Raw genomic sequence first — 230686 nt, 5'->3', positions numbered from 1 at the left:
TGGTGTCGGCCGAGGTGGCCGCCGTATGCGCCTTCAAGGCGCGCTGGAGCCGCTCGATGGTGGGACGGTAGCGCTTCTTGGCCTCGGGATTGAGGGTGACCAGGGAGAACCCGCTGCTGGCGTGCGGCTCCTCGGAATGGTCGAGCCCCATCTCCTCGGCGATCGCGAGGAATCTGCGGTTGTGGTAGCGGCCGGCGCGCGAGGTGTCGCGCACTCCGCGGGCGGCCGCGATGCCGTGGACTGCCTCGTGCAGCAGTCGCTCGAAGGAGAGCTCGGCGCCGCAGGCGGACGAGGACTCTCCGATCAGGGACTCGGGCGCGGCAAGGTCAGGCAGCTCGGGGTGGTACCGCTGAATGTCGGCCCACGCCTGCGCCAGCTCTGCGGCGAGAACAGGTGGTGTCGTGCTCACGTCGTGACAACGAGCCGGGGTGCCCCGGTGTTCCGATTCCGGGCCATTCCAAATTTTTTGCACGTACCAGTCAGTTCAGTCTGATGCGTCCTAGCGAGGACGGGTGCGCATATCCCCGGAGGAGTCGGTACGTAACGAGGACTATCGACGCCGACGCCCCCGGAACGCGGCCGCTGCCGCGCGCCAGGGGCGTCGGTGGAGATCAGTAGGAGCGCGCGACGATGGCGAGCGTACCGGGGGCGTCGTCGGCCACCGGAACCGACCCGTCCTCGGCGATCAGGCAGCGGACCGAGACGGCCTGCTCGCCCAGCTTGGCCTCGCCCTCCGGGCCGAGGTCGGCCCACGGGATGCGCGCCCAGCCGCCCGCGATCGCGGCCTCGGCCGCCTCCTCGATCGTGGCGACGTCGCTCGTACGGGACTCCCGGCGCTCGCGGGACTCGCGCAGCAGCTGCGCCTGGTCCTCGTCGAGCACCTTGGGCAGCAGGTCGGCGAGGGCGTCGATCTGCACCGGGGTCTTCCCGCCCGGGATCCGGCGGGCCAGCATCGCGGTGCCGGCCTCCAGGTCGCGGGGGCCGATCTCGACGCGTACCGGTACGCCCTTGAGCTCCCAGTCCACCGCGCGGCGGCCGAAGGGGGTGTCGACGCGGTCGTCGACCTGGACGCGGATGCCCGCGGCCTTGAGCCGGGCACCCAGCTCGCGGACCTTCGCCACGGCCTCGTCGCCCTTGATCGCCATGACGACGACCTGGACGTGCGCCAGGCGCGGCGGCACCCGCAGGCCGCTGTCGTCGCCGTGGGACATGATCAGACCGCCGACCATGCGGGTCGAGACGCCCCACGAGGTCTGCCAGACCAGCTCCTGCCGGCCCTCCTTCGAGAGGTACTGGGTGTTGAAGGCCTTGGCGAAGTTGGTGCCGAGCTCGTGGCTCGTACCCATCTGGAGGGCCTTGCCGTCACCCATCATGCCCTCGAGGGTGAGGGTGTTGATGGCGCCGGCGAAGCGCTCCTTGGCGGTCTTGCGGCCGAGCACGACGTCGATGCCGAGCACGTTCGTCATGAAGTCGCCGTAGACGTCGCGGTGGATGCGGGCGGCGTAGTCGCGGGCGTCCTCGTACGTGGCGTGGGCGGTGTGGCCCTCCTGCCAGAGGAACTCGCTCGTACGGAGGAACACGCGCGGACGCATCTCCCAGCGCACCACGTTGGCCCACTGGTTGATCAGCAGGGGCAGGTCCCGGTAGCTCTGGACCCACTTGGAGAAGTAGTCGTTGATGATCGTCTCGGAGGTGGGCCGGACGACGACCGGCTCTTCCAGCTCCTTGCCGCCACCGTGGGTGACGACCGCGAGCTCGGGGGCGAAGCCCTCGACGTGCTCGGCCTCCCGCGTCAGGTACGACTGCGGGATGAACAGCGGGAAGTACGCGTTCTGGGCGCCGGCGTCCTTGATGCGGGCGTCCATCTCCTGCTGCATCCGCTCCCACAGGCCGTAGCCGTACGGACGGATGACCATGGTGCCGCGGACCGGACCGTTGTCGGCCAGCTCGGCCTTGTTGATCAGATCCTGGTACCAGCGGGGGAAATCCTCCGCCTGCGGGGTGAGAACGGGTGCCTTTGCCATGGCGCGAATGGTACGGCGCCGGGCGGGCCGAGCGTGAATCGGGTGGCGCGCTCCTCTGGACGCGGGGGCGAATGGGGAGTTCCCTGGCAACGGGGGCATGGGGGCGACACGGAATCAGGAGCGCTCTTTCGATGACACCGACGCCGACGGCGACGCTCGCCGCCCGGGACTGGGCGGAGATCCAGGAACGGATGCTGGTACCGCTGTACGAGGCGGTCTACGACCGGCTGGAGATCGGGCCGGGTGACCGGCTGCTGGGCCTCGACTGCGGGGCCGGGCTGGCCCTGCTGCTGGCCGGGGGGCGGGGTGCCGCCGCCACCGGCGTGGAGGCGGATCCGGCCCGCCGGGCACTGGCCCGCGAGCGGCTGCTGGAGGTGGTGCCGGTTCCCCCGGTGCCCCCCGCGCGGCCCTACGACGTCCTGCTGGCCTTCGCGCCCTCCCCGGGCGTCCTGGCCGCGGCCCTGCCGGCGGTCCGCCGCGGCGGCGCGGTGGTGCTGGCCGGCTGGGGCCCGCCGGAGCGGTGCACGGTGCCGGCGGTGCTGGGCGGCGGCCCGGCGGTCCTGGACCTGGACGCGCTGGCGGCGCGGGCGGGGCTGGTCCCCGACGGGTCGGGGCGGGTGTTCTGCCCGTTCGGGTACGCGGACGTGGACAGCGCGGTACGGGGTCTGCTGTCGACCGGGCTGTACGGCGCGGCGGATCCCGGCCAGGCGGAGAAGGAGCTGTCGGAGGCCCTTCACCCGTACGAGCGGGCCGACGGCGCCGTCTGGCTGCCGAACATCTTCCGCTACGTCGTCGCCCGCGTGGCCTGACCGGTGGGCGCCGCCCGCCCGGCCGGGGCGGGGGGCGCCGCCTACTTCGCGAGGCGGGGGATGCCGGCCGCCGCGTACGCCGCCTGCTCGTCCAGGGTTTCGGCCGCGAGCAGGGCCTCCGCCAGGGCGTCGAGCTTCGGCCGGTGCTCGCGCAGCAGGCGGCAGGCCTCCGCGTAACACTCGTCGACGATCCGCCGCATCTCGTGGTCCACGGTGTCGAGGGTGGTGGGGGCGGCGGACAGGCCGTACGGGCCCTGTCCGTCGGACGGGATGGCGGTCAGCTTGCCGACGCGCTCGCTCATGCCCCAGCGGCCGACCATCCCCCGGACGATGTGGGTGACCTGCTCCAGGTCGTTCTCGGCGCCGGTGGTGACCACGTGGTAGACGGTCTCCTCGGCCGCCATGCCGCCGAGCGCGCCGATGACGCGGCCCCGGAGGTACTGCTCCGTGTACGCGTACCGGTCCGCGTCCGGGGTGGAGAGGGTGACGCCGAGGGCCCGGCCCCGGGGCACGATGGTGATCTTGCGGACGGGGTCGGCGCCCGGCTGGAGCATGCCCAGCAGGGCGTGGCCGCTCTCGTGGTAGGCGGTGCGGCGCCGCTCCTCCAGCGGCATCACCAGGGGCCGTTCCGCGCCGAGCTGGACCTTCTCCAGCGCGTCGGAGAGGTCCGCCTGGGTGACCTCCCGCTGCTCGCGCTTGACGGCCAGCAGCGCGGCCTCGTTGGCCAGGTTGGCGAGTTCGGCCCCGGTCATCCCGGGGGTGGTCCGGGCCACCTGGGCGAGGTCGACCCCGGGGGCGAGCGGGATGTCGCGGGTGTGGATCCGCAGGATCGCCTCGCGGCCGTCGCGGTCGGGTGGGGAGACCACGACCGTGCGGTCGAAGCGGCCGGGCCGGGTCAGGGCCGGGTCGAGGACGTCCGCCCGGTTGGTGGCGGCGAGGACGACGACGCCCTCCGAGCCGGAGAAGCCGTCCATCTCGGTGAGGATCTGGTTGAGGGTCTGCTCGCGCTCGTCGTGGCCGCCCATGCCCGCGCCGCCGCCGCGCACCCGGCCGATGGTGTCGATCTCGTCGATGAAGACGATGGCGGGGGCCACCTTGCGCGCCTCGGCGAAGAGCTCCCTGACCCTGGAGGCACCGACCCCGACGATCATCTCGATGAACTCGGACGCGGACGCGGAGAAGAACGGCACCCCGGCCTCGCCCGCGACCGCCCGCGCGAGCAGGGTCTTGCCGGTGCCGGGCGCGCCGGCGAGGAGGACGCCGCCGGGCATCCGGGCACCCATGTCGCGGTAGCGCTGCGGGTTCCTGAGGAAGTCGACGACGTCGTTGAGCTCGCCCTCCACCTCGTCGATGCCGGCGACGTCCTCGAAGGTGGTGCGCGGGGCGCCGGCCTGCAGTTCCACGGGTTTGGGCGGACCCTTGCGGCCCAGCCCGCCCATGCCGCCCATCGCCGAGCCCATCCGGCGGGCGATGAGGAGCCACAGGCCGACCAGGATCAGCATCGGGGCGAGGGAGATGAGCAGGTTGGCCAGGAAGCTGCGCTGGACGACCACCGGGGAGGCGGTGACCGTGACGCCCTTGGCCGTGAGGCTGGACCACAGCTGGTCGTCGGCGAAGGCGGGGCGCTGGGTGACGAACTTGGTGTAGTCGCCCTTGCCGCCGGGGACGGGCCGCTCGCTCTTGAGCTGTCCCTGGATGGCGTCGCCCTTGGAGTAGATCTTCGAGACGTTGCCGTCGCCGACCTGCTTGCTGAACTCCGTGTACGAGATCGTCGGCTCGTCGCCCTCGTTGTAGAAGGACAGCACGAGGTTGGTCAGCAGGAAGACGATCAGGGCGGCGAGCACCAGTCCGCGCCAGCCGCCGCCGGGCATCTTCCGCTTGGCGGGCGGGGCGGGCGGGGCGCCCTCCGAGCGCCAGGGGGTGTCGGCCCGGTCGCGTGGCGGTACGGGGGTGGGGCTGGGCACGTGGGCCTCCTTATGCCGTCCTCCCGGCCGACCATAAGCGACAAATCGCCCCCCTGCCCGCGCAGACGGGGAAGGGCCCCGGTCGCCTGACGCGCCCGGGGCCCTTCGGTGTCCGCTTGCGCGTCCCTTACTTCATGAACTTCTTGAACTCGTCCGGCAGGTCGAAGTCCTGACCCGGCACGCCGCCGCCGGCGGGGAGTCCGAACGGGCTGCCGCCCGCGGCCGGGGCGCCGGGCTGCGGGCCCTGTTCGCGGCGGGCCGCGGCGGCGGCCTCCTCTTCCTTGCGCTTCATCGGGTTGCCGCTCTTGCGCTTGCCCTTGGCCTGCTTGACCTGCTTCTTCTGCCGGCCGGGACCGCCGCCCATGCCCGGGATACCGGGCATGCCGGGCATGCCGCCGCCCTGGGCCATGCGGGACATCATCTTGCGGGCCTCGAAGAAGCGCTCCACGAGCGACTTCACGGCGCTGACCTCGACACCGGAGCCCTTGGCGATACGGGCGCGGCGCGAGCCGTTGATGATGTGCGGGTCCTGGCGCTCGGCCGGGGTCATCGACTTGATGATCGCGGCGGTGCGGTCGACGTCCCGCTCGTCGATGTTGTTGATCTGGTCCTTGATCTGGCCCATGCCCGGCAGCATGCCGAGGAGCTTGGAGATGGAGCCCATCTTGCGGACCTGCTCCATCTGGGCCAGGAAGTCGTCGAGCGTGAACTCCTTCGGCCCCTTCGCCAGCTTGGCCGCCATCTTCTCGGCCTCGGCCTGGCTGAAGGTCTTCTCGGCCTGCTCGATGAGGGTGAGCATGTCACCCATGTCGAGGATCCGGCCCGCCATGCGGTCCGGGTGGAAGGCGTCGAAGTCGTCGAGCTTCTCGCCGTTCGAGGCGAACATGATCTGCTTGCCGGTGACGTGCGCGATGGAGAGCGCCGCACCGCCGCGGGCGTCGCCGTCGAGCTTGGACAGCACCACGCCGTCGAAGCCGACGCCGTCGCGGAAGGCCTCGGCGGTGTTGACCGCGTCCTGGCCGATCATGGCGTCGACGACGAAGAGGATCTCGTCGGGGCTGACGGCGTCGCGGATGTCCGCGGCCTGCCGCATCAGCTCCTGATCGATGCCGAGGCGGCCGGCGGTGTCGACGATGACGATGTCGTGCTGCTTGGCACGGGCGTACTCGACGGAGTCCTTGGCCACCTGGACCGGGTCGCCGACGCCGTTGCCGGGCTGCGGCGCGTAGACCGCGACGCCGGCGCGTTCGGCGACGACGCTGAGCTGGTTGACGGCGTTGGGACGCTGGAGGTCACAGGCGACGAGGAGCGGGGCGTGGCCCTGCCCCTTCAGCCAGAAGCCGAGCTTTCCGGCGAGGGTGGTCTTGCCCGCACCCTGGAGACCGGCCAGCATGATCACGGTGGGTGCGGTCTTGGCGAAGCGCAGCCGGCGGGTCTCGCCGCCGAGGATCGTGACGAGTTCGTCGTTCACGATCTTGAGGACCTGCTGGCCGGGGTTGAGCGCCTTGCTGACCTCCTCGCCGCGTGCCCGCTCCTTGACGTTCGCGATGAACGAGCGGACGACGGGGAGGGCGACGTCGGCCTCAAGGAGAGCGATACGGATTTCCCGCGCCGCCGCGTCGATGTCCTGCTCGCTGAGGCGCCCCTTGCCACGGAGGCCCTTGAAAGTATTCGCCAGGCGGTCGGAGAGAGTATCGAACACGGCGCTCGTTGGTCCTTGGGGGTCGGGGGCGGTGGATCGCCCTCCAGGGTATCCGGCCCCGCAAACGAATCGACCTCGCCCGCCGGATTCGGCGGGCGAGGTCATGGCCCCGGAGGCCGGGGAGCGCTCCCGGCCCCTCCCCACCCCGTACCGCAGGGGCGATCACCCCCGCCGGGCGCGGCGGTCACGGGCGTCACGCCAGGGCGGTCTCCACCCGTCCGGCCAGGGCGGCGGCCTCGGGCGGGAGGAGGGGTTTGCCGTCGGCGTCGACGACGTACACCGTGTCCACCGCGTTCGCGCCCAGCGTCGAGACGTGCGCGCTGCGCACCCGCACCCCCGCCGACTCCAGGGCCCGGCCGATCCGGTGCAGCAGGCCCAGCGCGTCGGGCGCCCTCACCTCCAGGACGGTGGCCAGGGAGGAGACCTCCGGCACCACCGTGACCCGGGGCGGCGGCGGGACCACGCCCCGCCGCCGGGGGTACGCCGCCTCGCGGGCGGCCAGCTTCGCCGGGACGTCCAGCGTGCCGTCCAGCGCCCGGACCAGGTCGGTCCGCAGCTGGGCGGCCTGGGGCAGCGCCCCGTACTCGGCGGCCACCCGCCAGCGCAGCACGAGCACCTCGCCCGTCAGCCCGGCCGGCTCCAGGAAGCGCAGGTCGGCGGCCCGCACGGTCAGCCGGTGCAGCGCCAGCACCCCGGACACGGCCGGCAGCACCCCGGGCTGGTCCGGGACGGCGACGACCAGCTCGACCCCGACCGCGTCGTCCTCCTCCTGGCGGGCGTGCAGCGCGAGCACCGGCTCGCCCGTGCGCAGCGCCTCGACCGCCAGGCGTTCCTGTTCGATGGTCGGGATGTCCGGCTCGGTGCCGGCGGGCGGGGAGCCGCGCAGCACGGCGGCGGCCCGCGCCACGAGGTCGGCGACCAGCGAGCCGCGCCAGGTGCTCCAGGCGGCCGGGCCCGTGGCCAGGGCGTCGGCCTCCGTCAGGGCGTGCAGGACCTCCAGGGTGGAGAGGGAGCCGACGGCGTCCGCGACGGCCCGTACGGTCGCCGGGTCGTCCAGGTCGCGCCGGGTCGCGGTGTCCACGAGCAGCAGGTGGTGGCGTACGAGCGTGCCCAGCACGGCGGCGTCCTCCGCGTCGAAGCCGACCCGCCCGGCCATGTCGCGGGCGATGGTCTCGCCCACCAGGGAGTGGTCGCCGGGCCAGCCCTTGCCGATGTCGTGCAGCAGGGCCGCCATGAGCAGCAGGTCGGGGCGGCCCACGCGGCGGGCCAGCGCGGAGGCCCGTACCGCCGTCTCGATCAGGTGCCGGTCCACCGTCCAGGTGTGCACGGGGTTGTGCTGGGGGCGGCAGCGCACCCGCTCCCAGTCGGGGAGCAGCCGGCTGATCAGCCCCTCGGCCTCCAGCGCCTCCCACACCCCCACCATCGGCTCGCCCGCCCCCAGCAGGGTCAGCAGCTGCTCCCGGGCCTCCGCCGGCCAGGGCACGGGCAGTGGCCTGGCCTGCGCCGCGAGCCGCCGTACGGCGTGCAGCGAGACGGGCAGGCCCGCCTGCGCGGCGGCCGCCCCGAACCGCAGCGGCAGGACGGGGTCCCGTTCGGGCCGCGCGGCCAGCGCCAGTACGGCCTCGCCGTCGGACTCCACCACCCCGTCGGCCAGCGGTGCCCGCTCGGGTGCCGCCGTGCCCCGGTTCCCGAGCAGCCCGCGCAGCCTCGGCCGGGCGGAGCGGGCGCGCAGCACCCGCCCGACCTCCCGCCAGGTGACGTCTCCGGCGTACGCGATCACCCGCGCGGCCTCGTACACCTCGCGCAGCAGCGCGTCGGCGTCGAGCAGTCCCAGCCGGGCGGCGACCTGGGGCTGTTCCTGGAGGGCGAGCCGGTCCGTGGCCCGGCCCGTCACCAGGTGCAGCGCGTCGCGCGCGTCCAGCAGCCGCCGCCGGGCCTCGGCCAGTCCCTCGCGCGGGGCGTCGGCCAGCCAGGACGCGGCGACGGCCCGCAGGACGGTGGCGTCGCGGAGGCCGCCGCGGGCCTCCTTGAGGTCGGGTTCCAGCAGGAAGCGCAGCTCCCCGGCCCGCTCGGCCCGCTCCCGGCACAGGGCGTGCAGCTGCGGGAGCCGCTTGGCGGCCTGGTTGCGCCAGTCGGCGAGGACCGAGGTGCGCAGCCCGGCCAGGAGTCCGGCGTCGCCGGAGACGAGCCGCGCGTCGAGGAGTCCGAGGTGGGCCTTGAGGTCCTCGGCGGCGGTCTTGCGGGCCTCGCCGGGGGTGCGTACGGAGTGGTCGAGGGCCAGGCCGAGGTCCCACACGGGGTACCAGAGCCGGTCGGCGAGCGCGCTCAGTTCGGCGGGCCGCGCCTTGCCGTCGTGGAGGAGCAGCAGGTCGAGGTCGCTGCGCGGGGAGAGGTCGGCGCGTCCGTAGCCGCCGACGGCGACGAGGGCGGCGCCCCGTACGCCGGTCTCCCGTGCGGCCCGCGCGAACTGTGCGTTCAGCCATTGGTCGGTCAGCCCGGAGAGGGCGGAACGCCGGGAAGGCCCGGACCGCGACTCCTCCTGGAGGAGTCGCAGCCGGGCCTCGGCGTAGCCGCCGGGACCGGAGCCGGCCGGGTCGTCCTGCGTGGTCTCTTCGACGCTCGTCACCCGGGGCTCCCGTCGTCTAGAGCGCGTCGGCGCCGCGCTCGCCGGTGCGGACCCGGACGACCGAGTCCACGGGGACGCTCCACACCTTGCCGTCGCCGATCTTCTCGGTCCGGGCGGCGCTGACGATGACGGAGATGAGCTCTTCGGCCTCCTCGTCCTCGACGAGCACCTCGATGCGGATCTTCGGTACGAGGTCCACGGTGTACTCGGCGCCGCGGTAGACCTCGGTGTGGCCGCGCTGGCGTCCGTAGCCGCTGGCCTCGGAGACGGTGAGGCCCTGGACCCCGAAGGCGTGGAGGGCTTCCTTGATCTCGTCCAGCTTGTAGGGCTTGACGATGGCGGTGATCAGCTTCATGCGTCGACCTTCTTGTGCGCGGCGGCTGCGGGGGCGGGTGCGGCGGTGTTCCGTGCGGAGATCCCGCCGCCGGCGCCGCTGAAGTCGTAGGCGGTCTCGGCGTGCTCGACCTGGTCGATGCCGGAGACCTCGACGTCCTCCGCGACCCGCATGCCCATGGTCCTGTCGAGGAGGAAGGCCAGGATCGCGGATGCGACGAGGGAGTAGGCGAGGACGGCGAAGACCCCGATGGCCTGCTTGCCGAGCTGCTCCAGGCCGCCGCCGTAGAAGAGGCCCTTGGCGTCGGACTGGACGCCGCCGGTGGCGAAGAGGCCGACGAGGAGGGAGCCGGCGATGCCGCCGACCAGGTGGACGCCGATGACGTCGAGGGAGTCGTCGTAGCCGAACTTGTACTTCAGGCCGACGGCCATGGCGCACAGCACACCGGCGATGGCGCCGACGGCGATCGCGCCGAGCGGGCTGACGGAGCCGCCGGCCGGGGTGATGGCGACGAGGCCGGCGACGGCGCCGGAGGCGGCGCCGAGGGTGGTGAAGGAGCCGTGGCGCAGCTTCTCGTAGGCGAGCCAGGCGAGCATGGCGGCGGCGGTCGCGACCTGGGTGTTGACGAACATGACGGCGCCGACGCCGTCGTCGTTGCCGAGCCAGGATCCGGCGTTGAAGCCGAACCAGCCGAACCACAGCAGGCCGGCGCCGAGCATGACGAGGGGCAGGCTGTGCGGGCGCATCGGGTCCTTCTTGAAGCCGACGCGCTTGCCGATGACCAGGATGACGCCGAGGGCGGCGGCGCCGGCGTTGATGTGGACGGCGGTGCCGCCCGCGAAGTCGATGACGCCGAGCTCGAAGAGCCAGCCGCCGGAGCCCCACACCCAGTGGGCGACGGGGAAGTAGACGACGGTGACCCACAGGGCGGTGAAGAGCACCCAGGCGCTGAACTTGACGCGGTCGGCGAGGGCGCCGCTGATCAGGGCGGGGGTGATGACGGCGAACATCAGCTGGAAGACGGCGAAGACGTAGACCGGGATGGTGTAGCCGTCCCACAGCTCGGTGAGGCCGATGCCGCTGAGGCCGACGTAGTCGGAGTTCCAGCCGATCAGCGAGCCCGTGTCGGTGCCGAAGGCGAGGCTGAAGCCGTAGAGGACCCAGAGGATCGTGACGATCCCCAGGCTGATGAAGCTCATCATCAGCATGTTGAGGCTGCTCTTGACGCGGACCATGCCTCCGTAGAAGAAGGCGAGTCCCGGGGTCATCAGCATGACCAGGGCGGAGCAGATGAGCATGAACCCGGTGTTCGCGGCAGACAGGGAGGGGGCGTCTGCTGCGAGGGTCGTGATGGCTGATGCCATCGGCGTCTCCTCGTCGTCGGTACGTTCGCGTGCGGGCGATCGTGGGAAACCTGAGCGGCGGCGTAAGGTCTGGCCGGTTATTGGCCCTGAGATTCGCGCAGGAGGGTTTCCGGCGGCGCCGCTGGGTGTTTCGCGCCGATGACGAAGAGGTCTGGCGTGTTACGCCTCCATGAACCGGTGAAGTGCGGGTCCGGTCGGCGTCATGTACGGGTCAGGGGCGGGTCGGGCCCGGGTCAGGGGCCCGCCCGCGCCGGGAGCGGGCTCAGACGGCCTCTGCGGCCTCGGGCAGGCGGGAGGCGAGGAGGTCGGTCAGCCGGACCACCTCGGCCACGTCCCCGTATTCACGGGCGGCGGTGTCGACGGTCTTGCGGAGCCGGGTGTTCACCCGTTCGGACCGTACTTTTCTCGCCACGTCGAGGGCCTGGTCCACGAGGACGGTGGCCCGTTCCGGCTCGCGCTGGAGCAGGTGGACGGTGGCCATGCCGATGAGGTTCAGGGCGTACGAGCGCTGGTGCTCCTCGTCCTTGGCGAAGAGCTCCACGGCCCGTTCCATCACCGGCTCGGCGAGGGAGGCGTAGGTGGGACTGCGTCCGGCGACGTAGGCCAGGTCCCGGTAGGAGTGGGAGTTCTCGCCGTTGAGTTCCGCCTCGGAGAAGAAGCGGATCCAGTCCGGTTCGGGCTCGCCGTCGAAGCCGACGTCGGAGAAGGTGTCCTCGGCCATGCGCACGGCCCGCTTGCACCGGCTGGGCTGGCCCATGTTGGCGTAGGCCCGGGCCTCCATCGCGTACAGCATGGCCTGGGTGCGCGGCCCGGCGCAGTCGCGGCTGCCGTACTGCGCGAGGTGGATGAGCTCCAGCGCGTCCTCGGGGCGGCCCAGGTGGATCATCTGCCGGCTCATGCCGGACAGGATGTACGAGCCCAGGGGCTTGTCGCCCGCTTCCTTCGCGGCGTGCAGGGCGAGGACGAAGTACTTCTGCGCGGTGGGGTGCAGGCCGATGTCGTAGCTCATCCAGCCGGCGAGTTCGGCCAGTTCCGCGGCGACCTTGAAGAGCCGCTTGGCGACCGGGGCCGGGTGGCTCTCCTGGAGCAGGTCGGTGACCTCGTGGAGCTGGCCGACGACGGCCTTGCGGCGCAGTCCGCCGCCGCACTGGGCGTCCCACTGGCGGAACATCACCGTGGTCGCCTCGAGGAGGTCGAGTTCCGGCTCGGACAGCCGGGGCGGCCGGTGTCCGCCGAGCGCGCCCGACGGCCCGTTCTCGGCGCGCGGTCCGAGGTCGGCGGCCGGGGCCGGGACGAGCCAGCGCTGCATGGGCTCGATGAGGGCGGGGCCGGCGGAGAGGGCGAGCGAGGTCCCGAGGAAGCCCCGGCGGGCGAGCATCAGGTCGCTGCGGGAGAACTCGCTGAGCAGCTCCACGGTCTGCGGCCCCGCCCAGGGCAGGTCGACGCCGGACACGGAGGGGGTCTGGTGGGCGGTGCGCAGGCCGAGCTGTTCGATGGCGACGACCGAGCCGAAGCGCTCGGAGAAGAGCTCCGAGAGGATCCGCGGCACGGGCTCGCGGGGCTGTTCACCGTCGAGCCAGCGGCGTACGCGGGAGGTGTCGGTGCTGATGTGGTGGGCGCCCATCTGCCGGGCGCGGCGGTTGACCTGGCGGGCGAGTTCGCCCTTGGACCAGCCGCTGCGGACGAACCACGAGGTCAGCTGTTCGTTCCGCACAGCGGATTCGCCGCTCGCTCCGCTTGCGCCGTTGCCGCTCACTGGAACGCCCCCATCCGCATCGCCTCTTCACACGAAACCCTGACCGGTGCGGCCGGCGTGACCAGGGACCTTCACAGGTCCTCCACCGATTGCCTCCGGCATACCCACGGACGGGTCCGCCGAACGGTTTCGTGCACCGAAAGTAATCCTACGATCACCCCGTCAGCGCGCTCGATTGCGGAAACGCCACCATTCGCCACCCCTTTGAATGAACTCGTCGGCGGCCGGGCGCGATTCACTTGACACCAAGGCGGAACGGCAGGGGTTGGACAGGAGTGCGCTCAGGGCGCGCGCGGCGAGGAGTGCGCCGGGCGTTCCCCGGTGGAGGACGCGCGCCCCCCGGCCTCCGACAGGTCTCGCCGACGTCGTAACCACCGGCGCGTCCGACCCGTTGGAGGGGGCATGGGCATGGGCTTCACGATCGGCGGCAGCCGCAGCACCAAGGAGTTCCGTTCCGGCGTCCGGCGCCGCGGGCGGACCGCGGAGTGCACGACGGTGGCGGAGTACACCGGGCTCTGGGGCTGGGACGCGGTCCCCGGGGCCCGTGCCGCGGGCCCGGGCCGCGACTGCTCCTGCGGTCATACGAACTGCGGCGCGCCGGGGGCGCACCCGCTGGACTTCGCTCCGACGGTCCCGGCAGGCGCCACCCTGGACGAGGTCTCCGCGATCTGGGGCGAGTATCCGGGCGCGGCGATCATGCTCCCGGTCGGCCGCGCCTTCGACGTCATCGAGGTCTCCGCCGAGGCCGGACGGCGCGCCCTGGTCCGGCTGGAACGGATGGGCCTGCCCCTCGGTCCCGTGACGGCGACGCCGGACGGCCGCGCCCAGTTCTTCGTCGCCCCGGGCGCCGCCGCCGAGCTGCCGGAGCTGCTGTACCGCATGGGCTGGGACGACGCCGATCTGGACCTGCGCGCCCTGGGCCACGGCGCCTTCCTGACCGCCCCGCCCTCCGACCGCGCGGGCCTGGGCCCGGCGGCCTGGCTGCGCGGGCCCGCGCTGGACAGCGCGGGCGGCCCCCCGCAGGCCCGGCTGCTGCTCGGCACCCTCGCCTACACCTGCCACCGCTTCCGTCGCTGACGGCCCCCGCCGACGGCAGTGCCCCCGGGTCCTGGGCGGACGCGGGGGCACTGGTCTGCGTAGGTCCTCGGGAGGGGTCCTGCGGCGGCGGGGGCCGCCTCAGTCGCCGATGAGGGCGTCCACGAACGCCTCCGGCTCGAAGGGGGCGAGGTCGTCGGGGCCCTCGCCGAGGCCGACGAGCTTGACCGGGACGCCCAGCTCGCGCTGGACGGCGATGACGATGCCGCCCTTGGCCGTGCCGTCGAGCTTGGTCAGCACGATGCCGGTGATGTCCACGACCTCGGCGAAGACGCGCGCCTGGGTCAGGCCGTTCTGGCCGGTGGTGGCGTCGAGGACGAGCAGGACCTCGTCCAGCGGGCCGTGCTTCTCCACGACGCGCTTGACCTTGCCCAGCTCGTCCATCAGGCCGGTCTTGGTGTGCAGCCGGCCGGCGGTGTCGATGAGCACCACGTCGGCGCCCTCGGCGATGCCCTCCTTGACCGCGTCGTAGGCGATGGAGGCGGGGTCGCCGCCCTCGGGGCCGCGGACGGTACGGGCGCCCACGCGCTCGCCCCAGGTCTGGAGCTGGTCGGCGGCGGCGGCGCGGAAGGTGTCGGCGGCGCCGAGGACCACGCTGCGGCCGTCGGCGACGAGCACCCGGGCGAGCTTGCCGGTGGTGGTGGTCTTGCCGGTGCCGTTGACGCCGACGACCATGACGACGCCCGGGGTGTCGGTGCCGCTCTCGGTCTTCACGGCGCGGTCGAAGCCGGTGCCGACCAGGGTCAGCAGCTCCTCCTTCAGCAGGGTGCGCAGCTCGGCGGGGGTGCGGGTGCCGAGCACCTTGACCCGTTCGCGGAGCCGGTCGACCAGCTCCTGCGTCGGGGCGACACCGACGTCGGCGATCAGGAGGGTCTCCTCGATCTCCTCCCAGGTGTCCTCGTCGAGGTGCTCGCGCGACAGGAGCGTGAGGAGCCCCTTGCCGAGCGAGTTCTGCGAACGGGCGAGCCGCGCGCGCAGCCGGACCAGGCGGCCGGCGGTGGGCTCGGGCACCTCGATCTCGGGCGCGGCCGGGGCGGCCTCCGCGACGGGGGCTTCCGCGACGGGGCTCTCGGGGGCCGCGGTCCCCGCCTCGGGGAGCACGACCTCCTCGATGGTCCGGCGCGGCTCTTCGACCGTCGGTGCGGAGTCCTCCCCCACCTGCGGTTCGGCGGGCGGGGCAGTGATGGTCGGCGTGGCCGGCGGCGCCGTGGGGGGCAGCTGCTTCTTCTTGCGGCTGCTGACCACGAGGCCGCTGATCGCGCCGACCGCGACCAGGGCGATGACTACGGCAAGGATGAGGATTTCCATAACGCTCCCAGTATCGGCCACGGCGGCTCCGGAGCCCGGACCTCGGCGGCCGTACCGGGTCCTAAGGCCCTATTTATGGTTTTCGGCGCAAATCTACGATGATGGGCGCCACTCCCCCGTCCCCGCACGCCCCACGGAGCAACCGCATGCCCGCCGAGCCCGCAGCCGGCGCGATACCGGCCCCCGCCGAGACCGCAGCCCAGGCCACCGGCAAGACCGCAGCAGAGACCCGCGGGCTGGAGCCCGTGCCCGACGCCGAGCGCACCGGGCGCGTACGCGAGCTGGTCCCCACCTGGGTCGCCGCGAACATCAGCGTGCTGCTGCTCACCATGGGCGCCGGGCTGGTGATCTTCAACCGGCTCAACATCTGGCAGGTGCTCGTCGTCGCGCTCGCCGCGCCCGTGGTCTCGTACGGGATCGTCGGCCTGATCTCCATCGCCGGAAAGCGCGGCGGCGCGCCGGGCATGGCGCTCTCGCGCGCCGTCTTCGGCCAGCGCGGCAACCTCTTCCCGGGCTCCCTGATCTGGGTGGCGCGCTGGGGCTGGGAGACCATCAACGCGGTCAGCGGCGCCTACGCCGTACTGACGGTCCTGGACCTGCTGTTCGGCGTGAGGAGCAACACCGCGCTCATCGTCGTGACCCTGCTCTTCTTCGTGGGCTGCACCTTCGTGGTCTCGGGGCTCGGCATCAACGCGCTGCGCGTCTGCTCGACGTGGTCGACGTACCTCTTCGGCGGCTTCAGCGTGCTCGTCCTCGGCTACCTGATCTTCACCACCGACTGGTCCGCCGTCTTCGGCAAGCCCGCGGGCTCCACGGCGATGATGGTCGCGGGCATCGGCACCATCGCGGCGGGCGGCATCAGCTGGGTGCCGTCCGGCCCCGACTTCACCCGCTACCTGCCCCGCACCGCCTCCGCCCGGGGCATGGTCGGCGCGACGATCGGCGGCGCGGGCGTGGTGGTCCTGCCGATGGTGCTGATGGGCGCGGTGATGGCCGTCGGCACGCCGGACCTGGCGAGCGCGCAGGACCCGGTCTCCTTCATCGGCGAGCTGCTGCCGACCTGGATCGCCGTGCCCTACCTGCTGATCGCCCTGATCGGGATGCTGCTGATCAACTCGATGTCGATGTACTCGGCCGGCTTCACCGCGCAGACCCTGGGCATCAAGGTGCCGCGCGCCTGGGCGGTCAGCGTCAACGCCGCCATCAGCCTGGTCTTCGGCTTCCTGCTGATGGTGGTGGCGACCAGCTTCTTCGGTTCGTTCATCTCCTTCCTGACCCTGCTGGCCGTGGCCTTCTCCGCCTGGATCGGCGTCTTCGGCGTGGACATGCTGCGCCGCACCTCCTACGACGGCGCCGCGCTGCTGGACACCACGCCGGGCAGCGCCTACTGGTACCGGGGCGGTTTCGCCTGGCAGGCGATGACGGCCTGGGGCGCGGCCCTGGTGGCGGGGCTGCTCTTCACCAAGGTGGACTGGTTCGGCGGGCCGCTGGCCTCGACCTGGATCGGACGGAACGGCCTCGGCTGGGTGACCGGCATCCTCGTCTCCGCCGCCCTGTACGCCGTACTGCCGCGCACCCCGGCCCCGGCGGCGCCGGTGCCCGGCGGGGAGCCCGAGCCCGCCGGAGCCCTGTCCAACTGACGCCACGTCAGCTAAGGTCCCCCCTCGCCCGCTCCGCCGCATCCGCGCGGGGGCGCATCCGGCGAAGGGGGACCCTTCCATGCCCGTCACCGTGGTCCGGTTCAACCTCGTCGACCCGGACGGCACGCCCGAGAGCCTCGGCGCCCGCTACGGGGCGGCGCTGGAGATGGCGAAGTACGCCGACGACCACGGGATCGACACGGTCCAGACGGAGGAGCACCACGGCGTCCCCGACAACTGGCTGCCCTCCCCCTTCGCGTTCGCCGGCGCCGTGTTCGGGGCCACCCGCCGGATCGCGGTGACCGTCTCGGCGATCATCGGGCCGCTCTACGACCCGCTGCGGGCCGCCGAGGACATCGCGGTGCTCGACCTGCTGAGCGGGGGACGGCTGGTCACCGTGGCGGGGATCGGCTACCGGCCGGAGGAGTACGCGCGACAGGGGGTGGAGTGGGGCCGGCGCGGCCGGCTGCAGGACGAGCTGCTGGAGACCCTGCTGAAGGCGTGGACCGGCGAGCCGTTCGCCTTCCGCGGCCGGACGGTACGGGTCACCCCGCGCCCCTTCACCCGGCCGCACCCGCTGCTGCTGGTCGGCGGCAGCTCCCGGGCGGCGGCCCGCCGTGCGGCCCGGCTGGGCCTGCCCTTCTTCCCCAGCGCGCACCTGCCGGAGCTGGAGGCGTACTACCGGGAGCAGCTCGCGGAGCACGGCACGGAGGGCTTCTGCATGATGCCCGCCGCCGAGACCCCGCTGCTGCACGTGGCGGAGGACCCCGACCGGGTGTGGGCGGAGCACGGGGAGCGTTTCCTGCACGAGGCGGCCACCTACGCCTCGTGGCAGTCCGAGGGGATCCGCAGCGCCGTACGGTCGGCCGCGCGCTCGGTGGAGGCGCTGCGCGCGGAGGGCGTCTACCGGGTCCTGACCCCGGAGCAGGCGGTGGCGCACGCCCGCGCCGCGGGCGGGGCGGGGAACATGGTGCTGCACCCGCTGTGCGGGGGCATGCCGGTGGACGAAGGCGGGCGCAGTCTCCAGCTGCTGTGCGAGAAGGTGCTGCCCCGGCTCAAGGACTGAGCCGGGGCAGCACCGCGGAGGGAGGGGTGGTGGCGGGGAGTTGTTACCCCATCTCCTCCAACGCCTTGCCCTTGGTCTCCGGCACCCACTTGAGGATGAACGGGATCGAGAGCGCGGCGAAGACCGTGTAGATGACGTACGCGCCGGACAGGTTCCAGTCCGACAGGTTCGGGAAAGTGACGGTGATGACCCAGTTGGCGACCCACTGGGCCGCGGCGGCGACGCCGAGGGCGGCGGCCCGGATCCGGTTCGGGAACATCTCGCCGAGCAGCACCCAGACCACCACGCCCCAGGACAGGGCGAAGAAGAGCACGAAGGCGTGCGCGGCGATCAGGGCGACCGTGCCCTGCGTGTCCGGCATGGAGATGTTGTCACCGGTGCCGGTCTTGTACGAGAAGGCCCAGGCGCAGAGGCCGAGGGAGACGGCCATGCCCGCCGAGCCGATGAGCGCGAGCGGCTTGCGGCCGATCCGGTCGACGAAGATCATCGCGATCACCGTGCCGATGATGTTGATGATCGACGTGGTGAAGGAGTAGAGGAACGAGCTGGTCGGGTCGATGCCGACGGACTGCCACAGCGAGGAGCTGTAGTAGAAGATCACGTTGATGCCGACGAGCTGCTGGAAGACCGAGAGGCCGATGCCGATCCAGACGATGGGCAGCAGGCCGAAGCGGCCGCCGAGCAGGTCCTTGAAGGTGGACTTGTGCTCGGAGCGCATAGCCGCCTCGATCTCGGCGACGCGCCCGTCCAGGTCGACGTGCGAGCCCTCGACCTCGGCCAGCACCTTCCGGGCCTCGGCGGTGCGGCCCACGGAGATCAGGAAGCGGGGGGACTCGGGGATGACGAAGGACATCAGCCCGTAGAGCACGGCCGGGACCACCATCACGCCGAGCATCCACTGCCAGGCTTCGAGTCCGCCGACCTTCCCGCGCTGGTCGCCGTCGGCGAGGTTGAGGATGCCCCAGTTGACCAGCTGCGAGATGGCGATGCCGATGACGATGGCGGCCTGCTGGAAGGAGGCCAGCCGGCCCCGGTAGGCGGGCGGGGACACCTCGGCGATGTAGGCGGGGCCGATGACGGACGCCATGCCGATCCCGAAGCCGCCGATGACGCGCCACATGGCGAGGTCCCAGAGCGCGAACGGGAGGGCCGAGCCGATGGCGCTCGCCGTGAAGAGGACGGCGGCGATCTGCATGCACCGGATGCGGCCGATCCGGTCGGCGATGCGGCCCGCGGTGGCGGCGCCGAGCGCGCAGCCGATCAGCGCGGCGGCGATCACCTGGGCCAGCGCGGCCGACCCGATGTCGAAGCGGTCGCGGATGGCGACGACGGCTCCGTTGATGACGGAGCTGTCGTATCCGAAGAGGAAACCGCCCATCGCGGCGGCCGCGGTGATGAAGATGACGTGCCCGAGGTGGTCGGGCTGGGACGCGCGTCCGCCGCCGGGTGCCGGTGCCTGCGCTGTGCTGCTGCTCAAGGTGTGCTCCGTGGGGGGTTTGTGTCCGTTCTCCTCAGTGGCGCACAGGTCAAGATCGGGCACCACCGGAAGGCGGGAGGCAGCACAGAGCCTATGTGTTCATTTCCTGAAGTCAATAGGTGAGGTGAAGTCCTCGTTAAGCTTCACCAGGGGATCTTGATTTCATTTATTGAAGAAGGGAGCGCGTCAACGGAGCCGCTGGCTGATCACCTTCGAGACTCCGTCGCCCTGCATCGAGACGCCGTAGAGCGCGTCGGCCACCTCCATCGTCCGCTTCTGGTGCGTGATGACGATCAGCTGCGAACTCTCCTGGAGCTCCTCCATGATGCGGATCAGCCGCTGGAGGTTGGTGTCGTCCAGGGCCGCCTCGACCTCGTCCATCACGTAGAACGGGCTGGGCCGCGCCTTGAAGATCGAGACCAGCAGCGCCACGGCCGTCAGCGACCGCTCCCCGCCGGACAGCAGCGACAGCCGCTTGACCTTCTTGCCGGGCGGCCGGGCCTCGACGTCCACGCCGGTGGTCAGCATGTCGTCCGGGTCGGTCAGCACCAGACGCCCCTCGCCGCCGGGGAACAGCCGCGAGAAGACCCCCTCGAACTCCCGGGCGGTATCGCGGTACGCCTCGGTGAAGACCTGCTCGACCCGCTGGTCGACCTCCTTCACCACTTGAAGGAGGTCGGTCCGGGTCTTCCTCAGGTCCGCCAGCTGCTCGCTCAGGAACTGGTGGCGCTCCTCCAGCGCCGCGAACTCCTCCAGCGCCAACGGGTTCACCTTGCCCAGCTGCTGGTAGGCCCGTTCGGCCGCCCTGAGCCGCTTCTCCTGCCGGGCGCGGTCGAAGGGGCCGGGCCGGTTGCGGGGGTGCTCCGGGTCCTCCGGCAGCACCTCCCCCTCGGCGGCCGGGGACGGCGGAACCGGCTGGTCGGGCCCGTACTCCGCCACCAGAGCGGCCGGGTCCACCCCCAGCTCCTCCAGCGCCCGCGCCTCCAGCTGCTCGATCCGCAGCCGCTTCTCCGCGCCGAGCACCTCGCCCCGGTGCACGGAGTCCGTGAGCTTGTCGAGTTCTCCCTTGAGGTCCCGGCCCCGGCCGCGGGCCTCGCCGAGTTCCCGCTCGCGCAGCCCCTTGGCCTGCTCGGCGGCCGTCCGCTCCAGCTCCGCCCGGCCGATGGACACCTCCAGGTGCGCCAGCAGCTGCCGCGCCCCCTCGGCGACGGCCCGGCCCACCTCGGCCTCGTACCGCCGCCGCTCCCGGCGCCGCTCCGCGCGCGCCCGGGCCTCCCGTTCGGCGCGGGCTGCCCGGTCCAGCGCGTCCGCCCGGCCGGCCAGGCCCTTCACCCGCTCCTCGTGGGTGCGCAGCTGGAGGCGGGCCTCCATCTCGGTCTGCCGCGCGTTCGCCCCGTCGGCGGAGAGCCGGTCCCGGACCGAGGTGTCGGGCTCCTCCGCGAGCGGCAGCTCCTGCGCCACCGCGAGCCGCTCCGCGCACTCCTCCACGTCGGCCCGCGCCCGCTCCAGCGCCTCCTCGGCGGTGGCCGCCGCCCGGGCGCTGCGCTCGGCCTCGCCCAGGGCGCCCTTCGCCTGCCCGGCGAGCCGGCCGAGCTGCTGGGCGACCCCGGCCCGGGCCCGCTCCCCCGCCCGGCGCCGCTCCGCCAGCTCCTCGGCGAGGGCCGCCGCCCCGGCGCGCCGCCGCCGGGCGTCCTCCTCGGCCGCGGCCAGCTCCCGGCACTCGCCGTCCAGCCGCTCCAGTTCCGCCGCCGCCTCGTCGACGGCGGCCCGCACCTCGATCAGGCTGGGCGCGCCCGCCGAGCCGCCGTGCGCGAGGTGGGCGCCGAGCACGTCCCCCTCGGCGGTCACCGCGACCAGGTCCGGCCGCGCGGCGACGACGGCCTCGGCCTCCTCCAGGCTGCCGACCACGACGTGCTCCCGCAGCACCCACGCCACGGCCCGCCGCGCCTCCTCGTCGCCGTCGACCAGCGAAGCGGCCTCCAGGTACGCGGGCGTCCCCGCCTCCACCGCCGACGCCGTACGGGGCTCGGGGCCCGGCCCGCCCGGGAGCGGCCGGCCCGCACGGGGAGCAGGGGCGGACCCGGGGCCGGCCTGCGGACCCGCTTCGGCGCCGCGGGCCTGCCCCGGCAGGCCGGCACCGCCCGCACCGCCCGCACCGCCCGGGGCCGCGGGGGCCTGTCCCGGGATCACGGCGGACGGCGGGGCGATCAGGAACACCGCGCGCCCCGCGTCGGCCTCCCTCAGGTACCGGATCGCACCGGCCGCCGCCCCCGCCGAGGCCACGGCCACCGCGTCGGCGGCGGAGCCGAGCGCGGCGGCCACCGCGGCCTCGTACCCCGGTGCCACCGTCACCCGCTCCGCCGCCGGCCCCAGCAGCCCCGCCAGCCGCTCGCGCGCGGCGAGCAGCGCTCCCGTCCCGTCCTTGCGCCGCAGCCCCAGCGCGAGCGCGTCCCGCCGCGCCGACACGGCCGCGCGGGACCGTTCCGCCGAGGCCAGCGCCCGCCCGGCCGCCGCGAGCCCGGCCTCCGTCCCGGTCAGCCCGGCCTTCGCCGCCTCGTACTCCTCCTCCGCCGAAGGGTCCTCGAGCCCGCCGACCTCGGCGGCCAGTGCCTCGTACTCCTCCCGCGCGGCCACCGCCCGGGCCCGCGCCTCGTCCCGGGCCGCCACGAGCCGCTCGATCTCCGCCTGCGCGGCGCCGGCCCGCGACCGGGCCGCCCCCAGGCGCCCGGTGAGCCGGGCCAGTTCCTCACGCCGGTCGGCGATGGCCCGTGCGGCGTCCCGCAGTCGCCGCTCCTCCTCCGCGAGGGCCCGCTCCAGCCCGGCCCGGTGCGCGGCGGTGTCCTCCAGCGCCCGTTCGGCCGCCTCCAGCGCGGCGGTCAGCTCCGCCTCCTGCTCCCGGATCCGCGCGGCCTCCCGCTCCATCTCCTCGGGGTCCCGGCCCCGGCGCTCCTCCTCCACGGGCGCCGAGGCGCTCCTGACCCGGGCCTCGGCCAGGGAGGCCGTCCCGCGCACCCGCTCGGCCAGCTGCGACAGCGCGTACCAGGTCTGCTGGGCCCGCTGGAGCCGGGGCGCGAGGCGGCGTACCGATTCCTCCAGCTCGGCCTCCCGGCGCAGCGCGTCCGCGAGGTCCCGCTCGGCGGACTCCTTGCGCTCCTTGAGGGCGGCCTCGTCGGCGATCTCCGCGTCCAGCGCGCTCCGCAGCGCCACCAGGTCGTCGGCGAGCAGCCGCAGCTTCGCGTCGCGCAGGTCGGCCTGGATCACGGCGGCCCGGCGGGCCACCGCCGCCTGCCGGCCCAGCGGCTTGAGCTGACGGCGCAGTTCGTCGCTCAGGTCCTGCACCCGCGCGAGGTTGGCCCGCATCGCGTCGAGCTTCCGCAGCGCCTTCTCCTTGCGCTTGCGGTGCTTCAGTACGCCCGCGGCCTCCTCGATGAAGGCGCGCCGGCCCATCGGGTCGGCGTGCAGGACGGAGTCCAGCTGCCCCTGTCCGACGATCACGTGCATCTCGCGGCCGATGCCGGAGTCGGAGAGCAGTTCCTGGATGTCGAGGAGCCGGCAGGTGTCCCCGTTGATCTGGTACTCACTGCTCCCGCCGCGGAACATGATCCGCGTGAGGGTGACCTCGGCGTAGTCGATGGGGAGCGCGCCGTCGGAGTTGTCGATGGTGAGGGAGACCTCGGCCCGTCCGAGCGGCGGGCGTCCCGTGGTGCCCGCGAAGATGACGTCTTCCATCTTTCCGCCGCGCAGGGACTTGGCTCCCTGTTCCCCCATGACCCAGGACAGCGCGTCCACCACGTTGGACTTGCCGGATCCGTTGGGGCCGACGACGCAGGTGATCCCGGGTTCGAAGCGCAGGGTGGTGGCGGATGCGAAGGACTTGAAGCCACGCAGGGTCAGGGACTTGAGGTGCACGCCGCCGGACTCTACCTTTCCCGTCCGGTTTCACCCATGAAGGTGCAGGGCACATCAGACGGTGGGGGGATCACTCCCCCACCTGGCCCCACACCAGCCCCGCAGGACGCGGCGCGGCGGCCCCGGCGGACAGCCGGTGGAAAGAAAGAAGGGACGCCGAGGCGTCCCTTGCAGATCATTTCGGGGGCTGGAATCGAGTTGACGAGTGAGCGCGGATCAGGTGAGCGCAGGCTCCGCCTTGGGTACGTCCATCTCGATGCTGTCGAGCAGCGAGTCTCCGTGCTGTGCGGCGGCCGCCGTCAGAGCGTCGTTCTCGGACTGGATCCGTCCGAGCTCGGACTCGAGGTCCTGGACGCGCTGCTGGAGCCGTCGCATCTCGGCGAGGAGTCGCGGGTCGGAACCGCCGACGTAACCGAGAAGCGCCTTTGCCATGATGGATGGTCCTCCACACTGAGTGACCGACCGAAGCGGTGTGGGTCGTGAGGGAATCGCACCCGCGGATGTCCGGCAGCGACGGTCAGTCACTGCACTAGCCAGTGCCACCACTGCCAAACAGCTCAGGTGCGCGGGGCTTCCAGCGTCTCACCAAAAAGTTTGACGGTCAACACGATCACGCCCCGTATCGGCGGGCGGCCCGGCCCGCGCGAGGGGTGCAGAGATCAACCTCGTGTCCGAGCCTTCCACGGATGGCCCGCCGCGGCAACGCGTCGGCGGCGAATGCGCAGATCCGGCCGGGTGCCGGCGTTCCGGACCTCCGGCCGGTCGCCGGCCCGCCGCACCGTCACCGGATCTCGAAGCCGTCGTAGCCCCCGCGCGGTGTGCCCCAGATCTCCGTCACCCCGTCCACCCGCCCGGGCGTGTCGCCGGTGCGGAGCCACTCCAGGAGCCGGTGGCAATTCTCACGTTGACCTTCCGCCACGACCTGCACCCGGCCGTCGTCGAGGTTCAGGGCGAAGCCGGTCATTCCGCCGATCTCCAGGGCATTGGCCCTGGTGAACCAACGGAAGCCCACTCCCTGTACACGGCCGCGCACCCAGGCGGTCATACGGACGTCTGCGTTCATGCATGAACGCTAACCGGGCAGGGCGTTTGGAGGCTCGCCGCCCCCCGTGGCCCATGGGCTACAGTCCCCCACCAATGAGTCACTCGTTCGGGTGAGCAAAGTTTGATCTTGCAAAGGGAAGGCACGGCACCCATGGGACGCCACCGACTCCACGCCGCACCTCGCCGCGGCGCCAAGCGCACCGCCGTGCGCACCGGGCTGCTCGGCGCGTCCGTGGCGGTGGCCCTCGGTACGGCGGCCGTGACGACCGGGTTCGTTCCGGTGGGCGGCTCCTTCCCGTACGTCGGCACCGGCGCCGGGGAGAAGACGCAGGCCCGCTCCGAGCCGTCGCCCGCCGCCTCCGGCAAGCGGGCGGAGCAGCCGAACGGCCTGGCGAACCTCTCGGGGCGGGCCTCCTCGGCCCCGGCGGGCGCGACCCCGGGCACCCCCTCGGCCTCCCCCAGCCCCTCGGCCTCCCCCTCCCCGTCCGCGTCGCCCACGGCCTCCGCGTCGCCTTCGCCTTCGGCCTCCGCGAAGGCTCCGGAGAAGAGCACCCCGAAGCCGGCGGCCCCGAAGCCCGTCGCCCCTGCGGCCCCCAAGCCCGCCGCCCCCGAGCCCCCCGCGGCGCCCCGGCCGGTGGCACCGACGGCCGCCGACGGGCACTCCGCCGAGGAGGCCGAGGTGCTCGCCCTGGTGAACCAGGAGCGCGCCCGCGCCGGGTGCGTACCGGTCCGGGCGAACCCGCCGCTGGCGGCGCTGGCCGGCGCCTTCAGCAAGGACATGGCCGTACGGGGCTTCTTCGACCACACCGACCCGGACGGGAACTCCCCCTGGCAGCGGGCCCAGAAGGCGGGGATCTCCGGCATGGGCGGCGAGAACATCGCGCGCGGCCAGGGGGACGCGAGGTCCGTGATGCAGGCCTGGATGAACAGCCCGGGCCACAGGGCGAACATCCTCAACTGCGAATTCCGCACCCTGGGGGTCGGTGCCCACTTCGCCTCCGGCGGCCCTTGGTGGACCCAGGACTTCGGCTTCTGACCGGCCCCCGGGGGTGATGCCGCGGTCCGGCCGCCCCGCCCGCCGCGGTCAGCCGCCGGGCGGCCGTCAGACCGCGGCCGCCGCCAGGGCCGCCCGGCCCGCCAGGACGACGCGGGTGTGCTCGGCGACGCGCCGGCCGAGGTGCTCGGCGGTGGCGAGGTCGGCCTTGTGGACGCCCTCGGGGCCCTCGTCCGCGTTGGTCTGGGCCGCCGCGCCGGAGGAGAAGCCGAGGCGGTTGAGGTCGTACTCGCTGCCGGCGGTGGAGTTCCAGCCCGGCTTCAGGCCCAGGCTGACCCAGCTCATGCCGTGCTGGGAGGCCAGCATCTGGAAGAACTGCAGCGTGTTCAGCTTGTCTCCGGCCTTGGAGGCGGAGTTCGTGAAGCCCGCGGCGACCTTGTCCTGCCACACGTCACCGAACCAGCGCTTCGAGGTGGCCTCGGCGAAGACGTGGAAGGCGCCGGAGGCGGTGCCCATGTAGGTGGGCGAGCCGAAGACGATCGCGTCCGAGCCGTCCAGCAGCGCCCACTCGGCCTCGCTGATCTCGTCGACCTTGATCAGGTGGACCGTGGCGCCGGTGGCGGCGGCTCCCGCGCGGACGGCTTCGGCGACGACCGCCGTGTGCCCGTAGCCGGAGTGGTAGGCGATGGAGACGACGGGGGCGGGGGCAGGGGCGGCGACGTTCGCGGACATGACTGTTCTCCTCGGGAGCGGGGGGCGGGCGCCGTACTGCGGCCGGCGCGTGGCGCATGGCTGCGCTGAAGAAAGGTAAGCACTAACTTTTTGAAAGCGCAAGCAGACAGTTAGCGCCACCCGGGGGTACGCTTGCGGTATGGAGAACCCAGCCTGTACCGAAGCCGGCCCGGCCGACCTGCCGTTCGACGTCTTCGCGCGCGCCTGTCCGTCGCGGGAGACCCTGGAGCACGTCACCGGGCGCTGGGGCAGCCTCACGGTGGGGGCGCTGCGCGAGGGCCCCTGCCGCTTCAACGAGCTGCGCCGCCGTGTCGACGGCGTGAGCGAGAAGATGCTCTCCCAGACCCTGCACGCCCTGGAGCGCGACGGCATCGTCCTGCGCGAGGCGCAGCCGACCAACCCGCCGCGCGTCGACTACGAGCTGACCCCCCTGGGCCGCGAGGTCGCCGACCGCCTCCTCGCCCTGATCCACTTCCTGGAGGGCAGCATGGACGAGGTGCTCGTCTCGCGGGACGCCTACGACGCGGCGCGCGGCGGCCGCTGACAGCGCGGGCAGAAGTAGCTGGACCGGTTCATCCACGCCCTCCGCCGCATCGGCGTACCGCAGCGGCGGCAGGGCTCGCCCTCGCGCCCGTACGCGTCGAGGGAGCGGTCGAAGTAGCCGGACTCGCCGTTCACGTTGACGTACAGGCTGTCGAAGCTGGTCCCGCCGACGGCGAGCGCGGCGTTCATGACCTCCCGCACGTGGCCGAGGAGTTCCGCGCTCCGGAGCCGGGTGAGGGTGGCGGTGGGGCGCTCGTAGTGCAGCCTCGCCCGCCACAGGGCCTCGTCGGCGTAGATGTTGCCGACCCCGCTGATCAGCGACTGGTCCAGCAGCGCCCGTTTGACGGTGGTGCGCTTCGCGCGCAGCGCCAGGTGGTAGGCCCCCTCGTCGAAGAGCGGGTCCAGCGGGTCGCGGGCGATGTGGGCGATCACGTCCGGCAGGCCCTCGTCGCTGCCGGGGACGGTCTCGTGCAGCGAGAGCCCGCCGAAGGTCCGCTGGTCGACGAAGCGCAGCTCGGTGCCGGCGTCGTCGGCGAAGCGCAGCCGGACGCGCAGGTGCTTCTCGTCGGGAGCGCCGGACGGCTGCACCAGCAGCTGCCCGCTCATCCCGAGGTGGCCGAGGACGGACGGCCCGCCCCCCTCGAGGGGCAGCCACAGGTACTTGCCCCGGCGCCGCGGCGTCCCGATGGTCCGGCCGGCCAGGCGCGCCGCGAAGTCGGGGCCGCCCGCGAGGTGCCTGCGGACGGCCCGGGGGTGGAGCACCTCCACCGCCTCGACGGTCCGCCCGGCCACCCAGCGCTCCAGGCCGCGCCGCACCACTTCGACTTCGGGGAGCTCGGGCATGGTGTTCCTCCTGGAAGGGCGTCGAACAGGAAACCCCGCCGCACCGGGGTGCGACGGGGTCACTGCGGAAGGGGAGCGGTCAGGCGTCCGGCACCGGGTCGGCGGGCGTCGGCGCCCCGTCGTCCAGTGCCGGCGCGGCGGCGGCCGCGGCTTCCGCCGCCTTCCGTTCGTCCGCGGCGGTGCGGATGCCGCGCCAGGCGGACTCCGCGGCCTGCTGCTCCGCTTCCTTCTTGCTGCGGCCGGTACCGGTGCCGTACGAGACACCACCGACGCGGGCGGCAGCTGTGAAGGTCTTCTCGTGGTCCGGTCCCGTCTCGGTGACCAGGTATTCCGGTACGCCGAGACCCTCGGCCGCCGTGAGCTCCTGGAGACTGGTCTTCCAGTCCAGGCCGGCACCGAGGTTGGAGGACTTCTCGATGAGCGGGTCGAAGAGCCGGTGAACCAGCTCGGAGGCCGCGTCGAGGCCCTTGTCGAGGTAGACCGCGCCGATCACCGCTTCAAGGGTGTCGGCGAGGATGGAAGCCTTGTCCCGGCCACCCGTGCCCTCTTCGCCCCGGCCGAGCCGGATGAAGGAGCCGAGTTCGAGGCCGCGCCCGACCTCCGCCAGCGCACGAGAATTGACCACCGCGGCCCGCAGTTTGGCCAGCTGGCCTTCCGGCAGATCGGGGTGGGTGGTGTACAGCGTGTCCGTGACCACCAGGCCGAGCACGGAGTCCCCGAGGAACTCCAGCCGCTCGTTGGTGGGCAGACCGCCGTTCTCGTACGCGTACGAACGGTGGGTCAGCGCACGCACCAGAAGGGCGGACTCGAGTTGGTACCCGAGCCGCCCTTCCAGAAGCGTGTGGGACGAGGCCGCGTTGTTACTGTCTGCCTGCTTCTCAGCGTTGGACAGCTCAGACATTGCGCCTCTCACCAGCCGCTCAGACCTCGAGGACCTGGCGCTTGTTGTAGGTGCCGCAGCTCGGGCACGCGATGTGCTGGAGCTTCGGCTCCTGGCAACGCTCACACGAAACCAGGGTGGGGACCGCAGCCTTCCACTGCGACCGGCGGTGGCGCGTGTTGCTGCGCGACATCTTCCGCTTCGGAACAGCCACGGCTACTTCTCCTGCTTCTCGGCGGCGCTCTGAACGTCGTCAGATGCAGTGCCGCTCATGTTGTCCTTCTCGTCGTCCTGATCGGTCACGACGAGTTCCTGCAAAGCCGCCCAACGGATGTCGACGGCGTCGTGGTGGTGCTCCGGGTCGTCGTTCAGGCTGAGCCCGCAATCGGGGCACAGTCCGAGACAGTCCTCCCGGCACACCGGCTGCATCGGCAGTGCGAGCACCACCGCGTCACGCAGCACGGGTTCGAGGTCGAACAAGCCGTCCTCGAGGAAGAGCATGTCCTCGTCGTCCTCGGCGTCGTCGGCCGGCTCCGCCTTGGTGCGGCCCCGGTCGTCGGCGTCAGGGTACGAGAACATCTCCTGGAAGTCCGCCTTGAGCTCGCGCTCGACGGTCTCCAGACACCTTACGCACTCCCCCACCGCCGATGCACGGACGGTGCCTGTGACAAGCACCCCTTCCATGACCGACTCGAGGCGGAGGTTGAGCTTCATCGGGGCGCCTTCCGGCACTCCGATGACGTCGACGAGACCGAAGTCCGCCGGCGCCGCGATCTCGCGGGACAGCCGCTGCATGGCGCCAGGACGCCGCCCCAGCTCGTGCGTGTCGAACACGAGGGGGTTGCGGTGGTCGAGGCGGGTGTTCAGGGCCGTTCCTGCTTTCACAGATCGCTGAAGATCAAAGATTCCGCCGCTCACGGGCAGCATGGATCGCGACGCATAGGCGCGACCGAACAGCCAGGATACCCGGCCCTTCGCCCTGAGCCCAATCCGGCCCTAACGCCCCTGCTCGTACTGGCGGAGCTGCTCCAGGTTGATCATGCTCGTGTCGAAGAGGCTGGTCTCGTCGAGGGCGGGACGAGGGGGATGCTGCGGCTGCTGGTACGCCGCGTACGGGTCGGGCTGCTGCTGGTAGCCGCCGCCGTACGGGTCCGGCTGCTGCTGGTAGCCGGCGTACGGGTCCTGGTAGGCGTAGCCGTCCTGCTGGGGGTGGACCGGCTGGCCGGGGTACGGGGCCGCGTAGGCCGCGGCGTACGTGTCGTACGCGGGCTCCGGCCGGTCCGGGAGCGGCAGCGGTCCGGGGCCCGGCTCCGCGAGACCGGCCAGGAACTCCGCGTCGCTGGACGGGCGGGCGCCCTGGGGCCCGGCGGCGTCCTGGGCGGCCATGTGCGCGCCCAGGTCGTCGGCGGGGGCCCGGCCCAGGAGCTTCTGGCGGCCGCGTCCGACGGCCTCCAGGGTCTTGGCGAGCACCGCCTCGAAGGTGGCCAGCTTGCGGTCCACGTACGCGTCCGCCTGCTCGCACCGGATCCGCGGGTCCGGGCTGGGCTCGGGGGCGTCCGTGTCGTCGGAGCCGGCCGGGTCCTGTCCGTCGGCTCCCGGGCCGCGGCCCAGGAGCTTCTCGCGGCCGCGGTCGACGGAGGCGATGGTCTTGCCGAGCACGACCTCGAAGTTGGCGAGCTTGCTGTCGACGTACTCGTCGGCCTCGGCCCGGATCTCGGCGGCCTCCCGGCGGGCCTCCGCCAGGATCCGGTCGGCCTCGCCCCGCGAGCGGCGGGCGATCTCGGTGTCGGAGATCAGGGAGCCGCGCTGCGCGTGCGCGGACTCGATGATGCGCTCCGCCTCCCGGCGGGCCTCCTCGACCATCTGCTCGCGCCCGCCGATGAGCTCCCGGGCCTGGGCGAGCGAGCCCGGCAGGGCCTGGCGTACCTCTTCGAGCCGCGCGAGGAGTTCCGCGCGGTTGATCACGCAGGAGGCCGACATCGGCATGGAGCGGGCGCCGTCCACGGCCGCGACGATCTCGTCCAGCTTCTTCTGTACGTCCATGGGGGGCTCGCGCTCTCTCTGCCTCGGACTGACGAGACGACTGTAGGGCCGGCGGACGCACGGGCGGGACGAGCCGGTGAAAACCGGTCCGTCCCGCCCGGGTCACTTCGCGCGCAGCCGTTCGACCAGGGCCGCGTGGACGTGCGCGGGCAGCAGGTGGGCGACGTCGCCGCCCCAGGCGGCGACCTCCTTGACCAGGGAGGACGACAGGAAGCTGTAGGTGGGGTTGGTCGGCACGAACAGGGTCTCGACTCCGGAGAGGCCCATGTTCATCTGGGCCATCTGGAGTTCGTAGTCGAAGTCGCTGACGGCGCGCAGGCCCTTGACGATGGCGGGGATGTCCCGCTGCTTGCAGAAGTCGACGAGCAGTCCGTGGAAGGACTCGACCTCGACGTTGCCGTAGTCGGCGGTCGCCTCACGGATCATGTCGATCCGCTCCTCGACGGTGAACAGCCCCTTCTTGGACTGGTTGATCATCACGGCGACGTGCACGACGTCGTAGAGCCTGGAGGCCCGGCCGATGATGTCGAGGTGCCCGTTGGTGATGGGGTCGAACGACCCCGGACAGACGGCGCGGCGCAACTGAACTCCCTCGGTCTCCCGTGCGGGCATCATGAGTCTTCGCTGGTGAAGGCGGCGCGACCGTACCAAAGGGTGCCTTCGCCGTACTTGCGCGAACGCAGCGGCTCGAACCCCTCCGGCCACGGGAACGGACCGCTCCTGGTGCTGCGCTCCACGGTGACGAGCGCATCGCCGGTGAGCCAGCCATTGGCCCGGAGTGTGAGCAGGATCTCGCCAAGATCGCCGTGCTCGACGGCGTACGGCGGGTCCAGGAAGACGATGTCGTACGGGTCCCCGGGCGCGGCGGCCGCCACGACCTGCTCGGCCTTGCCCGCCCGGAACTCGGCGCCGGGCAGGCCCAGGGTCTTGATGTTGTCCCGGATGGCCTTGGAGGCCTTGGCGTCGGCCTCGACCAGCAGGGCGTGGGCGGCGCCCCGGGAGAGGGCCTCCAGGCCGACGGCACCGGAGCCGCCGTACAGGTCGAGCACCCGGGAGCCTTCGACTCCGTGCAGGGACTCCCAGGTGGAGAAGAGCCCTTCGCGCATCCGGTCGGAGGTCGGGCGGGTGCCGGTGCCGGGCGGCACGGCCAGCCGCCGGCCGCCGGCGGTGCCGGCGATCACGCGGGTCATCTGGGGTCCTTCGCTGGGCGGTCGGGGGAGGTGCTGGGACCTCCGTCTGGCCTCCAACGATAGGTCGTGCGCCTCAGCCCTTCTCCAGGTACTGCTCGCGTTCGGTGTCCAGCAGGGCGTCGAGGGCGGTGCGCAGCCCCGGCAGGTGCTCCAGCCCCGGGTCGGCGGCGACCACGCGGGTGGCCTCCTCCCGGGCCTGGGCGATGACTTCCTCGTCCTCGATGACGGCGAGCATGCGCAGCGAGGAGCGGACGCCGGACTGGGCCTGCCCGAGGACGTCGCCCTCGCGGCGCTGTTCCAGGTCGATCCGGGAGAGCTCGAAGCCGTCGAGGGTGGCGGCGACGGCGGCGAGCCGGGCGCGGGCGGGGCTGGCCTCGTGCATCTCGCTGACCAGCAGGCACAGGCCCGGGGCGGATCCCCGGCCGACGCGGCCGCGCAGCTGGTGCAGCTGGGAGACGCCGAAGCGGTCCGCGTCCATGATCACCATGACGGTGGAGTTGGGGACGTTCACCCCGACCTCGATGACGGTCGTCGCGACCAGCACCTTGACCTCGCCGGCGGCGAAGCGCCGCATGACGTCGTCCTTGTCCGCGGGGTCCATGCGCCCGTGCAGGACCTCGACGGACAGTCCGGCCAGGGGGCCGCGCGTGAGCTGTTCGGCGATCTCCAGCACGGCCAGCGGCGGGCGCTTCTCGGCCTCGTCCTCGGCGGAGGCCTTCTTCTTGCCCTTGGGGTCGTCCTCGCCGTCGCCGATGCGCGGGCAGACCACGTAGGCCTGGTGGCCGTTCTCCACTTCCTCGCGGACCCGTTCCCAGGTGCGGGCGAGGAAGTGGGGCTTGTCCTTGGCGGGCACCACGTGGGTGGCGATCGGGGAGCGGCCGGCGGGCAGCTGGTCGAGGACGGAGGTCTCCAGGTCGCCGAAGACGGTCATCGCGACGGTGCGCGGGATCGGGGTGGCGGTCATGACCAGCAGGTGCGGGGGCTGCTTCCCCTTGGAGCGGAGCGCGTCGCGCTGTTCGACGCCGAAGCGGTGCTGCTCGTCCACGACGACCAGGCCGAGGTCGTGGAACCGCACCTTGTCCTCGATGAGGGCGTGCGTGCCGATGACGATGCCCGCCTCGCCGGTGACCAGGTCGAGCAGGGCCTGGCGGCGGGCGGCCGTGCCCATGGAGCCGGTGAGCAGCACCACCTTGGTGCCCCGGTCGGAGCCGCCCAGCATGCCGCCCTCGGCGAGTTCGCCCATCATCTCGGTGATCGAGCGGTGGTGCTGCTGGGCGAGCACCTCGGTGGGCGCGAGCATCGCGGCCTGTCCGCCGGAGTCGACGACGGCGAGCATGGCCCGCAGGGCCACCATCGTCTTCCCGGAGCCCACTTCGCCCTGGAGGAGGCGGTGCATGGGGTGGCTGGTGGCGAGGTCGTCGAAGATCTCCTTGGAGACGGTCTGCTGGCCTTCGGTGAGGGTGAAGGGCAGTGTGGCGTCGAAGGAGTCGAGGAGGCCGCCGGGGGCGGCGCGGCGGGCGACCGCGGGGAGCTGGGAGTCGGCGTGCCGGCGGCGGGCCAGCGCGACCTGGAGGACGAAGGCCTCGTCCCACTTCAGGCGCTGGCGGGCGTCCTCGATGTCGGCCTTGGTGGCGGGCCGGTGGATCTTGAGGAGGGCCTCGGTGAGCGGGACCAGTCCGCGGCCCTCCCGCAGCGCCGGCGGCAGCGGGTCGACGGCCTCCTGGGCGCGGGGCAGTACGGCGTCCACGCATTTGGCGATCTTCCAGGACTCCAGCTTGGCGCAGGCCGGGTAGATCGGGATCAGCTGGGAGGCGAAGGCGGTGGCCGCGTCCCGGTCGGAGGCGTCGGCGCCGAGGGGCTCGTACGCCGGGTGCGCGAGCTGGAGCTTGTGGTTGAAGCGGGAGACCTTGCCGGCGAACATGGCGCGGCTGCCGGGCAGCAGTTCCTTGTGCGGCTTGTGGACGCCCGCGCCGAAGAAGACCAGCTGGAGGCGGCCGCTGCCGTCGGTGATGGTGACTTCGAGGCGCTTGCCCCCGCCGCGGCTGCCCTGGTACGTCAGCAGGCGGGCGTCGGCGACCTGGGCGACGACGGTGACGTGCTCGTCGAGCTGGTCGGCGAGGTCCGCCAGCGAGGTCAGCTCGCCGCGCTCGGCGTACCGCCGGGGGTAGTGGTGGAGCAGGTCCAGGGCCGTGTGCAGGCCGAGCTGCTCGGCCAGCACCTTGGCGGTGGCGGGGCCGAGGGTCTTCTTGAGGTCTTCGTCGAGCGCGGGCACGTGTTCCATTGCACACCATCGCGCTGACAAGCCGGCTATTCGACTCCGATGAGCAGGGGCGCCGACCAGCGCCCGCCTCGGTAGGTGACGGTGTCGACCGCCAGGTGCCCGTGCTGGACGTACGCCTCCAGGCGCGCGGCGAGGGTGTCCGGCACCTCGGGTCCCAGGACGAGGGTGACCAGTTCGCCGCCGGAGCCGAGCATCCGCTCCAGGACGGCCTCGGCGGTCTCGGGCAGGCCGGCGCCGATGACGGCGACGTCGCCGTCGATGAGCCCGAGGACGTCCCCGGCCTGGCAGATGCCGGCGGAGGTGAAGGACTGCCGTTCGGCGACGGCGAGTTCCCCGTAGCGGGTGGCGCCGGCGGCCGCGGTCATGGCGACGACGTCCTCGTCGAAGCTGGCGTCCGGGTCGTGCACGGCGAGGGCGGCCAGGCCCTGGACCGCCGAGCGGGTGGGGATGACGGCCACCCGTACCCCCTCGGCGCGGGCCCGCTCGGCGGCGGCGGCCGCGGCGGCGCGCGGCTCGGGGCCTCCGGGCAGCAGGACCACCTCGCGGGCGTGGGCCCGGCGGACGGCGTCGAGCAGTTCGGAGACGGCGGGCGGTTCCCCGGGGCGGGCCGGCACGGCGGTCGCGCCGGCCTCGCCGCACAGGGCGGCCAGGCCCTCGCCCTGGACGACGGCGACCACGGCCCGCTGGGCGCGGGGGGCACTGGCGCGGCGGCGCTGGTCGCCGAAGTGGGTGATGCGGATCCGGTACGGCCGGCCGGCTTCCACCCCGGCCTCGACGGCCGCGCCGGGGTCGTCGACGTGCACGTGGACGTTCCACAGCCCGTCGCCGCCGACCACCACGAGGGAGTCGCCGAGCCGGTCGAGGCCGGCGCGGAGTGCGGCGACGGCCTCGTCGGAGGCCTCGAGCAGGTAGACCACCTCGTACGCGGGACCGCCCTGGTCCAGGTCGCAGGGCTCCGGGTCCAGCGGTACGGGCGCGGGTACGGCGGGGCCGCGCACCGGCTCGGGGTCGGGTTCCCGGCCGGACAGCGCCTGCCACAGGGCCCCGAGTACGGCGACCAGTCCGCAGCCCCCGGCGTCGACCACTCCGGCCTTCCGCAGCGCGGGCAGCTGCCCGGGCGTCTCGGCGAGGGCGGCCCGGGCGCCTTCGTAGGCGGCCCGGGCCACCTCGGCGGCGGGGGCGTCCCCGGTACCGGCGGCGGCCGCGGCCCGCGCGGCGGCGCCGGCGACGGTGAGCATGGTGCCCTCGACCGGGTGCGCGACGGCGCGGTAGGCCTCCTCGGCGGCCCGGCCGAGGGCCCGGGCGAGCAGGGGACCCGGGGCGAGGCCGCCGGGGTCGGCGCCGAGCACGTCGGCGACTCCGCGCAGCAGCTGGGCGAGGATGGTCCCGGAGTTGCCCCGGGCGCCTATGAGGGCGCCGTGCGCGTAGGCCCGTACGGCCTCGGCCAGGGAGGCGGGGCCGGCTGTGCGGTCCGTCACTCCGGCGAGGGACTCGTCCAGGGCGCGGTCGGCGGCCTCGGCGGTGAGGTGGAGGTTGGTTCCGGTGTCGGCGTCGGCGACGGGGTAGACGTTGATCGCGTCAATGTCCTCGCGGGCCCTGCCCAGCGCGGCCAGGGCCAGTGAGCTCCAGGTGCGCACCGCTTCGGCGTCGAGGGTGTGCGGGCCAGGCTCGTGCGCCACCGGGCGTTCCTCCTTGTGCGGGCCAGGGTTCACCGCAGGGTAACGAAGGGAGCCCTCCGCCCGGGGGGCCCGGGCGGAGCCGGGCCCCGTCGTGGTAGTTTTCTCGGACCCAAGCAGTCGTTGTATGCTGCTCAGGTTGCCCGTCGAGAGTCGGGTCATTCGTCCGGCAAGCCACTTCAGATCTCTGATTACGGTGTGCCGGATTCCACCGTAATTGCATCTGAAGTCTTGGAGTGACCTGTGGCTGCCAACTGCGACGTTTGCGCCAAGGGGCCGAGCTTCGGCAACAACATCTCCCACTCGCACCGCCGCACCTCGCGTCGCTGGAACCCGAACATCCAGCGCGTCCGTGCCGTGGTCAATGGGACGCCGAAGCGCCTCAACGCCTGCACCTCGTGCATCAAGGCCGGCAAGGTCTCGCGCTGACGCCTCCCGTCGTCGTAGCGCAGCCCTTTCCGGTTGCCAAGAAGGCCGGTCCACCTCTGGTGGACCGGCCTTTTGCCTTGTCCGGGCCCCTCCGGGCCGCCTCCTGACTCCTGGAGGCGGCCCGGGGGTTCAGCGCCGGCGCCAGGCGTGGTCCACCGGTCCGATGCCGGCGCCCAGCGCGAAGCCGGCGGCGATGGCGCCGGTGACGTACTCCTTGGCGGCCGTGACGGCCTCCGGGACGGTCCGGCCCCTGGCCAGGCCCGCCGCGATCGCGCTGGCGAGCGTGCAGCCGGTGCCGTGGGTGTGCCGGTTGTCGTACCGGGGCCCGCGCAGCCACAGCTCCCGGGAGCCGTCGCTCAGCAGGTCCACGGCCTCGTCGCCGTGCGCCGCGAGGTGGCCGCCCTTGATCAGCGCCCAGCGGGGGCCGTAGCCGAGGATCGCGTCGGCGGCCCGCCGCATGTCGTCCTCGCTCTCCACGGCCAGCCCGGTGAGCTGGGCGACCTCGTCCAGGTTGGGCGTCGCCACCGTGGCCCGGGGCAGCAGTTCCCGGCGTACGGCGTCCAGCGCCGAGGCGGCGAGCAGCGCGTCGCCGTGCTTGGAGACCCCGACGGGGTCCACCACGGCCGGCGCCGGGGTGTCCGCCAGCAACCGCGCCACCGTCTCCACCAGTACGGCGGAGGACAGCATCCCGGTCTTGACGGCCCGCACCCCGATGTCGTCCACCACGGCCCGGTACTGGGCCGTGACGGCCTCGGCGGGCAGCTCCCAGACCCCCTTCACGCCGAGCGAGTCCTGGGCCGTCACGGCGGTGATCACGCTCATGCCGTGCACGCCGAGCGCCAGCATGGTCTTGAGGTCGGCCTGGATGCCCGCGCCGCCGCCGGAATCGGACCCGGCGACGGTCAGGCAGGGCGGCGGGGCGGCACCGGGGGCGCTCACGGGGTTTCCCCTTCGGCCGGGTCGGCGCCGAAGTGGTCCCAGCCGCCGGTGCTGGTCCAGGGGGCGCCGTCCACGGTCACCTGGGGCAGCGCGGAGCGGTGCTGGACCGACCCGATGACCTTCCAGCGGGCCGGGAGCTTCACGTCCGGCGGGAAGGTGGCCACGATGGCGTGGTCCTCTCCCCCGGTGAGCACCCACTGGAGCGGGTCCACGCCGACGGCCTGGCCGATGTCGTGCATCTGGGTCGGGATGTCCACGGCCCCCGAGCGCACGTCGATGCGCACCTTGCTGGCCTCGGCGATGTGCCCCAGGTCGGCGATCAGGCCGTCGCTGACGTCGGTCATGGCGGTGGCGCCGAGCCCGGCGGCCGCGGGGCCGGCGTGGTAGGGCGGCTCGGGGCGCCGGTGCGCCTCGACGAAGGCCCGGGGGGAGCGGAAGCCGCGCGAGAGCACCGCGAAGCCGGCCGCGGACCAGCCGAGCCAGCCGGTGACGGCCACGACGTCCCCGGGCTGGGCGCCGGAACGCAGGACGGGCTCGTGGTTGCGCAGGTCCCCGAGGGCGGTGATGGAGACGGTGATGGTGTCGCCCCGTACGACGTCGCCGCCGACCACGGCGGCGCCCGCGACCTGGCACTCGTCGCGGATGCCGTCCATCAGCTCGGTGGGCCAGGTGACCGGCAGTTCGGCCGGGACGACGAGGCCGAGCAGCAGCGCGGTGGGCACGGCGCCCATGGCGGCGATGTCGGCCAGGTTCTGGGCGGCGGCCTTGCGGCCGACGTCGTACGCGGTGGACCAGTCGCGGCGGAAGTGCCTGCCCTCGAGCAGGATGTCCGTGCTGGCCACGACCCGCCGGTCGGGGGCCGACACCACCGCGGCGTCGTCGCCGGGTCCGAGCCGGACCGCCGGGGTGGTGGTGAGCCGTGAGGTGAGCTCCCGAATGAGCCCGAACTCCCCCAGCTCGCCCACAGTGCCCTTCATCGCTGTGCCCCTTCTTGGCAAGTCCGCTTGCGGTCGCGAGCCGTCACAGCTCTGGGTACCGTCAACAGATAGGTCAACTTCTGCTCTGCGCACGCCCCGCTGTGCGTGGCGCCGGGCCCCCGGGTCTCCCCGTGGCACGCGGCGACGCGGTACCGTGGCGTCCCTTCTTCCCCGGGCCCGCCCGATGTCCCCGGGCCCATCCGAAGGTTAGGGGAAATGATCCTCGTGGCCGCCCTGGAGGTTCCGTGGTACAGGCGTACATCCTCATCCAGACCGAGGTGGGCAAGGCGTCGGTCGTCGCCGAGTCCATCTCCAAGATCGCGGGGGTGATCCAGGCCGAGGACGTGACGGGGCCGTACGACGTGATCGTGCGCGCCCAGGCCGACACCGTCGACGATCTCGGCCGCATGGTGGTCGCCAAGGTCCAGCAGGTGGAGGGGATCACCCGCACCCTGACCTGCCCGGTGGTCCATCTGTAGCCCCCGTCTAGTCTTGGCCGGTGATGTCATTGACGCACCGCCGGCCCCTCCGTGTACTGGCCCTGCCCGCCGTGCCGGTCCTCCTGGCCCTCGCGGGCTGTGCCCCGGCGGGTTCCGGGGGCCGGGTGGACCCGCCGCCCGCTCCGCCCGCCGCGGTCGCGAAGCTCTGTGCCGCTCTGCACGAGGAGCTCCCGGAAACGGTGGACGGACTGGCGAGGACCCCCACCTCACCGGAGTCGGATCTGACCGCCGCGTGGGGCGGCTCGGCGATCGTACTGCGGTGCGGTATCCCCAAACCCCCCAAGATGGCGGATCCCCAGCAGGACGGCGTCGAGGTCAACGGCGTCGCCTGGCTGGTGGAGAAGCCCGAGGAGGGCGGTCTGCGGTTCACCACCGGGGCGAGGCTGGCGTACACGGAGATCCGGGTCGCCAAGGAGCATGCCACGGATGCGAGCATGCTGGTCGGTCTGTCCGGCGCCGTGGCCAGGACCGTCCCCGTGGGGATCTCCTCGTACTGACCGGGGCCGTCCGGCCCCCCGCCGCGCGCACACCGCCGCCCGCTGGGTTCCTCCCAGCGGGCGGTCGGCTGTACGGGGCGGGACGCGCGGCTAGCGCAGTCCGGTGGAGCGGCGCAGGGCCGCCTGGATCAGGAGGTCCACCAGCTCCTGGTACTCGATGCCGGACTCCTGCCACATCCGCGGGTACATCGAGATCGGGGTGAAGCCGGGCATGGTGTTGATCTCGTTGATGACGAACTCGCCGTCCTCGGTGAGGAAGAAGTCGGCGCGCACCAGGCCCTCGCAGGACGCGGCCTCGAAGGCCTCGATCGCGAGCCGCTGCACCTCGGCGGTCTGCTCCGGGGTCAGCGGGGCGGGCACGATCCCCGACGCGGAGTCGATGTACTTCGCCTCGAAGTCGTAGAAGTCGTGGCTGGAGACCGGGGGGATCTCGGCGGGGGCGCTGGCGCGCGGCCCGTCCTCGAACTCCAGGACGCCGCACTCGATCTCGCGGCCGCGCAGCAGCGCCTCCACGATGATCTTCGGGTCGTGGCGGCGCGCCTCCTGGACCGCCGCGTCGAGCCCGGAGGGGTCGTCGACCTTGGTGATGCCGATGGAGGAGCCGGCCCGGGCGGGCTTGACGAACAGCGGCCAGCCGTGCTCGCCGGCGAAGTCCAGGATCTTCGCCTTGGCGGCGGCCCGGTCGGCCTCCCACTCGCGGGGGCGGATGGTCACGTACGGGCCGACGCGCAGCCCGAAGGAGGTGAACACCCGCTTCATGTAGTCCTTGTCCTGGCCGACGGCCGAGGCGAGGACGCCGGATCCGACGTAGGGGATCCCGGAGAGCTCCAGGAGGCCCTGGAGGGTGCCGTCCTCGCCGTAGGGGCCGTGCAGGACGGGGAAGACCACGTCGACCTCGCCCAGCGCCTTGGGGACGCTGCCCGGCTCGGTGTAGACGACCTCGCGGCTGGCGGGGTCCACGGGGAGCACGACGGTGCCCTCCGGGGTCTCCCGCAGCGTGTCGACGCTCGGGAGCCGCCGGTCCGCGATGGCCATGCGCTCGGGCTCGTCGGCGGTCAGGGCCCACCGGCCGTCCGTGGTGATGCCGATGGGCAGCACCTCGTACTTGGCGCGGTCGATGGAGCGCAGCACCGCGCCCGCCGTGACGACCGAAATGGCGTGTTCCGAGCTGCGGCCGCCGAACACGACGGCCACGCGGGGCTTGCGGCCCTGCTGCTCAGGGGTCTGGGGGAGGTTCTCGCTGCTCATATCGCCACGAGGGTACCCGCTCACACGTCCGGAACGGAGTCAGCGGCGTTCCGGTTTGGCGCTGCGCCCCATCAGTTCCTTCAGTGCGACCAGCGGGGGCTTGCCGTGGTGCACGATCTCGACGACCGTGTCGGTGATCGGCATGTCCACTCCGTACCGCCGTGCCAGATCTGCCACGGACTGGCAGGACTTGACCCCTTCCGCGGTCTGGCTGGTGACCGCGATGGTCTCGGCCAGGGTCATTCCGCGGCCCAGGTTGGTGCCGAAGGTGTGGTTCCGGGAGAGCGGCGAGGAGCAGGTGGCGACGAGGTCGCCGAGCCCGGCGAGCCCGGAGAAGGTGAGCGGGTCGGCACCCATCGCCAGGCCCAGACGGGTCGCTTCGGCGAGGCCCCGGGTGATGAGGGAGCCCTTGGTGTTGTCGCCCAGGCCCATGCCGTCCGCGATGCCGACGGCCAGGCCGATGACGTTCTTGACGGCGCCGCCCAGCTCGCAGCCGATGACGTCGGTGCTGGTGTACGGACGGAAGTACGGGGTGTGGCAGGCGGCCTGGAGGCGCCGGGCCACGGCCTCGTCCACGCAGGCGACGACGGAGGCGGCGGGCTGCCGGGCGACGATCTCGCGGGCCAGGTTGGGGCCGGTGACGACGGCGACCCGCTCGGCGGGGACCTTGGCCACCTCCTCGATGACCTCGCTCATCCGCTTGGCGGTGCCGAGTTCGATGCCCTTCATCAGGGAGACGAGGACGGTGTCGGGCTCCAGCAGCGGGGCCCATTCGGCGAGGTTGCCGCGCAGGGTCTGGGAGGGGACGGACAGCACGGTGAAGTCCGCGCCGCGGGCGGCCTCGGCGGGGTCCGTGGTCGCGCGGAGGTTCTCGGGGAGCTCCACGCCGGGGAAGTAGTCCGGGTTGGTGCGTCCGGTGTTGATGGCGTCGGCCACCTCCCGGCGGCGGGCCCACAGGGTCACTTCGCAGCCGGCGTCGGCGAGCACCATGCCGAAGGCGGTGCCCCAGGAACCCGCCGAGAACACGGCGGCCTTGACGGGACGTGTCACTTCTTGCCCTCCCCCGCGGCGTCGCGCCGCTGTTGCGCCCTGGCCTTGCGGTGGTCGTAGGGCTGCGCGGGCGCGCTCTGGCCCCGCAGCTCCTCCAGGAGCTTGGTGATGTCGGCCATGATGGCCTCGGTGGCGCCCTTGAGGACCTCGGGCGTGGGCTCGCGGTCGTAGTAGGCCGAGAGGTCCACGGGCGGTCCGGCGAGCACCTGGAGGGTCTTGCGGGGGAACAGCCGGACCTTCTTCTCCTTGGCGTAGGGCGGCATCGCGAGATTCGCGCCCCATTGGGCCACGGGAATGACGGGGGCCCTGGTGATCAGCGCCACGCGGGCGACGCCGGTCTTGCCGGCCATCGGCCACATCTCCGGGTCGCGGGTGAGGGTGCCTTCCGGGTAAAAGGCCACGCATTCACCGCGCTCGACGGCGTCCACGGCGGCCCGGAATGCGTCCAGGGCGTTGGTGGTCTCGCGGTAGACCGGGATCTGCCCGGATCCGCGCAGGATCATGCCGACGAAAGGCACCTTGAAGAGCCCCGCCTTGGCGAGCAGACGCGGCACCCGGCCGGTGTTGTACTGGAAGTGCGCGTAGGAGAGCGGGTCCAGATACGAGTTGTGATTGACGGCGGTGATGAATCCGCCCTCGGCCGGAATGTGGTCCATTCCCCGCCAGTCCCGCTTGAAGAGCACTACCAGCGGCGGTTTTGCGATGACCGCCGCCAGGCGGTACCAGAAGCCGATTCTGCGGCGGGACACTCGGACACCTTCCTCTAGGACCGGTGCGTGGCTTGGGCACCTCGGGGCCGGACAAGTGTCGCGCCGGGTCCGGTCTCTGTCGAGGACACCGTACGCCCCGCTCGCACCACGAGGCCCCCCTGCGCCCGCTCGGGGGCGACAATGGGCCGAGTGATGACCGGGTCATGACCTGCCGATGGGTCGGGCGGGTGCCGCAGCGCACCGGAGGGAAGGGGTCCGCCACGAACGCCGGATGGAGCCTGGTGGTTCCCCTGAAGCCCCTGGCGCTGGCCAAGAGCCGTCTCGCGGCGGCCGTGGGCGCCTCCCGGCCGGGGCTGGCGCTGGCCTTCGCGCAGGACACCGTGGCGGGGGCGCTGGCCTGCGCGTCGGTCGCGGATGTGGTGGTCGTCACGGACGACGCCGTGGCGGGGGCGGAGCTGGCGCGGCTGGGGGCGCGGATCCTGCCGGACGCCCCCGGCGCCGGGCTCAACGCGGCGCTGGACCACGGGGCGCGGGCGGTGCGGGCGCGGCGGCCGGGGGCGGCGGTGGCCGCGATGAACGCCGACCTGCCGGCGCTGCGGCCACCGGAATTGCTACGTGTGCTCGATATCGCGGAGCATTTTCCCCGGGCATTTCTGGCGGATGCGGCCGGAATCGGCACCACCCTGCTTTCCGCGGGACCGGACGTGGAATTGGCACCTTCCTTCGGCGGCCCCTCCCGGGCCCGGCATTCGGCCTCGGGCGCGGTGGAAATAGCCCTCGCGGGCGTGGAGAGCGTACGCCGGGACGTGGACACGGGGGCGGACCTGCGGACGGCCCTGGCCCTCGGGGTGGGGCGGCACACGGCCCGATACAGTTCCCGTATGCAGGCGACCGCGTACACGTACGACTCCCAGACCCGCAGCGGCAGTGTGCTGCTGGACGACGGCACCCCGGTGCCCTTCGAGGCCGCCGCCTTCGACGCGGGGGGCCTGCGGCTGCTGCGGCCCGGGCAGCGGGTGCGCATCGAGACGGACGGCGAGGGCCCGTCGCTGCGGATCACGCTGGTGACCCTGCAGACCTTCTGAGCCGCGTACCGGATCCGCCGCCGGGCTCCGGCCGCGCCGGGCAGCACCGCGGGCCGGCCTCCCCTGGCGGGGAAGCCGGCCCGGCGTGTGTAACCCGTGCCCCTACTTCTTGCGGGCGGTGGTCTTCTTCGCGGTGGCCTTGCGCGTCGCCGTCTTCTTGGCGGGCGCCTTCGTCGCGGTGGCCTTCTTGGCCGCCGGGGCGGTCTTCTTGGCGGTGGCGGTGGTCTTCTTGGCCGCCGTCGCGGTCTTCTTGGCCGGGGTGGCCTTCTTGGCCGTCGCCGTGCCGGTGGCCGTGGCCTTCTTCGCGGCCGTGGTCTTCGCGGCGGTCTTCTTGACGGTCGGCGCGGCCTTCTTCCCGACGGCCTTCTTCGCCACGGTCTTCTTGGCGGCCGTGGTCTTCGCGGCGGTCTTCTTCGCCGTGGTGGCCTTCTTCGCGGCGGCCTTCTTGACCGTCGCGGAGGCACCGCCGGTCAGGCTGCCCTTCGGGGCCTTCTTCACGGCGACCTCGTCGCCCTTGGGGAGCTTCTTGGTGCCGCTGACCAGGTCCTTGAAGCCCTGACCCGCACGGAAACGGGGGACGGAGGTCTTCTTGACCCGGACGCGCTCACCCGTCTGCGGGTTGCGGGCGTAGCGGGCCGGGCGGTCGACCTTCTCGAACGAGCCGAAGCCCGTGACCGAGACCCGGTCGCCCGCGACGACCGCGCGGACCATGGCGTCCAGTACCGCGTCGACGGCGTCCGCGGCCTGCTGGCGGCCGCCCAGCTTGTCGGCAATCGCTTCTACGAGCTGCGCCTTGTTCACGTCTTCCCCTTCGGAGACATCGCCAGAACGAATGTGTTCAAGCTTATTTCGCACGTTAGGCGGATATATACCGCAAATCAAACACGAAACGGGCTAATCACCCTAGTGCCGCAACGGGGTAGGTCGTTGCGGAGTTCCTTCGCATCAGTCGCCTTCAGGGAATCGACCCTCGTCGAGGTCCTTCATCAACCTGTCCAGGCGCCTTGCCGCATCGGCCAGATCATGCTTCGCCGCGGCAGTGACGACCAACAGCTTCCGGGACAGCGTCATCCTTACGCCCTCCGGGACTTGCAGTGCGCGCACCCTTGCGTGTGCTTCTTTCAACCGGTCCGCGACGAGTTCGTAGAGCTCGAGTTGACTGTCGCGTTCCATGCACAGATTGTGCCATCTGGGGCGAGTTGTCGCCTCACGGGGCCTCAACATACGGCTGTGCCCCCCGCCGGAAGGCGGGGGGCACAGTGTTGCCGATGTGATCACCCAAAGGTGAATAAGCGCTGATCAGGCTGGAATCAGTGCTGAATCGTGCGGGGCTTGAAGGACGGGCGGCCGCTTTCGTACGCGTCGATGTCGGCTTCGTTCTGAAGGGTGAGCGAGATGTCGTCCAGACCCTCCAGCAGACGCCAGCGGGCGTTGTCGTCGAGTTCGAACTCCGCCTCGACGCCTTCGGCTCGGACCTGGCGGTCGACCAGGTCGACGGTGATCTCGGCGGTGGGGTCGGCCTCGGTCAGCTCCCACAGCCGGTCGACGGTCTCCTGCGGCAGGACGACGGTCAGCAGACCGTTCTTCAGCGAGTTGCCGCGGAAGATGTCCGCGAAGCGGGAGGAGATGACGGTCTTGAAGCCGAAGTTCTGCAGGGCCCAGACGGCGTGCTCGCGCGAGGATCCGGTGCCGAAGTCGGGACCGGCGACCAGGACCGTCGCACCCGCCCGCTCGGGACGGTTGGTGACGAAGTCCGGGTCCTTGCGCCAGGCCTCGAACAGCCCGTCCTCGAACCCGTCACGGGTGATCTTCTTCAGCCAGTGGGCGGGGATGATCTGGTCGGTGTCGACATTGCTGCGGCGCAGCGGAACGGCCCGGCCGGTGTGAGTGGTGAAGGCTTCCATGGTTCAGACTCCGGCGGTGACGGGGGCGTCGGACAGGTCGGCGGGGGAGGCCAGATGGCCCAGTACCGCGGTGGCGGCGGCCACCTGGGGGGAGACCAGGTGGGTGCGTCCGCCCTTGCCCTGCCGGCCCTCGAAGTTGCGGTTGGAGGTGGACGCGGAACGCTCGCCGGGGGCCAGTTGGTCGGGGTTCATGCCCAGGCACATCGAACAGCCCGCGTGCCGCCATTCGGCGCCGGCCTCCTTGAAGACCTTGTCCAGGCCCTCCTCCACGGCCTGCAGGGCGACCCTGACCGAGCCGGGGACGACCAGCATCCGTACGCCGTCGGCGACTTTGCGGCCCTCGATGATCCCGGCGACGGCGCGCAGGTCCTCGATGCGGCCGTTGGTGCAGGAACCTACGAAGACGGTGTCGACCTTGATCTCGCGCAGCGGCTGCCCGGCCGTCAACCCCATGTACTCCAGGGCCTTTTCGGCGGCGAGGCGCTCCGAAGCGTCCTCGTACGAAGCCGGGTCGGGGACGTTGGCCGACAGCGGCGCGCCCTGACCCGGGTTGGTGCCCCAGGTGACGAACGGCGACAGGGAGGCCCCGTCGATGACGACCTCGGCGTCGAACACCGCGTCCTCGTCGGTGCGCAGCGTCTTCCAGTAGGCGACCGCCGCGTCCCAGTCCTCGCCCGTCGGGGCGTGGTCGCGGCCCTCCAGGTAGTCGAAGGTGGTCTGGTCGGGGGCGATCATGCCCGCGCGGGCGCCGGCCTCGATCGACATGTTGCAGATGGTCATGCGGGCTTCCATCGAGAGCTTCTCGATGGCCTCGCCGCGGTACTCCAGGATGTAGCCCTGGCCGCCGCCGGTGCCGATCTTGGCGATGATCGCCAGGATCAGGTCCTTGGCGGTGACGCCCTCGGCCAGCTCCCCGGTGACGGTGATCGCCATCGTCTTGGGGCGGGCCAGCGGCAGGGTCTGGGTGGCCAGCACGTGCTCGACCTGGCTGGTGCCGATGCCGAAGGCCAGCGCGCCGAACGCGCCGTGCGTGGAGGTGTGCGAGTCACCGCAGACCACGGTCGTGCCCGGCTGGGTCAGGCCCAGCTGGGGGCCCACGACGTGGACGACACCCTGCTCGACGTCACCCAGGGAGTGGAGGCGTACGCCGAACTCGGCGCAGTTCTTGCGCAGCGTCTCCAGCTGGGCCCGGGAGACCGGGTCCGCGATCGGCTTGTCGATGTCGATGGTGGGGGTGTTGTGGTCCTCGGTGGCGATGGTGAGGTCCAGACGGCGGACCTTGCGGCCGGCCTGGCGCAGACCGTCGAAAGCCTGCGGGCTGGTCACCTCGTGCAGCAGGTGGAGATCAATGAAGAGGAGATCGGGCTCGCCCTCGGCGCGCCGGACGACGTGGTCGTCCCAGACCTTCTCCGCGAGTGTCCTACCCATCGCTTTCCCTCCGGCCGGCCGGTTGTGCCGGCGCTTCTTTAGAGATCTGGTGCGCCTGATCGCCCCGCTACCCCACCCGCGGAACGACGGCTCGGACCCAGTGGTTCGTGGACCCGCACATACAGACTCGCTCGTTCTTGGAAAATTTGAACTTGCGTTTCACAGTGTGAGACGTGAATATCGTTTCATGGACAACTCTAGCGGCGTCGGCGTTCTCGACAAGGCAGCTCTGGTACTGAGCGCACTGGAGTCCGGTCCGGCCACCCTCGCCGGGCTGGTCGCGGCGACAGGGCTCGCACGACCCACGGCACATCGCCTGGCCGTGGCACTGGAACACCACCGGATGGTGGCGAGGGACATGCAGGGCCGGTTCATCCTCGGTCCGCGGCTGGCAGAGCTTGCCGCCGCGGCCGGCGAGGACCGCCTGCTGGCGACGGCCGGACCGGTGCTCACGCACCTCCGTGACGTGACGGGCGAGAGCGCGCAGCTCTACCGCCGTCAGGGCGACATGCGCATCTGCGTGGCGGCCGCCGAGCGGCTGTCGGGCCTGCGGGACACCGTCCCGGTGGGCTCCACCCTCCCGATGAAGGCGGGGTCGGCCGCGCAGATCCTGATGGCCTGGGAGGAGCCCGAGCGGCTCCACCGGGGCCTGCAGGGCGCGCGCTTCACGGCCACGGCCCTGTCCGGCGTACGGCGCCGCGGCTGGGCGCAGTCGATCGGCGAGCGGGAGCCCGGCGTGGCGTCCGTCTCGGCGCCCGTACGCGGCCCCTCGAACCGGGTGGTGGCCTCCGTGTCGGTCTCCGGGCCGATCGAGCGCCTGACCCGCCACCCGGGGCGCATGCACGCCCAGGCCGTCATAGACGCGGCCGCCCGTCTCACGGAGGCCCTGCGCCGCTCCGGCTGAGCCGTCCGCGGCCGTAGACCTCCACCACTCCCACCCCCGGGCCCGGGGGCGCGTACGACGCCGCACACGTCCGAACACGCGCCTCCGGGCCCGCACTTGTGCCCGGCACCGCCGGCCTCCGGGGTCCGGAAACACGGAAGAGGCCCTCCGCGATGATCGCGGAGGGCCTCTCCTCTTGTACCCCCGACCGGATTCGAACCGGCGCTACCGCCTTGAGAGGGCGGCGTGCTAGGCCGCTACACAACGGGGGCTAGCTTTACTGCGGTACTGCGCTGGGCTACCAGGACTCGAACCTAGAATAAGGGAACCAGAAACCCTCGTGTTGCCAATTACACTATAGCCCAATGGTCTAGACCAGCCAGACCTTGGTACCCCCGACCGGATTCGAACCGGCGCTACCGCCTTGAGAGGGCGGCGTGCTAGGCCGCTACACAACGGGGGCCCTAGCGATCCTGCATCAAGACCTCCGGGAGCGACCCTGGAGATCCCGCGGGAAGGATCTGTACCCCCGACCGGATTCGAACCGGCGCTACCGCCTTGAGAGGGCGGCGTGCTAGGCCGCTACACAACGGGGGCAAAGCACTGCGTTACTGCTGCACTGCGCTGGGCTACCAGGACTCGAACCTAGAATAAGGGAACCAGAAACCCTCGTGTTGCCAATTACACTATAGCCCACCGAACTTCAAGACCCTGGGGGCCTTTCGTTTGGTAAGCGCCTCCGTGTCCGGCCTTTCGGCCCGCCCGGGCGGCGCAGAAAGAACATTACCGGATGCCTGACCGTGCTCCAAAACGGGTATCAGCGGCCAGGAGCCCGGGCAGCCGGTCAAGTCCCCCGATCCGGTGCACACCGGCGGGACCGGACCCCCGGCCCCCCTCCCGGTCGAGCCAGACGGCCGTGAGCCCGGCGTCCCGAGCGCCGCGCGCGTCGATCTCCGGCTGGTCCCCCACGTAGGCGACCTGGCCGGGAGGCAGCCCCAGCGCCTCGCAGGCGGCCAGGAAGGCGGCGGCGTCGGGCTTGCTCACGCCCAGCTCGGCGGCGCACACCAGCACCTCGAAGCGGTCGCGCAGGCCGAGGCGGCGCAGCTTGGGGTCCTGGTTGGCGGCGGAGGAGTTCGTGAGCACCCCGTGCCGGTGGGTGGCGGCGAGGGCGTCCAGGGCGGGCAGGACGTCCGGGAAGAGGACCCAGGCGGCCTTGTAGTGCTCGACGTAGCTCTCGAACCAGGCGTCGGCGTGCGCCGCCGTCATGGCGGGCTCGCCGAGGAAGTCGCGCACCCTGTCCTGACGCTGGCCCTGGAAGGTGACCTCGCCCGCGGCGAAACGCGCCCAGTGGAGCTCCGTGAGCCGGCGCCAGAGCGCGAGGGCCTCCGGAGGGGATCCGTACCGCTCCGCGAGCCCCTGGGCGCGCAGGTGGGCGGCCAGACCGGCCGAATCGGCGCCCGTGTAGTCGAAGAGGGTGTCGTCGATGTCCCACAGCACGGCGCGGATCGGCATGCCGCCGAGCCTACGCCGCGCCGTCCCCGGGCGCGGGCACGACGGAGAAGTCCGTCACGCGGCAGGTGGGCGCGCCGTCCGCGTCCCCTCCGATCCGGACCGATCCGGTCCGGGTCGGGTCGGGGCCGCCGCCCCGGCCGGAGCGGCCCGGCGGGGAGTACCGGTCGGGGGCGGGGGCGTGCGGGGCGTGGGCCGGCCTGCCGTGGAGCGTGTGACCGGCCGCACGCCGGCGTTCCTCCGGCAACGCCGTGGGGGCGGCGGCCGGGTCGGCCGCCGCCCCCACGGGGTGGTGCGGGTCAGGCGGAGAGCTTCGCCAGGGCCGCGTCGATGCGGGCCAGCGAGCGCTCCTTGCCGAGGATCTCCAGGGACTCGAAGAGCGGCAGGCCGACGGTGCGGCCGGTGACGGCCACGCGCACGGGGGCCTGGGCCTTGCCGAGCTTGAGGCCGTGGGCCTCGCCGGCCGTCAGGACGGCCTGCTTGAGGGACTCCGGGTCCGACCAGTCGGCGGCGGACAGGTGCTCCCGCGCCGTGGTCAGCAGGGCCGCCGGGTCGCCCTTCATGGCCTTGTCCCAGGACGCCTGGTCCTCGACGGGCTCCTTCAGGAAGAGGAAGTCCACGTTCGCGGTGATGTCCGAGAGGACGGTCACCCGGGTCTGGGCGTGCGGCGCGATCCGGGCCCACGCCTCGGCGTCGAAGTCCTCGGGCGCCCAGTTGGCGTGCGGGGCGCGCAGCCACGGGGCGCAGGCGTCCGCGAAGGCCTTCGGGTCCATGCGGCGGATGTGGTCGGCGTTGATCGCCTCGCACTTCTTGAGGTCGAAGCGCGCCGGGTTGGCGTTCACGCCGTCGATGTCGAACTTCGCCACCATCTCCTCGATCGAGAAGATGTCCTGGTCCTTGGAGAAGGACCAGCCGAGGAGCGAGAGGTAGTTCAGCAGGCCCTCGGGCAGGAAGCCGCGCTCGCGGTAGAGGTTGAGCGAGGACTCGGGGTCGCGCTTGGAGAGCTTCTTGTTGCCCTCCCCCATCACGTACGGCAGGTGCCCGAACTGCGGGACGCCGGTGGCGATGCCGAGTTCCATCAGCGCCTTGTAGAGGGCGATCTGGCGCGGGGTGGAGGACAGCAGGTCCTCACCGCGCAGGACGTGCGTGATCTCCATCAGCGCGTCGTCGACCGGGTTGACCAGCGTGTACAGCGGGGCGCCGTTCGCGCGGACGATGCCGAAGTCCGGCACGTTCTCCGGGGTGAAGGAGAGCTCGCCGCGGACCAGGTCCGTGAAGGTGATGGTCTCGTCGGGCATCCGGAAGCGCACGATCGAGGTACGGCCCTCGGCCTCGTACGCGGCCACCCGCTCGGCGCTGAGGTCGCGGCAGTGGCCGTCGTAGCCGGAGGGCTTGCCGGCCGCGCGGGCGGCGTCGCGGCGCGCGTCGAGCTCCTCGGTGGTGCAGTAGCAGCGGTAGGCGTAGCCGCCGTCCTGGAGGCGCTGGGCGACGTCCCGGTAGATGTCCATGCGCTGGGACTGGCGGTACGGGGCGTGCGGGCCGCCGACCTCGGGGCCCTCGTCCCAGGTGAAGCCGAGCCAGCGCAGCGAGTCGAGCAGCTGCTCGTACGACTCCTCGGAGTCGCGGGCCGCGTCGGTGTCCTCGATGCGGAAGACGAACGTACCGCCGTGGTGGCGGGCGAACGCCCAGTTGAAGAGGGCGGTCCGGACCAGGCCCACGTGGGGGTTGCCGGTCGGGGAGGGACAGAAACGTACGCGGACGTTCGCGTTAGCCACGCTTGATCACCTTGTTGGTGAGAGTGCCGATGCCTTCGATGGTGACGGCGACCTCGTCGCCGACGTTGAGGGGGCCGACTCCGGCCGGGGTCCCCGTGAGGATGACGTCGCCCGGGAGCAGCGTCATGGCCTCGCTGACGTGCACGATCAGGTCCTCGACGGAGCGGATCATGTCGCTGGTGCTGCCGAGCTGGCGCTGCTCGCCGTTGACCGTGCACTGGACGGCCAGGCCCGCGGAGACGGCGGCCGGGTCGAGGCCCGTCTCGATCCAGGGGCCGAGGGGGCAGGCGCTGTCGAAGCCCTTGGCCCGGGCCCACTGCTTCTCCCGCTTCTGGACGTCGCGTGCGGTGACGTCGTTGGCGCAGGTGTAGCCGAGGATCACGTCCTTGACGCGCTCCTTCGGCACCTCGCGGCACATGCGGCCGATGACCACGGCGAGCTCCGCCTCGTGGTGCACCTCCTGGGAGAAGGAGGGGTAGACGATGGGGTCGCCCGGTCCGACCACGGAGGTGGAGGGCTTGAAGAAGGTGACGGGGGGCTCGAGGCGGCCCTGGTCGTCGAAGACGGAGTTGCCGAGCTCCGCCGCGTGCTCCGCGTAGTTGCGGCCGATGGCCACGACCTTGTTCGGGAGCACGGGCGGCAGCAGCCGGACCTTGCTCAGCGGGACCTTCGTGCCGGAGAGCTCGAAGTCCGCGAACGGGATGCCCTTGATGATGTCGAGGACGAGCTCACCCTCGGCGCCGGGGGCAGTGCTGCCCTCGACCGCGCCGAACGCGACATTGCCGTCGATGGAGAACCTGGCGATGCGCACGTGTTGCGTCTGCCCCTCTGTATGTCCGCTGGTCTGGAGTCTGCGGACTCCAGGCTAACGCGGTGGGCGGCGACGCTCCGCGCTCCTTTACGGAGCCACTACCGCGGAGGGGCTACTGTGCCGCGGCGGCCGGGGCGTCCATGAGGACGGTGCGGCGGGGGTTCGCGGTCTGGGCCGGCAGCTCGACGGAGTGCTCCGGGGTGGCCGGCGCCGCCTGCAGCTCCTCGGCGTCCTTCAGGTGCGCGAGCGTGGTGCGGCGGGGGTTGGCTATGTTGCGGAACATCTGCGTCGTCTTCATCGGAGTTTCGGGCCCTCGGGTCGCTTCGTGGGATGAGGGTTGTCGGATGCGCCGGGTGTGGCGCCAACCCTTTAACAGGCAAGGCTAAACATCCGAATCCCCGGCTCAACCGGTAAGTAATGGCCACACTCGTGTGAGTTTGCTCACCAGCGAGCGGGCAATACGGGCATAACAGGCGGTCAATTGCGCCTGCCGAAACGGACATTGCGCCACTGAATGCGCCATTCCGCTCCTGATCATCTCGACTGGGACACCTTGCCGGACAGCAGCTTTGATTGACGTAAGTCCGTTTCCTCCCCATAGTGCCTCCACATCCAGTAGCCCTTCTGTCACGACCCGTGACCGGCTCGCCGGGGCGACACGCGCACCTTGTTGGAGATCCCCCACTGTGCTGGAATTCGCGGGACCGCCGCGGGTATCAGCCGGCGCGCAGGTGGCGCAAGAGAGCGCCGCGCGCGGCGGGAACGGAGAGGGAGACGCGCCGGTCACCGACGACCACCACGGGGCCGTCAGTGCCCCACGACTCGACACCGTTCCGCCGCTCACCCGGCGGGGCGCCTGGTCCAGAGGTTGCGACGCTAGTGCAGGGACGATTCAAGAGGGATGGCAGCGCTGCGGCGGAGCAGGAGCCGCGCGGCGGGATTGACCGTGGCTCCTCGCCCCAGCACGCCCAGAACCGCGGGCCGGCTGCCGAAGGAGCGGGACCCGACACCTCCTCGGTGAAGGGGAAGGGCCGCGGCAGGTCCGGCAAGGCCCCGAAGCCCGGCAAGCCCGGTAAGCCCGTCAAGCCGAGCAGGGCCAAGGGCAAGGCCGAGTCGCCCGAGACCGAAGAGGCGATACCGAAGGCCCCCACCGGGCCCGGTTCCCGTCTCGCCATGCAGAACTGGCGCATCAGCACGCGACTCGTGTCGCTGCTGACCCTGCCCGTCGTCGCCGCCACCACACTCGGTGGTTTCCGTATCAACGACTCGCTCGAGGACATCCAGCAGCTCGAGCACATGCAGCTGCTGACGACGATGACCCGCCAGGCGACCAGCCTCGCCGCCATGCTCCAGGAGGAGCGGGACAAGTCGGCCGGTCCGATGTCGCTCGTCAAGGACGGCAAGGCCAACAGCCTCGTCGAGGGCGTCCGCGACCAGACCGACGCCGCCGCCAAGGCCTTCGCCGCCGCGACCGACAAGGTCGACAACGCGGAGGACAAGGACGAGACCCTCAAGTCCATCCGCAACAACATCCTCCAGATCGGCCGCCAGCTCACCGGCATCGAGGACATCCGCAAGAAGGCGTACCAGAACGGCGCCCAGCAGACCGTCACCGAGTACAACGCGCTGATCGTCTCGCTGCTCTCGCTCTCGCAGGACATGGCCCAGGCCACCTCGAACCCCGAGATGATCAAGCGCACCCGCGCCCTGGCGGCGTTCTCGTCCGCCAAGGAGTACGCGTCCATCCAGCGCGCGATCATCGCCGCCTCGCTCCCCGAGAGCGGCGACAAGCAGGGCAAGCTGGAGGAGAACGACCGTCTGTACGCCCTCTCCGCGCTGCGCGGTGAGAGCCAGGCGAAGAAGACCTTCGAGCTCGTCTACCAGGGCAAGCCCGAGGAACTCCTCAGCTCGCTCGGCGACGGCAACTCCGAGATCGGCAGCGCCGACCACTACGCCCGCCGCGTGCTGAGCACCCAGGGACAGTTCGTCAAGGAGAAGAACCGCTCCTGGATGGACTGGTACGACGCCGACGACACCAAGATCCGCGCCATGCAGCAGATCGAGCTCTCCCTGCTCGAGGACATGGAGCAGAAGGCCCGCGAGCTCAAGAACGAGTCGCAGCAGGACGCCATCGTCAACGGTGCCCTGATCCTCCTCGTCCTCGGTGTCTCCCTCATCGGCGCGTTCGTCATGGCCCGGTCCATGATCCGCTCGCTGCGCCGCCTCCAGGACACCGCGACGCGCGTCGCCCAGGACCGCCTGCCCGAGCTCGTCAAGCAGCTCTCCGAGTCGGACCCGCAGGAGGTGGACACCTCCGTGGAGTCCGTCGGCCTGCACACCCGCGACGAGATCGGCCAGGTGGCCGCGGCCTTCGACGACGTGCACCGCGAGGCCGTCCGCCTCGCCGCCGAGCAGGCCCTCCTCCGGGGCAACGTCAACGCGATGTTCACCAACCTCTCGCGCCGCTCCCAGGGCCTCATCCAGCGTCAGCTGTCGCTCATCTCCGAACTGGAGTCGCGCGAGGCCGACCCGGACCAGCTCTCCTCGCTCTTCAAGCTCGACCACCTCGCGACCCGCATGCGCCGTAACGGCGAGAACCTCCTCGTCCTCGCGGGCGAGGAGCCGGGCCGCCGGTGGACCCGGCCCGTCCCGCTCGTCGACGTGCTCCGCGCCGCGGCGTCCGAGGTGGAGCAGTACGAACGCATCGAGCTGGCGGCGGTGCCCGGCACCGATGTCGCCGGCCGCGTCGTCAACGACCTCGTGCACCTCCTCGCGGAGCTGCTGGAGAACGCCACCTCGTTCTCCTCCCCGCAGACCAAGGTCAAGGTCACCGGTCACGCGCTGCCCGACGGCCGCGTGCTCGTCGAGATCCACGACACCGGCATCGGCCTCTCCCCCGAGGACCTCGCCGCGATCAACGAGCGGCTCGCGTCGCCGCCCACCGTGGACGTCTCGGTGTCCCGCCGGATGGGTCTGTTCGTGGTCGGCCGCCTGTCCCTGCGACACGGCATCCGCATCCAGCTGCGCCCCTCCGACTCGGGCGGTACGACGGCCCTCGTCATGCTTCCGGTGGACGTCGCCCAGGGCGGCAAGAAGCCGGGCCCCATGCCGGGTGCCGGCGGCGGCCCGGGCGGTACCGGCGGCGCTCCGGGTGCACCCGGCGGCCAGCAGCCCTCGGTGCCCGGTGCGGGCGTACGTCCCCCCGTGGGCGCCGGCCAGCAGCGCGGCCAGGTCTCCGGCGGCGGCCAGCGCGCCGCCCTGCCGGGGCGCGACGGCGCGCCCGGCTCCCCGCAGCAGCAGGGTCCCCAGGGCCAGGGTCCGCGTCCGCAGGGCGGCCCCTCCGCCCCGACGGGCCAGTCGCAGGGCCAGGGTGCCTTCGGCGGCGGCTCGCCGCTGCCGGCCCGCGGTCAGGGCGGCGCTCCGCAGGCGCGGCCGGCCGGCGGTCCCGGCGGCTTCGCCCAGCAGGGCGGTCCCGGCGGGTTCCCGCAGCAGGGCGGTCCGCAGGGCGGCTTCCCGCAGCAGGGCAACGGCTTCGAGCGGCCGCAGCCGCCGCAGGGCCAGGCCCAGCAGCACCAGCAGCCCCAGCCCCCGCAGGGCAGGCAGCCCCAGCAGCAGCCCGGTGCCCCCGTCAAGCGCAGGCGGCCGCAGCTGCCGGCGCGCGACGGCGCCGCGCGTCCGGAGCTCCCGGGCGCGGGCGGCCCGGCCGCCGGGGTCCCGCAGAGCACCAGCTGGGGCACCGCTGCCCAGGGCGGCCCGGAGGTGCCGCGCGGCCACGACGAGCTGTCGGGCCCGGGCTCCACGGCGGAGTTCGCCCGCCCCGACTTCAACGCCCCGCCCCCGCAGGGCGCGGGCGGCGGCCGCGGCAACGGCACCACCGGCCAGTTCGAGCGCCCGCAGCCCGCGGGCCCGCTGGACCCGGCCTCCACCGGCCAGTTCGCCCGCCCGGGCGGCCCCGGTGTCGGCGGTTACGGGGACCAGCAGGGCCGGCAGCCCGGCGGTCACACCCCCGCGCCGGCCCCGCGCGCCGAGGCCCCGCGCCTCCCGCAGGCGTACCAGCCGGAGGCGCTGCCGCCGGCTCCGGCGCAGAACGGCCCCGAGTCGCGCAGCCCGATCTTCGAGTCGCTGGAGTCGAACTGGTCCCACCAGGGCGGACGGCAGTCCGCCGGGCAGGGTCCGGCCGTACCCCAGCAGCCGCACCAGTCGCAGCAGGCGGCACCGGTCGCGCCGGCGCCCCCGCAGCGGCGCGGCCAGGAGCCCGCGGCCGAGCCCTCGGCGGCGGTCACCGGCAGCAGCCCCACGGTCAGCTGGAAGTCGTCCCCGAACGACGAGCTGATGCGGCAGGCCGAGCGCGTGCGCCAGCCCGCCGCCGGCGGGATCACCACCTCGGGTCTGCCCCGCCGGGTGCCGCGTGCGAACCTCGTGGCGGGTACCGCGCAGCAGCAGGCCGACACCCAGGCCGGCCCGCAGGTCTCGCGCGCCCCGGATGACGTCCGCGGCCGTCTCACCAACCTCCGTCGCGGTATCCAGCAGGGCCGCCAGGCCGGCACCACCGGCCCCGCGACCGGGAGCTACCACATCGACCCCACTTACCAGCAGGAGCGATAGTTGAGTTCGATGAGCCAGGCGGCACAGAACCTGAACTGGTTGATCACCAACTTCGTGGACAACACCCCCGGGGTGTCCCACACCGTGGTGGTCTCCGCCGACGGACTCCTTCTGGCCATGTCCGAAGGTTTCCCCCGTGACCGCGCCGACCAGCTGGCGGCCGTGGCCTCCGGCCTGACCTCGCTGACCGCCGGGGCCTCCCGGATCTTCGAGGGCGGCGCCGTCAACCAGACCGTTGTGGAGATGGACCGCGGGTTCCTCTTCCTGATGTCCGTCTCCGACGGATCCTCGCTGGCCGTGCTCGCGCACCCCGAGTGCGACATCGGCCTCGTCGGCTACGAGATGGCCCTCCTCGTGGACCGCGCCGGCAACGTCCTCACCCCGGACCTGCGCGCGGAGCTCCAGGGAAGCCTGCTCATCTGACACCCCCTCCCCGGCCGGACGGTACTTCCGGCCGGGGAACCGGGTCCGCACACCCGGAATCCAGTACCCCCCGACAGGCCGTCATGTCCCCCCACCGGCCGCCCTGTCAGACGGCACGCTGACCACTGCTGTCCAGCCCGGAGGATCAATGACCCCGCCCCCCGCCTACCCCGACGCGTACGGAGATTCGTACTCGGATGGCGACCAGCCGCTCGTCCGCCCGTACGCGATGACCGGCGGCCGGACCCGTCCGCGCTACCAGCTCGCCATCGAGGCGCTGGTCAGCACGACGGCCGACCCGATGCACCTGTCCGGCCTGCTGCCGGAGCACCAGCGCATCTGCACCCTGTGCCGCGAGGTGAAGTCGGTCGCGGAGGTCTCCGCGCTGCTCTCGATGCCGCTGGGCGTCGCCCGCATCCTCGTCGCCGACCTGGCGGAAGCCGGCATGGTGGCCATCCACCAGCCGGGCAATGGAGAGGCCGGCGGAACGCCGGATGTAACGCTGCTCGAGAGGGTTCTCAGTGGACTTCGCAAGCTCTGACGGCGGAGCGGCTCCGCGCTCCACCACCTCCGCGAAGATCGTGGTGGCGGGCGGCTTCGGCGTGGGCAAGACCACGTTCGTCGGCGCGGTCTCCGAGATCAATCCGCTCAGGACCGAGGCCGTCATGACGTCCGCCAGCGCGGGCATCGACGACCTCACGCACACCGGTGACAAGACGACCACCACGGTCGCCATGGACTTCGGCCGCATCACCCTGGACCAGGACCTGATCCTGTACCTCTTCGGCACCCCCGGACAGGACCGCTTCTGGTTCATGTGGGACGACCTCGTACGCGGCGCCATCGGCGCCGTCGTCCTCGTCGACACCCGCCGCCTCGCCGACTGCTTCCCCGCCGTCGACTACTTCGAGAACAGCGGCCTGCCCTTCGTCATCGCCCTCAACGGCTTCGACGGACACCAGCCCTACACCCCCGAAGAAGTCCGCGAGGCCCTCCAGATCGGCCCCGACGCCCCCATCATCACCACCGACGCCCGCCACCGCGCGGACGCCAAGAGCGCACTCATCACGCTCGTCGAGCACGCCCTCATGGCACGTCTCAAGTAGCACGCACGACAACGCGATGCGCCGGGGGGCGGGCTGTGTTCTCGAACACGGCCCGCCCTGCGCGTTCATAACGTTTCGACAGTGAATTGTCGCCGGCCGGACACAGCGCGCGTTCACCCGGTGCCGCTGCGCGCATGGGCGGCCCCGTTTTTGCCGCAGCTCGCTCTTAATGTCCGTTTTATGTGGGGCATAAGGTTCTGTGAATGGCCGGATTCAACTGTTTGGAACACGGCGCTTACCCATGCTGGAATTCAGCGAACTAGCTAGTAGCACCGCCGGAAGGTTGTTGGTCGAGTGAGGCGAAGCAACTCGAGCCCCGCGGATGAACCCGCGCGGGGCAACTTCACCCCGCCGCCGCGCGCGGCCATGTCGCCCGTCGACGTGCCCGCGGAACCACCCGCGAGCGGCGGCAGCACCAGCAAGCTCGCCCCCCGCAACTGGCGGGTGGCAACCAAGCTGAACGCCATCCTGCTGGTTCCCGTCCTCGTCGGACTGGTCATGGGCGGCTTCCAGGTGAAGGGCTCGATCGACAGCTGGAACGAGGCCAAGGACGCCGAGAAGACCGCCCGGATCGTCCAGGCCGCGGCCGAATACGGCCAGGCCCTCCTCAACGAGCGCGACCTCACGGCCGAGCCCCTCCTGAAGGGCGACCGCAACAACGAGGCCGTGACGAAGGCCTACGCGGCCACCGACGCGGCCAAGGCCAAGTTCGCCCGGGCCGTCAAGGACCTCCCCTCGAAGCAGGGCCTCGAGCGCCGCCTCGAGCTCTTCCGCCAGGAGGAGCCGAAGCTGGAGCAGGTCCGCAAGACGGCCTACGCCATCCCCGAGACCCAGAAGAAGAACCTCCCCTCCTCGGCCGGCCCCATCCCGACCGAAGAGGGGTACGTGCTGGTCCAGCACTACCTCATGCAGTTCTCCAACGAACTGGGCCTCGGCACCGGAAACGTCACCAGCTACGGCCGCATGGTCTACGCGGTCGAGCTGGCCAAGGCCGCGAACTCGCTCCAGCGCTCCGTCGGCACGCACCTGCTGGTGCGCCCGAACGAGAACGAGGAGATCCGCAAGGCCCAGCTGGTCGCCTTCTCCTCCTACGCCTACCTCGAAGAGATCGCCATCGGCGAGTACGTCGCCGCCGGTACCGACGAGGACACCAACCGGCTCAAGGAGGTCATGGGCAAGAAGTCCCAGGAGGGTGCCGCCAAGCTCGCCCAGGCCAAGCAGGCCGCCGAGCAGGCCGGTACCGTCTTCAAGGCCCCGCCCGTGGTCAACGGCTCCGCGCTCACCGGTATGACCGAGGCGATAGCCGGCGGCGAGAAGCCCGTCAAGCTCGCCCTGAACGGCACCACCGCCCCCGCCTGGCAGGCCGCCTCGACCGCCAAGTTCGAGGGCTACGCCGAGATCGAGAAGGACCTCCTCGACAAGGCCGTCAAGGACGCCGTCGCGGTGTCCGACAAGTCGCGCGGCGACGCCATCCTGACCGGCGCCATCGTGGTCGTGGCCCTGCTGGCCGCGTTCATCCTGGCCGCGATGATGGCCCGCCAGATGAGCCGCTCGATGCGCCGTCTGCGCACCTCCGCCTTCGACATCGCCGAGCAGCGCCTCCCCGCGCTCGTCGACCAGCTCTCGCGCACCGACCCGGGCAAGGTCGACACCCGCGTGGAGCCGATCCCGATCACCTCCCAGGACGAGATCGGCGAGGTCGCCCGCGCCTTCGACCAGGTCCACCGGGAAGCGGTCCGGCTCGCCGCCGAGCAGGCGCTCCTGCGGGGGAACGTCAACGCGATCTTCACCAACCTCTCCATGCGCAACCAGTCGCTGATCGAGGGCCAGCTGACCCTCATCACCGACCTGGAGAACAACGAGGCCGACCCGGACCAGCTGGAGAACCTCTTCCGCCTGGACCACCTGGCCACCCGTATGCGTCGCAACGGTGAGAACCTCCTCATCCTCGCGGGTGAGAACCCGGGCCGCCGCTGGGACCAGCCGGTGCCCCTCGTCGACGTGCTGCGCGCCGCCTCCTCCGAGGTGGAGCAGTACGAGCGCATCGAGCTCTCCGGCGTCTCCGACGCCGAGATCCACGGCCAGGCCGTGACCGACCTCGTGCACCTGCTCGCCGAGCTCCTGGAGAACGCCACCACGTTCTCCTCCCCGCAGACCAAGGTCCGCGTCAACGCCACGCGTCTGCCCGACGGCCGCGTGATGGTCGAGATCCACGACAAGGGCATCGGCCTCACCGCCGAGGACTTCGCGGACATCAACCACAAGCTGGCCAACCCGCCGACCGTGGACGCGGCGATCTCGCAGCGCATGGGTCTGTTCGTGGTCGGCCGGCTGGCGGACCGCCACAGCATCCGCGTCCAGCTGCGCCCCTCGGGCGAGGCGGCCGGCACCACCTCGCTGGTCATGCTCCCCGACGCCATCACCCACGGTGGCGGCGGCGAGGGCATACCGGAGGACGACTTCACCGTCTCCTCGATCATTCCGCAGCAGGAGGCCCAGCAGGCCGCCCCGCTGCGGACGGCCGCCGAGCTCGGCTTCGACGACTCGGCCTACGACGGCCAGGACGGCCAGGGCGGCGAGCAGAAGCCGGCCGACCCGGTCGTGCGGTCCCTGGGCCGCGAGGAGCGCCGGGCCGCCCTCGAGGCGCAGCTGAACTACCCGCAGGCGCAGGATCAGGACCAGTACCCCGGGCCGGAGGCCCAGGACTATCCGGAACCTCAGCCCGAGCACGGGTACCAGGAGTACCAGGGCTACGAGCAGCAGTCCGCGCAGGGCTACGAGGCCCCGTACGACACCCAGCGGCAGCCGCAGGCCTATGAGGCGTACCCGGAGCAGGACTACGCCTATCCGGAGTCCGGCTACCAGGACCAGCAGCAGCCCGCCCAGGCGTACGAGGGCGGCTACGAGGAGCAGTCCCAGCAGGGCCAGTGGCCCGGGCAGAACGGCTACCCGGGCTCCTACCAGCAGGATTACGGGACCGATTCGGAATCCCCGGCCGCTCCCGAACCGGCGCCGGACCGCGTAGGCTTCGACAGTCCGGGCGCCGCTGCAGACGCCGGTCACCAGTTGACCGGAGCGGGCCTGCCGCGACGCGGCAGCCAACAGCAGTGGCAGTCGGCACAGCAGGAAGCGGAGTCCGCCGGATCCCTCTTCGAGCAGCGGCCGCGGCGTCAGCAGCAGCCCGCCGAACCGGAGCGGGAACCGGTGGAGGCAGCAGCCGGCTCCGACTGGCGCTCGACGAACGACGAGCGCTGGCAGCAGGCCGGCAAACTCCGTGAGCCGAAGGCGGGCGGGATCACCTCGTCCGGTCTCCCTCGGCGCGTGCCCAAGGCCAACCTGGTCGAGGGTGCTGCGGAGACGACCCCGCAGGGAGGCCCCCAGGTCTCCCGCGCCCCGGAGGACGTCCGCGGCAGGTTGAGCAACCTGCGGCGGGGTGTCCAGCAGGGACGCAGCGCGGGTTCCGAGCAGTCAGGTAACAGCTATGACCAGGAGCGTTAGTGTGAGCGCGATGAGCCAGGCGGCGCAGAACCTTAACTGGTTGATCACCAACTTCGTGGACAACACCCCCGGGGTGTCCCACACCGTGGTGGTCTCCGCCGACGGCCTTCTGCTGGCGATGTCCGACGGATTCCCGCGCGACCGCGCCGATCAGCTGGCGGCCGTGGCCTCCGGCCTGACCTCGCTGACCGCCGGTGCCTCCCGGATCTTCGAAGGCGGGGCCGTCAACCAGACCGTCGTGGAGATGGACCGCGGGTTCCTCTTCCTGATGTCCGTCTCCGACGGATCCTCGCTCGCGGTGCTCGCGCACCCCGAGTGCGACATCGGCCTCGTCGGCTACGAGATGGCCCTTCTGGTGGACCGTGCGGGCAGTGTCCTCACCCCGGACCTGCGCGCGGAGCTCCAGGGAAGTCTTCTCAACTAGCAGACGGACAGTGCGTTTCGCGTCACCGCACCATAAGGTGCGGTGGCGCGGTTCCACAGGGAGTACTGCGTTCTTGGAGTCGGAGGAGGAAACGTGACAACACCCGGAGGACATCCCTATGGCGGCCACCAGCCGCAGGGTGGGCACGACCAGAACCGCTTCAACTTTCCCTCCGCGCCCAGCCGGCCCGTGCCGGAGCACAACCCCTACGCGCAGCAGCCGTACGGCCAGCCCCAGCAGCCCCAGGCGCCTCACCGGCTTCCGCAGCAGCCCCCCAGGGCAGCGCAGCCGCAGGCTCCGAAGGCGCACAACCCGCTGGTGCGCCCGTACGCGATGACCGGCGGCCGTACCCGGCCGCGCTACCAGCTCGCCATCGAGGCGCTGGTCAGTACCACGGCGGATCCGGCGCGCCTGCAAGGGCAGTTGCCCGAGCACCAGCGCATCTGCCGCCTGTGCCAGGAGATCAAATCCGTAGCGGAGATCTCGGCACTTCTCTCCATTCCTCTTGGTGTCGCCCGCATCCTCGTCGCCGACCTGGCGGAGGCGGGCCTTGTCGCCATTCACCAGCCCGGCGGCGACGAGTCTGCCGGCGGCCAGCCAGATGTGACACTGCTCGAAAGGGTGCTCAGTGGACTTCGCAAGCTCTAACGGCGGAGCGGCTCCGCGCTCCACCACCTCCGCGAAGATCGTGGTGGCGGGCGGCTTCGGCGTGGGCAAGACCACGTTCGTCGGCGCGGTCTCCGAGATCAACCCCCTGCGCACCGAAGCCGTCATGACCAGCGCCTCCGCCGGCATCGACGACCTCACGCACACCGGTGACAAGACGACCACCACGGTCGCCATGGACTTCGGCCGCATCACCCTGGACCAGGACCTGATCCTGTACCTCTTCGGTACCCCCGGACAGGACCGCTTCTGGTTCATGTGGGACGACCTCGTACGCGGCGCCATCGGCGCCGTCGTCCTCGTCGACACCCGCCGCCTCGCCGACTGCTTCCCCGCCGTCGACTACTTCGAGAACAGCGGCCTGCCCTTCGTCATCGCCCTCAACGGCTTCGACGGACACCAGCCCTACACCCCCGAAGAAGTCCGCGAGGCCCTCCAGATCGGCCCCGACGCCCCCATCATCACCACCGACGCCCGCCACCGCGCGGACGCCAAGAGCGCACTCATCACGCTCGTCGAGCACGCCCTCATGGCACGTCTGCGGTAGGAGTCCGGGCAGGCGCGCGCAGGCGCCGCAAGGACGTACGAAGGCCCCCGTGTCCCGGACACGGGGGCCTTCGCCCTGCCCGCTCCCCCGGCCACCGGTACGCCGGAAGGCCCCGCACCCTGGAGGGGTGCGGGGCCTTCCGGCGTTCGTGCGCGCGCTGCTCAGCCGCGCCAGCTGTGGGGGGCCTGGAAGCCCCGGCTGCGCTCCAGGCGGCGCCAGCCGGCCGTGGAGCGGCGGGTGACGGCGGCCTCTTCCGGGGTGGCGGCGGCGCGGGCGAGGAGGATCGCGGTGATCGCGGCCAGTTCCTCGGGCTCGGCGTTGCCCTTCTCGACCTTCAGCAGGGTGTCGGTGGCGGTGCTCATCGTCGGCGGGTCTCCTTCGCTCGTTACTGCGGCGGGTTGCCGTGCTTGCGCGACGGCAGATCGGCGTGCTTGGTGCGGAGCATCGCCAGGGCGCTGACGAGCACCCCCCGGGTCTCGGCCGGGTCGATGACGTCGTCCACCAGGCCGCGCTCGGCCGCGTAGTACGGGTGCATCAGCTCGGCCTTGTACTCCTTGACCATCCGGGCCCGCATCGCCTCAGGGTCCTCGGCGTCCGCGATCTGCTTGCGGAAGATCACGTTGGCGGCGCCTTCGGCGCCCATGACGGCGATCTCGTTGGTGGGCCAGGCGTAGGTGAGGTCGGCGCCGATGGACTGGGAGTCCATGACGATGTACGCGCCGCCGTAGGCCTTGCGCAGGATGAGCGAGATCCGCGGCACGGTCGCGTTGCAGTACGCGTACAGCAGCTTGGCGCCGTGACGGATGATGCCGCCGTGCTCCTGGTCGACGCCCGGCAGGAAGCCGGGGACGTCCAGCAGCGTGACGATCGGGATGTTGAAGGCGTCGCACATCTGGACGAAGCGCGCGGCCTTCTCGGACGCGTGGATGTCCAGGACGCCGGCGAGGTGGCCGGGCTGGTTGGCGACGATGCCGACCACCTGGCCGTCCAGGCGGGCGAGGGCGCAGATGATGTTGCGCGCCCAGCGCTCGTGGACCTCCAGGACGTCCCCGTCGTCGACGAGCTCCTCGATGACCTTGAGCATGTCGTACGGGCGGTTGCCGTCGGCGGGGACCAGGTCCAGCAGGACGTCCGAGCGCCGGTCGACGGGGTCGGAGCTCTCGTGGACCGGGGGGTTCTCGCGGTTGTTGGAGGGCAGCATCGTGATGAGGTACCGGACCTCGGCGATGCAGGTCTCCTCGTCGTCGTACGCGAAGTGCGCGACGCCGGAGGTCTCGGCGTGCACGTCCGCGCCGCCGAGGCCGTTCTGGGTGATCTCCTCACCGGTCACCGCGCGGACCACGTCGGGTCCGGTGATGAACATCTGCGAGGTCTCGCGGACCATGAAGACGAAGTCCGTCAGGGCCGGGGAGTACGCGGCTCCGCCGGCGCACGGGCCCAGCATCACGGAGATCTGCGGGATGACCCCGGAGGCCTTCGTGTTGCGCTGGAAGATGCCGCCGTAGCCGGCGAGGGCGGAGACGCCCTCCTGGATACGGGCGCCCGCGCCGTCGTTGAGGGAGACCAGCGGGGCACCGGCCGCGATGGCCATGTCCATGATCTTGTGGATCTTCGTGGCGTGGGCCTCGCCCAGGGCGCCGCCGAAGATGCGGAAGTCGTGCGCGTAGACGAAGACGGTGCGGCCCTCGACCGTTCCCCACCCGGTGATCACGCCGTCCGTGTAGGGCTTCTTCGCCTCCAGGCCGAAACCGGTCGCCCGGTGCCGGCGCAGCTGCTCCACCTCCCTGAAGGAACCTTCGTCCAGCAGGAGCGCGATGCGCTCGCGCGCGGTCAGCTTGCCCTTGGCGTGCTGCGCTTCGGTCGCGCGGTCGCTGGGGCCGCGCCGGGCCTCCTCGCGGAGGGCGTGCAGCTCGGCCACGCGCCCGCGGGCGTCCGTCGGCTCGCTCGGAGTCTGGTCCACAACGGTCATGTACCGACCTTACGGAGCGTGGCCATCAAAACCCTCCGTCGGTTCTACACAGTCTCCGGCCCCCTCCGCTGTCCGGGCCGGACAGAACCTCCGAAGCATGCATGGACTCCCCCAGCGCGAGCCTCGACCCTTTGTGGGGTTCCTATAAAAGCGCCAGCCCGGAGCGGAAGAAGTTGAAATTTGAACGGAATGGGTCTAGCGTCGTTCTTGTTGAAAGTTCAACGAAATGAGCCACTTCTCAGGAGGAAGTCATGGGTCTCTTCTCCCGCCGCGGCACCCGCAACGAGTCCGTCCCGCAGGGCCCGGTCGCCACGCTCGACGTCGACCCGGCGCTCGCCGCGCTCACCGGCGACTACGTCATCGACCCCGCCCACAGCAGCATCGGCTTCACCGTGCGCCACGCCATGGTGACCAATGTCCGCGGCGGCTTCGCCCGGCACGAGGGCACCCTGCACCTGGACGGCCGCGACCCCTCGCGCTCCACCGCCTCCATCGACGTCGAGATCGCCTCCGTCAGCACCGGCATCGCCGACCGCGACGCCCACCTGCTGGGCAGCGACTTCTTCGACGCCGAACTCTTCCCGCTCATGACCTTCCGCTCCACCTCCGCGGCGCACCTCGGCGGTGACGCGTACCGGATCACCGGCGAACTGACGATCAAGGACGTGACGCGTCCGCTCTCCATCGACCTGGAGTTCTCCGGTTCCGCCACGGACGTCTACGGCAGCGAGCGCGTCGGCTTCGAGGGCTCCGCCGAGATCCTCCGCTCCGACTGGGGCCTGACCTGGAACGCCGCCCTGGAGGCCGGCGGCGTGATGGTCAGCGACAAGGTGAAGCTGACCTTCGACATCTCGGCGGTCAAGCAGGCCTGATCCCGGCCGCGCGGAACCCCGGGGGCGGCTACCAGCCGCCCCCGCCGTCGAACCCGCCGCCACCGTCGAAGCCGCCACCGCCGCCGAAGTCCCCGCCGCCGAAGTCGGACGGGTCGAAGTCGGCTCCCGAGACGTCCCCGCCCTCGGGACCCCCGCCGTCGTGGCCGCCGTACCCGCCGCCGAAATCCGAGGCGTAGGCGGGCGTGGCCATCATCGAGCCCAGCACCGTGCCCATCAGCAGGCCGGGCAGGATGCCACCGCCGAAGTAGCCGCCGGCCCACGGTCCGTACGCCGGACCGGCGTCGTAGTACGGGCGCGGGCCGTGCTCCGTGTCCACGGTGCGCACCGCCGGGTCCACGCCGTCGCGCAGCCGTACGGCGTCCGCCGTGCAGACCGGCACCGTACGGGCCGCGCCGCCGGCCGGGGCCCAGACCGCGTCCCGCGTACTCGGGCCGTGGCGGGGGTCGAAGAAGCAGGGCGGACGGCGCTCGGGCAGCGGCTCGCGCCGACGGCGGGCGTCGAGCGAGGCCAGCGCGTACCGGCCGTCCTCCAGCGCCTGGGTGACGCCCTGCACCTCGTGCGGCTCGCGCACCGAGGCCATGATCCGCTTGGCCTTCTCGTAGGAGTCCAGCGCGTGCTCGTAGTCCGTGCGCATCGCGTCGTCGGCACCGGGCTCACCGGGGTGGAAGTCGAGGCGGTCGAGTTCCTCGCCGAAGGCGGTGATGTCCTCGTCCACCACCACCGCGAGCCGGGCGACCGCTTCGCGCCGGATCTCGTCCTTCTTCTTGCGGTTCCGCTTGACCAGCAGGTACGCGCCACCCCCGCCGGCCAGGGCCACCGCGCCGAGGGCGATCAACGCCCCGGCGGAGGATCCGCCCCCGTCGGCCCCCTCGCTCCAGGAGGCGGGGGCCCGGCCCTTCATCTGCGGGAGGGCCTGGCCGGCGAAGTCGTCCAGCTGGGCGGCGGCGTCCACCGGCCCGTCCGCCTTCACCGCGTCGGTGAGGTTGCGGACCGCGTTGCCCGGCATGACGGCCCGGTCGGCCCTGGCGTCGAATCCGTCGCCGAGCCGGACGGCGTAGAGCCCGGTGATCCCCGTCCGCGTGCGCACCGCGCGCAGCACGCTGTCGGCGGGGAAGGCGGCGGTGGCGGGCAGCACGGCGACGAAGAGCGGCTTGCCGGCCGCCTTGATCTTCGCGGCCAGGGCGTCCGCCTGGGCGGGCGACAGCTGTGCGGCGGCCCCGGGATCGACGTAGACCGGGCCCTTCCTGAACGCCTCCGCCACCGCGGCGGTCCCCCCGTCGGCGGCGACCGCCCGCGGGGCGGCGCCGATCGTCCCGGCGGACAGCGCCAGCAGCAGACCGGACAGCATCGATCCCACGCGTATGGACATCAGCCTGGTCCTCATACTGACGACGCTACCCGAACCGGAACTTTCCCGGGTAAGCCGGACATAAGCCGCATGGTTCGGGGTGGGGGGCCCGCCGGGCCGGCGCCCGGCGAGGTGGGCGCCGGAGCTACTCGGCCGGTTCGACGCCCGCGTGGAGGAGGCCGAAGGTGTAGGCGTCCTCCAGGGCCTGCCAGGAGGCGGCGATGACGTTGGGGGCGACGCCCACCGTGTTCCACTCGCGGGTGCCGTCCGTCGTGGAGATCAGGACGCGGGTCGTGGACTCCGTGCCGTGCTTGCCCTCCAGGATGCGGACCTTGTAGTCGACGAGCTCGAACTTGGCCAGCTGCGGGTAGAAGCGTTCCAGACCGACCCGCAGGGCGCGGTCGAGGGCGTTGACGGGGCCGTTGCCCTCCGCCGTGGCGACGATCCGCTCGCCCTTGGCCCACAGCTTGACGGTCGCCTCGTTGGCGTGGGTCCCGTCGGGGCGGTCCTCGACGATGGCCCGCCAGGACTCGGTACGGAAGTACTTGCGCGCCCGGCCCTCGGCCTCGGCCCGCAGCAGCAGCTCGAAGGAGGCGTCGGCGGCCTCGTAGGTGTAGCCGGCCAGCTCGCGCTCCTTGACCCGCTCGACCACGCGGGCGATCAGCGCCCGGTCCCCGCCGAGGTCGACGCCGAGCTCCCTGCCCTTGAGCTCGATGGAGGCGCGGCCGGCCATGTCGGAGACCAGCATGCGCATGGTGTTGCCGACGCGCTCGGGGTCGATGTGCTGGTACAGGTCCGGGTCGACCTTGATCGCCGAGGCGTGCAGGCCCGCCTTGTGCGCGAAGGCGGAGACGCCGACGTACGGCTGGTGCGTGGAGGGGGTGAGGTTGACGACCTCGGCGATGGCGTGGGAGATGCGGGTCATCTCGGCGAGCGCGCCCTCGGGGAGGACCTTGCGGCCGTACTTGATCTCCAGCGCGGCGACGACCGGGAAGAGGTTGGCGTTGCCGACGCGCTCCCCGTATCCGTTCGCGGTGCACTGCACGTGCGTGGCGCCGGCGTCGACGGCGGCCAGGGTGTTGGCGACGGCGCAGCCGGTGTCGTCCTGGGCGTGGATGCCCAGCCGGGCGCCGGTGTCGGCCAGGACGGTCGAGACGACCGCGCCGATCTGGGCGGGGAGCATGCCGCCGTTGGTGTCGCAGAGGATGACGACGTCGGCGCCGGCCTCGTGGGCGGTGCGGACGACGGCCTTGGCGTACTCGGCGTTGGCGCGGTAGCCGTCGAAGAAGTGCTCGCAGTCGACGAAGACGCGGCGGCCCTGGGCGACGAGGTGGGAGACGGTGTCCCGGACCATCTCCAGGTTCTCTTCGAGGGTGGTGCGCAGCGCGAGTTCGACGTGGCGGTCGTGGGACTTGGCGACGAGGGTGATGACCGGCGCGCCGGATTCCAGGAGGGCGCGCACCTGCGGGTCCGAGGCGGCGTCGCCGCCGGCCCGGCGGGTGGCGCCGAAGGCGACCAGCTGGGCGTTCCTGAAGTGGATCTCGGCCCGGGCGCGGGCGAAGAACTCGGTGTCGCGGGGGTTGGCGCCGGGCCAGCCCCCCTCGATGAAGCCGACTCCGAACTCGTCGAGGTACCGCGCGATCGTCAGCTTGTCCGCGACCGTGAGGTTGATGCCCTCACGCTGGGCGCCGTCGCGCAGGGTGGTGTCGAAGACGTGGAAGCCGTCGTCGAGTGCCTCTGTCGGCTGGCTCGCCTCTGTCGTCGTCATGCTGATCTGACTCCTGTCGGATGAGTGGTTCCGGAGACCGGGGATCCACTGCCCCCATCATCGCGCGCTGTCCGGTTCCGGCATGTTTCTGCCCTGGAAACGAAAAGACCCCTCGCGGGTGCGAGAGGTCTGCGCGCGGGTCTGAGGCACGGTGGCCGCTGCCGCGGAGGTCGTCCACGGTTTCAGCGGTCACAGAGGACCGGCGCGCTGCTGTCCATAATCATGAGCCGAGCAGACACGTCCGCAGTCTGACACAAGGCCCTCGGAGCGTGGACGCCGGTCTCAGCATGCGGGCACCCCCCGTCCGGCAGGCGGCCGCCGCCGCGGGGGACGGCTATCCGGCCAGGGTCTCGGCGAGGAACTCCGCGACGTGCGCCAGGATGTCCTCCCGCTCGATGCCGGGCAGTCCGACGGCGACCTGGATGCTGAACCCGTCGAGCAGAGCCCGCAGCCTGGCCGCGAAGCGGTCGGGGTCGACCGCGCGGAACTCGCCGCGCGAGATGCCCTCGGCGAGCAGGGCGACCAGGTCGCGGTGCCAGGCGCCCTCGATGGCGGCCTGCCGTTCGCGTTCCCGGGGGCCCGCGTTCTGGGACCGGTTCCACACCTCCAGCCACAGGGTCCAGTGCGGGTCCCGGGGGCCGTCGGGCACGTACAGGTCCACGTACGCCCGTACGCGCTCGAGCGCCGGGCCGCCGCGGGCGAGCAGGGCCCTGCGCTGGTCGCCGAGGGCCGCCTCGCTCCATTCCAGGGTCCGCAGCAGGAGCTCGTCCTTGCTGCCGAAGTAGTAGAGGAGGTGGCCGCTGCTCATGCCGACCTGCCGGCCCAGGCCGGCCATGGTCAGGCCCTCCAGCCCGCGCTCGGCGATCGTGGCCATGGCGGCGACGAGTACGTCCTCGCGCGGGGGCGCGTTCTTGCGCGCCGCCCGGACCGGTACTCCACCCGCCGCCATGGGCCGCTCCTTCACGAGATCGCCTCGGGTCAGACCTTCGGCTGCTGCTGGGTGATGCAGTGGATACCGCCACCCCCGGCGAAAATCGTACGTGCGTCGACGAGCGTCACGGTCCGCTCGGGGAAGAGTCCGCGGAAGATCTCCGCGGCCTCCTCGTCGCGCGGGTCGTCGAAGGCGCACAGCACCACGCCCCCGTTGCAGAGGTAGTGGTTGATGTACGAGTAGTCCACCCACTCGCCGTCCTCCTCGAGCACGGTCGGCGCCGGGACCTCCACGACCTCCAGCAGCCGGCCCCGCGCGTCGGTGGAGGCGCGCAGGATGGCGGCGATGGTCTTGCAGCGCTCGTGGTCGGGGTGGGCCGGGTCGGGCTGGGTGTGGACCATGACCACGCCGGGGCGGGCGAAGGCGGCGACGATGTCCACGTGGCCCTGGGTCCCGTAGGTGCCGTAGTCGCCGGCCAGGCCGTACGGCAGCCAGATGGCCTTGGTGGTGCCGAGGTGGGCGTGGATCTCCTCCTCGACCTGCTTGCGGGTCCAGCCGGGGTTGCGGCCCTCGCCGAGCTGCACCGTGTCGGTGAGCAGCACGGTGCCCTCGCCGTCGACGTGGATGGCGCCGCCCTCGTTCACCAGCCGGGTGCTGTACGTGCGGGTTCCCACGAGGTCGGAGACGTGCCGGGCGATCTTCGCGTCGTGGTCCCAGCGGGCCCACTCCTGGGCGCCCCAGCCGTTGAAGGTCCAGTCGACGGCCGCCAGTTCCCCGGCACCGTTGGTGACGAAGGTCGGGCCGATGTCGCGCATCCAGGCGTCGTCGAGCTCCCGCTCGACGAGCTCGACGTCGTCCCCGACGACCGCCCGGGCGCTCTCGGCGTCGCCCGGGGAGACGACGAGGGTCACCGGTTCGTACGCGCGCACGGCGCGGGCGACCGCGCCCCAGGCCTCACGGGCCTCGGCCAGTTCCCGGGCGTTGGTGAAGGTGGGGTTGGGGCTCGGCCAGGCCATCCAGGTGCGCTCGTGGGGGGTCCACTCGGCGGGCATCCGGAAGCCGTCGTCCGAGGGCTTGGCGGGCTGTGCAGTCATGGCGGGGGTCCTTACGGGCTTACGGGCTGGGCCGTTCACAGACGGTGCCGTTCACAGGAAGTAGAGGCGGTTGAGGGAGACGGAGTCGGCCGCTTCGGAGCGCAGCGGTTCCCCGTCGAGGGAGACGAGGCCGCTGCGCGCGTCGACGTCGACCGCGCCCACCCGGGAGTTGAGGAGCATGTCCTTGGGGCCGATGCCCCGGGTGCCGCGTACGGCGACCCGGCGGCGGCGGGTCGGCATCGCGTCGCCGCCCAGCGCCGCCGCGGCGGCGGAGACGAAGGCCACGGAGATGTCGGCGGCGGTGGCCCCGTACGAGCCGAACTGCGGTCCGAGGACGAGCGGTTCGCAGGTGTCGGTGGCGGCGTTGGGATCGCCGGTGACCCCGTACGCGGGGAACCCCGACTTGAGGACCAGCTGCGGCTTGGCGCCGAAGAACTGCGGGCGCCAGAGCACGATGTCGGCGAGCTTGCCGGTCTCGATGGAGCCGATCTCGTGGGCCAGGCCGTGGGCGATGGCCGGATTGATGGTCAGCTTGGCCATGTAGCGCAGGACGCGGGCGTTGTCGTCGCCCTCGCCGTCGCCGTCCAGGGGGCCGAGCTCGCCCTTCATCTTGGCGGCCATCGCGAAGGTGCGGCGGATGGTCTCGCCGGCCCGGCCCATGCCCTGGGCGTCGGAGGAGGTGATGCCGATGGCCCCGAGGTCGTGCAGGACGTCCTCGGCGCCCATCGTCCCGGCGCGGATCCGGTCGCGGGCCATGGCCGCGTCGCCGGGGAGGTCCGGCTTGAGGTCGTGGACGGAGACGATCATGCCGTAGTGCTCGGCGACGGCGTCGCGGCCGAAGGGCAGGGTGGGGTTGGTGGAGGAGCCGATGACGTTCGGCACGCCCGCCATCTTCAGCACGTTGGGGACGTGCCCGCCGCCGCAGCCCTCGATGTGGAAGGCGTGGATGGTCCGGCCGTCCAGGACGCGCAGGGTGTCCTCGACGGAGAGGCACTCGTTCAGGCCGTCGCTGTGCAGGGCGACCTGTACGTCGTGCTCCTCGGCCACGCGCAGGGCGGTGTCCAGAGCACGGGTGTGCGCGCCCATGTCCTCGTGGACCTTGAAGCCCGAGGCGCCGCCCTCGGCGAGGGCCTCCACCAGGGGCGCGGCGTCCGAGGAGGAGCCGCGGGCCAGGAACCCGATGTTGACGGGCCAGGCGTCGAAGGCGTTGAAGGCGTGCTTCAGCGCCCAGGGGGAGTTGACGCCGACGCCCCAGACGGGGCCGAACTCCTGGCCGATGACGGTGGTGACACCGGCGGCGAGGGAGGCCTCCATGATCCGCGGGGAGAGCAGGTGGACGTGGGTGTCCACGGCTCCGGCGGTGGCGATCAGGCCCTCCCCGGAGACGATGCTCGTGCCGGTGCCGACGACGACGTCGACCCCGTCGAGGGTGTCCGGGTTGCCGGCGCGGCCGATCGCGTGGATGCGGCCCTCGCGGATGCCGATGGAGACCTTCTTGATGCCGAGCACGGCGTCGATCACCAGGACGTTGCTGATCACGACGTCACAGGTGTCGCGGACGGCGGCGCCCTTGAGGTGCAGGCCGTCGCGGGCGGTCTTGCCGAAACCGGCGAGGAACTCGTCGCCGGGCTTCTGGGCGTCGTGCTCCACCCGCACGGTCAGCCCCGAGTCGCCGAGCCGGACCCGGTCGCCGGCGCGGGGGCCGAAGACGGACGCGTACTCGTGCGGGTCGATGTGGCGGCTGCCCGGGGCGCAGTGCGCGCTGTGGTCGCTGTGGGGGGTCTGACGGCTCACGCCTGGTGTCCTTCCGGGGCGTCGTCGGTCGGGGCGGCGGCGCCGAGGTAGCCGCAGGCGGCGGCGCGGGCCAGGGCCTGCTCCTTGGCTCCGGGAGCGTCCAGCGGGCCGTCGACCAGCCCGGCGAAACCGATCGCGACGCGCTCGCCGCCGATCGGGACCAGGCCCACCTCGCCCTCGCCGTGCGGGTCGAAGCGCACCGAGGAGCCCGCCGGGACGCACAGCCGCATGCCGTAGGCGGCGGCGCGGTCGAAGTCGAGCCGGGGGTTCGCCTCGAAGAAGTGGAAGTGGGAGGTGACGCTGACCGGCACGGACGCGGTGTTGCGCACGCGCAGGGACAGCCGCGGTTCGGGCTGGGGCGCGCCCGGGCCGGGTACGACCGCGCCGGGGGCGTCGTCACCGAGCGACACGGCGCCCCGGATGGGCGCGGAGACCACCGCGAGGCGGGACCCGTCGTCGAAGACGGCCTCCACGTGCACCTCGGTGACCACGTCGGACACGCCGGGCAGCACGTCGTCGGGGCCGAGCACGCCGCGGGCCTCCTCGATGGCCTCCGCCAGGCGCTTGCCGTCGCGCGCGGCCTCGCAGACCGTGTCCGCGATCAGCGCGGTGGCCTCGGGGACGTTGAGCCTCAGGCCCCGGGCCCGTCGGGCCCTGGCCAGTTCCGCGGCGCCGCGCAGCAGCAGCCGGTCGCGCTCCGTAGGGGTCAGCCGCACGCCGATCCACCACCTTTTGAGTCAATGGGTTAGAGCATCACTCTAACTCTTGATTTCCTCGCAGTGAAGGATTGACCCCGCCCATGGGCTCAGGTCACATTGAATGACGCTCAAATCAGTGCGCCACCATCCCCCGCCCTGCCAAGGGAGTCCCCCCATGCCCATCGAACAGCGCGGAGTCGACACCATCCCCGAGGAGGAGCGGACCAGCGGTCCCCGCGACCTGGTCTCGATCCTCCTCGGCTCCAACCTCTGCCTCGGCGTGATCGTCTTCGGCTGGCTGCCCCCGTCCTTCGGGCTCGGGCTGGTGCCCTCCGTCACCGCCATCGTGACCGGCACCCTGGTCGGCATCGCCTTCACCGCGCCGCTCGCCCTGGTGTCCCTGCGCACCGCGACCAACCTGTCCACCTCCAGCGGCGCCCAGTTCGGCGTACGGGGACGGCTGGTCGGCTCCGTCGTCGGCCTGCTGCTCTCCCTCGGCTACACCGCGCTCACCCTGTGGATAGGCGGCGACGTGATGGCCGCGGCCCTGTCCCGCCTCACCGGGCTGCCGGACACCGGTTCCACCCGGGCCGTGATGTACGGCGGGCTCGCCGCGTGCACGGTCGTCGCGGCCGTCTTCGGCTACCGGCTGCTGCTGCGCATGAGCAAGGTGCTGTCGGTGGCCATGGTCGTCCTCCTGGCCGTCGGCGTCGTCGCGTACGCCCCGGACTTCACCACCGCCGCCCCGCCGGACACGGCGTACCTGCTCGGCTCCTTCTGGCCGACCTGGCTGCTGGCCGCCGTCGCCGCCGGGCTCAGCGGACCCGTCGCCTTCATCACGCTGCTCGGCGACTACACCCGCTACGTCTCCCCCCGGCGCCACGGCTCGCGCAAGGTCTTCCGGGCCACCTGCCTCGGACTCCTGGTCGGCCTGCTGGTCCCGCAGCTGTTCGGCACCTACACCGCCCTCGCCGCGCGCGCCGGCGCCGACTACGCCGGGCCGCTCGTGGAGGCCGCTCCCTTCTGGTACCTCGTGCCGCTGCTCGCCGCCGCGGCGGCCGGCTCGGTGGGCAACGCCGGGCTGATGCTCTACTCCATGGGCCTGGACCTGGACGCCATCGTGCCGAGGGCCACCCGCACCACGGCCACGGTGATCGCCGCGGCGGTGGCCACCGCGTTCGTCTTCTTCGGCTCCTTCGAGTGGGACGTGCAGTCCGCGATGACCTCCTTCGTCCTGCTGCTCACCGCGATCGGCACCCCCTGGGCCGTGATCACCCTGATCGGTTTCGTCCGCTGCCGCGGGTCCTACGACGTCGATGCCCTCCAGGTGTTCAACCGTCGGGCCCGCGGCGGCGTCTACTGGTACAGCGGCGGCTGGAACCTCCGCGCCACCGCCTCCTGGGCGGCGGGTGCGGCCGTGGGACTGGCCGCCGTGTCGACCCCGGTGTACGAGGGCCCGCTGCTGGCCCTCACCGGCGGGGTGGACTGTAGTTTCATCCTGTCGGGGCTGATCGGCGGGGCGGTGTACACCGCCCTGACGGTCCGGCCGCAGGCGGCACCCGCCGCCGGACCGGCGGCGAAGGCAGCGGTGGCGGCGGCCGAATAGGACGGGGCCGGCGCCCACGACACGGGGAGGCATCGTGGAAGAACTCGCATACGTGGCCGGCAAGGTGGTCAAGGGGATCGCGGGCCTGGCCTACGCGTTCGGCGACACCCTCACGGGGCTCGGCCCGGAGGGGACGGGCAAGGAGCGCAAGGAGAAGAAGGACGACGGCGAGACGGAGGACGAGCGCTGACCCGCGCTCCCTCCCGGAACGCCGGAAGGCCCCCCGCGCCGAGCGCGGGGGGCCTTCCGTCCGTCGGGGGCGGAGCGCCTAGCCGAGCGGGTGCATCCAGCCGTGGGTGTCGGGCGTGCGGCCGGTCTGGAGGTCGAGGAGCGCCTTGCGGAGCTTCATGGTGACCTCGCCGGGCTGCCCGTCGCCCTGGGTCCAGCCGGCGCGCTCCGACTTGACCGAGCCGACCGGGGTGATGACGGCGGCGGTACCGCAGGCGAACACCTCGGTCAGGGTGCCGTTCTCGTTGTCGCGCTGCCAGTCCTCCGTGCTGATCCGGCCCTCCTCGGCGGTGTAGCCGAGGTCGCGGGCGATGGTGAGGAGGGAGTCGCGGGTGATGCCGGGCAGGAGCGAGCCGGTGAGCTCGGGGGTGACGATGCGGTCGCCGTACACGAAGTACAGGTTCATGCCGCCCATCTCCTCGATCCAGCGGTGCTCGACGGCGTCGAGCCAGACGACCTGGTCGCAGCCGTGCGAGGCGGCCTGGGCCTGGGCGACGAGGGAGGCCGCGTAGTTGCCGCCGGTCTTGGCGGCGCCGGTGCCGCCCTTGACGGCGCGGACGTACTCCTCGGAGAGCCAGACGGAGACGGGCTTGACGCCACCGGGGAAGTAGGCGCCGGCGGGCGAGGCGATGACCATGAAGAGGAACTCGTTGGCCGGGCGGACGCCCAGGCCGACCTCGGACGCGAACATGAACGGGCGCAGGTACAGGGAGGCCTCGCCGGAGTCCGGCACCCAGGCGCGGTCCTGCTTGATCAGGGCGTCGCAGGCCTCGATGAAGAGGTCGGCCGGCAGCTCGGGCATCGCCATGCGGCGGGCGGAGGCCTGGAACCGCTCGGCGTTGGCGCGCGGGCGGAAGGTGGCGACGGTGCCGTCGGGCTGGCGGTAGGCCTTGAGCCCCTCGAAGATCGTCTGCGCGTAGTGCAGGGTCATGTTCGCCGGGTCGATCGCCAGCGGGGCGTACGGGACGAGCTCGGCGTCGTGCCAGCCGCGGCCTTCGGTCCACTTGATCGTCACCATGTGATCGGTGAAGTGGCGGCCGAAGCCCGGGTTGGCCAGGATCGCTTCGCGCTCCGCGTCGGACAGCGGGTTCGAGGAGGGCTTGAGCTCGATCGTGGGCGTCGTCATGAGTGCTTGTCCTTCACCGGTTGGGTAGGGCGGACCGCGCTCATGCGTACCAGGACGTCCGAGCTTCCCCGTATTCCGCGGCCTCGCGTTCGATTATCGCTCGTGGGCACGCTTCGGAGAAACGGGGCTGAGCGGCCCAGGGAGATGGTGGCACCGGGGGCCGCACAGGAGAAGCCGCCAGGTCCCCTTTGTGACCTGGCGGCTTCCTGGAGGAACGGCCGGGTCAGCCGGCTACTCGCGCGGCGAGGGCGTCGCCGATCGCGTCGGTGGAGCGGAAGGTGCCGTCGCGCTCGGCCAGGTCTGCGGAGACGGCGTCCTCGATGCGGACGGCCTGCTCCTCGTGGCCGAGGTGGCGCAGCAGCAGGGCCACCGAGAGGACCGTGGCGGTCGGGTCGGCCTTGCCGGTGCCCGCGATGTCGGGGGCCGAGCCGTGGACGGGCTCGAACATGGACGGGAAGGCGCCGGTCGGGTTGATGTTCCCGGAGGCGGCCAGGCCGATGCCGCCGGTCACGGCCGCGGCCAGGTCGGTGAGGATGTCACCGAACAGGTTGTCCGTGACGATGACGTCGAAGCGCTCGGGCTGGGTGACGAAGAAGATCGTCGCGGCGTCGACATGCAGGTAGTCGGTGGTGACCTCGGGGTACTCCTGGCCGACCTTGTCGAAGATGTTCTTCCACATGTGGCCCGCGTACACGAGGACGTTGTTCTTGTGGACGAGCGTCAGCTTCTTGCGGGGGCGCGCGTTGGCCCGCTCGTAGGCGTCGCGCACGACGCGCTCGACGCCGTAGGCGGTGTTCACGCTGACCTCGGTGGCCACCTCGGCGGGGGTGCCGGTGCGCAGGCTGCCGCCGTTGCCGGTGTACGGGCCCTCGGTGCCCTCGCGGACCACGACGAAGTCGATCTCCGGACGGCCGGCCAGCGGGGTGGCCGTGTTCGGGAACAGTTTCGAGGGGCGCAGGTTGACGAAGTGGTCGAAGGCGAAGCGGAGCTTCAGCAGCAGACCGCGCTCCAGGACGCCCGACGGGACCGAGGGGTCGCCGATGGCGCCCAGCAGGATCGCGTCGTGGTGCTTGAGGGCCTCGAGCTCCGCGTCCGGGAGGGTCTCACCGGTGCGGTGCCAGCGCCGGGCACCGAGGTCGTACTCCTTGGTCTCCAGCTTCACATCCTGGGGCAGGACCGCGGTAAGGACCTTCAGGCCCTGAGCCACGACTTCCTGGCCGATGCCATCACCGGGGATCACTGCGAGATTGATGCTGGTCGACATGTCGGAACCGTACTCCCTGTCCCAGCCCTCAGACATATCGCGTCCACCATTCGGACCGCGCGACGGCTGCGCGAGGGTCTGGACGGCCTCGAACGGCCGCGGCACCGGCGGGGACGCGAGGAGCCCGGTGCGGCCGGACTGGTCGGCGCCCCGCCGGGGGCCCGGTCGGCGGCCGTTCAGTGGCCGGTCGAGCCGCCGTTGTCGCGGCGGTCCAGGGCGCGCTGGAGGGCGGCGGCGGCGTTCTTGCGGTCGGCGTCGGCCGGGGAGGAGTGGCGGACGCGGCGCGTCGCGGCGGTGGTGGGGGTCATGGTGATCGACTCCTTGGGATCACGGCGTGGCGGGGCCACGGATGAGGGGTGTTCCTTCAAGGCGCCGGAAGAGGCGGGGAGCCGTGCGCCGCAGGGGTTGCCTGCCAGGGGCGCGCGCTCTCGACCGCCATTCGCAGGATCAGCGAGACGTTCGGCTCCTACAAAGCTAGGGCAGGTCCGGCTGTCTGTCTCCGCAATTACTCGGACTTCCTAGTATCTGAGACGGGAAACCGCCCGAAGGGAGCCCTCCGGCCGTTCCGTTTCAGACCTTCTCAGCCCGGAGTTCCCTGATCAGAGCCATGACCGCGCGGGTCGACGCCAGTTCCGGTGTGGTGACGTATCCCACCCGCCTCACCGGCCTCCCGGGCCCCAGACCGGTGATCTCGACGGTGTCCGGCGCCTCGCGCAGCGACAGCTCCGGCATGATCGCCATCCCCAGCCCCCGGGCGACCATGGTCAGCACCATGGCGTCGTCCTCCGCCTTCACGGTGGCCCCCGGGATCCAGTCCTGGGCCCGCCACCACTGCCGGGTGTAGGAGCCGCAGTTCTCGTCCCAGTCCAGCAGCGGCAGCGCCCTCGGGTTCGGGTGCCCGGCCGGGTGCACCAGCGCGTACGCCTCCTCCACGAGCACCCCGGTCAGCAGCCCCGCCGGTACGTCCTCCCGCGCGCCCAGCGTCGCGATCCCCAGGTCGGCCCGGCCCGCGGCCACCTCCCCCGCCGTCCCGGCACCCAGTTCGCGCACCACCCTGACCTCGGGGCGGATCCCCGGGTACAGCGCGGCCAGCCGCTCCAGCGCGGGCGGCAGCAGGTGCAGGGCCGCGCTGCGGAAGGCAGCGACGCGCAGCACCCCCTCCCCGGCGTCCCGCCCGGCGGCGGCCCGCGCCGCGCCGCGCGCCTCCGCGCCCAGCACCTCGTACAGCCGCAGGACGCGCCGGCCCAGCGCCACGGCCCGCTCCCCGGCCGGGGTGGGCGTGGCCCCGCCGCGCCCGCGCTCGAAGAGCACCGCGCCGACCTTGGCCTCGCTGCCGCGCACCGAGTGCGAGACGGCGGACTGGCCGATGCCCAGCACGGCGGCCGCGGCGGAGAAGCCACCCGTCTCGGCGACGGCGACCAGCACCCGGAGTTCCTGCGGGGCGAGTTCGGCCATGGGGTCCCACCTCGGTGTATGAGCGGCTTTCATGGATGTGCGGCTTCCATGAGCGCAACCCCCTGCCCGGCTCCGGGATTCCTTCCTACGGTCGGGGCCATGAGCACCGAAACGGCCCGTGCCGTCCACCAGATCGCCCGCCCGACCGGTTTCCCGGCCGTCTCCGACTTCGCGTACGTCTCCTCGCCCGTCCCCGAACCCGCCCCGGGTACCGCTCTGGTGGAGAACCTGCTGCTGTCGGTGGACCCGTACCACCGCGGGCTGATGGACGGCGGCGAGGGCGGCTTCGAGCTGCACGCGCCGCTGGAGGGCCGCGCGGTGGGCCGGGTGACCGCCTCCCGCGACCCGGGCCTGGCCGAGGGCGACCTGGTCTTCCACCGCGCGGGCTGGCGCACCCACTCCCTGGTCACCCTGGGCGTGGACGGCACCCGGAAGCTGCGCGGCCACGCGGGGGTTCCGCTGGAGGCCTACCTGTCGATCCTCGGCGGCACCGGCCTGACGGCCTATGCCGCCCTCACCCGGACGGCGGCGCTACGCGCGGGCGAGGACCTCTTCGTCTCCGCCGCCGCCGGCGGGGTCGGCACGGCCACCGGTCACATCGCCCGGCTGCTCGGAGCCCGCCGGATCATCGGCAGCGCCGGCTCGGCGGCGAAGACCGCCCACCTCACTGGGACCCTCGGCTTCGACGCCGCCTTCGACTACCACGACGGGCCCGTCGCCGAACAGCTGGCGGCGGCCGCGCCGGACGGCATCGACGTCTACGTGGACAACGTGGGCGGGGAACACCTGGAGGGCGCGATCGCGTCCCTGCGCGAGTACGGCCGGATCGCCTGGGTCGGCGCCATCTCGACGTACAACGGGGACCGTTCCCCCGCCGCGCCGCGCAACCTCTTCGAGGTGGTCCACAAGTCCCTGCGCCTGGAGGGGGTGCTGGTCCGCCACCACACCGCTCTCCAGGACGAGCTGGAGGACTTCCTGGTCCCCCACCTGCGCAGCGGCCGGATCGGCACCGACACCACCGTCGCCGAGGGCTTCGACCGCACCGTGGAGGCCTTCCTGGGCATGCTCCGCGGGGAGAACCTGGGCAAGATGCTCGTACGGGCCGGCGACTGATCCCGGCCCGCCCGCGGCTACAGGACGTCCCCGTCCCGCCAGTCGAAGTCGAGCCGTCCGGAGGCGTCCGGCGCGGCGCCGCCGGGCGGCGTCCACAGGTAGGTCGAGCCCTCCTCCCCGGCCAGCCGCTCGGGCCCGGCCGGGCCGAGCACGCCGATCCGCCCGGCGTACGGCTTCCAGCCCCGGCTCCCGTACAGGGGCGCGCCCTCGTCGGACGCGGACAGGGCGCCGAGGACGTACGCCCCGGCGATGACGCCCTCCAGCCCGGCCATCACCGCCGCGCCGAGCCCGCGCCGGCGCCGGTCGGCGCGTACGGCGACGGCCTCGACGTACCCGGTCCGCAGGGCCCGCCCCTGGTGGAGCACCCGCCGCTGGACGACGCTGCCGTGGGCGACGAGCGCGCCGCCCTCGTACACCAGGGCGTGCATCCCGCCGAGGGCGTGCTCGAAGTCCTCGTCCCCGAAGTCCCCTTCGAAGGCCGCGTCGAGCAGGTCCCGGATCACGGCGAGGTCGCCCCCGCCGAGCTGCGAGGTGTGCGCGAGACGGGTGCGCGTGGCGTCGCTCATGCCCCCATTCTGCCCCGGAGCCGGTCCAGTTCGGCGGCCGTCAGCCCCGCCCCCCTCAGGTAGGCGCCCGCGTCCAGCCACCGCGCGGTGTCCGCGGCCAGGGCGTGGACGGTGGTGCCGAGACCGGCGACGTACTCCTGGACCTCGGCGTCGTCGTAGGGCCGGCCCAGGGTCGCGTACCGGGCACGGACCCGCGGCTCGCTCAGCGCGTGGTCGTCGGCCGTCTCCTGCGGGGTCGCCCCGGCCAGCCGCAGCAGGACGAGCGCGATGATCCCCGTCCGGTCGCGGCCCAGACCGCAGTGGAAGGCGACCCCGCCCGGCGGGGCGGTGGCGACGGCCCGGGCGACGGAGGCCACGCGGTCGGGGAACCGTTCCAGGAAAGGCCGGAAATACGCGGGGGTGCCGAAGCCGGGAGTGCCCCACCACACGTCCCAGAAGTCCCGGTGCCCGACGCCGTCGAGCGGGATCCGCAGGGTGGTCAGCCCCGGCGGACGCGGGGCGCGGTCCGGCTCGGCTTCGCCGTCGTTGCGCAGGTCGATGACGGTGCGCACCCCGTGGCGCGCCAGTGTGGTCCAGCCGCGGGCGGTGAGCCCGTCGAGGCTGTCGGCCCGTACCAGCGTCCCGGGCCGCACCGTTCCGAGCCCGCCGAGGTCACGGGCGTTGAAACAGCCCTCCCACTCCACGAATCGACCGACGTTCGACACGGTCATAACCCCCCTGTCAGTACACAACGGACATGAGCTGGTGACGCTCGGCTGGCCTCGGGGGTTCCCTCGCTGGAAGATCTGCGCATGTCGCCTGAGACCCAGCAGTGGACCCCGACCCATGGCCGGCCCTACCGGCCCGTCCCCTACCGTCCCGCGCGCATGCCGGGCCCCGAATCGCTCGCGCGCGCGGCGGAACTGCGGGCCCGGATGGACGAGCGGCGGACGGTGCGCCACTTCTCGCCCGATCCCGTCCCCGAGCAGGCCGTGCGTGACGCGATCGCCTGCGCCGCCACCGCGCCCTCCGGGGCGCACCAGCAGCCGTGGACCTTCGTCCTGGTCAAGGACCCGGGCATCCGGCAGCAGATCCGTGCCGCGGCCGAGCAGGAGGAGCAGATCTCCTATGACGGCCGCCTCGGCGACGAATGGCTCGCCGCGCTGCGCCCCATCGGCACGGACGCGGTGAAGACCCACCTCACGGACGCGCCGGCGCTGATCGTGGTCTTCCAGCAGCGCTACTGGCTCGGCCCCAACGGCACGAAGCGCAAGCACTACTACGTCGACGAGTCGGTCGGCATCGCTGTCGGCATGCTGCTGTCGGCCCTGCACCTGTCGGGCCTGGCGGCGCTCGTCCACACCCCGAGCCCGATGCGCTTCCTGGGGCACGTCCTGAACCGCCCGGAGAACGAGAAGGCCTTCGCGGTGATCCCGGTCGGCTACCCGGCGGACGACTGCGAGGTCCCGGACCTGGTCCGCAAGTCCCTGGACCAGGTCCTGGTGGAGGTCTGAGCCCGCGGGCCGCCCCCGCGCACCGGACCGCCCCCGCTCCGGGCTTGGGGGTACCGGAACGGGGGCGGGATTCAGGGGTCGGGCGGGGTCAGCCCATGTGGGGGTAGCCGTACTCGGTCGGCGGGACCAGGGTCTCCTTGATGGAGCGGGTCGAGGTCCAGCGGAGCAGGTTGGACGCCGCGCCCGCCTTGTCGTTCGTACCCGAGGCACGGCCGCCGCCGAAGGGCTGCTGGCCGACGACGGCGCCGGTCGACTTGTCGTTGATGTAGAAGTTGCCCGCCGCGAAGCGGAGCTTCTCCATCGTGTCGGCGGCCGCGTAACGGTCCTGGGCGATGACGGAGCCGGTCAGGGCGTAGGCGGAGACGTTCTCCATCTGCGCCAGCATCTCGTCGTACTTGTCGTCCTCGTACACGTGGACGGCGAGGATCGGGCCGAAGTACTCGGTCGTGAAGACCTCGTTCTCCGGGTCGGTGCACTCAATGACGGTCGGACGGACGAAGTAGCCCTCCGAGTCGTCGTACGTGCCGCCCGCGACGATCGTGCAGGTCGGGTCGGCCTTCGCACGGTCGATCGCGGCCTTGTTCTTCGCGAAGGAGCGCTCGTCGATGACCGCGCCGATGAAGTTGGACAGGTCGCGGACGTCACCCATGGCGATGCCGTCGACCTCGGCCGCGAACTGCTCCTTGAAGCCGTCGTTCCAGATGGAGGCCGGGACGTAGGCGCGCGAGGAGGCGGAGCACTTCTGGCCCTGGAACTCGAAGGAGCCGCGGGTCAGGGCGGTCTTCAGGATCGCGCGGTCCGCGGACGGGTGCGCGACGACAAAGTCCTTGCCGCCCGTCTCGCCGACCAGGCGCGGGTAGGAGCGGTACTTCTCGATGTTGTTGCCGACCGTCTTCCACAGGTACTGGAAGGTCTTGGTCGAGCCGGTGAAGTGGATGCCGGCGAGCTCGGGGTGGTTCAGGGCCACCTCGGAGACGGCGATGCCGTCGCCCGTCACCAGGTTGATGACGCCCTTGGGCAGGCCGGCCGCCTCCAGGAGCTCCATGAGGAGGACCGCGGAGTGGGTCTGCGTCGGGGACGGCTTCCACACGACCACGTTGCCCATGAGCGCGGGGGCGGTGGGCAGGTTGCCGGCGATGGCCGTGAAGTTGAAGGGGGTGATCGCGTAGACGAAGCCCTCGAGCGGGCGGTGGTCGCTGCGGTTCCACACGCCGGCGCTGTTCGCGGCCGGCTGCTCGGCCAGGATCTGGCGGGCGAAGTGGACGTTGAAGCGCCAGAAGTCGACGAGCTCGCAGGGGGTGTCGATCTCCGCCTGCTGCACGGTCTTGGACTGGCCCAGCATGGTGGAGGCGGCCAGCTTCTCGCGCCACGGGCCGGCCAGCAGCTCGGCGGCGCGCAGGATGATCGCGGCGCGGTCGTCGAAGGACATCGCGCGCCAGGCCGGGGCGGCGGCCAGGGCGGCGTCGACGGCCTCCCGGGCGTCGGCCTCGGTGGCGTTGGCGTACGTACCGATGACCGACTTGTGGTCGTGGGGCTGGACGACGTCGAAGCGCTCGCCGCCACCCATCCGCTTGACGCCGTTGATCGTCATCGGGAGGTCGATCGGGTTCTCGGACAGCTGCTTCAGCTGGATCTCGAGGCGCGCGCGCTCCGGGCTGCCGGGGGCGTACGAGTGGACCGGCTCGTTGACCGGCGCGGGGACCTGGGTCACAGCATCCATGGGGCTGGTAACTCCTTGACCTAGTTCTTGGTGATCATCGAGCGGAGGAAGAAGAGCAGGTTGGCCGGCTTCTCGGCGAGGCGGCGCATGAAGTAGCCGTACCAGTCGGTGCCGTAGGCCGTGTAGACGCGCATCCGGTGGCCCTCGGCGGCGAGCCGCAGGTGCTCCTCGCTGCGGATGCCGTACAGCATCTGGAACTCGTACTCGTCCAGTTTGCGCCCCGCCTGCCGGGCGAGCTCCTGTGCGATGGCGATGAGGCGCGGGTCGTGGGACCCGATCATCGGGTAGCCCTCGCCCTCCATCAGGATCTTCATGATCCGGACGTACGCCTTGTCGATCTCGGCCTTGTCCTGGTACGCGACCTCGGCGGGCTCCTTGTACGCGCCCTTCACGATCCGGACGCGGCTGCCGGCGGCGGCCAGCCGGCGGGCGTCGGCCTCGGTGCGGAAGAGGTAGGCCTGGATCACGCAGCCGGTCTGCGGGAAGTCCCGGCGCAGCTCCTCGTGGATGGCGAACATCGAGTCGAGGGTGGTGTGGTCCTCGGCGTCCAGCGTGACGGTGGTGCCGATGGCGGCGGCGGCCTCGACGACCGGGCGGACGTTGGCGAGGGCCAGCTCGTGGCCGCCCTCCAGCGCCTGGCCGAACATGGAGAGCTTGACCGACATCTCGACCTTCGCGCCCAGGCCCAGCTCCTCGAGGCGCTGGACGAGCTCCAGGTAGGCGTCCCGGGCCGCGTGGGACTGCTCGACGGCGGTGATGTCCTCGCCGACGACGTCGAGGGTGACCTCGAGGCCCTTGCGCGTCAGCTCCTCGACGATCGGGATGACCTGGTCGACCGTCTCACCGGGGATGAACCGGTTGACCACCGGCTTGGTCACCGGAGCGGCGGAAACGATACGGCGCATCTTGTCGCTGCGCGAGGCGGCGAGGATCGCGGGACCCAGCACGGGGCACCTCCAACGGGTGGCAGAAGCGGACGGACGGACGCCGCGGGGGTGGTGCTGCGACCGTGGGGAAAACGCGAGTGAAACCACCGTGAAACCTAAGGATCTCCACGATCCTCTGCCATCGACAGCTGTCACGCATCCGTGTCCCGGATCTCATACATCTGTCTGAAGGGTCTGCCGCGGAGTGGGAGAATGTCCGCGTGAAAGGCGATTACCAGGACCTGGTGGACGAGATCTCGGCGCTGCTCGGCGCCCCGGCGACGCTGGAGAACCGGGACTTCCGCCTCATCGCCTTCGGCGCGCACGACAGCGAGGACGACCTCGCCATGGACCCGGTGCGCACCCGCTCGATCCTGACCCGGCAGTCGACCGCGGCCGTCCGGGCCTGGTTCGAGGGCTTCGGCATCGCGCGCGCCACCGGCCCGGTGCGCATCCCGGCGGCCCCCGACGCGGGGGTCTTCCGGGGGCGGATCTGCCTGCCGGTGCGGTACCGGGGCATCGTGCAGGGCTACGTGTGGCTCCTCGACCAGGATCCGGGCCCGGATCCGGCCGCCCTGGACGCCGCCATGGACGTGGCCCGGCGGATCGGGGTGCTGCTCGCCGAGGAGGCCAGGGCGGGCGCCGGCCTCTCCCGGGAGTTCCTGGCGGTGCTGACGGCCGGCCGGGGCTGGCAGCAGGACATGGCGGTGGCCGCGCTGCGGGTGGCGCTGGGGCCCGGGGCCGAGGGGCCGTACGCCGCCGTGTGCGTGGCCCCGTGGTCCGGGGAGGCCCCGGGGTCGGTGCCGGGGGCCGCGGCGGTGTGCGTGGTGCCGGCGGGGTCCGAGGGCCCGGACGGCGCGGGTGCCGGTCCCGGGGCGGCGGCACTCGCGGTGCTGCTGCGGCTGCGGTCGGGGGACGCGCCGGCTCCGGCCGTGGCCGCGGCCGGAAGGCTGCTGCCGCCGGCGACGGCCGCGGCGGCCGGGCCGGGCGGCGGCGGGCGGGGGCCTTCCGGGGGCGGCCCCGTCACCGCCGGACTGTCCGACCCGGTCCGGGCGCTCACGGAGCTGCCCGCCGCCTGGGCCCAGGCCACCGCCGCCGCCCGGGCGGCGGCCGCGCAGCCGGGGCTCGGGCCGGTGGCGCGGTGGGCGGGGATCGGGCCGTACCGGATGCTGGCCGCCGTGGCCGCGGGCCCGGCGGACGACCCGGCGACCCGGGCGCTGCTGGCGCCGGCCCACCGGGAACTGGCCCGCACCGCCGAGGTGTTCCTCGACTGCGCGGGACAGGCGGGCCGCGCGGCGGCGGAGCTGGGCATCCACCGCCAGACCCTGTACTACCGGCTGGGCCGGGTCGAGCAGCTGACGGGGCTCGACCTGGACGCGGGCGAGGACCGGCTGCTGCTCCACATGGCGCTCAAGGCCGCCCGTCTGCGGGCCTGAGCCCCGCTCCGGGGCGGGTTCAGCGGCGGTGGATCACCGCGCTGCCGGCGGCCTTGTCGTGGAGGCCGAGGGCGTCGGGGCCGAGCGTCATGGAGGACGCGTTCGCCACGGTGAGCGGGGGGGACGCCGGTGACCACCAGGTTGGTGAGGTGGCGGACCACCGCCTGCCCGTAGGACAGGCGCCCGCCCCCGCGGGAGATGACCTCCATGCCCATCAGCCGCTTGCCGGGCGTCGCCCCGCGGCGCGAGAGCGACAGCGGCGAGTAGAGCAGCACGAAGGCGGCCGTCCAGACCGCCGCGGCCGCCTCCCAGGCGGTACGGGATTCCGGGTCGGGAACGGCGAGGGCACCGAGCACCCGGTCGAACCCGAGGAGCGGTACGAGGACCACCACGACGGCGATGGCCAGGTCCACGGCCGTGGCGGCGCAGCGCCGCATGATCCCGGCCGGGGAGCCGGGCAGCGGCCGGGCGTCCGGGGTGCGGCCCACCGGCGGCAGCGGGGCGAGGTCGTCACCGGCGGACAGGAACCCGGATCTCACCGCGTCTGCTCCAGCGGGCGTCCGGCGGCTCCGCCCGCGGCGGCCGTCAGCCCCTCCGCGATGCGGCGGAGCCCCTCGGTGAACTCCTCGGCGGAGGCGGCGGTTCCGGGGTCGAGCAGCCACTGGATCATCAGGCCGTTGAGCAGGGCCTGGCAGACGGAGCCGAGGGTGCGCTCGTCGCGTTCGGTCAGCTCCTCCTCCGGAGTGCCGGTGAGGAGCGTGATCAGGCCGCGGCGGCCCTCGGCCTGGGAGGCGGCGAGCATCCCGCGCAGCTGCGGCAGCCGTTCGCCGCTCAGCGCGACCTCCATGCCGGCCGCCCAGACGGGGGCGGAGGTGTCGTGCTGGGCGAGGACCCCTTCCCACAGGGCGCGCAGGCGTTCCAGGGAGCCGTCCTCACCGGGCATGCCGTGCTGGAAGGCCGTCTCGCCCCACTGCTGCATGAGGGCGATGAACGCCTGCGTGAGCAGGGCGTCCTTGGAACCGTAGTGGTAGCCGATGGAGGCCAGGTTCGTGCCGGAGGCGCCGACGATGTCGCGCGCGGTGGTGCGTACGAAACCCTTCTCGACCAGGCACTTCTTGGCGCCTTCGAGCAGATCCTCTTTGTGTCCCATGGCCGTCACCGTAGCAAGGCGGCCGTCGTGGACGAAGGTCCCGCACCCAGTGTTTATACATCCGTCATATACGCATGTCCCATGCGCAGGGCGCGCCCCTCCGCCAGGGGTGACGCGAAGGGGCCCGGGGTTGACGCCCCGGGCCCCTTCGGCGGTGCGCGACGGTCAGCCGAGGTTGACCGTACGGGCCGAGGCGGCGCCGATCTCCGCCGAGATGGCCGCGAGGACGTCCGCCGGGACCGCCGCGTCGACGGTGAGGACGACGAGCGCCTCGCCGCCCTCCTCGGCCCGGGCGACCTGCATGCCCGCGATGTTCAGACCGGCCTCGCCGAGGAGCTGGCCGACCTTGCCGACGACGCCCGGGCGGTCGGTGTAGCGCAGCACGATCATGTGGTCGGCCAGGGCCAGGTCCACGTCGTACTCGCCGACGCCCACGATCTTCTGAAGGTGCTTCGGGCCGGCGAGCGTGCCGGAGACCGACACCTCCTGGCCGTCCGAGAGGGTGCCGCGGACGGTCACCACGTTGCGGTGGTCCGGGGACTCCGAGCTGGTGGTCAGACGGACCTCGACGCCGCGCTCCTGCGCGAACAGCGGGGCGTTGACGTAGGAGACCGTCTCGTCGACGACGTCCTCGAAGACCCCCTTGAGGGCGGAGAGTTCCAGCACCTTGACGTCGTGCTGGGTGATCTCGCCGCAGACCTCGACGTCGAGGCGGACCGCCACCTCGCCCGCGAGGGCGGTGAAGATGCGGCCGAGCTTCTCGGCGAGCGGCAGGCCCGGACGGACGTCCTCGGCGATGACACCGCCCTGGACGTTGACCGCGTCCGGGACGAGCTCGCCGGCGAGGGCGAGGCGCACCGACTTGGCCACCGCGATGCCGGCCTTCTCCTGGGCCTCGTCCGTGGACGCGCCGAGGTGCGGGGTGCACACGACCTGGTCGAGCTCGAAGAGCGGGGAGTCCGTGCAGGGCTCCTTCGCGTACACGTCGAGGCCGGCGCCGGCGACGCGGCCCTCCTTGATGGCGGAGTACAGCGCGGCCTCGTCCACGATCCCGCCGCGCGCGGCGTTGACGATGCGGACGGACGGCTTCACCTTGTGCAGGGCCTCGTCCCCGATGAGACCCACGGTCTCGGGGGTCTTCGGCAGGTGCACGGTGATGAAGTCGGCGACCTCGAGCAGCTCGTCCAGCGTCAGCATCTTGACGCCCATCTGGGCGGCGCGCGCGGGCTGTACGTACGGGTCGTACGCGACGACCTTCATGCCGAAGGCCGACATGCGCTGGGCGACCAGGACACCGATGCGGCCGAGGCCGACGACGCCGAGGGTCTTCTCGCTGAGCTCGACGCCCGTGTACTTGTTCCGCTTCCACTCGCCGTTCTTCAGGGCGGTGTTGGCCTGGGGAATGTTGCGGGCGGTGGCCACGAGCAGGCCGCAGGCCAGCTCGGCGGCGGTGACGATGTTGGAGGTCGGGGCGTTCACGACCATCACGCCGGCCTTGGTGGCGGCGGAGACGTCGACGTTGTCGAGTCCGACACCGGCGCGGGCGACGACCTTCAGCTTCCTGGCCGCGGCGATGGCCTCGGCGTCCACCTTGGTGGCGGACCGGACGAGGATCGCGTCGACGTCCGTGATCGCGGGCAGCAGCTCGGCGCGGTCGGCGCCGTTGACGTGCCGGATCTCGAAGTCCGGACCGAGGGCGTCCACCGTGGCGGGCGACAGCTCTTCGGCGATGAGTACGACAGGTTTCGAGCTCACGTGGGTCCTCACAAGTCCAGTGCGGACGGCCGTCCCGACGGCCGCAGGCGGTGGAGGGGGTAGCCGCGTGGAAGACGCACGACACTGTGGGCCTGACGCGTTGTGTTCAGCAGTGTAGTAGCGGTTCGGGCGCGGATTTCCTCCTGTACGGAAGGATCACCCGTCCGGGATTGGCCGGGGTGGACAATCCGCGCTGTCCGAGGGCTACATTCCGGTGATCCCCGGCCGGCGGGAGCCGGCGGATGCGCGGCGGGGCCGGGACGCACCGTCCCGGCCCCGCCGTTCACGAGATCAGCTCTCGTCGTTGTCGACCCAGCTCATCAGCTTGCGCAGCTTCTTGCCGGTGGTCTCGAGCAGGTGCTCCGAGTCCGCCTTCTTGTACTCGTTGTACTTCGGCAGACCGGCCTTGTACTCGGCCATCCACTCCTCGGCGAACTTGCCGCTCTGGATCTCCTCCAGGACCTTCTTCATCTCGGCCTTGGTGGCGTCGGTGATGACGCGCGGGCCGGTGATGTAGTCGCCCCACTCGGCGGTCTCGGAGACCGACCAGCGCATCTTCTCCAGGCCGCCCTCGTACATGAGGTCGACGATGAGCTTCAGCTCGTGCAGGCACTCGAAGTAGGCGATCTCCGGCTGGTAGCCGGCCTCGGTCAGGGTCTCGAAACCGGCCTTGACCAGGGCGGAGGCACCACCGCAGAGGACGGCCTGCTCACCGAACAGGTCGGTCTCGGTCTCCTCGGTGAACGTGGTCTTGATGACGCCGGCGCGGGTGCCGCCGATGCCGGCCGCGTACGACAGGGCGAGGGCGAAGGCGTTGCCGGAGAAGTCCTGCTCGACGGCGGCGATGCACGGGACGCCGCGGCCCTCCTCGTACTGACGGCGGACCAGGTGGCCCGGGCCCTTCGGGGCGACCAGGGCGACGTCCACGTTGGCCGGGGGCTTGATGAAGCCGTAGCGGACGTTGAAGCCGTGGCCGAAGAAGAGCGCGTCGCCCTCCTCCAGGTGGTCCTTGATGGACGCCTCGTAGATCTCGGCCTGGAGCGGGTCCGGGGTCAGGATCATGATGACGTTCGCCCACGCGGCGGCCTCCGCCACGGAGACGACCTTCAGGCCCTGCTCCTCGGCCTTGGCCTTGGAGCCGGAGCCCTCCTTGAGGCCGACGACGACGTCGACGCCGGAGTCACGGAGCGACAGCGCGTGGGCGTGGCCCTGGCTGCCGTAACCGATGACCGCGACCTTGCGGCCCTGGATGATGGACAGGTCGGCGTCGTTCTCGTAGAACAGCTCGGCCACTGGGATATCTCCTTGGTGCGCTGGTGTTGCTCCCACCGTACGGCGGGGAACGGAATGAGAGTTTCTCGGTCTCGCTATGCGGGCCGGCGTGTCAGCCCCGCGTCCTGGACCGGACGCGCGGGGCTCAGGCGCTGCGCTCGAGCGAGCGCAGGCTGCGGTCCGTGATGGACCGCCCGCCGCGCCCTATGGCGATGGTGCCGGACTGCACGAGCTCCTTGATGCCGAAGGGCTCCAGCATCTTGAGCATGGCGCCGAGCTTGTCGCTGCCGCCGGTGGCCTCGATGGTGACGGCCTCCGGGGAGACGTCGACGGTCTTGGCGCGGAACAGCTGGACGATCTCGACGATCTGGGAGCGGGTCTCGTTGTCGGCGCGGACCTTCACGAGGACGAGTTCGCGCTCGATGGCGTTCGACGGCTCCAGCTCGACGATCTTGAGGACGTTGACCAGCTTGTTGAGCTGCTTGGTCACCTGCTCCAGCGGGAGGTCCTCGACGTTGACCACGATGGTGATGCGGGAGATGTCGGGGTGCTCGGTGACGCCGACCGCGAGGGAGTCGATGTTGAACCCGCGGCGGGAGAACAGCGCGGCGATCCGGGCGAGGATGCCGGGCGTGTTCTCGACCAGGACGGAGAGCGTGTGCTTGGACATGTGAGTCGTTCTCTCTCTCAGGCTCTCTCGGCTCAGTCGTCTTCGTTGTCGCCGAAGTCGGGGCGGACGCCCCGGGCTGCCATGACCTCGTCGTTGGAGGTGCCGGCGGCGACCATCGGCCACACCATGGCGTCCTCGTGGACGATGAAGTCGATCACGACGGTGCGGTCGTTGATCGCGTTGGCCTCGGCGATGACCTTGTCCAGGTCCGCCGGGTCCTCACAGCGCAGCGCGACGCAGCCCATGGCCTCGGACAGCTTGACGAAGTCCGGGACGCGGGTGCCCTTGCGGGGCGCGTTGGACTCGCCGAGCTGCGATCCCACGGTGTCGTGGCCCGTCTCGTCCGCGTGCAGCACGGTGTTGGAGTACCGCTGGTTGTAGAACAGGGTCTGCCACTGGCGGACCATGCCCAGCGCACCGTTGTTGATGATCGCGACCTTGATCGGGATGTTGTTCAGCGCGCAGGTGACCAGTTCCTGATTGGTCATCTGGAAGCAGCCGTCGCCGTCGATCGCCCAGACGGTGCGCTCCGGCATGCCGACCTTGGCGCCCATCGCGGCGGGGACCGCGTAGCCCATGGTTCCGGCGCCGCCGGAGTTCAGCCAGGTCCGGGGCTCCTCGTACTTGACGAAGTGCGAGGCCCACATCTGGTGCTGGCCGACGCCCGCCGCGAAGATCGTGCTCTTGGGCGCGAGCGCGCCGATCCGCTCGATGACCTGCTGCGGGGAGAGCATGCCGTCCTCGGGCAGGTCGTAACCCAGCGGGTAGGTCTCGCGCCAGCGGTTGAGGTCCTTCCACCAGGCGGTGTAGTCGCCCGTGTTGCCCTCGGTGTGCTCGGCCTGGACGGCCTGGATCAGGTCGGCGATGACCTCGCGGGCGTCGCCCACGATCGGGACGTCGACCTCGCGGTTCTTGCCGATCTCGGCCGGGTCGATGTCCGCGTGGATGACTTTGGCGAAGGGGGCGAAGCTGTCCAGCTTGCCGGTGACGCGGTCGTCGAAGCGGGTGCCGAGCGCGATCAGCAGGTCGGACTTCTGCAGTGCGGTGACGCCGGTGACGGAGCCGTGCATGCCCGGCATGCCGACGTGCAGCGGGTGGCTGTCGGGGAAGGAGCCCAGGGCCATCAGCGTGGTGGCGACCGGGACGCCGGTCAGCTCGGCGAGGACCTTGAGCTCGGCCGTGGCGCCGGACTTCATGACGCCGCCGCCGACGTACAGGACGGGGCGCCTGGACTGGCAGATGAGCTTGGCGGCCTCGCGGATCTGCTTGGCGTGCGGCTTGGTGACGGGCCGGTAGCCGGGCAGGTCCATGGCGGGCGGCCAGGAGAAGGTGGTCTTCGCCTGGAGGGCGTCCTTGGCGATGTCGACCAGGACCGGGCCGGGGCGGCCGGTGGAGGCGATGTGGAAGGCCTCGGCGATCGTTCTCGGGATGTCCTCGGCCCGGGTGACCAGGAAGTTGTGCTTGGTGATCGGCATGGTGATGCCGACGATGTCCGCCTCCTGGAAGGCGTCGGTGCCGATCGCCTTGGAGGAGACCTGGCCCGTGATGGCGACGAGCGGCACGGAGTCCATGTGCGCGTCGGCGATCGGGGTGACCAGGTTGGTGGCGCCCGGGCCGGAGGTGGCCATGCACACGCCGACCTTGCCGGTGGCCTGGGCGTAGCCGGTGGCGGCGTGGCCGGCCCCCTGCTCGTGGCGGACCAGGATGTGACGGACCCTCTTGCTGTCCATCATCGGGTCGTAGGCCGGCAGGATGGCGCCGCCCGGGATACCGAAGACGGTGTCGCACCCCACCTCTTCGAGAGAGCGGATGAGGGACTGCGCACCCGTCACGTGCTCAACTGCGGCGGACTGCTGTCCGCCCGTACGGGGCCGCGGCTGCGGATGGTGGGCCCCGGAGGCCTGCTCGGTCATCGGCATTCTCTTCTCGAAGCTGAGGGTTTTACGAGGAGCGGGGGTACTCCGGATCTGGGCCGGAGGCGTGTGCCAGTGCAACAAAAAACCCCTCGTGCCGGGTGGCAAGCGAGGGGAGCGCGTCGGTGGTGTCGAGCGGGGACATGCAGGCCCCAGCTTCAGCCGACGCGCTTTCCAAGTACGAGAATTCGGGTGCGCATGGCATTGACCCTCCCTCCGGCGGGAGGTGGATGTCAAGCGGGTGGGACGGGCGTCTCATTATGTGAGCCCCCATGGATGACCATCGAGCCACCGGACGAGCCTCCGGCCAAGGCCGGCTGGGCCGTACCGCCCGGTACTGGGAACGTACCTCGCACGAGCGCGCGGCGCAGCCTGTATTCGTCGAGTGGCCCGGAGAAGGCCGCGCCCTGGCCGTGGCTGCACCCCATCGCCCGCAGGGCCAGCACCTGCTCGGGGTGGTCCACCCCGTCGGCCACGGACTGCATGCCGAGGTCGTTTGCGATCCGCAACAATCCCGCCGTGATCTTGTGCAGCCTGGCCGATTCGACCACGCCTTCGACCAGCCCCCGGTCCAGCTTGAGCAGGTCCACCGGGAGGCGGCGGAGGGCGCTGATGGCCGCGTAGCCGCTGCCGAAGCCGTCGAGGGCGATCCGTACGCCGAGCCGGTGCAGGGCCGTCAGACGGCGCTCCAGCTCGTCGAAGGGCACCCTGGGGTCGGAGGCGGCCAGTTCCAGCACGAGGGCGCCGGAAGGCAGCCCGTGACGGTTCAGGAGGGCCTCGACGCTCGCCCCGGGCACCGAGAGGTCCAGCAGCCGCCGGGCGGTCATCCGGACGGCCACTGGTACGCCGTGCCCGGCCCGGTGCCGCTCGGCGGCCTGCTCCACCGCCTGCTCGAGGAGCCATCGGCCCAGTTCGGCCGTGCGGGAGGCGTCCGGTCCGGCCGCCGGCCCGCCCTCGCTCTGCTCGGCCACCCGGAGGAACTCGGCGGGGGTGAAGAGGATTCCCTGGGCCGAGCGCCAGCGGGCCTGCGCGGCCACCGCCGTGACCTCGCCGGTGGCCAGGCAGACCACGGGCTGGTGCAGCAGGGCGAAGTCGCCGTCGTGCAGGGCGGTGCGCAGCCGCCCGGCCAGCTCGGCCTTGCGCACGATCTCGGCCTGCATCTGCGGCGCGTACAGCTCGACCCGGTCCTTGCCGCCCGCCTTGGCCCGGTACATCGCGAGGTCCGCGTTGCGCATCAGGTCAGCGGGGGTGATGCCGGGGTCGGCGAAGGCGACGCCGATGCTGGCGGCCACCCGGACCTCGCTCCCGGCGATGCGGTAGGGCTGGGAGAGGGTGGCGCGCAGCCGGTCGGCGATGTCGTGGACCTGGTACTCGCGGGCACCGCGGTCGCGGCCGCCGTCGCCGAGGATGAGCGCGGCGAACTCGTCGCCGCCGAGCCGGGCGGCGGTGTCCCCGGCCCGGACGGCGTCCTGGAGGCGGCGGGCGGCCTCGACCAGCAGTTCGTCGCCGGCCTGGTGGCCGATGGTGTCGTTGACCGCCTTGAAGCCGTCGAGGTCGATGAAGAGCACGGCGGTGCTGTGGTCGCCGGCGCGGCGGCCGGTGAGGGCCTGGCGGACCCGGCGGGTGAACAGGGCCCGGTTGGGCAGGTCGGTCAGCGGGTCGTGCTCGGCGCTGTGCTGGAGCTGGGCCTGGAGGCGGACCCGCTCGGTGACGTCGCGGCTGTTGAGGATGAGCCCGCCCTGGTGGCGGTTGACCGTGGACTCCACGTTCAGCCACTCACCGCTGCCCGACCTGAACCGGCACTCGATGCGGGTGGTGGGCTCCTCGGCGGGCGGGGCGGCCAGGAAGCGGCGTACCTCGTGGACCACCCGGCCGAGGTCCTCGGGGTGGATCAGCGCGGCGAGCTCCGTGCCGACCAGATCCTCCGCCTCGCGGCCGTAGACGCCGGCGGCGGCGGGGCTGACGTAGCGCAGCGTGCCGGTGGGCGCGGCGATCATGATGACGTCGCTGGAGCCCTGGACCAGGGAACGGAAGTGGTTCTCCTTCTGGGCCAGTTCCTGGGTGAGAGCGATGTTGTCGAGCAGCATGATGCCCTGCCGGATGACGAGGGCGAGGACGACGGTGCAGCCGGTGAAGACCACCATCCGGTCGACCTTCCTGCCGTCCACGACGTTGGCCAGGATGCCGAGGGTGCAGACGGCGGCCGCGAGGTACGGGGTGAGGGCGGGCAGCGAGCCGGTGATGGGACGGCTGTGCGGGCGGTCGTGGCGCGGCGGCGAGGGGCGGGGCGCCGGTTCGGGCCTGCGGGCCCCCCAGGGGGCGTACGCGAGCAGCAGCGAGCCTGCGAACCAGCCGGCGTCGAGGATCTCCCCCGAGCTGTAGGTGGTGTTGAGCAGCGGCGAGGTGAACAGCGCGTCGCTCAGCACGGTCAGGGCGAGGGCCGCGATCGCCGTGTTGACCGCCGAGCGGTTGTTCGCCGAGCGCCGGAAGTGCAGCACCAGGACCATCGAGACCAGCGCGATGTCGAGGAGCGGGTACGCGAGCGAGAGCGCGGCGCGCAGCACGTTGCCGGGGGCACCCGACTGGGCGGTGCGGGCGGCGTTGGCCAGGGCCAGGCTCCAGGACAGGGTCAGCAGGGAGCCGCCGATGAGCCAGGAGTCGAGGCCGAGGCAGACCCATCCGGCCCGGGTGACGGGGCGTTTGGCCAGGACGAGCAGGCCCACGATGGCGGGCGGCGCGAAGCAGAGGAAGGCGAAGTCGGCGATCGAGGGCTCGGGGAGCTTCTGGCCGAGGACCACCTCGTACCAGCCCCAGACCGCGTTCCCCAGACCGCCCATGAGCGAGGAGAAGGCGAACATCAGCCAGGCGGGGCGTTCACGCCGGTCGATCGTGCGGGCGTAGTGGTAGCAGGAGAACGCGGCCAGTAATCCGGCGGCGCTGAGCCCGAAGTCCCCCATGACCTTGGCGAGTCCGTCCGACCCCCAGCCGAGGGCGGCCCCGACGGCGTAGCCGCCGCTCACGAGTGCGAGGAGGACTTGCGCCGCGATGCTCCGGCCGCCGCCCGTGACCGGCGACCGGGTCAGGAGCGCCGCCCCCTGGGCGCTCACCGGTGCCCCTCGCCGGACGGTTCTGGCGCAGCCCAGTCCCGGCGTCGTCGCCTCCGGCGGCCCTGCCGCATCGGATCCATCGTCCATTGGCCGTGCATCGCCCGTCGCCCCCCAAAGTGTCCGATCACTCCCCAGCGCCAGACATACGTGGCGCAGCCCCTTGGTCCGGACGATACACCACTTTCGTCACTCAGCGACATAGCTTCTCTACGCTCAGTTACCATGAGGGGGGTCGTGGCCACCGGTCGCGTCGGAACGGCCTCCGCCCTGCCGCGGGGCCGTGCGCGCGCGCCCCTTCCGAGCGGGAGCGTGCGCGCCTCAGTCCTTGATCAGCACGGTGTTGCCGACTTCCTCCCCGGCGGCGAACCGGGTCAGCTGGCGGGCCACGAGCCGCTTCGCCCTGGGCTCGAACGCCGAGCTGCTGCCGCCCACGTGGGGGGTGATCAGTACGTTCGGGGCGTGCCAGAGGGGGTGGCCCGCGGGCAGCGGCTCGGGGTCCGTCACGTCGAGGGCGGCGCGCAGCCTGCCGGACTCCAGCTCCGCCAGCAGGGCGGCGGTGTCGACGACCGGTCCGCGCGCGACGTTCACGAGCAGGGCGCCGTCCTTCATCCGCCCGAGGAAGGCCGCGTCGGCGAGGCCCCGGGTGTCCTCGGTCAGCGGAGTGGTCAGCACCACCACGTCCGCCTCGGGGAGGAGGGCGGGGAGGTCGGCGAGGGCGTGCACCGGGCCGTGCGGGGCGGTGCGGGCCGAGCGGGCGACGCGCGTGACCCGGCCGCACTCGAAGGGGACGAGCCGGTCCTCGACGGCCTCGCCGATCGCCCCGTAGCCGACGATCAGGACGGACCTGTCCGCGAGGGCGGCGTAGAAGCCGCCGCGCCACTCCTCCCGGTCCTGGCCGCGCACCATGCCGGGGATGCCGCGCAGGGAGGCCAGGACGAGGGTGAGGGCCAGCTCGGCGGTGCTGGCCTCGTGGACGCCGCGGGCGTTGCACAGCCGCACGCCCGGGCGCAGGTCGCCGAGGCCGGGCAGGACGTGGTCGATGCCGGCGGTGAGGGTCTGCACCACCCGCAGGGCGGGCATGGCCGCGAGCGGACGCAGCGTCACTTCCTGGGACTTCATGTACGGGGTGACGTAGAAGACGCAGTCCGCCGGATCGGCCGGAAAGGTGTCCTCGCCGTCCCACTGGCGGTAGCGGAAGCAGTCCGGGAGGCCGTCGATCTGCCCGGGCGGGAAGGGGAGCCAGACGTCCCCGGTCGTCGCAGTCATGATCGCGAGGCTATGCCAAGGGAACTGGATCAAGCCGTTAGTTTGAGGGCCGGACCGGGACCGGGCCGGAAGGGGGACGCAGGGGTGGAGCGCAGGTCGATCGGGTCGGGACCGCTGACGGTGGGAGCCATAGGGCTCGGCTGCATGCCGATGAGCTGGGCCTACGCGCCTTCGCGCCGGCGGGGCGAGGAATCGCTGCGCACCCTGCACACGGCGCTGGACCTGGGGGCGAACCTGCTGGACACGGCCGATCTGTACGGCCCGTTCACCAACGAGCTGGTGCTGGGCCGGGTGCTGCGGGAGCGGCGGGCCGAGGCCTTCGTCTCCGCCAAGGTGGGGCTGCGGGCGGGTGAGGGGCACGTGGTGGCCGACGGGCGGCCGGGGTACGTGCGGCGTGCGTGCGACGCCTCGCTGCGGCGGCTGCGGACCGATGTCATAGACCTCTACCAGCTGCACCGGGTGGATCCGGAGGTGCCCGTGGAGGAGACCTGGGGAGCCATGGCGGAGCTGGTGGGCGCGGGGAAGGTCCGGGCGCTGGGGTTCTGCGCGCTGGGCGCGGGGGCCGGGCCGGGTGCGGGGCGCCGGGGGGACCGCGGGTACCGCACGACCGTGCGGCAGCTGGAGCGGGTGCAGCAGGTGTTCCCGGTCACGGCGGTGCAGGCGGAGCTGTCGGTGTGGTCGCCGGAGGCGGCGTGGCAGCTGCTGCCGTGGTGCGCGGCCCGGGGGGTGGGTCTGCTGGCGGCGATGCCGCTGGGCAGTGGTTTCCTGACCGGGACGCTGACGCCGGGGCAGGGTTTCGAGGACGCGGACGTGCGTGCGCGCCACCCCCGGTTCACGGCGCACGCGATGGCCTCCAACCAGGTGCTGGTGGCGGGGCTGCGGCGGGTGGCCCGGCGGCGGGGGCCCGCGGTCACGGCGGCGCAGGTGGCGCTGGCCTGGGTGCTGGCGCAGGGCCCGCACGTGGTGCCGGTGCCGGGGGCGGAGCGGGCCGTGTGGGCGGCGGAGAACGCCGCGGCGGCCGAGGTGCGGCTCACGGCCGGGGAGCTGGCCGAGATAGCGGGGCTGCCGGCGGCGGTGGGAGCGTGGGACTAGCCGTCCCTTCCGGATCCTGCCGGCTTCCCCACATCCACTCGATCGGGTGTACGAGGGGTGGAACTTCGGAAGTGGCCGGGTCGGTTGAGTCATGTGAAGGGCAGGACTGGAGGACACACGGTTTGAGGACGGACGACTGAGGACGGACGGCTCGGGACGGACGGCCGGAGGGGAGCGGGACCATGCGGTACGGGCGGTTTCACGAGGGCGGGACGCGGGGCGCGGGAGCGGCGCCGGAGTACGGGGGCGGGCCCGCGCGGCGCCGGGGCGTGCTGGCGGCGCTCGCGCTGGCGGGGTGCGGTGCCCTGCTGGCGGGGGGCTGTTCCGCGCCGGGCGGTGAGCGGGCCGGGCCGGGCGGCTCTCCACCGGGCCCGCCGCCGACGGGAGCGGCGTCCTCCGGGGCCTCGGGCGGGCCGGAGGCGTCGGGGCCGCCGGCGAAGGGGGCGGTGACGGTGTCGGGGGAGGTGGCCAAGGGCCTGGACACCCCCTGGGGCGTGGCCCCGCTGCCCGGCGGGGACCTGCTGGTCGCCTCCCGGGACAAGGGCACCATCAGCCGGGTGCGGACGGACACGGGTGCGGTGACGCAGATCGGGAAGGTCCCCGGGGTGTCCCCGGGCGGGGAGGGCGGCCTGCTGGGCCTGGCGGTGTCCCCGTCCTTCGCTTCCGACCGGATGGTCTACGCGTACTTCACGACCGAGTCCGACAACCGCATCGCCCGGATGCGGTACGACGAGCAGAGACCGGCCGGGCAGCAACTGGGCGCGCCGGACACGGTGTTCCGGGGCATCCCCAAGGGGCTGATCCACAACGGCGGCCGGATCGCCTTCGGCCCGGACCGGATGCTCTACGCCGGCACGGGCGAGACCGGGGACACGTCGCTGGCGCAGGACCGGAGATCGCCGGGCGGGAAGATCCTGCGGATGACCCCGGACGGGCAGCCGGCGCAGGGCAATCCGGAAGCCGGATCCGTCGTCTACTCCTACGGGCACCGCAATGTGCAGGGCCTCGCCTGGGACGAGGACAAGCGGCTGTGGGCGTCCGAGTTCGGCCAGCGGACCTGGGACGAGCTGAACCTCGTCGAGCCGGGTGGCAACTACGGCTGGCCGGAGGCGGAGGGGAAGGCGGGCAAGGCCGGGTTCCGGGATCCGGTGGCGGTGTGGGAGCCGGGCGAGGCCTCGCCGAGCGGGATCGCCTGGGCGGAGGGCTCGATCTGGATGGCCGGGCTGAAGGGCGAGCGGCTGTGGCGGATCCCGCTGAAGGGAGCTGTCGCGGCGGCGCGGCCGGAGGCCTTCCTCCAGGGGAAGTACGGCCGGCTGCGCACGGTGGTGCCCCTCGGCGGGGACCGATTGCTGCTGGTGACGAGCGAAACGGACGGGCGCGGCTCGCCGGAAGCGGGCGACGACAGGATCCTGACACTGACGGTGCGGTGACCTGAACGGCTCCGGAAGGGGCGGAAGGCAGGGTGGGTGCGGTGTTCAACCTGATCGAGGAGCTGTTCAACCCGGGACGCAAGCACACGGACGAGGAGAAGAAGCGTCTGGAGCTGTCCCGGACCGACGTCACTGACGGCGATCCGGGACGGGGTCCCATAGACCTCGACTCCGGCAAGGTGCTCATACGCCCCGCCGCCGAGGCCGATGAGGACCCCGGCGGCGACGAGGCCCCCAAGGCCGACGAGGCCGGCAAGGACTAGAGGCGCCCGGCCGGTGCCGCCGGGGCGAGGGGCGTGGCGAAGAGGCGCAGCCGGTGGGCGAGGGCCGCGGCCTCGCCCCGGCTCGCGACGCCGAGCTTGGCCAGGATGTTCGAGACGTGCACGCTGGCCGTCTTCGGGGAGATGAAGAGTTCCTCCGCGATCCGGCGGTTGGTGCCGCCCGCCGCGACGAGGCGCAGGACGTCCCGTTCGCGGCTGGTCAGGCCCAGGGCCTCGAGGGGATCGGTGTCGGCGGCCGGTGCGGGCGGCCGGGACTCCTCGGCGGTCAGCGGGAGCCGGGCGCGCTGCGCGAGCAGGGCCAGGTCCTCGCGGAGCCGTCGGGCACCGAGCCGGTCGGCGGCGGCGTGGGCGTCGCGGAGCAGGTCGGCGGCCGTCTCGCGGTCGCCGCCGGAGACCAGCAGGGCCTCGGCGAGCCGGTGGCGGGCCCGGGCGAGCAGGTACGGGCGCTGGAGCGGTCGTACGGCCGCCTCGACCGCGGCCCAGTCGGCGACGGTGTCGCGGGCCTCGGCGCGCAGCAGCTCGGCCCGCAGGTACTCGGCGTGCGCGGTCCACAGGGGCACGGGGGTGGCCAGGGTCCGGGCGGCGGTACGCAGCACCTCCAGGGCGGCGCCCCTGCCGGCGTCGGCCGCCGGCAGGCCCCGGGCGTCGGCCTCGGCGGAGGCGGATGCCAGCAGCAGGGGCCAGGCGTAGCGGTGCTGGCCGAGCGGGAAGCCGTGGGCGACGGCGTCCGCGGTCTCGGCGCGGACGTCGGCTATCCGGCCCTCTCCGTCGGCCAGACCGATGGCCAGCCGGTAGAGCGGGAGCCGGTGCTGGGGCTGGCTGTCGTGGGTGCCGAAGTGGGTGTGGGCCGCGGCGAGTTGCTGGGCGGCCTCGGCGAGTTCTCCGCGGGCCAGGGCCAGGTAGGCCAGGCGCGCGGAGGCGGAGCCCCGGGGAGCGGCGCTCTGGCCGACGCGCAGGGTGCGGCGGGCGGCCTCGGCGGCCTCGTCCCAGCGGCCGAGGCTGTACAGGCTCTCCGCCATGTTCCCGCAGACCCAGGCCTCGGTGTCCAGGAGCCGGGACCTCCTGACGAGTTCGACCCCCTGTTCGGCCAGTTCCACCGCTTCGCGGGACCGGCCCATCGCTTCGAGCTGAGAGGTGATGTTGATGTGAGCGCGGCCCGCGACCACGGTGAACCCGAGGGCGGTGGCGCGGTCCTTGACCGCGTGGAGTTCGGCGAGGCCGGTGGTGCCGTCCCCGGAGTCGGTGAGCAGGCAGCCGTAGGTGATCCGGGCGTTGAGTTCGGTCTCCTCGGCGCCGATCATGCGGGCGTACTCCACGGCCCGTTCGGCCGCGGCGAGGTTGCCGGGGCCGGGGTTGTGGAGCATGCCCCAGCCCGCGGCCCGGACGAGGACGTCGGCGTGCACCTGGGACGGGGGCAGCCCCTTGACCAGTTCCTGGGCCTTGGCGATCTCGTGCCAGCCGTCGCCGCGGCCGAGGTTGGCGATGAGGCGGGAGCGTTCGGTCCAGAACCAGGCGGCGCGCAGCGGGTCGCCTCGGTCCTCGTCGAGGGTGCGCAGGGCCAGTTTGGTGAGCTTCAGGGCGCGTTCGCGTTCACCGCCGAAGCGGGCGGCGACGGTGGCCTCGGCGAGCAGGTCGAGCCGCTGGAGCGGGGTGGTGGCGGGGTCGCAGCCGCAGGGCGGGTAGACCTCGGTGTAGTCCGCGGGGCGCAGGTCGGCGCGTACCTCGTCGGGGACGCTGTCCCACAGGTCCATGGCCCGCTCGAGCAGGCTGAGCTGCTCGGAGTAGGCGTGCCGGCGGCGGGCGGTGACGGAGGCGGCGAGGACGGCGGGCAGCGCCTTGGCGGGCTCGTTGGCGGCGTACCAGTAGTGGGCCAGGCGGATGACCCGTTCCTCGGCGCGGACCAGGGACCCGTCGGCCTCCATGGCCTCGGCGTAGCGGCGGTTGACGCGGGCGCGCTCGCCGGGCAGCAGGTCGTCGCTGACGGCCTCGCGGACCAGCGAGTGGCGGAAGCGGTAGCCGTCGCCGTCGGCGGTGGCGAGGAGGATGTTGGCGCCGACGGCGGCCCGCAGGGCCTCGATCAGTTCGTCCTCGCCGAGCCGGACCACGGCGCGCAGCAGGGCGTACTCGACGGTGGAGCCGCCCTCGGCGACGACGCGCACCACGCGCTGGGCGGCGTCGGGCAGTACCTCGACGCGGACGAGCAGGAGGTCGCGAAGGGATTCGGTGAGCCCGGTGCGGCATCCGCTCTCCCGGGAGGCGACGAGTTCCTCGACGAAGAAGGCGTTGCCGTCGGAGCGGTCGAAGACGGAGTCGACGAAGCTCTCCTCCGGCTGCGAGGCGAGGATCCCGGCGAGCTGGCGGCGCACCTCGGCCCGGTTGAAGCGGGGCAGTTCGATGCGCTGGACGGTGCGGAGCCGGTCGAGTTCGGCGAGGAGCGGGCGCAGCGGGTGGCGGCGGTGGACGTCGTCGGCGCGGTAGGTCGCGACGAGGACGAGCCGGCCCCGGCCGAGCGTGCGGAAGAGGTAGGCGAGGAGGTGCCGGGTGGAGGTGTCCGCCCAGTGCAGGTCTTCCAGGACGAGGACGACGGTGCGGTCGGCCGCGAGCCGTTCCAGCATCCTGGCGGTCAGTTCGAAGAGCCGGGCGGTGCTCTCCTCGTCGTGGGGGCCCCGCGGGGTCTCGCCGAGTTCGGGGAGGATCCGGGCCAGTTCGTCCTCCTGGCCGGCGGCGGCTTCCGCCAGTTCGTCGGGGAGCAGGCGCAGGAGGGTGCGCAGGGCGGTGGAGAAGGGGGCGAAGGGAAGTCCCTCCGCCCCGATCTCCACACAGCCGCCGACGGCCACCACGGCGCCGCGGCGGGCGGCCTCCGTGAGGAACTCCTCGGTCAGGCGGGTCTTGCCGACCCCGGCCTCTCCCCCGATGAGCAGGGCCTGCGGCTCCTGGCCGGCGGCACGCGCCAGGGCGTCGACGAGTACGGCCAGTTCGTCGGCTCGGCCGACGAACACCGGGCTGACAGATCTGGTCTCCACGCCGCCGAGCATCGCACACGGGTCCGGTCCGGCGGCAGTCGTTATCGGTGCGTGCGTCATCTCGGGCCGTCCCCGGCGGTCCCGCGGCGCGGGTCAGGCGGCGCGGGTGAAGAGACCGCGGTGCCGTCTCACCGGCCTCTCGGATTCCTGGCCCCCGGAGGAGGCGCGGGAGGCCTTCTTGGCCTCCTGGGCGATCCGGTACCGGTCGGCCTCGCGGATGAGGTCGGCGCGGCGGGCGGTGGCGATCTCGTACTCGAACATCTCGTCTCCCTGGTCGCTCTTCTCGGGCACCTCGTTCGGTGTGGTCCGAGATTCGCGTCCCAGAGGGGTGCGGCACATGGGGCTGATGCCGCATCTGTGCGGTGCCGGGGTCCTTAGGCCGGGGCCCGGTGCCCCTGAGGAGGCCTGGGGCGGCCTAAGACCGGGAGGGAGATTCCGTAGGACAGTGCCTACTGGGCGGCCGTGGGGAGCGGGAAGAGCAGGTCGAAGTACATGAGGCCGAAGAGCAGGACCCCGATGAGGCCCAGGGCGACGGCGGCCCAGGAGACGGAGCGGACCCAGGCGGGGTGGACCCGGCCGGGGGCGCCGAAGGCCGGGCCGGCGAGGACGAGGACGGCGACGAGGAGGGCGAGGGTGGACAGGACGCCGTTGACGACGGCGGTCATGTGCCAGGCGTCGCCGTACAGGGCGGCGATCTTCTCCTTGGCGGTGGTCGCGCTCACCGATTCGATCTGGCCGATCAGCGTCTGGCGCTCGGCCGCGACGCGGGACACCCAACTGCCGCTGAGGGCGACGAGGCCCAGGCCGGCGGCGACGACCGCGGATGCGGCCGCCCCTACGCCGGTGCTCCGCTCGGGGACGTCCTCGCCGGTGTCGTCGCCGTCCTCGTCCTCGGCCGCCTCGTCCTCGGCGTCCTGGGCGGTGGCGGCGTCCCCGGCGGTGTCGGACGGCGTGCCGTCGAGGCCGGCGGCGGGCCCGGCGGCCGGCGTCCCGGCGGTGGCCGCCTCGTCCGGGGTGGCGGGGGTCGCCTTGTCCTCGGCGGTGTCCGCGCCGGGGGCGGCCGTCGGGGTGGGGGTCTTGGTGGTGTCCATGCCGGGCACCGTAGGCGGCGTTTCTGAGAGGTTCCTGAGAGGACGGCGGACACGGCGCCGGCGGCTAGGCCGGGCGGGCGGCGGCCTAGGCGGGGCGGGCGGCGGCCCATTCGGGGGCGAGGACGGCCCAGACCTCGGTGTCCTGGCGGACGCCCCGGTGGAGGTGGTTCTGCCGCATGACGCCGTCGCGGGTCAGTCCGAGGCGTTCGGCGAGGGCGATGCTCTTCTCGTTGCCGGAGGCCACGTGCCATTCCACGCGGTGCATGCCGCGCACCTCGAAGGCCCAGTCGATCAGGATGCGGCAGGCCGTGCCGACCAGGCCCCGCCCGGCCGCGGCGGGCTCCAGCCAGCAGCCGACCTCGCAGTTGCCGGCGGCGGCGTCGAATTCCCGGAAGAGGACCCCGCCGACGAGGGTGCCGCCGAGGCGGATGCCGTAGAGGCGGGCGCCGTCCCTGGCGGCCTCCTCCGCCTTGGAGCCGAGCAGGTGCCGCGCCGATGCGAGGTCGGTGACGCGGTCCGGGAGGCCGATGTACCGGCCGATGAACGCGCGGCCCCGGTCCATGTGCGCCAGGAACTCCTCGGCGTGCCATACCTCCAGCGGGAACAGCTGGGCGTCGTCGGCCAGTTCTCTCGCGAACATCTGTGCTTCCTTACGGCTCGTGACCGGTCAGCGGGACGGGCGGGCCGGTTCGGCGTGGTCCGCCTCCGGCCGCTGCGACGGAAGTGTCGCACGGGGAGCGGCGCGTTCCGGCGGCTCGATGCTGATGCGGGGCAGCCGGCGGTCCAGCCATGCGGGGATCCACCAGTTGGCGCCGCCGAGCAGGTGCATGAGCGCCGGGACGAGCAGGGTGCGCAGGACGAAGGCGTCGAGCGCGACGGCGGCGGCGAGCGCGATGCCGAACATCGCGATGAGCCGGTCACCGCTGAGCACGAAGGCCAGGAAGACGGAGATCATGATGACGGCCGCCGAGTTGATCACCCGGCTGGTCTCGGCGAGGCCCACACGGACGGCCCGCCGGTTGTCGCCGGTCTCCAGCCACTCCTCGTACATGCGGCTGACCAGGAAGACCTGGTAGTCCATGGACAGGCCGAAGAGCACCGACACCATGATCACCGGCAGGAAGGGCTCGATCGGCCCGGCGCTGCCCAGGCCCAGCCGTTCGCTCCCCCAGCCCCACTGGAAGACCACGACGACGACGCCGAAGGAGGAGGCGACGGCGGCGACGTTCATGGCGGCGGCCTTGAGCGGGATGCCGATGGACCGGAAGGCGAGCAGCAGCAGGACGCAGCCGAGGGCGATGACCACCCCCACGAAGAGCGGCAGCTTGCCGACGATCACCTCGGCGAAGTCGTCGTAGCCGGCCGTGACCCCGCCGACGTGGACGTCCATGGTGCTGCCGCGCCCGGCGCGCGGGATGACGTCCCGGCGCAGGGTGTCGACCAGCTCGCTCGTGGCGCGGGCTTGGGGGGCGGAGTCCGGTACGACGGTGAGGACGGCGGTGTCGCCGCTGCGGTTGAAGACGGCCGGGCCGGCGGAGGCGACTCCTCCGGTGGTGCGCAGGGCTTCCGTCAGCCGCTCGACGGCTATGCGGTCCCCGGCGCCGTCGAGCCGGGCGACGACGCTGAGCGGGCCGTTCGTACCGGGCCCGAACCCGTCCGCGAGCAGGTCGTAGGCCTTGCGGGTGGTGGAGGCGGCCGGGTTGTTGCCCTGGTCGGAGGTGCCGAGGTGGAGCGAGAGGGCCGGCAGCGCCAGCACCGCCATCACCAGGGTCGCGACCGCCCCCAGCAGGGTGGGGTGGCGCTCCACGAAGGCCGACCAGCGGGCGGCGAACCCGGTGGGCGGCTGGGGCCGGGGCCCCTGGGCGGCGAGCCAGCGCCGTTCGCGGCGCGAGAGGGCCCGCATGCCGATGTACGAGAGGAGGGCGGGCAGCAGGGTGACGGAGGCGGCGACCGTCAGGACGACGGTGAGGGACGCGGCGACGGCGACCCCGTCGAGGAAGTTCAGCCGCAGCACCAGCATGCCGAGCAGGGCGATGCAGACGGTGGCCCCGGCGAAGACGACGGCCCGGCCCGTGGTGGCGACGGCGTCCGCGGCGGCTTCCTCGACGGTGAGCCCCCGCGCCAGGCCCTTGCGGTGCCGGGTGACGATGAACAGGGCGTAGTCGATGCCGACGCCGAGGCCGACGAGGGTGCCGAGCATCGGGGCGAAGTCGGCGACGGGCATGGCGTGCCCGAGCAGGGTGATGCCGAAGTAGGCGCTGCCGACGCTGACGAGTGCGGTCGCGAGGGGCAGCAGGCTCGCGGCGAGGGAGCCGAAAGCGAGGAAGAGGACGACGGCGGCGATGCCCACGCCGATGACCTCGGCGAGGTGGGCGCTGGGCGCCTCGGTCAGGCCGATGGCGCGGCCGCCGAGTTCGACCTGGAGGCCGTCCGCCCGGGTGGCCGCGTTCTTCGCGGTGTCCACGACGGCCTTGGCCTGGGCCCGGGGTACGGAGTCGGCCTGCCGGTCGAAGGTGACCACCGCGTAGGCGGTGCGTCCGTCGCGGCTGATCTGCGCGGCGCCTGCGGGGCCGGGTGCGTAGGGGCTCGCGACCGAGGCCACTCCGGGCAGGGCGGCGACGGCGTCCAGGGCCCGGGTCATGCGCTGCTCCACGTCCGGGGCGCGTGCCGTCCGGTGGTCGGGGGCCCGCCACACGATGGTGTCGGTGTCGCCGCCCTGGTCGCGGAAGCCCTCGCGCAGCAGGGCGTGGGCCTTGGCGGACTCCGTGCCCGGGACTTCGTAGTCGTTGGAGAACGCGGTCCCGGCGGCCCCGGCGCCCGCGGCGGTCCCGCCGAGGGCGAGCAGCCAGATCAGGACGGTGACGAGTCGGTGCCGCAGGCACCACCGTGCGATTGCTGCCAACGGACGTGCTCCCTGGTGGTTCGGATCTTCAGCGGGAGGCAGCCCGGCGCAAAGAACTCGTGAACGCGTGAACTTGTGAAGGTTCGGCCGCGCAGTCCCGTCGCGGCCAGGGTGGTATACACCTGGATCGACACGATTCCAGCCTTTCGTGATCGTTGGCTGGTTTCGTGTGCATCGTCACAGACCGGGGGAGGTGCGGGACCCCGGTCAGTGGCGCTCGGGGGTGGACGGCTCGTCGGCCCGGTAGCCGGGGAGCGAGGGCCAGCGCACGGTGAGGACCACCGTGTCCTCCTCGGCGTACCAGGAGTGGTCGACCCCGCGCCCCCAGACCACGTAGTCCCCCTGCTCGGCGAGGACCACGGTGCGGCCGGGGAACTCCAGCCGGAACCGGCCGCTGATCAGCACCTGGAGGGCGGTGCGCCGTTCGCCGGTCACCCACCGCTCGCGTTCGTCCCCCTTGGGATGGACCCCCCACTTGATCTCGACGTCCTCGCTGTGGCGGGGATCGCCGGCGCTCTTGAAGTGGCCGAGGAGCCAGCCCCGGTCGGCGGCGGCGTCGGGGGTGGCCTTGCCGGTGTAGATGGCGGAGTCGTCGTTCACGGGCCGAGGTTAATGCAGTTGTACGCCCGCCCCGGCACTGGTCAGCTCATCCCATGAAGATGAACTCCGATGAACTGATGGCGGTGCGCGACCGCTACGACGCGCAGATGCGGCGCGACGCGCGGCCCGACGCCCCGCACGCGCGGGTGGAGCGGGTGGGCGCGGTCGTACGCCAGACCGTGCCCGGGCCCGGCTGGAACGGCGTGCTCTGGTCGGACCTCGACGGGGACACGGCGGACGCGGAGATCGCGGCGCAGGTGGCGCACTTCGCGGCGCGCGGGGAGGCCGGGGGCGGTCCGGAGTTCGAGTGGAAGCTGTACTCCCACGACCGCCCGGCCGACCTCGGGGACCGGCTGCGCGCGGCGGGGTTCGTACCGGAGCCGCCGGAGACCCTGCTGGTGGGGCGGACGGCCGAGCTGGCCGCCCTGCCGGTGGAGCCGCCGGAGGGGATCACCCTGCGGGTGGTGACGGACGAGGCCGGGGTGGACCTGATGATGGCGGTCCACCACCGGGCCTTCGGCACCGAGCGGCCCCGGATCCGGGAGCAGGTGCTCAGCCGGCTGCGGGACGAACCGGACACCATCGAGGCCGTCGTGGCGATGGCCGGGGACGTCCCGGTCAGCGCGGCGCGGATGGAGATGCGGCCGGGCTGCGCCTTCGCCGGCCTGTGGGGCGGCGGCACGGACCCGCGGTGGCGCGGCCGCGGCGTCTACCGCCTGCTGGTGGCCCACCGCGCGCGCGTGGCGGCCGCCCGGGACATCCCCTACCTCCAGGTGGACGCCTCGGACGACAGCCGCCCGATCCTGGAACGCCTGGGCTTCGGCGTCCTCGGCGTGACGACCCCGTACGTGTGGCGGGGTGACGGAGCCTGACCCCGGCCGCGTGCCGCCCCGTCCCGCCCCCGCGCCGCTTCCGGGGCGCCTCGCGGAGCGTGCGCCGCCGGGCGGGGGCCTTCCCCGCGGGCCCGGCGGCGGGAGAGGATCAGTGCATGCCGAACACAGAACGCGTCGGGCCGCCCCTGACCGGCGGGGAGCGCGAGACCCTGCGCGCCTACCTGGACTACCACCGGGCCACCCTCGCCCTGAAGTGCGAGGGCCTCGGTGACGAGGAGCTGCGCCGCCGGGCCTCACCGCCCTCCGCCCTGTCGCTGCTGGGCCTGGTCCGGCACATGGCCGAGGTGGAACGCCAGTGGTTCCGGCGCACGATCGGGGGCGCGGACGTCCCCCACCTGTGGTCCGACGACCATGACTTCCAGGCCGCGTACGACGCCGAAGGGGCCACCCGCGCCGAGGCGTTCGCCGCCTGGGAGGCGGAGGTGGAGCACTCCCGTGCCGTCGAGGCGGCCGCCGGGTCCCTGGAGGTGACGGCGTACGTCACCACGTGGGAGCAGGAGGCCTCGCTGCGCCTCGTGATGCTGCACATGATCCACGAGTACGCCCGCCACAACGGCCACGCCGACCTCCTCCGCGAGGCCGTCGACGGCACGGTCGGGGCGTAGTCGCGGGCCTCAGTCCGCGCGCCAGTACCCCAGGCTGTTCACGCGCTGCTTCGGCAGGCCCAGGTCCTTCCTCAGGTACGCCGTCAGGCTCCGGGTGGTCGCCGTGTCGCAGGCCAGCCAGACGTACGCGGAGGCCCGGTCCGGGCCCAGCAGCTCCGGCAGTTCGGCCCTCACCCGCCCGGCCAGCGCCGAACCGCCCCGCGCCACCCGCCGGACGTCGTGCCGGCCCGCGTCGGCGCGTACGGGCAGCCGCGCGTCGGAGGCGTGCTGGGTCTCGAGCCAGAGGGTGGCCGGGGTGTGCGGGTAGGCGTCCAGGAGGGAGTTGACGGCCGGGAGGGAGGCCGGGTCGCCGATCACCAGGAGCCGCTGCGGCTCGGGGTCCGGCGCCGTGAAGCCGGTGCCCTGGACGGTCGCCTCCAGGGTGTCCCCCGGCGCGGCCGAGCGCGCCCACCGGCTGGCCCGCCCGTCGTGCAGGGCGAACTCGAAGGCGAAGGTGCCGGTGGCCGGATCGGGGTCCACCAGGGTGTAGGCCCGCTGGTGCGGACGGCCGCCGCCCGGGAACCAGACCCGGACCCACATGGTCGGGTGCAGGGAGTCGCCGACGGCCGCCAGCAGCCCGCCGTCGTCGAAGCGGACCCTGCGGAAGTGCTCCGTGACGTCCTCCGCCCCCGTGACCGTGAAGGTGAAGTCCTTGCCGCGCAGCAGTTTGAGGACCACGCCCTCCCAGCCCTTGCCGACCGCCATGCCCGTCCCCTTCTCCCCGCCCTTATAGTTAGGCCAGCCTAACCTAAGGAACCCGGGGAAGAGTGTGAGCAGTGTGACTACAGGGGCCCACGAGGTCTACCGCGACAGCTGGGGCATCCCGCACCTGCGGGCCTCCGACCCGATCCGCCTCTCCTACGCACAGGGCCGCGTCACCGCCCTCGACCGGGCCTGGCAGCTCGAGGTCGAACGCCACCGCGCGCAGGGTTCCAGCGCCGCGTTCCTCGGCGCCGACTGCGTCGCCTGGGACCGCTTCGCCCGCCAGGCCCGCCTCGACGACACCGCCCGGCGCTGCCACGAGGCACTCGACCCCGCGACCGCCGCCTGGCTCGGCGCCTACGTCGACGGCGTCAACTCCGGGCTCGCCGAGGGCGCCGCCCGGGACGACCGCTTCGCCCGCACCGGTCACACACCGGTCCCCTGGGAGCCCTGGGTCCCGCTGTCCGTCTGGATCGCCACCCACGTCCTCTTCGCGGGATTCGCCACCAAGCTCTGGCGCGAGCGCGTCGCCCGCGCCCTCGGCGAGGGCGCCGCCACCCTCTTCGCGACGGACGGGCCCGGCACCGCCGGCAGCAACGGCTGGCTGGTCCCCGGCGACCGGACCGCCACCGGCGCGGCGATCATCGCGGGCGACCCGCACCGGTTCATCGAGGACCCGGGCGTCTACCAGCAGATACGCATCTCCTGCCCCGAGTACGACGTGCTCGGCCTCGCCGTCCCCGGCGTCCCCGGCCTCGCCCACTTCGGCCACACCGGCGGCGTCGCCTGGGCCATCACCAACGCCATGGCCGACTACCAGGACCTCTACGCCGAACGGCTGCGGCCCGCCGGCGACGGCCTGGAGGCGCTGGGCCCCGACGGCACGTGGGAGCCGGTCGCCCGCCACACCGAGACCCTCTCCGTGGCCGGCGCCGCCGACGTCGAGGTGGAGGTCCTGGAGACCGCGCGCGGGCCGGTCGTCGTCCGCGAGGACGCCCCCGGCCTGGTCCCCGACGGCGCCGACGCCCTCTCCCTGCGCTACCCGCCCCGCGTCCGCCGGGACCTCGGCTTCGCCGCGCTGCCCGCCCTGCTGCGCGCCCGCACCGTCGCCGACGTCGACCGCGCCCTCGACGGCTGGGCCGAGCCGGTCAACGTCGTCCACGCCGCCGACTCCGAGGGCGGCCTGCTGCACCGCGTCGCGGGGGCCGTGCCGTTGCGCGACGGCGCCAACCGGCTCCGGCCGGTGCCCGCCTGGGACGCCCGGCACGCCTGGCGGGGCTGGGCGCCCGCCCCCGCCGAACCGGTACAGGGCTTCGCGGTGATGGCGAACGCGCGCGGGATCGCCTCCCCCCTCGGTGTGGAGTTCGCGCCGCCGCACCGCGCCGACCGCATCCGGGAGCTGCTCAGCGGCTCGGCGGACTGGTCCCCGGAGGCCATGGCCGGCGTGCACGGTGACACCTACCTGGCCTCCGCCGCACCGCTGCTGGCGCTGCTGCCGGCCCTGGACGGCCTCTCCCCCGGGGCCCGCCGGCTCCGCGAACGGCTCCTCGCCTGGGACCGGCGCATGGACGCCGACAGCACCGACGCCGCCGTCTTCGCGGCCTTCCGCGCCGCGACCGTACGCCGTTTCACCGCCGACCCCGTCTTCGCCGGCCTGGCACCGGCCCCCTCCGGACCGGAGGTCTTCCACCCCTGGCTGCACCTCCTGCCCCGCGTCGGTTACGCGCTGGAGGGGCTGTTGACCACCACCCTCCTCCCCGGGCTCGACCGCGCCGCGCACGTGCGCGCGGCCCTGGAGGAGACGGCCGCCGCCGTCCCCGAGACCCCCTGGGGCCGGTCCCACGTCCTCGCCCCCTGGTCGGCGCTGCCGGACCCGGACGCCGAGTGGCCGGGGCTGGGCGGCGACCACGACTGCGTCAACGCCACGTCCTCCGTACCCGGTTTCACCGACCGTGCCGCCCGCGCCTCGGCCGCGCGCTACGTCTGGGACCTGGCACGCCGCGAGGACAGCCTGTGGGCGGTCCCGCTGGGCGCGGACGGCGTCCCCGGCTCCCCCCACCACCGCGACCAGCTGCCCCTCTGGGCACGCTGCGCACTCGTACCCGTCGTCACCGACTGGTCCCGCCTCACCAAGGAATCCGCATGAACACCGGCTCCGCCCCCGCCTCCACCCGTCAGCCCGTCCACACCCAGCACGTCGAGGGCTTCGGGACGGTCACCCTCACCCCCGTCGACCCCGCCGCCGACTCCGCGCTGATCCACCGCTGGGTCACCGAGGAGCGGGCGCGCTTCTGGGGCATGGGCGGCGCCGGCCGCGAACTGGTCCAGGAGATCTACGAGGACATCGACCGCCGCACCACCCACCACGCGTTCATGGTCGCCCGCGACGGCGAGCCGGTCGCGCTCTTCCAGACGTACGACTGCGCCGAGGACCGGGTCGGCGAGTGCTACGAGGTCCGGCCCGGGGACGTCGGCGTGCACCTGTTGATCGCCCCCAGCCAGGGGCCCGTCCGGCACGGTTTCACCGGGGCCCTGATGACGGCCTTCATCGGGTACGTGTTCTCCGACCCCGCCGCCCGGCGCGTCGTCGCCGAGCCGGACGCCCGCAACGCCAAGGCCATCGGACTGCTGGAGCGGACCGGGTTCGTGCTCGGCCCCGAGGTCGTACTGCCGGAGATCGACCTGCCCGAGGTCCGCCTCCCGGCGAAGCCGGCCCGCCTGGCCTTCCTCCGCGCGCCGGACGCCCGCTGAGGAACCGCGCCACCGGGGAGGCCCGTTGCGCCGGGTGCTCGGGGCCTCCCGTCGCGGTCGCTACGGAAGGTCGTCCGCCCCCGGCACCACCAGGCCGAAGAGGTCGGTGACCGTGGTCAGCGCGGCCGTCCGGAGAGCCCGCGCGGGCACGAGGGTGCCGTCCGGGGCGGTCAGGGCGCGGGTGGCGGTGGCCCCGGCGACCACCGTGGGCCGGTAGCCCAGGTGGAAGGCGCCCTCGGCGGTGAAGGTGACGCACATGTGCGTCATGAACCCGGCCAGCACCAGGTCCTTGCCGCTGTCCGCGCCGAAGCCGAGCCCGTTCAGGGTCTCCTCCAGTGCGGTGGCGTGGAAGGCGTTCGGAAAGCGCTTGACCACCACCGGCTCGCCCTCGGCCGGGGCGACCTCGTCGCTGATGGCGCCGATGTGGGCACGGATGTCGTACGGGGTGCCCTCGCCGCCGTCGTTGACGACGTGGACGACGGGGGCGCCGGCGGCGCGGGCGCGCTCCAGCAGCCGGGCTCCCTCCGCGAGCGCCTCCTCCGCGCCGTCCAGGGCCATCACGCCCGTGCGGTAGGTGTTCTGGAAGTCGATCATCACCAGGGCCGAGTCAGCCAGCCGGGGCGGCCGCCCGTCCAGTCCGCTCAGGGTGCGCAGGGTCGTGGAAGCCGTGCCCGTGCTCGCGCTGGTGTTCGTGCTGGCGCTGGTGTTCGTGTGCGTGCTCACGATCGGAAAACCTTTCATAGGGGGATGAAGGGGACGGATGACGGCAGCGCGGAGCCCGGGCCCTGTTCCTCGGACTGCTCGAACTCCGCGGAGCCCGGCGTCCACGACGCCTCGGACCGACGGGTGCCGGTCAGCCGGCCCGGGTGCGGAACCGGCGGCGGTAGGCCGCCGGGGTCGTGGCGAGCTGCCGGCGGAAGGCCCGGTGCAGGGTCTCCGCCGAGCCGAGACCGGCGGCCGCCGCGACCTGGTCGAGCGGGCTGTCCGTGGTCTCCAGGACGCGCCGGGCCGCCTCGACGCGGGCGGCTTCCACGTAGGCCGCGGGACTGGTCCCGGTCTCCTGCGCGAAGACGCGGGCGAAGTGCCGCTCGCTCAGGCACATCCGGGCCGCGAGGGCCGGTGCGGACAGGTCCGCGTCGAGGTGGTCGGCGATCCACACGCGCAGCTCGTCGATGTCCCGCCGTCCGGCGGCCGGCCGGCTGAGCGGCACCGAGAACTGGCTCTGTCCGCCCTGCCGCTTGAGGTACATCACCAGCTGCCGCGCCACCGCCAGCGCGGTCTGCTCGCCCAGGTCCTCGGCGACGAGGGCCAGCGCCAGGTCCAGACAGGCGCTGATCCCCGCCCCGGTCCACAGCCGGCCGTGGTCGGTGCGTACGAAGATCGGATCGGGATCGACCACGACCTCCGGGTGTTCGGCCGCCAGCTGGGCGGCGGTCGACCAGTGGGTGGTCGCCGTCCGCCCGTCCAGCAGCCCGGCCGCCGCCAGCACGTGCGCGCCCACGCACACCGACGCCACCCGCCGGGCGTGCGGGGCGGTCTCCCGCACCCACGCCACGACGGCTTCGTCGATCCGGGCGACGGGCCCGGCGCCGGTCACGTCGACCGCGCCGGGCACGAGCAGGGTGTCCACCCGCTCGCCGACCTCACCGAAGGCGCGGTCCGCGAGCAGCCGCACCCCGGCCGAGGTCCGCACCGGTCCGGCGTCCGGCCCCGCGAGGACGACCTCGTAACCGGCCCGCCCGCCGGTCTCCCGGTTGGCCAGGGCGAAGACCTCGGCCGGACCGGTGACGTCGAGGAGGTCGACATCGGGGAAGACCGCGATGACGACCCGGTGCGAAGGGGGCATGACCCCATCCTCACGTGGCCCCCGCATGGCGGCAATGACGATTCCCCGTCACATCCGGACACGCCCCCGCCCGGACGGGAACGGCGGAGGCCCCGCACCGGGGATCCGGTGCGGGGCCTCCGTCAGGAGCCGGGCTCTCAGCCCTCGACGCCGAGGCGCTCCAGGATGAGTTCCTTGACGCGGGCCGCGTCGGCCTGGCCGCGGGTGGTCTTCATGACCGCGCCGACCAGGGCGCCGACGGCGGCGACCTTGCCGCCGCGGATCTTGTCGGCGATGGCCGCGTTGCCCGCGATGGCCTCGTCCACGGCCGCGCCGAGCGCGCCCTCGTCCGAGACGACCTTCAGGCCGCGCTTGTCGACGACCTCGTCCGGGGTGCCCTCGCCCGCGAGGACGCCCTCGATGACCTGCCGGGCCAGCTTGTCGTTCAGGTCGCCGGCCGCGACCAGGGCCGCGATGCGCGCCACCTGGGCCGGGGTGATCGGCAGCTCGTCGACCGACACGCCCTGCTCGTTGGCGTTGCGGGCCAGTTCGCCCATCCACCACTTGCGGGCGGCGGCGGAGTCGGCGCCCTCCTCGATGGTGGCGACGATGGAGTCCACGGCGCCCGCGTTGAGGATGGACTGCATGTCGTGCTCGCTGACGCCCCACTCCTCGCGGAGCCGGTTGCGGCGCACGCGCGGCATCTCCGGCAGCCCGGCGCGCAGCTCCTCCACCCAGGCACGGGCCGGGGCGACGGGAACCAGGTCCGGCTCGGGGAAGTAGCGGTAGTCCTCGGCGTTGTCCTTGATGCGGCCGGCCGTGGTGGAGCCGTCCTCCTCGTGGAAGTGCCGGGTCTCCTGCACGATCGAGCCGCCCGACGAGAGCACCGCCGCGTGGCGCTGGATCTCGAAGCGGGCCGCGCGCTCGACGGAGCGCAGCGAGTTGACGTTCTTCGTCTCCGAGCGGGTGCCGAAGGGGGCCTCCGGGCCGGGGCGCAGCGACAGGTTGACGTCGCAGCGCATCTGGCCCTTGTCCATGCGGGCCTCGGAGACGCCGAGCGCCTTGATGACCTCGCGCAGTTCGGCCACGTACGCCTTGGCGACCTCGGGGGCGCGCGCTCCGGCGCCCTCGATGGGCTTGGTGACGATCTCGATGAGCGGGATGCCGGCGCGGTTGTAGTCCAGCAGGGAGTGGGACGCGCCGTGGATGCGGCCGGTGGCGCCGCCGACGTGCAGCGACTTGCCGGTGTCCTCCTCCATGTGGGCGCGCTCGATCTCCACGCGGAAGACCTCGCCGTCCTCCAGCTGGACGTCCAGGTAGCCGTTGAAGGCGATGGGCTCGTCGTACTGGGAGGTCTGGAAGTTCTTCGGCATGTCCGGATAGAAGTAGTTCTTCCGGGCGAAGCGGCACCACTCGGCGATCTCGCAGTTCAGCGCGAGGCCGATCTTGACGGCGGACTCGACGCCGATCGCGTTGACGACCGGGAGCGAGCCCGGCAGACCCAGACAGGTCGGGCAGGTCTGCGAGTTGGGCTCGGCGCCCAGCTCGGTGGAGCAGCCGCAGAACATCTTGGTCCTGGTGCCGAGCTCGACATGGACCTCGAGGCCCATGACGGGGTCGTACGACGCGAGGGCGTCCTCGTACGACAGCAGTTCGGTGAAGGTGGTCACGGTGAAACTTTCCCTCTCAGCCCAGCAGGACGTCGTCGTCGCCGAGGCGCTTCAGCTCGCGGTACAGGATCGCGAGGCCGGTGACGATGGCGGCGGCGGACACAACGGCGTCGACCAGCTTCAGCGTGTCGTTCTCGGAGCGGGCCTTGCGGGCCTGCTTGATCACGCTGATGGCACCGAAAGCGGTGGTGCCGATCGACAGGTAGGTGCCGGACTTGGACTTCTTGAAGCCCTTGGCCTTGGACAGTGCACTGGAACTCACAGCGACGGAGCCTCCTCAAGCAGCGGGTGGCCCCAGCGCTCGACGAAGGCTGCCTCGACGGCGGCACCGACCTTGTACAGGCGGTCGTCCTTCATCGCCGGGGCGATGATCTGCAGTCCGACCGGGAGGCCGTCCTCCGGTGCCAGGCCGCAGGGCAGCGACATGGCGGAGTTGCCGGCCAGGTTGGTCGGGATGGTGCACAGGTCGGCGAGGTACATCGCCAGCGGGTCGTCGGTGCGCTCGCCGATCGCGAACGCGGTGGTCGGGGTCGTCGGGGAGACGATCACGTCGACCTGCTCGAAGGACTTCTCGAAGTCCTTCGTGATGAGCGTGCGGACCTTCTGGGCGGAGCCGTAGTACGCGTCGTAGTAGCCGGAGCTGAGCGCGTACGTACCGAGGATGATGCGGCGCTTGACCTCGTCGCCGAAGCCGGCCTCACGGGTCAGGGCGGTGACGTCCTCGGCGGACCTGGTGCCGTCGTCGCCGACGCGCAGGCCGTAGCGCATGGCGTCGAAGCGGGCCAGGTTGGAGGAGGCCTCGGACGGCGCGATCAGGTAGTACGCGGCCATCGCGAGGTCGAAGGACGGGCAGTCCAGCTCGACGATCTCGGCACCGAGCTCCTTGAGGAGCTCCACCGACTCGTTGAAGCGCTGGACGACACCGGCCTGGTAGCCCTCGCCGGCGAACTGCTTGACCACACCGACGCGCATGCCGGCGACGGAGCCGTTGCGGGCGGCCTCGACGACCGGCGGGACCGGGGCGTCGATGGAGGTGGAGTCGAGCGGGTCGTGGCCGGCGATGACCTCGTGGAGGAGGGCCGCGTCCAGGACCGTACGGGCGCACGGGCCGCCCTGGTCCAGCGAGGAGGAGAAGGCCACCATGCCGTAGCGGGAGACGCCGCCGTACGTGGGCTTCACGCCGACGGTGCCGGTGACGGCGGCGGGCTGGCGGATGGAGCCGCCGGTGTCCGTGCCGATGGCCAGCGGCGCCTGGAAGGCGGCGAGCGCGGCCGCGGAGCCGCCGCCGGAGCCGCCGGGGATCCGGGTGAGGTCCCAGGGGTTGCCGGTGGGGCCGTACGCGCTGTTCTCGGTGGAGGACCCCATGGCGAACTCGTCCATGTTGGTCTTGCCGATGATGACGACGCCGGCTTCCTTCAGCTTGCGCGTCAGGGTGGCGTCGTAGGGCGGGATCCAGCCTTCGAGGATCTTCGAACCGACGGTCGTCGGGACCCCGACGGTGGTGAAGATGTCCTTGAGGGCGAGCGGGACGCCGGCCAGCGGGCCGAGCTTCTCGCCGGCCGCCCGCCGGGCGTCCACGGCGCGGGCCTGCTCGAGGGCGCCCTCGCGGTCGACGTACAGGAAGGCGTGGACCTTCTCGTCCGTCGCCTCGATGCGCGCGAGGTGGGCCTCGGTGACCTCGACGGCCGTGAGTTCGCCGGAGGCGATCTTCTCGGCGGTCTGGGCGGCCGTGAGCTTGATGATGTGGGTGTCAGCCATGGTGATTAGTCCTCCCCCAGGATCTGCGGCACCTTGAAACGCTGCTGCTCCTGGGCGGGAGCACCGGAAAGCGCCTGCTCGGGGGTGAGCGAGGGACGGACCTCGTCCGCGCGCATGACGTTCGTCAGCGGCAGCGGGTGGGAGGTCGGCGGGACGTCTTGGTCGGCGACCTCGGATACGCGGGCGACCGCGCCGATGATGTCGTCGAGCTGTCCGGCGAAGTGGTCGAGCTCTTCGGCCTTGAGTTCCAGACGTGCCAGCCGAGCGAGGTGGGCGACCTCCTCGCGCGTGATGCCAGGCATGCAGCGATCCTCTGGGGGTGGTGAGTGTGTAGGTTTCGGTCCCAATCCTATGGGGCCGGGCCCCCGACCCGTTAAACGGTTTGCCGAGGCCCCCGGCCCGGACCGCGCGGCACCACCCCGCGGGGCCGCCCCGCACCGGGACCGGGCGGGGCGGGCTCCGGCGGCACGGGCTACGGGGCCGGGGTCTCCGAGGAGGCCGCGGCCGCGGCGGCCAGCTCCGCCGTGATGTCGGCCGGCCGGCGCCAGCCGCGCTCCCCGCGGGCCAGGAGCCAGGCGGTGGCCTCCTGCGGGGGCATGGCGGCGGCGACCAGCCAGCCCTGTACCGCGTCACAGCCGAGGTCCCGCAGGCGCTCCCAGGTCTCGTCGTCCTCCACGCCCTCGGCGACGACCAGCAGGCCCAGGGAGTGCGCGAGGTCGACCGTGCAGCGGACGATCTCCGCGTCCTGGGCGTCCACGGCGAGCCGGGCCACGAACGAGCGGTCGATCTTCAGCTCGCTCACCGGCAGCCGGCGCAGGTGCACCAGCGAGGAGTAGCCGGTGCCGAAGTCGTCGAGGGACATCTTGACGCCGTGGCCGGTGAGCCCGGCCATGGTGTCGGCCGCCCGCTGCGGGTCCTCCAGCAGGACGTGTTCCGTTATCTCCAGCTGGAGCCCGCTCGCCGGGACCCCGTGGCGGGCCAGCCGGGCGGCGACGGCTCCCGCGAAGCCGGGGGTGTGGACGTCGCGCGGCGAGACGTTGACGGCGACGGGGACCTTCAGGCCCTGCGCCCGCCACCGCGCGACCTGGGCGAGGGCGGTCTCCAGGACGTACTCGGTGAGGTGCGGCATCAGCCCGGAGGTCTCGGCGATGGCGATGAACTCGTCCGGCGAGACCCGCCCCCGCTCGGGGTGCACCCAGCGGACCAGCGCCTCCAGCCCCGCGACCTGTCCGTCGAAGCGGACCTTCGGCTGGTAGTGCAGTTCCACCTCGCCCGCGTCGAGGGCGCGGCGGAGGTCGCCGAGGAGGCCGAGCCGGTCGGGGGTGTTGCTGTCGCGCTTGGACTCGTAGACCTCGACGCCGGTGCGGTCGCGCTTGGCCTGGTACATGGCCACGTCGGCCCGCCGCAGCAGCCCTTCCGCGTCGAGCGCGTGGTCGGGGAAGACGGCGAGCCCGGCGCTGGCCTCCAGGACCAGGGTGAGTCCGTCGAGGTCCAGCGGGGAGCTGAGTTCGGCGACGAGGCCGCGGGCGACCCGCTGGGCGCTGGTGGTGGAGTCGGTGGCGGGCAGCAGTACGGCGAACTCGTCGCCGCCGAGCCGGGCCGCCTCCGCCTCGGCCGGGAGCGCCTGGCGCAGCCGCTCGGCGATCTGGAGCAGCAGCCGGTCCCCCGCGAGGTGGCCGAGGGTGTCGTTGACGGCGCGGAAGCGGTCCAGGTCGATCAGCACGAGGGCCGACCGGGTGCCCGACCGTTCGGCCTCGTCCAGCGCGGACCAGGCCCGCTCCAGCAGCCACTGCCGGTTCGGCAGGCCCGTCAGCGGGTCGCGCAGCTGCTCCTCGGCGCGGGCCCGGGCGATCCACAGGGTGGAGTCGAGGGCGATGAGCGGTACGGCGAAGAGCGGCAGCAGCACCGGCTGGGTGCTGGCGACCACGCAGATCAGCGGGGTGATGCCCAGCAGGGCGGCGGCGACCAGGGCCTGGCGCAGGACGGCCGTGCGCGCCACGGTGGGCAGCCCGCCGCCGCGCGGGGTGAGCGCGAACCACAGCAGGATCCGGGTCACCAGCAGGTAGGAGAGGGCGACGAGGGCGACCTCGGGGGCGGCCCCGAGGTCCCAGTCCAGGGGTGTCCAGGGCCTCTCGACGCTCGGCGCGTCACCGAAGGCGGCCAGTACGAGGGCGCCCGCGCCGATGCCGAGGATGTCGACGGAGCCGTGCAGCAGGCCCTGCCGCCAGCGCTGCCGGCGGGCGGCCCCGACGAGGGAGACCACCGCCAGGGAGACGAGTCCGGCGGGGATCCAGCCGTACAGGATGAGCACCCCGAGGGTGAGTGCCGCACCGGATCCGGTGCCGCCCCACCAGCGGTCGCGGCCCAGGGCGACGAGGTGGCCGACGATGATGCCGGTGAGCAGGGCGAGCCCCCATCCCACCGGTCCGCCGGGGAACAGGGCCTGACGGTCGGTCAGCGCGGAGGCGATGCCGGCGGCGAGCACGACGGCGGCGAGGCCGACGAGGGCGAGGGCCAGCGTGGTGCGCCGTCCCTCCTCGCCCGGTCCCCCCGCTCCGGTGCCGGGGGCGCGGGTCTCCGGTGTCCTGGCACCCAGGACACCGAGCCGGCCCGCCCGCACGGGCGGGACGTCCCCGCCGAATTCAGGTGACGGGTCGGCGCTTTCGGTGGGTTTCATGCCCGTCCCTCTCACAGCCGGCGATGCCGATGTCACGTGATGGCCCCGGTGTCGTGTCATCACGGCTGAAAGCGCATCAGGCAGCCGCGCACGACGGGCGCACCCCACAACAGTAGGACGGGAGAGGCTCCCAGGGGCAGCGGTCGGCGGTGGTTGCCCGAATACGGCCCAGCCATCCTCATCAGTACGGTATCCGCCGAACGGGTGAGTTTGGACCGGGCCCCCGTCACTCGTGCCATGATCCGACGGCTCACGGCGGCCCGGCCGGCCTCCCGCCGGCCGTTCACCACCGGGGACCGCGCCGGGCGTGCGCCCGCCCGTACGGCCGCCCGCCACGCATCCGTTGGCCTCCGCCGGTCCCGGGCCGACTCCCCCCGGGGGGTTACCGTCCGGCTTCGCCCTCGCCCTCGCCTGCGCCTGCGCCTGCGCCGCCCTCCGGCGGGAGCGCCGCCTCGCGGGCGGCGTCGGGCCCCTGGGCGAGCAGCACTTCGAAACCGGCGTCGTCGAGGACGGGGAGCTTCAGCTGTACGGCCTTGTCGTACTTCGAACCGGGGTTGTCGCCGACGACGACGAAGGAGGTCTTCTTCGACACCGAGCCGGTGACCTTGGCGCCCCGGCTCTGCAGGGCCTCCTTGGCCCCGTCGCGGGTGTGGTTCAGCAGGGTGCCGGTGACGACCACGGTCAGGCCCTCCAGCGGGCGCGGCCCCTCCTCCTCGGCGGAACCCTCCTCCTCCATGCGGACGCCCGCCGCCCGCCACTTGCGCAGGATCTCCTGGTGCCAGTCGACGGCGAACCACTCCTTGAGGGAGGCGGCGATGATCGCGCCGACGCCCTCGGTGGCGGTCAGTTCCTCGAGGGAGGCCTGCTCGATGCGCTCGATCGAACGGAACTCCCGGGCCAGCGCCTCCGCGGCGACGGGTCCGACGTGCCGGATCGAGAGGCCGTTGATGACGCGGGCCAGCGGGCGCTGCTTGGCGGCGGCGATGTTCTCCAGCATGGCCAGGGCGTTCTTCTTCGGTTCGCCCTTCTGGTTGGCGAAGACCCTGACGATCTTCTCCTCGCCGGTCTTCGGGTCCCGCTTGGGCAGGCCGCTGTCCTGGTCGAGGACGTACGCCCTGATGGGCAGCAGCTGCTCGATGGTGAGGTCGAAGAGGTCGCCCTCGTCCCTCAGCGGCGGCTCGGCGGGCTCCAGGGGGCCGGTGAGCGCGGCCGCCGCGACCATGCCGAAGTTCTCGATGTCCAGGCTCTGGCGGCCGGCCAGGTAGAAGAGCCGCTCGCGCAGCTGCGCGGGGCAGGTCTGCGCGTTGGGGCACCGGACGTCGATGTCGCCCTCCTTCATCGGGCGCAGCTCCGTCCCGCAGACGGGGCACTCGGCCGGCATGACGAACTCGCGCTCGGTGCCGTCCCGCAGGTCCACCACCGGACCGAGGATCTCGGGGATGACGTCGCCCGCCTTGCGCAGGACGACGGTGTCCCCGATGAGGACGCCCTTGGCCTTGACGACCTCCTGGTTGTGCAGGGTCGCGAACTCCACCTCGGAGCCGGCCACCGTCACCGGCTCCACCTGGGCGTACGGGGTGACGCGGCCGGTGCGCCCGACGCCCACCTTGATGTCGATGAGCTTGGTGTTGACCTCTTCGGGGGCGTACTTCCAGGCGATGGCCCAGCGCGGGGCGCGGGCCGTGGAGCCCAGCCGTCCCTGGAGGGCGATCTCGTCGAGCTTGACCACGACGCCGTCGATCTCGTGCTCCACCGAGTGCCGGTTCTCGCCGAAGTGGGCGATGAACGCGCGGACCTCGCCCAGGGAGGAGACGACCTTGTTGTGGCGGGCGGTGGGCAGGCCCCACTCGCGCAGCAGCTCGTACGCCTGCGACTGGCGCTCGATCTCCAGGCCCTCACGGGCTCCGATGCCGTGCACCACCATGTGCAGCGGGCGGGTGGCGGTGACCTTGGGGTCCTTCTGGCGCAGCGAGCCGGCCGCCGCGTTGCGCGGGTTGGCGAAGGGCTTGCCGTCAGCCGCGACGAGCCGGGCGTTGAGCTCCTCGAACTTCTCCATCGGGAAGTAGACCTCGCCGCGGATCTCGACCAGGGCCGGGATCCGGTCGCCGCGCAGGCGGTCCGGGATCTCGGCGATGGTGCGGACGTTGGGCGTGATGTCCTCGCCGGTGCGGCCGTCGCCGCGGGTGGCGGCGCGGGTGAGGCGGCCGTTCTCGTAGGTGAGGTTGACGGCGAGGCCGTCCACCTTGAGCTCGCACAGGTAGTGGTAGTCCGGGGTGTTCACGTCCCGGGCCACCCGGTCGGCCCAGGCGGACAGCTCCTCGTCGTCGAAGGCGTTGTCGAGGGAGAGCATCCGCTCGCGGTGCACGACGGAGGCGAAGTCGGTCTCGTACGCCCCGGCCACCTTCTGGGTGGGCGAGTCGGGCGTGCGCAGCTCGGGGTACTGCTCCTCCAGGGCCTCCAGCGAGCGCAGCAGCTGGTCGAACTCGGCGTCGCTGACGACCGGCGCGTCGTTCACGTAGTACCGGAAGCGGTGCTCCTCGATCTGCTCGGCGAGCAGCTGGTGCTGCTCGCGCGCCGCCGTCGGTACTGCCGTGTCCTGCTGTTCGGCTGCCATGCCGTGTCCTCCCGTGGCCCGTCCTCGACCGTCACTCAGGGTTGTCGGCGAGCGACCTCGCCGCCCTGACGCAGTGGGCCTGTACCGCGCGGGCGTACGCGGGCGAGGCGCCCGCCAGACCGCACGACGGGGTGACCACGACGGACTCGGCGAGAGTCCCCGGGGCCAGTCCCAGCCTGCGCCAGAGCTTCCTGACACCCATGACGCTACCGCCCGGGTCCGACAACGGGGCATCGGTGCCCGGCACCACTCCGACGAAGAGTTTCAGGCCGCCTTCGACGGCCTCGCCGATGGTGTCGTCCTCGCGCTCGGTGAGCAGTGAGAAATCGAACGACACTCCCGCGGCGCCGGCCCGGCGCAGCAGCGCGAAGGGGACGTCGGGCGCGCAGGAGTGCACGACGACCTCGCCGTCGTGCACGGCGAAGAGGTCGCGCAGGGTGCTCTCGACCACCTGCCGGTCGACGGCCCGGTAGGTGCGGTAGCCGCTGGCGGAGCGCACCCGGCCGAGCAGGACGGCGGTGAGCGACGGCTCGTCGTACTGGAGCACGATCTCGGCGCCCGGGACGCGCCTGCGGACGTCGGCCAGGTGGTCGCGCAGGCCCTCGGCGAGGGATCCGGCGAGGTCGCGGCAGGCTCCGGCGTCCTGGAGCACGGCTTCGCCGCCGTGCAGTTCGAGCGCGGTGGCCAGCGTCCACGGGCCGACGGCCTGGACCTTCAGCCGGCCCGTGTAGCCCTGGGTGAACTCCTCGAGGGCGTCGAGGTCCTCGCCCAGCCAGGAGCGGGCGCGCCGGGTGTCGCGGCCGGGGCGGTCGCTGATCCGCCAGCCGCTGGGCTCGACGTGGGCGTACAGGTCGACGAGCAGCCCCAGGGAGCGGCCGATCATGTCCGCGCCGGGTCCGCGGGCGGGCAGTTCGGGGAGGTACGGGAAGTCCTCGAAGGAGCCGGTGACCGTCTTGGCGGCCTCGCGGGCGTCGCCGCCCGGGAGGGAGCCGACGCCGGTGGCGCCCGCGGTCATCGGCCGGGCCTGACGGAGACGTCGTTGACCTCGGCGTCGCGCGGCAGGTCGACGGCCATCAGGATGGTCGTCGCCACGGACTCGGGGTCGATCCAGCGCGCGGGGTCGTACTCCTTGCCCTCCTGGGAGTGGACCTTGGCCTGCATGGGGCTGGCGGTGCGGCCGGGGTAGACGGAGGTGACGCGCACGCCGTTGTCCTTCTCCTCCTCGCGCAGCGCGTCGGCGAGGGCCTTCAGGCCGTGCTTGGAGGCGGCGTAGGCCCCCCACTCGGCGTGGGCGTGCAGTCCGGCGCCGGAGTTCACGAAGACGACGGTGGCCTTGGAGGCCCGCAGGGTGGGCAGCAGCAGTCTGGTGACCTCGGCGGGGGCGATGAGGTTGACGTTGAGCTGCTGGTGCCAGGTCTTGGGGCGCAGGTCGCCGACGGGTCCGAGGTCGACGATCCCGGCGATGTGGAGCAGGGAGTCGATCCGTTCGGGCACCGGCTGCTTGGAGAACGCCCACGACAGCCGGTCGGGGTCCGCCAGGTCGCCCACGAGGGTCCGCGCGCCCGGGTAGCGCTCGACGAGCTGCCGGGCGCGGGCGGCGTCGCGGGCGAGCAGGACGAGGTCGTCGCCGCGGGCGTGCAGGCGGGCGGCGACGGCGGCGCCGATGCCGGAACCGGCACCGGTGATCAGGTGAGTAGCCATACGGCCCATGCTCGCATCCGCCCGGGCCCCGCCGTCGCCGCGGTCCGCCGCGTCCCCGGGGCGGCTCAGAGTCCGGCGGTCTCGCGGAGCTCGCGGGCCCGTCCGGCGGCGTCGTAGCCGGCGGGGACCCCTTCGACCAGGACGGCGGTGCCGGCGATGTGGTCGGTGCGCAGCGCGAGGATGGCCTGGTAGGCGTCGGAGGCGTACCAGGCGCGGGCCCGCTCGATGTCGGGGAAGCCGATGACGACGACCGTGCCGGGGAAGGGGCCTTCGAGGACCTCGACCTCCTTGCCGTGGACGAGGAAGCGGCCGCCGAAGGGGTCCATGGTCGCCTGGATCCCCTCGATGTAGCGCAGGACGTCCTCGTTGACGGTGGGGCGGTGCAGGTGGGCGATGGCGTACGCGGTCATGTCGGTCTCCCCGGTCCGTTCGGCCGGGCGGTCCCGGCCGTTGCCCCGATGCTGTCAGCGGGCGTCGGCCGTGGCGATTACCTCCGGGGTCATGGTGTGCGGGCCGAAGGTGCGCCGGTAGGCCATCGGGGAGACGCCGAAGGCGGTGCGCATGTGCTGGCGCAGGGAGTTGGCGGAGCCGAAGCCGGAGCGGTGCGCGACCAGGTCGACGGGCAGGTCGCTGGACTCCAGCAGCTGGCGGGCGACCTCCAGGCGCTGTCCGGTGAGCCACTGGACGGGGGTCATGCCGACTTCGTCGCGGAACCGGCGGGTGAAGGTGCGCAGGCTCATCCGGGCGTGGGCGGCGAGTTCGGCGAGGCTGATCGGCTCGTCGAGGCGCTCCAGGGCCCAGGCGCGGGTGGCGGTGGTGGTGGCGGCCGTGGGTGCGGGGACGGGGCGGTCGATGTACTGGGCCTGTCCGCCGTCGCGCCAGGGCGGTACGACGCACATGCGGGCGGCCCGGTTGGCGACGGCGGTGCCGTGGTCGCGGCGGACCAGGTGCAGGCACAGGTCGACGCCGGCGGCGACGCCGGCGGAGGTCAGGACGTCGCCGTCGTCGACGAAGAGGACCTCCTCGTCGACCTGGACGCGGGGGTAGGCCCGGCGGAACTCGGGTGCCAGGTTCCAGTGGGTGGTGGCGGGGCGGCCGTCGAGGAGCCCGGCGGCGGCGAGCACGTAGGAGCCGGTGCAGATGGAGACGAGCCGGGTGCCGGGCCGGATCCCGGCGATGGCGGCGGTGACCTCGGGGGGCAGGGGTCCGCCGCGGGCCAGCTCGGGCATGGCGTGGGTGGGCGGGAGGATCACGGTGTCGGCGGCGGCCAGGGCCTCCGGCCCGGCGGCGGGCTGGACCGTGAACCCGGCGTCGCTGAGGACGGGCCCGCCGTCGGCGGTGCAGACGGTGACCTCGTACAGGGGCTGCCCGGCGGCGTCCACGGCGCTGCCGAAGACGCGGGAGGGGATGCCCAGCTCGAAGGGGGGTACGCCCGGCAGGGCGAGCACCGCGACCCGGTGGGTGCGTCCGCCGCCCGGGGCCCGCGCCGTCGTCTTCCGCACGCTGTCCATGGCCGGATCCTGTCACACCCTGGCCATCCGGCCAATACCGGACGGGGCCGGGATGCCCGAGTGTGGGACGTGTCGCCGGGGAAGGCCCGGTACCGGACGTAATCCCGTGGAATGAGGAAGACAGAGATGCGCGCGATCGTCGTGAACGGATGGGGCGGCCCCGAGACCCTGGTCGAGCGGGAGGTCGACCGCCCGGAGCCCGGCCTGGGCGAGATCCTGGTCCGGGTGCACGCGGCCGGGGTGAACCCCGTCGACTGGAAGACCCGGGCCAGTGGCGCCCTGATCTCCTGGGGCGAGGTGCCGATCGTCGGCTGGGACGTCTCGGGCACCGTGGAGGCGGTGGGCCCGGGCGTGACGCTGTACCGGCCGGGCGACGAGGTGTACGGCATGCCGAGCTTCCCGCGCCAGGCGGGCGGCTACGCCGAGTACGTTGCCGCCCCGGCCCGGCACTTCGCCCGCAAGCCCGCCTCCCTCGGGCACGTGGAGGCGGCCGCGCTGCCGCTGGCGGCGCTGACCGCGTGGCAGGCGCTGGTCGACACCGCCGGGGTCACGGCCGGGCAGCGCGTGCTGGTGCACGCGGCGGCGGGCGGGGTCGGACACCTGGCGGTCCAGATCGCGAAGGCGCGCGGGGCGTACGTGATCGGCACGGCCAGCGGGGCCAAGCACGGCCTGCTGCGCGAGCTGGGCGCCGACGAGCTGGTCGACTACCGGACCGGCGACTTCACCGAGGCGGTCTCCGGCGTGGACGTGGTCCTGGACGCCCTGGGCGGCGAGGTCGCCGAGCGCTCGCTGAAGGTGCTCAGGCCCGGTGGCCACCTGGTCTCGCTCCCGGGCCCGGACTCCGTACCGGCCGCGGCGGACGGGGTGCGCGCGTCCTGGGTCCTGGTGGAGCCCGACCTGAAGGGGCTCGAGGAGATCGCGGCCCTGGCGGACCGGGGCCTGCTCAAGCCGCTGGTCGACACGGTGCTGCCGCTGGCGCGGGCCGCGGAGGCCCACGAGATCGGCGAGCGCGGCCGGACCACCGGCAAGATCGTCCTGACGGTGGTCTGAGCGGCCGGGGTCAGACGGCGGCGGCCGCGCGCGTCGTCGTGGCGATGGTCGCGGAGCCGACCACGCGGGTGCCGTCGTAGAGGACGATCGCCTGGCCGGGGGCCACGCCGCGGACCGGCTCGGTGAAGGAGACGCGCAGCTCGCCGTCCACGACCTCGGCGAAGACCTCGGTCTCGCCGCCGTGGGCGCGCAGCTGCGCGGTGTAGGTGCCCGGGGCGGCGGGCGTGGAGCCGCACCAGCGGGGGCGGATCGCGGTGAGGGCGGTGACGTCGAGGGCCTCGACGGGGCCGACGGTGACGGTGTTGTTCACCGGGGAGATGTCGAGGACGTAGCGGGGCTTGCCGTCGGGTGCCGGGTGGCCGATGCGCAGGCCCTTGCGCTGGCCGATGGTGAACCCGAAGGCGCCCTCGTGGGTGCCGACCTTCGCCCCGGTCTCGTCGACGATGTCGCCCTCGGCCCTGCCGAGGCGCTGGGCGAGGAAGCCCTGGGTGTCGCCGTCGGCGATGAAGCAGATGTCGTGGCTGTCGGGCTTCTTCGCGACGGCCAGGCCGCGCCGTTCGGCCTCGGCGCGGATCTCGTCCTTGGTGGTGATCGTGTCGCCGAGCGGGAAGAGGGCGTGGGCCAGCTGCTTCTCGTCGAGGACGCCGAGGACGTACGACTGGTCCTTGGCCATGTCGGAGGCGCGGTGCAGCTCGCGGGAGCCGTCGGCCTTCTCGACGACGGTGGCGTAGTGGCCGGTGCAGACCGCGTCGAAGCCGAGGGCGAGGGCCTTGTCGAGCAGCGCCGCGAACTTGATCTTCTCGTTGCAGCGCAGGCACGGGTTCGGGGTGCGGCCGGCCTCGTACTCGGCGATGAAGTCCTCGACGACGTCCTCGCGGAAGCGGTCGGCGAGGTCCCAGCAGTAGAAGGGGATGCCGATGACGTCGGCCGCGCGGCGGGCGTCGCGGGAGTCCTCGATGGTGCAGCAGCCGCGGGCGCCGGTCCGGAAGGACTGGGGGTTCGCGGAGAGCGCCAGATGGACCCCGGTGACGTCGTGCCCGGCTTCGACCGCGCGGGCGGCGGCGACGGCGGAGTCCACACCGCCGGACATGGCGGCCAGGACGCGGAGGGGGCGGGCGGTGCGCGGCAGGTTCTCAGTCATAGCACCGTCCAGGGTACGGGGAACCGGACGGAGTCACGGCGCGTTATCGGCTGCGGGGGGTGGATCACATGAGCGAAAAGGCGGAGAAGGGGCCGCGCCGGACGCGGCGGGCGGTGCTCCTGGGCGGCCTGGGAGTCCTCGCGGCGGCGGGGGTGGTGGCCCGGGACGAGATCGGACGGGCCCGGTGGCTGCTGCCGGGGGTGTCCAAACCGCGCAAGGAGGGCGAGCTCGACCACGCGGGGGCGAGCTGGACGGCGGCCTCGCCTGCGAACTGGCGGCTGGCGGACCGGCCCGACGACTACCGGGTGGACCGGATCGTCGTCCATGTCACACAGGGCGGCTTCGAGTCCTCGGTGGACGCCTTCAGGAACCCGTGGCACAAGGCGTCGGCGCACTACATCGTGCGTCAGGACGGGCATGTGGAGCAGATGGTGCGCGAGCTGGACGTGGCCTTCCACGCGGCCAACCGCCGGATGAACGAGCGCAGCGTCGGAATAGAGCACGTGGGCTTCGTCGACCGCCCCCAGGACTTCACGGACGCCATGTACGCGGCCTCGGCCCGGCTGGCCGCCGACATCTGCCGGCGGTACGGCATACCGGCGGACCGCAAGCACGTCCTGGGGCACAACGAGGTCCCGGGCGCCGACCACACCGATCCCGGCCCGCACTGGGACTGGGACCGCTACATCGCGCTCGTGCGCGCGCAGCTGCCGGAGTGAGGCGCTCCGGGGAGGGACGCTCCGGCGGGGCGCGGCGGGCGTTCTCGCTGCCGCCGGGCGCGACGGGCTTCGTCCGCCCGCAGGACGGCCCGCTCCCGGAGACCGGGCTGTCCGCCTTCCGCGCGGCCCTGTACGCCGCGGCCCGGGCCGCGGGGGGCACGGTGGGCGAGGTGGAGGCCCGGGCGTACCCGCGCACCTTCCACACCGGGTGCGTGACCGGCGGGGCGGCACCGGCCGTCGTCCTGTGCCACGCGCACCACCCCTGGATCGCCTTCGCGGGACGGCGCCGGGACTGGTACCGGGACGGCTTCCTGCCCCCGCCGCCCTGGTCCGGGGCCTTCACCGACGCGGGGTTCACCGTCCTGAGCACGGGGACGCTGACCGCGCGCCTCGGTGACGTGGACACCTCGGCGCTCTCCCCGGCCGAGTGGCGCCAGGTCCGCGCGTACGAGATCGACACCCTGGGCGGGCTGCTCTTCAACTCCTGGGACTGACGCGGCTCCCCCGGGCAGCACCTCGGCCACACGCCTGGCCGCGGACCCGGTCCCGGTCGGCCGGCGCCCACGGCCGGGCCGGCAGGTCATGCGCGACGGGGGCCGCCGCCGTCCGGCAGTTCCACTCCGGCGGCCCGCCGGCCCCGTCCGGTCCTCCGTGTCGTGCGGACCGAGGACGCGCGGCATCGCGGCGACGGCCCGGCCGACGTCTCTGTGGTCCATGGGGCGCGTCCACAGGGGGTGAAGCGCCGACGGGGGCGAATGCCCGGAGCCGCAAGGGTGGTGACCGGGCGTCACCTCTGCTCCTGGCGAATCTGCGGCGGGCAGAGGAACCGCGTCCGCGGGCCTTGCGGGGTCAAGAGTGGGGGCGACGGTTTCCGCGTCCGGACAAGGAGAACAGACGATGCCACTCATCACGCTCCCGCCCCGCGCCGAGGAGGGCGGCACACCGGCCAGCCCCTTCGACGACCATCTCGCGGCGCAGCTGCTCGCCCAGCGGATCGTGCTGCTCGGCACCCAGGTCGACGACGTGTCGGCCAACCGGGTGTGCGCGCAGCTGCTGCTCCTGTCGGCGGAGGACCCGCGCTCCGACATCAGCCTGTACGTCAACAGCCCCGGCGGGTCGGTCACCGCGGGCCTGGCCATCTACGACACCATGCGGCTGATCCCGAACGACGTCTCGACGCTGGCGATGGGGTTCGCGGCGAGCATGGGCCAGTTCCTGCTGACCGTGGGGGCGCCCGGCAAGCGGTTCGCGCTGCCGAACGCGCGGATCATGATGCACCAGCCTTCTGCGGGCATCGGCGGCACCGCCGCGGACATCGAGATCCAGGCGGAGAACCTCCGGTTCACCAAGGAGGCCGTCGAGCGGATCACCGCCGAGCACACCGGCCAGAGCGAGGAGACGATCGCGCGGGACGGCGACCGGGACCGCTGGTTCACGGCCGAACAGGCCCGGGAGTACGGGATCGTGGACCGGGTGGTGGAGTCGCTCGCCGACATCCGCCCGGCCTCGTCGCGCCGACGGGCGGGGCTGTGACATGGGGTCGTACACGGTTCCCTACGTCATCGAGCGCACCGCGCAGGGCGAGCGGTCCTACGACGTCTTCAGCCGGCTGCTGAACGAGCGGATCGTCTTCATCGGCACCGAGATCGACGACGGGGTCGCCAACGTCGTCATCGCGCAGCTCCTGCACCTGGAGTCGGCCGACCCGGAGCGGGAGATCTCGATCTATCTCAACTCGCCAGGCGGCTCGTTCACTTCGCTGATGGCGATCTACGACACGATGACGTTCGTGCAGGCTCCGATCTCCACGTTCTGCGTCGGCCAGGCGGCGTCCACCGCGGCGGTGCTGCTGGCCGGCGGGGATCCCGGCCGGCGGTTCGTGCTCCGGCACGCGCGGGTGCTGCTCGGCCAGCCGGCCAGCAACGGCCGGCAGGGGACGGTCTCCGACCTCAGCCTCGCCGCCAAGGAGATGGTCCGCATCCGCTCACAGGTGGAGGAGGTCCTGTCCCGGCACACGCACCACGACGTGGCGGCGCTGCGCGCGGACATGGACCGGGAGAAGGTCCTCACCGCCGAGGAGGCCGTGGCCTACGGGCTCGCCGACGAGGTGCTGAGCCGGCGGTTCGCCTTCGCCTGACCGGTCCTCGTGCGGTCAGGCGGCGAGGCACAGGGAGTCGTACCGCGCCGTCGGGGCGGTACGGCGCCCGCCCGCCCGGCTCCGGTCGTACCGGGCCAGCTCGTCCGCGGCGAGGGAGAGCAGGTCGGCCAGGCCCAGCCCGAGGGCCCGGGCGGCGGCGGCGAGCACCTCGGAGGAGGCCTCCTTGCGTCCCCGCTCGACCTCCGAGAGGTACGGCATCGAGATCCGGGCCGCCTCCGCGACGTCCTTCAGCGTGCGCTCCTGGGCGAGCCGCTCGCGCCGCAGCACGTCACCGACGAGGTCGCGCCACAGCGGTTCGCCCGGCGCGGGTGCCGGGGAGGCCGTCGCCGGTCGCTGCGGTGCGCGAACGGGCCCGCCGGGACGGGGCGGCGAGGTGCGCGGGCGCAGGGGGACGACGCGGGACTCTTCGGGCGCATGAGTGCTCACCCCTTCAGCCTAGGGATCCGGGGCCCCGGGGGAAGGGAGCGGCGTTCCGCCCTGGGTGAAGCCCGCGGGTACCGGATCTAGCTGAGGCCGGCCGTGCGGGCCCGTTCCACGGCGGGGCCGATGGCGGCGGCCACCGCCGCGACGTCCTCCTTCGTGGAGGTGTGGCCGAGGGAGAACCGCAGGGTGCCGCGGGCCAGCAGCGGGTCGGTGCCCGCCGCCAGCAGGACGTGGCTGGGCTGGGCGACGCCCGCGGTGCAGGCGGAGCCGGTGGAGCACTCGATGCCCTGCGCGTCCAGGAGCAGCAGCAGGGAGTCGCCCTCGCAGCCGGGGAAGCTGAAGTGGGCGTTGGCCGGGAGCCGGTCCTCGGGGTCGCCGCCGAGGACCGCGTCGGGGACGGCGGCCAGCACGGCCGCGATCAGCTCGTCGCGCAGGGCTCCGACCTCGGCGGCGAACCGCTCGCGCCGCTCGGCGGCGAGTACGGCCGCCACCGCGAAGGCGGCGATGGCCGGCACGTCGAGGGTGCCGGAGCGGACGTGCCGCTCCTGGCCGCCGCCGTGCAGGACGGGGACGGGGCTCTGGTCGCGGCCCAGGAGCAGGGCGCCGATCCCGTACGGGCCCCCCACCTTGTGGCCGCTGACGGTCATGGCGGCGAGGCCGCTGTCGCCGAAGCGGACGTCGAGCTGCCCGAAGGCCTGGACGGCGTCGGAGTGCAGGGGTACGCCGTGCTCCCCCGCGACGGCGGCGAGGTCACGGACCGGCATGACGGTGCCGATCTCGTTGTTGGCCCACATCACGGTGGCGAGGGCGACGTGGTCGGGGTCCCGCTCGATCGCCGCCCGGAAGTCCTCGGGGTGCACGCGGCCGTAGCGGTCGACGGGGAGGTACTCGACCTCGGCCCCCTCGTGCTCGGCGAGCCAGTGCACCGCGTCCAGGACGGCGTGGTGCTCGACGGGGCTGGCGAGGACGCGGGTGCGGGCCGGGTCGGCGTCGCGGCGGGCCCAGTAGAGGCCCTTGACGGCGAGGTTGTCGGCCTCGGTGCCGCCCGCGGTGAAGACCACCTCGCTCGGGCGCGCGCCGAGGGCCTCGGCGAGGGACTCACGGGCCTCCTCGACGGTACGGCGGGCCCGGCGGCCGGCGGCGTGCAGGGAGGACGCGTTTCCGGTGGCGGCGAACTGCGCGGTCATCGCCGCAGCGGCTTCCGGGAGCATCGGCGTGGTCGCGGCGTGGTCGAGGTAGGCCATGATTTTTTGATTCTACGAGTCCCCTGCCCCGCCGGCTCCCGCCCGGGGTGCGCGGGGCACGCCGTCCCCGCCGCGGCCCGGCGGCGCCGGTTCCGGGGGCCGCGCCCCCGGACCCCTCGGGTCAGCGCGGGGCGCGGGCCAGCTGGCGGGACTGGGCGACCAGGCGGTCGGCGGAGTCCCAGACCTCGGCGTCCTCCTCCAGGAAGCCGCCGGCCAGGTTGCGGGTGACGATGCCCACCCGCAGCGGTCCCGGGGCCGGGCGGTGACGGATGTGCGTGGTGAGCTCCACGGTGGGGGCCCAGCCGAGCAGGCCGAGGTCGAAAGCGGTCGGCGGCAGTGCGTCCACCGCGAGCAGCAGCGACAGCGGGTCGGCGTCGCGGCCGTCGGCCAGCTCGAACCAGGCCCGCATCTCGCCCTTGCCGGACGGCGCCCCGACCGCCCAGCCCGCCGTCGCCGGGTCCAGCCGCAGGCGGAGCCGGTCCACGATGGCGTTGCTGCCGGGGATGGGGGCCGGACCGGCCTCGGCGCCGAGGCAGTCCTCGTACGCGGGCATCACCGGCGGCCGCGCGACCGTGTGGACGGTGTCGGGGAGGGCGGCGAGGTCGCCGTACGAGGCGAGGACGCGGATGCGTTCGATCTCGGCGCCGTTCTCGTCGTACTGGAACAGCGAGGCCTGGCCGGTGGAGAGGGTGCGGCCGACGCGGACGACCTCGGTGCGGATCACGGCGGGGCCGGGCACGGAGGAGGTGAGGTAGTGGGCGGAGACGGTGAAGGGGTCCGGGTGCGGCAGGGCCGCCGCGAGGGCCCGGCCGACCAGGGCCAGCAGATAGCCGCCGTTGACGGCGGTGATGATCGTCCAGCCGGCGGACAGCTCCGCGTCGTACACCCCGGGCTCGCCCGCGCGGGCGGTGATGGTGGTGTCGCGGTCGAATTCGCTGTCGCCGATGGAGGCCTGGGCCGCTGCGTAAGACATGCCGACGACGGTACACCGGCAAGCTACTAAGCGGTAGCTTTTGTTTGAGGGAGGGGAACTACGGTTCTTCGGCCACGGAAGAGCGACGGTTCCAGGCCAGCGGGGCCCGCCAGTGGTACTGCATCGCGAGCAGGCGCAGCACGAAGGTGGTGACGGTCGCGAGCGCGGTCGTGAAGGGGTTCAGCACCTCGAAGCTGATGAAGACGGCCACCATGGCGGCGCCCACGACGGCGGGCACGGCGTACATCTCGCGGTCGCGCAGCAGCGAGGGCACCTCGTTGGCCAGGACGTCGCGCAGCACGCCGCCGCCGACGGCCGTGGCCACGCCGAGCGCGGCGGAGGACGTCAGTCCCAGGCCGTACTCGTACGCCTTGGTGGTGCCCGACACGCAGAACAGGCCGAGGCCGGCGGCGTCGAAGACGTTGATGGCCCGGTTGATGCGCTGGACCTCGGGGTGGAGGAAGAAGACGAGCGCGGCGGCGAGCAGGGGCGTGACGAAGAAGCTGAGTTCGCTGAAGGCGGCGGGCGGGACGGCGCCGATGCAGAGGTCGCGCAGGAGACCGCCGCCGAGGGCGGTGACGAGGGCGAGGACGGCGATGCCGAAGACGTCGAAGTTCTTGCGGACCGCGAGGAGGGCGCCGGCGGTCGCGAAGACGAAGATGCCCGCGAGGTCCAGGGCGTGCTGGATACCGGGCGGGAAGAGATCGTGGAGCACCCCGCCATTGTCGCCCGCCGCGGAGCCCCCGCCCGCCGGACCGGCTCCGGCGGGCGGCGGCGCGACGCCGGAGGCATCCTCCGGCGCCGGCCCGCCCGGGCGGCGCGGCGCGCGGCCGGGGGGGGGGCGGCCCGGCGCCGGGGACGTCAGGAAGACGCGGCGGGGGCGTTCTCCGGGTGGTGGCAGGCCGCCTGGTGGCCCGGCTTGAGGGCGACCAGCGGCGGGTCCTGCTTCGCGCACAGCTCCGTCGCCTTCCAGCACCGCGTGTGGAAGCGGCATCCGGCCGGCGGGGAGATCGGCGAGGGCACGTCGCCCTTGAGCAGGATGCGGCCGCTCTTCGCGCCGCGCCGCCTCGGGTCCGGGACCGGTACGGCGGAGAGCAGCGCGTTCGTGTACGGGTGCATGGGCGACTCGTACAGCGACTTGCGGTCGGCCAGCTCCACGATCTTGCCGAGGTACATCACCGCGATGCGGTCCGAGACGTGCCGGATGACCGACAGGTCGTGCGCGATGATCACGTACGTCAGGCCGAGCTCCTCCTGGAGGTCGTCCAGCAGGTTCACCACCTGCGCCTGGATCGACACGTCGAGCGCGGAGACGGGCTCGTCGGCGACGACCAGCTTCGGCTTGAGGGCCAGGGCGCGCGCGATGCCGATGCGCTGGCGCTGGCCGCCCGAGAACTCGTGCGGGTAGCGGTTGTAGTGCTCCGGGTTCAGGCCGACGAGGGCCAGCAGCCGCTGCACCTCCGCCTTGATGCCGCCCTCGGGGGTGACTCCCTGGAGCTTGAAGGGGGCCGAGACGATGGCGCCGACCGTGTGCCGGGGGTTCAGCGAGCCGTACGGGTCCTGGAAGATCATCTGCACGTCGCGGCGCAGCGGGCGCATGCCCGCCACGCTGAGGTGCGTGATGTCCTTGCCCTCGAACTCGATGCGGCCGCTGCTCGGCTCCAGCAGGCGGGTGATGAGGCGGCCCATCGTCGACTTGCCGCAGCCGGACTCGCCGACCACGCCGAGGGTCTCACCGCGCCGGACGTCGAAGTCGATGCCGTCCACGGCCTTGACGGCGGTGGTCTCCCGGCGCAGCAGCCCCTTGCTGAGGGGGAAGTGCTTGACCAGGCCCGTCACCTTCAGCAGCGGTTCCGCCTCGGTGACGGTCCCGGTGCCCCGGGCGGAGCCCTCGGCGGAATCCTCGGCCGGGCCCCCGGCGGGGTCCTGGGCGGCGGTGTCCTTCTTCATGTCCGTCACAGCTTCGGCGCAATCTCTTCGGTCCAGATCCGGGTCCGCTCCTCCTGCGACATGTGGCAGGCGGACCAGTGCCGGCTGTCGTCCTGGGTCAGCTCGGGCCGCTGGGTGCGGGTGATGCCCCCCTTGGGCACGTCGGCGTAGGGGCACCGGGGGTTGAACGCGCAGCCGCTCGGGATGTTGATGAGGCTGGGCGGCGAGCCCTTGACCGGGATCAGCCGCTCGGTCTGGTCGCGGTCGATGCGCGGCATGGAGCCGAGCAGTCCCCAGGTATAGGGGTGGCGGGGTTCGTAGAACACCTTCTCGGCGGTGCCGCGCTCGACGCACCGGCCGCCGTACATCACGAGGATCTCGTCGGCCATCTCGGCGACCACGCCGAGGTCGTGCGTGATCATGATGACCGCGGAGCCGAACTCCTTCTGCAGGTCGCGGATCAGGTCGAGGATCTGCGCCTGGACGGTGACGTCCAGGGCGGTGGTCGGCTCGTCCGCGATGAGCAGTTCGGGGTTGTTGACGAGCGCCATCGCGATCATCGCGCGCTGGCGCATGCCGCCGGAGAACTCGTGGGGGTACGCGTCCACGCGCTGGTGGGGCTCCGGGATGCCGACGCGGTCGAGCATCTCGACGGCGCGGGCGCGGGCCTTCTTCTTGTCCACGTCGTGGTGGGTCCGGTACGCCTCGACGATCTGCTTGCCGACCGAGTAGTACGGGTGCATCGCCGACAGCGGGTCCTGGAAGACCATCGCCATCTTGCGGCCGCGCAGCCGGCGTACGTGGTCGGCGTCGGCGCTGACCAGGTCCTCGCCGTCGAGCACGACCTCGCCCGAGATGTGCGGGCGGCTGCGCGCGTTGCCGGTGCGGTGCAGGCCCATGATGGCCAGCGAGGTCACCGACTTGCCGGAGCCGGATTCGCCGACGATGCCGAGGGTCTTGCCGCGCTCCAGGTCGAAGGAGAGGCCGTCGACGGACTTCACCAGGCCGTCGTCGGTCGGGAAGTGGACCTTGAGGTCGCGCACGGAGAGGAAGGGGGCCGCGTCGCGCGCGCCGCCCTGCTCGGGCACGAAGGCCGGCTGGTCGGAATCGTTCTTGGTCACGTCAGCCTCACGCGCGGGTCGATGACGGCGTACAGCAGGTCCACGATCAGGTTGGCCATCACCACGAACAGTGCGGCGAGCAGGGTGACTCCCATGATCACGGGGAGGTCGCCGGCGCTGATGGCGGCGACGGCCGCCGTCCCGAGGCCCTGGAAGTTGAAGGTGGTCTCGGTGAGCACGGCGCCGCCGAGGAGCCCGCCGAGGTCGAGGCCGAACATCGTGACGACCGGGGTGAGCGTGGAGCGCAGGGCGTGCTTGCGGATGACCACGGACTCCTTGAGGCCCTTGGCCCGGGCGGTGCGGATGTAGTCCTCGCCGAGCACCTCCAGCATGGTCGCGCGGGTGATGCGCGCGTAGGTGGCGGCGAAGAGGAAGGCCAGGGTGACCCAGGGCAGGATCAGGCTGTTGAGCCAGGCCAGCGGATCCTCGGTGAGGGGTTTGTAGTTGGAGACGTCCAGCCAGCCGAGGCTGTAGACGAAGATCGCGGGGGCCACCATGCCGGTGAAGAAGATCGGCAGGGAGACGCCGGCGAGCGCGCCGACCATGACGGTGCGGTCGATGGCGGTGCGGCGCTTGAGGGCGGAGACCACACCCGTGGCCACACCGGCGATCACCCAGATCACGGCCGCGCCGAGGGCGAGCGAGAGGGTGACCGGGATGCGGTCCATCATGGTCTCCCAGACGGGCGCCTCGGTCTTGAAGGAGTAGCCGAAGCAGGGAGCCGCACAGTGGGTGATCTCGGTGCCGCCGTCGTAGTCGCGGCCGGCGAAGATGCCCTTGACGAAGAGCAGGTACTGCTCGGAGATGGGCTTGTCGAAGCCCATCTTGACGCGGATGCCCGCCAGGGCGGTCTCGTTGGTCTCCCGGCCGGCGTACATGAGCGCGGGATCGCTGCCGGTCAGCTTCGGGACCGCGAAGAAGATGCCGAAGGTGACCAAGGAGACCACCAGCAGCGTGGCGGCGACGTTGAACAGCCGCCGTATGAGGTAGACGAGCACTGCAGTCGGCCGCCCGGGGCTGTTGGCCGCCGCCCCTCGTGGGGGCGGCGGCCAGCGCCTGCGGCCTTCACCTGCCCTTCGGACTAGCGCATGTGCGGTGAAGGCACTTACTTACGTGCTGAGTTGCGGTTGCCTGCCCGGCGGTCGGCCGGGCTGCCCGGCTGCCCGGCTCGTCGCCGGGCAGCCTGCTACTTCTGTGCTCCTGCTACTTCTGCGCGATGCCCACGGTGGCGAGGTCGATCTTGCCGAAGGACTCGTTGAAGAAGACGTTCGTCAGGCGCGGGTTGTGGTAGACGAGCGCCTTGTCGAAGTTGATCGGCAGGTAGAGCGCCTTGTCCATGACCTTCTTGTTGATCTCCCCGTAGAACGGGGCGGCGGCCTCCGGCGAGGGGGCGGCAGCGGCCTTGTCGAACAGGCCGTTGATCTCGGGGTCGTTGACCTCGGTGTAGTTGTTGTTGCCGTTCGGCAGGATGAACGATCCGTCCACCAGCGGCTGCAGGAAGCCCGCACCGGAGTTGTAGTCGGCGCCCCAGCCCATGACGATGATGCCGTAGCCCTTCTTCTTCACGTTCTCGGGCGAACCGATCGTGGAGGAGGAGAGCTTGCCGTCGAACTGGTCGATCGTCGCCTTGATGCCGACCTTGGCGAGGGAGGCCTGGAGGGACTCGGCCGTCTTGACCTCGGGGGCGCGGTTGTTGCGCACCGCGATGGTGGTCTCGAAGCCGTCAGGCTTGCCACAGGCCTTGAGGGCCTCCTTGGCCTTGGCCTCCTGCGGCTTGCCCTTCGTCAGACCGAAGGGGTCGTAGCTCTTGTCCGAGCCGGGGACGCCGGCCGGCAGCATGTTCGCGCCGAGGTCACCGCTGGTCGGGCCGCCACGGGCGGTCTGGAGGGACTTCGGGTCGGCCGCGTAGATGACGGCCTTGCGGCACTCGATGTTGTCGAACGGCGCGACCGTCTGCGGGAAGGCGAAGTAGCGGATGTAGCCCGTGAAGGGGTTGTCCGCGTTCTTCTTGAGGTTCGCGTCCTTGAGGATCTTGTTCTTCGCGGCCTGCTGGACACCGGTGCCGTCGACGGCCATGTCGATGTCGCCCGAGAGCAGGCGCTGGTCCATGTCGTCCGGGTTGGTGGTGACCGTGAAGGAGACCTTGTCCGGCAGGCCCTTGCGGATCGGGTCCGTCTTCGGGTCCCAGTTCTCGTTGCGGACGAAGGTGGCGCCCTTGCCGGCGGTGAAGCTCTCGACCTTGTAAGGACCGGTCGACACCGGCTTGTTGGTGTAGGTGGCGCCCGTGTCCTTGCCCATCGGGACCGGCGAGGAGGACGGCATGGCCAGCAGGTAGCTGAAGTCCGAGTTGGCGCTCGCCAGGTTGAAGACGATCGTCCTGTCGTCCGGCGTCTCGACCGTCTTCAGACCCATCTTGTTGGGGTCCGTGTCCTTGTACGGGCCGGGGTACTTCTGGCCCTGGTCGAGGAGGTCGATCAGGTAGGTCGGGCCGCCGGACAGGACGTCCTGGGCGAAGACGCGCTCGACGCCGTACTTGATGTCCTTCGAGGTGATCGGCGTGCCGTCCTCGAACTTCACCCCCTCCTTGAGCTTGAGGGTGTACGTCTTGCCGTCGTTGCTGATGACCGGCAGGGCCTCGGCGAGGTCCGGGACCACCTTGGTGCCGTCCTTGCCCGGCTTGGCGTCGTAGGCGAGCAGGCTGCGGACGTAGAGCCGCTGCATGTTCCACACGAAGCCGTAGTAGGCGCGCGCCGGGTCGAGGTAGTCGACGTCCTGCGGGGACCAGAGCTTGAGCTCGCCGCCCTTGTCCTCCGAGGGGTTGATCACGGCGGTGGCGGCACCGCTGTAACCCTTGCCGCTGTCGCCGTCGGCCTTGCTGTCGGTCTTCTTGTCCCCGTCGCCACCGCACGCGGCGGTCATCGAGAGGGCGGCGATCACGGCGGTGATCGCGAGAGCCTGCTTTCTGCGGATCACGATTGTCCAACCTCCATAGATGGTGAAGCGAAGAAGCGGTTCAGCTGCCCTTGGGGTCGAGTGCGTCACGCAGCCCGTCCCCGAAGAGGTTGAACGCCAGGACGGTGATGAAGATCGTCATGCCGGGGACCACCATGTACATGGGGTCGTCCTGGTAGATGGGGACGGCGTCGGAGAGCATCTTTCCCCAGGAAGCGGTGGGCGGCTTCACGCCGGCGCCCAGGAAGCTGAGGGCCGCCTCGGTCAGGATGTTGGTCGGGATGATCAGCGTGGCGTAGACGAGGATCGGCGCGACCAGGTTGGGCAGCAGCTCCTTGACCAGGATGTAGCCGCGGCCGGCTCCGAGGCTGCGCGCGGCCTCGACGTACTCGCGTTCACGCAGGGAGATCGTCTGGCCCCGGACGATACGGCCGATGTACGGCCAGCCGAAGAAGCCGATGACGAGGATGAGCACGCCCATGCGGACGCCCGAACCCTCGAACCCCCACACGGAGTTGGGGACGACGGAGACCAGGGCGATGGTGAACAGCAGCTGCGGGAAGGCCAGCAGCAGGTCCATCAGGCGGCTGATGATCCCGTCCACCCAGCCGCCGAGGAAGCCGGCGAGGGCGCCCAGGAGGCTGCCGAGGACGACCGAGACGAAGGCCGCCAGGAAGGCGACGACCAGCGAGATGCGGGCGCCGTAGACGATCCGGCTGAACACGTCGCGCCCGTTGGTCGGTTCGACGCCCAGCAGGAAGTCGGAGCTGATGCCGCCGAAGGAGCCGAGCGGCGTGCCCAGGTCCGGGTCGATCATGTCCTCGTGGAACTCGTTGGGGTCGTGGCCCAGCAGGTTCACGATCAGCGGCGCGAAGACCGCCACCAGGATCAGGAGGATCACGATCACGCCGCCGGTCAGCGCGACCTTGTCGCGCTTGAGCCGCATCCAGGCGATGCGGCCGGGCGAGCGGCCTTCGATGGCCTTGGCAGGGACGTCGGCTACGGACACGGGTGCGGGTGTTTCCGCGCTCGTGTCGTGCAGTGGTGCCGTCATCGTGGTGGGGACCCCTCTCGGCCGACGGGTGGGTCGGCCCATGCCCGCCGCTGTGGCGGCGTTGGTGCGGAGTGGCGCTCGAGTGCTCGGGGCACGTGAACGCGTACGAGGTGCGAGGTGCTGGCAGTGCTGGCAGTGCGGCCGTGCTGTGGGTGGAGCAGGGTGCGGTGCGGGCGGTGCGGTGCGGCTGAGGTGCGCGAAGTGCGGGAGCGCCGTGTCGGGACGAACGGCGGAACCACGCGCCGAACCGCGTCCGCGAGGACTGACCGGCTCTTGGGTGGGGAGTCTTCATCGGGCGCTCGACCAGCCGCCAGACCCGCAGATGAATGGATGCGCAACCGTGATCTGAGGCCGTGGTTCCCGTTATCCGGACTCCGCTGACGGCTCAGCGGAGCAAGACCGTCCGTTCGGTACGCAAACGGACATCAAGGCCAACTCAGTGGAGTACCGCGTCAATTGGACGCCCGTCTGCGGCGATATCCGGACAAGGCGAAGGCCGCCGGGAACGAGGGTTCCCGGCGGCCCGGTGTCCGTCGGAGGGGCCCGTCTCAGGGGCCGGGCGCACCCGGCGAATCCCTGTGGGGAGCTCGGGGAACGCGCCCCCGGAGCCCCTGGAGCGGGTCAGTAGGCGGCCGCCTGCCCCTCGCGGTCGTAGAAGGGGCGGGTCTGCGCACGCAGCCACATCGCCACCGGATCGTGCTCGTCCGCCAGCGCGACCGTGCACACCGGAACCCCCTCGGGCACGGCGCCGACCGACTGGCGCATCATCTCCCGTACGGATTCCAGCGCGGGCGCCGAGGCGTCGTACAGGTCCAGCCCCACCGCGAGGTACGCCGACCCGAGCGAGGGCTGCACCCAGGCGCGGCGCAGCGACCTGACGGCCGGCGTCCGGTGCGCGTGCTGGGTCAGCAGTCCGTAGAACTGCGGGAGTTCCAGGGCCGGCTCGGACAGCCGCAGCGGCCCCGCCGGCATCCGGTCCAGGCCGGTGGCGACGCGGCGCAGGTCGGCCCACGGCACGCCGAGGCCGCCGCCCCGGTCGTGCGGGTTGATCCACAGCCCCCAGCGGTCCGGGTACAGGGCGCGGGCGATGTCCCGGCCGGTGACGACCTCGTAACCGCGGTTCCAGCCGCTCGCGGCCAGCTCCTGCGGGGAGGTCACGCAGGGGGCGTAGCCCAGCCCCTCGACCTCCATGCCGCCGTACTGGGCGTCCGGCGAACCCGGCTGCCCCTGCCACAGCAGCATCCACAGCCTGCCCTCGGCGAGGGCGCGCAGGAATGCCTCGTAGCTCTCATAGCGCCCGGGAGTCACCTGGCGCAGCATGTGCTCGACCTGCCCGGCCGCGGCCGTGCCTGACGCACTCACCCGGTACCCCTCTTCGTCTTCTTCCGCCCGTCGTCCACACGTCCCGACCAGCTTAAGCGGCGCTACGGCAGGTAGAAGGGGCGTACGCGCTCACGAATCCAGTCCGTGACCGGGTCCTCGGCGGCGTCCAGCAGGATCAGCTGCACCGGCCAGGGCGCCGGTACGCGGGCCAGGGCGCGGCCGAGTGCCTCCAGCGGGGCGTCCCGCGCCGTGGGGTCCCATCCCGTCAGCCGGACACCGATGTAGAGCTGGGGGTCGCCGCCCTCGACGCTGGCGAGGCAGCGGTGGGCGGCCGCGACCGCTCCGGTGGCCCGGAACTCCTCGGCGGCGGCGGCGAGGAAGTCCACCGGGTCGTCCTGCCAGTCGGGTTCGAACAGCCGGACGCGGCCGCCGGTGGCCGGGCCGTCGAGTTCGGTACGGCCGGTGCGGCACAGCTCCGCGACGGCGGCGGGGGGCAGCGGGACCCCGACGGCGCCCTCGGGGTTCAGGGCGATGCCGAGCTGCGGGGGCAGGCCGCGGGCGAACTCGACCGCGGGGGCGACCGCGAAGTCCATGCCGGGGCCGGCGGCGAAGCGGAACTGGGCCTCCGAGCTGTAGACGGGGACGTACGCCTCGCCGCCGATCAGCATCGTGGGGAGGTCGAGGGAGGTGCTGTCGGGGCCGCCGCCCCGGGGCAGCGGCACCCAGACCCGGCTGCGGCCGAGCGCCTCCAGGATCTGCGGGCCGGCGTCCGCCCGGCCGAGCACCGCTCCGAGCACCTGCTCCAACTCGTTCGCCGGCCAGCCGTTGCCCGTCATGTGCGCCCGCTCTCCCTGTTCCGCGCCGATGTCGCCCCGAGGCTACCCCGGCCTCCGGCGGCGGGCCGGGGCGGGCGGCTTCGCGGACGCCGCCGCCTCGGGCGTCGGGCCTCAGGCGTCGGGCGTCGGGCCTCGGGCCTCAGGCGTCGAAGGCGATGCGGTCCAGGGCGGAGGCCGCCCGGCGGTCCAGGAGGGTGACCGTGGCGCAGCCGCGCGGGGGGCGGCCGGCCTCGGCGGCGGCCAGCAGGCGGGCGACCGCGCCGCGGTGACGGGCGAAGGCGTAGGCCGACACCCGGCGGCCCCGCGCCGCCTGCCCGGCCAGGGCCTCCTCGGGGGTGGTGTCGAGCAGCAGCAGGTGCAGGGCCCGGCCCCGCTGCCGGGCGACGGCGGCCAGCAGGGCCCGCACCCACGACTGGGTGCCGCAGTCGTGGACCACCACAGAGGCGCCGGAGCGCAGCTCGCGCCACAGCCCCCGGTAGTGGGCGGCGCGCACCAGCGGCCGGTACACCGCGTACGGCAGGGCGGACGGCATGCGGCGCTCCCAGCGCTCGCGGGTGTCCTGGGAGTCGACGCCGGTCTCGGCGGCCCGCTTGATCAGGGTGCTCTTGCCGCCGCCCGGCAGCCCGGACACCACGACGATGTCGCCGGCGGCGTAGCCGAGCCGCCGCGGCCCCACGGACCGTCCCCGCAGGTCACGCACCGGACCGCCGGCCGCCGCGGGGCGGGCCGCGCTCCGCGGTGCCGGGACCGCCCCGACCGTGCCCGTGGTCGTCACCACTCCGAACCTCCGCACAGTGAATCGTCTCCCCCCGAATCGGGCCGCGAGGGCCCTTGCCCACTGAATGTAAAGAGACGGTAATCCGCCGGCCGCGGTTGCGGGCGGGCGTTCCACGGCGCGGACGGCCGGCCGGCGCGCGCGGCGGCCTCCGCGGGCCGCCTGGACCGCACGTTCTTGCGGGCCCCACTGCCCCCTCCCGCCCGTCCCGTGCAATGATGTGCGCCATCTGGACACCAAACTGCATACCGGCCGCTTGAATCCGCGCGGGAGAGTCCCGGCAGGCCGCGAGGCCGTGCCCGGGCGCCGAAGGAGCAAGTACCTCCCTTGAATCTCTCAGGCCCCGTACCGCGTGGATGAGGCAGATCTGAAAAGCGAGCCCCCGCCGCGTCCGTCCCCGACGGCCCGGCGCGTGCTCCACCCAAGGTGCAAGTCGGCGTTCCCCCTCCGGGAACTCTCGGCGAACCTCTCAGGTTCCGATGACAGATGGGGAGGAACCTCCTCGTCATGTCATGCCCTGGGACCCGGGAGCCACACCCATGAGCACTGCCCCCCGCCTGACCGCGCTCGACGCGCTGCACCGCTCGCTCGGTGCGACCATGACCGACTTCGCGGGCTGGGACATGCCGCTGCGCTACGCCAGTGAGCGCGACGAGCACAACGCCGTGCGCACCAAGGCCGGCCTGTTCGACCTGTCCCACATGGGCGAGATCACCCTGACCGGCCCGGAGGCCGTGAAGGCCCTGGACTACGCGCTCGTCGGGAACATCTCCACCGTCGGCGTCGGCCGCGCCCGCTACACGCACATCTGCCAGGAGGACGGCGGGATCCTCGACGACCTGATCGTCTACCGCCTCGGCGAGACCGAGTACATGGTCGTCGCCAACGCCTCCAACGCCCAGGTCGTGCTGGACGCGCTCACCGAGCGCGCCGCCGGCTTCGACACCGAGGTCCGCGACGACCGTGACGCGTACGCGCTGATCGCCGTCCAGGGCCCCGAGTCCCCCGGCATCCTGAAGTCGCTCACGGACGCCGACCTGGACGGCCTGAAGTACTACGCCGGCCTGCCGGGCACCGTCGCGGGCGTGCCCGCGCTGATCGCCCGCACCGGCTACACCGGCGAGGACGGCTTCGAGCTGTTCGTCTCCCCCGAGCACGCCGTGGAGCTGTGGCAGGCGCTGACCGAGGCGGGCAAGGACGCCGGTCTGGTGCCGGCCGGGCTGTCCTGCCGCGACACGCTGCGCCTGGAGGCGGGCATGCCGCTGTACGGGCACGAGCTGACCACCGCCCTCACCCCCTTCGACGCCGGGCTGGGCCGGGTCGTGAAGTTCGAGAAGGAGGGCGACTTCGTCGGCCGCGCCGCCCTGGAGGCCGCCGCCGAGGTCGCCGCCACGAAGCCGCCGCGCAAGCTGGTCGGTCTGGTCGCCGAGGGCCGCCGCGTCCCGCGCGCCGGCTTCCCCGTGGTCGCCGGCGGCGAGGTCATCGGCGAGGTGACCTCCGGCGCCCCGTCCCCCACGCTGGGCAAGCCGATCGCGATGGCGTACGTCGACGCGGCGCACGCCGCGCCCGGCACCTCCGGCGTCGGCGTCGACATTCGCGGTACGCATGAGCCCTACGAGGTCGTGGCCCTGCCCTTCTACAAGCGGCAGAAGTAGCCCTCGTACCGGGCTCCACCGTCTCAGCACGCAAGACCACCGTTCGTATCCACCTCCCCGCATCCAGGAGAATCAGGTCATGAGCAACCCCCAGCAGCTGCGTTACACCAAGGAGCACGAGTGGCTGTCGGCCACCGAGGACGGCATCGCGACGGTCGGCATCACGGAGTTCGCCGCCAACGCGCTCGGTGACGTCGTCTACGCCGACCTCCCCGCGGCCGGCACCACCGTCACCGAGGGCGAGACCTGTGGCGAGCTGGAGTCGACCAAGTCGGTCAGCGACCTGTACTCCCCCGTCTCCGGTGAGGTCGTCGAGTCCAACCAGGACGTCGTGGACGACCCCGCCCTGGTGAACTCCGCTCCCTTCGAGGGCGGCTGGCTGTTCAAGGTGCGCCTGTCGGAGGAGCCCAAGGACGCGCTCTCCTACGACGAGTACACCGCCCTCACCGCCGGTAACTGACCCCAGGGGATCCTGATGTCCGTTCTGAACACCCCTCTCCACGAGCTCGACCCCGACGTCGCCGCCGCCGTCGACGCCGAGCTCGTGCGCCAGCAGTCGACCCTGGAAATGATCGCGTCGGAGAACTTCGCTCCGGTCGCCGTCATGGAGGCCCAGGGCTCGGTCCTGACCAACAAGTACGCCGAGGGCTACCCGGGCCGCCGCTACTACGGCGGCTGCGAGCACGTCGACGTGGTCGAGCAGATCGCGATCGACCGCATCAAGGCGCTGTTCGGCGCCGAGGCCGCGAACGTCCAGCCGCACTCGGGTGCGCAGGCCAACGCCGCCGCGATGTTCGCGCTGCTGAAGCCGGGCGACACGATCATGGGCCTGAACCTGGCCCACGGCGGTCACCTGACCCACGGCATGAAGATCAACTTCTCCGGCAAGCTCTACAACGTGGTCCCGTACCACGTCGACGAGACCGGCCAGGTGGACATGGCCGAGGTCGAGCGCCTCGCCAAGGAGTCCAAGCCGCAGCTGATCGTCGCCGGCTGGTCCGCCTACCCGCGCCAGCTGGACTTCGCCGCGTTCCGCCGGATCGCGGACGAGGTCGGCGCGTACCTGATGGTCGACATGGCCCACTTCGCGGGTCTGGTCGCCGCGGGCCTGCACCCGAACCCGGTCCCGCACGCCCACGTCGTCACCACCACCACGCACAAGACCCTCGGCGGTCCGCGCGGCGGTGTCATCCTGTCGACGCAGGAGCTGGCCAAGAAGATCAACTCCGCGGTCTTCCCGGGCCAGCAGGGCGGCCCGCTGGAGCACGTGATCGCCGCCAAGGCCGTCTCCTTCAAGGTCGCGGCCTCGCCGGAGTTCAAGGAGCGCCAGGAGCGCACCCTGGAGGGCGCGAGGATCCTCGCCGCCCGCCTGGTGCAGGACGACGTCAAGGCCGTGGGCGTGGACGTCCTCACGGGCGGCACCGACGTGCACCTGGTCCTGGTCGACCTGCGCGACTCCGAGCTGGACGGCCAGCAGGCCGAGGACCGCCTCCACGAGGTCGGCATCACGGTCAACCGGAACGCCATCCCGAACGACCCCCGGCCGCCGATGGTCACCTCGGGCCTGCGGATCGGCACGCCGGCCCTCGCGACCCGCGGCTTCGACACCGAGGCCTTCACCGAGGTCGCCGAGATCATCGCCCAGGCGCTGAAGCCGGACTACGACGCCGCCGCCCTCAAGGCGCGCGTCTCGGCCCTGGCCGCGAAGTTCCCGCTGTACCCGTCGCTCTAGGCGCGGCCCTGGGGGGCCCGGCCGTGTTCTCGCACAGGGCCGGGCCCCTTTTCACGGCCCGGGCCGCCGCCGGGCCCCGGCCCGGCGGCGGCCCGGCCGGACGCCCGTCCCCCGGGCGGCCGAGGCCGAAATCACTCGGGGCGACGCCCCGGCGCGGGATCCGACCCCCGCATGAACGACGTACGCTGCTATAGCAGGGCAAGGGCGCCCACCGGCGCTCTTTGCCCAAACCTCCGCAAAGTCCGCCCATCCGTCGGCTGCCCCCGCTACCCCCGCGGGCAGCTGGACGGGTCGTTGTTTCCCCGTCACAGCGGGGAGGTTCCGGGAGTCCGCCAGTGGCCATCTCCGTTTTCGATCTCTTCTCGATCGGCATCGGTCCTTCCAGCTCGCACACGGTCGGTCCGATGCGCGCGGCGCGCATGTTCGTGACGCGGCTGAAGAAGGACGGCGCCCTCGCCCAGACCGCCTCCGTCCGGGCGGAGCTCTTCGGCTCCCTCGGCGCGACCGGCCACGGGCACGGCACGCCCAAGGCGGTCCTGCTCGGCCTGGAGGGCCACTCCCCCCGCACGGTGGACGTCGAGAGCGCCGACGACGAGGTGGAGCGCATCCGCAGGAGCGGCAAGCTGCGTCTGCTGGGTGCGGAGATAGGCGGTGCCCACGAGATCGACTTCGACGAGCCGAACCAGCTGATCCTGCACCGCCGCCGCTCGCTGCCCTACCACGCGAACGGCATGACCCTCTTCGCGTACGACGCCGCCGGCGCCCCGCTGCTGGAGAAGACCTACTACTCGGTCGGCGGCGGGTTCGTCGTCGACGAGGACGCGGTCGGCGAGGACCGGATCAAGCTCGACGACACGGTGCTGAGGTACCCCTTCCGCTCGGGCGACGAGATGCTGCGCCTGGCCAACGAGACCGGCCTGTCGATCTCCTCCCTGATGCTCGAGAACGAGAAGGCCTGGCGCACGGAGGAGGAGATCCGCGAGGGCCTCCTGGAGATCTGGCGCGTCATGCAGTCCTGCGTCTCGCGCGGCATGTCCCGCGAGGGCATCCTGCCGGGCGGTCTGCGCGTCAAGCGCCGGGCCGCCTCCACGGCGCGCCAGCTGCGCACCGAGGGCGACCCGATGATGCACCGCAGCGAGTGGACGACGATCTACGCGATGGCCGTCAACGAGGAGAACGCGGCGGGCGGGCGCGTGGTGACCGCTCCCACGAACGGCGCGGCGGGCGTGCTGCCGGCGGTCCTGCACTACTACGTGAACTTCGTGCCCGGCGCGGACGAGGACGGCGTGGTCCGCTTCCTGCTCGCCGCGGGCGCGATCGGCATGCTCTTCAAGGAGAACGCCTCGATCTCCGGCGCCGAGGTCGGCTGCCAGGGCGAGGTCGGTTCCGCCTGCTCGATGGCGGCGGGCGCCCTCGCCGAGGTCCTGGGCGGCACCCCCGAGCAGGTCGAGAACGCCGCCGAGATCGGCATGGAGCACAACCTCGGCCTGACCTGCGACCCGGTCGGCGGCCTCGTCCAGATCCCCTGCATCGAGCGCAACGGCATGGCCGCCGTCAAGGCCGTCACCGCGGCCAAGATGGCGATGCGCGGGGACGGCAGCCACAAGGTGTCCCTCGACAAGGTCATCAAGACCATGAAGGAGACGGGCGCCGACATGAAGGTCAAGTACAAGGAGACGGCGCGCGGCGGGCTCGCGGTCAACGTGATCGAGTGCTGACCCCGTAGCGGTCTCCGTCGGGAGCAGGGAGCGGGCCGTGGCCGGAAAGGGGGCCGTGCGGCCCGGCCCCTCGGGACCTTCGGCCCCGGAGGGCGCCCACGGGCGGCGGTAGCGTGCGGGGAGGGGCGCGGAACGGCCCCCGCACGACGAGAGGCGACCGCCGATGGCCACCATCACCGACCACCGACTCCTGCCGCTGCGGCTGGAAGCCGCCCCCCTGGCCGTCCCCCTGACCGGCCGCTTCGTCTACCGCACGGACCGCCCGTACGAGGTGGCCGTCGACCTGCGGGGCGCGGGGGCCCACCTCGCCCGCTGGGTGTTCGCGCGCGAGCTGCTGCTCGACGGGCAGCACGCGCCCACCGGCGAGGGCGACATACGGGTGTGGCCCGGCTGGAACGGCTCGGAGCCGCGCGTGCTGCTCGGCTTCAGCAACGGCGAGCGCGGCTGCGTGGTCTCCGCCCGCGCCAGGGACGTGCGCGCGCTGTGCCGGCGGATGACGGAGCTGGTGCCGCGCGGGCAGGAGCGGCGCCACTACGACCTGGACGCGCAGCTGAGCACGCTGCTGGCGTCCTGAGGGGCGGCGCGTGGAACCGCGCGCGGCCCGGCGGTGTCCTAGGAGGTGACAGGCAGTCCCCGTCTCACGGAACCGGGGAGACATCATGCGTCACCCGCACCGCCGCCGGATCGTGGCCCTGGCCACGGGCGCCCTGCTCACCGCCGGGCTCGCGCTCTCCACGTCGCCGGCCTCCGCCGCCACCACCTCCACCCGCACCCAGACCCCGCTCGTCGTCAACGCGCGCTGGGGCGGGCACTGCACGTTCGACCGGATCGTGATCGACCTCGAGGGGTACGTCCCTCCGGTCACCGTCACTCCCGTGTCCCAGCTGGTCTACGACGGGTCCGGCAAGCCCGTGCCGCTGGCCGGGACGTACTTCCTGGAGATCCGGCTGCACCCCGCCGCCGCCCACGACGACGCGGGGCAGAACGTCTACCAGGGGCCCAAGCTCCAGAAGATCTACCTCAGCAAGCTCAAGGGCATCGCCCTGACCGGCGACTTCGAGGGGTACGTGACCTTCGGCGCCGCCTTCGACACCCAGCCGTTCTACAGCACCTCCGTCCTGCACTCGCCCGAGCGGTTCGTGCTGGACATCGCACACCCGAACACCTGCTGACCCGAGCGGGTACGGACGGCGGGCCCGGGACGCGTGACGTCCCGGGCCCGCCGTCGCGTGCGGGAGGGGCGGCCGCCGGCGCCGGGGGCCCGGGCTCCGGGTCCGGCTTGTGACGGTCCGTGCGGACGACTAGGGTCATCGGGCCTTGGTGTTCGGGAAACCGGTGGAAAACCGGTGCGGCCCTCGCCACTGTAATCGGGAAGTCCGGCTCCAGATCCTCCCAGACACCGTCCGGGAGGCGCCCCCAGCGGGTAGGCCACTGGGCGCGCGCGGGAGACCGCGCGGGCCCGGGAAGGCGGAGTCCGGGCATCATGACCCGTGAGCCAGGAGACCGGCCGAGGCGCGTCGTCCATCCACGAGGTGCTGGAGAGGTCTCCCAACTCATGCATATCGCCGAGGGGTTCCTGCCCCCTTTGCACGCGGCCGCCTGGGGCGCCGCGTCCGCCCCCTTCGTCGTCCACGGGGTCCGCGCCCTGACCCGCGAGGTGAAGGCGAACCCGGAGAGCACGCTGCTGCTCGGGGCGTCCGGTGCGTTCACGTTCGTCCTGTCCGCCCTGAAGATCCCTTCTGTGACGGGAAGTTGCTCGCACCCGACGGGGACGGGGCTCGGGGCCATCCTCTTCCGTCCGCCGGTCATGGCGGTGCTCGGCACGATCACCCTGCTCTTCCAGGCGCTGCTGCTGGCCCACGGCGGGCTCACCACACTGGGCGCCAACGTGTTCTCGATGGCGGTCGCCGGGCCCTGGGCGGGCTACGGCGCCTACCGGCTGCTGCGCAGGTTCGGCCTGCCGCTGATGGTGACCGTCTTCTTCGGCGCGTTCTTCGCCGACCTGATCACCTACTGCGTGACCTCCGTCCAGCTGGCGCTGGCCTTCCCCGACCCGGCGAGCGGCTTCCTGGGCTCCCTGGAGAAGTTCGCCGGCATCTTCGCGGTCACCCAGCTCCCGCTGGCCGTGAGCGAGGGCCTGCTGACGGTGCTCGTGATGCGGCTGCTGATGCAGTCCAGCACGGCGGACCTGGTCCGCCTCGGGGTCACGAAGCTGACCGGCGGCAAGCGGACCGAGCAGGGGGCGGCGCTCTGATGACCAGGAACACGAAGATCAACATGTTGCTGCTGCTCGTGGTGGCGGCACTGGCCGTGATCCCGCTCGCGCTGGGGCTCGGCGAGGGCAAGGAGGAGCCGTTCACCGGCGCCGACAGCCAGGCGGAGGCGGCCATCACGGAGCTGGAGCCGGACTACGAGCCCTGGTTCTCCCCGCTGTACGAGCCCCCCTCGGCCGAGATCGAGTCGGCGCTGTTCGCGCTCCAGGCGGCGCTCGGTGCGGGCGTCCTCGCCTACTACTTCGGCGTCCGCAGGGGCCGGCGCCAGGGCGCCGCGCAGGCCCTCGCCGACGCCGGGGCCGCCGGGCGGACCCGCACCACCCCGGAGCCGTAGGCGGTGCTGCCGATCGACGTGGCGGCCCACTCCAGCCGCTGGCGGGGCCGCCACCCCCTGGAGAAGGCCCTGCTGGGGCTGGGGCTCACCGTCACCGCCGTGTGCCTGCCGCCCTGGCCCGGCGGGCCGCTGGCCGCCGCGGCGACCCTGGCCGTGCTGCTCGGGCCCGCCGGGGTGCCCGGGCGGCAGCTGTGGCGGGCCTTCCGGGTGCCGCTCGGCTTCTGCGTGACCGGGGCGCTGCCGCTGCTGGTCTCGGTGGGCGGCCCCGGCGGCTTCCTCGCCCTCGCCCCGGACGGGCCCCGGCACGCGGCCGAGCTGCTGCTGCGCACCTCCGCGGCCTCGCTCGGGGTGCTGCTGTTCGCCTTCACCACGCCGGTCTCGGACGTGCTGCCCCGGCTGGTGCGGGCCGGGGTGCCCGCGCCCGTGGTGGACGTGGCGCTGGTCATGTACCGGATCGGCTTCCTGCTGCTGGACTCGATGGCCCAGGTGCGCCGCGCCCAGGCGGCCCGGCTCGGGCAGACGAGCCGGGCCGCGGTGTGGCGTTCGCTGGCCGGGCTCGCGGCGACCTCGTTCGTCCGGGCCTTCGACCGCGCCGCCCGGCTCCAGCAGGGGCTGGCGGGGCGCGGTTACGACGGCGCGCTGCGGGTGCTCGTACCCGACGCGGCACTGTCCTGGCGGTTCCTGACGGGGTCCGCCGCCCTGCTGGCCGCCCTGGTCGCGGGGACCCTCGTACTGAAGGAGCTGTGGCTGTGACCCCGTTGGTGGAGCTGGTCGGCGCGGGTTACGCGTACGAGGACGGTCCGGCCGTGCTGTCCGGGGTGGACTTCGCCATCGCCGAGGGCCGGGCGCTGGTGCTGCTGGGCCGCAACGGCAGCGGCAAGACCACCCTGATGCGGCTGCTGAGCGGCGGGCTGCGGCCCGGCACGGGCGTGCTGCGCCTCGACGGCGCGGAGGTGGCGTACGACCGCAAGGGCCTGGTCCGGCTGCGGACCTCGGTGCAGCTGGTGGTGCAGGACCCGGACGACCAGCTCTTCGCCGCCTCCGTCGGGCAGGACGTGTCCTTCGGTCCGATGAACCTGGGGCTGCCGGCCGCGGAGGTCGGTGAGCGGGTGGACGCCGCCCTGGCCGCGCTGGACATCACCGCCCTGCGGGACCGTCCGACGCACCTGCTGTCGTACGGGCAGCGCAAGCGCGCGGCGATCGCGGGCGCGGTGGCGATGGCCCCGCGGGTGCTGATCCTGGACGAGCCGACCGCCGGCCTCGACCCGGACGGACAGGAACGCCTCCTGGACGTCCTCGCGGGGCTGCGCGCGGCCGGCACCACGGTGGTCATGGCCACCCACGACGTGGACCTGGCGGTCCGCTGGGCCGACGACGCGGCCGTGCTGACCCCGGCCGGGATCCGCACCGGCCCCGCCGGGGAGCTGCTCTCGGACCCGGAGCTGCTGGCGTCGGCGGGCCTGCGCCAGGCCTGGGCTCCGGCGGTGACGGCCCTCCTGCGCGCGCACGGCCTGCTGGCGGCGGGCCTGCCCGGGCCCCGGGTGCCCGAGGCGCTGGCCGAGTGGCGGCCGGCGGCGCCGCCGGCCGCGCCGCAAACCTAGGATGGCGGCATGTCGCTGCCGCACGCCATCCTGACCGCACTGCTGGAGAAGCCCTCGTCGGGGCTGGAGCTGACCCGGCGGTTCGACAGGTCGATCGGCTACTTCTGGTCCTCGACGCACCAGCAGATCTACCGGGAGCTGGGGCGGCTGGAGGAGGCCGGGCTGATCCGGGCGCTGCCGAGCGAGGTGCCCGTGCGCGGGCAGAAGAAGGAGTACGAGGTGCTGCCCGACGGCCGGGCGGAGCTGGCGCGGTGGGTGGACGAGAGCCAGGACCCGAAGCCGGTGCGGGACGCGCTGCTGCTGCGGATCCGGGCGGCGGCGGTGGTCGGTCCGCAGCGGCTCGGACCGGAGCTGCGCCGCCATCTGGAGCTCCACCGGGCGCAGTTGGCCACGTACGAGGCCATCGAGGCGAAGGACTTCCCGCCGGAGCGGGACGCGGCCGCGGACCGGTTGCGCCGGCTCGTGCTGCACGGCGGCATCGCGCTGGAGGGGTTCTGGCTGAGCTGGCTGGAGGAGGCGCTGTCCGAGGTGGAGGAGCTGGCCTCGGCACAGGCACCGCCGCAGGACGGGGCCTGACGCGCCCCCGCCCCGGCGTGCGGGGCGGAGGCGGACGCGCCGCGCCTACTTGTTCAGGGAGGCCCAGAACTCGTCGAAGCTCATCAGCTTGTCGCCGTCGCTGTCCTTGGCGGCGATCACGGAGTCCGCGATCGCGGCGGTGACGTAGTGGTCACCCATCGCCTTCATGGCCGCGCTGTACTCGTCGGCCGTGACGAAGCCGTCACCGTTCACGTCGAACTTGTCGAACGTCGCCCGTGCGCTCTCGATGTCAGCCACTGGGTCCACCCCTTCTCGGTGCTTGTTGACCGGCTCAGGGTAACGGCACCGGGCGCGCGGGCACTGCCGGGGTCCCGTCCGGGCCGCGGAGGGGATTCCGGCGGCAGCCGCCCACGCCGCCGCAAGCGGTCACCGGGTAGGCGGAAGCTTTAATTCCAGCTGATGGATCCCTCCACGGCTTGTCACACTCCGGGATCGCGGCATAACGTACCGGCATCGCCGACGCGCCGTCAGCGTCCGTCGGCGGCCCCACGGACACGGTGTCCCGGGAGCTGTGCGAGCTCCCGGGGCACCGTTGTTTCCCGGCCTAGCGGAAGATGCCCGTGTGGCCCAGGGAGTAGCGGCCGGGCTGCGGGTACACGGCGAGGCCGTGGGGGCCGCCGCCGACGGGGATCCGGGCGAGCTGCTTGCCGGTGACGGTGTCGATCGCGTAGACCTCGGAGTTGTAGCGGCCCGACAGCCACAGCACCTTGCCGTCGGCGGAGACCCCGCCCATGTCGGGGCTGCCGCCGCCCGGCAGCTGCCACTTCTTCGTGAGCCGGTTCTCCTTGAAGTCGAACACCGAGACGCTGCCCTCGCCCCGGTTGGAGACGTACATCTCCCGGGAGTCGCGGCTGACGTACAGCCCGTGGCAGCCCTTGCCGGTGGGCAGCAGCTTGGGGACGTCGAACGCGTCGCCGCTGAGCACCCACATGCCGTGCGCCATCATGTCCGCGACGTAGAAGGTCTTCCCGTCCGGGGAGATCTTCACGTCCTGCGGCATCGCGCCCTCGAAGGGCAGCTTCTGCTGGCCGATCACCTCCATCTTCTCGGTGTCGACCTTGAGGAGTTCGCCGGAGAACTCGCAGCTGACGATGAAGTAGCGGCCGTCGGCCGAGAAGTCGGCGTGGTTGACCCCGAAGCAGGTGACGGGGACCGTCTTGACCCGGTCCATGGTGTGGGGGTCGCGGAAGACCAGCTCGCGGTCCATGGAGGCCATCACGACCGCGTACTTGCCGTTGGGCGTGAAGTAGAGGTTGTACGGGTCGTGCACTTCGACGGGCTTGCCGGCCTCGCCGGTGGCCGGGTTGATCGGGGTGAGCGTGTGGCCCCGGTTGTTGTTGACCCACAGGGTCTTCATGTCCCAGGAGGGCACCACGTGCTGCGGCTGGACCCCGACCGGGATGGTGTCGATGACCTTGTACGTGGCCGGGTCGATGACGGACACCGTGTTGGAGTTGGTGTTCGGCACGTAGACCCGGGACGGGAAGTCCTTGACCACCGGGGAGAGCCGGTTCGGCCGGTCGGCGGCGTACACGTCGTGGGGATCGAGCAGCGGGGGCATCCCCGCCAGGCCCGGTGGCGCGGCCGGGACGGCCTTGACGGGCTGCTTGGCGGGCCCCTTGGTGCCGAGGGCCTCGGCGGGGGCCTTGTCTGCCGATCCGCAGCCGGCCAGGGCGGCGAGGACCAGACCGGCCAGCAGCACGGTGGCCTTCCGGGGAAGGCGGGTGGTCTTCATGAGGTCAGCAGCTCCGTGGTGGTCACCGCGCGCAGTTCGCGGCGCGCGAGTTCTTCGAGGAGGGGCGGCATCGCGTCGGCCGTGTCCGCGTAGCCGAAGTGCAGGCTCACCACCGATCCGCGCTGGATCGTCCCGGTGACGTTGCGGATGACGGCCGCCGCGCCGGGCGAGGTGAAGTCGAGGGAGTCCACGTCGTACGAGAGGACGTGCGGGTAGCCCGCCCGCTGGGCGAGCCGCCGCACGAGCGGGGTGGCGTTCTGGGTCTGGGAGGGGCGGAACCAGGTGCCGATCGAGCCGGTGAGGCGCTTGAGGCGCTGGGCGCAGCCGGTGATCTCGGCGTAGGCCTCGGCCTCGGACATGCCGTTGATCGCGAGGTGGCGCTGGGTGTGGTTGCCCAGTTCGTGGCCGCCGTCGAGGATGCGCCGGGCCATGGCGGGGTGTTCGTCGAGCCAGCTGCCGATGGCCAGTACGGTGACCCGCGCGCCGGACTTCTCCGCGGTGGTGAGTACGGCCCGGGCGAGGGCGGGGTCCCCGTGGCCGTGGAAGGTGAGGGCGACCCGGGGCCGGTCGCGGGGGCCGTGCGCGATCTCCACGGGCTGCCCGGGGAAGCGCCGCGGGGCGGCCGGCGCCGGCCGGGCGGGGTGGGCGGGCCGGGCGGGGGCGGCACGGGCGGGTTCCGGCGCCGCCGGACCGCCGTCCGTGCCGCAGGCCGCGGTCAGGACGCCGGCGGCGGCCGCCGCCGTGGCGCGCAGGGCCGTACGACGGTCTGGGTAACAGAGCACCCGCCCATTTAAGGGCCGGATGGCACCGAAGGTAATGATTGACCCAATTTGGTGCGTCCGCCGATCGCCCCCAACGGAGTGATCGTCCGCTATGTGATCAACGATTTACACAGAGCGGTCAATATTTATTCGCTGATTGCGAGGCGAGTGGCCCATCTCACCTAGGATTTAGGTGGAAACTCTTGGGATATGCACACTTATGTCCGAGTCGAGAGTTTTGGCGTTCCGTGACGTGTCTGCCATAGTCGGAACCACGACTTCCCTTTGACCCGAGCGAAGTCCCCGCCGAGGATCACACACCCCACCGGTCCTCGGCGCACCCATGAAACCCCCGCCGCGCCCCACCTGGGCAAGAGGGGGTTTCTGGCGTTCCGGGGCCTCAGCGGTCGGCGACCCGCATCTCGAACCAGGTGATCTTGCCGCGCGGCAGCAGGTCCGCGCCCCAGCGGTCGGAGAGCTTGTCGACGAGGAACAGCCCCCGGCCGGTGGTGTCCAGTTCGTGGACCGGCATCAGACAGGGCAGCCCCCGCGAGGGATCGCGCACCTCCACCCGGATCCACCCGCGCCGGCGCAGCATGCGTAAGCCGAACGACCGGGCCCCGGTATGGCGGACGGCGTTGCCGACGAGTTCGGAGACCAGCAGGACGGCGTGCTCGGCGATCTGCGGCGACAGGCCCCAGAAGCGGACGACCACGCTCTGGGTGAGCCGGCGGGCCGTGCCGGCGGACTCCGGCATGGACGGCAGCGTCACCTCCGCCTCGGCCGGGTTCCCGTACGACTCCAGCGCTTTGAGGCCCTGTTCGTCCTCGACCGCCGCCGTCAGCCGTACGGCCGAAGCGCTGCTGCGCTGCCGCGGCTGTTCCACACCCTCCAGGCCCGCCATGCACCCATCATGGACGGCCCGCGCGTCCGACCGGGCCGTTCCGCGGGAATACACCCCCCGGAACCATCGATCCCGAGGGGGCGCGCCGGCATATGCGCCGGGCAACGGAGGGCCGCACGGGCGGCGCTCACCTGGGGTGACGCTGCGCGGCCCGGCGATCACGGCCGGTGGATCACCGAGGGGTCTTAAGGCTGCCTTAAGGCCTGGCTAATCCACCCGCACGGGTCTCGTGCAGCGGGACTCGTGCGACCCTCGAGGCATCACCCGTCACCCGGCGGCTCCTCCAGGGCCGGGCTCAGACGAACTTGGCCTTGCCCGGGCCCTCTTCGACGAAGCTCCGCATCCCGCGCTCGCGGTCCTCGGTGGCGAACAGGCCGGCGAACCAGTTGCGTTCGATGGTCAGGCCGGTGTCGATGTCCGCCTCCAGGCCCGCGTCCACGCACTCCTTCGCGGCGCGCAGCGCGATCGCCGGGCCCTGGGCGAGCTTGGCGGCCCAGGCGTGCGCCTGCTCGTACACCTCGGCGGCGGGAACGACCCGGTCCACCAGGCCGAGGGCGAGGGCCTCTTCGGCCTTGACCATGCGGCCGGTGAAGATCAGGTCCTTGGCCTTGGAGGGGCCGATCAGCCGGGACAGCCGCTGGGTGCCGCCCGCGCCCGGGATCAGGCCGAGCAGGATCTCGGGCTGGCCGAGCTTGGCGTTGTCGGCGGCGATGCGGTAGTCGGCGCACAGGGCGAGCTCGCAGCCGCCGCCGAGGGCGTAACCGGTGACGGCGGCGACGACCGGCTTGGGGATGCGGGCGACGGCGGTGAAGGCGTCCTGGAGGGCGCGGGACCGGGCGACCATGGCCGCGTGGTCCATGTTCTGCATCTCCTTGATGTCCGCGCCGGCCGCGAACACCTTCTCCCCGCCGTAGAGGATGACGGCGCGCACGTCGGCGCGGTCGGTGGCCTCCGCGGCGAGCGCGCGCAGCCGGTCCTGGGTGTCGATGTCCAGGGCGTTCATGGGCGGGCGGTCCAGCAGGATGGTGCCGACGCCTTCGGAGACTTCGAGAGAGATGGTCATACGGGGGAGGTTAGCGGCCGGGGGTCCGGGGGTCTCCCCCGGAAAAGCGCAGGACGCGAAGTGGCCCGGTGCCGTGGGTCACAGCACCGGGCCACGGACTACGCGCGCGGGGGGACTACTTGATCCACTCCGCCCAGTCCATGTTCCAGCCGTTGAGGCCGTTGTCCGGGGCGATCTGCTTGTCCTTGGAGTTCTTCACGATCATCACGTCGCCGATCAGCGACTCGTTGTAGAACCACGCCGCGGGGGTGTTGGGGTCACCGGCGCCGCGCTCGTCCTCCAGGCCGACGCAGCCGTGGCTGACGTTCTCCGAGCCGAAGGTGCTCGAGGAGGCCCAGTAGTTGCCGTGCACGAAGGTGCCGGAGGTCGACAGCCGCATCGCGTGCGGGACGTCGGAGATGTCGTACTCGCCGCCGAAGCCGACGGTGGCGCCGTTCATCCGGGTCACCTTGTACTTCTCGCTGATGACCATCTGCCCGTTGTAGGTGGTCGTCGACGGGGCGCCCGCGGTGATCGGGACGGTCCTGAGCACCTGGCCGTCGCGGACGACCTCCATCTTCTTGGAGTCCGCGTCGACCGTGGTGACCTGGGAGCGGCCGATGGTGAAGTTGACCGTGCGGGTCTGCTTGCCGTAGACGCCGGGGCGGCCCTCGACGCCGTCGAGCGCGAGCTTCACGGTGACCTTGGTGCCGGCGGCCCAGTACTTCTCGGGGCGGAAGTCGAGGCGGTCGTTGCCGAACCAGTGGCCCTCGATCGGTACGGACGGCACGGACGTCACGGTGATCGCCTTCTCGACGGCCTCCGTGTTGGTGATGCCGCGGGTGAAGTTGATGGACACCGGCATGCCGACGCCGACGGTCGCCCCGTCCTCGGGCGTGTAGTGGCCGACGAAGGTGTTCTGCGGGGTCAGGGTCGTGAAGGTGGTGTCCTTGGCGGACTCGCGGCCGGCCTCGTCCTTGGCGACCGCGTGCACCTTGTACTCGGTGGCGGCGGCCAGGTGGCGGGCGGGCTCCCAGGTCGCGCCGTCGGCGGCCAGCTTGCCCTCCACCGCGTTGCCCTTGGTGTCGGCCACCGTCACGGTGGTCAGCTTGCCCCCGCTGCTGGTGATCTTCAGTACGCCGCTGGTGGCGACCTCCTTCGACCCGTCGTCGGGCTTGACGCTGACCACGGCCTTGGACGCCTCGGTGCCGGTCTTCGCCGTGCCGCCCCCGGGCTTGCCGTTGTCCCCGCCGCTGCCCGCGCTGTTGCCCCCGCCGCTGCACGCGCTGGTCAGCAGCAGGGCCGCCCCCAGCAGGACGGCCGGCAGGCCGGTGCGGACGCGGCCGCGTATCGGCTGCAGGTTCACTCGTGTTCTCCCCATGTCCCCCGCGCACGGACAGTCGCGCGCTGTCGTCAGGAAATCACATGGGGAGATTACGAATAGGCACAGTCATGTCACCGTTCCGTCCCAAGTGCGGGGGCGGCCGGCCGTCGGCCCGTGCGGCCGGTCCCCGGGTCCGTCACCCGGGGACCGGCCGGAACCGTCGGGGCGTCAGTGCTCGGGACGGTCCTGCTCCGGCCCGCCGTGCTCGGGACGGCCGTGCTCGGGACGGCCGTGCTCGGGACGGCCGTGCTCCGGCCCGTCCTCGCAGTGGCAGCTCTGGCCGTCGTGCGCGCGCCGGTTGAGGAGGGCGACGGCGATCCGGCGGCCCGGGGTCCGGTCGTCCAGCGTCAGCGGGCCGGTCACCGGGTCGCGCGGCGGGACGTAGCCCTCGGGGGCGTCCACCTCGACCACGTAGTACGCGCCGTCGGCGAGGCCGTCGAAGGAACAGGCGCCGTCCCGGCCGGTGGTGCACTCGTCCCCGGTGCGCTCGTCGGCGTTGATGCCGCGCTGCTGGAGGCCCGCGGTGCGGTTGGTCTCCCTCCAGAGCTCGAACACCGCCCCGGGCAGCGGCCGCTTCGTCTTCGCGTCCTTCTTCAGGACCCTGAGGGTGCCGGTCCGGTCCTCGTCCTTCCGGTTCGGGACGGTGACGTCCTCCTCGGTGTCACCCGGCTCCAGCTCGAAGGCCGTGACGGGGTCTCCGGGCCGCTCGTAGCCCGCCGGGAGGCCCACCTCCCGCCAGTAGTAGCGCTCCCCCACCGGCAGCTCGACCGTGCACGAGCCCCCTCCACCGGTGACGCAGACGCCGTCGAGCCGGGTGTCGGGGTTCTCGCGGGTCTGGAGCCCCGCGGTCCCGTTGCTCTCGCGCCACAGCTCGAAGCGGGCGCCGGACAGCGGCTCGCCGGTCTCCTCGTCGACCTTGCGCAGCACGACCCTGGCGCTGCCGTCCGGCGGCTGGGGGGTCCTGCGGTTCACCGCGACCCGGCGGACGCCCTCCGGGACGTCCTCCGCCGTCAGGACCAGCACGTGCACGGCGTCCTCGGGGAGTTCGTAGCCGGGGGGCGGGGCCGTCTCGCGCCAGTAGTAGGTGCCGGGCTCCTCATCGCGCCGGCAGGTTCCGTCCGCGAGGGTGGTGCACTCGTCCACCTCGGTGTCGGGGTCCTGGCCCTCGTACTGGAGGCCGTCGCGGCCGTTGGTCTCCTTCCACAGTTCGAACCGCGCCCCGGGCAGCGGCCGGCCGTCCTCGTCGTGCTTGACGATCACCACCGGCCCCCGGGCCGGCGGGACCGGCGCGCAGTCGGGCAGGTCCCCGTCGAAGGGGTAGGCGTGGAACTCCGCGCCCAGGCCGGTGGTCTCCGTCGGGCTGGTGTGGGTCACGCTGCCCGCGGTGAAGAAGCGGCCGTTCAGGCCGATGACGGAGACGGTGGCGGCCGACGCCTGCGGGCCGATCAGCACGCTGCCGCCGAGCTGCGCCGAGCCGGCCAGGGTGACCTCCCGGGCCTCGGGGAAGTTCCACAGCAGCCGCTCGCGCAGCCCGGCGGGCAGCAGGGCGTTGTTGACGCGCAGGGCGGGGGACTCCCCGGTGACGTTGACCAGGACGGTGGCGTGGTCCGGGATCCCGGCGAAGCGCAGGGTCTGCTGCGCGCCGGAGGGGCCGGAGAGGTCGAAGTCGACGTTGAAGACCTGGAGGGGCGAGGCCCCGTCCCCGGTGAAGACGGTCTCCTGGGCGCTCCACACGGCCCGGCCGGTCGGCGTGCGCGGGGTCCCCCCGGGCCGGGCGTAGCAGGTGCTGGCCGCGGTGAGCGCGCCGCGCAGGCCGCTGTAGGGGCCGGCGGCGGCCGGGTCGTGGACGAGGACGCCGGTGACGGTGCCGGTGAGGCTGCCCGCGTAGCGGACGGCTCCGCCGTCGGCGAGGAGGGTCTGGCGCGGGGCCACGGTGACGTCCCCGCCGGTGGTGAGGAAGTCGGAGTCCTTCGGCGGGGGGACCCGGGAGCCGACTCCGGCGATGCCCACGTTGTAGACGAGCCCGCCGGCGGACTTGTTCATGTCGAAGTCGCCGAGGACGACGACCTTGCCCTCCGCCTCGGCGGCGCCCCGGCGGACGAGCATGTCCCCGCCGACGAACACGTTGATGTTGCTGTCGCGGCCGGTGAACGGCAGGTTGTTGGGTTCCGGGTAGGGGGACGGGCAGCCCTGGCCGGGGCCCGTACCGCCCGGGACGCAGGGTCCGAGGCCGCCGGGCAGCGGGGCCCTGAGGGCGCGTGCCGCCGTGGGGGGCTCGGTGCCCGGGCCCGCCGCGAGGGCCGTGGGGGCCCCGGCCGCGAGTACGGCGCCCACGGCCAGCCCGAGGGTCCAGTTCCTTGCTGACATGACACTCCGTCCGCTGTCTCGGCCATCCGCCCGCGCCGATGGCCCTGACAGGCTGCGGGCGCGGATCGGCGCGGGAACGGAGGACACTCTCCGCGTACGGCATTCCGGTCCGACAATCACTCGATCGCACCGCTTCGCCGGGGTGCGGGGACGTCCGGAGTGTGTCCGCCGGGCCCGCGGAGGTGTCGCGGGCGGGTGGGCCGGTGCGTCAGCCGATGGCGGAGCCCGCCACCCAGTCGGCCCAGGACATGTTCCAGCCGCCCAGTCCGTTGCTGGGGGCGACGGTCTTGTCCCGCGAGTTCACGATCTCCACCACGTCGCCGACCAGCGTCCGGTCGAAGAACCAGCCCGCCGGGGTGTCCGAGCCGCCGCCCTTGTCGTCGCGCAGGCCCACGCAGCCGTGGCTGGTGTTGGTGCTGCCGAAGGTGCCGGGGTCGGCCCAGTAGTTGCCGTGCAGGAAGGTGCCGGAGGCGGTGAGCCGCATGGCGTGCGGGACGTCGGGGATGTCGTACTCGCCCTTGCCGTCCTCGCCGGTGAAGCCGACGGTGGCGCCGTTCATCCGGGTCACGTCGAACATCTCCATCACCACCATCCTGCCGTTGTAGGTGGGGTTCTCGGGCGCTCCGGCGGTGACGGGGATGGTGGACAGCAGCCGACCGTCCCGGCGGACCTCCATGGTGTGCGCCTCCGCGTCGACGGTGGAGACCTGGGAGCGGCCGACGGTGAAGCGAATGGTCTTGTCCTGGATGCCGTACGAGCCGGGCGCGCCCTCGACGTCGCGCAGCTCCATCCTCACGGTGACCTCGGTGCCGGGCTTCCAGTACTCCTTGGGCCGGAAGTCGAGGCGCTCGTCGCCGAACCAGTGGCCGACGACCTCCACGGCCGGCCGGGAGGTCACGGTGATGGCCCGTTCCACGTCGGCGCGCCGCTTGACCGGGCGGCTGAAGTTGAAGGAGACGATCATCCCGGTGCCGACGGTGGAGCGGTTCTCGGGCTTGAAGTAGCCGATGAACCGCTCCTCGGGGACGTAGGTGGTGAAGGTGGTGTGCCGGGCCTGGCGGCGGTCGTGCCCGTCGAGGGCGACCGCGTCGACGGTGTACTTGGCGGCGAGCGCGAGCCGGCCGGCGTCGGGGTCGGGGCTCCAGCTGAGGCCGTCGGCGGCGATCTCCCCGGGGACCTCCTCCTCCTGGGCGTCCTCGACCTTGGTGACCCTGACCCGTTCGAGGCGGCCCTCGGGGACGTTCACCCGGAGCGGCCCGTCGGCCGGTACGCCCTTGGCGTTGTCCTCGGGGGTGATCCGGATGGCCTCGTCCGGGGAGCGGGGTTTGCCGGGAAGCTGGATCTCCACGGGGGACCCGCCGCCCGTGCAGCCGGTGAGCCCGCCCAGCAGGGCCGCCCACGCCGCCACGGCGGCCAAGCCCGCCCCTGCCCGCCTCGTCAGAAGAGTCACGCCCCGTCCAACGACCGGGCCCCTCCGGGGGAAACGTGAGGGCCGGGCACGTTCCGGGCAGAACAGTCCGGGCAGAACAGTGGGAAGGACCAGACGGGGGCGGGCCCGGCCGGGACGCCGGGCCGCACTCCCCCGCCGGGTACCCAGGAGCCGTGGAGGCGGGCAGTGTCGAGCGCAGCCGAGCAAGAGGCGGTGGATACCGCCGCCAGCGATGCCAGCAGGGCCGTCGCGGGCATGGACGCCCTACGGGAGCGGGTCCAGGCCAAGGTGTTACGGGCGGCCGCGCACCCGCCGCCGCCGGTGTGGCCGGGTTCCTCGCACCCGCTGGGGGCCCGCTACCACGCGGGGCCGGCCGGGGTCGAGGGCACCAACTTCGCGCTCTGGGCGCAGGGCGCGGAGGCGGTGGAGCTGTGCCTGTTCGACGCGCTGGGGGCGGAGACCCGCTGCGCCCTGACCGAGCTGACGCACGAGATCTGGCACGGCTTCGTCCCGGGCGTGCGGCCGGGGCAGCGGTACGGGTTCCGGGTGCACGGGCGCTGGGACCCCTGGACGGGCGCCCGGTACAACCCGGCGAAGCTGCTCCTGGACCCGTACGCGCGGGCGGTGGACGGGGACTTCTCGCTGCCGCCGGAGGTGTACGGGCACGTGCGGGACTGGCCGCAGCAGTACATCGCGGACACGGTCCGGGACGACAGGGACTCGGCCCCGTACGTCCCGAAGGGGGTGGTCGTCCACGATGACGACGACTGGTCGGACGACGTCCGGCCGAAGACCCCCTGGGCCGATTCGGTGATCTACGAGCTGCACGTGCGCGGGTTCACGATGCGCCATCCGGGTGTTCCCGAGGAGCTGCGCGGGACGTACGCGGGGCTCGCCCATCCGGCGGCGGTGGAGCACCTGAGGACGCTGGGCGTGACGGCGGTGGAGCTGCTTCCGGTGCACCAGTTCGCGCACGAGGACCACCTGCTGCGACGGGGGCTGCGCAACTACTGGGGCTACAACTCGGTGGGGTACTTCGCCCCGCACGCCGGCTACTCCGCCAGCGGGACGGCGGGGCAGCAGGTCGGCGAGTTCAAACGCATGGTGAAGGCCCTGCACGCGGCGGGCATCGAGGTCATCCTCGACGTGGTCTACAACCACACGGCGGAGGCCGGGGAACTGGGACCGACCCTGTCGCTGCGGGGGATCGACAACCGGGGCTACTACCGGCTCCAGTCCGACCAGCGCCGCTACGCCGACTACACGGGCTGCGGGAACACCCTGCACGCCGGGCGCCCGCACGTGCTGCGGCTGATCACCGACTCCCTGCGGTACTGGGTGACCGAGATGGGGGTGGACGGCTTCCGCTTCGACCTGGCGGCGGCGCTGGCCCGTTCGATGCACGACGTGGACATGCTGTCGCCGTTCCTCGCGGTGATCGCCCAGGACCCGGTGCTGCGGCGGGTCAAGCTGATCGCGGAGCCGTGGGACGTGGGCTCGGGCGGCTACCAGGTGGGCGCGTTCCCGCCGCTGTGGACGGAGTGGAACGACCGCTACCGGGACGCCGTACGGGACTTCTGGCGGGGCGCGCTGCCCGACGTGCGGGACCTGGGGTACCGGCTGTCGGGGTCGAGCGACCTGTACGCGTGGGGCGGCCGGCGGCCGTACGCCTCGGTGAACTTCGTGACCGCGCACGACGGGTTCACCCTGCGGGACCTGGTCTCGTACGAGCACAAGCACAACGAGGCGAACGGGGAGGAGAACCGGGACGGCACCAACGACAACCGGTCCTGGAACTGCGGGGCCGAGGGCGAGACCGGCGACCCGCGGGTCGGGGCGCTGCGGCGGCGGCAGCTGCGCAACCTGCTGACGACGCTGCTGCTGTCGACGGGCGTGCCGATGCTGGTGGCGGGCGACGAGTTCGGGCGCACGCAGGGCGGCAACAACAACGCGTACTGCCAGGACAACGAGACGGGGTGGGTGGACTGGTCGCTGCTGTCCGACCCGCAGTGGAGCGGGCTGTTCGCGCTGACCCGGCGGCTGATCGCGCTGCGCCAGACCCATCCGGTGCTGCGCCGGCGGGCGTTCTTCTCCGGCCGGCCCCAGGGTGCGGACGGGCTGCGCGACCTGGCCTGGTTCACCCCGGCGGGGGCGGAGATGACGGAGCGGGACTGGTACGCGCCGGCCGCGGCGGTGGGGCTGTACCTGTCGGGGCGGGACATCCCGGGGCGGGACGAGCGGGGCCGGAAGGTGACGGACGACAGTTTCCTGGCGCTGCTGCACGCCGGGGACGGGCCGGTGGAGTGGATGCTGCCCGGCGCGCCGTGGGCGACGGCGTACGAGCTGGTGCTGGACACGTCGCGGGAGGAGCAGGCGGCTCCGCCGGGGACGCGGCACCGGGGCGGGGAGCCGCTGACGGTTCCGGCGCGGTCGGTGCTGCTGCTGCGGGTGGTGAGCTGACCCCGCGGGCGATGGCCGGCCCTCCGGGGGGGGGCCGGCTGCGCGGGGGCCCGGCTCGCGGGCGGGGGGCGGCTCTGCTTGCGGGGCCGGCCCGTGCCCGCTTCTGGGACGAGTTGGCCGATCCGGAGCGGAATCCTTCGCTCCCCCTGCGATGATGTGCCCTTTCCGTGAACGCGCGAACACATGACCACACGAACAGGGGCACGCATGGGGAGAGTCGGGACCGCCCTCCGGGAGCTGCGGGGGGCCCAGAAGTCGGCCAAGGGGGTGTCGCTCTACTCGCGGTTCGTCAACCGGCCCGTCGGCCGCTACCTGGCCGCCGGCGCCTACGCCCTCGGCATGACCCCCAACCAGGTCACCCTCGTCAGCGCCGCCTTCAGCTTCGCGGCCGTGGCGGCGGTCGCCCTGGCCGCGCCCTCGTGGGCCCTGGGCGCGGCCGTCTGGGCGGCGCTCGCGGCCGGCTTCGCCTTCGACTCGGCCGACGGCCAGCTGGCCCGGCTGCGCGGCGGCGGGAGCGCGGCGGGCGAGTGGCTCGACCACGTCGTGGACGCCGCCAAGCTGACCGCGCTGCACGCCTGCGTGCTCATCGCCTTCCACCGGTTCCCCGAGGCCTACGGGACCGGCTCGGACGGCTGGCTGCTGGTGCCGCTGGGCTTCCAGTTCGCGGCGGTCGTCACCTTCTTCGGCGGGCTGCTGACCGAGAAGCTCAAGCCGCGGCCCGCGCCGGGCAGCCCGGCCGCCGCGCCGTCGACCCTGCGCGCGGTGGCACTGCTGCCCGTGGACTACGGCGTGTTCTGCCTGGTGTTCCTGCTGCTGGGCGACGGGACGCTGTTCCGCTGGGCGTACGCGGGCCTGGGCGCGGTCGCCGCCCTGTTCCTGCTGGCGTTCCTGGCGAAGTGGTTCCGCGAGCTCAGCGCCGTTCGGCGGTGAGCTGCTCCAGCGCCGGGCCCGCCGGCTGGGCGAGGGCGTCCAGGGCCCGGCGCAGCTGGGTGCTGGAGGTGTGCACGGTGTAGGGGAAGTAGACGACGTCGACCCCGTGGGCGGCGAAGTCCCGTTCCAGCTTCTCGCCCTTGGGGGTGCCCCGCCAGTCGTCGCCCTTGAAGATGACGTCGAAGCGCACCTGCTTCCAGGTCTCCACCTTGTCGGGGACCGTCTCCACGAAGGCCGCGTCCACGTACCTGACGCTGCGGACGATCTCCAGCCGCTCGACGAGCGGGATCATCGGGCGGCGCCCCTTGGCGAGTTCGGCCATCTCGTCCGAGACCACGCCGGCCACCAGGTAGTCGCACCGGCTGCGGGCGTGCCGGAGGATGTTGAGGTGGCCTATGTGGAAGAGGTCGTAGGCACCGGGCGCGTATCCCACCCGGTACGGCCTGCGCGTGGACGGCACAGGATCGGTCAATTCGCGCTCCGTCATCGGTTACCCCCCAGCGGCCGCACCCCCCGGTGCGGCGGTTCAGCAGACAATAGCGTGCACGTTCCGCAGCCGGCCGGTGAACGAATAGGGTGACGTGCGCATCATCCAGGGGAGAAGGGGACGTTCAGTGTCCACATCCGGTCACCGGCGGCTGCTGCTGGTTTCCACCAACTACGCCCCCGAGCACGCGGGCATAGGACCGTACGCCACCCAGATCGCGGAGCACTGGGCGAGTACCGGCCACGACACGCACGTCCTGGCGGGCATGCCGCACTACCCGGCCTGGTCGGTCGAGCCGGAGTACAAGGGGGCGCTACGGCGCACGGAACGGCGCGCGGGGGTCACCGTGCACCGGCGCGCGCACACGGTGCCGCCCCGTCAGACCGCCCTCCGCCGGGCGCTTTTCGAAGGATCGATTCTGCTGCACGGCGCGGTGGCCCCTCCCCGGATGCCGAGGCCCGACGCGGTCATGGCGCAGATGCCGAGCCTCGCCGGCGGGGTGACGGCCGCACGGCTCGCGGCCCGCTGGAAGGTGCCGTTCGTACCCGTCGTCCAGGACCTGATGGGCGCCGCGGCCGCGCAGAGCGGCATCAGCGGTGGCGACAGGGCGGCGGCGATCGCCGGGCGCGCGGAGGCGTACGCCCTCAGGCGGGGCGCCCTGGTCGGCGTCATCCACGAGACCTTCGTGGACCGGGTCGTGGCGATGGGCGTGGACCCGGGGCGGATCCGTCTCGTCCCCAACTGGTCCCACGTGCCGAGGCCCACCAGGCCGCGCGGGGAGACGCGCCACCACCTGGGGTGGGCACCCGGCCAGACCGTCGTCCTGCACTCCGGGAACATGGGCCTCAAGCAGGGCCTCGAAGTCCTCGTCGGCGCCGCCCGGCTGGATCCGGACGTCCGCTTCGTCCTCATGGGCGACGGCAGCCAGCGCGCGGCCCTCGCGAGCCTCGCGGCCGACGTGCCGAACCTGGACATCATCCCGCCGGCCGCGGACGGCGAGTTCCCGGACGTCCTCGCCGCGGCGGACGTCCTCGCGGTCACGCAGCACGCCGGCGTGCTGGACATGAGCGTCCCGTCCAAGCTCACCTCCTACTTCCAGGCCGGCCGGCCCGTCGTCGCCTCCGTCGCGGCGCAGGGCGGCACCGCGCAGGAGGTGGAACGTTCGGGCGCCGGGGTGCTCGTACCGCCGGAGGACCCCGAGGCCCTGCTGAAGGCCGTCCGGTCCCTGGCCGAGGACCCCGAGGGCGCGGAGGCCCTGGGCGCGGCCGGGCCGGCGCACGTGGCGGCCCACCTGAGCCGTGAGGCGGGCCTGGCCCGTATCGACGCACTCATCGACGAAGCACTTGGGGGACCGCGCCCGTGACCGAGACGAACCGCCCGGCGACGGCCCCGGACCAGGACGAACCCGATCTCCTGCGCGACCAGTTCAAGCAGCTGCTGCGCTACCGCCGGCTCCTCGGCGCGGGCGTGGCGGTCGGCCTGCTGGGCGGCGTCTACCTCGGCGTGTCCACGTCGGACACCTACGTGTCCGTCGCGGACGTGGTGCTGCGCGCGCCCACCGACGACCCGTTCAACCCGAGCCTGGCACCCGACAAGGCCATCAACATCGGCTCGGAACGCCAGGTCGCGCTCTCCAGCTCCACTGCCGCGCAGGCCGCGAAGACGCTCGGCGTGCCCGACAAGGACTTCCGGGCCCTCCGCGGCGGCCTCCAGGTGACCAACCCGCCGCAGACGATGGTGCTCCGGTTCACCTACACCGCGGCCTCCCCCAAGGAGGCCGCCAAGCGCGCCAACGGCATGGCCGCCGCCTACCTGCTCAAGCGGCAGGAGGCGCTCGACATCACCCGCGACACGATGGTCAAGGGGTACGAGGCCCAGCGCGACCCGGTCGCCAAGCAGCTCGACGAGGTGGCCCGGCAGATCAACAACATGCCGGCGGGGACCGCCCGTGACGCGGCCCTCTCCTCGCGGACCGACCTCCAGAACAAGGTCAACACCCTCAACGGCAACATCGCCAAGCTGCAGGCCCTGGACATGACCCCGGGCCGGGTCACCAGCGCCGCGACCCCGCCCGCCGCCGCCGACGGCCCGGGCCTGCCCATGTCGCTCGCGCTGGGCGCGGCCGTGGGCCTGGCGCTCGGCCTGCTCGCCGCGTGGGTCCGGCTGGTCTTCGACCCGGCGCCGCGCTCCGAGGGCGACGTGGCCCGGTCCCTGCGCGCGCCCGTCCTGGGCTACCTGCCCCGGGACCGCACCGGCGGCGGCCCGCTCCTCGCGGCCGGGGAGGCCGATCCGCGGCTCGCCGAGGAGTACCGCTCGGTGGCCTTCCGGCTGGCCTACGACTCCCGTTTCGCGGACCGGCGCCGGCTGCTGGTGGTCGCCCCGCGCGGCAGCAGCGAGACGGCCGCCGCCGTGGCCGTGAACCTGGCCGCCTCCTTCGCCGAGACCGGCAAGGACGTCCTGCTCATCGAGGCCGACCTGCGCACCCCGGTCCTGGCGAGCCAGCTCCCGACGGACGCGGCCGGACGGCCGCGCTGGAGCCTGCCGCCGGGCGGCGCGGGCGCCCCCGAGTGGCCCGACGGACGCCAGCTCGTCGTGGACGCCGGGGAATCGGGCGACTTCGACCTGATCCCGGGCGACCGGGTGCGCAACGTGGCCCGTGCGCTGACCTCGCCGCGCACCACCCGGCTGATCGCCGAGGCCGACTCCCCCAACTCCACCGTGGTGGTGCTCGCGCCGCCCGTCCTCTCGTACGCGGACGCGCTCGCCCTGGTCGACCGGGTCGACGGCGTCCTGGTGGTCTGCGACCCGCGGGCGGTGCACCGCACCGACCTGGCCCGGATCCGCGAACTGATCAGCGGCGCCGGCGGGACCGTGCTGGGCGCCGTGTTGCACGCGCCGCCGCACTCCGGCAAGCGCGGCGCGGGCCGCGCCGGGGCCGAGGCCGCCGGGGTCGCGTCCGCCGGCGCGGCACGGCCGGAGCCGCCGGCCGGGGAGGACGCCGGAGCCGGGGAGGGCCTCCCGGGCGACGGCAGCGACACGGTGGCGCTGCGCACCGTCCGCACGGGCCGCAGGTGAGCCGGCGGGGTCTCGCCGCGGTCTCCTCGGTCCTGGACCAGGCCGCCGCCAGCGCCACGAACATCCTGGTCCTGGTCCTGGCGGCCCGGCTGTCGTCCGCTTCGGGCTTCGCCGCCTTCTCGATGGTCTACGTGGCCTTCAGCGTGCTCCTCGGGCTGAACATGGCGTACGTCGGCCAGACCGTGGTGCTGGAGAAGGGCGAGCGGCTGGCGACGGTGTGCCGCTCCTCCGTGCAGTTCACGGCCGTCGCCTCGGCCGCCGCCGGTCTGGTGCCGGCCGCGGTGGGCCTCGCGGTGCCCGGGGACGCCGGGTGGGCGTTCCTCGCGCTGGGACTCGTCCTGCCGGTGGTGCTCGTCCAGGACGGGCTGCGCTACTGCTTCTCCGCCCTGCGGGTGCCCGGGCGGGCGCTGGCCGCGGACGCGCTGCGGCTGGGGTGCGCGGCGGGGGCGCTGGCCGTGCAGCCGTACGGGGCTCCGGCGGGCCGGCTGGTGCTGGTGTGGGGGCTGTCCGCGCTGCCCGCGCTGGGGCTGGGCCTGTGGCTGCTGCGGCCCTTCGTGCGCGGGGTGCGCGCGGACCTGCGGCCCTATCTGCGGCGCGGGCACCTCGGGCGGCGCTTCGTCGTCGAGTTCGCGGTGGGCAACGGCTCCAGCCAGCTGGCGGTGCTCGGGCTCGGCGTGTTCGCGACGCCGCTCGCCGTGGGTGCGCTGCGCGGCGCCAGCACCCTCTTCGGCCCGCTGAACGTGCTGTTCAACTCGGCGACCGCCTTCGGGCCGCCGGTGGTCGGGCGGGCGTCCGGCAAGCGGGGCGTGGTCCGGCTGACCGCGGTGGCGGGAGGGGGCCTCGCGGTGCTGGGCGCTGGCTGGGCGGCGGTGCTGTACGCCCTCCCGGACCGGCTGGGGCGGGAGCTGCTGGGCGGCACCTGGGCCTCCGCCTCGGCCCTGCTGCCCGCCACGGGCGCGCAGTACGCGGTCATGGGCCTCGGCACCTGCGCGCTGCTGACCCTGCGCGTGCTCAGCCCCAAGGCCACCCTCTCGCTCCAGGTGGTGTACTCGCTGCTGTCGGTGGGCCTGCTGCTGGGCGGGTACGCCGTGTGGGGGGTCGCGGGCGCCGCCTGGGGCCTGGCCCTCGGCTCCGCGGCGAAGGCGGCCGCCGGGTGGCTGCGGGTGGGCCGCCTGAAGGTGCCGGCGGAGGTCACGGCCGCCGCCTGAGCGCACCGGAGCGGGCCCGGGACGGTGGTCGTCCCGGGCCCGCGGTGTGTCCGGGTCAGTTGTAGGTGCCGGTGATCGAGACGCCGGTCCGGGTGCCGGGGACGCCGGTCAGGTCGACCGGGGCGGCGGGCGACCAGGCCCCGCTCACGGCGCGGATGGTGTGCAGGACCCGTCCGTCGGTGGTGACGAAGGCCGCCTGGAGCTCGTTGTCCACCGCGGCGGCCGCGACGTCGGTGACGGTGACGCCCGCCGGGACGACGGCGGACAGGTCGTTCAGGGCCCACTGGCCACTGGCGAAACGCGCCCCGTGGTAGCGCTTCGCGCCGCCCTCGGTGGTCACCACCAGCTGGAGGTCACCGCCGGTACCGGCCGCCGCGACGTCCTCGACCCCGGTCACACCCGTCTCGGCGGAGGCGTTGCCCCAGCCCGTCCAGGTGCCGTCCGCGTGCCGGACCGTGTGGAACAGGGATCCGTCCGAGACCGCCACGACCTGGGTGTCCGTTCCCACCCGGGCGACGGCCAGCTTCGTCACGGGCGCCCCGCCGGGGTTGCCGACCGCGCCGAACGGCGTCCACGTCCCGTTCGCCCGGCGGACCGTGTGGTGGACCTTCCCGTCCGCGACCACCACGACCTGGAGCTCGGTGCCCGAGGAGACCGCCGCCACGTGCGTCACGTTCGCCAGGGCGCCCGCGGCGGCGTGCACGTCGCCGAAGTCCGCCCAGGAGCGGTCGGCGAAGCGGATGGAGTGGTACAGCTTGCCCTCGTTGGTCACGGCGAGGACGTGCGTGTCGCCGTTGACGCCCGCCTCGGCGGTGGTCCGTACCCCGCCCGGGAGCTCGCCGGTCACGCTTTCGACGTCGCCGAAGCCGGTCCACGTGCGGTCCGCGTTGCGCACCGCGTGGTGGAGGCCGCCGCCCGACTCGACCACGACCTGCGCCCGCCACTGGCCCGACGGCGCCGGCGGGGGCGTGGTGTCGGCGCAGTTGCGGCTGGTCAGCGTCGTACCCATCTGGAAGGGCACGCCGTCGAAGACGGACTGCTTGACCGAGCCGTTGTACTGCTGCTCGTAGTGCAGGTGGGCGCCCGAGGAGTTGCCGGTGTTGCCCACGACGCCGATCTTCTGGCCGCGCACGACGCGGGTGCCCGCGCTGACGTCGTAGCCGTTGAGGTGGGCGTAGAGGGTTCTCGAACCGTTGCCGTGGTCGATGACCACGTATTTGCCGTAACTGCGGTACGAGCCGTCCGGGTTGGTCAGGGTCGTGGCGATGCTGACGACGCCGTCGGCGCTGGCGAGCACGGGCTGGTTGGCGGTCGTGCTGCCGTGCGTCCAGTCGATCGACTGCACGGAGGGGCTGTGGCCGCTGTACGTCTTGCCCAGCCAGGCCTGGTCGCAGCTGAAGGGCATCTGGTAGGCGGGCCCCGCGGCGTGGGAGGGGGACGCGGCGAGGGCGACCAGGCCGGAGGCGGCCAGGGCGACACCGGTGACCGAGGTCAGCGCACGACGGGTGAAGGTGGTGGCCCCGCCCCAGGGACGGATGGTACGAGCAGACATGACGATCCCCCATGTTCCGGACACGAATGAGCCGCGTGTCCGCAGCTGCGCGGGCGCTCCGCGGTGCGGTGTGTGCGGCTGCGGGGCGCGCTCGGCGGCGCCGCCCCGTTTCCCCCGCCCCTCTCGGGGCGTTGACAGGATCATGTCCTGGCCAGCGGGGGGTGTTCCAGGGGCCGGGGGTGGCCCGAAGCTGCCTGGCACGATGCGGCCAAGGGACCGGCGCCGCGTCAGCGCAGGGTGGTGGCCTTGTCCTGGCGGTACGTGGCCACGAGCGCGAGGCACATCACGGCGATCGCGACCCGGCCGGAGGCCTGGAGCAGCGGACCGCGCAGCAGGATGAAGGAGTACCCGGCGACCAGCGGGACCACCACGGAGACCAGGCTGCCCGGTGCGGAGCGGCGCGTGGCCCGCTCGGCGTAGCGGCGGTCCACGCGCGCGGCGGCGTACCCGATGCCCAGCAGCCCGGCACCCATGCCCAGCGGGCCGAAGTCGAGCCACAGCTCGGCCCAGACCGGCGAGGAGAGGTTGGTGTTGACCGTGCCCATCCACTGGCCGACCATCACGCCGGTGTCGCGCGGCTTGCCCGGCCACACCGAGCGGGGCACCGCGAAGAGGACGGATCCGGCGAGCTGGCGCCCGTAGAAGTGGCCGGGGCCGGACTCGGAGAAGGTGATGGTGTTCGCGAACATGCCGATCTGGTCGTAGTCCTTGAGCGCCATCGGTTCCAGGAACGAGGTCGTCTCGACGGGCTTGTAGTTCTTCTCGTCGTAGCGGAAGCGGTCCGCGAAGGGGAAGACCAGCAGGGCAACCACGACGGCCATCGAGAGCGCCACCCGGTACATGGCGGCGCTCACCGGGAAGACGGTGAACAGCAGCGCGAACAGGACGGTCAGGAACCAGTACCGCGGGTTGGAGACCGGGTTGTTGACGATCAGGTTGAGGACTGCCAGCGCCGACCAGGTGACGATGACCGACACCTTGCGCCGGGCGAACCTCGAGGTGATCAGCCAGCGCGTGTACAGGAGCAGCGCGAGCAGCGCGGGCACGGTGCCGAACCCGCGCAGCAGGGCCTGGCCGGCCTGGCCGTCGCCGTTGGAGACGCCCGCCTCCTCGATCCCGGCGATGATCTCCTGGCGGCTGGAGAAGAAGACGGCCGGGCCGCCGAGTTTGAGGATGAAGGCCACGCTGCCCAGGAAGGCGAGGACGGTCAGCAGCTGGAGCCGCCGCCGGTGTGCCATGAGCGGCCGGGGTTCGCCCGGGGCGCCGCCCGCGCGGCCCGCGGGCCGGTGGCGTGCGAGCAGCACGCCGACGTCGAAGGCCGTACAGCCGAGCAGGACCAGCCCGATGGCGAGGGTGAGGTCGGAGCGGGGCCCCACGACGGGGGTGGGGACCCGGCCGAGGACGGCCTGGGCGAGCGGGGCCACGCCCATGGCCATGTAGACGAAGAGCCAGAAGGCCCCCTGGAGCAGTTTCCGACGGCCGGTCAGGACCATGGCGGACAGCCGGGCGCCCGCGTACATGGTGAGCAGGAGCTGGAGCCAGAAGGCGGCGTCGTGCTGGCCGTCGCCCGGCTGGACGGCGACGAAGAGCGGGAGGAAGACGGTGAACCCGAGGGCGAGCGGCACGGACAGCGCCCGCGAGAGCAAGGTCCGCGGGGTGGTGACCCTCCCCCACTGGGACTCGTCCTCGAAGGGCGGCGGGACCGGCTTCACGGCGGGTTCGCGCATGTCCGTGGCCACTGTTGCCCCCACCCCTGTAAGTGATCAGCGCGCAGTTTAGTCTGAGCGTCCGGCGCCCGGGGAGGCGCGCCCGGGGCGGACGACGAGGGGCGACTGTTGCGCGATCTTCCTGCTTTCACGCTGGCCGGATACGACAAGGGGCGGGGGCCGCTGACGCAGGCCCTGTGGTTCGCCGTGATGAACACCCTCTTCATGGCCTGGTTCTGTCCCGCGCGGCTGCGCGTGGCGCTGCTGCGGGCCTTCGGGGCGAAGATCGGCGAGGGGGTGCTGATCCGGCACCGGGTGCGCGTGCTGTGGCCGTGGAAGCTGGAGGTCGGCGACCACACGTGGATCGGCGAGGGCGTCTGGCTGCTCAACCTGGAGCCGCTGACCATCGGTTCGCACGTGTGCCTCTCGCAGGAGTCGATGCTGTGCACCGGCTCGCACGACCACCGGGCCGCCGACTTCCGCTACCGCAACGCCCCGATCACCGTCGAGGACGGCGCGTGGGTGGCCGTACGGGCCACCGTGCTGGCGGGCGTGACCGTGGGCCGCTGCGCGGTCGCGGGCGCGGGCGCGGTCGTGCACCGGGACCTGCCGGCCCTGACCCTGCAGACCCAGGACGGGCGCCGGCGCCCGGTGGAGGAGCCGAAGTGAGAGTCCTGCACGCCGTCACCCTGCACTCCCCCTCGCACGCCTTCGGTGGCCCCGTACGGGTCGCCCTGAACCTGGCCGCGGGGCTCCGGGCGCGCGGTCACGAGGCGCGGCTCCTCGCGCTCGGGGAGGGCTTCGATCCCTGGCCGACCGCGGTGGAGGGGGTCCCGGCGAAGCTGTTCCCGGCCCGCCGGCTGCTGCCCCTCGGCTTCAGCGGGATGACCTCGCCGGCCCTGCTGGCCTCGGCGGGCCGCCTGGTCCGGGACGCCGACGTCGTCCACGTCCACCTGGCCCGGGACCTGGTCACCCTGCCCGTGGCCCTGGCGGCGCTGCGGGCCCGCAAGCCGCTGGTGCTCCAGACCCACGGCATGGTGGACCCGAGCGGGAAGGTCCTGGCCAAGGTCCTCGACGCGGTGGCGGTACGCCGCCTGCTGCGCGGCGCGGACGCGGTGCTGTACCTGACCCCGCACGAGCGGGAGGGGCTCGACGCGGTGGCCGGCTCGCCGCTGGCGCGGGCCGTCCGGCTGGTCAACGGCACGCCGGCGCAGGAGGAGCGCCCGCCGCCGGCGGGTCCGCCGCGCATCCTGTACTCGGCGCGGCTCCAGTCCCGCAAGCGGCCGGTGGACTTCGTGGACGCGGCCCCGGCGGTGCTCGCCGTCCACCCCGGCGCGCAGTTCGTGGTGGCCGGCCCGGACGAGGGCGAGGCCGCGGCGGTCCGGGCCCGGATCGACGCCCTCGGCCTGGGCGACCGGTTCACGGTGCCGGGCGCCCTGTCCACCGCCGGGGTGCTGGCGGAGCTGCGCCGCGCCCACGTCTACGTACTGCCCTCGGTGGACGAACCGTTCCCCATGTCGGTCCTGGAGGCCCTCGCGGTGGGCGTCCCCGCGGTGGTCACCCACTCCAACGGCCTGGCCCGCGACATCGCGGCGGCCGGCGCGGGCCGCGCCGTCGAGCCCGGCCCGCGGGACGTGGCGCGGGCGGTCCTCGACCTGCTGGCCCCCGCCGAGAACGCGAGCGCCTCGGCGGCCGCCCGCGAACTGGCCGCGGCGTCCTTCTCGATGGACGCCGTACTGGACACCCTGCTCGGCGTCTACGAGGGGGCCGTCCGCCCCTGAGGACGGGGGCCGCCGCCCCGGCCGCCACGGCGGGAGTCCGGCGCGTGAAGGATCAGAGGTCGCCCCGGTGGTGGTGTTCCTCCACCACCGGGAAGGCGGCCGTGGCGCGGCGGCGCTTGAGGACGCTCGCGTAGACGCCGAGGCCGACGCAGCCGGCCGCCATCATGATCAGGCCGACGAGGTCGAGGTTGACGCTCTCCAGCTCCCAGTCGCTCGCGAAGGTGAGGACGGCCCCCACCACGATCAGGGCGATGCAACCGCCGATGCCCCGCATAGGATTCGCCTCCGTCTGTCGTGTGACGGCGCGGTTACCCGCAAGACGGGCGCGGAAACGCCCGCGGGGTCAAGGCCGTTGCGCGGACGGGGCGGTGCTCACGCCGGGAGCCAGGCGTAGCAGCCCGTCGAGGTGAAGCGGTCCGCTCCGGAGGGGACGGTGGCCGTGATCCTCTCGCCCGCCTTGGGCGGGGCTTCCGGGCCCGAGGCGAGGACGGAGCCGTCCTTGGCCCTGATCTCCCAGGTGCACGTGGTGCTTTGGGTCAGGGCCCGGTAGGTGCCGGGGGCGGGGGCGGTGCGGGAGCCGTCGCCGAAGCCCTTCTCCGCCATCTCCAGGACGGGCTTCTGCTCCGGGCAGAGCAAGGTGATCGCGTCCCCGGCACCGGTGACCTCGCCGGAGATGACGGCCGCGGCCGCGGCTTCCCTGTCCCGCTTGGCGGTGCGCTCCACGCGCTGGCAGGTCTCCTGGCCGATCTGGAGGACGGCCGCCGGGTCCGTCTTCTCCGGGACGCGTCCGCTCAGGTACTTCTTCTCGTTGTCCTTGAAGCTGCCCGTCTTCGGGGTGAGCTTCGCGTCCGGCAGGACCGGGCCCGTCGGCTTCGCGTCGGGCGGGGCCGCCGCGGTGGGCCCGGTGGTGGCGTCCGCCGGGTCGGGGGCGGAGGACGGGGCCGGCGGCTTGGGGTCGGCGGTCCGGGCGGCGCCGGACGCGCCGTCGTCGGCGGAACTGCAGCCGGTCAGCGTGAGGGCGGCGGCGAGCAGGACGGCGGCCGCCGCGGAGCGTCGGTACATCAGGTGGCTCCCGTACGTACTGGGTGGGTGGGCGTACGGGGCCCGGCGCGTGGTGCGCCGGGCCCCGTACGCCGTCAGGCGGTCACTTCTGGCCGAAGGTGAGGACCAGCTGCGGGGCGGCGTCCGCGGCGGTGGACTCCGAGGACCAGATCCACAGCGGGTCGGTGCCCGAGCCGGTCAGGCCGAGGCCGTAGCTGCCGCCCAGCACCGCGGAGACCGCGGCGGTGTCCAGTTCGACGCTCTGGACGGCCGAGCCGTCCGGCACGCCCGCGATGCTGCCGAGCGGGGTGGTGCCGAGGGTGGGCTTGGTGGTGAACGTCGTGCCCTCGCCGCTCCAGCTGCCGGTGACGGGGACCACGGAGACGGTGTCGACGGTGCCCGCACCGGTCTGGGTGGAGGTCTTGAACTGGAGGGAGGCGGCCTTCAGGACCTGTCCGGCCGGGGCGGCCGGGAGGGTGAAGCGCAGGTACGTCTCGTACGCCGAGGTCCCGCGCACCGCGAGGGAGGACGACGTGCCGTAGGCGGTGCCCGGGGCGCCCTGGTTGACGTAGGTGTCCTCGGAGACGGCGACCCTGGCGACCGTGTCCGTGGGTGCCTTGGCCAGGTCGAAGTGGGACTTGACCTGGGCCTGGGTGAGCGCCGACGGGTAGACGGCGGTCTCGTCGATCTGCCCGGCGAAGAAGTTGCTCGTCGGGCGGCTCGGCCAGCCGCTGAGGTTGTCGCCGCCCACGTGCCAGTAGCCGGCGTACGCGGTGGAGGTGGTGGCGCTGTTGGTGCCCTTGTTCTGGCCGTCCACGTACAGGGTCATGCCGCCGGGGCCCTGGGTGCCGACGACGTGGTGCCACTTGTTGTCGTTGTACGTCTCGAACAGGCCGGTGGAGACGGTGCGGGCCGAGCCGTTGTAGACGCCGAAGACGAGGCGGCCGGTGTTGGTCATGTACAGCTGCTTGTCGAAGGAGCCGCTGTTGTTGACCGTGTTGTTGCCGAAGCCGATCAGCTTGCCGCCGCGCGTGGTGTTCGTCTTGAACCAGGTCTCGACGGTGAAGGCACTGCCGACGAACTGCCGGTGGTCGCTGTACACCTGCTGGCTGGTGCCGTTGAAGCCCATGGCGGTGCTGGTGCCGCTGACGGCGCCGGGGCTCAGGCGCAGCGCGGGCGCGTTGACCTGGATGCCGCTGGTGTTGCCGCCGTCGGAGGAGTCGGCGACGTACGGGCTGACCGTGTCGTCGTAGCGCCAGTACAGCTGGGCGCCGTCCGCGCGGACCTTGTCCGGGTAGGCCTGGACCGAGACCGGGACGGTCACCGAGGCGGTCGCCGACAGGGCGCTGGTGTTGCCGGCGGCGTCGGTGGCGGTCACCCGGTAGGTGTAGGACTGGCCCGCCTTGACGGTGGTGTCGGTCCAGGAGGCCTGCGGGCGCTCGAACTCCAGGGAGTCGGCGGTCGTGGTGTGGACCGGGGTGGCCGAGCCGTTGCGGTAGATCCGGTACGTGAGCCTGCTGTCGTCCTGGTCGTAGCTGGTGCGCCAGCGGACCTGGGCCTCGCCGGGCCTGACGCTGGCGGCGCTGGCGACGGGGGTGGTCGGCGCGCCGATGTCACCGGTGCCGGCGAAGCGGGTCAGGGCCTGCTGGGGGCGGCCGTTGATGAGGGTGAACTCACCGCCGGCCCAGAGGTACTTGACGCCGTTCTTCTCAGCGACGGACATGACGCGGGGGCCGATGCCCTCGCCCACACCGTCGTTGGCGGTGGGGTGCCAGCCGAGCTTGCGCGGGCCGCGCACGAAGCCGTCCACGGGTGCGGGGGCGGTGCCGGTGTGGTCGGTGGGCTGGGCGAGGAAGAAGTGGCGTTTCCCGTCCGGGAATTCGAGCTCGGTGGAGCAGTCGTGGGCGTGCGAGGAGCTGTAGAGGACCCCGTCGTACGGCAGCACGTACTGGGTCGCGCCGAGGCAGCGGTCGCGCCACTTCTCCGTGAAGTCGGGGTTCAGGGCGAGGCGGCCGTCGAAGACGCCGCCGCCGGAGCCCTCGTTGCCGGTGTAGTAGCCCGTCGCGTCGGCGGCTATGTGCTTGACCACCGAGTTGGACGGGATGGTGGCGTACGTCTTGGCGACCGCGCCCGTGGTGGCGTCGACGACCGCGAGCGCGTGGGTGTTGGCCCCGTTGACGGTGAAGAAGTCGCCGCCGAGCAGGACGTTCTTGCCGTCGTTGCTGACCTTGACGGCCCGGCCGGGCTCGTCCGCGTGGGCGGTGAAGGGTTTGAGGGCACCGGAGGCCGCGTCGACCGCGGCGAACCGCTCGCGGGTCTGGCCGTCGACGGTGCCGAAGTCGCCGGCCACGTAGAGGGTGTCGTCGGTGACGTCGAGCGCGCGCACGGTGGCGGGCACGCCCGGGTGGAACGAGGCCTTGGGGGTGCAGCTCTCGATGTCGATCGCGGCGAGGCTGGAGACGGGGGTGCCGTTGACGGCGCCGAAGTAACCGCCGGCGTACAGGGTCTTCCCGTCCTTGGAGACGGCCAGCGCCCGGACGGTCGCGCTGCCGTCGCCCACGGTGAAGGCCAGCTTGCAGGAGGTGGGACTGCCCGTCTCGGCGTCCAGGGCGACGAAGTTGACCGCTTCCTGCTCGGTGCCGCCGGCGCCGTCGGGCGGCCGGACGGCCGAGAAGGTGCCGCCGGCGAAGACGGTGCCGTTCGCCTGCTCCATGGCGAAGACGACGCCGTTCGGCTGCCAGGTGGGCAGCTCGTCGGCGGTGAACGCCACCGGCGGTGTGATGGCCGACGCCTCGGGCATCAGCACCAGGCCGAGTCCCGTGCCGGCGCCGGCCAGTGACAGTGCGAGGGCAGCAGTCAGCCCTCTGGATCTACGCATGGGCCCCCCAGGGCTTTCGCCCGGTTTGATGGCTGGAACTATCCGAACAGCCATATGTACTGGCGCAGACTAGGGCTCACGTGAGGCCCGGTCACCTCACTTGACCCATTGCATACCAACTTGGAATCAACGGGGTTCAGGCTGGAGGGTGCACGGTGGACATACGGCGGGTACGCGCCCGGCCACACCCGTACGGAGCCCTGAGCTCGCGGGAATGGCCGGGACACGGCAAATCGTAGGGGAAGCCGGACGCCTCAGCGGTCGATCCGCACGGTCGCGCCCGCCAGTTGGTCCTCGACCTGCCGAACATCGGCGTCGACCATGATCCGCGCCAGCTCGGGCACCAGCACCGTCGGCTTCCAGCCAAGGACCTCCCGCGCCTTGGAGGCGTCGCCGATGAGGGCGTCGACCTCACTGGGGCGCTCGTACTTGGCGTCGTAGCGCACGTGCTCGGTCCAGTCGAGGCCGGCGTGGGCGAAGGAGGACTCCACGAACTCCCGCACGGTGGCGGCGACTCCGGTGGCGACCACGTAGTCGGTGGGCTCGTCCTGCTGGAGCATGCGCCACATCGCGTCGACGTACTCGGGGGCGTAGCCCCAGTCGCGGACGGCGTCGAGGTTGCCGAGGTAGAGGTGGTCCTGGAGCCCGGCCTTGATGCGGGCGACGGCGCGGGTGATCTTGCGGGTCACGAAGGTCTCGCCGCGGCGGGGCGACTCGTGGTTGAAGAGGATCCCGTTGACGGCGAACATGTCGTACGCCTCCCGGTAGTTCACCGTCGTCCAGTACGCGAAGACCTTGGCCGCGCCGTACGGGCTGCGCGGGTGGAAGGGGGTGTCCTCGTTCTGCGGGGGCGGGGTGGAGCCGTACATCTCGGAGGAGGACGCCTGGTAGATCCGGGTGTCGACACCGCTGGCCCGGATGGCCTCCAGCAGGCGCAGCGCGCCGAGCCCGGTCACGTCGCCCGTGTAGAGGGGGGCGTCGAAGGAGACGCGGACGTGCGACTGGGCACCGAGGTTGTAGACCTCGTCGGGGCGTATGTCGCGCAGCAGGTTCACCAGGGCGACGCCGTCGGAGAGGTCGGCGTGGTGCAGCACGAAGGAACGGTTCGCCGTCTGCGGGTCCTGGTAGACGTGGTCGATCCGCTCCGTGTTGAAGCTGGAGGACCGCCGCACGAGCCCGTGCACCGTGTAGCCCTTGGAGAGCAGGAGCTCGGCGAGGTACGAGCCGTCCTGCCCGGTGACGCCGGTGATCAGTGCGGTCTTGCCCATGTGGGGTCCCCCTGGGGTCGGTTGCTGTTCTGGCCGGGGCCGCGCCCCGGTGTCTGCGTGCGGCCCGGCCGGCCGCTGGTCGTGTGCGGCCGCGCGGGACCGGCGGCCGCACGGCGGCCGCCCCCCGTTCCCGGCGACCGGATGGGTACCGTACACGCCGGGCCGGCCGCCACCGGGGCCGCCGGTGACCGGGACGCCGACCGGCGTGGTGCGCACCGCGCATGACGGTGCGTCCCGTGGACGCGGTCCGCGGGCCGGAGGGCCGGCCGCTCCCGGCCGATGCCCGGCGGGATCCGGGCTCCCCGGGGACCGGCCGTGAGCGGGCTGGCATCATCGGCGGTATGACACCTTCGCAGCCCCTCCTGCCCCCGCACGCCCGCGTCTTCGTCGCCGGACACCGCGGCCTCGTGGGGTCCGCGGTCGCGCGCCGCCTCACCGCCGACGGCCACGAGGTGCTCACCCGCGGCCGCGCCGACCTCGACCTGCGCGACGCCGCCGCGACGGAGGCGTACCTGCGGGACGTCCGCCCCGACGCCGTCGTGCTGGCCGCCGCCAAGGTCGGCGGGATCATGGCGAACAGTACGTACCCGGTGCAGTTCCTGGAGGACAACCTCAGGATCCAGCTCAGCGTCATCGCCGGAGCGCACGCCGCCGGCGTGGGCCGTCTGCTGTTCCTCGGCTCCTCCTGCATCTACCCGAAGCTGGCCCCGCAGCCCATCACCGAGGACGCCCTGATGACGGGCCCCCTGGAGCCCACGAACGAGGCCTACGCCCTCGCGAAGATCGCCGGCATCGTCCAGGTCCAGTCGTACCGCAAGCAGTACGGGGCCTCGTACATCTCCGCGATGCCCACGAACCTCTACGGCCCCGGGGACAACTTCGACCTCCAGTCCTCGCACGTGCTGCCCGCCCTCATCCGCCGCTTCCACGAGGCGGCGGCCGAGGGCCGCGAGGAGGTCGCCCTGTGGGGCAGCGGCACCCCGCGCCGGGAGTTCCTCCACGTGGACGACCTGGCGGCCGCCTGCGCGGTGCTGCTGGAGCGCTACGACGGCGACGAGCCCGTCAACATCGGCTGCGGGGAGGACCTCACGATCAGGGAACTGGCCGAGACGGTCGCCGAGGTGACCGGCTTCCGGGGCAGGCTGGCCTGGGACACGTCGAAGCCGGACGGGACCCCGCGCAAGCTGCTGGACGTCTCGCGCCTGACCTCGCTGGGCTGGAAGCCGGGCATCGCGCTGCGGGACGGCATCGACGCCACCTACCGCTGGTGGCTGGCTCAGGGCTGACGGTCTCGAGGGGGGACTCAACGGGCCGCCCCTCAGTAGGCTCCGCGACCGTCGACGACGGCGCGGAGCGTACGGCCCATCACGTCGACATCGCTGGTGAAGGACCAGTTGTCCACGTACTGCAGGTCGAGCTGAATCGTTTCGTCCCAGGACAGGTCCGACCGCCCGCTGATCTGCCACAGCCCGGTCATCCCGGGCCGTACGGTGAGCCGGCGCCGCTCGACCGCGTCGTAAGCGGCCACTTCCTCGGGCAGCGGCGGCCGGGGGCCGACCAGCGACATGCTGCCCGTCAGTACGTTGACCAGCTGCGGCAGTTCGTCCAGCGAGGTGCGGCGCAGCAGCCGGCCCACCCGGGTGACGCGGGGGTCGCGGCGCATCTTGAACATCAGGCCGTCGTTCTCGTTGGCCCCCGCCAGGTCGGCCTTGCGGCGCTCGGCGTCCACCACCATCGTGCGGAACTTCCACATGACGAAGGGGACGCCGTCGCGCCCGACGCGCCGCTGGCTGTAGAAGGCCGGTCCGTTCGAGCCGAGGCGGATGGCCAGGACGAGTGCGAGGAACAGCGGCGCCAGCAGGAGGAGTCCGAGGGCCGCTCCCGCCCGGTCGAACACCGCCTTGAGCAGGGGCTGCACCCCCCGCCGCACGGGCGGCGCGACCCGCAGCAGGGCGAGTCCGCCGGCCGAGAGGGTCTCCAGCCGCTTGACGGACACCTCCACGAGTCCGGGGAAGACGGCCAGTTCGAGGCCCTCGTCGTGCAGGGCCCACGCGACCCGGCGCAGCCGCTCCCCCGCGATCCGCGCCCCGGGCGCCACGAGCACCAGGTCGGCGTGGTGGCTGCGGACGGCTCCCAGCACGGCGGCGGCGTCCCCGTCCGGGGCCTGCGGCATCGAGGCGTCCAGCCGGGCCGCGACGGGCATGCCCCCGGTGAGGGTCCCCTCGCCGACGGGGACGACGCCGACGGCGACGTAGGGGTGGTCGGTGCGCGCGGCGAGGTGCGCGATGACGTGCTCGGCGGCGGCGGGCTCGCCCACCACCAGTACCCGGCTGACGGCCTGTGCCTCGCGGCGGGCGGCGGAGAGGTGGTGGTACGTCAGTTTGTGCCGGGCGACGGTGACCAGGAGCGCGGGCAGCAGCGCGCCGAGGGCGGCGAGCCGGGGGGTGTCCTCCGCCGTCACCACCCGGGCGACGGCCAGGACACCGATCAGAATCAGCCAGTCGTGCAGCACGGGCAGCACCCCGCGGGACTCGCCGAGCACGCGTACGGCGTACCGTCGGCGCAGGGCCTGCACCGCGGTCCAGGCGAGTGCCGCGCCGAGGGCGCAGTACCCGGGCCTGGCCTGCCCGGCCGCCTCGAAGACCAGGCCCACGGGGACGGCGGCGCCGATGAGGTCGGCGCCCACGGCGGCGGGCAGGTACCACCGCGCCTTGTCGCCGAGCCGTCGCACCGGGGCCGCGGCCGGGCCGTCGGGCGCGGTGGTCTCCCCGGCCATTCTTTGCGCAGGAAAATGGACATGCCTCATGGGCCCCCCTGGCACGTGGTCAATGTCGGTGGTGCCTGTCCACTGCTTCCCCTGGCAGCGAACATCTGTCGCACCGGGAAACAGTACGACAAACGCCCGTACGGGAGATGCCGTTCGGGTGAACACGGCCACGCGACGCCCCCCGGTCACCAGAAGACGACAGCCGTTCCGTCAGCCGGAGCGATCCCTTCCCCTGCCAAGGTGAATAGTTCGCATACCGGATACGTATCTTCGGACAACGGACTGTTTCCGGCCAACCTTTTGATGTGGCCCTGACATCGCAGCCCGCAGGTGGCACTCTTCGATCCGTTCATCGCACCAGCCCTGATCTGCCCGGAGGCCCACCCAGCCATCCGGAACCCCCCCTTGCAGAAGGAGTCTGCGTTGAGTCCCACCCCCCAGCGGCGTGCCACCGCGGCCGGCGCACTCGTTGCCGCGGCCGCACTGCTCGCCGTAGGCATACAGGCCGGTACCGCCACCGCCGACGCCACCGCGTCGCAGGCTGCCCGCGCGGCCGCCCAGCCCAACCCGGGCGCGGCCCCCGCCGTACTCAGCGCTTCGGAGCGTGCGACGCTCATCACCGAGGCCACCTCGACGTCCGCCCAGGCCGCCAAGGCGCTCGGCCTCGGCGGCGCCGAAAAGCTGATCGTCCGCGACGTCGTCAAGGACGCGGACGGCACCACGCACACCACCTACGAGCGGACCTACGACGGTCTTCCCGTCCTCGGCGGCGACCTCACCGTCCACGCCAAGGGCGGCGTCACCAAGAGCGTCACCAAGGCGACCCAGCACGAGATCAAGGTCGCCGACACCACCGCCACGGTCACCCCGGCCGCCGCCGAGGGCCAGGCCGTCTCGGCCGCGAACGCCGAGGGCTCCAAGCAGACCAAGGCCGACAAGGGCGCCCGCAAGGTGATCTGGGCCGCGGACGGCGTCCCGGTCCTCGCCTTCGAGACCGTCGTCGGCGGTCTCCAGGACGACGACACCCCCAGCCAGCTGCACGTGATCACCAACGCCAAGACCGGCGCGAAGATCGCCCAGTGGCAGGGCGTCCAGACCGGCACCGGCAACACCCAGTACAGCGGCCAGGTCACCCTCGGCAGCTCGCAGTCGGGCAGCAACTGGACGCTGACCGACGCCGGCCGCGGCAGCCACAAGACCTACAACCTGAACCGGGGCACCTCCGGCACCGGCACCCTGTTCTCCGGTCCGGACGACATCTGGGGCAACGGCCTCCCCTCCAACACGGAGACCGCCGGCGCGGACGCCCACTACGGCGCCCAGGTCACGTGGGACTACTACAAGAACGTCCACGGCCGCAACGGCCTGCGCAACGACGGCGTCGCCCCGTACAGCCGGGTCCACTACGGCAACGCGTACGTCAACGCCTTCTGGGACGACTCCTGCTTCTGCATGACCTACGGCGACGGTGACGCCAACAGCAAGCCGCTCACCTCGATCGACGTGGCCGCGCACGAGATGACCCACGGCCTGACCTCGGTCACCGGAAACATGACCTACAGCGGCGAGCCCGGCGGTCTGAACGAGGCCACCTCCGACATCATGGCGGCGGCGGTCGAGTTCTACGCCAACAACCCGCAGGACGCCGGCGACTACCTCGTCGGCGAGAAGATCGACATCCGCGGCAACGGCACCCCGCTGCGCTACATGGACAAGCCGAGCAAGGACGGCTCCTCGAAGGACGCCTGGTACTCCGGCATCGGCGGCATCGACGTCCACTACTCCTCGGGCCCGGCCAACCACTGGTACTACCTGGCCTCCGAGGGCTCCGGCGCCAAGGTGATCAACGGCGTGAGCTACGACTCGCCGACCTCCGACGGCCTCCCGGTCACCCCGATCGGCCGCGACGCCGCCTCGAAGATCTGGTTCCGCGCGCTGACGGTCGGCTACTTCAAGTCGACGACCAACTACGCCGACGCCCGCACCCAGACGCTGCGGGCCGCCGCCGACCTGTACGGCCAGGGCTCGGCCACGTACAACAACGTCGCCAACGCCTGGGCCGCCATCAACGTCGGTCCGCGCATCAACGACGGCGTGACGGTCACCCCGATCGCCAACCAGACCACCCAGATCAACACGGCGGTCAGCCTCCAGGTCCAGGCGACCAGCACCAACCCGGGTGCGCTGACCTACTCGGCGACCGGTCTCCCGGCCGGCCTGTCGATCAACTCCTCGACCGGTCTGATCTCCGGTACGGCCACCACCGCGGCCACGTCCAACGTGACCGTCACCGTGACCGACTCGGCGTCCAAGACGGGCACGGCGTCCTTCACCTGGACCGTCGGCACGGCGCAGCAGAACGTGTTCGAGAACACCACCGACTACGCGATCGCCGACAACGCGACCGTCGATTCCCCGATCACGGTGACCCGGACCGGCAACGCCCCGAGCACCCTCAAGGTGGACGTCAACATCGTCCACACCTACATCGGTGACCTGAAGGTCGACCTGGTCGCCCCCGACGGCACCCTCTACAACCTGCACAACCGCGCCGGCGGCAGTGCGGACAACATCATCAAGAGCTTCACGGTGAACGCCTCGTCCGAGGTCGCCCAGGGCGTCTGGAAGCTCCGGGTCAACGACAACGCGAGCCTGGACACCGGAAAGATCGACAGCTGGAAGCTCACCTTCTGACCCCACCGGGGCCGGTCGTGAACCACAGCTGAACCGCCAGACCACGGGGCCGCCCGGGAGAAGACCTCCCCGGGCGGCCCTGTCCCATGCCGCGGTCCTAGTCGTCCTGCCAGTCGTCCTGCCGGTCGCCCTGCCAGTCGTCACGCCAGTCGTCACGGCCGTCGTGGTGGCCGTGGTGGTGGCCGCTCGGCTTGAAGTACACCGACCGGACCGACAGGTCGTGCGCCCGCTCGCCCGGCCGGAGCGCCTCCACCGCCTCGCCGCCGCAGCTGCCGTCCTCGTACAGGAGGGCGAGGGACTCCGTCTCGTTGGCCACCCAGAAGGCGGGCCGGTTGCGCGAGGTGCCCGTCAGCCGGTAGCAGGTGTCGTTGTCGGCGGGCTCGATCGTCCTGCGGCGCACGTCGCCGTCGCCGCCGGTGAACCGGTAGTGCAGCTCACCGAGGGCGGGGCGGTCACGGTCGTGGCCGTGGGCCAGTGACGGGCCGGCGGCCGGCAGGACGAGCGCGCAGGAGGCGGCCAGGGCGGCCGCGGCGGTGGAACGAAGACGCATGTGAGGGTCCGTTTCTCGGGTGCGGGGACACCGGCTCCGGTGGACGTCCCGGGGCAGTCTCGGAGCGCACCGGCCGCCGGCGGGCTGCCATGCACAGCACGCTCGAAGCTTCACCCTCCCGGCACGCGCGCGCACCGCCACGGCGTCCGTACGGGTGTACGGACGCCGTGGCGGCCGGGCGGCCCGGGGCCCCGCGCACCGGGACCCCGGCGCGTCAGGACCTCAGCGCATCAGGACCCCGCCCAGCGACGCCTCGCTGCCCACCGGCGCCGCGACCAGGCCCAGCTCGGCGGGGCTGGCCAGCAGCGGGTGCGCCGGCAGGACGCGCACGGTGTAGCCGAAGGGCCCGGTCCGGTCGAGGGCGAGCGGGCCCTCGTAGACCCAGCGCCCCTCCAGGTCGGGGCCGGCCGCGGGCTTGAGCGGGAAGGCCCGCCCGTCCCGGATCACGTCCTGGGCGTCGACCCGCCCCGCGACGGCCTGCACCTCCACGTCCTCCGGGGTGAGCGCGTCCAGCGCCACCCGCACCCGCAGCGTGAGCGTGGCGCCCAGCTCGGCGGTGCCCCCCACGGGCGCGGCGGCGACGGCCTCCACGTGCTCGACGGCCACCTCCGGCCAGGAGGCCCTGACCCGGCCCTTCCACCAGGCGAGGTCCCGCGCGGTGTCGGGGGTCAGGGTCCGGTGGGAGAGCGCGGCGGGGGCGTAGAGGCGCTCCACGTACTCCCGCACCATCCGCCCCGCGAGCACCTTCGGCCCCAGGGAGACCAGGGTGCGCCGGACCATCTCGATCCAGCGCACGGGCAGCCCGGCCCGGCCGTCCCGGTCGTAGAAGCGGGGCGCGACCCGCTCCTCGATCAGCTCGTAGAGGGCGCCCGCCTCCAGGTCGTCGCGGCGGTCCTCGTCCGTGCCGAGCCCGTCGGCCGTGGGGATGGCCCAGCCGAAGTCGGGTTCGAACCACTCGTCCCACCAGCCGTCCAGCACGGACAGGTTGAGGCAGCCGTTGAGGGCGGCCTTCATCCCGCTGGTCCCGCAGGCCTCCAGCGGGCGCAGCGGGTTGTTCAGCCAGACGTCGCAGCCCGGGTAGAGCTTCTGCGCCATGGCCATCCCGTAGTCCGGCAGGAAGACGATGCGGTGGCGCACGCGCGGGTCGTCGGAGAAGCGCACCAGCTCCTGCACGAGCCGCTTGCCGCCGTCGTCGGCCGGGTGCGCCTTGCCGGCGACGACGATCTGCACCGGGCGCTCCGGGTGCAGCAGCAGCCGGCGCAGCCGTTCGGGGTCGCGCAGCATCAGCGTGAGCCGTTTGTACGAGGGCACGCGCCGGGCGAAGCCGATGGTCAGCACGTCCGGGTCGAGGACGGTGTCGACCCAGCCGAGTTCGGCGTCGGCGGCCCCGCGCTGCTTCCAGGAGGCGCGCAGCCGGTCGCGCACCTCCTGGACGAGCTGCTCGCGCAGGGTCCGGCGTACGTCCCACACGTCCTGGTCGGCGATCTGCGCGACGGCGTCCCAGCGGGCGGAGGAACCCACCGCGAAGGCGTCCTCGGTCCGTCCGGCCCCGATCTGGCGGGCGCCGAGCCGCATGACCTCGGGGGCGACCCAGGTCGGGGCGTGCACGCCGTTGGTCACGGAGGCGATGGGCACGTCGGCGGCGTCGAAGCCCGGCCAGAGCCCGGCGAACATGCCCCGGCTGACCGCCCCGTGGAGGGTGGAGACGCCGTTGGCCCGCTGGGCGAGGCGCAGGCCCATCACGGCCATGTTGAACACCCCGGGGTCGCCGCCGGGGTAGGACTCGGCGCCCAGTTCGAGGATCCGCTCGGCGGGTACGCCGGCCAGCTCGCCGCCCTCGCCGAAGTGGCGGGCGACCAGGGAGCGGTCGAAGCGGTCGATGCCGGCGGGCACGGGGGTGTGGGTGGTGAACACGGTTCCGGCGCGTACGGCCTCGACGGCGGCGTCGAAGCCGAGGCCGTGTTCGCCGTCCAGTTCCCTTATGCGTTCCAGTCCGAGGAAGCCGGCGTGTCCCTCGTTGGTGTGAAAGACCTCGGGGTCGGCGTGGCCGGTGATCCGGCAGTACGCCCGCACGGCGCGGACCCCGCCGATGCCGAGCAGCATCTCCTGGAGCAGCCGGTGGTCGCTGCCGCCGCCGTAGAGGCGGTCGGTCACCTCGCGGGCGCCGGCGTCGTTGTCCTCGACGTCGGAGTCGAGCAGGAGCAGCGGCACCCGCCCGACGCGGGCCTGCCAGATGTGCGCGTGCAACGACCGTCCGCCGGGGAGGGTGAGCGTCACCCGGGCGGGGGTGCCGTCCTCCTGCCTCAGCAGGGACAGGGGCAGCTCGTGCGGGTCGAGCACCGGGTAGTGCTCCTGCTGCCATCCGTCGCGCGAGAGCGACTGGCGGAAGTAGCCGTGCCGGTAGAGCAGGCCGACGCCGATGACCGGGACGCCCAGGTCGCTGGCGGCCTTGAGGTGGTCCCCCGCGAGGATGCCGAGCCCGCCGGAGTACTGGGGCAGGGCGGCGGTGATGCCGAATTCGGGGGAGAAGTAGGCGATGGCGGCCGGGAACCCGGCGCTGTTCTCGTGGGTCTGGTACCACCTCGCGCCGTGGAGGTAGTCGTCGAGGTCGGCGGCGACGACGGCCAGCCGCCGCAGGAAGCGCCGGTCGGCGGCGAGTTCCCCGAGCCGGGCGGCGGGCACGGAGCCGAGCAGCCGGACGGGGTCGCCGCCGGCGGCCTGCCAGCCCTCGGGGTCGACGGATTGGAAGAGTTCGCGTGTTTCCGTATGCCACGACCAGCGCAGGTTGCGCGCGAGGTCGGCGAGCGGCATCAGGGGTTCGGGGAGGACGGGGCGCACGGTGAATCGACGGATAGCCTTCACGCGTTCCACCTTCGCAGGGGATGACGGATCGGAGCGACCGCACCACGCTGTGCACCCGCGCTTCGCCCCCGGAAGGCTAGCGCCGCGGGCCGGCTCCGGCCATCCCGCCTCCCGGGACGCCCGCCGGCGCGTCCGTCCGGACGTCCGCCGGCGCGTCCGTCGCGAGGCGGGCGTGGAGGTGCTCGTCGTGCCAGCCGTCGGCGTGCCGGAGCGCGCCGCGCATGGTGCCCTCCAGGGGGAAGCCCGCCCTGAGGGCGACGGCGCAGGAGGCCGGGTTGGCCACGGAGTGGCAGATCCGCAGCCGGTGCACGCCCGCCTCGCGGAAGGCCCATGCGGCCACCGCGGCCACCGCCCGGGGCATCACCCCCCGGCCGCGGCCGTCGGGCAGCAGCCAGTACAGGAACTCCGCGGCGGCGCCCGCCGGGTCGAAGTCGCCGAGACCGATCAGGCCGGCGGCCGGGGAGTCCGGGCGCGGGGACACCGCCCACAGCGCCGCCTCCTGCCGCGTCCACCGCCGGTTCCAGCGGGCGATGCGGGCCGCCGCCGACGCGGGCGTCTCGGGCTCGGGCCGGTTCCAGTGCCGGATGCCGGGGTCCTCGTACGCGGCGACGAGCACCGGGGCGTCCGTCTCCCGCCAGGGCCGCAGCAGCATTCCGCAGGGCAGGTCCAGCACCGGCTGCGGGCCGACGCCCCATGGGGCGGGAGGGGCCGGCGGGGCGAGGGGGGCGGAGGGTATGTCGTTGTCCACCGGCCCATCCTGGCCGACTTGACGGAGCATCGGCGGATGCCGGGCCGTACGCCCGCCGGCCACGTGCCTCTACGTACGAGTAGTTAACCGGCGGCACGGATTGGGCGGGGCGTGAGTGGGAAGGGCTGAGCGGGTAGACGCGGTACCACGCACGGCGCACCCGCCCAAAACCTTTCCCCGCCACCCGAGTGAACGCGGACAGGAGCGGCCATGCCCGCAGCCCAGCCGTCTTCCGAGCGGCTAGAAACAGAGCGAACAGAGCGTGCACTACCAGCCGTGACTCCGGCTGGCCCGTTACCGAGCCCTGCGAACTGCCTCCAGGTGATCCCATCATGATCGGTCGCATTCCCGTGCTGGACGTCCGCCCCGCCGTCGACTGCGGCGCCAGACCCGCCAAGGCGGTCGTGGACGAGGTCTTCGAGATCTCCGCCACCGTGTTCCGCGAGGGCCACGACGCCGTATCCGCCCATGTCGTCCTGCGCGACCCGACCGGACGGCTGCGTCCGCCGGTGCCGCTGCGCGAACTCGCCCCCGGCACCGACCGGTGGGGGGCCCGGGTCTCCGCCGACGCCGAGGGGAGGTGGACCTACACCGTCGAGGCGTGGAGCGATCCGGTCGCCACCTGGCGGGCCCACGCCGCCATCAAGATCCCGGCGGGCCTGGACACCGGCCTGACCCTCCTGGAGGGCGCCGAGCTCTACGAGCGCGCCGCGGCCAGGATTCCCAAGCGGGACGGCCGCCAGGCCGTGCTGGCCGCCGCCGGCACGATGCGCGACGAGGACCGGCCGGCCGCCGAGCGGTACGCGGCCGCGCTGGCGCCCGCGGTGGACGCGGCGCTCGCCCGGCGCCCGTACCGGGAGCTGGTCACGGCCGCCAAGCCGCTGCCCCTGATCGTCGAACGCAAGCGGGCCCTCTTCGGTTCCTGGTACGAGATGTTCCCCCGCTCGGAGGGGGCGGTGGTGGAGCCGGGCAAGGCTCCGGTCAGCGGGACCTTCCGCACCGCCGCCGAACGGCTGCCGGCCATCGCCGACATGGGCTTCGACGTCGTCTACCTGCCGCCGGTCCACCCCATTGGGTCGACCTACCGCAAGGGCCCGAACAACACGCTGTCGGCGGGCAGTTGGGACCCGGGGGTGCCCTGGGCGATCGGTTCGACGGAGGGCGGCCACGACGCCGTCCACCCCGAGCTCGGCACCCTGGAGGACTTCGACGCCTTCGTCGCCCGGGCCCGGGACCTGCGGCTGGAGATCGCCCTGGACTTCGCCCTCCAGTGCTCCCCGGACCACCCGTGGGTGGAGAAGCACCCGGAGTGGTTCCGCCACCGGGCGGACGGGACGATCGCCTACGCCGAGAACCCGCCGAAGAAGTACCAGGACATCTTCCCGGTCCACTTCGACACGGACATGGCGGGCATCGTCGAGGAGACCGTCCGCATCCTGCGCCACTGGATGGACCACGGCGTCCGGATCTTCCGGGTCGACAACCCGCACACCAAGCCGGTCGTGTTCTGGCAGAAGGTGATCGCCGAGATCAACAAGTCGGACCCCGACGTGATCTTCCTGGCGGAGGCCTTCACCCGGCCCGCCATGATGCGCGCGCTCGCCTCGGTCGGCTTCCAGCAGTCGTACACCTACTTCACGTGGCGCAACACCAAGGCCGAGCTGACCGAGTACATGACCGAGCTGACCGGCACCCGTTCGGCCTCCGTGATGCGGCCGAACTTCTTCGTCAACACGCCGGACATCCTCCACGAATACCTCCAGAAGGGCGGCCGGCCCGCCTTCGAGGTCCGGGCGGTCCTCGCCGCCACCCTCTCCCCCACCTGGGGCGTCTACGCGGGCTACGAGCTCTGCGAGAACGAGCCGGTCCGGGAGGGCAGCGAGGAGTACCTGAACTCCGAGAAGTACGAGCTGCGGCCGCGCGACTGGGCCGCCGCCGAACGCGAGGGCCGTTCGATCGCCCCGCTGATCACCACCCTGAACCGGCTGCGCCGGCGCAACCCCGCCCTCCAGCAGCTGCGGGACCTCCACTTCCACCCGACCGACAACGAACAGGTGATCGCCTATTCGAAGCATTCGGGCGGCAATTCCGTACTGGTGGTCGTCAACCTCGATCCGCACCACACCCAGGAGGCGACGGTCTCGTTGGACATGCCGGTACTCGGCCTCGACTGGCACGGGTCCCTCGCGGTGCGCGACGAGCTCACCGGCGAGACCTACCACTGGGGCAGGGCGAACTACGTGCGCCTGGAACCGGGCCGTACACCCGCGCACGTCCTGGCCGTCCTGCGACCGTCCCCGCCCACCGGAGGGTCACCCACCACATGATCATCAACGATCCCGTCCACGACACCTTCGAGGACACCCCCGCCAAGGACCGCGACCCCGACTGGTTCAAGCGGGCCGTCTTCTACGAGGTCCTCGTCCGCTCCTTCCACGACAGCAACGGCGACGGCGTCGGGGACCTCAAGGGGCTCACGGCCAAACTGGACTACCTCCAGTGGCTCGGCGTCGACTGCCTGTGGCTGCCGCCGTTCTTCGCCTCCCCGCTGCGCGACGGCGGCTACGACGTCTCCGACTACACCTCCGTACTGCCCGAGTTCGGCGACCTGGCCGACTTCGTGGAGTTCGTGGACGCCGCGCACACGCGTGGCATGCGGGTGATCATCGACTTCGTCATGAACCACACCAGCGACCAGCACGAGTGGTTCCAGCAGTCGCGCAAGGACCCCGACGGACCGTACGGGGACTACTACATGTGGGCCGACAACGACAAGCAGTACCAGGACGCCCGCATCATCTTCATCGACACCGAGACCTCGAACTGGACGTACGACCCCCTGCGCAAGCAGTACTACTGGCACCGCTTCTTCTCGCACCAGCCGGACCTCAACTTCGAGAACCCGGCCGTGCAGGAGGAGATCATCTCGGCGCTGCGCTTCTGGCTCGACCTCGGCATCGACGGCTTCCGCCTCGACGCCGTGCCCTACCTCTACGCCGAGGAGGGCACCAACTGCGAGAACCTGCCGCGCACCCACCAGCTCCTCAAGCGGGTCCGCGCGGAGATCGACGCGCACTACCCGGACACCGTGCTGCTCGCCGAGGCCAACCAGTGGCCCGAGGACGTCGTCGACTACTTCGGCGACTTCGCGAAGGGCGGGGACGAATGCCACATGGCCTTCCACTTCCCCGTCATGCCGCGCATCTTCATGGCCGTACGAAGAGAGTCGCGCTATCCCGTCTCCGAAATCCTGGCCAAGACCCCGGCGATCCCGGAGCGCTGCCAGTGGGGCATCTTCCTGCGCAACCACGACGAGCTGACCCTCGAGATGGTCACCGACGAAGAGCGCGACTACATGTACGCCGAGTACGCCAAGGACCCGCGCATGCGGGCCAACATCGGCATCCGGCGCCGGCTCGCCCCGCTCCTGGACAACGACCGCAACCAGATGGAGCTGTTCACCGCCCTCCTGCTGTCGCTGCCCGGCTCGCCGGTGCTCTACTACGGCGACGAGATCGGCATGGGCGACAACATCTGGCTCGGCGACCGCGACGGCGTGCGCACCCCCATGCAGTGGACCCCGGACCGCAACGCCGGTTTCTCCTCCTGCGATCCGGGCAGGCTCAACCTGCCGGTCATCATGGACCCGGTCTACGGCTACCAGGTCACCAATGTCGAGGCGGCCATGGCGTCGCCCTCCTCACTGCTGCACTGGACCCGCAGGCTGATCGAGATCCGCAAGGCGAACCCGGCCTTCGGCCTCGGCTCGTACACCGAACTGCCCTCGTCCAACCCGGCGGTGCTCGCGTTCCTGCGCGAGTTCGGGGACGACCTGGTGCTGTGCGTGCACAACTTCTCCCGCTTCGCGCAGCCCACCGAGCTGGACCTGAGGTCGTTCAACGGGCGGGTCCCGGTGGAGCTCACGGGTGACGTGCGCTTCCCGCCGATCGGCCAGTGGCCGTACCTGCTGACCCTGGCGGGCCACGGCTTCTACTGGTTCCGGCTCCGCAGCGACCAGCGCGCCGACTGACGGACCGGCCACGGGGCGGGCACTCCTTTGGGTCAACGGCCCGCCCCTGTACGGATCATCCTGACCCGACACTCGCACATACCGGAGAAGCAACTGCCGCACATCCGGGACACTCTGCGCATTCTGTGACGGCCCGGGGAAAGGACGCGACGCCATGTCGGAGGCTGCATCCGCCCGGAGCCGGCTGACGGCCGCCCGGGCCACCGGGACCGCCGGGCTGGAGCCGATGCTGCGGGAATGGCTCCCCGCACAACGCTGGTTCGCCGGAAGGGGGCGCCGGATCGGCCGGATCGAGACCGTCTCGGCGGCCGAACTGCTGCCGCCGGGCTCCGCGCCCGGACTGCTGCACCTGCTGCTCGACGTGGACGGGGACTGCTACCAGCTCCTGCTGGGCATCCGCCCGTCCCCGCTCCCGCCGCCCCTGGCGCCCGCGCTGATCGGGCACGCCCCCGACGGCCCGTACGCCGGCCGGGCCGTGTACGAGGCGCTGGGCGACCCCCGGCTGGCCTCGCTGCTGCTGGAGCGGCTGCGCTCCCCCGGGACCCTGGGGCCGCTCCGCTTCGACCGGGACCCGGACACCCCGGTGCGGGCCGGGCTGCTGCCCCGGCCGCTGTCCGGCGAACAGACCAACTCGTCCCTGATCTACGGGGACGCGTACATCCTCAAGGTGTTCCGCCGGGTCGGGCCCGGGGTCAACCCGGACCTGGAGCTGCCCCGGGCGCTGGCCGCCGCCGGCTGTACCCGCGTACCCGCGCCGGTGGCCTGGTACGAGGCGCAGCCGGCCGGTGGAGAACCGTTGACCCTGGGCGTGCTCCAGCCCTACCTGCGCGGCTCCGACGACGGCTGGCAGCTGGCCCTGCGCAGACTCCGGTCGGGGGCCGACTTCACCGCCGAGGCGCACGCGCTGGGCCGGGCCACGGCCGAGGTCCACAGCGCGCTCGCGACCGCGCTCCCCACCCTGGCCCTGGGCCCCGAGCAGACCGCCCGGCTCGCCGCCGGGATGACCGCCCGGCTGGCCGCCACCTGCCGCGAGGTGCCCGCGCTGCGGCCGTACGAGGCCGGGCTGCGCGGCGCCTTCGACGCGCTGGCCGCCTCCCGGGGCGCCGGGGTCCCGGCCCAGCGCATCCACGGGGACCTGCACCTGGGCCAGACCCTGCGCACCGCCGACGGCAGCTGGGCGCTGATCGACTTCGAGGGAGAGCCGGCCCGGCCGCTGGCCGACCGCCGCCGCCCCGAGCCGGCGGTCCGCGACATCGCCGGGATGCTGCGCTCCTTCGACTACGCCGCCCGCTCGCACCGCCCCTTCGCACCGGCCTGGGCGGACGCCTGCCGCACCGCGTTCTGCGAGGGCTACGCCCGCACCACCGGACGCGACCCGCGCGAGGACCCGGTCCTGCTGCGCGCCTACGAGACCGACAAGGCGGTGTACGAGGCCCGGTACGAGTCCCGGCACCGCCCCGACTGGCTGCACGTCCCGATGGCGGCGATCCGCCGTCTGTCGGAACCGCAGCGGTCCGCACACCGCATGCCCCCGCCGGTTCCCGGCACCTCCCCCTCCCCTTCCCCCCGCCCGAAGCCCCCGAGGAGGCCGCTCGCGTGAGCGCCGCACGACAGCCGTCACCGACCGTCAGTGAGCAATCCGCAGCCGGACCGGAACCCGCGAAGCGGCCCCGGCCGCCCGTACCGAGGGAGGCGCGGGCCGGCGGCGCCGCGCCGCCCCACGGGGTGCGCCCGGCGCCCGCGCTGGACCCGGAGGAACGGGCCCGGCTGCTGGAGGGCCGCCACCACGACCCGCACGCGGTGCTGGGCGCCCGGACGCAGCGGGGCGGGGTGGTCTTCCGCGTGCTGCGCCCGTTCGCGAAGGCCGTCACCGTCCTCGGCAAGGGGCTGCGGGCCGAACTGTCCGACGACGGGGACGGGCTGTTCTCCGGGCTGCTGCCGCTGACCGGGGTGCCGGAATACCGGCTGCTGGTGGCGTACGACGGCACCGACACCGAGGTCCACGACCCGTACCGGTTCCTGCCCGCCCTGGGGGAGCTGGACCTGCACCTGATCGGGGAGGGCCGGCACGAGGAGCTGTGGACGGCGCTGGGCGCCCGGCCGATGGAGCACCAGGGCGTGGCCGGCACCCGCTTCACGGTGTGGGCGCCGAACGCCCAGGGGGTCCGGGTCACCGGGGACTTCTCGTACTGGGACCCGACGGCCCACCCGATGCGCTCGCTCGGCTCGACCGGGGTGTGGGAGCTGTTCCTGCCCGGGGTCGGCGAGGGCGCCCTGTACAAGTACGACATCACCCGCCCGGACGGCAGTCACACCCTGCGCGCCGACCCGATGGCGCAGTACGCGGAGGTCCCGCCGGCCACCGCCTCGGTGGTCACCTCCTCGCGGTTCGTGTGGCAGGACGCCGAGTGGATGGCGACGCGAGGCGACCGCCCGGCGCACCAGGCGCCGTTCTCGGTGTACGAGCTTCACCTGGCGTCCTGGCGGCCGGGGCTCGGCTACCGGGAGCTGGCCGAGCAGCTCCCGGCGTACGTCAAGGAACTCGGTTTCACGCACGTCGAGTTCATGCCGGTCGCCGAGCACCCCTTCGGCGGCTCCTGGGGCTACCAGGTCACCGGCTTCTACGCGCCGACCTCCCGGATGGGCACCCCGGACGACTTCCGGTTCCTCGTGGACTCGCTGCACCGGGCCGGGATCGGGGTGATCGTCGACTGGGTGCCCGCGCACTTCCCCCGCGACGAATGGGCCCTCGCCGAATTCGACGGCCGCCCGCTGTACGAGCACCAGGACCCGCGCCGGGCCTCGCACCCGGACTGGGGGACGCTGGAGTTCGACTACGGGCGCAAGGAGGTCCGCAACTTCCTGGTCGCCAACGCCGTCTACTGGTGCCAGGAGTTCCACGTGGACGGGCTGCGCGTGGACGCCGTCGCCTCGATGCTGTACCTGGACTACTCCCGCGAGGAGGGCCAGTGGTCCCCGAACCGGCACGGCGGCCGGGAGGACCTGGACGCGGTGGCGCTGCTCCAGGAGATGAACGCGGTGGTCTACCGGCGCTGCCCGGGTGTGGTGACGATCGCGGAGGAGTCCACGGCCTGGGACGGGGTCACGCGGCCGACGGACTCGGGCGGGCTCGGCTTCGGCCTGAAGTGGAACATGGGCTGGATGCACGACACCCTGCGGTACGTGTCGAAGGAACCGGTGCACCGCAAGTACCACCACAACGACATGACCTTCGGGATGGTGTACGCGTTCAGCGAGAACTACGTGCTGCCCATCTCGCACGACGAGGTGGTGCACGGCAAGCGCTCGCTGGTGTCGAAGGCGCCAGGTGACTGGTGGCAGCAGCGGGCCACGCACCGCGCGTACCTGGGGTTCATGTGGGCCCATCCGGGCAAGCAACTGCTTTTCATGGGGCAGGAGTTCGCCCAGGGGTCGGAGTGGTCGGAGGCCCACGGCCCGGACTGGTGGCTGCTGGACTCCTCCTATTCGGCCGCCGGGGACCACCGGGGGGTGCGCGACCTCGTGCGCGACCTGAACCGCGCGTACGCGGCGGCTCCCGCGCTGTGGGAGCGGGACTCGGTGCCGGAGGGCTTCGCCTGGGTGGAGGGGGGCGCCGCCGAGGACAACGTGTTCGCGTTCCTGCGGTACGCGCAGGACGGCTCGCAGCTGCTGTGCGTGTCGAACTTCTCCCCCGTGGTGCGGCACGACTACCGGCTCGGCGTGCCGGAGGAGGTGCCGCTGTGGCGGGAGGTCATCAACACCGACGCCGAGGAGTACGGCGGGAGCGGCGTCCGCCAGGGCCGGCCGCTGCGCCCCGAGCCGGTACCGGCCCAGGGGCGTGCGGCGAGCCTGCGGATGACGCTCCCCCCGATGGCGACGGTCTGGCTCAGGCCGTGACCAGCGCGTCGTCGAGTTCCTGAAGCAGCCGGCGCTTGGCGCGGGCGCCGACGAGCTGCCTGACGGGCTCGCCGTCGCGGAAGACGAGCATGGTCGGCATGGACAGCACCCCGTAGCGCGTGACGGCGCCGGGGTTGCTGTCCGCGTCGATCTGGACGACCTTGAGGCCGTCCGCGCGCTCGGCGGCCACGGCGGAGAGCACCGGGGCGAGCTGGCGGCAGGGGCCGCACCAGTCCGCGGTGAACTCCACCAGCACGGGCCGGCCCCGCTCGGCCAGCACCTCGGCCTCGAAGTCCGCGTCGGTCACTTCCGCCACACCCTGTGCATGGATCATTTCCGTTCCCCTCTCACGTCTGTCACTGCTGTCACGTCTCGCGCACCCGTTCGCGCCGGCGCCGGGCGTCAGCCGGTCATCTCGCAGCGCGGTACGGCTTCCCCCGCGGCCTCCTCGGCTGCCGCCAGCTGGGCGGCGACCTGCTCGCGGACGTCGGCCAGCTGGCCGATCAGGCCGTCCAGCTCGGCGAGCTTGCGGCGGTACACCGCGAGCGAGGCCGGGCAGGAGTCCCCGGCGGGATGGCCGGCGCGCAGGCACTCGACGAACGGCCGGGTCTCCTCCAGTTCGAAGCCGAAGTCCTGGAGGGTGCGGATCTGCCGCAGCAGGCGCAGGTCGTCCTCGTCGTAGTCGCGGTAGCCGTTGCCGGTCCGCCGGGCCTCGAGCAGTCCGCGTGATTCGTAGTACCTGAGCGTCCGGGTGCTGGTCCCGGCCCGCTTCGCCAGTTCGCCGATGCGCATGGGGCGACCGTATTCCTTGACGCCGACGTCAAGGGAAGGGGAACGGCGCGGGGGCGTTCCGGGGGCCCTCGCCACCCCCGTATGCGAGGGCCCCGTCATGGATCACGGACGGCGGCCGCGGCCGGTTCAGGGGCTGTGACGGGGATCACCCGTCGGCCTTCCCGGGTCGCCTGCGGGGAAGTGGCCGGATCCGTACGCTGTGAATGGATCTCCTGCAGTCCGATTACCGGACGGTCGCCGGGAAAACCGCCCAAAGTCATGAACTGCATAGGACTTTCCTACGAGTTATGGGCTTGTTTGAATAGTCTGTAGTCGTCACACCTCGGCCACTCCTACCGTGTGCCCTGTGCACTCCAGCCCACCTTTCAATGCCCCCGCCGCGCGTCGCCTGCGCGCGGCCCTGGGCATGGCCCCCGGTCACGTCGCCTACGGCCTGCGGGCCCAGTACGGACTGCTCGTCGCACCGGAGACGGTGACGGCCTGGGAGCGGGGCGAGCAGTCGCCCACCTCAGCCGAGCTCACGGCCCTCGCCGGCGTCCTCTGGTGCTCCCCCGGGGAGCTGCTCGCCGAGCCCGTCACCCTGCGGGAGCACCGCATCGCCCGCGGCCTGGACCCCGAGGACCTGGCCCGCCGGATCGGGATCGAGGCGAACGCGTACCGGAAGATGGAGGACACCGGCCGCTGGAAGGGCAACGAGCGGCAGTCCGCCGCCCTGGCCTCGGTGCTGGGGCTGAGCCTGGCGCAGTTCGTGACGGCGACCGGCAAGCACGAGGAACTCGCCGGGCTGCTGCGCAGCGCGGTGACCACCCGCTGGCAGGCCTACGTCAAACCGCTGGGCAAGCTGCTGCCCGTGCCCCGGGCCCACCTGGAGCGGGTCCTGGAGTACCTCTACAACGACTACCAGCAGCGGATGGTGGCCACCCTCGGCTGGGGCGGCGCCGAGGGGACGGCCGGCACCGGTGACGCGGGCCGGGAGTTCCTTGCGGAGATCACGGACCGGTTCTGGGCCCTGGCCGGCGGCGCGTGAGGCGGCCGGTCAGAAGACCGACTCGGCCTCGTACATCCGGTGCTCCGGGACCGTCTTGAGCTCGGTGACGGCCTCCGCCAGCGGTGCCATCACGATGTCGGTGCCGCGCAGGGCGGTCATGTTGCCGTACTCGCCCCGGTGCACGGCCTCGACGGCGTGCCAGCCGAAGCGGGTCGCCAGGACGCGGTCGTACGCGGTCGGCACACCGCCGCGCTGGACGTGGCCGAGGATGACCGGGCGGGCCTCCTTGCCCAGGCGGTGCTCCAGTTCGATGGCCAGGCGGTTGCCGATGCCCGCGAAGCGCTCGTGGCCGTACTGGTCGATGGCGCCCTTCTCGTAGGGCATGGAGCCCGCCGCCGGGTGCGCGCCCTCGGCGACGCAGACGACGGCGAACTTCTTGCCGCGGGCGAAGCGTTCCTCGACCATCTTCACCAGGGCGTCGACCTCGAAGGGGCGCTCGGGCAGGCAGATGCCGTGGGCGCCGCCGGCCATGCCGGACTCCAGGGCGATCCAGCCCGCGTGACGGCCCATGACCTCGACGACCATCACGCGCTGGTGGGACTCGGCGGTGGTCTTGAGGCGGTCTATGGCCTCGGTGGCCACCATGACGGCGGTGTCGAAGCCGAAGGTCCGGTCGGTGGAGGAGATGTCGTTGTCGATGGTCTTCGGCACGCCGACGACCGGCATGCCCGCGTCGGACAGCATCCGGGCGGCCGTGAGGGTGCCCTCGCCGCCGATGGGGATCAGCGCGTCGAGGCCGTACCGGCTCGCCAGTTCGTTGGCGTTCTCGGCGGCCTCGTGCAGCCGGGCGCGCTCCATGCGCGCCGAGCCGAGGATCGTGCCGCCGCGGGCGAGGATGCCGCTGACGGCGTTGATGTCGAGGGGGCGGTAGTGGCCGTCGAGGAGGCCCTTGAAGCCGTCCTCGAAGCCGATGACCTCGTCCCCGTGCCCGACCAGCGCCCGGTGGACGACCGAGCGGATGACAGCGTTCAGGCCCGGGCAGTCGCCGCCTGCGGTGAGAACTCCGATACGCATCGTGCTGTGTCTCCTGCTCCTGGTCGTGCCCTGCCGTGGCGCCGGGGACGCCCTCCGTATGCCCAGCCCGACCGTACATATGAAGGACGTATTGATGGCGCCTGTCCGATTCTTCCATGTTCCGAGGGGGGCGCGCGCCCCGCGCCACTCCGCCCACCAGGCCTTTCGCCCCTCCCGACCAGGCCTTTTTCCCAGAAGCGCCCTATCCACTGACGGAGGTATTGTCAAGAGGTCAGGCCAGGTCGATCAGACATCCACCGCATGGGACGGAGAGCACGCGTGACGCGCAGCGTGTACGTGACCGGTATCGAACGGGGAGACGGCCGCCAGGTCGTCGAACTGGGGATCATGGAGCTCCTGACCCGGCAGACCGGCCGGGTCGGCGTGTACCGCCCCCTGCTGCACGACGGACCGGACCGGCTCTTCGACCTCCTGCGGGCCCGCTACCGGCTCGACCAGGACGCGGCGACGGCCTACGGCATGGACTACCACGAGGCGTCCGCCCTCCTCGCCGAGAAGGGCACGGACGAACTGGTCTCCCGGCTGGTCGACCGCTACCACCGGGTGGCCCGGGACTACGAGGTCATGCTGGTCCTCGGCACCGACTACGCCGACACCAACCTGCCCGACGAGCTCGCGCTGAACGCCCGCCTGGCCAACGAGCTGGGCGCGGTCGTCGTCCCCGTCGTCGGCGGCACCAAGCACCCCGCCGAGGCCGTGCGCGCCGAGGCGCAGAGCGCCCACCGGGCCTACGAGAGCCTGGGCTGCCACGTCGTGGCGATGGTCGTCAACCGGGTGGCCCCGGACGACCGCGACGTCATAGCCGAGTGGCTCGCCGCCCGCCTCCCCGTGCCCTGCTACGTCCTGCCCGACGACAAGTCCCTCTCCGCCCCGACCGTCGCCCAGATCACCCGGGCGCTCGGCGGCGAGGTGCTGCTCGGCGACGACGCCGGGCTCGCCCGCGACGCCGTGGACTTCGTCTTCGGCGGCGCGATGCTGCCGAACTTCCTGAACGCCCTCACCCCGGGCTGTCTGGTCGTCACCCCCGGGGACCGCGCCGACCTGGTCGTGGGAGCGCTCGCCGCGCACGCCTCGGGCACCCCGCCCATCGCCGGTGTGCTGCTGACGCTGAACGAGCGCCCGTCCCGGGAGGTCCTCACGCTGGCCTCGAAGCTCGCCCCGGGCACCCCGGTGGTCTCGGTGGCCGGCAACAGCTTCCCGACCGCCGCGGAACTCTTCTCGCTGCAGAGCCGCCTGAACTCCGCGACCCCGCGCAAGCTGGAGACCGCGCTCGGCCTCTTCGAGCGGCACGTGGACACCGCCGAACTGCGCGGGCTGCTGTCGGTGGCGCGCTCCGAGCGCGTCACCCCGATGATGTTCGAGCACGAGCTGCTGGAGCGGGCCCGCACGGAGCGGCGCCGGGTGGTGCTGCCGGAGGGCACCGAGGAGCGCGTACTGCGCGCCGCGGACGTGGTGCTGCGCCGCGGGGTGTGCGACCTGACCCTGCTGGGCGAGGAGCAGGCGATCCTGAAGAAGGCGGGCGACCTGGGCGTCGACATCTCCCGCGCCCAGCTGATCGATCCCGCGGCCTCCCCCCTCCGGGAACGTTTCGCCGAGTACTACGCCAAGGTCCGCGCGCACAGGGGCATGACGGTCGAGCTGGCCCACGACGTGGTCACCGACGTCAACTACTTCGGCACCCTGATGGTCCAGCAGGGCCTGGCCGACGGCATGGTCTCCGGCTCGGTGCACTCCACCGCCGCCACCATCCGCCCGGCCTTCGAGATCATCAAGACCAAGCCCGAGGCCTCGATCGTCTCCTCGGTCTTCTTCATGTGCCTGGCCGACCGGGTCCTCGTCTACGGCGACTGCGCGGTCAACCCGGACCCGGACGCCGAGCAGCTCGCGGACATCGCCGTGCAGTCGGCGGCCACGGCCGCCGCCTTCGGTGTCGAGCCGCGGATCGCGATGCTCTCGTACTCGACGGGCACCTCGGGCTCCGGGGCGGACGTGGAGAAGGTCCGCAAGGCCACCGAGGCGGTCCGCGCGCGGCGCCCCGACCTGGCGGTCGAGGGCCCGATCCAGTACGACGCCGCGGTGGAGCCCTCGGTCGCCGCGACCAAGCTGCCCGGCTCCGAGGTCGCCGGCCGGGCGAGCGTGCTGATCTTCCCCGACCTGAACACGGGCAACAACACGTACAAGGCGGTGCAGCGTTCGGCCGGAGCCGTCGCGGTCGGGCCGGTGCTCCAGGGCCTGCGCAAGCCGGTCAACGACCTCTCGCGCGGCGCGCTGGTCCAGGACATCGTCACCACCGTGGCGATCACCGCGATCCAGGCGCAGTCGCAGTCCCTGCCGCAGGCCCGGTGATCCGTGCTCCCCGACCACACCCGAAGGAAAGACCCCTCATCGTGACCGCAACGCGCGTACTCGTCCTCAACTCCGGCTCCTCGTCGGTGAAGTACCAGCTGCTCGACATGGCGGACCGCTCCCGCCTCGCCGCCGGCCTGGTGGAGCGCATCGGCGAGGAGACCTCCCGCCTCGTGCACGAGCCGCTCACCGGGGCCGCCGCCGCGGGCGGCAGGCGCGAGCTCCCGGGACCGATCGCGGACCACGGCGCCGCCCTGCGGGCGGTCGCGGCGGAGCTGGCGGCCGACGGGCTGGGCCTGGACTCCCCCGAGCTCGCGGCCGTCGGCCACCGGGTGGTGCACGGCGGTACCCGGTTCACCCGGCCGACGGTCATCGACGACGAAGTGCTGGCGGAGATCCGCAGCCTGGTCCCGCTGGCCCCGCTCCACAACCCGGCCAACGTGACCGGCATCGAGGTGGCGCGCGAGCTGCGCGGCGACCTGCCCCAGGTGGCCGTCTTCGACACCGCCTTCCACTCGACGATGCCGGAGCACGTGGCGCGGTACGCGATCGACGCGGCGACCGCCGACAAGTACGCCATCCGGCGGTACGGCTTCCACGGCACCTCCCACGCCTACGTCTCGCGGGCCGCGGCCGCGCTGCTGGGCCGCCCGGCGGAGGACGTGAACGTGATCGTGCTGCACCTGGGGAACGGCGCCTCCGCCTCCGCGGTGCGGGGTGGGGTCTGCGTGGAAACCTCCATGGGGCTGACCCCGCTGGAGGGCCTGGTGATGGGGACCCGTTCGGGCGACCTGGACCCGGCGGTCGTCTTCCACCTGGCGCGGGTGGCCGGGCTGGGCGTCGACGAGATCGACTCGCTGCTCAACAAGAAGAGCGGTCTGCTGGGTCTGTGCGGCGACAACGACATGCGCGAGGTGACGCGGCGCGCGGGCGAGGGCGACGAGCCGGCCCGGCTCGCACTGGCGGCGTACGTCCACCGCCTGAAGAAGTACATCGGCGCGTACACGGCGGTCCTGGGGCGGGTGGACGCGGTGGTGTTCACGGCGGGCGTCGGCGAGAACGCCTCCGCCGTGCGGGAGGCCGCGATCGCCGGCCTGGAGGGACTGGGCCTCGCGCTGGACCCGGAGGCGAACGCCGTGCGCTCGGGGGAGCCGCGGCTGATCTCCCCGGCGCACGCGCGGGTGGCGGTGGCCGTGGTGCCCACCGATGAGGAACTGGAGATCGCCTCCCAGGCGTACGCGCTGGTTACCCAGTAGTCACTTGGACTTTCCGCCAGACGGAATATTCCGCTACGAAACAAACGGATAGGATCCGCTTCATGCGCCGTTCCAAAATCGTCTGCACGCTGGGCCCCGCCGTCGACTCGTATGAGCAGCTGAAAGCGCTCATCGAGGCAGGCATGAACGTGGCCCGATTCAACTTCAGCCACGGATCCCAGGCAGAACACCAGGAGCGGTACGACCGCGTCCGGAAGGTCTCCGAGGACACCGGGCGCGCCGTCGGCGTCCTCGCCGACCTCCAGGGCCCCAAGATCCGCCTGGAGACCTTCGCCGAGGGTCCCGTCGAGCTGGTGCGCGGTGACGAGTTCACCATCACCACCGAGGACGTCCCGGGCGACAAGTCCATCTGCGGCACCACCTACAAGGGCCTCCCGGGCGACGTCGCCAAGGGCGACCAGATCCTGATCAACGACGGCAACGTCGAGCTCCGGGTGACCGAGGTCGAGGGCCCGCGGGTCAAGACCATCGTCATCGAGGGCGGTGTCATCTCGGACCACAAGGGCATCAACCTGCCGGGTGCCGCCGTGAACGTCCCCGCCCTGTCGGAGAAGGACGTCGACGACCTGCGCTTCGCCCTGCGGATGGGCTGCGACATGGTCGCCCTCTCCTTCGTCCGCGACGCCAACGACGTCAAGGACGTCCACCGCGTCATGGACGAGGAGGGCCGCCGGGTCCCCGTCATCGCCAAGGTGGAGAAGCCGCAGGCGGTCGAGAACATGGAGGCCGTGGTCGCGGCCTTCGACGCGGTCATGGTGGCCCGCGGCGACCTGGCCGTCGAGTACCCGCTCGAGAAGGTGCCGATGGTCCAGAAGCGGCTCATCGAGATGTGCCGCCGCAACGCCAAGCCGGTGATCGTCGCGACCCAGATGATGGAATCGATGATCACCAACTCCCGCCCGACCCGCGCGGAGGCCTCCGACGTCGCCAACGCCATCCTCGACGGCGCCGACGCGGTCATGCTGTCCGCCGAGTCCTCGGTCGGCGCGTACCCGATCGAGACCGTCAAGACGATGTCGAAGATCGTGACGGCGGCCGAGGAGGAGCTCCTCTCCAAGGGCCTCCAGCCGCTGGTCCCGGGCAAGAAGCCGCGTACCCAGGGCGGCTCCGTCGCCCGCGCGGCCTGCGAGATCGCCGACTTCCTCGACGGCAAGGCCCTGGTCGCCTTCACCCAGTCCGGCGACACCGCCCGCCGCCTGTCGCGCTACCGCGCCACCCAGCCGATCCTGGCCTTCACGACCGACGTGAACACCCGCAACCAGCTCACCCTGAGCTGGGGCGTCGAGTCGGCCATCGTCCCGCACGTGGACACCACCGACGCGATGGTCGACCTGGTGGACGGCGAGGTGCTGAAGCTCCAGCGCTTCAACACCGGCGACACCATGATCATCACGGCCGGCTCGCCCCCCGGCGTCCCGGGCACGACCAACATGGTCCGCGTCCACCACCTGGGCGACACGGCCGCGGGCGCCTGAGCCCTGACACCGGCCGCCTGACTCTGCCGCACAGAGACCGAGGGCGGCACCCCGGGACCCCCGGGGTGCCGCCCTCGGTGCTTCCGCCCCGCACCTGGACCCGCCCGCCGGACCGGCGGCGGATTCCTAGCCCCGCGCACCACGCACGGTGGCCCGCACCCTGAGGGGGTGCGGGCCACCGGCACGTCCGGGCCGGCCGTTACTCCGGCGGGCCGATGTAGTTCTTCAGGCCCGGGACGGTGAGGTCGCCGCCGAACTGGCCGGCCTGGACGACCTTGACGTTCGTGAAGAACGCGAAGGGGACGTTCAGGGGCGGCGGGGTGTTCGGGGTGAACTCGATCGGGATGAGCCCGAAGAGGTTGCCCTTGAGGCTCTCCGTGTACATCGTCACCTTGCCGTCGCGGATCTTGGACGTGGAGCCCGGGCGCGACTTGAGGTGGGCGACGTTCGGGCCCTTGCCGACGGTCTGGTAGAGGTCCTTGATGTCCAGCGAGTCCGCCGTGAACTTCAGGACCTTCTTGACCTTGCCGCCCGCCGTCTTCACCTCCACGATGCCCTCGTAGTCGAGGCCGTAGAGGGTCAGCAGCGAGCTGTCCAGGTACCAGGGCTCGTCCGGCAGGAGCGGGATCCCCGGCTCCAGCTTGGCGTTGGCGAAGGCCTCGGCGTCGAAGGTCGGGCAGGGGAAGGGCTGCTTCCCGTCCGGGTCCGCCGTCGCCGACGTCGTCGGGGAGGGGCTCGGCGAGGCCTTGTCCCCGTCCTTCTCCGCGTCCCCGGTCGTCTTGCCCGTCTCGTCCTTCGGCTTGGTGGCCGTGTCCTTGACGTCCTGGGGCAGTTCCTCGACCGTGGCGCCGGCCTTCTTCGCCGCGTCGCGGATGGCGTCGGCGGCGGGGCCCGTGGCCGGGGCGGACGGGGCGGACGTGGTGGGCGCGGGAGCCGGGGTGGCCGGCTTCGTCGCGCCCTGGAGGGGCCTGCCGAGGCTGTCCACGAGGCCCTTGAGGGCGTCGCCGACGCCCAGCGGGTCCAGCGGGTTGGCCGGCTTCGTGGCCGGGGCCGTGGCCGTGGCCGAGGGGGACGGGGAGGCGCTCGTCGACGGCTGCTTCGGCGTCTTCGGGACCTCGGGCTGCTGGGCCGACGGGGACGCCGAGGGGCTGACCGCCGGCTTCGGGAGTTTGCTCGCGCCCGGCGAGGGGCTCGCACCGGCCGAGGGCGACGCCGAGGCCGAAGGCGACGGCGAGCCCGAGGTGGACGTCGAGGGACCGGGCGACGGCTCGTCGGAGCGGGTCACGCACGGGCCGGGGGCGAAGGGGATGTCCTTCTCGTCGGCGAGTGCCAGCTTCGGGGCCATGCCCATCCCGACGAACACGGCCGTCGGCATCGCCGCCAGCGCCATCGTCTTGCCGACGGGTATCTGGAGCTTGTTCAGCAGCGACTTCCTGGGCGCCGCGTGGCGCGGCCCCCTTCTCTCACGGGACTCCGCTCCGGGGGTCACGCCCCGCTGCGTCTCATCACCCCGCACTGTTCCTCCCGCCATCGGCGTGGGCAGTCGTCTCGGTCGCGTACGCCGTTTCCGTGTCGCGGGGCCCCGGGAATCCGTCGAACGGGTCCGCCTCCTGCGCCTCGGGCCGCTCGGGCTCTTCCTCCTCCGCCGGAGCACCCGGCGCCCAGGCCAGCGCGAGGCATCCGCCGATCATGGAGGTGAGGAAACCGATGAAGAAGCCGCCGAGGTTGGACTTCGGGATCGACACCAGGGCCAGCAGGATCGCGGCGACACCCGCGAAGACGCGGATGCCCTGCTGGAACCAGAGGCCGAGGCCCAGCGTGATCAGCAGGACGCCGAGGATCAGCGACACGGATCCCGAGGTCGTCGCGATCGCGAGGCTCACGTTGGCCAGCCGGATGTCCGCGAACGGGAAGTAGATGATCGGCACTCCGCCAAGGAGCGTGAACAGTCCGGCCCAGAAAGGACGGGCACCTCGCCAGGCACGGAAGCGGTGGCGCAGGACAGTGAGCCAGTGATCGTCTGCGGCGTGAACCGGGGCCTGGGGGTTCATGGACAACAGCTCCCTGGAAACGGTGGTACGGAGAACTCTGTGGAGCCCGGCCGGGCGCGCGGCGACGGCTGCCGCCGCGCGCCCGGCCGGCCGGTCACGTCCGGGACGGGATTACTTCTCGTCCTGGTAGCACGGCTGGTTGCCGCTGAGCAGGCGCAGCTTGAGGTCGGGCAGCGTGAAGGTGCCCGCCGTCGTCGCCCACGCCTTCTGGCGGACGTTCGTCAGCGTGGCCTTCTTGGCCCGCTGCGAGAACAGACCGCCGTCGGCCACCGTGCCGGGGACCGGCTTGGTGATGGTGTGGCTCTCGTCGCCGACCGCGACACCGATGTCGAGCTGCTCGAACTTGGCGTCCGCGTCCAGCTCGGCGACGTCGAGGTAGATGTTCTCCGCGACGGCCGGACGGCCCTTGTTGCCCGTGCGCAGCTGCAGGGTGATGGCGCCGATCGGAGTCGGCGTCACCAGCGACTGGCACATGTTGGTGATCTCCGCACGGCTGAAGCCGGAGATCGTGACCGGGTGCTTGGTCTTCTCCTTGGAGCCGAGCTGGTGCCCCTCGGCCAGACTGCCGTACTGGAGCAGGTTGTCACCGACCAGCTGGTCGGCCGACACCTTGAAGTCCTGGCCCGAGACGCTGAAGGACGCCGCCAGGGCGCCCTGCGCCAGACCCACACCGACCGCGGCGGTGGCCGCGATGCTCGGCACCATGACGAGCGCGAAGCGCTTCCATCTGGTTCCGCCACGCACCTGAGAACTCATCTTGTTCCTCCTTCTCGGACGTACATCTCCGGTCCGGGCCGGGAGGCCCGTCCTGGGATGGGAGAAGTGCTACGTCCTCGGGAAGGAGCGCAGGCGGCCGGGCCGCGGCGCAGCCGCGTCCGTACACCGGCGTTCACCCCCGAGCGACAACCACTGGGCCACGCGTTCGCGCAACCTGGAGGACAGGCTCCGCCGGTGTGGCGGAGACCCCCCTGTCCACGGCCGGTGCCACTGTCACCGGCCGGCCCGGTGGGGACCCTCCGCCGCGGTTCCGGGTGAGCGGCTCTGCGGGAAGGACCGAGCGTCGCCGATCGTGGTGCATTCCCGGCCGGGGCACAAGGGGTGTCGTTACTGGCGGGTAACGGCTGGATAACCGGAGTCTTGCCGGGTGCCGTCGCACGGGCACGCTGGGTGTCACCCAGGGCCACGACAGATGGGAGGAAGAGCGAACAACCGGACAGTTCACGGGGTTCGGTTTACTGCGAGTAACAGCGGCCGCGATTGCCAAGATTTGGCAAAGCGCGGCCGTTGTTTATCTCCGTGTCAACAAATCGCCGGGGGCGGCGGACGCCACCGGAGTACGGCTAGAAGAGCACCCGGGCCAGTGCGGTACGGGCCGCCGAGACCCGCGGGTCGTCCGCCCCGATCACCTCGAACAGCTCCAGCAGCCGGACCCGTACGGCGTCCCGCTCGTCACCGAAGGTGACCCGCACGGTGTCCACCAGGCGGGAGAAGGCGTCGGCCACGTGCCCGCCCGCCAGGTCCAGATCGGCCGCGGCCATCTGCGCGGCCGGGTCCTTGGGGTTCGCGGCCGCCTCGGCGCGCACCGCCTGCGGGTCCATGTGCTGCACCCGGGACAGCAGCTCGGCCTGCGCCAGGCCCAGCTTCGCCTCGGTGTTGCCCGGGTCGTCGGCCAGGACGTTCTTGTACGCCTGCACGGCGCCGCCCAGGTCACCCGCGTCCAGCGCCACGACCGCCGCCTCGAGCAGCGCGTCGTACGGACCGGCCGGCACCTCGGCGGGGGCCGCCGGGGCGCCCTCGGCGCCGGGGTCGACCTGGAGGCCGACGAGGCCGAAGCGCTCCTCGGCGACCTGGACGAGCTGGCCGAGGGTCTCGCGGATCTGCTGCTCGGGGGCCGCGCCCTGGAACAGCGGCAGCACCTGGCCGGCGACCACGGCGAAGACGGCCGGGATCCCCTGGATGCCGAACTGCTGCATCAGCGTCTGGTTGGCTTCGACGTCGATCTTCGCCAGGACGAAGCGGCCGGCGGCCTCGACGGTGAGGCGCTCCAGCAGCGGGCCGAGCTGCTTGCACGGCTCGCACCACTCGGCCCAGAAGTCGAGGACGACCGGGACCTCGTGGGAAAGCTGGATCACGTCACGCTCGAAGCCCGCCTCGGCTACGTCGAAGACGAGGGCGGACGCCGGTACGGCACCGCCGGGCGCGCCGGGAGCGCCGCCGCCGGCCTGTCGGGCCGCGTCCTTGCGCGCCTGCTCGGCCTTGGCCTTGGCCTCGCCGGCCGCCTTCACAGCGGCGAGGTCGACGACGCCGCTCATGGACATGTTTCTGGGCTGCATGCGTACATCCTCCCCCGTGTGCGCGCGCCGGCGAAAAGGATCCCGAAAGATCGTCCCGCGTTGTTCGTTGTGCGTCGTCGTTGTGCGTGGTCCGTCGTGCGTGTGCGGCGCCGGGTCCCCACCTGGCGCCAGTAGCTTCGCGTGGTTGCCGCTCTTACGCTACGAGCCGTAGCGTAACTCCCCCGGCGGCCGCGCGCCCCGTGATCTGAACCACACCGAAAGGGTCCCCGCCGGTTCCCCTACCGACGGGTATGGTCTCGGCCATGCGCAACCCCAGCCCCGGCGCCAGCGCCCCGCACGGCCGCACCGGCCGCCCCCGCAGCGCGGCGGCGGACGCCGCGATCCTCGCGGCGACCCGGGACGCGCTGGTGGAGCTGGGCTGGTCGAAGCTGACGATGGGGGACGTCTCGGCGCGCGCCGGCGTCGCGAAGACCACCCTCTACCGGCGCTGGGCGGGCAAGAACGAGCTGGTCGTGGACGCGGTCGCGGAGCTCTTCGACGCGCTGGAACTCCCGGACCGGGGCTCGCTCGAAGCCGACGTCGAGGACGTGGTGCTCCAGTTCGCGCGGCTGCTGCGGCGCCCGGAGGCCCGTACGGCCCTGATGGCCGTGGTCGCGGAGTCGACCCGGGACGAGGCGCTGCGGGACCGGATCCGGTCGGCGATCGTGGACCGGCAGAAACGTCTCGTCGTACTGGGCCGCGAACGGGCCCGGGCCCGGGGCGAGCTTCCCCCCGAGGAGGACGTCTCGCTGGCCGCGCAGACCACCGACCTGATCTTCGACGTGATCGCGGGCACGGTGGTGCACCGGGCGCTGGTGAGCTGCGAGCCGGTGGACGAAGGGTGGGCGGCCGCCTTCACCGCCCTCCTGATGCACGGCCTCCAGGGCGCGGCCCCCGCCTGAATACGCGGTGCGGCGCACCCCGGAAAGGAGGGAGGCCGGCCGTAGCCGCCACCTCGCGGGCGGGTACGGCCGGCCTCTCCCGGAACCCCTAGAAGCCCGGGGGCTCGGTGTAGACGCCCCACTCGTCGCGCAGGACGTTGCAGATCTCGCCGAGCGTGGCCTCGGCGCGTACCGCGTCCAGCATGGCGGGGATCATGTTCGACCCGTCCCGGGCGGCGTCCAGCATCGCCTTCAGCGCGGCCGTCACCCTGGCGTCGTCGCGGCGCTCCTTGCGGGCGGCGAGGACGCGGACCTGCTCGCGCTCCACCTCGTGGCTGACCCGGAGGATCTCCAGGTCGCCGGTGACGGAGCCGTGGTGGACGTTGACGCCGACGACCCGCTTGTCGCCCTTCTCCAGCGAGCGCTGGTACTGGAAGGCCGACTCGGCGATCTCGCCCGTGAACCAGCCGTCCTCGATGCCGCGCAGGATGCCGGAGGTGATGGGGCCGATGGGGTGCCGGCCGTCGGGGTGGGCGCGCAGGCCGCGTTCCTTGATCTGCTCGAAGATCTTCTCGGCGTCGGCCTCGATGCGGTCGGTGAGCTGCTCGACGTACCAGGAACCGCCCAGCGGGTCGGCCACGTTGGCGACGCCGGTCTCCTCCATGAGCACCTGCTGCGTGCGCAGCGCGATCTCGGCGGCCTGCTCGCTGGGGAGGGCGAGGGTCTCGTCGAGGGCGTTGGTGTGCAGGGAGTTGGTGCCGCCGAGGACGGCGGCGAGGGCCTCGACGGCGGTGCGCACGACGTTGTTGTACGGCTGCTGCGCGGTGAGGGAGACGCCCGCCGTCTGGGTGTGGAAGCGCAGCCACATGGCCTTGTCCGACTTCGCCCCGTAGACCTCCTTCATCCAGCGGGCCCAGATGCGGCGGGCGGCGCGGAACTTGGCGATCTCCTCGAAGAAGTCGAGGTGCGCGTCGAAGAAGAAGGAGAGGCCGGAGGCGAAGTGGTCCACGTCCAGGCCGCGGGAGAGACCGAGTTCCACGTAGCCGAAGCCGTCGGCCAGCGTGTAGGCGAGTTCCTGCGCGGCCGTCGCCCCGGCCTCGCGGATGTGGTAGCCGGAGACGGAGAGCGGCTTGTAGGCGGGGATGCCGTTCGCGCAGTACTCCATGAGGTCGCCGATGAGGCGCAGGTGCGGCTCGGGTTCGAAGAGCCACTCCTTCTGGGCGATGTACTCCTTGAAGATGTCCGTCTGGAGCGTGCCGTTGAGCACGGCCGGGTCGACGCCCTGGCGCTCGGCGGCGACCAGGTACATGCAGAAGGCGGGCACGGCGGGGCCGCTGATGGTCATCGAGGTGGTGACGTCGCCCAGCGGGATGTCCTTGAAGAGGACCTCCATGTCGGCGGCCGAGTCTATGGCGACGCCGCAGTGGCCCACTTCTCCGAGCGAGCGCGGGTCGTCGGAGTCGCGCCCCATCAGGGTCGGCATGTCGAAGGCGACGGAGAGCCCGCCGCCGCCGGCGGCCAGGATCATCTTGTAGCGCTCGTTGGTCTGCTCGGCGTTGCCGAAGCCGGCGAACTGGCGGATGGTCCAGGTCCGGCCGCGGTAGCCGGTGGCGTGCAGACCGCGGGTGAACGGGTACTCCCCGGGCCAGCCGATGCGCTCGAACCCCTCGTACGAGTCGCCCGGGCGGGGCCCGTAGACGGGGTCGACGTCATCTCCGGAGAGCGTCGTGAAATCGGCCTCGCGCTTGCGGGCCTTGTCGTACCGGGCCTGCCAGCGACGGCGGCCCTCCTCGATGGCGTCAGCGTCCATACCCGTGAATTTACTAGGACGTCCTAGTAAATGTCGATGGGAAACCCCGGGGAGTCTCCCCGGGGGGCTCGGCTCCATCGGAGCCCGAGGCGGGCCCAGGCCGGGCCGGGGCCTTCGCCGAGGCCCCGCGCGGTCCTCCGCCCGGGCCCCGGCTCAGGCCTTCGCGGTCGCCAGACCGTCGCTGACCAGCGGCTCGACCTCGGCGCGAATGCCGCGCTCGACGAAGAAGGCGGCCAGCGGGATGGTCCCCGACACCAGCACCCACAGCAGCTTGCCGAAGGGCCACTTCGCCTTGGAGCCCAGGTCGAAGGCGAAGACGAGGTAGATCATGAACAGCACGCCGTGGACCTGCGAGACCGCGAGGGTCAGGCCGGCCCCGGTGTCGAAGCCGTACTTAGCCACCATGCAGGCACAGAGGATCAGGAGCATGACCGCGGTCACGTAGGCCATGACGCGGTAGCGGGTCAGCACGCTTCGTTTCATGCCGTCGAGCGTAACCGTCCGTTTTGCGCGATCTTGACGCGGCCCCGGGTCCGGGTGCCTCAGTTCTCCTCGAAGTCCGCGGCGGCCACCCGCAGCGGGCGCAGCAGCGCGAAGATCTCCGCGCACTCCTCCGCGTCGTACACGCCGAGGCCGAAGTCGATCGCCATCAGGTCCTCGGTCGCCGCCTCGACGACCTCCCGGCCCTTGGCGGTGATCGACGCGAGCGTGCCGCGGCCGTCCTGCGGATTGGGGCGCTTGTCCACCAGGCCGGACCTCACCAGCCGGTCCACGGTGTTCGTCACCGAGGTCGGGTGGACCATCAGGCGCTCGCCGATCTTCGACATCGGCAGCTCCCCCGCCTGGGAGAAGGTCAGCAGCACGAGCGCCTCGTACCGGGCGAAGGTGAGCCCGTAGGGCTTCACCACCGCGTCCACCTCGGCGAGCAGGATCTGGTGCGCGCGCATGATGGAGGTGATCGCCGCCATGGACGGCACGGGGCCCCAGCGCTGCCGCCAGAGCTCGTCGGCGCGGGCGATGGGGTCGAAGGGAAGGCTGAGCGGCTTGGGCACCCACCAGACCCTACCGGGCGGTCATTTGACCGCGGGTCCCGTCTCATCCCTCGGCCGCCGGAGCACGGCGAGGAGCGTGACGGCGACCGCCGTGCCGAGCAGCCCGGCGCCGGCGACCACCACGTGCGCCGGGAGGAACTCGGCGGCGGCCCCGGCGAGCGCCATGCCGACGCCCTGGAAGGTCATCAGCCCGGTGCTCAGCAGCGTCATCGCCCGTCCGCGCAGCTCGTCGGGTACGGCATCCACGTACATCCGGTCGAGCCCGAGGGTGTGGGCGTGCGCCAGCCCCGCCGCCAGCAGCACCACGAGGACCACGGCCGGGCCGGGACGGAGGGCGAACAGCAGCAGCGGGAGCAGGGCCGTGGCGGCCAGCGGGGCCGTGATCCGCGAACGCGTTCGGGCGGTGAGCGCCGCACCGGCCCAGAGTTCCCCCGCGACGGTGCCGACGGGCAGCGCGCACATCAGCACCCCGAGGGTGACGGTCCCCGCCCCGGCGTCCTCGGCGTAGGGGGTGAGCAGCGCCTCCGGGACGACGGCGAAGGCGGGCGGCAGCCAGCACAGCAGGGTGAGCGCGCGCAGCCGGCGCTCCCCGAGGAGGGCGCGCAGCCCGCCGAGCGGGGATTCCCGTACGCCGGCCGCGCAGCCGGCGGCGCGGGCGGGCCGGGCCCGGGTGCCCAGGCGCAGCAGCAGCGCGGAGGCCAGGAACCCGGTGGCGGTCAGCGCGAGCGCGGTGCGCGGGGACACGGCGGCCAGCAGCAGGCCGCCGAGGCCGAAGCCCACGAGCTGGGCGCTCTGGGCGACCATGCGCAGCAGTGAGCGGCCGAGTACGAAGGCCTCGCCGGTCCCGACGACGTCCGCCAGGGAAGCGCTGCGGGCGCCCTGGAAGAGGGGCGCGACGAAGGCCATGGCGCAGCGGAGTACGAGGATCCCGGCGACCGGCGTCCCCGGCCAGACCATGGCCGCCGCGCAGCCGGCGCAGAGCAGGTCGCAGCCGACGAGTACCCGGCGGGCGGGGTACCGGTCGGCGAGCGGGGCGAGGAAGGTGCCGCCGAGGGCGTGGGGGAGGAAGCCGAGGGCGAAGGTGAGGGCGCTCATCAGGGGCGAGCCGGTGGCCCGGTAGACGAGGACGGTGAGGGAGATCTCGGCGATGACGACGCCGAGGAGCGAGAACAGGTGGGCGGCGAAGACGGCACGGAACTCGCGGACGCGGAACACGGGCCGGTAGCCGGTTGCGGCGGCGGCGGGGGCTTGGTTGTCGGTCGGCATGCCGGCAGCCTCCCGGGACTAGGCTGGCGGGCCGAGAGATTCGGTCCCGCCCGAATCCGAGGCCGGCCCGGAGGCGGCACCGCATGGCGTTCCACTTCCGCTTCGGACCGGCCGACCTGCTCCGGTGCCGGTTCGCGATCTCCCCGCGCTGGGAGACGCAGGAGGCCGTGAGGGTCCTGCTGCGGCCGCGGCGGCAGGCGTACCACCTGCCCTGGCTGAGCGGGATCCGGTCCGCCGCGGCCGGTCTGGACCTGCGGCCGCTGTGGCTGCTGATGCCGCGCGCGGGGCACAACCCGGACCTGCTCAGCCCTCCCCCGGCCGGGCCGTCCGTCACCTTCGGGGAGGAGCTGGACCGGGTGCGGGCGGCGGCCGGTGACCCGGACGCCGCGCGCGAGGACCTGCGCAGGGCCCTGGTGTGCACCCCGGGGGCGGCCGAGAGCGACATGGGGCGCCGGATGCTGGCGGACCCGGCCCGGGCGGTGCGGGAGCTGGCCGATCTGTACGAGCGGGCCTGGGAGGTGCTGATCGCCCCGCACTGGCCGCGGCTGCGGGCCCTGCTGGAGGCCGACGTGCTGTTCCACTCGCGCCGGCTGGCGGCGGGCGGGCTCCAGGCCCTGTTCGACGGGCTCCACCCGGACCTGCGGTGGTCCGGGGAGGACCAGACCCTGACCCTCGAGCGGCCGTCCCGCCACGACCGCGAGCTGGGCGGGCAGGGACTGCTGCTCATGCCCAGCGCGTTCATCTGGCCGGAGGCGGTCGGCGGCTACGACCCCCCGTGGCAGCCGACACTGGTGTATCCGGCCCGCGGCATCGGCGCCCTGTGGGCGGCGTCGGCCGGTCCGGCCCCGCGCGCCCTGGCGGGGCTGCTGGGGCGGACCCGGGCGGAGGTGCTGTGTGCCCTGCGCGAGCCCGCCTCGACCACGGCGCTCGCGCACCGGCGGGGCCTGGCCCCCTCGACGGTGTCGGCGCACCTGACGGCGCTGCGGGCGGCGGGGCTGCTGCTGCCGTGCCGCCAAGGCCACCAGGTCCTGTACGAGCGCACCCCGCTGGGGACCGCCCTGGTCTCGGGCGGCACGCCCACGGGCTGACCCGCGGCCGGCGCGGGGGCGCTCTCCGCGCAGGACGCGGCGGGCGGCGGGCGGCGGGCGGCGGGCGGCGGGCGGCGGTTCAGGCTCCGGAGAGGTGCCGCTCCACCGTCTCCACCTTCGAGGTGATGCCGTCGGTGACGCCGGGCCGGATGTCGGCCTTGAGGATGAAGGAGACCCGCGGTGCCCGGGCCTCCACGGCGGCCAAGGCGCGGCGCACCACGTCCATGACCTCGTCCCACTCGCCCTCGACGGTGGTGAACATGGCGTCGGTGCGGTTCGGCAGCCCCGACTCGCGCACGACGCGGACCGCTTCGGCCACGTACGCGCCGACCTCTTCGCCGACCCCCAGCGGGGTCACCGAGAACGCGACGATCACGCGTCCGCCGCCTGGCGCGCGCGGGCGGCGATGACGCCGTCGGCCTCGTCGCGCTTGAGCAGCTTGTCGCCGTACAGGCCGCCGAAGGGCAGCAGCGCCAGCACGAAGAACAGGGCGACCTTCTTGACCGGCCACTTCGCCTTGTTCCAGACGTCCAGCAGGAAGACCGCGTAGATGACGAAGAGGATGCCGTGCAGGATGCCCAGCGGCATCATCAGGTAGTCGATGTCCGATACCCGGCTCAGCAGCGAGCCGAAGATCAGCAGGGCCGGGAACGACAGCGCCTCCGGGACGGAGATGAGGCGCAGCCGGTGCAGGGCGGAAGCGGTCTTGATGTCCACGTGGAACCTTCGGGGCCGGGTACCTGGGGTCGGTCCAGTGTCTCAGCCGCTCTCCGCGATCTTTCCGCGGGGCCCGGGATCCGCCGAAGCCCGGCGATTGTGGCGGATATCGTCCTCGGGGCCCTGTTCGCCCCCGCCCGGTGCCGATACCTTCGTCCCCGTGGCTCAGTTCAGACTCCAAGGCAGCAAGGTGCTCGCCGTCGACCTGACCGGTGACGCCGTGAAAGCGAAGAACGGCGCCATGGTCGCGTACGACGGTCAGATGGCCTTCAAGAAGATGACCGGCGGCGGCGAAGGCCTCCGCGGAATGGTGACCCGCCGGCTGACCGGCGAACAGATGACCGTGATGGAGGTGCAGGGGCACGGCACCTGCTACTTCGCCGACCGCGCGAGCGAGATCAACCTCGTCAGCCTGCGCGGCGAGAAGCTCTACGTCGAGTCCAGCAACCTGCTGTGCACCGACGCCGGACTGCGCACCGGCACGACCTTCACCGGTCTGCGCGGCGCCACCACGGGCAACGGGCTCTTCACGACGACCGTCGAGGGCTCCGGCCAGGCGGCGATCATGTCCGACGGGCCGGCGGTGGTGCTGCGCGTCAGCGCCCAGTACCCGCTCTCGGTCGACCCGGGGGCGTACATCGCGCACACCGGCGACCTCCGGCAGTCCTTCCAGTCCGGGGTGAACTTCCGCACCCTGATCGGCGAGGGCTCCGGCGAGGCGTTCCAGATCCGCTTCGAGGGCGAGGGCCTGGTGTACGTCCAGCCCAGCGAGCGCAACACCGTCGGGGGTGACGTCTGATGCCGTTCCGCGAGATCAACTCGAAGATGGTCGAGGCACAGGTGGTTCCCGGCCAGAAGATGTACAGCCAGCGCGGCGCGATGCTCGCCTACCGGGGCGAGGTCTCCTTCACCCCGAGCATCACCGGCGGCCAGGGCGGGGTCATGGGCATGATCGGGCGCCGGGTGGCGAACGAGCAGACCCCGCTGATGACGGTCGAGGGCAGCGGCACCGTGATGTTCGGCCACGGCGGCCACCACATCCAGGTGATCAACCTCTCGGGCGAGACCCTCTACGTCGAGGCCGACCGGCTGCTGGCCTTCGACGGCACGCTCCAGCAGGGCACCATGTTCATGGGCTCGCAGGGCGGCGTCATGGGGATGGTGCGCGGCCAGGTGACCGGCCAGGGCCTGTTCACCACCACCCTGAAGGGCCACGGCGCGGTCGCCGTGATGGCCCACGGCGGAGTCATCGAGCTCCCCATCACCCCGAACCGGCCGGTGCACGTCGACCCCCAGGCGTACGTGGCCCACCATGGGGACGTCAGGAACAAGCTCTCCACCGCGCTCGGCTGGCGGGACATGGTGGGGCGCGGCTCGGGCGAGGCGTTCCAGCTGGAGCTGTCCGGCCAGGGAGCCGTGTTCGTACAGGCCTCGGAGGAGAAGCTGTGAACTTTGGCCCCGTGAACCCGGGCCCCGGCGGCCCGACGGTGTTCGATCCGCACAGCCTGCCGTCCGACGACAACGTGAACGCGTACACCTTCTGCGTGGAGCTCAAGGGGAGCCAGTGGTTCCTGCAGAAGGGCAAGATGATCGCCTACTACGGGCGCATCGAGTTCAACGGCATCGGCAGCGGCCGCTTCGACCGGTTGCTGCGCACCAGCTTCCATTCGCCGCTGCACGCCGGTGACTGGGTGGTGGCCGAGGGTCAGGGCAAGATGCTGCTGGCCGACCGGGCCTTCGACGTGAACTCGTACGACCTGGACGACGGCAACCTGACCATCCGGTCGGGGAACCTGCTGGCGTACGAGCCCTCGCTCGCCCTCAAGCAGTCGATCGTGCCGGGCTTCCTGACGCTGATCGGAACCGGGAAGTTCGTCGCGGCGTCCAACGGTCCGGTGGTGTTCATGGAGCCGCCGCTGCGCGTGGACCCGCAGGCGCTGGTGGGCTGGGCCGACTGCCCCTCGCCCTGCCACCACTACGACCACGGCTACATGTCGGGCGTGATGGGCGGCCTCCGCTCGCTGACGGGCATCGGCGGCACCTCGGGCGAGGAGCACCAGTTCGAGTTCGTCGGGGCGGGCACGGTGCTGCTGCAGTCGACGGAGCTGCTGATGGCGGAGCAGTCGGTCGGCGCGGTGGGCGCCGGGGCGGCCACGGGCAACGCCCAGGGCGTTCCGGGGGCCGGCCAGAGCCCGCTGGGCGTGCCGCGGATGCCGGGCCAGCTGGGTGATCTCCAGCGTCGGTTCGGGCTGTGATGCCCCTGGGGGCGCGTTGACCGAGCCGATCTTCCTATTTTTGTACGTAATTCAACTTCTTAGGTAGAGTTCTTTCATGGAGACGATGGAGACCGAGACGGCCACCCGCTGGCTGACCGACGCCGAACAGTGCGCCTGGCGCACCCACCTGGACGTCAGCAAACTGCTGATGCACCAGCTGGAAAAGGATCTCCAGCCCTTCGGACTCACCATCAACGACTACGAGATCCTCGTGAACCTCTCGGAGTCGGAAGGCCTGCGGATGCGCATGAGCGACCTGGCCACCGCCACGCTCCAGTCCAAGAGCCGGCTCTCCCACCAGATCACCCGCATGGAGACCGCGGGCCTGGTCCGCCGGGTGAACTGCGAGTCCGACCGCCGCGGCCTGTACGCGGTCCTCACGGACGAGGGCATGGAGACCATGCGCAAGGTCGCCCCGCACCACGTGGCGTCCGTACGGGAGCACTTCATCGACCTGCTGCCGCCGGAGGCCCTCCAGGCGCTGCGCGATTCGCTGCGTCCCGTCGCGGAGCACCTGCGCGGCAACCGCGGCAAGATCTGAGCTCCGTCCGCCCGGCGTGCCGTGCCGGGCGGACGACCGCACAATGGACGGGAACGCTCGCTGCCGGCCCGATCGCCCGCAGGGCAACCGCAGGCGCCACGGCCGGCCTGAGGAGGTCCCATGAAGCGCACCCTGTACGTTTCCGCAGCCGCGTCCGTCGTCCTGATGGTGGCGGCCCCCGTCGGCGCCGCGTCGGCCGCCCTGGCCGCCGGAACGCCGCGAACCGTCCCGGCGTCCGCCCCGGTCCGGGTGGACGCGACCGCGGAGAAGGCCGCCGAAGCGGCACTGAAGGCGCACCCGGGCGTCATCGAGTCGATCGACCGCGACGACGACGTCTGGAAGGTCGGCGTGATCGGCAAGGACGGCAGCCACACCGACGTCGAGGTGAACGTGGGCAGCGGCGCCGTCACCCACGAGGAGACCGACGCCGCGAAGGACCGTGACGAGGAGGACCGCGCCGGCGACGCCGCCCTGCTCGCCGCGAAGGTCACCGCCCAGCAGGCCATGAAGACGGCCGTCGCGGCACATCCGGGCCAGGCCTGGTCCGTGAACTGGGACGACGACGATGACGACGGGCGCGCCCCCTACTGGGACGTCGAGGTCAAGACGTCCGGCGACAAGACCCAGAACGTCCACGTCGACAGCATGACCGGGAAGGTCATCTCCGCCAAGCAGGACGGCGAGGACCACTGACCCCGCGGAACGGACACACCGGACGGGGGCGCCGCGCGCGGCGCCCCCGTCCCCGCCGTCTCCGGGCCGGTCAGCCCTCGGTCAGGCTCTCCAGCAGCGCGTCCGCGGCCGCGTACGGATCCAGCTCGCCGGCCGCCACCCGGCCCGCGAGCGCGTCCAGGTGCGCGTCGCCGCGCAGGTCGGCCAGGCGTCCCCGCAGTGCGGTGATCGCGATGGTCTCCACCTCCCGCGCCGCCCGCGCCGCCCGGCGCTCGGCCAGCACCCCGCGCTCGTCCATCCAGGCCCGGTGCTTCTCCAGCGCCTCGACCAGCTCGTCGATGCCCTTCCCGCGCGCCGCGACCGTCTTGACGATCGGCGGCCGCCAGTCACCGGGCCCCCGGGTCTCCCCCAGGCCCAGCATGTGGTTCAGCTCCCGGGCGGTGGCGTCCGCGCCGTCCCGGTCGGCCTTGTTCACCACGTACACGTCGCCGATCTCGAGGATGCCCGCCTTCGCGGCCTGGATCCCGTCGCCCATGCCCGGGGCCAGCAGCACCACCGAGGTGTCGGCCTGCGAGGCGATCTCCACCTCGGACTGGCCGACGCCGACCGTCTCGACCAGGATCACGTCGCAGCCGGCCGCGTCCAGCACCCGGATCGCCTGCGGCGCCGCCCAGGCGAGACCGCCCAGGTGCCCCCGCGTGGCCATGGAGCGGATGTAGACCCCCGGGTCGGAGGCGTGGTCCGACATCCGGACCCGGTCGCCGAGCAGCGCCCCGCCCGAGAAGGGCGAGGACGGGTCGACCGCGAGCACGCCGACCCGCTTGCCCGCGCCGCGGTAGGCCGAGACCAGGGCCGAGGTCGAGGTCGACTTGCCGACTCCCGGGGAACCGGTCAGCCCGACCACGTACGCGCCGCCCGTCAGCGGTGCCAGGGCGGCCATCACCTCGCGCAGGTGCGGGGACGCCCCCTCGACCAGTGAGATCAGCCGGGCCACGGCCCGCGGCCGGCCCTCGCGGGCCTGTGCCACCAGCGTGGGGACGTCCACCGTCGCCATACGGGCACCTACGCCTTCGGAACGCGGATCACGAGGGCGTCGCCCTGGCCGCCGCCGCCGCAGAGGGCGGCCGCGCCGGTCCCGCCGCCACGGCGCTTGAGCTCCAGCGCCAGGTGGAGCACCACGCGGGCACCGGACATGCCGATCGGGTGGCCCAGGGCAATGGCGCCGCCGTTGACGTTCACCTTTTCCGGGGTCACGCCGAGGTCCTTCATTGACTGCACGGCGACCGCCGCGAAGGCCTCGTTGATCTCGATGAGGTCCAGGTCCGAGACCTCCAGGCCGTCCTTCTTCAGGGCGTGCAGGATCGCGTTCGAGGGCTGCGACTGGAGGGAGTTGTCCGGGCCGGCCACGTTGCCGTGGGCGCCGATCTCGGCGAGCCACTCCAGGCCCAGCTCCTCGGCCTTGGCCTTGCTCATCACCACGACGGCGGCGGCGCCGTCGGAGATCTGCGAGGAGGTGCCGGCGGTGATGGTGCCGTCCTTGGCGAACGCCGGGCGCAGCTTGGCCAGGGACTCCACCGTGGTCTCGGGGCGGATGCCCTCGTCGGCCGCGAAGACGACCGGCTCGCCCTTGCGCTGCGGGATCTCGACGGGGGTGATCTCGGCCTCGAAGACGCCGTTCTTCTGCGCGGCGGCGGCCCGCTGGTGGGAGGCGGCGGCGAACTCGTCCTGCGGGGCGCGCTCGATGCCCAGACGGGTGTTGTGCTTCTCCGTGGACTCGCCCATCGCGATGTTCTCGAAGGCGTCGGTCAGGCCGTCGTGGGCCATCGCGTCCAGCATCTCGATCGCACCGTACTTGTAGCCCTCGCGGGACTTCGGCAGCAGGTGCGGGGCGTTGGTCATCGACTCCTGGCCGCCCGCGACCACGATGTCGAACTCCCCCGCCCGGATGAGCTGGTCGGCCAGCGCGATGGCGTCGAGGCCCGAGAGGCACACCTTGTTGATGGTGAGGGCGGGCACGTTCATGGGGATGCCGGCCTTGACGGCGGCCTGGCGGGCGGGGATCTGGCCCGCGCCGGCCTGGAGCACCTGGCCCATGATCACGTACTGGACCTGGTCGCCGGAGATCCCGGCCCGCTCGATGGCGGACTTGATGGCGAAGCCGCCGAGGTCGGCGCCGGAGAAGGACTTCAGCGAGCCGAGCAGCCGCCCCATGGGCGTGCGGGCCCCGGCGACGATCACTGAGGTGGTGTTGTTCGTTCCGGACATGAGGCACAGCCCCTTGAGATGAGGAGTGAACGAGGGTTTACCCGAATGTACTGAGCGGTACCCGCCCCGTCACCGGGCAGTCGGTGTGATCGCTGGCACGTTGCGTGACACCCCGCCCGGGCGGTGCACTGGTCCCATGCTGACAAGAATCGACCACATCGGGATCGCCTGCTTCGACCTGGACAAGACCGTCGAGTTCTACCGTGCCACGTACGGGTTCGAGGTGTTCCACACCGAGGTCAACGAGGAGCAGGGCGTCCGCGAAGCCATGCTCAAGATCAACGGGACCTCCGACGGCGGGGCCTCCTACCTCCAGCTCCTGGAGCCCACCCGCGAGGACTCCACGGTGGCGAAGTGGCTGGCCAAGAACGGCGAGGGCGTGCACCACATCGCCTTCGGCACCGAGGACGTCGACGGCGACGCGCAGGCCATCCGCGGCAAGGGTGTCCGCGTCCTCTACGACGAGCCCCGCACCGGTTCCATGGGCTCCCGGATCACCTTCCTGCACCCCAAGGACTGCCACGGAGTCCTCACCGAACTGGTCACCTCCAACCCTGAGCACTGATGTCCCCATTCCCCGGCCGGTAGAGTGGCCATGGCTCGGCCGGGGTTCGGTGCGGAACGGGGTCGGGGCCTGCTAGCCCTGCCCCGACATCTGACACCATTTCCCCGGGGGCGTCGTTCAGCGGGCGAGCGATGCTCAATTGGGAGTGAGCTTGCGACCAGGGGACGGATGGGACCGCGCTGTGCGGGGCTACGAAAGCCAGGAGAGCCATCAGGCCGAAGCCGACCACCTCTCGCGCTTCGAAGCCGAGATGGAGCGGCTGAAGAAGGAGCGCGGGAAGGCCGTCCAGCACGCCGAGGACCTCGGCTACCAGGTCGAGGTGCTGCGCGCCAAGCTGCATGAGGTGCGCCGCGCGCTCGCTTCCCGCCCCGCCTACGACGGCGCGGACATGGGCTACCAGGCGGAGCAGCTGCTGCGCAACGCCCAGGTGCAGGCCGACCAGATGCGGTCCGACGCCGAGCGCGAGCTGCGCGACGCCCGGGCGCAGACCCAGCGGATCCTCCAGGAGCACGCCGAGCACCAGGCGCGCCTCCAGGCCGAGCTGCACGCCGAGGCCGTCAACCGGCGCCAGCGCCTGGACCAGGAGCTCAACGAGCGCCGCCAGACGGTCGAGGCGCACGTCAACGAGAACGTCGCCTGGGCCGAGCAGCTGCGCGCCCGTACGGAGGCCCAGGCCCGCCGGCTCCTGGAGGAGTCCCGCGCCGAGGCCGAGCAGGCGCTGAACGCCGCCCGCGCCGAGGCCGCCCGCACCGCCGAGGAGGCCCGCCGCCGGCTCGCCGCCGACGCGGAGGCCGCGCGCGCCGAGGCCGAGTCGGCACTGCTGCGCGCCCGCAAGGAGGCCGAGCGGCTGCTGGCCGCCGCCTCCGCACAGGCGCAGGAGGCCACCGAGCACGCCGAGCGGCTGCGCACCACCACCACCGCCGAGGCCGAGCAGACCCGGCAGCAGACCATGGACCTCGGCCGGGTGGCCGAGGCGCGGGTCCAGGAAGCCGACGGCGCCCTGCGCGCGGCCCGGGCCGAGGCGGAGAAGCTCCTCGCGGAGGCCAAGGAGAGCGCCGCCCGGCAGCTCGCCTCGGCGGAGTCCGTCAACGAGCAGCGCACCCGCACCGCAAAGGAGCAGGTCGCCCGGCTGGTCGGCGAGGCCACGAAGGAGGCCGAGGCGCTCAAGGCCGAGGCCGAGCAGGCGCTGGCCGATGCCCGCGCCGAGGCGGAGCGGCTGCGCGCCGAGGCCGGCGAGCAGGCCCGTGCGGCCGCCGCCGAGGACACCGCGGCGCAGCTGGCGAAGGCGGCCCGCACCGCCGAGGACGTGCTGAACAAGGCCTCGGAGGACGCCCGGGCGACGACCCGCGCCGCGTCCGAGGAGGCCGAGCGGATCCGCCGCGAGGCCGAGGCGGAGGCCGAGCGGCTGCGCGCCCAGGCCGCGGCCACGGCCGCCGAGCTCAAGGGCGCCGCGAAGGACGACACCGAGGAGTACCGGGCCCGCACCGTCGAACTCCAGGAGGAGGCGCGGCGGCTGCGCGGCGAGGCCGAGCAGCTGCGCGCGGAGGCCGTCGCCGAGGGCGAGCGGATCCGCGGCGAGGCCCGCCGCGAGGCGGTGCAGCAGATCGAAGAGGCGGCCCGGACCGCCGAGGAATTGCTGGGCAAGGCCAAGTCGGACGCCGACGAACTGCGCGGCGGGGCCACGGCCGAGAGCGAGCGGGTCCGCGCCGAGGCCGTGGAGCGGGCCACCACCCTGCGCCGGCAGGCGGAGGAGACCCTGGAGCGCACCCGCGCCGAGGCCGAACGGCTGCGCGCGGAGGCCGAGGAGCGGGCGGAGGCCCTGGCCGCCGAGACGGACGCCGCCCTGCGGGCGCGCCGCGAGGAGACCGAGCAGGCCCTGGCGGCGAAGCGGGCCGAGGCCGAGGCCGAGCTGGCCCGGCTGCAGGCGGACGCCGAGGCCCGGCTGACGTCGGCGGAGCAGACGCTGCGCGAGTCCCGCCTGGCGGCGGAGAACATCCGCAAGGAGACCACCGAGGAGAACGACCGGCTGCGCGCCGAGGCGGCGGAGCGGATCCGCACCCTCCAGGCCCAGTCGGAGGCGGAGTCCGAGCAGCTGCGCGCCGAGGCCGCGCAGGACGCCGGCCGGGTCCGCGCGGAGGCCGAGCTGGTCTCCGTACGGCTGCGCGCCGAGGCGGAGGCCGAGTCCGAGCGGGTCCGCACCGAGGCGCAGGAGACCGCGGACCGGCTGCGCGCCGAGGCGAAGGCGGCGGCCGAGCGGGTCGCCGCGGAGGCCGCCGAGGCCCTCGCCGCCGCCCAGGAGGAGGCCGCGCGGCGTCGCCGGGAGGCCGAGGAAACCCTGTCGGCGGCCCGGACGGACGCGGGCAACGAGCGGGCCCAGGCCCGTGAGCAGAACGAGGAGCTGCTGGCGCAGGCCCGCAAGCGCTCGGAGGAGGCGCAGGCCGAGGCGGCCCGCCTGACCGAGGAGGCGGAGCGCCGCGCGGCGGAGCTGGTCGCGGCGGCCGAGGCCACCGCCCAGCAGGTACGGGACTCCGTGGCCGGGATGCACGAGCAGGCCGAGGAGGAGATCGCCGGCCTGCGCAGCGCGGCCGAGCACGCGGCGGAGCGTACGCGCACCGAGGCGGAGCAGGAGGCGGACCGGGTCCGCGCGGACGCCCACGCGGAGCGCGAGCGCGCGGCCGAGGACGCCGCGCGGGTGCGCAGCGAGGCCCGCGTCGAGACGGACGCGGCGAAGGAGCTGGCGGCACGGACCGTCGGCGACGCGATCGCGGAGGCCGAGCAGCTGCGGGCCGACACGGCCGAGTACGCGCAGCGGGTGCGCACGGAGGCGTCGGACGCGCTGGCGGCGTCCGAGCGGGACGCGGCGCGGACCCGCGCGGACGCCCGCGACGACGCGAACCGGATCCGCGGCGAGGCGGCGGAGTCCCTGGAGGCCTCGCGCGCCGAGGGCTCCCGGATCGTGGCCGAGGCCGAGGCCGAGGCGGAGCGCCTCACCGAGGAGACCCTCGCGGCGAACGCGGCGACCGTCGCCGACGCCCGGACGGAGGCGGAGCGGCTCACCGCCGAGGCCGCCGAGGCGGCGGACGCCGCCCGCGCCGAGGCGGCGGGCACCCTGGACGAGGCGCGCGCCGAGGCGAACCGGCTGCGCACCGAGGCCGCCGAGCAGGCGGACCGGCTCATCACCGAGGCGGCGTCCGAGGCGGACAGGCTCACCGAGCGGACCCGCGAGGACAACGAGCGCACGGTCGGCGAGGCGGCCGCGGAGGCGGAGCGTCTGACGGCCGAGGCGGCACGGGTCCTGGAGGACGCCCGGGCGCGGGCGGAGGCCCTGAAGGCGCAGGCGGCCGACACCCTGGCGGCGGCGGAGCGGGACTCGGCGCGGATCCTGGTGGACTCCCGCGCGGAGGGCGACCGGCTCATCGAGGAGACCCGCGCGGCCAACGAGCGGACGGTCGGCGAGGCCGCGGCCGAGGCGGACCGGCTCGTCGCGGAGGCCGCGCGGACGCTGGACGAGGCCCGCACCGAGGGCGGCCGGATCATCGGCGAGGCCACCGCGGAGGCGGAGCGCGTCACGGCCGCGGCCGCCGAGACCCTGGCGGCCGCCGAGCGGGACGCCGAGCAGACGCTGGACGAAGCGCGCGCCGAGGGCAACCGGCTGCGCACCGAGGCCGCCGAGCAGGCGGACCGGCTCATCACCGAGGCGGCGTCCGAGGCGGACAAGCTCACCGAGCGGACCCGCAAGGACAACGAGCGCACGGTCGGCGAGGCGGCCGCGGAGGCGGAGCGGCTGCGCGCGGAGGCGGCCGAGGCGCTGTCCTCGGCGCAGGAGCACGCGACGCGCACCCGGTCCGAGGCGGAGCGCCTCAAGGCGGATGCGGCCACCGAGGCCGAGCGCACCCGCACGGAGGCCCGTACGGAGTCCGAGCGGCTGCTGGACGAGGCCCGCGAGGAGGCCAACAAGCGGCGTACCGAGGCGGCGGAGCAGGTGGACCGGCTCATCACGGAGGCGGCGGCCGAGGCCGACCGGCTCACCGCGGACGCGGGCCGTCAGGCGCTGGCCGCCACGACGGCGGCCGAGGAGCAGGCCGACGCGATGGTCGACGCCGCCCGCAAGGAGGCCGCGCGCATCACGTCGGAGGCGACCGTCGAGGGCAACTCCGTGGTGGAGAAGGCCCGGACGGACGCCGACGAACTGCTGGTCGGGGCGCGTACGGACGCGGCCGCCATAAGGGAGCGGGCGGAGGAGCTGCGTGCCCGCGTCGAGTCCGAGGTGGAGGAGCTGCACGAGCGGGCCCGCCGGGAGTCGGCCGAGCAGATGAAGTCGGCCGGCGAGCGCGTGGACAAGCTGGTCCGCGCGGCGACCGAGCAGAGCGCCGCCGCCGAGGCCAAGGCCAAGGAGCTGGTGTCGGACGCGAGCAGCGAGGCGAGCAAGGTCCGCATCGCGGCCGTGCGCAAGGCCGAGGCGCTGCTCAAGGAGGCCGAGACGAAGAAGGCGGAGCTGGCGCGGCAGGCGGAGAGCGTCCTCGCGGAGGCGAAGGCGGAGGCGGAGCGGCTGGTCGACGAGGGCCGTCGTGAGCTGGAGGTGCTGGTGCGCAGGCGCGAGGACATTCAGGCGGAGATCTCCCGTGTCCAGGACGTTCTTGAGGCGTTGGAGTCTTTCGAGGCACCTTCGGGTGGCGGAAAGCCCGCTGTGGGTGGCCAGGGCGCGGGGGGCGTGAGGGCCGGCGCAACAGCGGGTTCCACTCGTTCGAGTGGTAAGGCGTCAGAGGGGTAGTCAGAAGACAGGATGTGTGCTTCTGAGGGAGGTTCAGGCGGACGAGTGACAAGCATTCCGCCGCCTTGCCACTCAAAAGGGGTGTCATTGTCCAGGGCAAACCCGGATTGACTCGATGACACGCCGCCCTGGCGCCTAGGATTCCCCTTAACACCTCACGTAGCACCTCATCGGTCTCATTCGACAGGAACCCCATGAGCGACACTTCCTCCCCCTTCGGCTTCGAGCTCGTGCGGCGTGGTTACGACCGCGGTCAGGTGGACGACCGCATTACCAAGCTGGTCTCCGACCGCGACAGCGCCCTAGGACGTATCAACTCTCTGGAAAAGCGGATCGAGGAGCTGCACCTCGAGACGCAGAACGCCCAGGCCCAGGTGAGCGACGCGGAGCCGTCGTACGCCGGTCTCGGCGCCCGGGTCGAGAAGATCCTGCGGCTGGCCGAGGAGGAGGCGAAGGACCTGCGCGAGGAGGCCCGTCGCGCGGCCGAGCAGCACCGTGAGCTGGCCGAGTCGGCGGCCCAGCAGGTGCGCAACGACGCCGAGTCGTTCGCGGCGGACCGCAAGTCGAAGGCGGAGGACGAGGGCGTCCGCATCGTCGAGAAGGCGAAGGGGGACGCCGCCACCCTGCGCGCCGAGGCCCAGAAGGACGCCGCCTCCAAGCGCGAGGAGGCCGACGCCCTCTTCGAGGAGACCCGCGCCAAGGCCGCCCAGGCCGCCGCGGACTTCGAGACCAACCTGGCCAAGCGCCGTGAGCAGTCCGAGCGCGACCTGGCCTCGCGTCAGCAGAAGGCCGAGAAGCGCCTCGCCGAGATCGAGCACCGCGCCGAGCAGCTGCGCCTGGAGGCCGAGAAGCTGCGTACGGACGCCGAGCGCCGGGCCCGCCAGACGGTGGAGACCGCGCAGCGCCAGGCCGAGGACATCGTGGCCGACGCCAACGCCAAGGCCGACCGCATCCGCAGCGAGTCCGAGCGCGAGCTGGCCGCGCTCACCAACCGCCGCGACTCCATCAACGCGCAGCTGACCAACGTCCGCGAGATGCTGGCGACGCTGACGGGTGCCGCGGTGGCGGCCGCCGGCTCCCCCATCGACGACGAGCCGGTGACCCGCGGCGTCCCGGCCCAGCAGAGCCGCTAGTACGCCCGCGCGCACACCGCCGTCCGCCCGCCGGGAGCGGGCCGGCGCACCAGGGGCCGTACGTCACCTTTTCGAGGTGGCGTACGGC

General features: G+C 72.6%; 200 protein-coding genes, 5 tRNA genes, 1 pseudogene and 2 riboswitches (1 of these 208 cut by a window edge). Of the genes and pseudogenes, 75 read left to right on the top strand and 131 right to left on the bottom strand.

Features of this window, described 5'->3' with window-relative positions; translation table 11 throughout:
• Positions 1-409 carry the 5' portion of a hypothetical protein gene (locus ACZ514_RS09395; RefSeq protein ID WP_468166656.1) on the bottom strand. The gene continues 188 nt to the left of window position 1, outside the view, so only the first 409 of its 597 coding nucleotides appear in the window; it begins with the start codon at positions 407-409; the stop codon falls past the left edge of the window.
• A 202-nt stretch (positions 410-611) separates the two neighbouring features.
• Positions 612-2024: a proline--tRNA ligase gene (gene proS / locus ACZ514_RS09390; RefSeq protein WP_468166654.1), complete on the bottom strand. Its 1413-nt coding sequence runs from the start codon at positions 2022-2024 to the stop codon at positions 612-614.
• A 131-nt stretch (positions 2025-2155) separates the two neighbouring features.
• Between proS and ACZ514_RS09385 the strand changes: the two genes are divergently transcribed.
• Positions 2156-2833 carry a methyltransferase type 11 gene (locus ACZ514_RS09385; RefSeq protein WP_469124436.1) on the top strand — a complete coding sequence of 226 codons (678 nt, stop codon included), beginning with the start codon at positions 2156-2158 and terminating at the stop codon, positions 2831-2833.
• 41 nt (positions 2834-2874) lie between these two features.
• On the opposite strand, the gene ftsH is transcribed toward ACZ514_RS09385, so the two are convergent.
• The 6 genes from ftsH to nsdA all read right to left on the bottom strand — a co-directional run bounded on the left by ftsH (position 2875) and on the right by nsdA (position 12579).
• Positions 2875-4797 carry an ATP-dependent zinc metalloprotease FtsH gene (gene ftsH / locus ACZ514_RS09380; RefSeq protein WP_469124435.1) on the bottom strand — a complete coding sequence of 641 codons (1923 nt, stop codon included), beginning with the start codon at positions 4795-4797 and terminating at the stop codon, positions 2875-2877.
• 127 nt (positions 4798-4924) lie between these two features.
• The gene (gene ffh / locus ACZ514_RS09375; protein ID WP_468166648.1) at positions 4925-6499 is read right to left on the bottom strand and encodes a signal recognition particle protein; all 1575 of its coding nucleotides are present in this window, start codon (positions 6497-6499) and stop codon (positions 4925-4927) included.
• Between the two features lie 193 nt (positions 6500-6692).
• Positions 6693-9125, bottom strand: a complete 2433-nt coding sequence (locus ACZ514_RS09370; RefSeq protein WP_469124434.1) for a [protein-PII] uridylyltransferase — start codon at positions 9123-9125, stop codon at positions 6693-6695.
• Positions 9126-9141: 16 nt separating this feature from the next.
• Positions 9142-9480, bottom strand: coding sequence for a P-II family nitrogen regulator (locus ACZ514_RS09365; protein ID WP_361610247.1), 339 nt, complete (start codon positions 9478-9480; stop codon positions 9142-9144).
• Positions 9477-10823 carry an ammonium transporter gene (locus ACZ514_RS09360; RefSeq protein ID WP_468166644.1) on the bottom strand — a complete coding sequence of 449 codons (1347 nt, stop codon included), beginning with the start codon at positions 10821-10823 and terminating at the stop codon, positions 9477-9479. The genes ACZ514_RS09365 and ACZ514_RS09360 overlap by 4 nt, the downstream gene beginning before the upstream one ends.
• Positions 10824-11085: 262 nt before the next feature.
• A complete protein-coding gene (gene nsdA, locus ACZ514_RS09355) occupies positions 11086-12579 on the bottom strand; it encodes a transcriptional repressor NsdA (RefSeq protein ID WP_468166642.1) in 1494 nt (497 codons plus the stop codon).
• A 408-nt stretch (positions 12580-12987) separates the two neighbouring features.
• Here nsdA and ACZ514_RS09350 point away from each other — a divergent pair, with 408 nt between their 5' ends.
• A complete protein-coding gene (locus ACZ514_RS09350; protein WP_468166640.1) occupies positions 12988-13656 on the top strand; it encodes a bifunctional DNA primase/polymerase in 669 nt (222 codons plus the stop codon).
• A 99-nt stretch (positions 13657-13755) separates the two neighbouring features.
• On the opposite strand, the gene ftsY is transcribed toward ACZ514_RS09350, so the two are convergent.
• Complete coding sequence (gene ftsY / locus ACZ514_RS09345; RefSeq protein WP_468166638.1) at positions 13756-14982, bottom strand: signal recognition particle-docking protein FtsY; 1227 nt, start codon at positions 14980-14982, stop codon at positions 13756-13758.
• A 146-nt stretch (positions 14983-15128) separates the two neighbouring features.
• On the opposite strand from ftsY, the gene ACZ514_RS09340 reads away from it, so the two are divergent.
• On the top strand, positions 15129-16622 hold the full coding sequence (locus ACZ514_RS09340; protein ID WP_469124433.1) for a cytosine permease: 1494 nt from the start codon (positions 15129-15131) through the stop codon (positions 16620-16622).
• A gap of 79 nt (positions 16623-16701) precedes the next feature.
• The gene (locus ACZ514_RS09335; RefSeq protein WP_469124432.1) at positions 16702-17688 is read left to right on the top strand and encodes an LLM class flavin-dependent oxidoreductase; all 987 of its coding nucleotides are present in this window, start codon (positions 16702-16704) and stop codon (positions 17686-17688) included.
• A 43-nt stretch (positions 17689-17731) separates the two neighbouring features.
• Here ACZ514_RS09335 and ACZ514_RS09330 read toward each other — a convergent pair whose 3' ends face one another.
• The 4 genes from ACZ514_RS09330 to ACZ514_RS09315 all read right to left on the bottom strand — a co-directional run bounded on the left by ACZ514_RS09330 (position 17732) and on the right by ACZ514_RS09315 (position 24137).
• A complete protein-coding gene (locus tag ACZ514_RS09330; protein WP_468166632.1) occupies positions 17732-19165 on the bottom strand; it encodes a sugar porter family MFS transporter in 1434 nt (477 codons plus the stop codon).
• Between the two features lie 186 nt (positions 19166-19351).
• Positions 19352-23074, bottom strand: a complete 3723-nt coding sequence (locus ACZ514_RS09325) for a chromosome segregation SMC family protein (RefSeq protein WP_469124431.1) — start codon at positions 23072-23074, stop codon at positions 19352-19354.
• A 216-nt stretch (positions 23075-23290) separates the two neighbouring features.
• Positions 23291-23506: a hypothetical protein gene (locus ACZ514_RS09320; protein WP_468166628.1), complete on the bottom strand. Its 216-nt coding sequence runs from the start codon at positions 23504-23506 to the stop codon at positions 23291-23293.
• Positions 23507-23855: 349 nt separating this feature from the next.
• The gene (locus tag ACZ514_RS09315) at positions 23856-24137 is read right to left on the bottom strand and encodes an acylphosphatase (RefSeq protein ID WP_468166626.1); all 282 of its coding nucleotides are present in this window, start codon (positions 24135-24137) and stop codon (positions 23856-23858) included.
• A gap of 132 nt (positions 24138-24269) precedes the next feature.
• On the opposite strand from ACZ514_RS09315, the gene ACZ514_RS09310 reads away from it, so the two are divergent.
• Positions 24270-25154, top strand: coding sequence for a CAP domain-containing protein (locus ACZ514_RS09310; protein ID WP_469124430.1), 885 nt, complete (start codon positions 24270-24272; stop codon positions 25152-25154).
• Between the two features lie 66 nt (positions 25155-25220).
• Here the strand turns inward: ACZ514_RS09310 and ACZ514_RS09305 are convergent, their stop codons facing one another.
• The gene (locus ACZ514_RS09305; RefSeq protein WP_469124429.1) at positions 25221-25844 is read right to left on the bottom strand and encodes a flavodoxin family protein; all 624 of its coding nucleotides are present in this window, start codon (positions 25842-25844) and stop codon (positions 25221-25223) included.
• 139 nt (positions 25845-25983) lie between these two features.
• On the opposite strand from ACZ514_RS09305, the gene ACZ514_RS09300 reads away from it, so the two are divergent.
• Positions 25984-26388, top strand: a complete 405-nt coding sequence (locus ACZ514_RS09300; protein WP_468166620.1) for a winged helix-turn-helix transcriptional regulator — start codon at positions 25984-25986, stop codon at positions 26386-26388.
• On the opposite strand, the gene mutM is transcribed toward ACZ514_RS09300, so the two are convergent.
• From mutM to ACZ514_RS09255, 9 genes are all read right to left on the bottom strand, one after another.
• Positions 26361-27230 (bottom strand): bifunctional DNA-formamidopyrimidine glycosylase/DNA-(apurinic or apyrimidinic site) lyase, encoded by an 870-nt coding sequence (gene mutM, locus ACZ514_RS09295; protein ID WP_469124428.1) that lies wholly within the window; start codon positions 27228-27230, stop codon positions 26361-26363. The two genes, ACZ514_RS09300 and mutM, sit on opposite strands and share 28 nt — an antisense overlap.
• 79 nt (positions 27231-27309) lie before the next feature.
• On the bottom strand, positions 27310-28131 hold the full coding sequence (gene rnc / locus ACZ514_RS09290) for a ribonuclease III (protein WP_468166616.1): 822 nt from the start codon (positions 28129-28131) through the stop codon (positions 27310-27312).
• A gap of 19 nt (positions 28132-28150) precedes the next feature.
• A complete protein-coding gene (gene rpmF, locus ACZ514_RS09285) occupies positions 28151-28324 on the bottom strand; it encodes a 50S ribosomal protein L32 (RefSeq protein ID WP_003965982.1) in 174 nt (57 codons plus the stop codon).
• 2 nt (positions 28325-28326) lie between these two features.
• Positions 28327-29028 carry a YceD family protein gene (locus tag ACZ514_RS09280; protein ID WP_469124427.1) on the bottom strand — a complete coding sequence of 234 codons (702 nt, stop codon included), beginning with the start codon at positions 29026-29028 and terminating at the stop codon, positions 28327-28329.
• A 78-nt stretch (positions 29029-29106) separates the two neighbouring features.
• The gene (locus tag ACZ514_RS09275; RefSeq protein ID WP_468166612.1) at positions 29107-30153 is read right to left on the bottom strand and encodes a DivIVA domain-containing protein; all 1047 of its coding nucleotides are present in this window, start codon (positions 30151-30153) and stop codon (positions 29107-29109) included.
• A gap of 102 nt (positions 30154-30255) precedes the next feature.
• Positions 30256-30735, bottom strand: a complete 480-nt coding sequence (coaD, locus tag ACZ514_RS09270) for a pantetheine-phosphate adenylyltransferase (RefSeq protein ID WP_388942099.1) — start codon at positions 30733-30735, stop codon at positions 30256-30258.
• Between the two features lie 29 nt (positions 30736-30764).
• Positions 30765-31343: a 16S rRNA (guanine(966)-N(2))-methyltransferase RsmD gene (rsmD, locus tag ACZ514_RS09265; protein WP_468695692.1), complete on the bottom strand. Its 579-nt coding sequence runs from the start codon at positions 31341-31343 to the stop codon at positions 30765-30767.
• A 73-nt stretch (positions 31344-31416) separates the two neighbouring features.
• Positions 31417-33624 (bottom strand): ATP-dependent DNA helicase RecG, encoded by a 2208-nt coding sequence (gene recG / locus ACZ514_RS09260; RefSeq protein WP_468166608.1) that lies wholly within the window; start codon positions 33622-33624, stop codon positions 31417-31419.
• A 26-nt stretch (positions 33625-33650) separates the two neighbouring features.
• On the bottom strand, positions 33651-35303 hold the full coding sequence (locus ACZ514_RS09255) for a DAK2 domain-containing protein (RefSeq protein WP_468166606.1): 1653 nt from the start codon (positions 35301-35303) through the stop codon (positions 33651-33653).
• A gap of 240 nt (positions 35304-35543) precedes the next feature.
• Between ACZ514_RS09255 and rpmB the strand changes: the two genes are divergently transcribed.
• The gene (rpmB, locus tag ACZ514_RS09250; protein WP_007266795.1) at positions 35544-35729 is read left to right on the top strand and encodes a 50S ribosomal protein L28; all 186 of its coding nucleotides are present in this window, start codon (positions 35544-35546) and stop codon (positions 35727-35729) included.
• A 129-nt stretch (positions 35730-35858) separates the two neighbouring features.
• On the opposite strand, the gene thiD is transcribed toward rpmB, so the two are convergent.
• Positions 35859-36668: a bifunctional hydroxymethylpyrimidine kinase/phosphomethylpyrimidine kinase gene (gene thiD / locus ACZ514_RS09245; RefSeq protein WP_468166604.1), complete on the bottom strand. Its 810-nt coding sequence runs from the start codon at positions 36666-36668 to the stop codon at positions 35859-35861.
• Positions 36665-37645 (bottom strand): thiamine-phosphate kinase, encoded by a 981-nt coding sequence (locus tag ACZ514_RS09240; RefSeq protein ID WP_468166602.1) that lies wholly within the window; start codon positions 37643-37645, stop codon positions 36665-36667. Before ACZ514_RS09240 ends, thiD begins: the two co-directional genes overlap by 4 nt.
• A gap of 245 nt (positions 37646-37890) precedes the next feature.
• Between ACZ514_RS09240 and ACZ514_RS09235 the strand changes: the two genes are divergently transcribed.
• A complete protein-coding gene (locus ACZ514_RS09235) occupies positions 37891-38124 on the top strand; it encodes an Lrp/AsnC ligand binding domain-containing protein (protein ID WP_007266792.1) in 234 nt (77 codons plus the stop codon).
• A gap of 23 nt (positions 38125-38147) precedes the next feature.
• Positions 38148-38642, top strand: a complete 495-nt coding sequence (locus tag ACZ514_RS09230) for a DUF3515 family protein (protein ID WP_468695705.1) — start codon at positions 38148-38150, stop codon at positions 38640-38642.
• A 90-nt stretch (positions 38643-38732) separates the two neighbouring features.
• On the opposite strand, the gene ACZ514_RS09225 is transcribed toward ACZ514_RS09230, so the two are convergent.
• The 3 genes from ACZ514_RS09225 to ACZ514_RS09215 are packed head-to-tail and all read right to left on the bottom strand — an operon-like array spanning position 38733 to position 41689.
• A complete protein-coding gene (locus tag ACZ514_RS09225) occupies positions 38733-39890 on the bottom strand; it encodes a D-alanine--D-alanine ligase family protein (RefSeq protein WP_468166598.1) in 1158 nt (385 codons plus the stop codon).
• Between the two features lie 39 nt (positions 39891-39929).
• The gene (locus ACZ514_RS09220; RefSeq protein ID WP_468166596.1) at positions 39930-40940 is read right to left on the bottom strand and encodes an NAD(P)H-dependent glycerol-3-phosphate dehydrogenase; all 1011 of its coding nucleotides are present in this window, start codon (positions 40938-40940) and stop codon (positions 39930-39932) included.
• Complete coding sequence (locus tag ACZ514_RS09215) at positions 40937-41689, bottom strand: lysophospholipid acyltransferase family protein (RefSeq protein WP_468695710.1); 753 nt, start codon at positions 41687-41689, stop codon at positions 40937-40939. The genes ACZ514_RS09220 and ACZ514_RS09215 overlap by 4 nt, the downstream gene beginning before the upstream one ends.
• Positions 41690-41853: 164 nt before the next feature.
• Here ACZ514_RS09215 and cofC point away from each other — a divergent pair.
• Positions 41854-42528, top strand: a pseudogene (cofC, locus tag ACZ514_RS09210) (2-phospho-L-lactate guanylyltransferase); the annotation flags it as partial.
• Between the two features lie 309 nt (positions 42529-42837).
• Here cofC and ACZ514_RS09205 read toward each other — a convergent pair.
• The 4 genes from ACZ514_RS09205 to leuC all read right to left on the bottom strand — a co-directional run bounded on the left by ACZ514_RS09205 (position 42838) and on the right by leuC (position 46067).
• On the bottom strand, positions 42838-43536 hold the full coding sequence (locus ACZ514_RS09205) for an HU family DNA-binding protein (protein ID WP_468166592.1): 699 nt from the start codon (positions 43534-43536) through the stop codon (positions 42838-42840).
• A 144-nt stretch (positions 43537-43680) separates the two neighbouring features.
• Positions 43681-43908, bottom strand: coding sequence for an SCO5555 family protein (locus tag ACZ514_RS09200; protein WP_007266785.1), 228 nt, complete (start codon positions 43906-43908; stop codon positions 43681-43683).
• Between the two features lie 137 nt (positions 43909-44045).
• Positions 44046-44639 (bottom strand): 3-isopropylmalate dehydratase small subunit, encoded by a 594-nt coding sequence (leuD, locus tag ACZ514_RS09195; protein WP_468166590.1) that lies wholly within the window; start codon positions 44637-44639, stop codon positions 44046-44048.
• 3 nt (positions 44640-44642) lie between these two features.
• Positions 44643-46067: a 3-isopropylmalate dehydratase large subunit gene (leuC, locus tag ACZ514_RS09190; protein ID WP_468166588.1), complete on the bottom strand. Its 1425-nt coding sequence runs from the start codon at positions 46065-46067 to the stop codon at positions 44643-44645.
• Positions 46068-46254: 187 nt separating this feature from the next.
• Here leuC and ndgR point away from each other — a divergent pair, with 187 nt between their 5' ends.
• Entirely contained in the window at positions 46255-46971 is a 717-nt protein-coding gene (gene ndgR / locus ACZ514_RS09185; protein ID WP_007266782.1) for an IclR family transcriptional regulator NdgR, read from the top strand.
• Positions 46972-47149: 178 nt separating this feature from the next.
• Here the strand turns inward: ndgR and ACZ514_RS09180 are convergent.
• From ACZ514_RS09180 to ACZ514_RS09140, 9 genes are all read right to left on the bottom strand, one after another.
• Positions 47150-47222 (bottom strand) — tRNA-Glu (locus ACZ514_RS09180).
• A gap of 21 nt (positions 47223-47243) precedes the next feature.
• Positions 47244-47315, bottom strand: a tRNA-Gln gene (locus ACZ514_RS09175).
• Positions 47316-47337: 22 nt separating this feature from the next.
• Positions 47338-47413: transfer RNA gene (locus ACZ514_RS09170), tRNA-Glu, on the bottom strand.
• 61 nt (positions 47414-47474) lie between these two features.
• Positions 47475-47547, bottom strand: a tRNA-Glu gene (locus ACZ514_RS09165).
• A gap of 27 nt (positions 47548-47574) precedes the next feature.
• A tRNA-Gln gene (locus ACZ514_RS09160) sits at positions 47575-47646 on the bottom strand.
• Positions 47647-47733: 87 nt separating this feature from the next.
• Entirely contained in the window at positions 47734-48462 is a 729-nt protein-coding gene (locus ACZ514_RS09155) for an HAD family hydrolase (protein ID WP_469124426.1), read from the bottom strand.
• Between the two features lie 296 nt (positions 48463-48758).
• Positions 48759-50234, bottom strand: a complete 1476-nt coding sequence (gene gltX, locus ACZ514_RS09150; RefSeq protein ID WP_468166584.1) for a glutamate--tRNA ligase — start codon at positions 50232-50234, stop codon at positions 48759-48761.
• On the bottom strand, positions 50227-51045 hold the full coding sequence (locus ACZ514_RS09145; RefSeq protein WP_468166582.1) for a fumarylacetoacetate hydrolase family protein: 819 nt from the start codon (positions 51043-51045) through the stop codon (positions 50227-50229). Before ACZ514_RS09145 ends, gltX begins: the two co-directional genes overlap by 8 nt.
• Before the next feature lie 112 nt (positions 51046-51157).
• A complete protein-coding gene (locus tag ACZ514_RS09140) occupies positions 51158-51343 on the bottom strand; it encodes a hypothetical protein (RefSeq protein ID WP_468166580.1) in 186 nt (61 codons plus the stop codon).
• Positions 51344-51924: 581 nt separating this feature from the next.
• On the opposite strand from ACZ514_RS09140, the gene ACZ514_RS09135 reads away from it, so the two are divergent.
• The 8 genes from ACZ514_RS09135 (at position 51925) to ACZ514_RS09100 (ending at position 62314) form a co-directional block, all read left to right on the top strand.
• Complete coding sequence (locus ACZ514_RS09135) at positions 51925-55650, top strand: nitrate- and nitrite sensing domain-containing protein (RefSeq protein ID WP_468695720.1); 3726 nt, start codon at positions 51925-51927, stop codon at positions 55648-55650.
• A gap of 9 nt (positions 55651-55659) precedes the next feature.
• Positions 55660-56073 (top strand): roadblock/LC7 domain-containing protein, encoded by a 414-nt coding sequence (locus tag ACZ514_RS09130; RefSeq protein WP_007266776.1) that lies wholly within the window; start codon positions 55660-55662, stop codon positions 56071-56073.
• 148 nt (positions 56074-56221) lie between these two features.
• Complete coding sequence (locus ACZ514_RS09125) at positions 56222-56614, top strand: DUF742 domain-containing protein (protein WP_215149806.1); 393 nt, start codon at positions 56222-56224, stop codon at positions 56612-56614.
• On the top strand, positions 56595-57179 hold the full coding sequence (locus ACZ514_RS09120; protein ID WP_468166576.1) for a GTP-binding protein: 585 nt from the start codon (positions 56595-56597) through the stop codon (positions 57177-57179). Before ACZ514_RS09125 ends, ACZ514_RS09120 begins: the two co-directional genes overlap by 20 nt.
• Before the next feature lie 294 nt (positions 57180-57473).
• A complete protein-coding gene (locus ACZ514_RS09115; RefSeq protein ID WP_469124425.1) occupies positions 57474-60677 on the top strand; it encodes a nitrate- and nitrite sensing domain-containing protein in 3204 nt (1067 codons plus the stop codon).
• Positions 60678-60687: 10 nt separating this feature from the next.
• Complete coding sequence (locus tag ACZ514_RS09110) at positions 60688-61101, top strand: roadblock/LC7 domain-containing protein (protein WP_030037347.1); 414 nt, start codon at positions 60688-60690, stop codon at positions 61099-61101.
• 93 nt (positions 61102-61194) lie between these two features.
• Complete coding sequence (locus ACZ514_RS09105; protein ID WP_388946570.1) at positions 61195-61749, top strand: DUF742 domain-containing protein; 555 nt, start codon at positions 61195-61197, stop codon at positions 61747-61749.
• Positions 61730-62314, top strand: coding sequence for a GTP-binding protein (locus tag ACZ514_RS09100; protein WP_007266770.1), 585 nt, complete (start codon positions 61730-61732; stop codon positions 62312-62314). Before ACZ514_RS09105 ends, ACZ514_RS09100 begins: the two co-directional genes overlap by 20 nt.
• A 161-nt stretch (positions 62315-62475) precedes the next feature.
• Here the strand turns inward: ACZ514_RS09100 and ACZ514_RS09095 are convergent, their stop codons facing one another.
• Positions 62476-62676 carry an acyl-CoA carboxylase subunit epsilon gene (locus tag ACZ514_RS09095; RefSeq protein WP_388939996.1) on the bottom strand — a complete coding sequence of 67 codons (201 nt, stop codon included), beginning with the start codon at positions 62674-62676 and terminating at the stop codon, positions 62476-62478.
• Positions 62677-62699: 23 nt separating this feature from the next.
• Positions 62700-64283, bottom strand: a complete 1584-nt coding sequence (locus tag ACZ514_RS09090; protein ID WP_468166570.1) for an acyl-CoA carboxylase subunit beta — start codon at positions 64281-64283, stop codon at positions 62700-62702.
• 251 nt (positions 64284-64534) lie between these two features.
• Here ACZ514_RS09090 and ACZ514_RS09085 point away from each other — a divergent pair, with 251 nt between their 5' ends.
• Positions 64535-65155 (top strand): YceI family protein, encoded by a 621-nt coding sequence (locus ACZ514_RS09085; RefSeq protein ID WP_468166568.1) that lies wholly within the window; start codon positions 64535-64537, stop codon positions 65153-65155.
• A gap of 28 nt (positions 65156-65183) precedes the next feature.
• Here the strand turns inward: ACZ514_RS09085 and ACZ514_RS09080 are convergent, their stop codons facing one another.
• The 6 genes from ACZ514_RS09080 to ureA form a co-directional block, all read right to left on the bottom strand.
• Entirely contained in the window at positions 65184-66560 is a 1377-nt protein-coding gene (locus ACZ514_RS09080) for a hypothetical protein (protein ID WP_468166566.1), read from the bottom strand.
• 109 nt (positions 66561-66669) lie between these two features.
• Entirely contained in the window at positions 66670-68292 is a 1623-nt protein-coding gene (gene cimA / locus ACZ514_RS09075) for a citramalate synthase (protein ID WP_468166564.1), read from the bottom strand.
• A gap of 334 nt (positions 68293-68626) precedes the next feature.
• The gene (locus tag ACZ514_RS09070; RefSeq protein WP_468166562.1) at positions 68627-69241 is read right to left on the bottom strand and encodes a TetR/AcrR family transcriptional regulator; all 615 of its coding nucleotides are present in this window, start codon (positions 69239-69241) and stop codon (positions 68627-68629) included.
• Positions 69242-69270: 29 nt separating this feature from the next.
• The gene (locus ACZ514_RS09065; protein WP_468166560.1) at positions 69271-70317 is read right to left on the bottom strand and encodes an agmatine deiminase family protein; all 1047 of its coding nucleotides are present in this window, start codon (positions 70315-70317) and stop codon (positions 69271-69273) included.
• A 51-nt stretch (positions 70318-70368) separates the two neighbouring features.
• Entirely contained in the window at positions 70369-72111 is a 1743-nt protein-coding gene (locus ACZ514_RS09060) for an urease subunit alpha (protein ID WP_469124424.1), read from the bottom strand.
• Positions 72108-72827, bottom strand: a complete 720-nt coding sequence (gene ureA / locus ACZ514_RS09055) for an urease subunit gamma (RefSeq protein ID WP_468695737.1) — start codon at positions 72825-72827, stop codon at positions 72108-72110. The genes ACZ514_RS09060 and ureA overlap by 4 nt, the downstream gene beginning before the upstream one ends.
• 157 nt (positions 72828-72984) lie before the next feature.
• Here ureA and ACZ514_RS09050 point away from each other — a divergent pair, with 157 nt between their 5' ends.
• Positions 72985-74415, top strand: coding sequence for a cytosine permease (locus ACZ514_RS09050; RefSeq protein ID WP_469124423.1), 1431 nt, complete (start codon positions 72985-72987; stop codon positions 74413-74415).
• A gap of 34 nt (positions 74416-74449) precedes the next feature.
• Complete coding sequence (locus ACZ514_RS09045) at positions 74450-74605, top strand: hypothetical protein (protein ID WP_468166552.1); 156 nt, start codon at positions 74450-74452, stop codon at positions 74603-74605.
• A 78-nt stretch (positions 74606-74683) separates the two neighbouring features.
• Here the strand turns inward: ACZ514_RS09045 and ACZ514_RS09040 are convergent, their stop codons facing one another.
• The 4 genes from ACZ514_RS09040 to ACZ514_RS09025 all read right to left on the bottom strand — a co-directional run bounded on the left by ACZ514_RS09040 (position 74684) and on the right by ACZ514_RS09025 (position 78488).
• On the bottom strand, positions 74684-75769 hold the full coding sequence (locus tag ACZ514_RS09040; protein WP_468166550.1) for a branched-chain amino acid aminotransferase: 1086 nt from the start codon (positions 75767-75769) through the stop codon (positions 74684-74686).
• A gap of 223 nt (positions 75770-75992) precedes the next feature.
• Positions 75993-77033, bottom strand: a complete 1041-nt coding sequence (locus ACZ514_RS09035) for a 3-isopropylmalate dehydrogenase (protein WP_469124422.1) — start codon at positions 77031-77033, stop codon at positions 75993-75995.
• A gap of 176 nt (positions 77034-77209) precedes the next feature.
• Positions 77210-77341, bottom strand: coding sequence for a hypothetical protein (locus ACZ514_RS09030; protein WP_388939975.1), 132 nt, complete (start codon positions 77339-77341; stop codon positions 77210-77212).
• Positions 77342-77603: 262 nt separating this feature from the next.
• Positions 77604-78488, bottom strand: coding sequence for a LysR family transcriptional regulator (locus tag ACZ514_RS09025; RefSeq protein ID WP_469124421.1), 885 nt, complete (start codon positions 78486-78488; stop codon positions 77604-77606).
• A gap of 99 nt (positions 78489-78587) precedes the next feature.
• Here ACZ514_RS09025 and ACZ514_RS09020 point away from each other — a divergent pair, with 99 nt between their 5' ends.
• Positions 78588-79601, top strand: a complete 1014-nt coding sequence (locus ACZ514_RS09020) for an NADP-dependent oxidoreductase (protein WP_469124420.1) — start codon at positions 78588-78590, stop codon at positions 79599-79601.
• A gap of 17 nt (positions 79602-79618) precedes the next feature.
• Here ACZ514_RS09020 and ACZ514_RS09015 read toward each other — a convergent pair whose 3' ends face one another.
• Positions 79619-80167 (bottom strand): GNAT family N-acetyltransferase, encoded by a 549-nt coding sequence (locus ACZ514_RS09015; RefSeq protein WP_468695751.1) that lies wholly within the window; start codon positions 80165-80167, stop codon positions 79619-79621.
• Positions 80164-80877, bottom strand: a complete 714-nt coding sequence (locus ACZ514_RS09010; protein ID WP_469124419.1) for a tyrosine-protein phosphatase — start codon at positions 80875-80877, stop codon at positions 80164-80166. Before ACZ514_RS09010 ends, ACZ514_RS09015 begins: the two co-directional genes overlap by 4 nt.
• Before the next feature lie 81 nt (positions 80878-80958).
• On the opposite strand from ACZ514_RS09010, the gene ACZ514_RS09005 reads away from it, so the two are divergent.
• Positions 80959-81660, top strand: a complete 702-nt coding sequence (locus ACZ514_RS09005; RefSeq protein WP_469124418.1) for a nitroreductase family protein — start codon at positions 80959-80961, stop codon at positions 81658-81660.
• A gap of 88 nt (positions 81661-81748) precedes the next feature.
• Here the strand turns inward: ACZ514_RS09005 and pruA are convergent, their stop codons facing one another.
• Both pruA and ACZ514_RS08995 read right to left on the bottom strand, forming a co-directional pair.
• Complete coding sequence (pruA, locus tag ACZ514_RS09000; protein WP_468166536.1) at positions 81749-83380, bottom strand: L-glutamate gamma-semialdehyde dehydrogenase; 1632 nt, start codon at positions 83378-83380, stop codon at positions 81749-81751.
• Positions 83381-83400: 20 nt separating this feature from the next.
• Positions 83401-84327, bottom strand: a complete 927-nt coding sequence (locus ACZ514_RS08995) for a proline dehydrogenase family protein (protein WP_468166534.1) — start codon at positions 84325-84327, stop codon at positions 83401-83403.
• A gap of 200 nt (positions 84328-84527) precedes the next feature.
• On the opposite strand from ACZ514_RS08995, the gene ACZ514_RS08990 reads away from it, so the two are divergent.
• Positions 84528-85742 carry a PucR family transcriptional regulator gene (locus tag ACZ514_RS08990; RefSeq protein ID WP_468166532.1) on the top strand — a complete coding sequence of 405 codons (1215 nt, stop codon included), beginning with the start codon at positions 84528-84530 and terminating at the stop codon, positions 85740-85742.
• Here ACZ514_RS08990 and ACZ514_RS08985 read toward each other — a convergent pair.
• The 8 genes from ACZ514_RS08985 to ACZ514_RS08950 all read right to left on the bottom strand — a co-directional run bounded on the left by ACZ514_RS08985 (position 85637) and on the right by ACZ514_RS08950 (position 96875).
• Complete coding sequence (locus ACZ514_RS08985) at positions 85637-86281, bottom strand: RDD family protein (RefSeq protein ID WP_469124417.1); 645 nt, start codon at positions 86279-86281, stop codon at positions 85637-85639. The two genes, ACZ514_RS08990 and ACZ514_RS08985, sit on opposite strands and share 106 nt — an antisense overlap.
• Positions 86278-86892, bottom strand: coding sequence for a TetR/AcrR family transcriptional regulator (locus tag ACZ514_RS08980; RefSeq protein WP_468166528.1), 615 nt, complete (start codon positions 86890-86892; stop codon positions 86278-86280). The genes ACZ514_RS08985 and ACZ514_RS08980 overlap by 4 nt, the downstream gene beginning before the upstream one ends.
• Positions 86893-87057: 165 nt before the next feature.
• The gene (gene serA / locus ACZ514_RS08975; protein WP_468166526.1) at positions 87058-88647 is read right to left on the bottom strand and encodes a phosphoglycerate dehydrogenase; all 1590 of its coding nucleotides are present in this window, start codon (positions 88645-88647) and stop codon (positions 87058-87060) included.
• 291 nt (positions 88648-88938) lie between these two features.
• On the bottom strand, positions 88939-89940 hold the full coding sequence (ilvC, locus tag ACZ514_RS08970; protein WP_468166524.1) for a ketol-acid reductoisomerase: 1002 nt from the start codon (positions 89938-89940) through the stop codon (positions 88939-88941).
• A gap of 124 nt (positions 89941-90064) precedes the next feature.
• Entirely contained in the window at positions 90065-90589 is a 525-nt protein-coding gene (gene ilvN / locus ACZ514_RS08965; protein WP_388939950.1) for an acetolactate synthase small subunit, read from the bottom strand.
• A 32-nt stretch (positions 90590-90621) separates the two neighbouring features.
• A complete protein-coding gene (locus tag ACZ514_RS08960; protein WP_468166522.1) occupies positions 90622-92508 on the bottom strand; it encodes an acetolactate synthase large subunit in 1887 nt (628 codons plus the stop codon).
• A 227-nt stretch (positions 92509-92735) separates the two neighbouring features.
• On the bottom strand, positions 92736-95609 hold the full coding sequence (locus ACZ514_RS08955; protein ID WP_469124416.1) for a putative bifunctional diguanylate cyclase/phosphodiesterase: 2874 nt from the start codon (positions 95607-95609) through the stop codon (positions 92736-92738).
• A gap of 318 nt (positions 95610-95927) precedes the next feature.
• Positions 95928-96875, bottom strand: a complete 948-nt coding sequence (locus ACZ514_RS08950) for a 2-hydroxyacid dehydrogenase (RefSeq protein WP_468695772.1) — start codon at positions 96873-96875, stop codon at positions 95928-95930.
• Between the two features lie 84 nt (positions 96876-96959).
• Between ACZ514_RS08950 and ACZ514_RS08945 the strand changes: the two genes are divergently transcribed.
• The 3 genes from ACZ514_RS08945 to ACZ514_RS08935 all read left to right on the top strand — a co-directional run bounded on the left by ACZ514_RS08945 (position 96960) and on the right by ACZ514_RS08935 (position 99660).
• Positions 96960-97967 carry an aldo/keto reductase gene (locus tag ACZ514_RS08945; protein WP_468166516.1) on the top strand — a complete coding sequence of 336 codons (1008 nt, stop codon included), beginning with the start codon at positions 96960-96962 and terminating at the stop codon, positions 97965-97967.
• Between the two features lie 182 nt (positions 97968-98149).
• Entirely contained in the window at positions 98150-99397 is a 1248-nt protein-coding gene (locus ACZ514_RS08940) for a PQQ-dependent sugar dehydrogenase (protein WP_469124415.1), read from the top strand.
• Between the two features lie 41 nt (positions 99398-99438).
• Positions 99439-99660 (top strand): DUF6191 domain-containing protein, encoded by a 222-nt coding sequence (locus tag ACZ514_RS08935; protein ID WP_468166512.1) that lies wholly within the window; start codon positions 99439-99441, stop codon positions 99658-99660.
• Here ACZ514_RS08935 and ACZ514_RS08930 read toward each other — a convergent pair.
• From ACZ514_RS08930 to ACZ514_RS08905, 6 genes are all read right to left on the bottom strand, one after another.
• Positions 99657-102713 (bottom strand): helix-turn-helix transcriptional regulator, encoded by a 3057-nt coding sequence (locus ACZ514_RS08930; protein WP_468166823.1) that lies wholly within the window; start codon positions 102711-102713, stop codon positions 99657-99659. The genes ACZ514_RS08935 and ACZ514_RS08930 overlap by 4 nt on opposite strands.
• Before the next feature lie 81 nt (positions 102714-102794).
• On the bottom strand, positions 102795-102992 hold the full coding sequence (locus ACZ514_RS08925; RefSeq protein WP_468166510.1) for a hypothetical protein: 198 nt from the start codon (positions 102990-102992) through the stop codon (positions 102795-102797).
• Positions 102993-103150: 158 nt separating this feature from the next.
• Positions 103151-103792 (bottom strand): hypothetical protein, encoded by a 642-nt coding sequence (locus tag ACZ514_RS08920; RefSeq protein WP_469124414.1) that lies wholly within the window; start codon positions 103790-103792, stop codon positions 103151-103153.
• Between the two features lie 85 nt (positions 103793-103877).
• Positions 103878-104432, bottom strand: coding sequence for a GNAT family N-acetyltransferase (locus tag ACZ514_RS08915; RefSeq protein ID WP_468695779.1), 555 nt, complete (start codon positions 104430-104432; stop codon positions 103878-103880).
• Positions 104433-104459: 27 nt separating this feature from the next.
• Positions 104460-106694, bottom strand: a complete 2235-nt coding sequence (locus ACZ514_RS08910) for an MMPL family transporter (protein ID WP_469124413.1) — start codon at positions 106692-106694, stop codon at positions 104460-104462.
• A gap of 207 nt (positions 106695-106901) precedes the next feature.
• The gene (locus tag ACZ514_RS08905; protein WP_468695784.1) at positions 106902-107294 is read right to left on the bottom strand and encodes a cupin domain-containing protein; all 393 of its coding nucleotides are present in this window, start codon (positions 107292-107294) and stop codon (positions 106902-106904) included.
• Between the two features lie 59 nt (positions 107295-107353).
• Here ACZ514_RS08905 and ACZ514_RS08900 point away from each other — a divergent pair, with 59 nt between their 5' ends.
• Complete coding sequence (locus tag ACZ514_RS08900) at positions 107354-108166, top strand: GNAT family N-acetyltransferase (protein ID WP_469124485.1); 813 nt, start codon at positions 107354-107356, stop codon at positions 108164-108166.
• Between the two features lie 116 nt (positions 108167-108282).
• On the top strand, positions 108283-108792 hold the full coding sequence (locus tag ACZ514_RS08895; protein WP_468166500.1) for a DinB family protein: 510 nt from the start codon (positions 108283-108285) through the stop codon (positions 108790-108792).
• 9 nt (positions 108793-108801) lie between these two features.
• Here ACZ514_RS08895 and ACZ514_RS08890 read toward each other — a convergent pair whose 3' ends face one another.
• Positions 108802-109536 carry a siderophore-interacting protein gene (locus tag ACZ514_RS08890; RefSeq protein ID WP_469124412.1) on the bottom strand — a complete coding sequence of 245 codons (735 nt, stop codon included), beginning with the start codon at positions 109534-109536 and terminating at the stop codon, positions 108802-108804.
• A gap of 73 nt (positions 109537-109609) precedes the next feature.
• Between ACZ514_RS08890 and ACZ514_RS08885 the strand changes: the two genes are divergently transcribed.
• Complete coding sequence (locus ACZ514_RS08885; protein ID WP_469124411.1) at positions 109610-111679, top strand: penicillin acylase family protein; 2070 nt, start codon at positions 109610-109612, stop codon at positions 111677-111679.
• Complete coding sequence (locus ACZ514_RS08880) at positions 111676-112284, top strand: GNAT family N-acetyltransferase (protein WP_469124410.1); 609 nt, start codon at positions 111676-111678, stop codon at positions 112282-112284. The genes ACZ514_RS08885 and ACZ514_RS08880 overlap by 4 nt, the downstream gene beginning before the upstream one ends.
• A 60-nt stretch (positions 112285-112344) precedes the next feature.
• Here ACZ514_RS08880 and ACZ514_RS08875 read toward each other — a convergent pair whose 3' ends face one another.
• The 12 genes from ACZ514_RS08875 to ACZ514_RS08820 form a co-directional block, all read right to left on the bottom strand.
• A complete protein-coding gene (locus ACZ514_RS08875) occupies positions 112345-113007 on the bottom strand; it encodes a cysteine hydrolase family protein (protein ID WP_469124409.1) in 663 nt (220 codons plus the stop codon).
• A 130-nt stretch (positions 113008-113137) separates the two neighbouring features.
• On the bottom strand, positions 113138-114130 hold the full coding sequence (locus ACZ514_RS08870; protein WP_469124408.1) for a GlxA family transcriptional regulator: 993 nt from the start codon (positions 114128-114130) through the stop codon (positions 113138-113140).
• 137 nt (positions 114131-114267) lie between these two features.
• Positions 114268-115779 carry an Asp-tRNA(Asn)/Glu-tRNA(Gln) amidotransferase subunit GatB gene (gene gatB, locus ACZ514_RS08865; protein WP_468166487.1) on the bottom strand — a complete coding sequence of 504 codons (1512 nt, stop codon included), beginning with the start codon at positions 115777-115779 and terminating at the stop codon, positions 114268-114270.
• A 16-nt stretch (positions 115780-115795) separates the two neighbouring features.
• Positions 115796-116041 carry a hypothetical protein gene (locus ACZ514_RS08860; protein WP_468166485.1) on the bottom strand — a complete coding sequence of 82 codons (246 nt, stop codon included), beginning with the start codon at positions 116039-116041 and terminating at the stop codon, positions 115796-115798.
• The gene (gene gatA / locus ACZ514_RS08855; RefSeq protein ID WP_468166482.1) at positions 116038-117537 is read right to left on the bottom strand and encodes an Asp-tRNA(Asn)/Glu-tRNA(Gln) amidotransferase subunit GatA; all 1500 of its coding nucleotides are present in this window, start codon (positions 117535-117537) and stop codon (positions 116038-116040) included. Before gatA ends, ACZ514_RS08860 begins: the two co-directional genes overlap by 4 nt.
• Positions 117538-117542: 5 nt before the next feature.
• Positions 117543-117839 carry an Asp-tRNA(Asn)/Glu-tRNA(Gln) amidotransferase subunit GatC gene (gene gatC, locus ACZ514_RS08850; protein WP_010984178.1) on the bottom strand — a complete coding sequence of 99 codons (297 nt, stop codon included), beginning with the start codon at positions 117837-117839 and terminating at the stop codon, positions 117543-117545.
• 170 nt (positions 117840-118009) lie between these two features.
• A complete protein-coding gene (locus ACZ514_RS08845) occupies positions 118010-120214 on the bottom strand; it encodes a putative bifunctional diguanylate cyclase/phosphodiesterase (protein ID WP_468695800.1) in 2205 nt (734 codons plus the stop codon).
• 382 nt (positions 120215-120596) lie between these two features.
• Positions 120597-122828, bottom strand: coding sequence for an NAD-dependent DNA ligase LigA (gene ligA, locus ACZ514_RS08840; protein ID WP_469124407.1), 2232 nt, complete (start codon positions 122826-122828; stop codon positions 120597-120599).
• Between the two features lie 31 nt (positions 122829-122859).
• On the bottom strand, positions 122860-123843 hold the full coding sequence (locus tag ACZ514_RS08835; RefSeq protein ID WP_469124406.1) for a methionine synthase: 984 nt from the start codon (positions 123841-123843) through the stop codon (positions 122860-122862).
• Positions 123840-124529 carry an SDR family oxidoreductase gene (locus ACZ514_RS08830; RefSeq protein ID WP_469124405.1) on the bottom strand — a complete coding sequence of 230 codons (690 nt, stop codon included), beginning with the start codon at positions 124527-124529 and terminating at the stop codon, positions 123840-123842. The genes ACZ514_RS08835 and ACZ514_RS08830 overlap by 4 nt, the downstream gene beginning before the upstream one ends.
• A 65-nt stretch (positions 124530-124594) precedes the next feature.
• A complete protein-coding gene (locus tag ACZ514_RS08825) occupies positions 124595-124939 on the bottom strand; it encodes a DUF1330 domain-containing protein (RefSeq protein WP_468166472.1) in 345 nt (114 codons plus the stop codon).
• 54 nt (positions 124940-124993) lie between these two features.
• The gene (locus ACZ514_RS08820) at positions 124994-126040 is read right to left on the bottom strand and encodes a GlxA family transcriptional regulator (RefSeq protein WP_468166469.1); all 1047 of its coding nucleotides are present in this window, start codon (positions 126038-126040) and stop codon (positions 124994-124996) included.
• A 111-nt stretch (positions 126041-126151) separates the two neighbouring features.
• Between ACZ514_RS08820 and ACZ514_RS08815 the strand changes: the two genes are divergently transcribed.
• Positions 126152-127090, top strand: a complete 939-nt coding sequence (locus tag ACZ514_RS08815; protein WP_469124404.1) for an NADP-dependent oxidoreductase — start codon at positions 126152-126154, stop codon at positions 127088-127090.
• Between the two features lie 10 nt (positions 127091-127100).
• Here the strand turns inward: ACZ514_RS08815 and mnmA are convergent, their stop codons facing one another.
• A complete protein-coding gene (gene mnmA / locus ACZ514_RS08810) occupies positions 127101-128231 on the bottom strand; it encodes a tRNA 2-thiouridine(34) synthase MnmA (protein ID WP_468166465.1) in 1131 nt (376 codons plus the stop codon).
• Positions 128232-128299: 68 nt separating this feature from the next.
• On the opposite strand from mnmA, the gene ACZ514_RS08805 reads away from it, so the two are divergent.
• The 4 genes from ACZ514_RS08805 to ACZ514_RS08790 all read left to right on the top strand — a co-directional run bounded on the left by ACZ514_RS08805 (position 128300) and on the right by ACZ514_RS08790 (position 131087).
• Positions 128300-128950: an N-acetylmuramoyl-L-alanine amidase gene (locus ACZ514_RS08805; RefSeq protein WP_469124403.1), complete on the top strand. Its 651-nt coding sequence runs from the start codon at positions 128300-128302 to the stop codon at positions 128948-128950.
• Positions 128947-129444 (top strand): hypothetical protein, encoded by a 498-nt coding sequence (locus ACZ514_RS08800; protein WP_469124402.1) that lies wholly within the window; start codon positions 128947-128949, stop codon positions 129442-129444. Before ACZ514_RS08805 ends, ACZ514_RS08800 begins: the two co-directional genes overlap by 4 nt.
• A 403-nt stretch (positions 129445-129847) precedes the next feature.
• Positions 129848-130483, top strand: coding sequence for a ClpP family protease (locus tag ACZ514_RS08795; protein ID WP_468166459.1), 636 nt, complete (start codon positions 129848-129850; stop codon positions 130481-130483).
• A 1-nt stretch (position 130484) separates the two neighbouring features.
• Positions 130485-131087, top strand: a complete 603-nt coding sequence (locus ACZ514_RS08790; protein WP_467887855.1) for a ClpP family protease — start codon at positions 130485-130487, stop codon at positions 131085-131087.
• A 15-nt stretch (positions 131088-131102) separates the two neighbouring features.
• Here the strand turns inward: ACZ514_RS08790 and ACZ514_RS08785 are convergent, their stop codons facing one another.
• The 12 genes from ACZ514_RS08785 to ACZ514_RS08730 all read right to left on the bottom strand — a co-directional run bounded on the left by ACZ514_RS08785 (position 131103) and on the right by ACZ514_RS08730 (position 143738).
• Complete coding sequence (locus ACZ514_RS08785; protein ID WP_468166457.1) at positions 131103-131534, bottom strand: helix-turn-helix domain-containing protein; 432 nt, start codon at positions 131532-131534, stop codon at positions 131103-131105.
• 77 nt (positions 131535-131611) lie between these two features.
• Positions 131612-132775, bottom strand: a complete 1164-nt coding sequence (locus ACZ514_RS08780) for a cysteine desulfurase family protein (RefSeq protein ID WP_469124401.1) — start codon at positions 132773-132775, stop codon at positions 131612-131614.
• Positions 132776-132896: 121 nt separating this feature from the next.
• On the bottom strand, positions 132897-133748 hold the full coding sequence (locus ACZ514_RS08775) for a thioesterase family protein (RefSeq protein ID WP_468166453.1): 852 nt from the start codon (positions 133746-133748) through the stop codon (positions 132897-132899).
• A 58-nt stretch (positions 133749-133806) separates the two neighbouring features.
• Complete coding sequence (locus tag ACZ514_RS08770) at positions 133807-134463, bottom strand: trimeric intracellular cation channel family protein (RefSeq protein WP_468166451.1); 657 nt, start codon at positions 134461-134463, stop codon at positions 133807-133809.
• 146 nt (positions 134464-134609) lie between these two features.
• Positions 134610-135707, bottom strand: coding sequence for an ABC transporter ATP-binding protein (locus ACZ514_RS08765; RefSeq protein ID WP_468695818.1), 1098 nt, complete (start codon positions 135705-135707; stop codon positions 134610-134612).
• Entirely contained in the window at positions 135704-136765 is a 1062-nt protein-coding gene (locus ACZ514_RS08760; RefSeq protein ID WP_468166819.1) for an ABC transporter ATP-binding protein, read from the bottom strand. Before ACZ514_RS08760 ends, ACZ514_RS08765 begins: the two co-directional genes overlap by 4 nt.
• Before the next feature lie 29 nt (positions 136766-136794).
• On the bottom strand, positions 136795-137796 hold the full coding sequence (locus ACZ514_RS08755; RefSeq protein WP_468166447.1) for an ABC transporter permease: 1002 nt from the start codon (positions 137794-137796) through the stop codon (positions 136795-136797).
• A gap of 205 nt (positions 137797-138001) precedes the next feature.
• Positions 138002-139717: an ABC transporter substrate-binding protein gene (locus tag ACZ514_RS08750; RefSeq protein ID WP_468166817.1), complete on the bottom strand. Its 1716-nt coding sequence runs from the start codon at positions 139715-139717 to the stop codon at positions 138002-138004.
• A 94-nt stretch (positions 139718-139811) separates the two neighbouring features.
• The gene (locus ACZ514_RS08745; protein ID WP_468166445.1) at positions 139812-140804 is read right to left on the bottom strand and encodes an ABC transporter permease; all 993 of its coding nucleotides are present in this window, start codon (positions 140802-140804) and stop codon (positions 139812-139814) included.
• Positions 140805-141425: 621 nt separating this feature from the next.
• The gene (locus ACZ514_RS08740; protein WP_468166443.1) at positions 141426-142166 is read right to left on the bottom strand and encodes an enhanced serine sensitivity protein SseB C-terminal domain-containing protein; all 741 of its coding nucleotides are present in this window, start codon (positions 142164-142166) and stop codon (positions 141426-141428) included.
• 62 nt (positions 142167-142228) lie between these two features.
• A complete protein-coding gene (locus tag ACZ514_RS08735) occupies positions 142229-142963 on the bottom strand; it encodes an enhanced serine sensitivity protein SseB (protein WP_468166441.1) in 735 nt (244 codons plus the stop codon).
• Positions 142964-143102: 139 nt separating this feature from the next.
• On the bottom strand, positions 143103-143738 hold the full coding sequence (locus ACZ514_RS08730) for an AAA family ATPase (protein ID WP_469124400.1): 636 nt from the start codon (positions 143736-143738) through the stop codon (positions 143103-143105).
• Positions 143739-143995: 257 nt separating this feature from the next.
• A riboswitch (glycine riboswitch) is annotated at positions 143996-144099 on the top strand.
• A gap of 178 nt (positions 144100-144277) precedes the next feature.
• On the opposite strand from ACZ514_RS08730, the gene gcvT reads away from it, so the two are divergent.
• From gcvT to ACZ514_RS08675, 11 genes are all read left to right on the top strand, one after another.
• Complete coding sequence (gene gcvT, locus ACZ514_RS08725; RefSeq protein WP_468166437.1) at positions 144278-145393, top strand: glycine cleavage system aminomethyltransferase GcvT; 1116 nt, start codon at positions 144278-144280, stop codon at positions 145391-145393.
• Positions 145394-145472: 79 nt separating this feature from the next.
• The gene (gene gcvH / locus ACZ514_RS08720; protein ID WP_468166435.1) at positions 145473-145853 is read left to right on the top strand and encodes a glycine cleavage system protein GcvH; all 381 of its coding nucleotides are present in this window, start codon (positions 145473-145475) and stop codon (positions 145851-145853) included.
• A 15-nt stretch (positions 145854-145868) separates the two neighbouring features.
• Positions 145869-147125, top strand: a complete 1257-nt coding sequence (gene glyA / locus ACZ514_RS08715; protein WP_468166433.1) for a serine hydroxymethyltransferase — start codon at positions 145869-145871, stop codon at positions 147123-147125.
• A 335-nt stretch (positions 147126-147460) separates the two neighbouring features.
• Positions 147461-148843 (top strand): L-serine ammonia-lyase, encoded by a 1383-nt coding sequence (locus ACZ514_RS08710; protein ID WP_468166431.1) that lies wholly within the window; start codon positions 147461-147463, stop codon positions 148841-148843.
• Positions 148844-149006: 163 nt separating this feature from the next.
• Positions 149007-149417, top strand: a complete 411-nt coding sequence (locus ACZ514_RS08705; protein WP_468166429.1) for an SsgA family sporulation/cell division regulator — start codon at positions 149007-149009, stop codon at positions 149415-149417.
• Positions 149418-149502: 85 nt separating this feature from the next.
• Positions 149503-150015: an AMIN-like domain-containing (lipo)protein gene (locus ACZ514_RS08700; protein ID WP_468166427.1), complete on the top strand. Its 513-nt coding sequence runs from the start codon at positions 149503-149505 to the stop codon at positions 150013-150015.
• Positions 150016-150144: 129 nt separating this feature from the next.
• Positions 150145-150369: riboswitch (cobalamin riboswitch) on the top strand.
• 29 nt (positions 150370-150398) lie between these two features.
• Positions 150399-151097 (top strand): energy-coupling factor ABC transporter permease, encoded by a 699-nt coding sequence (locus tag ACZ514_RS08695; RefSeq protein ID WP_468166425.1) that lies wholly within the window; start codon positions 150399-150401, stop codon positions 151095-151097.
• The gene (locus ACZ514_RS08690) at positions 151097-151450 is read left to right on the top strand and encodes an energy-coupling factor ABC transporter substrate-binding protein (protein ID WP_468166423.1); all 354 of its coding nucleotides are present in this window, start codon (positions 151097-151099) and stop codon (positions 151448-151450) included. The genes ACZ514_RS08695 and ACZ514_RS08690 overlap by 1 nt, the downstream gene beginning before the upstream one ends.
• 3 nt (positions 151451-151453) lie before the next feature.
• Positions 151454-152203, top strand: a complete 750-nt coding sequence (cbiQ, locus tag ACZ514_RS08685; RefSeq protein ID WP_468695833.1) for a cobalt ECF transporter T component CbiQ — start codon at positions 151454-151456, stop codon at positions 152201-152203.
• Positions 152194-153051, top strand: coding sequence for an ATP-binding cassette domain-containing protein (locus ACZ514_RS08680; protein ID WP_468695835.1), 858 nt, complete (start codon positions 152194-152196; stop codon positions 153049-153051). Before cbiQ ends, ACZ514_RS08680 begins: the two co-directional genes overlap by 10 nt.
• A gap of 9 nt (positions 153052-153060) precedes the next feature.
• Positions 153061-153627 carry a PadR family transcriptional regulator gene (locus ACZ514_RS08675; RefSeq protein ID WP_468166417.1) on the top strand — a complete coding sequence of 189 codons (567 nt, stop codon included), beginning with the start codon at positions 153061-153063 and terminating at the stop codon, positions 153625-153627.
• A gap of 45 nt (positions 153628-153672) precedes the next feature.
• Here ACZ514_RS08675 and ACZ514_RS08670 read toward each other — a convergent pair whose 3' ends face one another.
• The 8 genes from ACZ514_RS08670 to ACZ514_RS08635 form a co-directional block, all read right to left on the bottom strand.
• Positions 153673-153885, bottom strand: coding sequence for an EF-hand domain-containing protein (locus ACZ514_RS08670; protein WP_405978507.1), 213 nt, complete (start codon positions 153883-153885; stop codon positions 153673-153675).
• Between the two features lie 307 nt (positions 153886-154192).
• Positions 154193-155383: a YncE family protein gene (locus ACZ514_RS08665; protein ID WP_468695838.1), complete on the bottom strand. Its 1191-nt coding sequence runs from the start codon at positions 155381-155383 to the stop codon at positions 154193-154195.
• Positions 155380-156165: a polysaccharide deacetylase family protein gene (locus tag ACZ514_RS08660; protein ID WP_468695842.1), complete on the bottom strand. Its 786-nt coding sequence runs from the start codon at positions 156163-156165 to the stop codon at positions 155380-155382. The genes ACZ514_RS08665 and ACZ514_RS08660 overlap by 4 nt, the downstream gene beginning before the upstream one ends.
• Positions 156166-156544: 379 nt before the next feature.
• Positions 156545-157153: an ATP-binding protein gene (locus tag ACZ514_RS08655; protein ID WP_468166411.1), complete on the bottom strand. Its 609-nt coding sequence runs from the start codon at positions 157151-157153 to the stop codon at positions 156545-156547.
• A gap of 190 nt (positions 157154-157343) precedes the next feature.
• Entirely contained in the window at positions 157344-158111 is a 768-nt protein-coding gene (locus ACZ514_RS08650; RefSeq protein WP_467887786.1) for an enoyl-CoA hydratase/isomerase family protein, read from the bottom strand.
• Between the two features lie 115 nt (positions 158112-158226).
• On the bottom strand, positions 158227-159471 hold the full coding sequence (locus ACZ514_RS08645; protein ID WP_468166407.1) for a L,D-transpeptidase: 1245 nt from the start codon (positions 159469-159471) through the stop codon (positions 158227-158229).
• A 171-nt stretch (positions 159472-159642) separates the two neighbouring features.
• Positions 159643-161841 (bottom strand): choice-of-anchor A family protein, encoded by a 2199-nt coding sequence (locus tag ACZ514_RS08640; protein ID WP_469124399.1) that lies wholly within the window; start codon positions 161839-161841, stop codon positions 159643-159645.
• Between the two features lie 208 nt (positions 161842-162049).
• Entirely contained in the window at positions 162050-163258 is a 1209-nt protein-coding gene (locus ACZ514_RS08635; protein WP_469124398.1) for a L,D-transpeptidase, read from the bottom strand.
• 267 nt (positions 163259-163525) lie between these two features.
• Here ACZ514_RS08635 and glgX point away from each other — a divergent pair, with 267 nt between their 5' ends.
• Positions 163526-165730 carry a glycogen debranching protein GlgX gene (glgX, locus tag ACZ514_RS08630; RefSeq protein ID WP_469124484.1) on the top strand — a complete coding sequence of 735 codons (2205 nt, stop codon included), beginning with the start codon at positions 163526-163528 and terminating at the stop codon, positions 165728-165730.
• Positions 165731-165937: 207 nt separating this feature from the next.
• Positions 165938-166660, top strand: a complete 723-nt coding sequence (locus ACZ514_RS08625) for a CDP-alcohol phosphatidyltransferase family protein (RefSeq protein ID WP_469124397.1) — start codon at positions 165938-165940, stop codon at positions 166658-166660.
• Here ACZ514_RS08625 and ACZ514_RS08620 read toward each other — a convergent pair.
• Entirely contained in the window at positions 166641-167132 is a 492-nt protein-coding gene (locus ACZ514_RS08620; protein WP_468166397.1) for an FAD synthase family protein, read from the bottom strand. The two genes, ACZ514_RS08625 and ACZ514_RS08620, sit on opposite strands and share 20 nt — an antisense overlap.
• 172 nt (positions 167133-167304) lie before the next feature.
• Between ACZ514_RS08620 and ACZ514_RS08615 the strand changes: the two genes are divergently transcribed.
• Genes ACZ514_RS08615 through ACZ514_RS08605 form a run of 3 tightly spaced genes read left to right on the top strand, consistent with a single transcriptional unit; the run spans position 167305 to position 171430 of the window.
• Complete coding sequence (locus ACZ514_RS08615; RefSeq protein ID WP_469124483.1) at positions 167305-168510, top strand: glycosyltransferase family 4 protein; 1206 nt, start codon at positions 167305-167307, stop codon at positions 168508-168510.
• Complete coding sequence (locus ACZ514_RS08610) at positions 168507-170222, top strand: lipopolysaccharide biosynthesis protein (RefSeq protein ID WP_469124396.1); 1716 nt, start codon at positions 168507-168509, stop codon at positions 170220-170222. The genes ACZ514_RS08615 and ACZ514_RS08610 overlap by 4 nt, the downstream gene beginning before the upstream one ends.
• Entirely contained in the window at positions 170219-171430 is a 1212-nt protein-coding gene (locus ACZ514_RS08605) for an MATE family efflux transporter (protein WP_469124395.1), read from the top strand. The genes ACZ514_RS08610 and ACZ514_RS08605 overlap by 4 nt, the downstream gene beginning before the upstream one ends.
• 55 nt (positions 171431-171485) lie before the next feature.
• On the opposite strand, the gene ACZ514_RS08600 is transcribed toward ACZ514_RS08605, so the two are convergent.
• Both ACZ514_RS08600 and ACZ514_RS08595 read right to left on the bottom strand, forming a co-directional pair.
• Entirely contained in the window at positions 171486-172982 is a 1497-nt protein-coding gene (locus ACZ514_RS08600) for a M23 family metallopeptidase (RefSeq protein WP_469124394.1), read from the bottom strand.
• Between the two features lie 227 nt (positions 172983-173209).
• Positions 173210-174709 carry a hypothetical protein gene (locus ACZ514_RS08595; protein ID WP_468166389.1) on the bottom strand — a complete coding sequence of 500 codons (1500 nt, stop codon included), beginning with the start codon at positions 174707-174709 and terminating at the stop codon, positions 173210-173212.
• 108 nt (positions 174710-174817) lie between these two features.
• On the opposite strand from ACZ514_RS08595, the gene ACZ514_RS08590 reads away from it, so the two are divergent.
• A complete protein-coding gene (locus ACZ514_RS08590; RefSeq protein WP_468166387.1) occupies positions 174818-175357 on the top strand; it encodes a WcaF family extracellular polysaccharide biosynthesis acetyltransferase in 540 nt (179 codons plus the stop codon).
• Positions 175354-176469 carry a glycosyltransferase gene (locus ACZ514_RS08585; protein ID WP_469124393.1) on the top strand — a complete coding sequence of 372 codons (1116 nt, stop codon included), beginning with the start codon at positions 175354-175356 and terminating at the stop codon, positions 176467-176469. The genes ACZ514_RS08590 and ACZ514_RS08585 overlap by 4 nt, the downstream gene beginning before the upstream one ends.
• 52 nt (positions 176470-176521) lie before the next feature.
• On the opposite strand, the gene ACZ514_RS08580 is transcribed toward ACZ514_RS08585, so the two are convergent.
• The 4 genes from ACZ514_RS08580 to gmd all read right to left on the bottom strand — a co-directional run bounded on the left by ACZ514_RS08580 (position 176522) and on the right by gmd (position 181656).
• On the bottom strand, positions 176522-176743 hold the full coding sequence (locus ACZ514_RS08580; RefSeq protein WP_468166383.1) for a hypothetical protein: 222 nt from the start codon (positions 176741-176743) through the stop codon (positions 176522-176524).
• Between the two features lie 98 nt (positions 176744-176841).
• A complete protein-coding gene (locus ACZ514_RS08575; protein WP_469124392.1) occupies positions 176842-177531 on the bottom strand; it encodes a hypothetical protein in 690 nt (229 codons plus the stop codon).
• Positions 177532-177613: 82 nt separating this feature from the next.
• The gene (locus ACZ514_RS08570) at positions 177614-180388 is read right to left on the bottom strand and encodes a LamG-like jellyroll fold domain-containing protein (protein ID WP_469124391.1); all 2775 of its coding nucleotides are present in this window, start codon (positions 180386-180388) and stop codon (positions 177614-177616) included.
• A gap of 254 nt (positions 180389-180642) precedes the next feature.
• Complete coding sequence (gmd, locus tag ACZ514_RS08565) at positions 180643-181656, bottom strand: GDP-mannose 4,6-dehydratase (RefSeq protein WP_468166377.1); 1014 nt, start codon at positions 181654-181656, stop codon at positions 180643-180645.
• A 341-nt stretch (positions 181657-181997) separates the two neighbouring features.
• Between gmd and ACZ514_RS08560 the strand changes: the two genes are divergently transcribed.
• Entirely contained in the window at positions 181998-182942 is a 945-nt protein-coding gene (locus ACZ514_RS08560; protein WP_468166375.1) for a GDP-L-fucose synthase family protein, read from the top strand.
• 32 nt (positions 182943-182974) lie between these two features.
• Here the strand turns inward: ACZ514_RS08560 and ACZ514_RS08555 are convergent, their stop codons facing one another.
• Positions 182975-184432: an exopolysaccharide biosynthesis polyprenyl glycosylphosphotransferase gene (locus ACZ514_RS08555; protein WP_468166373.1), complete on the bottom strand. Its 1458-nt coding sequence runs from the start codon at positions 184430-184432 to the stop codon at positions 182975-182977.
• Between the two features lie 414 nt (positions 184433-184846).
• On the opposite strand from ACZ514_RS08555, the gene ACZ514_RS08550 reads away from it, so the two are divergent.
• Positions 184847-187117 carry a M4 family metallopeptidase gene (locus ACZ514_RS08550; protein ID WP_468695872.1) on the top strand — a complete coding sequence of 757 codons (2271 nt, stop codon included), beginning with the start codon at positions 184847-184849 and terminating at the stop codon, positions 187115-187117.
• Between the two features lie 97 nt (positions 187118-187214).
• Here ACZ514_RS08550 and ACZ514_RS08545 read toward each other — a convergent pair whose 3' ends face one another.
• The 3 genes from ACZ514_RS08545 to ACZ514_RS08535 all read right to left on the bottom strand — a co-directional run bounded on the left by ACZ514_RS08545 (position 187215) and on the right by ACZ514_RS08535 (position 191277).
• A complete protein-coding gene (locus ACZ514_RS08545; protein WP_469124390.1) occupies positions 187215-187667 on the bottom strand; it encodes a hypothetical protein in 453 nt (150 codons plus the stop codon).
• Between the two features lie 222 nt (positions 187668-187889).
• On the bottom strand, positions 187890-190529 hold the full coding sequence (glgP, locus tag ACZ514_RS08540) for an alpha-glucan family phosphorylase (protein WP_468695877.1): 2640 nt from the start codon (positions 190527-190529) through the stop codon (positions 187890-187892).
• A gap of 76 nt (positions 190530-190605) precedes the next feature.
• Positions 190606-191277 (bottom strand): GNAT family N-acetyltransferase, encoded by a 672-nt coding sequence (locus ACZ514_RS08535; RefSeq protein WP_469124389.1) that lies wholly within the window; start codon positions 191275-191277, stop codon positions 190606-190608.
• Positions 191278-191609: 332 nt separating this feature from the next.
• Here ACZ514_RS08535 and ACZ514_RS08530 point away from each other — a divergent pair, with 332 nt between their 5' ends.
• The 4 genes from ACZ514_RS08530 (at position 191610) to glgB (ending at position 199204) form a co-directional block, all read left to right on the top strand.
• The gene (locus ACZ514_RS08530; protein ID WP_469124388.1) at positions 191610-193604 is read left to right on the top strand and encodes an alpha-1,4-glucan--maltose-1-phosphate maltosyltransferase; all 1995 of its coding nucleotides are present in this window, start codon (positions 191610-191612) and stop codon (positions 193602-193604) included.
• Complete coding sequence (treS, locus tag ACZ514_RS08525; RefSeq protein ID WP_468166361.1) at positions 193601-195307, top strand: maltose alpha-D-glucosyltransferase; 1707 nt, start codon at positions 193601-193603, stop codon at positions 195305-195307. The genes ACZ514_RS08530 and treS overlap by 4 nt, the downstream gene beginning before the upstream one ends.
• A 154-nt stretch (positions 195308-195461) precedes the next feature.
• Positions 195462-196907 (top strand): maltokinase N-terminal cap-like domain-containing protein, encoded by a 1446-nt coding sequence (locus tag ACZ514_RS08520; RefSeq protein ID WP_469124387.1) that lies wholly within the window; start codon positions 195462-195464, stop codon positions 196905-196907.
• A complete protein-coding gene (gene glgB, locus ACZ514_RS08515; protein ID WP_469124386.1) occupies positions 196904-199204 on the top strand; it encodes a 1,4-alpha-glucan branching enzyme in 2301 nt (766 codons plus the stop codon). The genes ACZ514_RS08520 and glgB overlap by 4 nt, the downstream gene beginning before the upstream one ends.
• On the opposite strand, the gene ACZ514_RS08510 is transcribed toward glgB, so the two are convergent.
• Positions 199194-199538, bottom strand: coding sequence for a thioredoxin family protein (locus ACZ514_RS08510; protein ID WP_468166355.1), 345 nt, complete (start codon positions 199536-199538; stop codon positions 199194-199196). The two genes, glgB and ACZ514_RS08510, sit on opposite strands and share 11 nt — an antisense overlap.
• 68 nt (positions 199539-199606) lie before the next feature.
• Entirely contained in the window at positions 199607-199996 is a 390-nt protein-coding gene (locus ACZ514_RS08505; protein ID WP_467887711.1) for a MerR family transcriptional regulator, read from the bottom strand.
• Between the two features lie 337 nt (positions 199997-200333).
• Here ACZ514_RS08505 and ACZ514_RS08500 point away from each other — a divergent pair, with 337 nt between their 5' ends.
• Positions 200334-201023 carry a helix-turn-helix domain-containing protein gene (locus ACZ514_RS08500; protein WP_469124385.1) on the top strand — a complete coding sequence of 230 codons (690 nt, stop codon included), beginning with the start codon at positions 200334-200336 and terminating at the stop codon, positions 201021-201023.
• 9 nt (positions 201024-201032) lie between these two features.
• Here the strand turns inward: ACZ514_RS08500 and ACZ514_RS08495 are convergent, their stop codons facing one another.
• The gene (locus ACZ514_RS08495) at positions 201033-202058 is read right to left on the bottom strand and encodes an ATP-dependent 6-phosphofructokinase (protein ID WP_468166351.1); all 1026 of its coding nucleotides are present in this window, start codon (positions 202056-202058) and stop codon (positions 201033-201035) included.
• Positions 202059-202337: 279 nt separating this feature from the next.
• Between ACZ514_RS08495 and pta the strand changes: the two genes are divergently transcribed.
• The 3 genes from pta (at position 202338) to pyk (ending at position 207177) form a co-directional block, all read left to right on the top strand.
• Positions 202338-204425 carry a phosphate acetyltransferase gene (gene pta / locus ACZ514_RS08490; protein WP_469124384.1) on the top strand — a complete coding sequence of 696 codons (2088 nt, stop codon included), beginning with the start codon at positions 202338-202340 and terminating at the stop codon, positions 204423-204425.
• Between the two features lie 41 nt (positions 204426-204466).
• Positions 204467-205681 carry an acetate kinase gene (locus tag ACZ514_RS08485; protein WP_469124383.1) on the top strand — a complete coding sequence of 405 codons (1215 nt, stop codon included), beginning with the start codon at positions 204467-204469 and terminating at the stop codon, positions 205679-205681.
• Positions 205682-205743: 62 nt separating this feature from the next.
• The gene (pyk, locus tag ACZ514_RS08480) at positions 205744-207177 is read left to right on the top strand and encodes a pyruvate kinase (protein ID WP_468166345.1); all 1434 of its coding nucleotides are present in this window, start codon (positions 205744-205746) and stop codon (positions 207175-207177) included.
• A gap of 199 nt (positions 207178-207376) precedes the next feature.
• On the opposite strand, the gene ACZ514_RS08475 is transcribed toward pyk, so the two are convergent.
• The 4 genes from ACZ514_RS08475 to ACZ514_RS08460 all read right to left on the bottom strand — a co-directional run bounded on the left by ACZ514_RS08475 (position 207377) and on the right by ACZ514_RS08460 (position 211561).
• The gene (locus ACZ514_RS08475; RefSeq protein ID WP_469124382.1) at positions 207377-208693 is read right to left on the bottom strand and encodes a hypothetical protein; all 1317 of its coding nucleotides are present in this window, start codon (positions 208691-208693) and stop codon (positions 207377-207379) included.
• The gene (locus ACZ514_RS08470) at positions 208683-209228 is read right to left on the bottom strand and encodes a DUF6114 domain-containing protein (protein ID WP_468166341.1); all 546 of its coding nucleotides are present in this window, start codon (positions 209226-209228) and stop codon (positions 208683-208685) included. Before ACZ514_RS08470 ends, ACZ514_RS08475 begins: the two co-directional genes overlap by 11 nt.
• 111 nt (positions 209229-209339) lie before the next feature.
• A complete protein-coding gene (locus ACZ514_RS08465) occupies positions 209340-209984 on the bottom strand; it encodes a DUF6230 family protein (RefSeq protein ID WP_468166339.1) in 645 nt (214 codons plus the stop codon).
• Between the two features lie 584 nt (positions 209985-210568).
• On the bottom strand, positions 210569-211561 hold the full coding sequence (locus ACZ514_RS08460; protein WP_468166337.1) for a tetratricopeptide repeat protein: 993 nt from the start codon (positions 211559-211561) through the stop codon (positions 210569-210571).
• A gap of 263 nt (positions 211562-211824) precedes the next feature.
• On the opposite strand from ACZ514_RS08460, the gene ACZ514_RS08455 reads away from it, so the two are divergent.
• Positions 211825-212463 (top strand): TetR/AcrR family transcriptional regulator, encoded by a 639-nt coding sequence (locus ACZ514_RS08455; RefSeq protein ID WP_468695900.1) that lies wholly within the window; start codon positions 211825-211827, stop codon positions 212461-212463.
• An 88-nt stretch (positions 212464-212551) separates the two neighbouring features.
• Here the strand turns inward: ACZ514_RS08455 and ACZ514_RS08450 are convergent, their stop codons facing one another.
• The 4 genes from ACZ514_RS08450 to ACZ514_RS08435 all read right to left on the bottom strand — a co-directional run bounded on the left by ACZ514_RS08450 (position 212552) and on the right by ACZ514_RS08435 (position 216570).
• Positions 212552-214252, bottom strand: coding sequence for an acyl-CoA mutase large subunit family protein (locus ACZ514_RS08450; protein ID WP_468166333.1), 1701 nt, complete (start codon positions 214250-214252; stop codon positions 212552-212554).
• Between the two features lie 153 nt (positions 214253-214405).
• Positions 214406-214735 carry a DUF3817 domain-containing protein gene (locus ACZ514_RS08445; protein ID WP_468166331.1) on the bottom strand — a complete coding sequence of 110 codons (330 nt, stop codon included), beginning with the start codon at positions 214733-214735 and terminating at the stop codon, positions 214406-214408.
• A 59-nt stretch (positions 214736-214794) separates the two neighbouring features.
• Positions 214795-215304 (bottom strand): MarR family winged helix-turn-helix transcriptional regulator, encoded by a 510-nt coding sequence (locus ACZ514_RS08440; RefSeq protein ID WP_468166329.1) that lies wholly within the window; start codon positions 215302-215304, stop codon positions 214795-214797.
• Between the two features lie 21 nt (positions 215305-215325).
• On the bottom strand, positions 215326-216570 hold the full coding sequence (locus ACZ514_RS08435) for an MFS transporter (protein ID WP_469124381.1): 1245 nt from the start codon (positions 216568-216570) through the stop codon (positions 215326-215328).
• 83 nt (positions 216571-216653) lie between these two features.
• Here ACZ514_RS08435 and ACZ514_RS08430 point away from each other — a divergent pair, with 83 nt between their 5' ends.
• Complete coding sequence (locus ACZ514_RS08430; RefSeq protein WP_469124380.1) at positions 216654-217658, top strand: ArsR/SmtB family transcription factor; 1005 nt, start codon at positions 216654-216656, stop codon at positions 217656-217658.
• Positions 217659-217737: 79 nt separating this feature from the next.
• Here the strand turns inward: ACZ514_RS08430 and ACZ514_RS08425 are convergent, their stop codons facing one another.
• Both ACZ514_RS08425 and ACZ514_RS08420 read right to left on the bottom strand, forming a co-directional pair.
• Positions 217738-218034 carry an MTH1187 family thiamine-binding protein gene (locus ACZ514_RS08425; RefSeq protein WP_469124379.1) on the bottom strand — a complete coding sequence of 99 codons (297 nt, stop codon included), beginning with the start codon at positions 218032-218034 and terminating at the stop codon, positions 217738-217740.
• Entirely contained in the window at positions 218031-218375 is a 345-nt protein-coding gene (locus ACZ514_RS08420; protein ID WP_468166323.1) for a DUF3817 domain-containing protein, read from the bottom strand. Before ACZ514_RS08420 ends, ACZ514_RS08425 begins: the two co-directional genes overlap by 4 nt.
• 160 nt (positions 218376-218535) lie before the next feature.
• On the opposite strand from ACZ514_RS08420, the gene ACZ514_RS08415 reads away from it, so the two are divergent.
• From ACZ514_RS08415 to ACZ514_RS08395, 5 genes are all read left to right on the top strand, one after another.
• A complete protein-coding gene (locus ACZ514_RS08415) occupies positions 218536-219174 on the top strand; it encodes an AIM24 family protein (RefSeq protein ID WP_468166321.1) in 639 nt (212 codons plus the stop codon).
• The gene (locus ACZ514_RS08410; RefSeq protein WP_388939781.1) at positions 219174-219824 is read left to right on the top strand and encodes an AIM24 family protein; all 651 of its coding nucleotides are present in this window, start codon (positions 219174-219176) and stop codon (positions 219822-219824) included. Before ACZ514_RS08415 ends, ACZ514_RS08410 begins: the two co-directional genes overlap by 1 nt.
• Positions 219821-220630: an AIM24 family protein gene (locus tag ACZ514_RS08405; RefSeq protein WP_469124378.1), complete on the top strand. Its 810-nt coding sequence runs from the start codon at positions 219821-219823 to the stop codon at positions 220628-220630. Before ACZ514_RS08410 ends, ACZ514_RS08405 begins: the two co-directional genes overlap by 4 nt.
• 85 nt (positions 220631-220715) lie before the next feature.
• Positions 220716-221192, top strand: coding sequence for a MarR family winged helix-turn-helix transcriptional regulator (locus tag ACZ514_RS08400; RefSeq protein ID WP_388940005.1), 477 nt, complete (start codon positions 220716-220718; stop codon positions 221190-221192).
• A gap of 120 nt (positions 221193-221312) precedes the next feature.
• Entirely contained in the window at positions 221313-221885 is a 573-nt protein-coding gene (locus ACZ514_RS08395) for a PepSY domain-containing protein (protein WP_469124377.1), read from the top strand.
• Between the two features lie 70 nt (positions 221886-221955).
• Here ACZ514_RS08395 and meaB read toward each other — a convergent pair whose 3' ends face one another.
• On the bottom strand, positions 221956-222918 hold the full coding sequence (gene meaB / locus ACZ514_RS08390; protein WP_468166317.1) for a methylmalonyl Co-A mutase-associated GTPase MeaB: 963 nt from the start codon (positions 222916-222918) through the stop codon (positions 221956-221958).
• Positions 222919-222926: 8 nt separating this feature from the next.
• Positions 222927-224129 (bottom strand): acetyl-CoA C-acetyltransferase, encoded by a 1203-nt coding sequence (locus ACZ514_RS08385; RefSeq protein WP_468166315.1) that lies wholly within the window; start codon positions 224127-224129, stop codon positions 222927-222929.
• Positions 224130-224265: 136 nt separating this feature from the next.
• Here ACZ514_RS08385 and mce point away from each other — a divergent pair, with 136 nt between their 5' ends.
• The 3 genes from mce to ACZ514_RS08370 all read left to right on the top strand — a co-directional run bounded on the left by mce (position 224266) and on the right by ACZ514_RS08370 (position 230598).
• Positions 224266-224694: a methylmalonyl-CoA epimerase gene (gene mce, locus ACZ514_RS08380; protein ID WP_468166313.1), complete on the top strand. Its 429-nt coding sequence runs from the start codon at positions 224266-224268 to the stop codon at positions 224692-224694.
• 181 nt (positions 224695-224875) lie between these two features.
• Positions 224876-229465, top strand: coding sequence for a polarized growth protein Scy (gene scy / locus ACZ514_RS08375; protein ID WP_469124376.1), 4590 nt, complete (start codon positions 224876-224878; stop codon positions 229463-229465).
• 194 nt (positions 229466-229659) lie between these two features.
• Positions 229660-230598, top strand: coding sequence for a coiled-coil domain-containing protein (locus ACZ514_RS08370; protein ID WP_042811317.1), 939 nt, complete (start codon positions 229660-229662; stop codon positions 230596-230598).
• The last annotated feature ends 88 nt before the right edge of the window (positions 230599-230686 follow it).

The sequence above is a fragment of the Streptomyces sp. NPDC034086 genome, assembly GCF_055575515.1.
Note: the sequence above shows the minus strand (reverse complement) of the source record. Positions and strands in the feature narration are given on the sequence as shown.

Bases quoted from the DNA above. Each gene is read 5' to 3' on its own strand.
- proS (WP_468166654.1), bottom strand. From the start codon at position 2,024: ATGGCAAAGGCACCCGTTCTCACCCCGCAGGCGGAGGATTTCCCCCGC.
- ACZ514_RS09385 (WP_469124436.1), top strand. From the start codon at position 2,156: ATGACACCGACGCCGACGGCGACGCTCGCCGCCCGGGACTGGGCGGAG.
- ACZ514_RS09365 (WP_361610247.1), bottom strand. From the start codon at position 9,480: ATGAAGCTGATCACCGCCATCGTCAAGCCCTACAAGCTGGACGAGATC.
- ACZ514_RS09360 (WP_468166644.1), bottom strand. From the start codon at position 10,823: ATGGCATCAGCCATCACGACCCTCGCAGCAGACGCCCCCTCCCTGTCT.
- ACZ514_RS09350 (WP_468166640.1), top strand. From the start codon at position 12,988: ATGGGCTTCACGATCGGCGGCAGCCGCAGCACCAAGGAGTTCCGTTCC.
- ftsY (WP_468166638.1), bottom strand. From the start codon at position 14,982: ATGGAAATCCTCATCCTTGCCGTAGTCATCGCCCTGGTCGCGGTCGGC.
- ACZ514_RS09340 (WP_469124433.1), top strand. From the start codon at position 15,129: ATGCCCGCCGAGCCCGCAGCCGGCGCGATACCGGCCCCCGCCGAGACC.
- ACZ514_RS09335 (WP_469124432.1), top strand. From the start codon at position 16,702: ATGCCCGTCACCGTGGTCCGGTTCAACCTCGTCGACCCGGACGGCACG.
- ACZ514_RS09320 (WP_468166628.1), bottom strand. From the start codon at position 23,506: ATGGCAAAGGCGCTTCTCGGTTACGTCGGCGGTTCCGACCCGCGACTC.
- ACZ514_RS09315 (WP_468166626.1), bottom strand. From the start codon at position 24,137: ATGAACGCAGACGTCCGTATGACCGCCTGGGTGCGCGGCCGTGTACAG.
- ACZ514_RS09310 (WP_469124430.1), top strand. From the start codon at position 24,270: ATGGGACGCCACCGACTCCACGCCGCACCTCGCCGCGGCGCCAAGCGC.
- ACZ514_RS09305 (WP_469124429.1), bottom strand. From the start codon at position 25,844: ATGTCCGCGAACGTCGCCGCCCCTGCCCCCGCCCCCGTCGTCTCCATC.
- ACZ514_RS09300 (WP_468166620.1), top strand. From the start codon at position 25,984: ATGGAGAACCCAGCCTGTACCGAAGCCGGCCCGGCCGACCTGCCGTTC.
- mutM (WP_469124428.1), bottom strand. From the start codon at position 27,230: ATGCCCGAGCTCCCCGAAGTCGAAGTGGTGCGGCGCGGCCTGGAGCGC.
- rnc (WP_468166616.1), bottom strand. From the start codon at position 28,131: ATGTCTGAGCTGTCCAACGCTGAGAAGCAGGCAGACAGTAACAACGCG.
- ACZ514_RS09275 (WP_468166612.1), bottom strand. From the start codon at position 30,153: ATGGACGTACAGAAGAAGCTGGACGAGATCGTCGCGGCCGTGGACGGC.
- rsmD (WP_468695692.1), bottom strand. From the start codon at position 31,343: ATGACCCGCGTGATCGCCGGCACCGCCGGCGGCCGGCGGCTGGCCGTG.
- recG (WP_468166608.1), bottom strand. From the start codon at position 33,624: ATGGAACACGTGCCCGCGCTCGACGAAGACCTCAAGAAGACCCTCGGC.
- ACZ514_RS09240 (WP_468166602.1), bottom strand. From the start codon at position 37,645: ATGAAGGGCACTGTGGGCGAGCTGGGGGAGTTCGGGCTCATTCGGGAG.
- ACZ514_RS09230 (WP_468695705.1), top strand. From the start codon at position 38,148: ATGTCATTGACGCACCGCCGGCCCCTCCGTGTACTGGCCCTGCCCGCC.
- ACZ514_RS09225 (WP_468166598.1), bottom strand. From the start codon at position 39,890: ATGAGCAGCGAGAACCTCCCCCAGACCCCTGAGCAGCAGGGCCGCAAG.
- ACZ514_RS09200 (WP_007266785.1), bottom strand. From the start codon at position 43,908: ATGGAACGCGACAGTCAACTCGAGCTCTACGAACTCGTCGCGGACCGG.
- leuD (WP_468166590.1), bottom strand. From the start codon at position 44,639: ATGGAAGCCTTCACCACTCACACCGGCCGGGCCGTTCCGCTGCGCCGC.
- leuC (WP_468166588.1), bottom strand. From the start codon at position 46,067: ATGGGTAGGACACTCGCGGAGAAGGTCTGGGACGACCACGTCGTCCGG.
- ndgR (WP_007266782.1), top strand. From the start codon at position 46,255: ATGGACAACTCTAGCGGCGTCGGCGTTCTCGACAAGGCAGCTCTGGTA.
- ACZ514_RS09155 (WP_469124426.1), bottom strand. From the start codon at position 48,462: ATGCCGATCCGCGCCGTGCTGTGGGACATCGACGACACCCTCTTCGAC.
- ACZ514_RS09140 (WP_468166580.1), bottom strand. From the start codon at position 51,343: ATGAAGACGACGCAGATGTTCCGCAACATAGCCAACCCCCGCCGCACC.
- ACZ514_RS09130 (WP_007266776.1), top strand. From the start codon at position 55,660: ATGAGCCAGGCGGCACAGAACCTGAACTGGTTGATCACCAACTTCGTG.
- ACZ514_RS09125 (WP_215149806.1), top strand. From the start codon at position 56,222: ATGACCCCGCCCCCCGCCTACCCCGACGCGTACGGAGATTCGTACTCG.
- ACZ514_RS09110 (WP_030037347.1), top strand. From the start codon at position 60,688: ATGAGCCAGGCGGCGCAGAACCTTAACTGGTTGATCACCAACTTCGTG.
- ACZ514_RS09095 (WP_388939996.1), bottom strand. From the start codon at position 62,676: ATGAGCACCGCCACCGACACCCTGCTGAAGGTCGAGAAGGGCAACGCC.
- ACZ514_RS09090 (WP_468166570.1), bottom strand. From the start codon at position 64,283: ATGACCGTTGTGGACCAGACTCCGAGCGAGCCGACGGACGCCCGCGGG.
- ACZ514_RS09085 (WP_468166568.1), top strand. From the start codon at position 64,535: ATGGGTCTCTTCTCCCGCCGCGGCACCCGCAACGAGTCCGTCCCGCAG.
- ACZ514_RS09080 (WP_468166566.1), bottom strand. From the start codon at position 66,560: ATGAGGACCAGGCTGATGTCCATACGCGTGGGATCGATGCTGTCCGGT.
- cimA (WP_468166564.1), bottom strand. From the start codon at position 68,292: ATGACGACGACAGAGGCGAGCCAGCCGACAGAGGCACTCGACGACGGC.
- ACZ514_RS09070 (WP_468166562.1), bottom strand. From the start codon at position 69,241: ATGGCGGCGGGTGGAGTACCGGTCCGGGCGGCGCGCAAGAACGCGCCC.
- ACZ514_RS09065 (WP_468166560.1), bottom strand. From the start codon at position 70,317: ATGACTGCACAGCCCGCCAAGCCCTCGGACGACGGCTTCCGGATGCCC.
- ACZ514_RS09050 (WP_469124423.1), top strand. From the start codon at position 72,985: ATGCCCATCGAACAGCGCGGAGTCGACACCATCCCCGAGGAGGAGCGG.
- ACZ514_RS09040 (WP_468166550.1), bottom strand. From the start codon at position 75,769: ATGACGACGCCCACGATCGAGCTCAAGCCCTCCTCGAACCCGCTGTCC.
- ACZ514_RS09035 (WP_469124422.1), bottom strand. From the start codon at position 77,033: ATGTCGACCAGCATCAATCTCGCAGTGATCCCCGGTGATGGCATCGGC.
- ACZ514_RS09030 (WP_388939975.1), bottom strand. From the start codon at position 77,341: ATGACCCCCACCACCGCCGCGACGCGCCGCGTCCGCCACTCCTCCCCG.
- ACZ514_RS09025 (WP_469124421.1), bottom strand. From the start codon at position 78,488: ATGGCCGAACTCGCCCCGCAGGAACTCCGGGTGCTGGTCGCCGTCGCC.
- ACZ514_RS09020 (WP_469124420.1), top strand. From the start codon at position 78,588: ATGAGCACCGAAACGGCCCGTGCCGTCCACCAGATCGCCCGCCCGACC.
- ACZ514_RS09015 (WP_468695751.1), bottom strand. From the start codon at position 80,167: ATGAGCGACGCCACGCGCACCCGTCTCGCGCACACCTCGCAGCTCGGC.
- ACZ514_RS09010 (WP_469124419.1), bottom strand. From the start codon at position 80,877: ATGACCGTGTCGAACGTCGGTCGATTCGTGGAGTGGGAGGGCTGTTTC.
- ACZ514_RS09005 (WP_469124418.1), top strand. From the start codon at position 80,959: ATGTCGCCTGAGACCCAGCAGTGGACCCCGACCCATGGCCGGCCCTAC.
- pruA (WP_468166536.1), bottom strand. From the start codon at position 83,380: ATGGATGCTGTGACCCAGGTCCCCGCGCCGGTCAACGAGCCGGTCCAC.
- ACZ514_RS08980 (WP_468166528.1), bottom strand. From the start codon at position 86,892: ATGGGACACAAAGAGGATCTGCTCGAAGGCGCCAAGAAGTGCCTGGTC.
- ilvN (WP_388939950.1), bottom strand. From the start codon at position 90,589: ATGTCCAAGCACACGCTCTCCGTCCTGGTCGAGAACACGCCCGGCATC.
- ACZ514_RS08960 (WP_468166522.1), bottom strand. From the start codon at position 92,508: ATGCCGATGACCGAGCAGGCCTCCGGGGCCCACCATCCGCAGCCGCGG.
- ACZ514_RS08950 (WP_468695772.1), bottom strand. From the start codon at position 96,875: ATGACTGCGACGACCGGGGACGTCTGGCTCCCCTTCCCGCCCGGGCAG.
- ACZ514_RS08940 (WP_469124415.1), top strand. From the start codon at position 98,150: ATGCGGTACGGGCGGTTTCACGAGGGCGGGACGCGGGGCGCGGGAGCG.
- ACZ514_RS08930 (WP_468166823.1), bottom strand. From the start codon at position 102,713: ATGCTCGGCGGCGTGGAGACCAGATCTGTCAGCCCGGTGTTCGTCGGC.
- ACZ514_RS08920 (WP_469124414.1), bottom strand. From the start codon at position 103,792: ATGGACACCACCAAGACCCCCACCCCGACGGCCGCCCCCGGCGCGGAC.
- ACZ514_RS08915 (WP_468695779.1), bottom strand. From the start codon at position 104,432: ATGTTCGCGAGAGAACTGGCCGACGACGCCCAGCTGTTCCCGCTGGAG.
- ACZ514_RS08900 (WP_469124485.1), top strand. From the start codon at position 107,354: ATGAACTCCGATGAACTGATGGCGGTGCGCGACCGCTACGACGCGCAG.
- ACZ514_RS08895 (WP_468166500.1), top strand. From the start codon at position 108,283: ATGCCGAACACAGAACGCGTCGGGCCGCCCCTGACCGGCGGGGAGCGC.
- ACZ514_RS08890 (WP_469124412.1), bottom strand. From the start codon at position 109,536: ATGGCGGTCGGCAAGGGCTGGGAGGGCGTGGTCCTCAAACTGCTGCGC.
- ACZ514_RS08880 (WP_469124410.1), top strand. From the start codon at position 111,676: ATGAACACCGGCTCCGCCCCCGCCTCCACCCGTCAGCCCGTCCACACC.
- ACZ514_RS08870 (WP_469124408.1), bottom strand. From the start codon at position 114,130: ATGCCCCCTTCGCACCGGGTCGTCATCGCGGTCTTCCCCGATGTCGAC.
- gatA (WP_468166482.1), bottom strand. From the start codon at position 117,537: ATGGCTGACACCCACATCATCAAGCTCACGGCCGCCCAGACCGCCGAG.
- gatC (WP_010984178.1), bottom strand. From the start codon at position 117,839: ATGCCTGGCATCACGCGCGAGGAGGTCGCCCACCTCGCTCGGCTGGCA.
- ACZ514_RS08845 (WP_468695800.1), bottom strand. From the start codon at position 120,214: ATGAAACCCACCGAAAGCGCCGACCCGTCACCTGAATTCGGCGGGGAC.
- ligA (WP_469124407.1), bottom strand. From the start codon at position 122,828: ATGGCAGCCGAACAGCAGGACACGGCAGTACCGACGGCGGCGCGCGAG.
- ACZ514_RS08835 (WP_469124406.1), bottom strand. From the start codon at position 123,843: ATGACCGCGGGCGCCACCGGCGTCGGCTCCCTCCCGGGCGGCGACGCC.
- ACZ514_RS08830 (WP_469124405.1), bottom strand. From the start codon at position 124,529: ATGGCTACTCACCTGATCACCGGTGCCGGTTCCGGCATCGGCGCCGCC.
- ACZ514_RS08825 (WP_468166472.1), bottom strand. From the start codon at position 124,939: ATGACCGCGTACGCCATCGCCCACCTGCACCGCCCCACCGTCAACGAG.
- ACZ514_RS08820 (WP_468166469.1), bottom strand. From the start codon at position 126,040: ATGGACAGCGTGCGGAAGACGACGGCGCGGGCCCCGGGCGGCGGACGC.
- ACZ514_RS08815 (WP_469124404.1), top strand. From the start codon at position 126,152: ATGAGGAAGACAGAGATGCGCGCGATCGTCGTGAACGGATGGGGCGGC.
- mnmA (WP_468166465.1), bottom strand. From the start codon at position 128,231: ATGACTGAGAACCTGCCGCGCACCGCCCGCCCCCTCCGCGTCCTGGCC.
- ACZ514_RS08805 (WP_469124403.1), top strand. From the start codon at position 128,300: ATGAGCGAAAAGGCGGAGAAGGGGCCGCGCCGGACGCGGCGGGCGGTG.
- ACZ514_RS08795 (WP_468166459.1), top strand. From the start codon at position 129,848: ATGCCACTCATCACGCTCCCGCCCCGCGCCGAGGAGGGCGGCACACCG.
- ACZ514_RS08790 (WP_467887855.1), top strand. From the start codon at position 130,485: ATGGGGTCGTACACGGTTCCCTACGTCATCGAGCGCACCGCGCAGGGC.
- ACZ514_RS08780 (WP_469124401.1), bottom strand. From the start codon at position 132,775: ATGGCCTACCTCGACCACGCCGCGACCACGCCGATGCTCCCGGAAGCC.
- ACZ514_RS08775 (WP_468166453.1), bottom strand. From the start codon at position 133,748: ATGTCTTACGCAGCGGCCCAGGCCTCCATCGGCGACAGCGAATTCGAC.
- ACZ514_RS08750 (WP_468166817.1), bottom strand. From the start codon at position 139,717: ATGACCGCCGCGTGCGGTGGCGACGGGGACAAGAAGACCGACAGCAAG.
- ACZ514_RS08745 (WP_468166445.1), bottom strand. From the start codon at position 140,804: ATGACGGCACCACTGCACGACACGAGCGCGGAAACACCCGCACCCGTG.
- ACZ514_RS08735 (WP_468166441.1), bottom strand. From the start codon at position 142,963: ATGACGGGCAACGGCTGGCCGGCGAACGAGTTGGAGCAGGTGCTCGGA.
- gcvT (WP_468166437.1), top strand. From the start codon at position 144,278: ATGAGCACTGCCCCCCGCCTGACCGCGCTCGACGCGCTGCACCGCTCG.
- gcvH (WP_468166435.1), top strand. From the start codon at position 145,473: ATGAGCAACCCCCAGCAGCTGCGTTACACCAAGGAGCACGAGTGGCTG.
- glyA (WP_468166433.1), top strand. From the start codon at position 145,869: ATGTCCGTTCTGAACACCCCTCTCCACGAGCTCGACCCCGACGTCGCC.
- ACZ514_RS08705 (WP_468166429.1), top strand. From the start codon at position 149,007: ATGGCCACCATCACCGACCACCGACTCCTGCCGCTGCGGCTGGAAGCC.
- ACZ514_RS08700 (WP_468166427.1), top strand. From the start codon at position 149,503: ATGCGTCACCCGCACCGCCGCCGGATCGTGGCCCTGGCCACGGGCGCC.
- ACZ514_RS08695 (WP_468166425.1), top strand. From the start codon at position 150,399: ATGCATATCGCCGAGGGGTTCCTGCCCCCTTTGCACGCGGCCGCCTGG.
- ACZ514_RS08690 (WP_468166423.1), top strand. From the start codon at position 151,097: ATGACCAGGAACACGAAGATCAACATGTTGCTGCTGCTCGTGGTGGCG.
- ACZ514_RS08675 (WP_468166417.1), top strand. From the start codon at position 153,061: ATGTCGCTGCCGCACGCCATCCTGACCGCACTGCTGGAGAAGCCCTCG.
- ACZ514_RS08665 (WP_468695838.1), bottom strand. From the start codon at position 155,383: ATGAAGACCACCCGCCTTCCCCGGAAGGCCACCGTGCTGCTGGCCGGT.
- ACZ514_RS08650 (WP_467887786.1), bottom strand. From the start codon at position 158,111: ATGACCATCTCTCTCGAAGTCTCCGAAGGCGTCGGCACCATCCTGCTG.
- ACZ514_RS08645 (WP_468166407.1), bottom strand. From the start codon at position 159,471: ATGGGGAGAACACGAGTGAACCTGCAGCCGATACGCGGCCGCGTCCGC.
- ACZ514_RS08640 (WP_469124399.1), bottom strand. From the start codon at position 161,841: ATGTCAGCAAGGAACTGGACCCTCGGGCTGGCCGTGGGCGCCGTACTC.
- glgX (WP_469124484.1), top strand. From the start codon at position 163,526: ATGGACGCCCTACGGGAGCGGGTCCAGGCCAAGGTGTTACGGGCGGCC.
- ACZ514_RS08625 (WP_469124397.1), top strand. From the start codon at position 165,938: ATGGGGAGAGTCGGGACCGCCCTCCGGGAGCTGCGGGGGGCCCAGAAG.
- ACZ514_RS08600 (WP_469124394.1), bottom strand. From the start codon at position 172,982: ATGTCTGCTCGTACCATCCGTCCCTGGGGCGGGGCCACCACCTTCACC.
- ACZ514_RS08595 (WP_468166389.1), bottom strand. From the start codon at position 174,709: ATGCGCGAACCCGCCGTGAAGCCGGTCCCGCCGCCCTTCGAGGACGAG.
- ACZ514_RS08580 (WP_468166383.1), bottom strand. From the start codon at position 176,743: ATGCGGGGCATCGGCGGTTGCATCGCCCTGATCGTGGTGGGGGCCGTC.
- ACZ514_RS08575 (WP_469124392.1), bottom strand. From the start codon at position 177,531: ATGTACCGACGCTCCGCGGCGGCCGCCGTCCTGCTCGCCGCCGCCCTC.
- ACZ514_RS08570 (WP_469124391.1), bottom strand. From the start codon at position 180,388: ATGCGTAGATCCAGAGGGCTGACTGCTGCCCTCGCACTGTCACTGGCC.
- gmd (WP_468166377.1), bottom strand. From the start codon at position 181,656: ATGGGCAAGACCGCACTGATCACCGGCGTCACCGGGCAGGACGGCTCG.
- ACZ514_RS08560 (WP_468166375.1), top strand. From the start codon at position 181,998: ATGACACCTTCGCAGCCCCTCCTGCCCCCGCACGCCCGCGTCTTCGTC.
- ACZ514_RS08555 (WP_468166373.1), bottom strand. From the start codon at position 184,432: ATGGCCGGGGAGACCACCGCGCCCGACGGCCCGGCCGCGGCCCCGGTG.
- ACZ514_RS08545 (WP_469124390.1), bottom strand. From the start codon at position 187,667: ATGCGTCTTCGTTCCACCGCCGCGGCCGCCCTGGCCGCCTCCTGCGCG.
- ACZ514_RS08530 (WP_469124388.1), top strand. From the start codon at position 191,610: ATGATCGGTCGCATTCCCGTGCTGGACGTCCGCCCCGCCGTCGACTGC.
- treS (WP_468166361.1), top strand. From the start codon at position 193,601: ATGATCATCAACGATCCCGTCCACGACACCTTCGAGGACACCCCCGCC.
- ACZ514_RS08520 (WP_469124387.1), top strand. From the start codon at position 195,462: ATGTCGGAGGCTGCATCCGCCCGGAGCCGGCTGACGGCCGCCCGGGCC.
- ACZ514_RS08510 (WP_468166355.1), bottom strand. From the start codon at position 199,538: ATGATCCATGCACAGGGTGTGGCGGAAGTGACCGACGCGGACTTCGAG.
- ACZ514_RS08505 (WP_467887711.1), bottom strand. From the start codon at position 199,996: ATGCGCATCGGCGAACTGGCGAAGCGGGCCGGGACCAGCACCCGGACG.
- ACZ514_RS08495 (WP_468166351.1), bottom strand. From the start codon at position 202,058: ATGCGTATCGGAGTTCTCACCGCAGGCGGCGACTGCCCGGGCCTGAAC.
- pyk (WP_468166345.1), top strand. From the start codon at position 205,744: ATGCGCCGTTCCAAAATCGTCTGCACGCTGGGCCCCGCCGTCGACTCG.
- ACZ514_RS08470 (WP_468166341.1), bottom strand. From the start codon at position 209,228: ATGAACCCCCAGGCCCCGGTTCACGCCGCAGACGATCACTGGCTCACT.
- ACZ514_RS08465 (WP_468166339.1), bottom strand. From the start codon at position 209,984: ATGAGTTCTCAGGTGCGTGGCGGAACCAGATGGAAGCGCTTCGCGCTC.
- ACZ514_RS08460 (WP_468166337.1), bottom strand. From the start codon at position 211,561: ATGCAGCCCAGAAACATGTCCATGAGCGGCGTCGTCGACCTCGCCGCT.
- ACZ514_RS08455 (WP_468695900.1), top strand. From the start codon at position 211,825: ATGCGCAACCCCAGCCCCGGCGCCAGCGCCCCGCACGGCCGCACCGGC.
- ACZ514_RS08450 (WP_468166333.1), bottom strand. From the start codon at position 214,252: ATGGACGCTGACGCCATCGAGGAGGGCCGCCGTCGCTGGCAGGCCCGG.
- ACZ514_RS08445 (WP_468166331.1), bottom strand. From the start codon at position 214,735: ATGAAACGAAGCGTGCTGACCCGCTACCGCGTCATGGCCTACGTGACC.
- ACZ514_RS08435 (WP_469124381.1), bottom strand. From the start codon at position 216,570: ATGCCGACCGACAACCAAGCCCCCGCCGCCGCCGCAACCGGCTACCGG.
- ACZ514_RS08430 (WP_469124380.1), top strand. From the start codon at position 216,654: ATGGCGTTCCACTTCCGCTTCGGACCGGCCGACCTGCTCCGGTGCCGG.
- ACZ514_RS08410 (WP_388939781.1), top strand. From the start codon at position 219,174: ATGCCGTTCCGCGAGATCAACTCGAAGATGGTCGAGGCACAGGTGGTT.
- ACZ514_RS08400 (WP_388940005.1), top strand. From the start codon at position 220,716: ATGGAGACCGAGACGGCCACCCGCTGGCTGACCGACGCCGAACAGTGC.
- ACZ514_RS08395 (WP_469124377.1), top strand. From the start codon at position 221,313: ATGAAGCGCACCCTGTACGTTTCCGCAGCCGCGTCCGTCGTCCTGATG.
- meaB (WP_468166317.1), bottom strand. From the start codon at position 222,918: ATGGCGACGGTGGACGTCCCCACGCTGGTGGCACAGGCCCGCGAGGGC.
- ACZ514_RS08385 (WP_468166315.1), bottom strand. From the start codon at position 224,129: ATGTCCGGAACGAACAACACCACCTCAGTGATCGTCGCCGGGGCCCGC.
- mce (WP_468166313.1), top strand. From the start codon at position 224,266: ATGCTGACAAGAATCGACCACATCGGGATCGCCTGCTTCGACCTGGAC.
- ACZ514_RS08370 (WP_042811317.1), top strand. From the start codon at position 229,660: ATGAGCGACACTTCCTCCCCCTTCGGCTTCGAGCTCGTGCGGCGTGGT.